Annotated in this window: 187 protein-coding genes and 1 pseudogene (2 of these 188 cut by a window edge); 100 read left to right on the top strand and 88 right to left on the bottom strand. The window is 71.8% G+C overall.

What is annotated here, in order from left to right:
• The 4 genes from WMF12_RS42265 to WMF12_RS42250 all read right to left on the bottom strand — a co-directional run.
• A protein-coding gene (locus WMF12_RS42265; protein WP_437854384.1) for an ATP-grasp domain-containing protein crosses the window boundary here: on the bottom strand, window positions 1–432 show its 5' end (the start). It extends 858 nt beyond the left edge of the window; only the first 432 of its 1,290 coding nucleotides appear in the window; it begins with the start codon at window positions 430–432; its stop codon lies beyond the left edge, outside the window.
• Window positions 433–438: 6 nt separating this feature from the next.
• Window positions 439–1,953 (bottom strand): PqqD family protein, encoded by a 1,515-nt coding sequence (locus tag WMF12_RS42260; RefSeq protein WP_437854383.1) that lies wholly within the window; start codon window positions 1,951–1,953, stop codon window positions 439–441.
• A gap of 181 nt (window positions 1,954–2,134) precedes the next feature.
• On the bottom strand, window positions 2,135–3,727 hold the full coding sequence (gene asnB / locus WMF12_RS42255) for an asparagine synthase B (RefSeq protein WP_437854381.1): 1,593 nt from the start codon (window positions 3,725–3,727) through the stop codon (window positions 2,135–2,137).
• A 1,272-nt stretch (window positions 3,728–4,999) separates the two neighbouring features.
• Window positions 5,000–5,806, bottom strand: coding sequence for an SDR family oxidoreductase (locus WMF12_RS42250; protein ID WP_437854380.1), 807 nt, complete (start codon window positions 5,804–5,806; stop codon window positions 5,000–5,002).
• A gap of 505 nt (window positions 5,807–6,311) precedes the next feature.
• On the opposite strand from WMF12_RS42250, the gene WMF12_RS42245 reads away from it, so the two are divergent.
• Complete coding sequence (locus WMF12_RS42245) at window positions 6,312–6,692, top strand: hypothetical protein (protein ID WP_437854379.1); 381 nt, start codon at window positions 6,312–6,314, stop codon at window positions 6,690–6,692.
• 82 nt (window positions 6,693–6,774) lie between these two features.
• Complete coding sequence (locus WMF12_RS42240; protein WP_437854378.1) at window positions 6,775–7,047, top strand: cation transporter dimerization domain-containing protein; 273 nt, start codon at window positions 6,775–6,777, stop codon at window positions 7,045–7,047.
• A 47-nt stretch (window positions 7,048–7,094) separates the two neighbouring features.
• Here WMF12_RS42240 and WMF12_RS42235 read toward each other — a convergent pair whose 3' ends face one another.
• The gene (locus tag WMF12_RS42235; protein ID WP_437854377.1) at window positions 7,095–7,820 is read right to left on the bottom strand and encodes a hypothetical protein; all 726 of its coding nucleotides are present in this window, start codon (window positions 7,818–7,820) and stop codon (window positions 7,095–7,097) included.
• A gap of 493 nt (window positions 7,821–8,313) precedes the next feature.
• Between WMF12_RS42235 and WMF12_RS42230 the strand changes: the two genes are divergently transcribed.
• The gene (locus WMF12_RS42230; protein WP_437854376.1) at window positions 8,314–8,520 is read left to right on the top strand and encodes a hypothetical protein; all 207 of its coding nucleotides are present in this window, start codon (window positions 8,314–8,316) and stop codon (window positions 8,518–8,520) included.
• 4 nt (window positions 8,521–8,524) lie between these two features.
• Here the strand turns inward: WMF12_RS42230 and polX are convergent, their stop codons facing one another.
• On the bottom strand, window positions 8,525–10,318 hold the full coding sequence (gene polX / locus WMF12_RS42225) for a DNA polymerase/3'-5' exonuclease PolX (protein WP_437854375.1): 1,794 nt from the start codon (window positions 10,316–10,318) through the stop codon (window positions 8,525–8,527).
• 11 nt (window positions 10,319–10,329) lie between these two features.
• Window positions 10,330–12,396 (bottom strand): NAD-dependent DNA ligase LigA, encoded by a 2,067-nt coding sequence (ligA, locus tag WMF12_RS42220; RefSeq protein WP_437854374.1) that lies wholly within the window; start codon window positions 12,394–12,396, stop codon window positions 10,330–10,332.
• A 221-nt stretch (window positions 12,397–12,617) separates the two neighbouring features.
• Between ligA and WMF12_RS42215 the strand changes: the two genes are divergently transcribed.
• Complete coding sequence (locus tag WMF12_RS42215; RefSeq protein ID WP_437854373.1) at window positions 12,618–14,033, top strand: sugar porter family MFS transporter; 1,416 nt, start codon at window positions 12,618–12,620, stop codon at window positions 14,031–14,033.
• A 59-nt stretch (window positions 14,034–14,092) separates the two neighbouring features.
• Here WMF12_RS42215 and WMF12_RS42210 read toward each other — a convergent pair whose 3' ends face one another.
• From WMF12_RS42210 to WMF12_RS42195, 4 genes are all read right to left on the bottom strand, one after another.
• Window positions 14,093–14,932 (bottom strand): SDR family NAD(P)-dependent oxidoreductase, encoded by an 840-nt coding sequence (locus WMF12_RS42210; RefSeq protein WP_437854372.1) that lies wholly within the window; start codon window positions 14,930–14,932, stop codon window positions 14,093–14,095.
• A gap of 394 nt (window positions 14,933–15,326) precedes the next feature.
• Window positions 15,327–17,867, bottom strand: coding sequence for a PAS domain S-box protein (locus tag WMF12_RS42205; protein ID WP_437854371.1), 2,541 nt, complete (start codon window positions 17,865–17,867; stop codon window positions 15,327–15,329).
• A gap of 79 nt (window positions 17,868–17,946) precedes the next feature.
• Window positions 17,947–19,926 carry a ferrous iron transporter B gene (gene feoB / locus WMF12_RS42200; RefSeq protein ID WP_437854369.1) on the bottom strand — a complete coding sequence of 660 codons (1,980 nt, stop codon included), beginning with the start codon at window positions 19,924–19,926 and terminating at the stop codon, window positions 17,947–17,949.
• Window positions 19,923–20,282, bottom strand: coding sequence for a FeoA family protein (locus tag WMF12_RS42195; protein WP_437854367.1), 360 nt, complete (start codon window positions 20,280–20,282; stop codon window positions 19,923–19,925). The genes feoB and WMF12_RS42195 overlap by 4 nt, the downstream gene beginning before the upstream one ends.
• Window positions 20,283–20,784: 502 nt before the next feature.
• Between WMF12_RS42195 and WMF12_RS42190 the strand changes: the two genes are divergently transcribed.
• Together WMF12_RS42190 and WMF12_RS42185 are read left to right on the top strand one after the other, a co-directional pair.
• Window positions 20,785–21,003, top strand: a complete 219-nt coding sequence (locus WMF12_RS42190; RefSeq protein WP_437854365.1) for a heavy-metal-associated domain-containing protein — start codon at window positions 20,785–20,787, stop codon at window positions 21,001–21,003.
• Between the two features lie 569 nt (window positions 21,004–21,572).
• Window positions 21,573–22,805: a cellulase family glycosylhydrolase gene (locus tag WMF12_RS42185; protein ID WP_437854363.1), complete on the top strand. Its 1,233-nt coding sequence runs from the start codon at window positions 21,573–21,575 to the stop codon at window positions 22,803–22,805.
• A gap of 32 nt (window positions 22,806–22,837) precedes the next feature.
• Here the strand turns inward: WMF12_RS42185 and WMF12_RS42180 are convergent, their stop codons facing one another.
• Complete coding sequence (locus tag WMF12_RS42180) at window positions 22,838–24,760, bottom strand: methionine--tRNA ligase (RefSeq protein ID WP_437854361.1); 1,923 nt, start codon at window positions 24,758–24,760, stop codon at window positions 22,838–22,840.
• Between the two features lie 796 nt (window positions 24,761–25,556).
• Between WMF12_RS42180 and WMF12_RS42175 the strand changes: the two genes are divergently transcribed.
• On the top strand, window positions 25,557–27,080 hold the full coding sequence (locus WMF12_RS42175) for a serine/threonine-protein kinase (RefSeq protein WP_437742375.1): 1,524 nt from the start codon (window positions 25,557–25,559) through the stop codon (window positions 27,078–27,080).
• Window positions 27,081–27,217: 137 nt separating this feature from the next.
• Entirely contained in the window at window positions 27,218–28,507 is a 1,290-nt protein-coding gene (locus WMF12_RS42170) for an Hsp70 family protein (RefSeq protein ID WP_437854359.1), read from the top strand.
• Between the two features lie 1,211 nt (window positions 28,508–29,718).
• Here WMF12_RS42170 and WMF12_RS42165 read toward each other — a convergent pair.
• Entirely contained in the window at window positions 29,719–31,014 is a 1,296-nt protein-coding gene (locus tag WMF12_RS42165; RefSeq protein WP_437854357.1) for a metallophosphoesterase, read from the bottom strand.
• 763 nt (window positions 31,015–31,777) lie between these two features.
• On the opposite strand from WMF12_RS42165, the gene WMF12_RS42160 reads away from it, so the two are divergent.
• Both WMF12_RS42160 and WMF12_RS42155 read left to right on the top strand, forming a co-directional pair.
• Window positions 31,778–33,184, top strand: coding sequence for a glycoside hydrolase family 6 protein (locus WMF12_RS42160; protein ID WP_437854355.1), 1,407 nt, complete (start codon window positions 31,778–31,780; stop codon window positions 33,182–33,184).
• Between the two features lie 299 nt (window positions 33,185–33,483).
• Entirely contained in the window at window positions 33,484–34,413 is a 930-nt protein-coding gene (locus WMF12_RS42155) for a LysR family transcriptional regulator (protein WP_437854353.1), read from the top strand.
• 93 nt (window positions 34,414–34,506) lie between these two features.
• Here the strand turns inward: WMF12_RS42155 and WMF12_RS42150 are convergent, their stop codons facing one another.
• Together WMF12_RS42150 and WMF12_RS42145 are read right to left on the bottom strand one after the other, a co-directional pair.
• Window positions 34,507–35,586 (bottom strand): hypothetical protein, encoded by a 1,080-nt coding sequence (locus WMF12_RS42150; protein ID WP_437295898.1) that lies wholly within the window; start codon window positions 35,584–35,586, stop codon window positions 34,507–34,509.
• A 94-nt stretch (window positions 35,587–35,680) separates the two neighbouring features.
• Complete coding sequence (locus WMF12_RS42145; RefSeq protein WP_437854351.1) at window positions 35,681–36,433, bottom strand: DsbA family protein; 753 nt, start codon at window positions 36,431–36,433, stop codon at window positions 35,681–35,683.
• Window positions 36,434–36,739: 306 nt separating this feature from the next.
• Here WMF12_RS42145 and WMF12_RS42140 point away from each other — a divergent pair, with 306 nt between their 5' ends.
• Window positions 36,740–39,583 carry an Eco57I restriction-modification methylase domain-containing protein gene (locus WMF12_RS42140; protein WP_437854349.1) on the top strand — a complete coding sequence of 948 codons (2,844 nt, stop codon included), beginning with the start codon at window positions 36,740–36,742 and terminating at the stop codon, window positions 39,581–39,583.
• 65 nt (window positions 39,584–39,648) lie between these two features.
• On the opposite strand, the gene WMF12_RS42135 is transcribed toward WMF12_RS42140, so the two are convergent.
• Entirely contained in the window at window positions 39,649–40,119 is a 471-nt protein-coding gene (locus WMF12_RS42135) for a response regulator (RefSeq protein ID WP_437295895.1), read from the bottom strand.
• Between the two features lie 435 nt (window positions 40,120–40,554).
• Window positions 40,555–42,876, bottom strand: a complete 2,322-nt coding sequence (locus tag WMF12_RS42130; protein ID WP_437854345.1) for an SdrD B-like domain-containing protein — start codon at window positions 42,874–42,876, stop codon at window positions 40,555–40,557.
• A gap of 777 nt (window positions 42,877–43,653) precedes the next feature.
• Here WMF12_RS42130 and WMF12_RS42125 point away from each other — a divergent pair.
• The 4 genes from WMF12_RS42125 (at window position 43,654) to WMF12_RS42110 (ending at window position 50,839) form a co-directional block, all read left to right on the top strand.
• Window positions 43,654–45,252: a hypothetical protein gene (locus WMF12_RS42125; RefSeq protein ID WP_437854344.1), complete on the top strand. Its 1,599-nt coding sequence runs from the start codon at window positions 43,654–43,656 to the stop codon at window positions 45,250–45,252.
• Between the two features lie 212 nt (window positions 45,253–45,464).
• Entirely contained in the window at window positions 45,465–47,450 is a 1,986-nt protein-coding gene (locus WMF12_RS42120; RefSeq protein ID WP_437854342.1) for a zinc-ribbon domain-containing protein, read from the top strand.
• 1,170 nt (window positions 47,451–48,620) lie between these two features.
• The gene (locus tag WMF12_RS42115) at window positions 48,621–49,832 is read left to right on the top strand and encodes a hypothetical protein (protein ID WP_437854339.1); all 1,212 of its coding nucleotides are present in this window, start codon (window positions 48,621–48,623) and stop codon (window positions 49,830–49,832) included.
• The gene (locus WMF12_RS42110) at window positions 49,829–50,839 is read left to right on the top strand and encodes an Rpn family recombination-promoting nuclease/putative transposase (RefSeq protein WP_437854337.1); all 1,011 of its coding nucleotides are present in this window, start codon (window positions 49,829–49,831) and stop codon (window positions 50,837–50,839) included. The genes WMF12_RS42115 and WMF12_RS42110 overlap by 4 nt, the downstream gene beginning before the upstream one ends.
• Before the next feature lie 15 nt (window positions 50,840–50,854).
• On the opposite strand, the gene WMF12_RS42105 is transcribed toward WMF12_RS42110, so the two are convergent.
• A complete protein-coding gene (locus tag WMF12_RS42105) occupies window positions 50,855–52,585 on the bottom strand; it encodes a DUF3344 domain-containing protein (protein WP_437854335.1) in 1,731 nt (576 codons plus the stop codon).
• The gene (locus WMF12_RS42100) at window positions 52,582–54,411 is read right to left on the bottom strand and encodes an OmpA family protein (RefSeq protein ID WP_437854333.1); all 1,830 of its coding nucleotides are present in this window, start codon (window positions 54,409–54,411) and stop codon (window positions 52,582–52,584) included. The genes WMF12_RS42105 and WMF12_RS42100 overlap by 4 nt, the downstream gene beginning before the upstream one ends.
• 775 nt (window positions 54,412–55,186) lie before the next feature.
• On the opposite strand from WMF12_RS42100, the gene WMF12_RS42095 reads away from it, so the two are divergent.
• Entirely contained in the window at window positions 55,187–55,735 is a 549-nt protein-coding gene (locus tag WMF12_RS42095; RefSeq protein WP_272102011.1) for an HD domain-containing protein, read from the top strand.
• A 442-nt stretch (window positions 55,736–56,177) separates the two neighbouring features.
• Window positions 56,178–56,564 (top strand): SPW repeat domain-containing protein, encoded by a 387-nt coding sequence (locus WMF12_RS42090; RefSeq protein ID WP_437854331.1) that lies wholly within the window; start codon window positions 56,178–56,180, stop codon window positions 56,562–56,564.
• Window positions 56,565–56,580: 16 nt separating this feature from the next.
• Here the strand turns inward: WMF12_RS42090 and WMF12_RS42085 are convergent, their stop codons facing one another.
• The 6 genes from WMF12_RS42085 to WMF12_RS42060 form a co-directional block, all read right to left on the bottom strand.
• On the bottom strand, window positions 56,581–57,783 hold the full coding sequence (locus WMF12_RS42085) for an exo-beta-N-acetylmuramidase NamZ family protein (RefSeq protein ID WP_437854329.1): 1,203 nt from the start codon (window positions 57,781–57,783) through the stop codon (window positions 56,581–56,583).
• A gap of 79 nt (window positions 57,784–57,862) precedes the next feature.
• Window positions 57,863–58,741, bottom strand: coding sequence for a tRNA pseudouridine(38-40) synthase TruA (gene truA, locus WMF12_RS42080; protein WP_437854327.1), 879 nt, complete (start codon window positions 58,739–58,741; stop codon window positions 57,863–57,865).
• 21 nt (window positions 58,742–58,762) lie between these two features.
• Window positions 58,763–59,176 (bottom strand): hypothetical protein, encoded by a 414-nt coding sequence (locus WMF12_RS42075; protein WP_437854325.1) that lies wholly within the window; start codon window positions 59,174–59,176, stop codon window positions 58,763–58,765.
• Window positions 59,177–59,186: 10 nt separating this feature from the next.
• Entirely contained in the window at window positions 59,187–59,729 is a 543-nt protein-coding gene (locus WMF12_RS42070) for an AgmX/PglI C-terminal domain-containing protein (protein WP_437854323.1), read from the bottom strand.
• A 312-nt stretch (window positions 59,730–60,041) separates the two neighbouring features.
• Window positions 60,042–60,587, bottom strand: a complete 546-nt coding sequence (gene rsmD / locus WMF12_RS42065; RefSeq protein ID WP_437854321.1) for a 16S rRNA (guanine(966)-N(2))-methyltransferase RsmD — start codon at window positions 60,585–60,587, stop codon at window positions 60,042–60,044.
• A gap of 37 nt (window positions 60,588–60,624) precedes the next feature.
• Complete coding sequence (locus tag WMF12_RS42060; protein ID WP_437854319.1) at window positions 60,625–61,764, bottom strand: hypothetical protein; 1,140 nt, start codon at window positions 61,762–61,764, stop codon at window positions 60,625–60,627.
• 284 nt (window positions 61,765–62,048) lie between these two features.
• On the opposite strand from WMF12_RS42060, the gene WMF12_RS42055 reads away from it, so the two are divergent.
• From WMF12_RS42055 to WMF12_RS42040, 4 genes are all read left to right on the top strand, one after another.
• Window positions 62,049–63,476, top strand: coding sequence for a phosphomannomutase/phosphoglucomutase (locus WMF12_RS42055; protein WP_437854317.1), 1,428 nt, complete (start codon window positions 62,049–62,051; stop codon window positions 63,474–63,476).
• Between the two features lie 2 nt (window positions 63,477–63,478).
• Window positions 63,479–64,357, top strand: coding sequence for a peptide chain release factor N(5)-glutamine methyltransferase (gene prmC / locus WMF12_RS42050; RefSeq protein WP_437854315.1), 879 nt, complete (start codon window positions 63,479–63,481; stop codon window positions 64,355–64,357).
• Between the two features lie 232 nt (window positions 64,358–64,589).
• Window positions 64,590–64,970: a phage holin family protein gene (locus WMF12_RS42045; RefSeq protein WP_437528014.1), complete on the top strand. Its 381-nt coding sequence runs from the start codon at window positions 64,590–64,592 to the stop codon at window positions 64,968–64,970.
• Complete coding sequence (locus WMF12_RS42040) at window positions 64,967–65,467, top strand: hypothetical protein (protein ID WP_437742349.1); 501 nt, start codon at window positions 64,967–64,969, stop codon at window positions 65,465–65,467. The genes WMF12_RS42045 and WMF12_RS42040 overlap by 4 nt, the downstream gene beginning before the upstream one ends.
• Here WMF12_RS42040 and WMF12_RS42035 read toward each other — a convergent pair.
• A complete protein-coding gene (locus tag WMF12_RS42035; protein ID WP_437854312.1) occupies window positions 65,452–66,138 on the bottom strand; it encodes a hypothetical protein in 687 nt (228 codons plus the stop codon). The genes WMF12_RS42040 and WMF12_RS42035 overlap by 16 nt on opposite strands.
• 170 nt (window positions 66,139–66,308) lie before the next feature.
• On the opposite strand from WMF12_RS42035, the gene WMF12_RS42030 reads away from it, so the two are divergent.
• The 3 genes from WMF12_RS42030 to WMF12_RS42020 all read left to right on the top strand — a co-directional run bounded on the left by WMF12_RS42030 (window position 66,309) and on the right by WMF12_RS42020 (window position 70,050).
• Window positions 66,309–67,610, top strand: a complete 1,302-nt coding sequence (locus tag WMF12_RS42030) for a sensor histidine kinase (RefSeq protein ID WP_437854310.1) — start codon at window positions 66,309–66,311, stop codon at window positions 67,608–67,610.
• Window positions 67,607–68,155 carry a response regulator transcription factor gene (locus WMF12_RS42025; protein ID WP_437854308.1) on the top strand — a complete coding sequence of 183 codons (549 nt, stop codon included), beginning with the start codon at window positions 67,607–67,609 and terminating at the stop codon, window positions 68,153–68,155. The genes WMF12_RS42030 and WMF12_RS42025 overlap by 4 nt, the downstream gene beginning before the upstream one ends.
• Before the next feature lie 65 nt (window positions 68,156–68,220).
• On the top strand, window positions 68,221–70,050 hold the full coding sequence (locus WMF12_RS42020; protein WP_437854306.1) for a glycoside hydrolase family 15 protein: 1,830 nt from the start codon (window positions 68,221–68,223) through the stop codon (window positions 70,048–70,050).
• Between the two features lie 216 nt (window positions 70,051–70,266).
• Here WMF12_RS42020 and WMF12_RS42015 read toward each other — a convergent pair whose 3' ends face one another.
• Complete coding sequence (locus tag WMF12_RS42015) at window positions 70,267–71,016, bottom strand: hypothetical protein (RefSeq protein ID WP_437854304.1); 750 nt, start codon at window positions 71,014–71,016, stop codon at window positions 70,267–70,269.
• 1,057 nt (window positions 71,017–72,073) lie between these two features.
• Here WMF12_RS42015 and WMF12_RS42010 point away from each other — a divergent pair.
• Window positions 72,074–72,697: a hypothetical protein gene (locus WMF12_RS42010; protein WP_437742344.1), complete on the top strand. Its 624-nt coding sequence runs from the start codon at window positions 72,074–72,076 to the stop codon at window positions 72,695–72,697.
• Here the strand turns inward: WMF12_RS42010 and WMF12_RS42005 are convergent.
• Window positions 72,679–74,769 carry a carotenoid oxygenase family protein gene (locus WMF12_RS42005; protein ID WP_437854302.1) on the bottom strand — a complete coding sequence of 697 codons (2,091 nt, stop codon included), beginning with the start codon at window positions 74,767–74,769 and terminating at the stop codon, window positions 72,679–72,681. The genes WMF12_RS42010 and WMF12_RS42005 overlap by 19 nt on opposite strands.
• 259 nt (window positions 74,770–75,028) lie before the next feature.
• On the opposite strand from WMF12_RS42005, the gene WMF12_RS42000 reads away from it, so the two are divergent.
• The 3 genes from WMF12_RS42000 to WMF12_RS41990 all read left to right on the top strand — a co-directional run bounded on the left by WMF12_RS42000 (window position 75,029) and on the right by WMF12_RS41990 (window position 77,126).
• Window positions 75,029–76,150, top strand: coding sequence for a site-2 protease family protein (locus WMF12_RS42000; RefSeq protein ID WP_437854300.1), 1,122 nt, complete (start codon window positions 75,029–75,031; stop codon window positions 76,148–76,150).
• A 142-nt stretch (window positions 76,151–76,292) separates the two neighbouring features.
• Window positions 76,293–76,652 (top strand): hypothetical protein, encoded by a 360-nt coding sequence (locus WMF12_RS41995; protein WP_437742341.1) that lies wholly within the window; start codon window positions 76,293–76,295, stop codon window positions 76,650–76,652.
• 33 nt (window positions 76,653–76,685) lie between these two features.
• The gene (locus WMF12_RS41990) at window positions 76,686–77,126 is read left to right on the top strand and encodes a hypothetical protein (RefSeq protein WP_437854298.1); all 441 of its coding nucleotides are present in this window, start codon (window positions 76,686–76,688) and stop codon (window positions 77,124–77,126) included.
• A 33-nt stretch (window positions 77,127–77,159) separates the two neighbouring features.
• On the opposite strand, the gene WMF12_RS41985 is transcribed toward WMF12_RS41990, so the two are convergent.
• Window positions 77,160–78,587: a sensor histidine kinase gene (locus tag WMF12_RS41985; RefSeq protein ID WP_437854296.1), complete on the bottom strand. Its 1,428-nt coding sequence runs from the start codon at window positions 78,585–78,587 to the stop codon at window positions 77,160–77,162.
• A 137-nt stretch (window positions 78,588–78,724) separates the two neighbouring features.
• Here WMF12_RS41985 and WMF12_RS41980 point away from each other — a divergent pair, with 137 nt between their 5' ends.
• From WMF12_RS41980 to WMF12_RS41965, 4 genes are all read left to right on the top strand, one after another.
• On the top strand, window positions 78,725–80,917 hold the full coding sequence (locus WMF12_RS41980) for a putative metal-binding motif-containing protein (RefSeq protein ID WP_437854294.1): 2,193 nt from the start codon (window positions 78,725–78,727) through the stop codon (window positions 80,915–80,917).
• A 47-nt stretch (window positions 80,918–80,964) separates the two neighbouring features.
• Entirely contained in the window at window positions 80,965–81,897 is a 933-nt protein-coding gene (locus WMF12_RS41975; protein ID WP_437742337.1) for an ABC transporter permease, read from the top strand.
• Window positions 81,894–82,547 carry a hypothetical protein gene (locus WMF12_RS41970; protein WP_437742336.1) on the top strand — a complete coding sequence of 218 codons (654 nt, stop codon included), beginning with the start codon at window positions 81,894–81,896 and terminating at the stop codon, window positions 82,545–82,547. The genes WMF12_RS41975 and WMF12_RS41970 overlap by 4 nt, the downstream gene beginning before the upstream one ends.
• 474 nt (window positions 82,548–83,021) lie before the next feature.
• Window positions 83,022–83,906: a zinc metalloprotease HtpX gene (locus WMF12_RS41965; protein WP_437742335.1), complete on the top strand. Its 885-nt coding sequence runs from the start codon at window positions 83,022–83,024 to the stop codon at window positions 83,904–83,906.
• Between the two features lie 19 nt (window positions 83,907–83,925).
• Here WMF12_RS41965 and WMF12_RS41960 read toward each other — a convergent pair whose 3' ends face one another.
• The 6 genes from WMF12_RS41960 to dapA form a co-directional block, all read right to left on the bottom strand.
• Window positions 83,926–87,042: a hypothetical protein gene (locus WMF12_RS41960; protein WP_437854291.1), complete on the bottom strand. Its 3,117-nt coding sequence runs from the start codon at window positions 87,040–87,042 to the stop codon at window positions 83,926–83,928.
• Window positions 87,043–87,306: 264 nt separating this feature from the next.
• A complete protein-coding gene (locus WMF12_RS41955) occupies window positions 87,307–87,600 on the bottom strand; it encodes an ester cyclase (protein WP_437854289.1) in 294 nt (97 codons plus the stop codon).
• A gap of 121 nt (window positions 87,601–87,721) precedes the next feature.
• Complete coding sequence (gene glyS, locus WMF12_RS41950; RefSeq protein ID WP_437742332.1) at window positions 87,722–89,821, bottom strand: glycine--tRNA ligase subunit beta; 2,100 nt, start codon at window positions 89,819–89,821, stop codon at window positions 87,722–87,724.
• A 193-nt stretch (window positions 89,822–90,014) separates the two neighbouring features.
• On the bottom strand, window positions 90,015–92,408 hold the full coding sequence (locus WMF12_RS41945) for a hypothetical protein (RefSeq protein WP_437854287.1): 2,394 nt from the start codon (window positions 92,406–92,408) through the stop codon (window positions 90,015–90,017).
• A gap of 105 nt (window positions 92,409–92,513) precedes the next feature.
• On the bottom strand, window positions 92,514–93,311 hold the full coding sequence (gene dapB / locus WMF12_RS41940; protein WP_437873947.1) for a 4-hydroxy-tetrahydrodipicolinate reductase: 798 nt from the start codon (window positions 93,309–93,311) through the stop codon (window positions 92,514–92,516).
• A 71-nt stretch (window positions 93,312–93,382) separates the two neighbouring features.
• Complete coding sequence (gene dapA / locus WMF12_RS41935; protein ID WP_437854286.1) at window positions 93,383–94,288, bottom strand: 4-hydroxy-tetrahydrodipicolinate synthase; 906 nt, start codon at window positions 94,286–94,288, stop codon at window positions 93,383–93,385.
• A gap of 287 nt (window positions 94,289–94,575) precedes the next feature.
• Here dapA and WMF12_RS41930 point away from each other — a divergent pair, with 287 nt between their 5' ends.
• The 5 genes from WMF12_RS41930 to WMF12_RS41910 all read left to right on the top strand — a co-directional run bounded on the left by WMF12_RS41930 (window position 94,576) and on the right by WMF12_RS41910 (window position 98,003).
• A complete protein-coding gene (locus tag WMF12_RS41930; RefSeq protein WP_437854284.1) occupies window positions 94,576–95,208 on the top strand; it encodes a NuoI/complex I 23 kDa subunit family protein in 633 nt (210 codons plus the stop codon).
• Window positions 95,209–95,342: 134 nt separating this feature from the next.
• Complete coding sequence (locus WMF12_RS41925; protein ID WP_012240634.1) at window positions 95,343–95,858, top strand: NADH-quinone oxidoreductase subunit J family protein; 516 nt, start codon at window positions 95,343–95,345, stop codon at window positions 95,856–95,858.
• Between the two features lie 3 nt (window positions 95,859–95,861).
• Complete coding sequence (gene nuoK / locus WMF12_RS41920) at window positions 95,862–96,170, top strand: NADH-quinone oxidoreductase subunit NuoK (RefSeq protein ID WP_012240633.1); 309 nt, start codon at window positions 95,862–95,864, stop codon at window positions 96,168–96,170.
• 285 nt (window positions 96,171–96,455) lie between these two features.
• A complete protein-coding gene (locus tag WMF12_RS41915; RefSeq protein WP_044967022.1) occupies window positions 96,456–96,701 on the top strand; it encodes a hypothetical protein in 246 nt (81 codons plus the stop codon).
• 258 nt (window positions 96,702–96,959) lie between these two features.
• Window positions 96,960–98,003 (top strand): glycosyltransferase family 2 protein, encoded by a 1,044-nt coding sequence (locus WMF12_RS41910; RefSeq protein WP_437854280.1) that lies wholly within the window; start codon window positions 96,960–96,962, stop codon window positions 98,001–98,003.
• 62 nt (window positions 98,004–98,065) lie between these two features.
• Here WMF12_RS41910 and WMF12_RS41905 read toward each other — a convergent pair whose 3' ends face one another.
• The 6 genes from WMF12_RS41905 to WMF12_RS41880 all read right to left on the bottom strand — a co-directional run bounded on the left by WMF12_RS41905 (window position 98,066) and on the right by WMF12_RS41880 (window position 106,233).
• On the bottom strand, window positions 98,066–100,633 hold the full coding sequence (locus tag WMF12_RS41905) for a hypothetical protein (RefSeq protein WP_437854278.1): 2,568 nt from the start codon (window positions 100,631–100,633) through the stop codon (window positions 98,066–98,068).
• Window positions 100,634–100,648: 15 nt separating this feature from the next.
• Window positions 100,649–101,698: a lysylphosphatidylglycerol synthase domain-containing protein gene (locus WMF12_RS41900; protein WP_437854276.1), complete on the bottom strand. Its 1,050-nt coding sequence runs from the start codon at window positions 101,696–101,698 to the stop codon at window positions 100,649–100,651.
• The gene (locus tag WMF12_RS41895; protein WP_437546645.1) at window positions 101,695–102,438 is read right to left on the bottom strand and encodes a class I SAM-dependent methyltransferase; all 744 of its coding nucleotides are present in this window, start codon (window positions 102,436–102,438) and stop codon (window positions 101,695–101,697) included. The genes WMF12_RS41900 and WMF12_RS41895 overlap by 4 nt, the downstream gene beginning before the upstream one ends.
• 3 nt (window positions 102,439–102,441) lie before the next feature.
• A complete protein-coding gene (locus WMF12_RS41890) occupies window positions 102,442–105,210 on the bottom strand; it encodes a protein kinase domain-containing protein (RefSeq protein ID WP_437854274.1) in 2,769 nt (922 codons plus the stop codon).
• 55 nt (window positions 105,211–105,265) lie between these two features.
• Window positions 105,266–105,697: a hemerythrin domain-containing protein gene (locus WMF12_RS41885; RefSeq protein WP_437854272.1), complete on the bottom strand. Its 432-nt coding sequence runs from the start codon at window positions 105,695–105,697 to the stop codon at window positions 105,266–105,268.
• 92 nt (window positions 105,698–105,789) lie between these two features.
• On the bottom strand, window positions 105,790–106,233 hold the full coding sequence (locus WMF12_RS41880) for a hypothetical protein (RefSeq protein ID WP_437295835.1): 444 nt from the start codon (window positions 106,231–106,233) through the stop codon (window positions 105,790–105,792).
• Between the two features lie 144 nt (window positions 106,234–106,377).
• On the opposite strand from WMF12_RS41880, the gene WMF12_RS41875 reads away from it, so the two are divergent.
• Together WMF12_RS41875 and WMF12_RS41870 are read left to right on the top strand one after the other, a co-directional pair.
• Window positions 106,378–110,367: a transglutaminase-like domain-containing protein gene (locus WMF12_RS41875; protein WP_437854270.1), complete on the top strand. Its 3,990-nt coding sequence runs from the start codon at window positions 106,378–106,380 to the stop codon at window positions 110,365–110,367.
• Window positions 110,368–110,560: 193 nt separating this feature from the next.
• Window positions 110,561–111,481 carry a DUF2267 domain-containing protein gene (locus WMF12_RS41870; RefSeq protein ID WP_437854268.1) on the top strand — a complete coding sequence of 307 codons (921 nt, stop codon included), beginning with the start codon at window positions 110,561–110,563 and terminating at the stop codon, window positions 111,479–111,481.
• A 51-nt stretch (window positions 111,482–111,532) separates the two neighbouring features.
• On the opposite strand, the gene WMF12_RS41865 is transcribed toward WMF12_RS41870, so the two are convergent.
• Together WMF12_RS41865 and WMF12_RS41860 are read right to left on the bottom strand one after the other, a co-directional pair.
• The gene (locus WMF12_RS41865) at window positions 111,533–112,534 is read right to left on the bottom strand and encodes an NAD-dependent epimerase/dehydratase family protein (protein WP_437742319.1); all 1,002 of its coding nucleotides are present in this window, start codon (window positions 112,532–112,534) and stop codon (window positions 111,533–111,535) included.
• Window positions 112,531–117,114 (bottom strand): AMP-binding protein, encoded by a 4,584-nt coding sequence (locus tag WMF12_RS41860; RefSeq protein WP_437854266.1) that lies wholly within the window; start codon window positions 117,112–117,114, stop codon window positions 112,531–112,533. Before WMF12_RS41860 ends, WMF12_RS41865 begins: the two co-directional genes overlap by 4 nt.
• Window positions 117,115–117,407: 293 nt before the next feature.
• Here WMF12_RS41860 and WMF12_RS41855 point away from each other — a divergent pair, with 293 nt between their 5' ends.
• Entirely contained in the window at window positions 117,408–118,358 is a 951-nt protein-coding gene (locus WMF12_RS41855; RefSeq protein WP_437854264.1) for a deoxyribonuclease IV, read from the top strand.
• Here the strand turns inward: WMF12_RS41855 and hutU are convergent.
• Window positions 118,273–119,946, bottom strand: a complete 1,674-nt coding sequence (hutU, locus tag WMF12_RS41850) for a urocanate hydratase (RefSeq protein ID WP_437854262.1) — start codon at window positions 119,944–119,946, stop codon at window positions 118,273–118,275. The genes WMF12_RS41855 and hutU overlap by 86 nt on opposite strands.
• A 183-nt stretch (window positions 119,947–120,129) precedes the next feature.
• Between hutU and WMF12_RS41845 the strand changes: the two genes are divergently transcribed.
• Complete coding sequence (locus WMF12_RS41845) at window positions 120,130–120,465, top strand: hypothetical protein (protein WP_437742315.1); 336 nt, start codon at window positions 120,130–120,132, stop codon at window positions 120,463–120,465.
• Window positions 120,466–120,543: 78 nt separating this feature from the next.
• Here WMF12_RS41845 and WMF12_RS41840 read toward each other — a convergent pair whose 3' ends face one another.
• The 4 genes from WMF12_RS41840 to WMF12_RS41825 all read right to left on the bottom strand — a co-directional run bounded on the left by WMF12_RS41840 (window position 120,544) and on the right by WMF12_RS41825 (window position 124,999).
• Window positions 120,544–122,610 (bottom strand): protein kinase domain-containing protein, encoded by a 2,067-nt coding sequence (locus tag WMF12_RS41840; protein ID WP_437854260.1) that lies wholly within the window; start codon window positions 122,608–122,610, stop codon window positions 120,544–120,546.
• A gap of 22 nt (window positions 122,611–122,632) precedes the next feature.
• A complete protein-coding gene (locus WMF12_RS41835) occupies window positions 122,633–123,613 on the bottom strand; it encodes a hypothetical protein (protein WP_437854258.1) in 981 nt (326 codons plus the stop codon).
• 218 nt (window positions 123,614–123,831) lie between these two features.
• On the bottom strand, window positions 123,832–124,599 hold the full coding sequence (locus WMF12_RS41830; protein WP_437854256.1) for a hypothetical protein: 768 nt from the start codon (window positions 124,597–124,599) through the stop codon (window positions 123,832–123,834).
• Between the two features lie 94 nt (window positions 124,600–124,693).
• Window positions 124,694–124,999 (bottom strand): YfhL family 4Fe-4S dicluster ferredoxin, encoded by a 306-nt coding sequence (locus WMF12_RS41825; RefSeq protein WP_012240614.1) that lies wholly within the window; start codon window positions 124,997–124,999, stop codon window positions 124,694–124,696.
• A 168-nt stretch (window positions 125,000–125,167) separates the two neighbouring features.
• Between WMF12_RS41825 and WMF12_RS41820 the strand changes: the two genes are divergently transcribed.
• The 6 genes from WMF12_RS41820 (at window position 125,168) to lpdA (ending at window position 130,889) form a co-directional block, all read left to right on the top strand.
• Complete coding sequence (locus WMF12_RS41820) at window positions 125,168–125,917, top strand: hypothetical protein (RefSeq protein ID WP_437854253.1); 750 nt, start codon at window positions 125,168–125,170, stop codon at window positions 125,915–125,917.
• A 53-nt stretch (window positions 125,918–125,970) separates the two neighbouring features.
• Complete coding sequence (locus tag WMF12_RS41815) at window positions 125,971–126,999, top strand: HEAT repeat domain-containing protein (protein WP_437854251.1); 1,029 nt, start codon at window positions 125,971–125,973, stop codon at window positions 126,997–126,999.
• Window positions 126,996–127,607, top strand: coding sequence for a DUF4149 domain-containing protein (locus WMF12_RS41810; protein WP_437742309.1), 612 nt, complete (start codon window positions 126,996–126,998; stop codon window positions 127,605–127,607). The genes WMF12_RS41815 and WMF12_RS41810 overlap by 4 nt, the downstream gene beginning before the upstream one ends.
• A gap of 129 nt (window positions 127,608–127,736) precedes the next feature.
• The gene (locus WMF12_RS41805) at window positions 127,737–128,012 is read left to right on the top strand and encodes a hypothetical protein (protein ID WP_012240611.1); all 276 of its coding nucleotides are present in this window, start codon (window positions 127,737–127,739) and stop codon (window positions 128,010–128,012) included.
• Between the two features lie 114 nt (window positions 128,013–128,126).
• Window positions 128,127–129,320 carry a thiamine pyrophosphate-dependent dehydrogenase E1 component subunit alpha gene (locus WMF12_RS41800; protein WP_437854249.1) on the top strand — a complete coding sequence of 398 codons (1,194 nt, stop codon included), beginning with the start codon at window positions 128,127–128,129 and terminating at the stop codon, window positions 129,318–129,320.
• A gap of 162 nt (window positions 129,321–129,482) precedes the next feature.
• On the top strand, window positions 129,483–130,889 hold the full coding sequence (gene lpdA / locus WMF12_RS41795) for a dihydrolipoyl dehydrogenase (RefSeq protein WP_437742307.1): 1,407 nt from the start codon (window positions 129,483–129,485) through the stop codon (window positions 130,887–130,889).
• A gap of 76 nt (window positions 130,890–130,965) precedes the next feature.
• Here the strand turns inward: lpdA and WMF12_RS41790 are convergent, their stop codons facing one another.
• Together WMF12_RS41790 and WMF12_RS41785 are read right to left on the bottom strand one after the other, a co-directional pair.
• Window positions 130,966–132,120 carry a bifunctional methionine sulfoxide reductase B/A protein gene (locus WMF12_RS41790; protein ID WP_437873946.1) on the bottom strand — a complete coding sequence of 385 codons (1,155 nt, stop codon included), beginning with the start codon at window positions 132,118–132,120 and terminating at the stop codon, window positions 130,966–130,968.
• A 103-nt stretch (window positions 132,121–132,223) separates the two neighbouring features.
• Window positions 132,224–133,240, bottom strand: coding sequence for a hypothetical protein (locus WMF12_RS41785; RefSeq protein ID WP_437854247.1), 1,017 nt, complete (start codon window positions 133,238–133,240; stop codon window positions 132,224–132,226).
• A 195-nt stretch (window positions 133,241–133,435) separates the two neighbouring features.
• Between WMF12_RS41785 and gloB the strand changes: the two genes are divergently transcribed.
• The 3 genes from gloB to WMF12_RS41770 all read left to right on the top strand — a co-directional run bounded on the left by gloB (window position 133,436) and on the right by WMF12_RS41770 (window position 136,989).
• Window positions 133,436–134,191 (top strand): hydroxyacylglutathione hydrolase, encoded by a 756-nt coding sequence (gloB, locus tag WMF12_RS41780; RefSeq protein ID WP_437742305.1) that lies wholly within the window; start codon window positions 133,436–133,438, stop codon window positions 134,189–134,191.
• 66 nt (window positions 134,192–134,257) lie between these two features.
• On the top strand, window positions 134,258–136,048 hold the full coding sequence (locus WMF12_RS41775) for a 1-acyl-sn-glycerol-3-phosphate acyltransferase (protein ID WP_437742304.1): 1,791 nt from the start codon (window positions 134,258–134,260) through the stop codon (window positions 136,046–136,048).
• The gene (locus WMF12_RS41770; RefSeq protein ID WP_437742303.1) at window positions 136,045–136,989 is read left to right on the top strand and encodes an NAD(P)-binding domain-containing protein; all 945 of its coding nucleotides are present in this window, start codon (window positions 136,045–136,047) and stop codon (window positions 136,987–136,989) included. The genes WMF12_RS41775 and WMF12_RS41770 overlap by 4 nt, the downstream gene beginning before the upstream one ends.
• A gap of 21 nt (window positions 136,990–137,010) precedes the next feature.
• Here the strand turns inward: WMF12_RS41770 and WMF12_RS41765 are convergent, their stop codons facing one another.
• Both WMF12_RS41765 and WMF12_RS41760 read right to left on the bottom strand, forming a co-directional pair.
• The gene (locus WMF12_RS41765) at window positions 137,011–138,048 is read right to left on the bottom strand and encodes a M28 family peptidase (protein ID WP_437854245.1); all 1,038 of its coding nucleotides are present in this window, start codon (window positions 138,046–138,048) and stop codon (window positions 137,011–137,013) included.
• Between the two features lie 238 nt (window positions 138,049–138,286).
• Complete coding sequence (locus WMF12_RS41760; protein ID WP_437854243.1) at window positions 138,287–139,036, bottom strand: SUMF1/EgtB/PvdO family nonheme iron enzyme; 750 nt, start codon at window positions 139,034–139,036, stop codon at window positions 138,287–138,289.
• 683 nt (window positions 139,037–139,719) lie between these two features.
• Between WMF12_RS41760 and WMF12_RS41755 the strand changes: the two genes are divergently transcribed.
• Window positions 139,720–141,333, top strand: coding sequence for an SBBP repeat-containing protein (locus WMF12_RS41755; RefSeq protein WP_437854241.1), 1,614 nt, complete (start codon window positions 139,720–139,722; stop codon window positions 141,331–141,333).
• A gap of 1,049 nt (window positions 141,334–142,382) precedes the next feature.
• On the opposite strand, the gene WMF12_RS41750 is transcribed toward WMF12_RS41755, so the two are convergent.
• The gene (locus tag WMF12_RS41750; protein ID WP_437854239.1) at window positions 142,383–144,203 is read right to left on the bottom strand and encodes a right-handed parallel beta-helix repeat-containing protein; all 1,821 of its coding nucleotides are present in this window, start codon (window positions 144,201–144,203) and stop codon (window positions 142,383–142,385) included.
• 270 nt (window positions 144,204–144,473) lie between these two features.
• Between WMF12_RS41750 and WMF12_RS41745 the strand changes: the two genes are divergently transcribed.
• The 4 genes from WMF12_RS41745 to WMF12_RS41730 all read left to right on the top strand — a co-directional run bounded on the left by WMF12_RS41745 (window position 144,474) and on the right by WMF12_RS41730 (window position 148,183).
• On the top strand, window positions 144,474–145,040 hold the full coding sequence (locus tag WMF12_RS41745; RefSeq protein ID WP_437742297.1) for a hypothetical protein: 567 nt from the start codon (window positions 144,474–144,476) through the stop codon (window positions 145,038–145,040).
• Window positions 145,041–145,236: 196 nt separating this feature from the next.
• Window positions 145,237–146,340 carry a M50 family metallopeptidase gene (locus tag WMF12_RS41740; protein WP_437854236.1) on the top strand — a complete coding sequence of 368 codons (1,104 nt, stop codon included), beginning with the start codon at window positions 145,237–145,239 and terminating at the stop codon, window positions 146,338–146,340.
• A 10-nt stretch (window positions 146,341–146,350) separates the two neighbouring features.
• Window positions 146,351–147,355, top strand: a complete 1,005-nt coding sequence (locus tag WMF12_RS41735; RefSeq protein WP_437854234.1) for a hypothetical protein — start codon at window positions 146,351–146,353, stop codon at window positions 147,353–147,355.
• 108 nt (window positions 147,356–147,463) lie between these two features.
• A complete protein-coding gene (locus tag WMF12_RS41730; RefSeq protein ID WP_437854232.1) occupies window positions 147,464–148,183 on the top strand; it encodes a hypothetical protein in 720 nt (239 codons plus the stop codon).
• Window positions 148,184–148,280: 97 nt separating this feature from the next.
• Here WMF12_RS41730 and WMF12_RS41725 read toward each other — a convergent pair whose 3' ends face one another.
• Window positions 148,281–149,921, bottom strand: coding sequence for a cyclic nucleotide-binding domain-containing protein (locus WMF12_RS41725; protein ID WP_437854230.1), 1,641 nt, complete (start codon window positions 149,919–149,921; stop codon window positions 148,281–148,283).
• Between the two features lie 7 nt (window positions 149,922–149,928).
• Between WMF12_RS41725 and WMF12_RS41720 the strand changes: the two genes are divergently transcribed.
• The 3 genes from WMF12_RS41720 to WMF12_RS41710 all read left to right on the top strand — a co-directional run bounded on the left by WMF12_RS41720 (window position 149,929) and on the right by WMF12_RS41710 (window position 152,439).
• Window positions 149,929–150,726, top strand: coding sequence for a hypothetical protein (locus tag WMF12_RS41720; protein ID WP_437854228.1), 798 nt, complete (start codon window positions 149,929–149,931; stop codon window positions 150,724–150,726).
• A 759-nt stretch (window positions 150,727–151,485) separates the two neighbouring features.
• The gene (locus tag WMF12_RS41715; RefSeq protein WP_437854226.1) at window positions 151,486–151,827 is read left to right on the top strand and encodes a hypothetical protein; all 342 of its coding nucleotides are present in this window, start codon (window positions 151,486–151,488) and stop codon (window positions 151,825–151,827) included.
• A gap of 252 nt (window positions 151,828–152,079) precedes the next feature.
• Window positions 152,080–152,439, top strand: coding sequence for a hypothetical protein (locus WMF12_RS41710; protein ID WP_437295800.1), 360 nt, complete (start codon window positions 152,080–152,082; stop codon window positions 152,437–152,439).
• A 451-nt stretch (window positions 152,440–152,890) separates the two neighbouring features.
• Here the strand turns inward: WMF12_RS41710 and WMF12_RS41705 are convergent, their stop codons facing one another.
• Both WMF12_RS41705 and WMF12_RS41700 read right to left on the bottom strand, forming a co-directional pair.
• Complete coding sequence (locus WMF12_RS41705; protein ID WP_162144043.1) at window positions 152,891–153,118, bottom strand: hypothetical protein; 228 nt, start codon at window positions 153,116–153,118, stop codon at window positions 152,891–152,893.
• A gap of 180 nt (window positions 153,119–153,298) precedes the next feature.
• Complete coding sequence (locus tag WMF12_RS41700; RefSeq protein WP_437854224.1) at window positions 153,299–156,649, bottom strand: DNA translocase FtsK 4TM domain-containing protein; 3,351 nt, start codon at window positions 156,647–156,649, stop codon at window positions 153,299–153,301.
• A 361-nt stretch (window positions 156,650–157,010) separates the two neighbouring features.
• On the opposite strand from WMF12_RS41700, the gene WMF12_RS41695 reads away from it, so the two are divergent.
• The 3 genes from WMF12_RS41695 (at window position 157,011) to WMF12_RS41685 (ending at window position 161,319) form a co-directional block, all read left to right on the top strand.
• Window positions 157,011–158,624: a hypothetical protein gene (locus tag WMF12_RS41695; protein WP_437742290.1), complete on the top strand. Its 1,614-nt coding sequence runs from the start codon at window positions 157,011–157,013 to the stop codon at window positions 158,622–158,624.
• A gap of 118 nt (window positions 158,625–158,742) precedes the next feature.
• Window positions 158,743–159,888: an FHA domain-containing protein gene (locus WMF12_RS41690; protein ID WP_437742289.1), complete on the top strand. Its 1,146-nt coding sequence runs from the start codon at window positions 158,743–158,745 to the stop codon at window positions 159,886–159,888.
• A 72-nt stretch (window positions 159,889–159,960) separates the two neighbouring features.
• Complete coding sequence (locus WMF12_RS41685) at window positions 159,961–161,319, top strand: L,D-transpeptidase (protein ID WP_437854222.1); 1,359 nt, start codon at window positions 159,961–159,963, stop codon at window positions 161,317–161,319.
• A gap of 85 nt (window positions 161,320–161,404) precedes the next feature.
• On the opposite strand, the gene WMF12_RS41680 is transcribed toward WMF12_RS41685, so the two are convergent.
• The 9 genes from WMF12_RS41680 to WMF12_RS41640 all read right to left on the bottom strand — a co-directional run bounded on the left by WMF12_RS41680 (window position 161,405) and on the right by WMF12_RS41640 (window position 168,179).
• Window positions 161,405–161,743 (bottom strand): ATP synthase F0 subunit C, encoded by a 339-nt coding sequence (locus WMF12_RS41680; RefSeq protein WP_012240589.1) that lies wholly within the window; start codon window positions 161,741–161,743, stop codon window positions 161,405–161,407.
• Window positions 161,744–162,032: 289 nt separating this feature from the next.
• The gene (atpB, locus tag WMF12_RS41675; RefSeq protein ID WP_437854220.1) at window positions 162,033–162,800 is read right to left on the bottom strand and encodes a F0F1 ATP synthase subunit A; all 768 of its coding nucleotides are present in this window, start codon (window positions 162,798–162,800) and stop codon (window positions 162,033–162,035) included.
• 200 nt (window positions 162,801–163,000) lie between these two features.
• Window positions 163,001–163,465: an ATP synthase subunit I gene (locus WMF12_RS41670; protein WP_437742286.1), complete on the bottom strand. Its 465-nt coding sequence runs from the start codon at window positions 163,463–163,465 to the stop codon at window positions 163,001–163,003.
• Window positions 163,455–163,823 (bottom strand): AtpZ/AtpI family protein, encoded by a 369-nt coding sequence (locus WMF12_RS41665; protein WP_437854218.1) that lies wholly within the window; start codon window positions 163,821–163,823, stop codon window positions 163,455–163,457. The genes WMF12_RS41670 and WMF12_RS41665 overlap by 11 nt, the downstream gene beginning before the upstream one ends.
• 125 nt (window positions 163,824–163,948) lie before the next feature.
• Complete coding sequence (gene rdgB, locus WMF12_RS41660; protein WP_437854216.1) at window positions 163,949–164,572, bottom strand: RdgB/HAM1 family non-canonical purine NTP pyrophosphatase; 624 nt, start codon at window positions 164,570–164,572, stop codon at window positions 163,949–163,951.
• Window positions 164,569–165,342 carry a ribonuclease PH gene (gene rph, locus WMF12_RS41655; RefSeq protein ID WP_437527822.1) on the bottom strand — a complete coding sequence of 258 codons (774 nt, stop codon included), beginning with the start codon at window positions 165,340–165,342 and terminating at the stop codon, window positions 164,569–164,571. The genes rdgB and rph overlap by 4 nt, the downstream gene beginning before the upstream one ends.
• 70 nt (window positions 165,343–165,412) lie before the next feature.
• Complete coding sequence (locus WMF12_RS41650; protein ID WP_437854214.1) at window positions 165,413–166,429, bottom strand: murein hydrolase activator EnvC family protein; 1,017 nt, start codon at window positions 166,427–166,429, stop codon at window positions 165,413–165,415.
• A complete protein-coding gene (locus WMF12_RS41645) occupies window positions 166,426–167,319 on the bottom strand; it encodes a cell division protein FtsX (protein WP_437854212.1) in 894 nt (297 codons plus the stop codon). Before WMF12_RS41645 ends, WMF12_RS41650 begins: the two co-directional genes overlap by 4 nt.
• 41 nt (window positions 167,320–167,360) lie before the next feature.
• A complete protein-coding gene (locus WMF12_RS41640) occupies window positions 167,361–168,179 on the bottom strand; it encodes a cell division ATP-binding protein FtsE (RefSeq protein ID WP_437854210.1) in 819 nt (272 codons plus the stop codon).
• A 104-nt stretch (window positions 168,180–168,283) separates the two neighbouring features.
• Here WMF12_RS41640 and WMF12_RS41635 point away from each other — a divergent pair, with 104 nt between their 5' ends.
• The 4 genes from WMF12_RS41635 (at window position 168,284) to WMF12_RS41620 (ending at window position 174,025) form a co-directional block, all read left to right on the top strand.
• Window positions 168,284–169,132, top strand: a complete 849-nt coding sequence (locus WMF12_RS41635) for a methionyl-tRNA formyltransferase (RefSeq protein ID WP_437854208.1) — start codon at window positions 168,284–168,286, stop codon at window positions 169,130–169,132.
• A 205-nt stretch (window positions 169,133–169,337) separates the two neighbouring features.
• Window positions 169,338–170,369, top strand: coding sequence for a hypothetical protein (locus tag WMF12_RS41630; RefSeq protein WP_437854206.1), 1,032 nt, complete (start codon window positions 169,338–169,340; stop codon window positions 170,367–170,369).
• A 24-nt stretch (window positions 170,370–170,393) separates the two neighbouring features.
• The gene (locus WMF12_RS41625) at window positions 170,394–173,444 is read left to right on the top strand and encodes a BamA/TamA family outer membrane protein (RefSeq protein WP_437854204.1); all 3,051 of its coding nucleotides are present in this window, start codon (window positions 170,394–170,396) and stop codon (window positions 173,442–173,444) included.
• Between the two features lie 59 nt (window positions 173,445–173,503).
• Window positions 173,504–174,025: a hypothetical protein gene (locus tag WMF12_RS41620; protein WP_437742278.1), complete on the top strand. Its 522-nt coding sequence runs from the start codon at window positions 173,504–173,506 to the stop codon at window positions 174,023–174,025.
• A 159-nt stretch (window positions 174,026–174,184) separates the two neighbouring features.
• Here WMF12_RS41620 and WMF12_RS41615 read toward each other — a convergent pair whose 3' ends face one another.
• From WMF12_RS41615 to WMF12_RS41600, 4 genes are all read right to left on the bottom strand, one after another.
• The gene (locus tag WMF12_RS41615; protein ID WP_272102111.1) at window positions 174,185–174,364 is read right to left on the bottom strand and encodes a hypothetical protein; all 180 of its coding nucleotides are present in this window, start codon (window positions 174,362–174,364) and stop codon (window positions 174,185–174,187) included.
• Between the two features lie 316 nt (window positions 174,365–174,680).
• Window positions 174,681–174,932: a hypothetical protein gene (locus WMF12_RS41610; protein ID WP_129354294.1), complete on the bottom strand. Its 252-nt coding sequence runs from the start codon at window positions 174,930–174,932 to the stop codon at window positions 174,681–174,683.
• Window positions 174,933–175,414: 482 nt separating this feature from the next.
• On the bottom strand, window positions 175,415–176,698 hold the full coding sequence (locus tag WMF12_RS41605) for a penicillin-binding transpeptidase domain-containing protein (protein ID WP_437742277.1): 1,284 nt from the start codon (window positions 176,696–176,698) through the stop codon (window positions 175,415–175,417).
• A gap of 163 nt (window positions 176,699–176,861) precedes the next feature.
• Window positions 176,862–178,313, bottom strand: a complete 1,452-nt coding sequence (locus WMF12_RS41600) for a porin (RefSeq protein ID WP_437854202.1) — start codon at window positions 178,311–178,313, stop codon at window positions 176,862–176,864.
• 521 nt (window positions 178,314–178,834) lie between these two features.
• Here WMF12_RS41600 and WMF12_RS41595 point away from each other — a divergent pair.
• Entirely contained in the window at window positions 178,835–179,947 is a 1,113-nt protein-coding gene (locus WMF12_RS41595) for a PhoH family protein (RefSeq protein ID WP_437854200.1), read from the top strand.
• Window positions 179,948–180,002: 55 nt separating this feature from the next.
• On the opposite strand, the gene WMF12_RS41590 is transcribed toward WMF12_RS41595, so the two are convergent.
• Complete coding sequence (locus WMF12_RS41590) at window positions 180,003–180,626, bottom strand: hypothetical protein (protein WP_437854198.1); 624 nt, start codon at window positions 180,624–180,626, stop codon at window positions 180,003–180,005.
• Window positions 180,627–180,715: 89 nt separating this feature from the next.
• The gene (locus WMF12_RS41585) at window positions 180,716–181,381 is read right to left on the bottom strand and encodes a class I SAM-dependent methyltransferase (protein ID WP_437854196.1); all 666 of its coding nucleotides are present in this window, start codon (window positions 181,379–181,381) and stop codon (window positions 180,716–180,718) included.
• Window positions 181,382–182,635: 1,254 nt separating this feature from the next.
• Between WMF12_RS41585 and WMF12_RS41580 the strand changes: the two genes are divergently transcribed.
• Complete coding sequence (locus tag WMF12_RS41580; protein WP_437712567.1) at window positions 182,636–183,211, top strand: hypothetical protein; 576 nt, start codon at window positions 182,636–182,638, stop codon at window positions 183,209–183,211.
• A 92-nt stretch (window positions 183,212–183,303) separates the two neighbouring features.
• Here the strand turns inward: WMF12_RS41580 and WMF12_RS41575 are convergent, their stop codons facing one another.
• The 3 genes from WMF12_RS41575 to WMF12_RS41565 all read right to left on the bottom strand — a co-directional run bounded on the left by WMF12_RS41575 (window position 183,304) and on the right by WMF12_RS41565 (window position 187,034).
• A complete protein-coding gene (locus tag WMF12_RS41575) occupies window positions 183,304–184,155 on the bottom strand; it encodes a hypothetical protein (RefSeq protein ID WP_437854194.1) in 852 nt (283 codons plus the stop codon).
• 931 nt (window positions 184,156–185,086) lie between these two features.
• The gene (locus WMF12_RS41570; RefSeq protein WP_437854192.1) at window positions 185,087–185,983 is read right to left on the bottom strand and encodes an SUMF1/EgtB/PvdO family nonheme iron enzyme; all 897 of its coding nucleotides are present in this window, start codon (window positions 185,981–185,983) and stop codon (window positions 185,087–185,089) included.
• A gap of 322 nt (window positions 185,984–186,305) precedes the next feature.
• Entirely contained in the window at window positions 186,306–187,034 is a 729-nt protein-coding gene (locus WMF12_RS41565; protein WP_437748111.1) for a hypothetical protein, read from the bottom strand.
• A gap of 631 nt (window positions 187,035–187,665) precedes the next feature.
• On the opposite strand from WMF12_RS41565, the gene rplV reads away from it, so the two are divergent.
• The 24 genes and pseudogenes from rplV (at window position 187,666) to rplQ (ending at window position 199,892) form a co-directional block, all read left to right on the top strand.
• Window positions 187,666–188,004, top strand: a complete 339-nt coding sequence (gene rplV, locus WMF12_RS41560; protein WP_012240567.1) for a 50S ribosomal protein L22 — start codon at window positions 187,666–187,668, stop codon at window positions 188,002–188,004.
• Window positions 188,005–188,021: 17 nt separating this feature from the next.
• Window positions 188,022–188,714 (top strand): 30S ribosomal protein S3, encoded by a 693-nt coding sequence (gene rpsC / locus WMF12_RS41555; RefSeq protein WP_061609597.1) that lies wholly within the window; start codon window positions 188,022–188,024, stop codon window positions 188,712–188,714.
• A gap of 12 nt (window positions 188,715–188,726) precedes the next feature.
• A complete protein-coding gene (gene rplP / locus WMF12_RS41550) occupies window positions 188,727–189,140 on the top strand; it encodes a 50S ribosomal protein L16 (RefSeq protein ID WP_012240565.1) in 414 nt (137 codons plus the stop codon).
• An 8-nt stretch (window positions 189,141–189,148) separates the two neighbouring features.
• On the top strand, window positions 189,149–189,352 hold the full coding sequence (rpmC, locus tag WMF12_RS41545) for a 50S ribosomal protein L29 (protein WP_272102120.1): 204 nt from the start codon (window positions 189,149–189,151) through the stop codon (window positions 189,350–189,352).
• Window positions 189,353–189,405: 53 nt separating this feature from the next.
• Complete coding sequence (gene rpsQ, locus WMF12_RS41540; protein WP_272102908.1) at window positions 189,406–189,705, top strand: 30S ribosomal protein S17; 300 nt, start codon at window positions 189,406–189,408, stop codon at window positions 189,703–189,705.
• A gap of 4 nt (window positions 189,706–189,709) precedes the next feature.
• Window positions 189,710–190,078 carry a 50S ribosomal protein L14 gene (gene rplN, locus WMF12_RS41535; RefSeq protein WP_012240562.1) on the top strand — a complete coding sequence of 123 codons (369 nt, stop codon included), beginning with the start codon at window positions 189,710–189,712 and terminating at the stop codon, window positions 190,076–190,078.
• Entirely contained in the window at window positions 190,078–190,395 is a 318-nt protein-coding gene (rplX, locus tag WMF12_RS41530) for a 50S ribosomal protein L24 (RefSeq protein ID WP_272102121.1), read from the top strand. The genes rplN and rplX overlap by 1 nt, the downstream gene beginning before the upstream one ends.
• A 2-nt stretch (window positions 190,396–190,397) precedes the next feature.
• The gene (rplE, locus tag WMF12_RS41525) at window positions 190,398–191,129 is read left to right on the top strand and encodes a 50S ribosomal protein L5 (RefSeq protein WP_437854189.1); all 732 of its coding nucleotides are present in this window, start codon (window positions 190,398–190,400) and stop codon (window positions 191,127–191,129) included.
• A gap of 10 nt (window positions 191,130–191,139) precedes the next feature.
• Window positions 191,140–191,325, top strand: coding sequence for a type Z 30S ribosomal protein S14 (locus WMF12_RS41520; RefSeq protein WP_012240559.1), 186 nt, complete (start codon window positions 191,140–191,142; stop codon window positions 191,323–191,325).
• Between the two features lie 4 nt (window positions 191,326–191,329).
• Window positions 191,330–191,725, top strand: coding sequence for a 30S ribosomal protein S8 (gene rpsH, locus WMF12_RS41515; protein ID WP_012240558.1), 396 nt, complete (start codon window positions 191,330–191,332; stop codon window positions 191,723–191,725).
• Window positions 191,725–192,342 (top strand): 50S ribosomal protein L6, encoded by a 618-nt coding sequence (gene rplF, locus WMF12_RS41510; protein ID WP_437277607.1) that lies wholly within the window; start codon window positions 191,725–191,727, stop codon window positions 192,340–192,342. The genes rpsH and rplF overlap by 1 nt, the downstream gene beginning before the upstream one ends.
• Before the next feature lie 47 nt (window positions 192,343–192,389).
• A complete protein-coding gene (gene rplR, locus WMF12_RS41505; protein ID WP_437712555.1) occupies window positions 192,390–192,749 on the top strand; it encodes a 50S ribosomal protein L18 in 360 nt (119 codons plus the stop codon).
• 79 nt (window positions 192,750–192,828) lie between these two features.
• A pseudogene (gene rpsE, locus WMF12_RS41500) lies at window positions 192,829–193,308 on the top strand (30S ribosomal protein S5); the annotation flags it as partial.
• Between the two features lie 134 nt (window positions 193,309–193,442).
• Entirely contained in the window at window positions 193,443–193,646 is a 204-nt protein-coding gene (rpmD, locus tag WMF12_RS41495; RefSeq protein ID WP_437742267.1) for a 50S ribosomal protein L30, read from the top strand.
• 50 nt (window positions 193,647–193,696) lie between these two features.
• Window positions 193,697–194,188 carry a 50S ribosomal protein L15 gene (gene rplO, locus WMF12_RS41490; protein WP_437742266.1) on the top strand — a complete coding sequence of 164 codons (492 nt, stop codon included), beginning with the start codon at window positions 193,697–193,699 and terminating at the stop codon, window positions 194,186–194,188.
• A 44-nt stretch (window positions 194,189–194,232) separates the two neighbouring features.
• Window positions 194,233–195,561 (top strand): preprotein translocase subunit SecY, encoded by a 1,329-nt coding sequence (gene secY / locus WMF12_RS41485; protein WP_437742265.1) that lies wholly within the window; start codon window positions 194,233–194,235, stop codon window positions 195,559–195,561.
• A 10-nt stretch (window positions 195,562–195,571) separates the two neighbouring features.
• On the top strand, window positions 195,572–196,213 hold the full coding sequence (locus tag WMF12_RS41480) for an adenylate kinase (protein ID WP_437854186.1): 642 nt from the start codon (window positions 195,572–195,574) through the stop codon (window positions 196,211–196,213).
• The gene (gene infA, locus WMF12_RS41475; RefSeq protein WP_012240550.1) at window positions 196,210–196,461 is read left to right on the top strand and encodes a translation initiation factor IF-1; all 252 of its coding nucleotides are present in this window, start codon (window positions 196,210–196,212) and stop codon (window positions 196,459–196,461) included. The genes WMF12_RS41480 and infA overlap by 4 nt, the downstream gene beginning before the upstream one ends.
• A 30-nt stretch (window positions 196,462–196,491) precedes the next feature.
• Complete coding sequence (rpmJ, locus tag WMF12_RS41470; RefSeq protein ID WP_012240549.1) at window positions 196,492–196,608, top strand: 50S ribosomal protein L36; 117 nt, start codon at window positions 196,492–196,494, stop codon at window positions 196,606–196,608.
• Between the two features lie 43 nt (window positions 196,609–196,651).
• Window positions 196,652–197,032 carry a 30S ribosomal protein S13 gene (gene rpsM, locus WMF12_RS41465; RefSeq protein WP_012240548.1) on the top strand — a complete coding sequence of 127 codons (381 nt, stop codon included), beginning with the start codon at window positions 196,652–196,654 and terminating at the stop codon, window positions 197,030–197,032.
• A gap of 20 nt (window positions 197,033–197,052) precedes the next feature.
• Window positions 197,053–197,463: a 30S ribosomal protein S11 gene (rpsK, locus tag WMF12_RS41460; protein WP_012240547.1), complete on the top strand. Its 411-nt coding sequence runs from the start codon at window positions 197,053–197,055 to the stop codon at window positions 197,461–197,463.
• Between the two features lie 11 nt (window positions 197,464–197,474).
• Window positions 197,475–198,104, top strand: a complete 630-nt coding sequence (gene rpsD / locus WMF12_RS41455; RefSeq protein WP_272102129.1) for a 30S ribosomal protein S4 — start codon at window positions 197,475–197,477, stop codon at window positions 198,102–198,104.
• Between the two features lie 208 nt (window positions 198,105–198,312).
• On the top strand, window positions 198,313–199,353 hold the full coding sequence (locus WMF12_RS41450) for a DNA-directed RNA polymerase subunit alpha (protein WP_437546523.1): 1,041 nt from the start codon (window positions 198,313–198,315) through the stop codon (window positions 199,351–199,353).
• Window positions 199,354–199,373: 20 nt separating this feature from the next.
• Entirely contained in the window at window positions 199,374–199,892 is a 519-nt protein-coding gene (gene rplQ / locus WMF12_RS41445) for a 50S ribosomal protein L17 (protein ID WP_012240544.1), read from the top strand.
• Window positions 199,893–200,039: 147 nt separating this feature from the next.
• Here rplQ and WMF12_RS41440 read toward each other — a convergent pair whose 3' ends face one another.
• Window positions 200,040–202,115: a hypothetical protein gene (locus WMF12_RS41440; protein ID WP_437854183.1), complete on the bottom strand. Its 2,076-nt coding sequence runs from the start codon at window positions 202,113–202,115 to the stop codon at window positions 200,040–200,042.
• Between the two features lie 5 nt (window positions 202,116–202,120).
• Window positions 202,121–202,399, bottom strand: coding sequence for an acylphosphatase (yccX, locus tag WMF12_RS41435; RefSeq protein WP_012240542.1), 279 nt, complete (start codon window positions 202,397–202,399; stop codon window positions 202,121–202,123).
• 420 nt (window positions 202,400–202,819) lie between these two features.
• On the opposite strand from yccX, the gene rho reads away from it, so the two are divergent.
• From rho to WMF12_RS41415, 4 genes are all read left to right on the top strand, one after another.
• Window positions 202,820–204,067, top strand: a complete 1,248-nt coding sequence (rho, locus tag WMF12_RS41430) for a transcription termination factor Rho (RefSeq protein ID WP_012240541.1) — start codon at window positions 202,820–202,822, stop codon at window positions 204,065–204,067.
• A gap of 116 nt (window positions 204,068–204,183) precedes the next feature.
• Window positions 204,184–206,271, top strand: coding sequence for a GAF domain-containing protein (locus WMF12_RS41425; RefSeq protein WP_437854180.1), 2,088 nt, complete (start codon window positions 204,184–204,186; stop codon window positions 206,269–206,271).
• Window positions 206,272–206,320: 49 nt separating this feature from the next.
• Entirely contained in the window at window positions 206,321–207,415 is a 1,095-nt protein-coding gene (locus tag WMF12_RS41420; protein ID WP_437854178.1) for a (Fe-S)-binding protein, read from the top strand.
• Complete coding sequence (locus WMF12_RS41415) at window positions 207,412–209,088, top strand: ATP-binding protein (RefSeq protein ID WP_437854176.1); 1,677 nt, start codon at window positions 207,412–207,414, stop codon at window positions 209,086–209,088. Before WMF12_RS41420 ends, WMF12_RS41415 begins: the two co-directional genes overlap by 4 nt.
• Window positions 209,089–209,157: 69 nt before the next feature.
• Here WMF12_RS41415 and WMF12_RS41410 read toward each other — a convergent pair whose 3' ends face one another.
• The 5 genes from WMF12_RS41410 to grxC all read right to left on the bottom strand — a co-directional run bounded on the left by WMF12_RS41410 (window position 209,158) and on the right by grxC (window position 216,594).
• Window positions 209,158–210,720, bottom strand: a complete 1,563-nt coding sequence (locus tag WMF12_RS41410; protein ID WP_437854174.1) for a serine/threonine protein kinase — start codon at window positions 210,718–210,720, stop codon at window positions 209,158–209,160.
• A 267-nt stretch (window positions 210,721–210,987) separates the two neighbouring features.
• Complete coding sequence (acs, locus tag WMF12_RS41405; RefSeq protein ID WP_437742257.1) at window positions 210,988–212,955, bottom strand: acetate--CoA ligase; 1,968 nt, start codon at window positions 212,953–212,955, stop codon at window positions 210,988–210,990.
• 271 nt (window positions 212,956–213,226) lie between these two features.
• Window positions 213,227–214,459 (bottom strand): hypothetical protein, encoded by a 1,233-nt coding sequence (locus WMF12_RS41400; RefSeq protein WP_437854172.1) that lies wholly within the window; start codon window positions 214,457–214,459, stop codon window positions 213,227–213,229.
• A gap of 7 nt (window positions 214,460–214,466) precedes the next feature.
• Complete coding sequence (locus WMF12_RS41395) at window positions 214,467–216,110, bottom strand: serine/threonine-protein kinase (RefSeq protein WP_437854170.1); 1,644 nt, start codon at window positions 216,108–216,110, stop codon at window positions 214,467–214,469.
• Window positions 216,111–216,300: 190 nt separating this feature from the next.
• Window positions 216,301–216,594 (bottom strand): glutaredoxin 3, encoded by a 294-nt coding sequence (grxC, locus tag WMF12_RS41390; protein ID WP_044966993.1) that lies wholly within the window; start codon window positions 216,592–216,594, stop codon window positions 216,301–216,303.
• Window positions 216,595–216,674: 80 nt separating this feature from the next.
• Between grxC and WMF12_RS41385 the strand changes: the two genes are divergently transcribed.
• The 4 genes from WMF12_RS41385 (at window position 216,675) to WMF12_RS41370 (ending at window position 221,086) form a co-directional block, all read left to right on the top strand.
• The gene (locus WMF12_RS41385; protein WP_437854168.1) at window positions 216,675–219,290 is read left to right on the top strand and encodes an ATP-dependent Clp protease ATP-binding subunit; all 2,616 of its coding nucleotides are present in this window, start codon (window positions 216,675–216,677) and stop codon (window positions 219,288–219,290) included.
• Between the two features lie 287 nt (window positions 219,291–219,577).
• Entirely contained in the window at window positions 219,578–219,886 is a 309-nt protein-coding gene (rplU, locus tag WMF12_RS41380; protein ID WP_437712533.1) for a 50S ribosomal protein L21, read from the top strand.
• Between the two features lie 14 nt (window positions 219,887–219,900).
• On the top strand, window positions 219,901–220,158 hold the full coding sequence (rpmA, locus tag WMF12_RS41375) for a 50S ribosomal protein L27 (protein WP_272102141.1): 258 nt from the start codon (window positions 219,901–219,903) through the stop codon (window positions 220,156–220,158).
• A gap of 85 nt (window positions 220,159–220,243) precedes the next feature.
• The gene (locus tag WMF12_RS41370) at window positions 220,244–221,086 is read left to right on the top strand and encodes an HAD family hydrolase (RefSeq protein WP_437742253.1); all 843 of its coding nucleotides are present in this window, start codon (window positions 220,244–220,246) and stop codon (window positions 221,084–221,086) included.
• Window positions 221,087–221,158: 72 nt separating this feature from the next.
• On the opposite strand, the gene WMF12_RS41365 is transcribed toward WMF12_RS41370, so the two are convergent.
• Together WMF12_RS41365 and recD2 are read right to left on the bottom strand one after the other, a co-directional pair.
• Window positions 221,159–222,292, bottom strand: a complete 1,134-nt coding sequence (locus tag WMF12_RS41365) for a tetratricopeptide repeat protein (RefSeq protein WP_437742252.1) — start codon at window positions 222,290–222,292, stop codon at window positions 221,159–221,161.
• Window positions 222,293–222,719: 427 nt separating this feature from the next.
• Window positions 222,720–225,140, bottom strand: a complete 2,421-nt coding sequence (recD2, locus tag WMF12_RS41360) for an SF1B family DNA helicase RecD2 (RefSeq protein WP_437854165.1) — start codon at window positions 225,138–225,140, stop codon at window positions 222,720–222,722.
• Window positions 225,141–225,340: 200 nt separating this feature from the next.
• Here recD2 and WMF12_RS41355 point away from each other — a divergent pair, with 200 nt between their 5' ends.
• Window positions 225,341–226,579 (top strand): LysM peptidoglycan-binding domain-containing protein, encoded by a 1,239-nt coding sequence (locus tag WMF12_RS41355; RefSeq protein WP_437854163.1) that lies wholly within the window; start codon window positions 225,341–225,343, stop codon window positions 226,577–226,579.
• Window positions 226,580–226,652: 73 nt separating this feature from the next.
• On the opposite strand, the gene WMF12_RS41350 is transcribed toward WMF12_RS41355, so the two are convergent.
• The 5 genes from WMF12_RS41350 to WMF12_RS41330 all read right to left on the bottom strand — a co-directional run.
• Complete coding sequence (locus WMF12_RS41350; protein WP_437742249.1) at window positions 226,653–227,288, bottom strand: AMIN-like domain-containing (lipo)protein; 636 nt, start codon at window positions 227,286–227,288, stop codon at window positions 226,653–226,655.
• 107 nt (window positions 227,289–227,395) lie between these two features.
• Window positions 227,396–227,926 carry a thioredoxin gene (locus tag WMF12_RS41345; RefSeq protein WP_437854161.1) on the bottom strand — a complete coding sequence of 177 codons (531 nt, stop codon included), beginning with the start codon at window positions 227,924–227,926 and terminating at the stop codon, window positions 227,396–227,398.
• 58 nt (window positions 227,927–227,984) lie between these two features.
• Window positions 227,985–229,460 carry a TonB family protein gene (locus WMF12_RS41340; protein WP_437854159.1) on the bottom strand — a complete coding sequence of 492 codons (1,476 nt, stop codon included), beginning with the start codon at window positions 229,458–229,460 and terminating at the stop codon, window positions 227,985–227,987.
• A 269-nt stretch (window positions 229,461–229,729) separates the two neighbouring features.
• A complete protein-coding gene (locus WMF12_RS41335) occupies window positions 229,730–230,626 on the bottom strand; it encodes a hypothetical protein (RefSeq protein WP_437854157.1) in 897 nt (298 codons plus the stop codon).
• A 52-nt stretch (window positions 230,627–230,678) separates the two neighbouring features.
• On the bottom strand, window positions 230,679–230,686 hold the final stretch of the coding sequence (locus WMF12_RS41330) for a hypothetical protein (protein WP_437854155.1). The gene runs 916 nt beyond the window's last position; the window shows 8 of its 924 coding nt (coding positions 917–924); the start codon falls outside the window, past its right edge; its stop codon occupies window positions 230,679–230,681.

Genomic DNA, 230,686 nt, shown 5'->3' with positions numbered 1-230,686 from the left:
GGGCCGCACGGGGAGCGTCCTGTAGCGCGGCTGGAGGACGCCCGGCGCCCTCGCGTCGAGCGCCGCCCGCTGCCCCGACTTGTCCAGCGGGGTGAAGCGGCGCTCGGCCCGCGCGTCCTGCGGGGGCACGCCGAGCAGCTCGGCGGCGGCGTAGGTGCTCGCCGTGTAGCGCTCGAAGCCCGGCAGCATCAGCGCGATCCGGGGGCGCAGCGCCTCCAGCGCCGCCCGAACCGCCTCGGGGTCGGCGGGGCGCTCGACGGCGATCTCGACGTCGAACGCGCTGCGCCCGAGCTGCCGGCGCCAGCGCAGGTAGGCGGGCGTCTCCACGAGGACGGCCGACAGGGACCGCTTGCGCGCGACGCCGAGGTACGGGTCCAGCCCGTCCCGCGTGGCGCCGACCTGAACGAAGATGTTTCCAGTCTGAGAGTTCATGTTTCCTTACCTGCCGGAGATGGTCTCTTGAACCAGGGCGCCGCTGGGGGCGCGCCGCGTCTGGATGACGTCCTTGTGCGGATCGCGCGCGAGGATGTGCTCGATGAGGTGTCCCCCGCCGCCCTCCGCGGACGGGTGCAGCGGCGACGCGTGGATGACGCGGAGCTGCGAGAGCGTGAGCCCGCTCAGCCGCTCGAGCGCCTGCTGCACCTCGCGCTGCCGTGCCCCGCGGGCCGGATCCTTGCCGTCGCGGAGCAGCTCGCGGATGGCCCCGGCGAGCGGCGCGAGCTCGGGCTGCTCGCGCGCGAGGTAGACGTCGAGGTTCTCGCACCTGTCTGCGAAGGGCGAATAAATCATGCAGACGAGCTGCTGCTCGTCGAGGCCATAGACCTCGCTGGCCATGTCGTCCATGACCACCCGCATGCGCGCGAGCTTCTCGGGGCCATCGTAGCGGGCGAGCATCATGTCCACGAGGACCTGCGGAAACTCCTTCTTGCGCATCAGCCCCACGGCGAAGTCGACGTACTCGGCGATCCCTTCAGCGTAGCTCCGCCCGTACATTCGCTCGCACTTCAGGCCTCGCAGGTGCGCCATGAGCGCCGGGTTGGCGCAGTCCGACTCGCTGAAGCTGAAGGCAATCTCGTCGAACTCGAAGCCGAGGTGCCTGGTGAGCAGATCCCAGTGGTCCCCGGAGGCGTACTGGGTGTCGTCGTAGATCGAGAAGAACTGAAGATCTTTCCGGAGTTCCGCCGTGACGAGCCGCCGCGCGATGGCGTCCGCCGCGTCGCTCCCGTGGAGATCGCGAAAATAGAGCTGCGACAGGCTGCGCATCCTGGTGAGGAAGCCGCCGAAGCCCCCCTCGGCGCTGTTGCTGTCGAACCCGAACCGCTGCGCGAGCCGCGCGACCCAGACATAGTAGGCCCGCTGCTCCCTGCGCGAGTCTCCCGTGATGATGATGTCGACGCCGCTCCCGTAGGACGCCGCGAGGCCGAACGAGTTCACCATGCTGAGGTTGCACGCGTTGCAGAACGTCGGTCGGGCGTCCGCGAACGTCCGGTGCCCCGTCATCAGGATGTCCTCCCGGTTCTGCCGCACGAGGGCGAGCGGCAGCCGCCGATCGACCCTGAAGGGGTTGATCTCGTTGCCGTCGATGAGCAGCGCCTCGCAGTCCGGATCCTCGAGCAGCTTGAGGGCCCTGTAGGCGCGGGCGATGTTCTCCATCACGGCCCGTGGCATCCCCGCGTGCCGGTTGGTCACCACGAGCAGCTTGAACGTCTGGCCGTGCATGCGGGCGAGGAGCAGCTGCATGCACCGCACGAAGGCGATCGTGTAGGAGCTGTCCTTCCCGCCACCGTAGGCGACCAGGACCTGGTTCCTGCGCAGCTCCTCCTTGTGCGGCAGGCCCTCGTGGAGCTTCTGCGCGCACCTCGTCGCAGCGTCGATGTGCTGCTGCGGCAGGTGAGCGGCGAGGGCGCGGAGCGCCTCTTCTCGAAGTTGTCGTACAGGCGAATGGTTCGTCATCTCAAGTTATCCCAATGAGGGGCCTCCCCCGTCCGCCGCGGAGCGGCGGGCGGGTTCGTCCGGCTTTGAGGGGGCGTCACTCGCCCCGCGGCCACGTTCGGCGGCCAGGCCACCTCGCGCAGCTCCGGCGGAGCGAAGGTGACGTGCGACGAGCGCGTCACTGTCGCCTCGAGCTAGCTCCTCAGACTCCGCTAGCGCCGTAGTTCGGCAGCGCGCGCGCGCTCGGATCGGAGACGTCGCAGTTCTTCCATTCCTTGTTCGGCATCCAGTAGTCGGGGATGAGCTCCGCGCGGCCGGGGAAGAGGCTCTCGAACATCTCCCGATACAGGAGCGACTCCTTCGAGATCGGCGCGCGGTGCTCGTACCTGCGCTGCGCCGCCGCGACGTCCGCGTCCGAGTACCGCGCCTCGGCGTGGGCCTTGATCGAGTCGACAAGGCTGTGGCCCATCGCGTCCGAGAAGGCCGCCTTCTCGCGGTAGAGGATCGCGTCGGGGAGGTACCGCTTGTCGGCGAACGCCCGGCGCAGGAGGAGCTTGCCCATGCCGGTCTTGTTCATCTTCCGCTCCGGGTTGATCGCCATCACGTAGCTCGCGAAGGCGAGGTCCCCGAACGGCACGCGGGCCTCGAGCGAGTGGGCGCTTATGCAGCGGTCCGCGCGTAGGACGTCGTAGGCGTAGAGCTCACGCAGGCGCTTGCGCGCCTCCTTCTGGAACTCCGCGGCCGACGGGGCATAATCGGTGTACTTGTACCCGAAGAGCTCGTCGCTGATCTCGCCGGTGAGCAGGACCTTGATGTCGGTGCTCTGCCGGATGTGCTTGCAAATAAGGTACATGCCGATCGAGGCGCGGATCGTGGTGATGTCCCACGTCTCGAGGTGATAGATCACGTCCCTCAGCGCCTCGAACGCCTGCTCCTTGGTGACGTAGACGTTGTGGTGGCGCGACTTGATGTGATCGGCGACCGTCTGCGCGTACTTGATGTCGATGGCGTCCTCGGCCATGCCGATCGCGAAGGTGTCGATCGGCTTGCCGAGCACGCGCGTGGCGATGGCGCAGACCAGGCTGGAGTCGAGGCCGCCGCTCAGCAGGAAGCCGACCGGGACGTCGGACACGAGCCGCTTGCGCACCCCCTCGACGAGCAGGCGCTCGAGGTTCGCGGAGATGGTGGCCTCGTCGTCGTTCGCGACGTTCTTCACCGCCGTGATGTCGCGGTACTGCACGAAGCTGTCGCCGTCGAAGTAGTGGCCAGGCGGGAAGGGCGCGACCTTCGCGCAGAGATCGCTGATGAACTTCACCTCGGAGGCGAACACGATCCCGCGCCCGTTCTTCAGGTAACCGAAGAAGAGCGGCCGGATGCCGATCGGGTCCCGTGCCGCGAAGACGCGGCCGGAAGCACCGTCGTAGTAGGCGAAGGCGAACTCCGCGTCCAGCCGCTCGCAGGCGCCCCGAAGCCCGTATTTGCGCACCAGCGGCAGGATCACATCGCAGTCCGACCCCGAGCCGCCCCCGTCGTCTCCGACGTCCGCGCGGATCGCCTCTTCGTTGTACACTTCGCCGTTGCAGATGACGGCGTCCCTGCCGTCCCTCGACCAGAGCGGCTGGTTGCCGTCGGGGCCGAGCCCTCTGATGGCGAGGCGCTGGAAGCCGAAGACGGCCCTCGGGCCGACCTGCTCCCAGGCCGAGTGGTCAGGGCCCCGGTGATTCAATCGTTCGAAGCTGCCCCGGAAACACGTCGCTGAATCGATATCTCCGAAGAAGGCAAAGATTCCGCACATTGTTGACTCCAAGGTACGTTGGTGGACGCTGGCGAGCGTCTCTCAGTTCAAGTCCTCCAGAGCTCTGAGCTGACCCCGGAGCCCTCCATCGTCGAGCAGAGCCCTCCGACCGTTCCTCGAGGGAACGTCGGATTCGCCGCTAGCGCGCTCGGATGCCCCCGATGCCCCCCAGCTCCGCTCCTGTTGAGTCCTCCGCCTCCGGGCGATCGGCACGACGTCAAGCAAGGGTCGCGGCGCCCAGCGATGGACGACCGATGACCACGGACGACGGCCCAGGGGAACGGACGGCGCTCGCTCTTAACGAAGCAACATCACGCGATATTCCTCGAGTGGTCTCCGCAAATCTGCTGCTCCGGCGAGCAACCCATGGCGATGTTCATCCTCCGATCCAGGGATCGAGGGATCGCGGTGATTGCTGACGACCGGCGCCGCGAGGGCAGCGGGACACGTAAGCTAGTGCGGCCCCTCACCATGCGCAAGCGTCTAACACCGATCAAAATCCTGCTCTCCCGTCGACCGGATGACGAGTCGGCGCTGTCGATGTCTTACGTCCCGTCCTCTGCATTGCAGAAATCGGATGAGGCTATGACGGGGCGAGCGCCGCACCGTTGATGCCGGCGGCTGAGCGGCCGCGTGCCATCAACACGCGTGCCATCAACACGCGTGCCATCAACACGTGTGCCATCAACACGCGTGCCATGCGCCCCGCGCCCGACGCCGCGATCTGGCCATCGACGCGGGATCGAGCCGACCGCCGACAGCACCTGTGCAACGACAGACATCGTTGAGCGGTGGTGACCCGCCTGTGGAGAATGCGGACCAGCTCGGTGTCCCACGCTGCGCACCAGTCAAGGATGGCTGATCGCCAGGGTGCGCGATGATGCATGGAATGGCTCGATGTTGCCGATCAGGCGGCGCGTGGAGGCGACGCTCCGTCCTGCACCCGTGCGCAGGCGTGGCCGTGCGCGCGGCGGCCTGCGGCGAGGGCAGGCGATGGAGCAGGACCACGGTGAACACCGGCGCCGCGGCGGAGGGCGCGAGCAGGCGCCAGGAAATCGATGGTGTGGCGGTGCCACATCGGGCTACGCGGCGCGGGGGCTCCGCGCAGCAGGGACGCTCGCTTGAAGTGAAAGTGAACTGAACTGCAGAGCTCGCTCGAACGTCGGCTCGGCGATCGCCGGGGCGCCGCGTGAAGCGCGGGCCCGGCGTGCGTGAGGGGGGTCGAGGCGCGTGCGGGGATCGAGCCGGCGTGCGGCGTGCGCGCCGCGCGCCTCAGCTCCTCTTGACGGAGAAGCCGGCGAACGCCTGCATCACGGGCATCAGCTCCAGCCGGTTCACGTTGACGTGCTCCGGGAGCATCGCGCACCATACGACGGACTCGGCGATGTCCTCGGCCGAGAGCGGCTTCACGCCGCGGTACACGGCGGCGGCCTTCTCCTGGTCTCCCTTGAAGCGCACAACCGAGAACTCCGTCTCCGCCATGCCGGGCTCGATGTCGGTGACGCGCACCCGACTGCCGAGGATGTCAGAGCGCAGGTTCAGCGAGAACTGCGCGACGAACGCCTTGCACGCGCCGTATACGTTGCTCCCGGGGTACGGCGTCTCCGCGGCGACCGAGCCGATGTTGATGATGTGCCCGCGGTCGCGCGCCACCATGCCGGGCAGCAGCGCCCGGGTGCAATAAAGTAAGCCTTTAACGTTGGTGTCGATCATCTCCTCCCAGTCGTCCAGATCGGCCTGGTGCGCCGGCGACAGCCCGAGCGCGCCGCCTGCGTTGTTGACCAGCACGGTCACCTCGGAGAACTCGGGCGGGAGCTCGGCGATGGCCTTGTTGACCGCGCCTCGGTCGCGGACGTCCAGCCGGATCAGGTGGATCGCCGGCGCGCGCGCGCCAGCCGGGCCGGGGATGCGGCTGTCCGAGAGCTCCGCCGCGAGCGCCTCCAGGCGCTCGTAGCGGCGGGCGGCGAGGACCAGGCGCGCGCCCAGGCCGGCGAAGCGTCGGGCGATGGCGGCGCCGAAGCCGGAGGAGGCACCGGTGATGAAGACGATGGGAGGCTGAGCAGTCGTGGTGGCACTCATTGCGATGTCCTGGGCGGAGCTATATCAGCTGTGCACGCGCCGAGCGACCTCCGGCGCCCTCGGGCTGCGCGTTCGGGCCGCCAAACATGGGAGCGCTCCCCACGTGGGAGAGCCGGCGGATCGCGAGCTCCGCCGCGACGCGGTCGGCCGGGCCTCGAGCCGCCGCGCGAGGTTGGGCAGCCAGGCGCGCAGCAGCGACGGCCCCGCGTCGCCCTGCGCGCGTGGGGGCCCCACAGCGCCTCCTGGAACAGCGCGGTCGCGCGGTCGTGGATGTGCTCGTTTCTCCGCCACCCGCCGATGCACATCCCACCTCGGCACGACGCTTGCTCAAATTGCCACGATGCGGCCGAGAGGCTGTGGCACCGGCCAGCCCGGACGCGACGCCCGAGGGGACAGCGGGTCCGCCGTGAGGCAGAGAGGCGATCGAGGTGGCGATATGAAGCACGTTGGCATGGGACGACGAATCGGCGGCCGGCTAGGGCTCACGCTCGGTCTTCTCGCGAGCATGGCGCTCGCGGGCTGTGGCGGCCCGAGCGAGCAAACCATTCAGGGCACGCGGCTCGCGCCCGGCGCCGATGCGCACATCACCGCCGACATCGACTCCGACGCCGCGACCACACGGCTGCTGGTGAACGTCGTTCATCTCTCGCCGCCCGAGCGGATCGAGGCCGGCAGCACGCACTTCGTCGTCTGGCAGCGCCCGAGCTCCGAGTCCCCGTGGCGACGGGTCGGAGTGCTCGACTACAATGCTGGCAGCCGAAGAGGCAAGCTGGCCGGGATGACCGTGCCGCATGCCAACTTCGAGCTGCTCATCACCGTCGAGAAGCAGAGCAGCCCTCGATCCCCATCGTCTGCTGCCGTCATCGGGCCGACATCGGTGGACTAGTTAGCAGCCGCCTGCCTCGACGGCCTTCCCCATCAAGCCTGCGCGCTCCTCCAGCGACGGTCGCCAAAGGCATAGGCTCCTCGTGGGGGAGAGCGCGGACAGGGATCTCCTTGTCGCGATCCGCGCGCTCGCCAAGGCGGATCGTGGCGTGTCTGAGGTGGGGCGACCGATGACGATGCACTTCGGTCCGCATGACGTCCTGGTCGTGCTGCGCATCGAGTTCGACCCCGCGCTCACGGCCTCCGGGGTGGCGGAGGCGATCGAGCGTGTCGAGGCGCGGATACGGAGCCAGCGACCCGATGTGAAGCACATCGATGTCGAGGCCAGGTCGACCCAGAACCGCGCGGGGCCATGACACGCCCGTGGAGAGGCCGCTCGCAGCCTCATCCGCGAGGCCCCGGCTCAGCGCCGAAGCGCTGCCGCCGCGCGCCCCGAGACGGCCGATCCGCTCGTGACGATCGCCGATCCCAGCGCGAGCAGGGCGACGAGCGTGAGCACCATGGGATGGATGCCTACCAGCGCGAGGATGCCGAGCACGACCGTTGCGGCGCCGACGAGCGACTGCAAGCCGGCGGCGGCCATCGCCGCCTGACGAGCGACGTGGGCGAGGTGCTGGTGCGCGCCGCGCCCGTCGAGCGCGCCGAGGTCCGCCGTCGCACCGCCGCTGAGCAGCAGCGCGCCGCCAAAGACGATCACCGCGACCGACGTCAGCGCCCCGGGGGCGAGCCCGAGGAGCGCGAGGATGCCGAGCACGATGCCCGCCGCGCCGCCGACGAGCTCCGCGCCCATGCCGCCGCCGAGCTCGGCGCGCGTATCCCACTCGACGGGCGCCGTGGTGCGCGTCAAGGCGCCGAAGCGCGAGGCGATCGCGCCGCCGTGCGCGATCAGCGCGGCGCCGAAGACGATCGTGGCGATCGAGGTGAGCTCTCCCGGCATGAACCCCGTCAGCCCGATGATGGCGAGGACGATCGTCCCCGCGCCGCACACCACCTCGGCGAGCGAGCCGCCGAGCACGATCCGCGGCGCCTCCCTCTCGTCCTCCGGCCTGCGCCGCGCGCCCGATATCGGCGCGATCGGGCTCTCCTGCTGTGTAAACCGTTCACGTTCCTCGGGTCCTGGCGTCTGCATGATTCCCCCGTCCTGTGGTGTAGCCTCGCCGTGGCTACGCGCCTCTGGCTTGCATGTTCTGCGCCCCGCTCACGCGAGGAGACGCTGCCAGGAGGCTGCGCGCCGGCCGCGGCGCCGAGCGACCAGCGATGGATGCCGCGCCAGCGCTCGAGGCATTCGCGCGCCGGTCGAACGGGCCGTACGCGTCGACGTCCCACGGCACGGGCGCCGCAGGTCGTCGAGGCGATTCGGGTCCACGGGCTCATCGGTCCGCTGCCGCGTGTCGAACGGGCCGAAGCGCTGCTCGATCGCCGCGGCCGATGACAGCGAGGCGTCGCGTCACCATGTTCCCTCGCGGTCCTCGGGCAGCGCAAACCTCATGCACTGTCGAAAGGAGCAGCGGCGAACGCCAGGCGAGCAGACGAGAGGCGCCGGCCGGCGGCCCGAACAGCCGCGCGGGAGCGCCCGTGAACGAACGCTCGTCTGAGCTACATGCCCAGCGTCAGGAGGAGATATGAGCATGCTGCATCTCGAGCTCAGCGAGCGCGAAGCGGATGACACAAGGACGGCCCTTTCGACCCGGCTCGTGGGGATGCGAGACGAGCTGGTCCACACCGACGATCGAGCCTACCGGGCGGACCTGAAGGCGACGATCGAGCGGCTCGAAGTGGTGCTCGGCCGCCTCGAAGCGATCGTGGCGGCGCCGACAGCGGCGCCGTAGCTGGTCATGCCGGCGCTCGTCGGCGCGCCGGGGCGGCGGTCGCCGGACGCGGCGCCGGGGCGGCGGTCGCGGCGCGCCCGCGCCTGCCGATGAGCTCCAGGAGCTCCGCGAGGGGCGCCGTGTTGGCGATGTCGGCCGCGGCGCACCAGCCCCGCCGCGCCTGATCGATCCCGTGGCGCATGAAGTCGAGCTCCGCCACGGCGTGCGCGTCGCTGGCGACGACGAGCTTCACGCCGGCCTCTCGCGCGAGGCGGATATGAAGGTCGCAGAGATCCAGGCGCTCGGGTTGAGCGTTGATCTCGAGCAGCACGCCGACGTCGCGCGCGGCGCGCGCGATCCGCGGGAGATCCAGCGCGTACGGCTCGCGCTTGCCCAGGAGGCGCCCGGTCGGGTGGCCTAGGGCCGTGACGAACGGGCTCTCGAGCGCGCGGAGGACACGGCGCGTCATCGCGGGCTCGGGCATCGTGAGCTTCGAGTGCACGCTGGCGACGACGTAGTCGAGCGCCGCCAGCGTCGCGTCATCGAGGTCGAGCGCCCCGTCCTCGAGGATGTCGACCTCGGCCCCGTGCAGGATCGCGATCCCGCCGATCGTCCGGCGCAGCCTGTCGATCGCCCTCGCCTGCTCGCGGAACCCCGAGGCGTCGAGCCCGCCCGCCACGCGGACCGCGCGCGTGTGATCGGTGATGGCCACGTACTCGTACCCGCGGGCCTTGCACGCCCCGACCGTCGCCGCGAGCTCGTCGCGCCCGTCGGTGTACGTCGTGTGCACGTGGAGGTCACCCCGGATGGCGCCGACCTCGACGAGCTCGGGGAGCCGCCCTTCGCGCGCGGCCTCGATCTCGCCGGCGTCCTCGCGCAGCTCGGGCGGGATCCAGGGCAATCCCACCGCGCGAAAGACGTCCACCTCCGCCTGGCCCGCGATCCGCCGGTCCCCCCGGAAGACCCCATATTCGTTGATCTTCAGCCCGCGATTCACGCCCAGCGTGCGAACGGCGATGTTGTGGGCCTTCGAGCCGGTGAAGTAATGGAGGGCCGCGCCGTAGGACTCCGGCGGCACGACGCGGAGGTCGATCTGGAGCCCGGACCGCAGCACGACCGAGCACTTGGTCGCGCCGCGGGCGAGCACCTGCTTGATCTCCGGATACGCCGTCAGGCGCGACGCGACGGGCTCACCCTGCCTCGCGGACACGAGGATATCGACGTCGCCGACGGTCTCTTTGCGGCGCCGGAGGCTGCCAGCCACCTCGACGGCCAGGGCCCCGCGCGCCGCCCGGAGGTGCTTGAGCAGCGGCTCGACCTGCGCCTCGGCGTCCGCGAGCCGCACGCGCCCGGCGGTCGCACGCCGCTTCACGCAGCCGTCGAGGATGGTCGCGGCGAGCCGCTCGCCGAAGCCGCGCACGCCGACGAGGCGACCCGAGCGCGCGGCCTGCTCGAGCTCGTCCACCGTCTCGACGCCGAGGCTGTCGTGCAGCAGGCGCGCGCGCTTCGGCCCGAGCGACGGAATCCGCATCATCTCGACGAGGCTCTCGGGGGTCTTGGCCGTCAGCTCCCTCAGCAGCGACAGCTCGCCGGTCTCGAGCAGCTCGACGATCTTGCCCGCGAGATCCTTGCCGATTCCAGGCAGCGCCGTGAGCGCGCCCGCGCCGTCGCGCTCGACAATCCCGGCCACGGGCTCACCGAGCGACGCCAGGGTGCGCGCGGCGGTGCGGTAGGCCCGCACGCGGAACGGGCTCTCGTCCTGGATCTCGAGCAGATCCGCCACTTCCTCGAAGGTGCGACCGATATCGACGTTCTCCATGCGCCCCCCGTTCACGCCTGGACGAGCTTCTGGAGCTCGCCCTCCGTCAGCACGGTGATGCCGAGCGCCCTTGCCTTCTGGAGCTTTTCGCCGGGGCTCTTGCCGAGAACTACGTAGTCGGTCGACGCTCCGACGCTGCCGGACGCGCGTCCACCGGCGCGGCGGACGAGCTGCTCGGCCTCGGGGCGCGTCATCGACGAGAGCGCGCCGGTGAACACCACGGTCTTTCCGTCGAGCGGACCGGCCGTGGCGGGCGCGGCGCCCGCGCGGCGGGGCCGGTGCGCCGGGCGGACCCCGCGCTCGAGGCAGAGCGCGATCACCCGCCGGTGCTGGCGGCGCTTCAGGAAACCGGCGATGCCGGCCGCGACGTTCGGTCCGATCCCCTCGACCCGCCGGAGCGCGCGCTCGTCGGCCGCCATCACCGCCTCGAGCGATCCGAAATGATCGGCGAGATCCTGAGCCGTGCGCTCGCCGACGCCCGGCATGCCGAGCGCGTGAAGGAAGCGCCAGAGCTCGGTCTGCTTCGCGCGCTCGATGGCGCGCACCAGGTTTTGCGCAGATCGGGCCCCGAAGCGCTGGAGCCGGAGCAGATCCTGCTCCTTCACCGCGAAGAGATCGGCGACGCTCTCGACGAGCCCGCCCTCGATCAGGGCCGTCACGGTCTCCCGCCCGAGGCCGCGGATGTCGAGCGCGCTGCGCGAGGCGAAGTGGCTGATCGACCGCTCCAGCTGGGCGCGGCAAGCCAGGCCGGCCGGGCACCGATCGAGCGGCCCCTCCTGCACGACGGCCGCCCCGCACGCAGGGCACCGCGCCGGCATCGCGAACGGCGGGCCCCGCCGCTCCCCCGCCCGGGGAATGCGCTCGATCACCTCGGGAATGACGTCTCCGGCGCGGTCCACGCGCACGGCGTCGCCGATCCGCAGGTCCTTGCGCCGGAGCTCCTCGCGGTTGTGGAGCGTCGCGCGCGCCACGGTGACGCCGCCGATCGAGATGGGGGTGAGCACCGCGACCGGCGTGAGCGCGCCCGTGCGGCCGACCTGGACCACGATGTCTTCGATGGTCGTCGCCTCGCGGCGCGGCGCGAACTTGAACGCGAGCGCCCAGCGCGGGTGACGCGCGGTCGCGCCGAGGCGCTCGCGCGCGGGGAGGTCGTCGAGCTTGACGGCGATGCCGTCCATCTCGGCGCCGAGCGCGTCGCGGTGCTCCTCCATCTCGCGGTGGTACCGGAGGATCTCCTCGGCGCTCTCGACCCGGCGGTTGTGAGGGCTGACGCGGAGACCCCACCCGCGGAGGGCCTCCAGCCGCTCCCAGTGGGTCGTGGGCGCCGGGCCGCCCGCGATGGCCAGCACATCGTAAAAGACGATCTCGAGCGGGCGCGCGGCGGTGACGCGCGGGTCGAGCTGCCGGAGCGACCCCGCCGCGGCGTTGCGCGCGTTCGCGAACAGCGGCTTACCCTCCCTCGCCAGCTGCTCGTTGAGGCGGCGGAACGCGGCCGTGGCCATGAGCACCTCGCCGCGCACGGACAGCCGCTCCGGAGGCGGCTGGCCGCCGTCGACGAGCCGGAGGGGCACGGACCGGATCGTCTTCACATTGGCGGTGACGTCCTCGCCGCGCTCGCCATCCCCCCGCGTCCCGGCGTGTGCGAGCGCGCCGCGCTCGTACACCACCTCGATCGACGCGCCGTCGAGCTTCGGCTCTGCCACGAACGTGAGCCGGCCCTGGCCGAGCGCCTGACGGAGGCGATCGACGAAGCGCCGTACGTCCTCCCCGTGGACCACCGAGTCGAGGCTGAGCATCGGCGCCATGTGGCGGATCTCGGGGAACGTCGGCAGCGGGGCCCCGGCCACGCGCTGCGTCGGCGAGTCCGGGGTCACGAGCTCCGGATAGAGCCCTTCCAGCCGCTTCAGCTCGTCGAGCCGGCGATCGTACTCGGCGTCCGAAATGACCGGGCGATCGAGCACATAGTAGAGGTGGTCGTGAGCCCCGATCTCGTGGCGCAATGCCTCGATCCGACGGCGCGCGTCCCCGCGCGGAAGGCGCGGAAGCCGTGTAACCCCGGTCGGCGATGCCGTGCTCATGCGTCGGATCCCTTTCTGCCGGCGGCGCGCTCGATCGTTCTCGCCGCCGCGTCGTTCACGGAGGCAGGCGGTGTGCCACCAGGCCGCCCGCGCAGGCGCCGCGGGGTCGCTGCGCTCGAGGCGACCGCGCAATCGCTGATCGCATGGATCGAGCTCCATGAACGCCTGTGGCGCTCGAGCTGACGAGTCCCGGCGGCACGGTTCGTGGTTCACCGGGGGGCATGGCAGAGCCCGCGGCGCAGCAGGGGGATGGACGCGGCGAGGAGCCCCTCTCGACGGTACGGATCGCCCTGATCGCGTCCGTCGCCGCGCTGGGAGGCTTCCTGTTCGGGTTCGACACCGCCGTCATCAACGGCGCCGTCGGCGCGCTGGAGAGGGTATTCACAGCGCACCCGGGGACCGTGGGCCTGTCCGTGTCCTCGGCGCTGCTCGGCGCGGCTGCCGGCGCGGTGCTCGCGGGCAAGCTGGCCGACCGTTACGGCCGGACGCGGACGATGATCGCGACCTCCCTGCTGTTCGTCGTCAGCGCGGCGGGCTCGGGGGCGGCGATCTCGCCCTGGGACTTCAGCGCGTGGAGGGTGCTCGGCGGCATGGCCATCGGCGCGGCCAGCGTCGTCGCTCCCGCCTACATCGCGGAGATCGCGCCGGCCCACCTGCGCGGCCGCCTCGGATCGCTCCAGCAGCTCGCGATCGTGCTCGGCATCTTCGTCGCCCTGCTCGGCGATTACGCCATCGCGACGTCCGCGGGCTCGGCGACGAGCCCGTTCTGGCTCGGGGCACAGGCCTGGCGATGGATGTTCTGGAGCGCCATCCCACCGGCGCTCCTCTACGGGCTCGGCGCGCTGCTGATCCCCGAGTCCCCGCGCCACCTCGTGGCGAGGGGGCGTGTGGACGAGGCGCTCGCCGTGCTCCGTGGCCTCCTCGGCGCGTCCGCCCGGACGAAGCTCGTCGAGATCCAGAGGACGCTCTCGTCCGAGCGCCGGCCCAGGCTCGCGGACCTGCGGGGGCGCGCTGGGCTGCTCCGCATCGTCTGGATCGGCATCGGCCTCTCGGCGTTCCAGCAGCTCGTGGGCATCAACGTCATCTTCTATTACTCGAGCGTCCTCTGGCAGGCGGTCGGGTTCTCCGAGCGAAGCTCGCTTGCCATCACGGTCGTCACCGGCGTCACGAACATCGTGACCACCCTCGTCGCCATCGCGACCGTCGACCGCCTCGGGCGCAGGCCGCTGCTCATCGCGGGATCCATCGGCATGACGCTGACGCTCGGCGCCATGGCGGCCGTGTTCGGCGCCGCGGGCGAGGACGCCGCGGGCAACCCCGCCCTGACGGGCGCCGCCGGCCCCGCCGCGCTGCTCGCCGCCAACCTGTATGTCTTCTGCTTCGGGGCGTCCTGGGGGCCGGTGACCTGGGTGCTGCTCGGCGAGATGTTCGAGAACCGCATCCGCGCCCTCGCCCTCTCGATCGCGGCCGCCGCGCAATGGCTGGCGAACTTCCTCGTGAGCGCGACCTTCCCCGCGCTCAAGGCGACCGGCCTGGGCATCGCCTACGGGCTCTACACCGCCGCCGCGGCGGCCTCGCTGGTGTTCGTCGTCGCCTTCATCCCCGAGACGAAGGGCAAGGAGCTCGAGGAGATGTGATGTGCGCCCGCATGGCGAGAGGAGACGTGTGTCAGCGAGGCGCGGCTGTCTCGAGAACCTCAGCGGGCGGCGAACTCCCGCTCGTGGATGGATCGCACCTTCTCCAGCACCCTCGGGCCATGCTCTCGGAACGGGAGATCCATCGCGCGGTCCTTCTTCAAATAGACGCCTGAGAGGTCCCGGTTCGCGCCGAACGCCGCCTCGTAAAGCCGCGAAGCCCCCTGGCTCGGGGGCGGGAACAGGAACCTCATCAGCGGCTCCACGTAAAACGGCAGCCCCGACCGCTTTCCCTTCCTCAGCGTGTTGTTGGGCCCAGGATCCACGCTCCGGATCTTGATCCCATCCCCCGCGAGCAGCGGCGCCACCTCACGCGTCCAGAGGGAGAGCGCGAGCTTGGAGGTCGCGTAGGGACCAAAGAGCTGCTTGAACGACGCCGGGCGCTCCAGGGCGTCCGGGTCGAAGCGCCTCGTCATCGTGAACGCATTGGAGGAGGTGTTCACGACCGTCTTCAAGTCCCCCTTCCGCAGCAGCCCTCTGAGCTCCATCGCGATGACATACGGCACCACCGCCTGGAGCTCGAAGTGCAGCTCTCGGCCTTGCCTGGAGAAGGTCAGCTCCGGGACGCTGCCGCCAGCGTTGTTGAACAGCACGTCGATCTTCTCTTCGCTCGCCTTGATCGCGCCGAGCACCCGCCTGAGGCCCTCGAAATCGGACAGATCCGCGTTGTGGACACGGAGCCTCCGGCGCTCGATGCCCTCCCGGATCAGCGGATCGTCCTCGGGGAACCCCGAGCGGTTCAGCGCGATGACCTGAAAGCCCTCCGACAGCAGACGACGCGTGAGCTCGAGCCCAATACCGTGGTTTGCGCCCGTGATGAGCGCGACCTTGTCGTGTTCCATGGTGTTTCTCGTGGATCCTGTGAGGGCCGCCTCCCCCGCATCCTCCGACGGACAACGGCCGTGGGCGCGCCGAACGCTCGATCCGACCGCGGGCGCGCCGAAATATCGGTGTCGCTGCAAAGCGGCCTCCCGCGATGCGCCCGCGCGCGAGGGCCCCTGTGCGCGACGGCCGCGCCGAGGCCTCGGTCGTCGCTCGAGGCGACGGCGATGGATGGACTCCGTACCTGTGAAGGCGCGCTCCTCCGCCCGAGATCGCTCCCATCGGCGGGGAGCCGCGACAGGGAAAGAATGTGCGACTCAGTGGCATTTGTCAAGGAGAGGCACCAGGCCGTCGCGATCTCTCCTGATGGCTGTCTCGAGCGGCACGGCGGAGCGTCAGGTCCGCGCTTCGTCGCTACGGCAGCGGCAGCGTGAACTGGAAGGTCGTCTTCCCGGGCGCGCTCTCCGCCCAGATCCGCCCCCCGTGGGCCTCGACGAGCCCCCGCACGATGTAGAGCCCGAGGCCCAGCCCGGCGGCGCCTCCTGCCTTCGCCTCGCGCGTCCGGTAATAGCGGGTGAAGAGCCTCGGCACATCGTCCGGCGCGATGCCATTCCCCTCGTTCTCGACGGCCACGAGCACCGCGCCGCTCCGCCGCTCCACCGCGATCCTGATCGGCGTCTCGGGCGCGCCGTACTTGGCCGCGTTGGACAGCAGGTTGGTGAGCACCTGCTCCAGGCGCCCGGGATCGGCCAGGAGCGGCGGGACCCCGTCCAGCACCTCGACGTCGACCCGATGTCCCCTCATCGCGTCCGCCGTCCGCTCCACCGTCGCCCGGATGAGCGCCGGGAGATCGACCTCGGCGTGCTTGAGATCCAGCCGGTGCGACTCGAGGCGGGAGACGTCGAGCAGATCGTCGATCATCCGGTTGAGCTGCGTCGCGCTGGCCAGGATGTGCTGTGCCTTGTCGCTGGACTGCGATTGCTTCGAGAGCATGGTGGCCTTGAGGACGATCGTGGTGATCGGCTGACGCAGGTCATGGGCGATGATGCTGGTCCACTCCTCGCGCATCCGCGCGAGCTCCTTCAACGGGCTGATGTCCTCGGCGGCGACGATGGCCCCGGTGATCTTCCCCGCGCTGTCGCGGAGCGGCGCGGCGGCGACGAAAAATGTCCGGCACGAGCCGTCCGTCCTGGCGACGATGAGCTCCTCCCCGGTGATCGTCTCGCCGCGCAGCGCCCGGCTCGACGGCAGCTCGTCCAGCGTCAAGGCGGTGCCGTCCGGGTGCCGCACGCGACCGACGCACTGACTCCGCTCCTCCGCGCCCCCCGTGAGATCTCGCCCGTGCGGGTTGGCGATCAGGCGCTCTGGGTCGTTTCGATCGATGAGCAGGAGCGGGATGGGCGCGCTGTCGAAGACCGTTTGCAGCGTCCTCCGCTCGGCGTCCAGCTGCGCGAGCAGGCGCTCCCGCTCCTCCTCGGCCTGCTTGCGCGCCGTCACGTCCTCCACCTGGGCGATGTAGTGAATGGGCTCGCCGTCCGCCCCGTGCACGACGGACACGTGCAGGATGACGGGGATGACCCTTCCATCCTCGTGGATGTAACGTTTGGCGAGCTGATAGCGCGGGATCTCGCCGCGCCTCAGCCGCTCGACCAGGCCGACGTCGGTGTCCACGTCGTCGGGGTGGGTGATGTCCTGGAAGCGGAGCTTCGAGAGCGCTTCCGCCGAGTAGCCCACGATCTCGCAGTAGGCGCGGTTGACGCGGATGAACCCTCCATCGAGCCCGACGATGGCCATGCCGATGGGCGCGTTCTCGAAGGTGAGCCGGAAGCGCTCCTCGCTCTCGCGGAGCGCCTGCTCCATCTGCTTGCGCTCGGTCATGTCGCGCCCCTCGGGGATGAGCATCACGACCCTGCCACGGTCGTCGGTGATGGGCTTGATGGAGAAATCGATCCAGCGCCGCCCGGTCGCGCCGATCACGTCGATCTCGTCCCGCACGAGCCGGCCCGCCGCGGCCTCGGCGACGGCGGCGCGGACGCGCTCCCTGTGCTCGGGGCGCCACCCCGTCAGCTCCCAGAACGGACGGCCGATCGTCTCTGCCTCCGTGGCCCTGCAGAACTCGAGAGCGGTGCGGTTGTTCTCCAGGACGATGCCCTCCGGCGAGAGCAGGCCGACGAACTGGAGGGCCCCGTCGAAGATCGCCCGAAAGCGCCGCTCTCTCTCCCGGAGCGCCGTCTCCAGGTGACTCGCGCGTCGGAGCTCCTGGGCCACGCGGTCTGAGGTCCGCGCGCTCCCCTCGCGCGCGAGGGCGCTGTCCAGGCCGATCGCGAAGAGCGCGGCGAGCGCGCCGAGATCGACGCCGGCGCAAGGGTAAGGGCGGGGCAGGCAAAACGAGAGGACGCCAAGGCAGCGATCGCGGACGCGGAGGGGCATCGAGACCGCGCTCTGTGCGTCGGTCCGCGCGCAGAGCTCTCGCGTCATGGACGGACCCGGATCGAGCGAGCGCGCATCGCTCATCACCTGAACCCGACCCGAGCTCGCCGCCCATTCATCGAGCAGCGGCGCGCCCCGCGCCACCCGCGCGAGGCAGAGGCGGATGTCGGCAGGCACGTGGCGGTGGGAATGGAGCCCGAGCTCGCCGGTGTCCTCGGAGGTCAGAAGCAAGTAGGCAGCGCGAGCGCCGAGCTCCATCGCCTGGTCGAGCAGGAGCGCAGCGAGCTCGTCGAGATCGGCCACGCGCGCGATGCGGGGCGCCGCGCGCGCCATGAGCTCGCCCGGCGCCGGGTAAACCTCGCGGCGAGCGCATGGGCTGAGAGAGGCCGTGCAGGCGACCTCCTCGTCGCGACCGATCGACGCCTCGATCTCTTCTGCCGATAACGTGACCCCCACCGGAATCGACCCATTGTTGCACGAGAGGCGCGCCGCCTGAAGGGTCGACGCGGTCAGGTCCCTCGGCATGACTTCCTCGGATGCCGATCTTTTCCTGCTCGCCAGGGCCAGGAGCGCCGGCGCGCGCCGCTCCCTCCGCGGCGCCGCCTCACGGCATCCCGAGCAGCCCGCTCCCCTGGTAGACGACGAGCGCCGCGACGTACGCCGCCGCGTAAGTGTAGGCGAGGACGAACGCGGGCCAGCGCCACGACTTCGTCTCGCGCCGGATCGCCGCCACGGTGCTCATGCACTGGCAGGCCAGGACGAAGAACGCGAGCAGCGCGAGCCCGGTGCGCGACGAGTACGCGAGCGCCCCGTCCGGGCGCCTCGCCTCGCGGATCTGCTCGGCGAGCGGCGCGGGCTCGTCGTCGGCGTCCTCGACGCCGAAGATGACCCCCATCGTCCCGACCATGACCTCGCGCGCGCCGAACGAGCCGATGAGGCCGACGTTGATGCGCCAGTCGAACCCGAGTGGCGCGGTCACCGGCTCGAGCGCGCGCCCCACGCTGCCGGCGATGCTCGCCTCGAGCGACGTCGCCTCGAGCGATGTCGCCGCGCTCTCGGCCGCGGCGGCCGGAGGCTCGTGCGGCGCGGCGCCCGGCATGGGGACCTTCAAGAGCACCCACAGCACGGCCGAGACGGCCAGGATCACGGTCCCGACGTCGCGCGTGAACCGCCACGCCGCCTGGCCCGCCTTGCGGACCACGAGCCGCGGCTCGGGGCTGCGGTACGCCGGCATCTCGAGCACCATCGGGAGCGAGCGCCCGCGGGTCGCCGTGCGCCGTAGCAAGAGCGAGGCGACGAGCCCGGAGAAGATGCCGGAGACGTAGAGCGCGACGAAGAGCAGCGCCTGCACCCAGGCGCCGTGGGCCGCGAAGAAGGTCGTCAGGAGGAGCGCGTAGGTCGGGATCCGCGCCGAGCAGGCCATGAGCGGCAGGACGAGGATCGCCGTGAGCCGCTCGCGCGGGTCGCGCAGGATGCGCGTGGCGTGCACGGCGGGCACCGCGCACGCGTGCCCCATCAGCAGCGGGAGGAACGCCCGGCCGCTGAGCCCCATCAGCTGGAGCAGGCGGTCGACGAGGAAGGCGCCGCGCGCGAGGTACCCGCTCGCCTCGAGCAGCTCCATGGCGATCGTGAGGATCACGATCTGCGGCATGAAGGCGAGCACCGTCCCCGCCCCGCCGAGCAGGCCGTCGACGACGAACGAGGCGGCGAGCCCCCCGCCGAGGGCGCGGGACACGAGGCTGCCGAGCTCACCGATCGCCGCGTCGAGCGCCTCGGTGACCGGGGTGGCCACGAGGAACACGGCGGCGAACAGGAGCGCCATGAGCCCGAGGAACAGCACCGGGCCGGCCGCCGGGTGGAGCAGCACGGCGTCCGCGCGCGCGGTGAACGTCCTCCGTCGCTCCGCGGCGGCGTCGCGGCGCGGCGGCTCGACGTACGCGGCGCGCGCGACCTCATCCGGATCCCACGCCGCGGCGCCAGGGGGCTCCACGGCGCCCGACGCGATCGCGTCGAGCCGCGCGGCCGCCGCGTCGAGCACCACGCCCCGCGCGGCCGGGTCCCTCGCGCTCACGAGCAGCACGGGCAGGCCGATGGCGCGCTCGAGGGCGCCGACGTCGAGCCCGCGCCCCTCGCCCTCGAGCACGTCGCGCTGCGTGGCGACGACGAGCGGGGCGAGCCCGCGCCGCACGAGCTCACGCGTGAGCCGCAGGCCGAGCGCGAGCTGCGTGGCGTCCACCACCTGGACGACGAGGCGCGGCCGCTCGCCCTCGCCGGTGCGGTCGAGGAAGCGGCGCGCGACGCCCTCGTCCGTCGCCGGATCGACGACGGCCTCGATCGAGTAGAGCCCGGGGAGATCCGCGATCGTCGCGACGGCCCCGCCCGCGAGGCGGACGTCGGCCGTGAGGATGTCGACCGTGATCCCCGGGAAGTTGCCGACGTGCGCGCTGCCGCCGGTCAGCCGGTTGAACAGCGACGATTTGCCGGAGTTCGGCCGCCCGAGCAGCGCGATGAGCGGCCGCTCTGCCGACGCCGGGAGGCGCTCCGTGCCCGTGCCTGTGCCTGTGAAGTCGAGCGAGGCGGTCATCCGACCCGCCTCTGCGAGGGCAGGGGCGCCACCAGGATCGAGCGCGCGAGCGACGCGTTGATCGCGAGCTCCCCGCCCGACCCGGTGCGCACGTGGAGCGGGCCGCCGAACGCCGCGCGCCGGATCGACGTGAGCGTCTGGCCGGGGCCGAGTCCCATCGCGCCGAGCCACCCGGCGAGCTCGGCGTCGAGGCCGACCTCGACCACGATCACGCGCTCACCGGCGCGCACCTCCGAGAGCGGACCCGCGGGAGCTGCGGCGCCGGCGTGCGCCGGGGTATCCGTGCCGGCCACGCGGCCGGCCGAGTCCACGTCGGGGAAGGTCACGTCAAGTTGGGGAGGAACGCTGGAAACCATGGGTCCTGCCAGATTTTGAAAATCAATTTCAAATCTGATACCATTGTGAACGGGTTCGGCCGGGATGTCGAGCGTCTCTCGACCCGCTGCCGTGGCGACTGGCCGCTCTGGCGTGGCCGCGACGCCTGTTCTCCTGTTCCTGCCCAGGTGGCCAGCCCTTCCAGGTCCTGGAGATAGCCGCGCCGCTCCTCGCTCTGGGGCTCGGCGCACCCTCGATCCGCTCTCCGGCGAGCGGTCGCCGCGCGTCGGCCGAGGCCGCGGAGCGGAGCGCGCGAAGCATTCGGGTCGGGCGAGCCATCCGATTCACCGGGCAGCGGCGGAGCCTCGGCCAGAGCGATGGCGGTCCGCGGATTGTCCTCCAGGGGCCCCTTCTACCATGGGTGCGCGACGCGAGCGCCTCGCGGTCCTCCATAGCAGACCCGCCGCTGCTCGGGGTGTAATGAACCCCGATGGCTGCGTCTCCGAAGGTGAGCGGCCCGCGGGTCGCCGAAAGGAAGACGCCATGAAAGAGACCATGCTCCAGGTGGACGGGATGAGCTGCCCGTCCTGCGTCCGCCACATCGACAGCGCGCTTCGCGAGCTCGGCGGCGTGGCCAAGGTCGACGTGCGCCTGCGCGAGGGCACCGTCGTGGTGCAGCACGATCCGGCGAGCGCGCCCGTTCCCGCCCTCGTCGAGGCCGTGCGCGGGGCTGGCTACGGCGTGCGCCCGCGCGCCGCCTGAACGCGCGCAGCGCCCCCGGCGCGTGGTCTCGTGACAGCGCATCGCGCCATGAGCTCTCCCATGCCGCGCTCGACGCTGAAGTGAAACATTTACCGGTTAATTCAAGCGGGGGCCAGCGCGCGCATGTGGCCGTCCCCACGAGCTTCGAAGCGCGCTCGCCCCTCGGACATCTCGGCCCCGTGGCGCCCATCGAGGCGCTGGACAATAAACCGATTAAGTGGTTTCCTGTCCGCGCTTCCCGCGTGCCTCGGGCCATGTCGTAGGAGTCGTTTGTGAGCCCCGGTCCGCGGTTTCTTGGTTTCTTCATTCTCGTGGGCCCGCGGACGGAATAGGTCCTCTCCTCGCCGCGGGTTCCTCCCAGGCCTGGCCATGCAGGGCGTCATTGGCGCGCTGCCCGCGCCGCTGCGCGGCGTGCAGGACCTGTTCGACCTGCAGAACGAGAAGGGTTCACCGTGCGGTCACGCAGGGTCGAAGCCGGACGTCGCCAGGTGCAATCAGGGGAGAGGCAGAAGGAGATCACGATGCGCGTTCTTCACGGGTCTTTGGCTGGTTGGACCGGAGCAGCCCTCATGGCGCTGGGCCTCTCCGCGGGATGCGGAGACGACTCGGACGACCCTCAGGGCTCGGGGCAGGAGACGACCGGAGCGGGTGGCGGCGCATCGGGCGCGGGCGGGGGGGCCACCGGAGCCACGTCCGGCGCCGATGGCACCACGTCGAGCAGCGGCGCCACGTCCGGCGCTGGCGGCGCCGCCTCGGGCAGCGGTGCCAGCTCGGGCAGCGGCGCCACGTCCGGCGCCGGCGGCGCCGCCTCGAGCAGCGGCGCCACGTCCGGCGCTGGCGGCGCCACCTCGGGCGCGGGCGCCGGCGGGGGTGACCAGGAGTCGACGGGGTTCTCGGTGCGCGGCCGCTTCCTCTACGACCGCTGCGGAGAGAAGGTGCTGCTCCGGGGCATCAACGAGATGGTCGTGTGGCTGTCGTCGGGGCCCGACGGCCTGCCGGAGTTCGCGGAGATCGCGAAGACCGGCGCCAACGCGGTGCGGATCGTCTGGCTCGCCACGGAGTCCGCGGCGGGCCTCGATCAGGCCATCACGAACGCGCTCGCGCAGAAGCTCATTCCGATCGTCGAGCTCCACGACGCCACGGGGAAATGGGATCTCCTGCCGAGCCTCGTCGACTACTGGACGAGAGCGGATGTCGTCGCCGTGATCAAGAAGCACGAGCAGAATTTGCTCGTCAACATCGGCAACGAGGTCGGCGACCAGGTGGACAACGCGGCGTGGGAGGCGGGCTACAAGCAGGCCATCACCCGGATGCGCGGCGCCGGCATCACGGTCCCGCTCGTGATCGACGCCTCCAAGTGGGGGCAGAACATCGACCAGCTGCAGGCCGTCGGCCCTGCGCTCGTGAAGCACGACCCGAACATCCTGCTCAGCGTCCACATGTGGTGGACGGACGGGAGCGCGGCCACGATCACGAAAGAGCTGCAGGAGTCCGTGGCGCTGAACCTGCCTTTGATGGTCGGTGAGTTCGCGCAGCACGCCGTGTACGAGTGCGGCAAGCACCCGTTCGATTACAAGACGCTCCTGGCCAGGAGCGTCGAGCTCGAGGTGGGGTGGCTCGCCTGGTCGTGGGGCGCCGTCAAGAACAGCGACTGTCAGAGCGACGGGCCGTTCGACATGACGACCAACGGGACCTTCGCGGGGCTCACCGGCTGGGGTCGCGAGGTCGCGGTGACCGACCCGAACAGCATCCAGAACACCTCGGTGCGCCCGCGCTCGATCGAGACCGGATCGTGCAGGTAGGCGTGGCGATGGCTCCCTGACCTCTCGCGCCGCTACTCCTGCGGTACCGGCGCGAAGTAGACCTGCTTGGGACCGATGGCGTGCCCGGCGGGGATGGGGGTGCCGAGCTCCTCGAGGCGGAAGACCTCCGGTGGGAGCCGGAGCGACTCCCGCAGCCGATCCATCGTGGTCGGGACGAACGGGTAGAGCATGATCATCAGGTTCTTGAGCACGTAGAACGAGGAGAAGAGGGCGTCGCGGCGGCCCTCCTCCGGGTGCCGATCGTCGTGCGGCTTGAACTGCGCGAAGAGGCTGTTGATGACGCGCGCGTAGTTCTCGATCTCGAAGAGCAGCGTCGGGTAGTCGGCGCGATCCATCGCGCGCACGTAGCGCTGGACGATGCGCAGGGTGTCCGAGACGACCTTGTCGAGCAGCGCGCCGTGGGGCACGCGCCCATCGAACTTCGAGTGCGCCGCGGAGATCGGCCGCTCGAACGCCGCGTTGAGCGGCCCGGCGAGGAACCGGTTGCGCTCGTCGAGCTTGGCGAAATCGAAGTTCGACGGCTTCTCCGCGAGGCCGAGCAGCGCCAGATAATAACGGATCTGGTCCGCTGAATACCCCTTCTCGTCGAGGAGCTGATCGGCGGTGAAGAAGTTTCCGCGCGACTTGCTCATCTTCTCGCCCCCGACGAGCAGGTGGAAGCACCCGAAGACGTCGGTGAGCTGCAGCTCGCCGGGCGCCGGCAGCCGGCGCGGATCGGGCTGCGTACCGAGCCACATCGCGCCCTGCATGAGCACGTAGAAGAAGACGTTATCCTGGCCGAGGAACTGGTAGATCCTGGCCTCCGGATCGCACCAGAAGTCCACGTACCGGGCCGGATCGACGCCCCTCCGGGCGAGCGCGACCTGCGAGAAGGCGATGGGCGCGATCAGCGAGTCGGGCCAGACATAGAGCGTCTTGCCGCAGAGCTCCGGATCGAGATCCACCGGCAAGGAGAGCCCCCAGGCGACGTCGCGGGTGATGGCGCGGTGAGCCCAGTCCTCGACGGGCTCGCTGGGGACGCCATGGCGCGCCAGGGCGGCGCGCGCCTCCTCCATCTCCGGCTTGCTGCCGAGCTGCAGCAGGACCTTGCGATCCTGCGTGAACTTCGCCTTGTGCTTCGGCAGCGACGCCTTGATCTCCTTGTACGTCGGGGCGAGGTCGGCCTCGAAGCGGAGCGAAGGCATCACGGTGTTCAGCACGTCCGCGAGCACCGCCGGGCGCCACGCGCCCTGCTTGCCCTGGATCCAGCCCCGGAGCGCCTCGGACACGGCCCACATGTCGAGCCACCAGTGCGCGGTGTCGCGCATCACCGGCGTGGCGTCGCTGAGCGCGCTGCGCGGACTGCCGAGCTGTGAGGGCGAGTGCTGGTGACCGCAGCGATCGCACTCATCGCTGTACGCGTCCCCGTTGTCGCACTTCGGGTTGGGGCAGCGCCCGCGCACGAAGCGGTCGGGGAGGAAGCACTGGAGCTCCGGATCGAACCACTGGCTGCTCGTGCGCTTCTCCAGCAGGCCGTTCTCGTGCAGGCGCCTCAGGAAGCGGTGCGCGAGCTCCTGCTGAATCGGGAGGCACTCCGGCCGCGAGGTCCCCGAGTAGACGTCGAGATCGATGTCATACCGCCGGAGGCTCGCGCGCTGCTTCTCGTGGATGCCGTCGATGAACTCGCGTATCGACACACCGGCCTGCCGCGCCGCGATCTGGCTGGCGGAGCCGTGATCATCGGTGCCGCAGACGAAGAGGACGTTCTCGCGGCCGATCACCAGGCCCAGCCACCGCGCGTGGATGTCCGCAGGGACGTGCGCCCCCGCGAGGTGCCCAAGGTGCAACATCCCGTTGGCGTAGGGCATGCCTGCGGTGACGACCGCCCGCCTGGGCCTGCGAACCTGGCGGAGGACCGATGCGACGTCGGTCGGGGCGCCGTGATAAGATGCCATCGAAGCTCGCTATACCCCAGCGGGCCCATCCGCACAACGCTCGCGCCTCAAGCTTCCTTCGTCGCATCATGAGCCGTGAAGCCGCGCCCGCAGAGGGCTCGGGCCCTGCCTGAGCTCCGAGGTGGCCTGCTCCTGAAGCATCCCATCGAATAGTCCGGGAGAATTCACAGGGAGGCGGGGAGGCGGGGAGAAGGGGAATAAAATCCCATCAATCTCCCCGTCTCCCTGTTCAACATTTCTCTAAAAATGCCGACGAAATGAAGGATCTGTCAGGTCCTGCTCGATACCCGTCCTCCGTGTCGCGATTCCCCTCCTTGCCGGCTCGAACGGACGTCGTGAGGTTACGTGTCCACAGCAGGAGGACAGGAGGGAGCCATTGAAGACTTCCACTTTCATGGCGATCAGGCCCGCTCGGATCACGCGCAGATCGCGGCGCGTGTCGTGTGGGCACGGAGCTCCGCTGTCGCTCGCTGGTCCGGGACGACCCGCCCATCGGCGCAGCCAGCGAAGGCGACAGCTCCCCACGGGTGGGCATCGACGTGACGAGGCCCGGCCAGGTGGGCCTCCAGCCCATGCCCGCGTGACACCGGGACGCGCCGCGGACGCCGCCAGGCCGCCGCGCGGAAGCCGGCGGGCCTCTCCGGCGTCGCCCTGCGTCAGCCCCGGGGCCGATCCGTCGCGCCCGGAACCCGCTTCTCGATTAGACTCGCCGTCGATGGCCGACCTAGCCAGGCAAGCCGCCCCGGACCAGGCACGGCAGCAGGTACCCCCGGAGAGGCCCACCCGACGCTGTCCCGTGTGCGGCGTCCGGTACCCGCTCGACTTCCTCGTCTGCCCCATCGACGCGACGGCCCTGGAGCTCCAGGGCGTGACCGCGACCGACCCGATGGTCGGCGAGCTGCTCGCGGGGAGCTTCTGCATCACCGGCGTGATCGGCGCGGGCGGCATGGGCCGCGTCTACGTCGCCGAGCACATCCGCCTGCCGAAGCGCTTCGCCGTCAAGGTGCCGCACGAGCACTTCGCCAGCCACCGGGAGGCGATGGCGCGCTTCGAGCGCGAGGCGCAGACGATCGCGCGCGTGGGCAACGAGCACGTGATCGACGTCGTCGACATCGTCCGCCTCAAGGACGGGCGCCCGTGCATGGTGACCGAGCTGCTCAAGGGCGAGGACCTCGGCGGCCTCCTCGACCAGGTCGGCAAGCTGCCGCTCCCCACCGCCATCACGATCTCGCGCCAGGTCTGCCGCGGCCTGGCCGCGGCCCACGCCACCGGCGTCGTCCACCGCGACCTCAAGCCGTCGAACCTGTTCCTCGTCCGGCGCGAAGGGGGCAGCGTCCACGTGAAGATCCTCGATTTCGGGGTCGCCAAGGTGCTCGACGGCGCCGACCTCACGCGCACCGGCTCGGTGGTCGGCACGCCCCAGTACATGGCGCCGGAGCAGGCGCGCGGCTCGGCCGACGTCGACTCGCGCGCGGACATCTACGCGGTCGGCGCCGTGCTGTACCGCATGCTGACCGGCGAGCGGCCCTTCCCCGAGGAGGAGCCGACGCGGACCATGCTCCGCCTGCTCACCGAGGATCCTCGGCGCCCGCGCGACATCGACAAGACCATCCCCGAGGGGCTCGAGGCGCTGATCCAGCGCGCCATGGCCCGGGCGCGCGAGGACCGGCCGCCGTCCGCCCAGGAGCTCGATCGCCTGCTCGCGGACTTCGATCTGCAGGATCCGCTCGCGCCTTCCCGCGCGCTCGGCGTGGGCGTCGCGGTGACCGACGGCGCCCCGAACGACGAGCGGGCCACGGTCGTCATCCCGAACGCCCAGGGCCAGAGCGCGGACGACGTGACGCGCAAGGCGCGGCGCGCTCGCCCCGTCGCGTCGCTGCTGTCCATCGCCGTGAGCCTCGCCGCGGGCGCGGCCGTCTTCACCAGCGCCGCGATGGTCCTCCGCAGGGTCTACGGCATCACCGAGCGGCGGGCGCTCAGCCAGAGCGAGGTCCTCCTCGCCGCGGGCGCCGCGGGAGCGCTGGCCTTCATCGCCTTCGTCGCCACCCTCCGGGTCCTCGTCGGCCGCTGGCGGAGCGCGCCGGCCATGGAGCGCCTCGGCCACGGCCTCCTGGGCGCGCTCGTGTGGCTGTTCGTCTCGTGCGGCGTCCTCGCGCTCGGCGCCGCCGCGTACAACGCGTTCGCGCTGCCGATCCCCACCCTGGGCCTCGACCCGGCCGAGTGGCTCGGCTGGGTCGACGTCGGCGTGATCGCCGTGCCGACCCTGATCGCGCTCGTCGCGCTCACCGTGGCGCTGCGGCGCGTGACCCGCGTGTCGTAGCGGCGCGGGCGGGCCAGCAAATTCTGCTCATCCGGCGAGCCCGTCACCATTCTCTCATGCATTCGATAGCTTGTAAATAGGTGGCTCTCTCGGCCAGATCCGCGTGCCCGCGAAGCACCCCACGAGGAGGCGAGATCATGTCCGCACGATTCAGGCCCGAGGTGTATGCCGTCGATTTCGGTACCTCCAACTCGCTGCTCTCGGCGGCCAGCGCGGAGGCGACCTGCCCGCCCATCCCGCTCGACGCCGCGGCGGCCGATCCGACCGTCCTCCGGAGCCTCTTGTTCTTCGGGCAGGAGCGGTTCTCCTGCGGCGCGGCGGCGATCAGCGACTTCGTCGCGAACGGCATGCAGGGCCGCTTCATCCGCTCGATCAAGAAATACCTCCCCGATCGCAGCTTCTCCGGCACGCAGATCGGGCACCGGGTCGTGACCATCGAGGACCTGATCGGCCGCTTCCTCCGGGAGATGCGCGAGCAGGCGAACCGCCACTTCGACGCCGACGTCGCGCGCGTCGTGCTGGGCAGGCCGGCGAAGTTCTCGGCCGAACCGGCCGACGATCGGCTCGCGGAGGAGCGCCTCGAGCGGGCGGCGCGCATCGCGGGCTTCCGCGAGGTCTCGTTCTGCCCCGAGCCGGTCGCCGCCGCGCACGACTTTCACCTGGAGCTCGACCGCGGGGCCGTCGTCCTCGTCGCCGATTTCGGCGGCGGGACGTCCGATTACACGATCGTCCGGATGCGGCCGGAGGGGTTCTCGCCGTCCGACGTGCTGTCGCTCGGCGGCGTCTCGGTCGCGGGGGACGCGCTCGACGGCAGCCTCATGCGCCACAAGATCGCCCGCCACTTCGGCGCGGAGGTCACCTACCGCGTCCCGCTCGGCTCGAACCAGCTGACCATGCCGCGATCCATCGCCGAGAAGCTCTGCTCACCGGCCGACATGACGGTGCTCCAGCACCGCGACGTCCTCACCTTCCTCCGCGACGTGAAGGCGTGGTCCCTCGGGCCGGAGGATCGGCAGCGCATGGACCACCTGCTCTGCCTCGTGGAGGACTCGCTGGCATTCCGGCTCTTCGAGGAGATCGAGCGCAGCAAGTGCGCGCTGTCCGGCGAGGCGGCCACGGAGTTCCGCTTCGATTACCCGTCGATGCACATCCGCGAGCGCATCGCCCGGGAGGAGTTCGAGGCCGGGAGCGAGCGGCAGACCGACGCCATCCTCGGCGCGCTCGACCGGACGGTGGCGGACGCGGGCCTGTCGTTCGACGGCATCGACGTCGTGTGCTGCACGGGCGGGACCGCCAGGGTGCCGGCGCTCCGTCGCGGCATCGAGCGGCGCTTCGGCGAGGGCAAGGTGAGGCAGCTGCGGAGCTTCCACTCCGTCGTCCAGGGGCTGGCCGAGCGCGCGCGCAGCATCGCCGCCGCGTCCTGCTGAGCGGGCGCCGGCCTTGCCGGTCGGCGCGGAAGCGTCCGCGGGCGGCGCGGCCTCGCCGGTCGGCGCGGGCCCGCCGTCGAGCCAGCGGGGATCGCCCTCGACGACCCACGGGTACGCCTCGTGGAGCGCGCGTTCCATCAGGCCGCCATAGCTGTGGCCGGCGCCCACGGCGTGGACGACGCGCGCCGTGACGCCGCCGCGCTCGAGCACCTCCCGCGTCTTGCGCGCCTGCGCCGCGCAGTCGGCCCGCCCGCACGCGAGGAGCACCCGCGCCCCGCCGCCGCCGCGAAAGCGCCGGGCGGCGCCGGGCGTCCACTCGTCGAAGCTGCCGTATCCACCCTCGATCAGCGCCGCCCGCGCGAAGCGGGCGGGATGCCCGGGCAGGAGCAGCGCGCCCATGATCGCCCCCTGCGAGTACCCCGCATAGATCGGGTCGCGGAGATCCACCCGATCCCCGAAGCGCGCCGACAGCGCCGAGACCGCCGCGGCGACCTCGCGGCTCAGCGCGTGATGGTCCGGGTAGTAGAAGATCCGCCCGGCGTCCGGCGCCCGGACGTCGATCGGCTTGCCGCGCGGGCAGAGCACGAACCCGGCCCCCCTCACGATCCCGCGCCAGATGTCGCAGTGCCATTCGGGCCGATCACCCGCGCCATGCGCGACCACGAGCAGGGGCCGCGGCCCCTTGCCTCGCGGCGTCACGACCACCGCGGGGCCGAAGTCCGGGACCTCGAGCGCGATGAGCTCGGGCTCGTCCGCGGGCGGCGGAGGCGCTGGCGCAGGCCGAGGTGCGCTCTCCAACCCGCGCCCGCGCTCCTGCCGGGCGGCGGGCGGATCGCTGCGGCCGACACGGCCGAGAGGCGCGGCGAGCGGCGCTCGCGCGCACCCCTCGGCGCCGATCGCGAGCGCGATCCCGAGGAGAAGCGCCCGCCGGGGGCCCGGGGCGGTCAGCGCGTGTCGACGTGCCGCACCTGCCGCGCGCATCGCCCGTGGCTCACGGTTCGCGCGTGTCATACGGGCCGCACGTGTTGCGCTCATCGCACATCGGAGGGTGAACACCCTCAGCACGGGAATCAAGAACCGGAGAACACGCCACTCCCGGAGACCCTCGAGCGCCCGGGAGATGGCGGCGGCTCTCCGCAGATCGACGCCGGGCTCGGCCGTCCGCTCGCCAGCGCCATGCGAGCTCGACGGGAACCGCGTCGGGCGTGACGTCAGGCGGCGACGAGGACGATACGGCTCACCTCGGGCGGCGCTCCGACGCGGGCCGGCGGCCCGGCGGTGCCGAAGCCGCGGTTGATGTAGAGATGCGAACCGCCACGCTGGTAGAGCCCGGCGACGTAGCCGTGGGGGAGCACCAGATCGGCGGGCCGCACGAGGAGGTTGATCTGGCCTCCGTGGGTGTGGCCGCTGAGCTGCAGGGCGACCTCTCCGGCTGCGTCCGGGAAGAACACGGGGTTGTGGCAGAGCAGCACGCGCGGCAGATCGCGGGGCACGTCCGCGATCGCGCGGCCGAGGTCCGGACCGCCGCCGGGGACTCGCCCTCGCGCCCACACATCGTCGACGCCGAGTAGCGCGAAGGCGCCGCCGGGCCCACCCACGACGCACCCGCGGTTGCTCAGCACCCGGGCGCCGCCGCGCTCCAGCGCGCCCAGCGCCGCGTCGATGCCGGCGAAGTGGTCGTGGTTGCCCGGGATCGCCGCGACGCCATGCCGGGCGAGCGGGCCGAGCCTCCGCGTGAGGCGCCCGAGGTGCTCGGCGTACCTCGGATCGAAATCGACGAGATCACCCGTCATCACGACGAGATCGCCGCGGGCCTCGCGCACGAGATCCTCGGCGGCGCGCATCTCCGGCTCGCCGACGAACAGCCCGAGGTGGATGTCGGACAGCTGCACGATGGCGAACCCGTCCAGGCTCCGCGGTAGGCCCGGTATCCGGATGGCGACCTCTTCAATTGTGTAGTCGTGTCGCCCGAGCAGCGCGCCATACACAGCGCTGCCGCCGCCGATGAGGAAGGCGGAGCCAGCGGCCCCTGTCGCGAGGAAGTCGCGGCGGGCGAGCGTCGGCAGCTCGACCGGCGGCGGGAGCGGCAGGGCCGCGGGGCCGCCGTCCTCCTGCGCCCCTCGCTCCGCGGGGCTGGGCGCGGAGCCGGCAGCGCGGGCCGTCCCGCCGTCCGCGAGCGCGGCGGCCGTCGCGCGCCCGAGCGCGGCGCGCCCGAGCCGCGCGATCAGCCGACCGAGGTCCACGACGGCGAGCAGGACCGCGGAGATCAAGACGCCCAGCGAGAGCGTGCTCCCGCCGAGCCCCATCCCGCGGAGCACGCCGTCGGGCAGCGCGCCGCGCCCGAACCGCGCGGAGATCATGGCGATGATGCCGGCGGCCAACAGGCACGCCAGCGCGCGCCGGGCGCGCACACCCAGGCCGAGCAGCCTGGAGGCGCGCCGGTGCACGTACAGGCCCAGGACGCCGAGGACGAGGGCGAGGATCAGCGAGATGACAGCGAATCGCATGGGCAGCTCTGCACGAAAGGGGGACGGAAGCCTAACCGATCGGCGACGGTCGGCCAGAAAGCCCTCCGTGACGGCCCGATGACGGCAACGCGCTGCGATGGCACCTCGCGACACGCGCCGGACGCGGCTTGCGATCTCGCCCGCTGTCACGTCATGCGTTTCGGCCGGGGAGAAGGTCCACGCGCACGCCGCCGGCGAGCAGCGTACTCCGCCCCTCGACATCGGACGCGGCATGGCGCTGTGCGTCGCCACCTCGCATGACGCCAGGCGCAGAGCTCCGAGCAGAAACCCTGGTGTGTGTTATCGCTCGGAGAGGCGGAGTTTGTCGCCACTGACAAGCTTGGAAATAGAACTGAAACCCTTCTATCCGTCTGCCGTGTCACATCCGGACCCAGCCGCGCTCCCAAACTGCGAGTCGTGGTGATTGCGCGTTGCGTTGGATGGACGGCGCGCGCCCCCGTGGCCCCGTGGCTGGTGCGTTCTCCCCTTGCAGAACCGCCGCAACTTCGCGCGGCCGCGCGCGGGTAGAACGCACGCGTGACGCGCGTCGAGAGGTGTCGGACGTTCTAGCTTGCGTGAAAAAATACCTGTACAACGTACTACGATGTAGCCGCTCTGGCGTGGGATAGCCGTCGTTTGTCCTTGCCCGAGAGAGGCCTTTGGTCTAAATTCGGCCCGCTATTTGACGCGTTGAATTGGCCTGTTTCTTCGTTGAAGTACTGAAAGGCTTAATATGCTGAGAAGGAATGCGCATCAGCTGGGGTTGGCAACGTCGGTTGCGGTCATCCTCGCGCTCACGGCGTGCGGGGACGGCGGGGGCGGTGACACGAGCGGGAGCGGGTCGGGCGGGGGCGGCAACACCACCGGCGTGGGCGCGGGCACCCCGACGAGCAGCGGCGTGGGCGCGGGCACCCCGACGAGCAGCGGCGTGGGCGCGGGCACCCCGACGAGCAGCGGCACGGGCGACCAGACGACCACCAGCGGCACCGTCGACCCGACGACCACCAGCGGCACCGTCGACCCGACGGCCACCTCGTCCGTGTCGGGCGGCAACTGCTCCCCGGCGGTCGACATCGCGGCGCCGAACGGCAACCCGTTCGCGGGCGCGACGCTGTTCGTGGACCCCGGTTACATCGCCAAGGTCGACTCGTCGATCGCGAAGACGACGGATACGGCCCTGAAGGCGAAGATGGAGAAGGTCAAGCAGATCTCCACCGCGTTCTGGCTCGACAGGATCGCGGCGGTCGACGGTCTCGCGGCCCACCTCGACGCGGCGCTCAAGCTCCAGAACGAGACCTGCAAGCCGGTCACGTCGGTCATCGTCGTGTACGACCTGCCGAACCGCGACTGCTTCGCCGAGGCGTCGAACGGCGAGCTCAGGGTCGAGAACGGCGGTGTCGAGCGGTACAGGAACGAGTTCATCGCCCCGATCAAGCAGATCTTCGCCGCTCACCCGGACCAGCGCATCGTCGCGATCATCGAGCCCGATTCGCTCCCCAACCTCGCGACGAACCTCGGCTCGAAGGACTGCACCCCGGAGACGGAGAAGGCGTACCGGGAGAACGTCGCGCACGCGCTCAAGGAGCTCGATATGCCGCACGTGTACCAGTACATCGACGCGGCGCACTCGGGCTGGCTCGGCTGGCCTGACAACCAGAAGAAGGGCGCGCAGATCTTCGCCGAGGTCATCGAGGCCGCCGGCAGCCCGAAGAGCATCCGCGGCTTCGCGACCAACGTCGCGAACTACACGCAGCTCAGCTACAGCTCGGAGAGCTACGACCAGCAGAGCAACCCCTGCTACGGCGAGTTCGACTACGTCGATGCGATGGCCTCGGCGCTCTCGGCCGAGGGCCTCGGCGACAAGCACTTCATCATCGACACCAGCCGCAACGGCGTCGGCAACATCCGGGGGGATTGGGGCTACTGGTGCAACAACATCGGTGCAGGCATGGGCCAGCGGCCCCAGGCCAACCCGGGCGGCGCGACGAACCTCGATGCCTTCTACTGGGTCAAGCCGCCGGGTGACTCCGACGGCACCGCCGACAAGACCGCGGAGCGCTTCGACGCCTTCTGCGGTTACGAGGACGCAGACCAGCGCGCGCCGGAAGCGGGTGCCTGGTTCCACGAGTACTTCGTGGAGTGCGTGAAGAACGCCAACCCGCCGCTTTGACGGGCGGGTCGGCCTGCTTCAGGCTGTGACGAGCGCGCTCGGCTGAGCGCGCGGCCGGCGGCCGGGGCAGGCGAGGAGCGTGAGAAAAAGGGGTCTACCTTCCCGCGGACGACGCGGCCCGCTGGAGGGTAGACCCCTTGGAAAGACGCTCCTCGCCTGTCCTGGCCGCCGCGCCGCTTTCAGGGACATCAGCAGCGCAGAGGGCCCGCGACCTTTGGCGGGCGCGTGCACGCACGCACGCGCGCACCCTACGACCGAACCGCGCCGCGCCGCGGCAGGCCGTGGCATGGTGAAGCGCGGTGCACGACTCCATCACGCTCGAACAGCTGCGCACGTTCATCGCGGTCGCCGACGAGGGCAGCTTCTCGGCCGCGGCAAGGAAGCTCCGGCGCGTCCAGTCGGCCGTGAGCCACGCGATGGCCAACCTGGAGAGCCAGCTCGGGATCGCCCTCTGGGACCGGTCGACGAGGATCCCGGCGCTCACGGAGCACGGCCGCGTCCTGCTCGGCGCCGCGCGGCGGGTGTGCGCCGACGCGGACGCCCTCAGCAGCGCGGCGCAGCGGCTCGCCGGTGGCCTCGACCCGCTCGTCTCGCTGTGCGTCGACGCCATTTTTCCGCTGTCCGCGCTCGTCGATCTCTGCGTCGAGTTCGCGCGCGTCTACCCCGCCGTGGAGCTCGTCGTCCACACCGAGACCATGGCCGCCGTCGCCGATCGCGTCCTCGACGGGACATGCCAGCTCGGCGTCGTGGGGCCGACGGCGACGGCCCAGGGGCTCGAGCGCCAGCACCTCACCTCGGTGCGCATGGTGCCTGTCGTCGGCAAGACACACCCGCTCGCCGCCGCCGATCCGCGCGGCGCGCGCGTCGCGACCGAGCAGCTGCGCGAGCACGTGCAGATCGTGCTGAGCGAGCGCGGCGGAGCGCGCTCGCCGGAGCAGGCCGTCCTGTCCCCCCGCACCTGGCGCGTCGTGGATCTCCAGACCAAGCGAGAGCTCCTGTGCGCGGGGCTCGGCTGGGGGAACCTGCCAGAGCACATGATCCGCGACGACCTCAACGCCGGGCGCCTGGTCCGGATCTGGCCGGCGGCGTGGGGGGACGACGAGCACGTCCTGCCGCTCGCCGTGGTCCACAGGCCGGGCCTCGTGCAGGGGCCCGCGGGGCAGTGGGTGCTGAAGCGCCTCGTCGAGCTCTGCCGTCAGCACGTGGGGGGCCCGGAAGCGCCGCGGTGACCTGACGTCGAGCGGGGTCGAGCAGGGAGGAGCGGCGAGCGCGCGCCCATCCACGCTCGCGCTCGCACCGGGCTCCCGGAGCCGGCGCCGGTGTCAGAGCGAGAGCCGCGACAGCAGATCGTTCACGCGGAGCGCGGCCGCGACGCTCCCGGCGTCGTGCGCGAAGTCCATGGCCGCGAACAGGTGGGTCTGCTCGAGGTCGAGCCGCTCCGGAGAGCGCTCGAGGAGCGCCATGTAGTGCTCGAAGAAGCGACGCTGATCCATCTGCGTGCGCTTCAGCACGGCGTGGCGCACCGTCGCGTGCAGCGCGAAGCGGCCCGCGAACGGCTCCTGCACCAGCCGGAAGCGGCGCAGCGAGGCCAGCGCGTCGCCGGCGCGCCGCCCGGCCCGCGCGAGCTCGGCGAGGGAGCCCTCGTCGATGTGGTCGCCGTTCGAGTGCGCCAGCACCGCGAGCATCCGCCGCGCCGGCGGCGAGAGCCCGCGGAAAGCCCACGCGACGAGCAGGCCGACCTCGGGGAGGTCGTCCTCGTGATCGATGACCCGCACGCGGTCGACGCCGCCCGCCACGAGCCACCGGTGGAGCTCGGCGACGTCGGCCGCGCCGCTGCCGACGATCGCGTCGGCGAGCTCCAGGGAGACCGGGTTCCAGCGGAGCAGGCGGGTCAGCGAGGCGACCGCAGGGAAGGGGCTCCGCCCCGACGTCACGAGCGGCGCGATGACCGGAAAGATGGAGACGCCGGCGACGAGGCAGCGCCGCGCCGTGATGACCCAGGTCACCGCCTCGTCGCGGAGGTCGTCGAGCAGCTCGGCGACGGCGCGGTCGTGCTCGTGGTTGTCGAGCACGATCAGCATCTCCCCGAGCGCCCGCAGGCGGCTCCGCAGCGCAGGCAGCGACGGCGACGGCCCTGCCCCGAAGCGGAGCGACAGCATGCCGCGCAGCGTGCGCGCGTCCCATGCGCCGACCCGGAACCAGTGGATCCCGCCGGGGAGCTCGCGCGCGAGCTTGTGCCCGAGCGCGCACGCGAGCGTCGACTTGCCGCTGCCGCCGGTGCCGACGAGCGCGACGCGGGTCGGGCGTGACGCGCGAACCGTCGCCAGGAGCGTCGCGAGCTCGCGGCGACGGCCGCGCAGCGAGGGGGGGCGGGGAGGGAACACGAGCGGCGATGCGGTCATCCCCGCGCGAGCGTACCAAAAAGCGCGCGAGGCGCCGGCGCTCGGCGCGGCGGTCGCGGCGGTTCACCCGGGCGGCTGCGGCGGTCGCGGCGGTTCACCCGGGCGGCTGCGGCTCGAGCATGATCTGCTCTATCGCGCGGGAGATCGGCTCCGGCGACATCGAGGTGAGGCGGAGCCGGAGGGGCTCCTGCCCCTCCCGGATCAGGAACAGCGCCGGCACGCCCCGGACCTGGAGAGCCGCCGCCTCGGCCCGCGCGGCCTCGAGCTGCTGCACGACCTCCGGGCTGTCGCGCTGCGCCATCGCCTGCTCTGCGTCCACGCCCGGCACCTCGGAGGCGACGCGCAACAGGAGCTCGTCCGTGATCGCCGGGCGCTCGCGCGCCTGGAGCCGGAAGAAGCGGTCGACGAAATCAAAGAGCCGATCCTGCATCCCGACCGCGGCAGCCATGCGCGCGGCCTGCACGGAACTCGGACCGAGGAACGCGAGATTCCGGAATACGAGCTTCACCTGCTTCGTCCTGACATGGCGTTCGAGGATCACCGGCAAGATCTCGAGCCCGTAATCCCGGCAATGCGAGCAACGCAGATCCGAGAACTCGACAAGCGTGATCGGCGCGCTCGGCTCCCCGAGGACGATGCCGTCCTGGGGAATGCCGGAATAGAGGTCAATCCCGCCCGTGACCGCGCCGGTGGGCTCCTGCTCCTGCACCGGCGTCTCGCCGGCGTCGTGGCACGCCGAGATCCCGAGCAGGAGCGCGGCGAGCAGGGCGCCGCGCCGCGCCACCGAGCCAGAGCGTGAATTGCGTGAATGAGCGAGTGCGTATGGTTCGAACAGCTCAGGATTCATTCTCGAGCATGCGGCACGAACCGTACCTCGATGGGGCCGCGTGTGAGAGATGCTTTCACGAGGATCTCGGTAAACCGTGCTGGGTGAGGACCTCCAGGCGAGGAAGGACTCCTCTCCAGGGCGCCGCGCGGCGCGAGGAGCGACACCGGCAAGCGCCGAGACCGCCGGAAGGGGTCAGGACATGGAGGTCTTCTCTCGGCGTTCCTCCCGCCGCGGCGATTCGCGCGGCGGCGCGGGCCGGCGCGACGCCGCGCCGGGGCGCTTGCCTGCACCCCGTCCCATCCGCAATGCTGTTGCGGAACCTTCGTGTCCTCGGAATGCCCTCAGCTCAGCGCCGCCCTGGGCCGCGACCGTGAACGGGGCGGCGCCTTCGCCCCGCGCGGCGCCGCGAAGCGAGCGGGCGCGTCCCTCGATGGATCCGCGCCGTCCGCCGACGGCGTGGCGCGGCAGCTCCGCGAGCAGGCGCAGGGCGCGCTCGGCGAGGTCCTCCGCGGCTTTCAGGCGGCGGATCCGCAGGGCGGCGACGTCGCGTGCGCCGGCTCCGCCGAAGGGCGGCGGCGCCTCCGCGCCGGCCTCGTGTCCGCGTTGATGCGGCTCATCTTCCTCCTCTACGCCGAGGCGCGCGGCCTGCTCGCCGGCGTGGAAGACGGCGGCGCGCCGCTCGCCCGGCTCTTCGAGGATCTCCAGGAAGAACGGCGACGGCAGGGAGACGACCTCGAGCGCTGCCACGGCGCGTGGGCGAGGATCGCGGCGCTCTTCCGCGCGCTCCGCGATCGCGGCCCCGGGGACGCGCGCGGCGGCCTCTGCGATCCGGACGCCCATCCCTTCCTGGAGGGGAGACCGTGGCTCAGCGACGGCGCGCTCCACCGGGTGCTCTCGGCGCTCCTCGTGCATGACGGCGTGCCGTTGCGCTACGGCGAGCTCGAGGTCGAGCACCTCGGCACGCTTTACGAGGGCCTCCTCGCCTTCGACCTCGAGATCGCCGAGGGCGAGTCGATGGCGCTCTTGCCGTCGCACGTCGTCGTGGATCTGGAGGCCCTCCTCGCCCTCCCCGGCCGTGACCGGCTCGCGCGGCTCGAGGAGGTGGCGGACCTGAAGCTCGGCGCGCGGCCTGCCGCGCGCGTCGCCGCGGCCGGCAGCGTGGCCGAGCTGTCGCAGGCGCTCGCGCGCCGCGCGTCCCCGCGGCAGCCGGACCGGATCGCGCGGGGCGCGCTCTACCTCCAGCCGGGGCAGCTCCGGCGGCGCGCGGGCTCGTACTACACGCCGCGGGAGATCACGTCGCATGTCGTCGAGCGCACGCTGTCGCCGCTGCTCGACAGGGACGGCCGGCCGGCGGCGCCCGCGGATGCCCTCGCGCTCGCCGTGTGTGATCCCGCGATGGGGTCCGGCGCGTTCCTGGTGGAGGCATGCCGCCAGCTCGCCGCGCGCCTCGTCGACGCGTGGCAGCGCGCCGGCGCGGCGCCGCCCCTCGCCCCCGGCGAGCCGCCGCTCCCTCGCGCCATGGCGCTCGTGGCGGAGCGCTGTCTTCACGGCGTCGACCTCGACCCGCTCGCGGTCGACCTCGCCAGGCTATCGCTGTGGCTCGTCGTGCAGGACGCGCGCCTCCCGCTGAGCTTCCTCGACGGCAAGCTCCGCTGCGGCGATAGCCTCATCGGCGCCGAGCGCGCGGAGGTCGGCGGCTTCCCGTCCGCCGCGCGGCTGCCGGGCGGCCCCGGGGAGCGGCAAACGCGGCGGGCCCTGCTGCGGCAGGCTCCTGCGCCCGCGCGGCCGGAGGGCGCGCCGCCGGAGAGCGCCGACGGAGCGCCCCGCGACGGGCCCGAGGGCGCCGAGGGAGCGGATCAGGCGGCGCTCGACGCCTGGATGGCCCTGTGGTTCTGGCCGCCGGCGGGCGAGCTCGCGGCCCTGGCGCCGGCGCCAGCCACGTTCGCGCGCTACATGGCCGCCGCGCGCGAGCCGGCCGATCCGCGGGCGGCGCTGTCGCGGCGTATCGCCGAGGAGCGCCGCTTCCTGCACTGGGAGCTCGCGTTCCCCGGCGTCTTCGATCGCCCCGAGCCGGGCTTCGACGCCGTGATCGGCAATCCGCCCTGGGTCGCCTACGTCGGCCGCGCGGCGCAGCCGATCGCGCCCGAGGTCTTCCACCTCCACCTCCGGAGGAACCCGGCGTTCCACGGCTACCGCTCGCTGCACGGCCTGTTCGTGCACCGGGCCGCGTCGCTGCTGCGGCCGGGCGGGCGGCTCGGCCTCGTCATCCCGACGTCGGTGTCGGATCTCGATGGATACGGCCCGACGCGCCGCGCGCACGACGCGCTCTGCGCCGTGGACTCCGATCTTCCGAGCTTCGGCAGCGACGCCTTCGACGGCGTGTTCCAGCCGTGCATGGGCCTCCTCTCGACCCGCCTCGCCCCCGCCGCCCCGCGGGCGGCGGAGGCCGCCTCGTGGCCGCTCGCGCGTTCGGATCTCGACGTCGTGTCCCGCCGGCTCCTCGAGCGGCTCGGCGCGCTGCCCCCGCTGCCGGCGGCCCTGTTCGGCGAGCGCGGGTTTCAGACGACGGCCGAGGACGCCGAGCGCATCCGGCGCGCGAACGCCCCGGAGCCGCCGTACACCTGCCCCATCCGGGAGGGCGCCGACGTGGGCGAGCTGATCGCGCGCGCGCCGCGCCACCACGTCGATCGCGCCGGCGTGAAGGGCCGCTTCCGGAAGGACGAGGACTGGAAGGCGGTGCGGCTCCTCATCCGCCAGACCGCCCGCTATCCGATCGCCGCGCTGAGCGACGGCCTCCCGTTCCGCAACTCGATCCTGGCCGGCTTCTCCGACGCCACCTGGAGCGAGTTCGCGCTGCTCTGTTACCTCAATTCCTCTCCCGTCCGCTGGTGGCATTACACGCGTCACCGGGACGCGCGCGAGGGCATGCCGCAGGTGAAGATTGCGCACCTGCGTGCGATCCCTGCGCCCCCGCCGGCGGGAGCCGCCCTGATCGCGGCGCTCGACGCGCTCGGACGGGAGCTCGGCCCGGCGAACGCGGGCCTGCCGGCCGACGCCCGGCGCCACCTGGACGGGATGGTGGCGGACATGCTGGAGATGACCGAGGAGGAGCGGGGCTGTGTCGCGCGCTGGGCGGCGGCGACCCCCCTCCCGCGGCCGGACGGCTGAGCGGCGGCCGAGGCGCGCGGAGGAGCGCTCCCTCGTCGGTCCTCGTCGGTCCTCGTCAGTCCTCCTCAGTAACCGCCGTCGAAGCCGGGCGCGTCCTTCAGGTTGAACAGCACGCTGCGGAGATCGTCCAGATCGAACGGCTTCTCGAAGACGGCCGAGGCGCCCAGGCTGCGCGCGGTCGCGTGGAGGTGCGGGTGGCCGAACGCCGTGATCAGGATGACCGGCGGCCGCCGCCTCACCTCGGCGAGGCCCTCCAGGATCTCCATCCCCGAGAAGCAGGGCATCTGGATATCGCTGACGATCGCGTCGATCGGCTTCGGGGGCTCGTTCCCACCGAGGCAGGGCGCCACTTTGTCGAGCAGCTCGAGGCCGTTTCGCGCCTCGGACACCTCGAACCCATCGCTGCGGAGCGCCATGGCGATCGTGGACCGGAAATCCTCGTCGTCTTCAGCCAGGACGATATGCTGACCTTTGCCGAACAAGCCGCAAGGCGGGACCAAGGGCTTATCGCCAATCCAGCTTTCCGTCAGGTTCATGGCAACTTCTCCTTCTTCTGGCCCGCCAACGCTGCGTCGTTGGACCGTCTACCGCGGTCCTCGGAGCTCAGCCCCGCAGGATTTGCAGCGCCCGTGCCATGCTGTCCTGTCTTGCGGTGGAGCGGTCTCGACGGGCTCGACCCCGCTCGTTGGCGGGGCGCTGTTCGAGGCGTAGGCGGCGCCGGCAGGGGCCCCCTTCGGGGCGGCAGGGGCAATTTGCCGCGCGAGGGGCAGATCACGCCCATGCGGGGTGTGGGGGGGCCCACGGGCGTCGAGGGACGTTCCGTCCCGAGAACGAGGCGGCCCCCTTGCTAGGGGTGAGGAGAGCGACGGCGGGGGGGAGGGGGAGGCGGGGAGGGGCTGGGCCAGCTACGGCGGCTCTCCAGGCTGGTCGCTTGGAGCGGGCGCTGGCCCGGGCGCGCTCGCGTCTACGTCTCAGCGGCCGCAGCCGCGGTGATGGTCGCGATCGTTGCGGTTGTCCTCGCAGTCAAGGTCGTCGCGGTGGGGGGCGCAGAGATAGCCGTTGTTGTACTTGTCGAGCATCTCGGACAGGGGCTTGCCGGTCACCCACGGCGCGTTCCTGCTGCAATTGTCCTTCACGTTGCTGCCGAGCGGGTACTTCTTGAGCCAGGCGTCGGCCTTGGCGATGGTGTCCTCGATGCAGCTCGACCGGTTGCCGATACCGACGTTGAGCTTGGCGACGATGAGGTGCTTCGCGATGATGTACGTGACGTCGCCCCGCGTCGGACGGCTGATGATGTCGAGGAGCTGGGATTTCGTATAGGTCTTGCCGCCGATGGTCAGCTTCGTGATCTTCCAGGCGCTCGGGTGGCTCTTCCAGTAGCCGGGGGAGCCGGTGCCGGGGGATGAGCACTTGCAGACGCCGCAGTCGGCCGCGCAGCTCGAGCAGTTCTCGACGCCCGCCTTGCAGACGCCATCGCCGCAGACCGGCGGGCAGGCGCCGCAGTCGGCCGCGCAGCTCGAGCAGGTCTCACCGGCCTCGCAGACGCCGCTGCCGCAGACCGGCGGGCAGACGCCGACGTCGCTCGGGCACTCGAGGCAGTTCTCGCCGGGCTCGATGACGTTGTTGCCGCAGACCGCGGGGCAAGCGCCGCAGTCGCCGGTGCAGTTCGAGCAGTCCTCGCCGTTCTCGCAGACGTTGTTGCCGCAGACCGCGGGGCAGGCGCCGCAATCGTCCGAGCAGGTGCCGCAGTCCTCGCCGGCCTCGCAGGTGCCGTTGCCGCAGACCGGCGGGCAGGTGCCGCAGTCGGCCGCGCAGGTGCCGCAGCTCTCGCTGCCGTTGCAGGTGCCGTCGCCGCAGACGGGCGGGCAGACGTCGCAGTCGGCGCTGCAGCTCCCGCAGTCCTCGCCGCTCTCGCAGGTGCCGTTGCCGCAGACCGGCGGGCAGGTGCCGCAGTCGACGGCGCAGCTGGAACAGCTCTCGTCACCGCCGCAGACGCCGTTGCCGCAGGAGAGCTGGTAACCGAAGTCCGCGTCGAGCAGGTCCTGTGCCCAGCCGAGCGAGACCGCGCCCACGTTGTCGAGCCCGCCGTCGGGGTCGGCCGTCGGCTCCTGTCCAGCGAGCGGACCACTCGTCATGAAGTTGTCGGACGTGACGACCACCGAGTAGGCGCCCGCCGGGAGCGTGTCGAAGAGGTAGAAGCCGGGCTGGCCGGTGTAGGGGCTCGTGCCGGTGATCGTGAAGTCGATCAGCTGGGCCCCCTGGAACAGCTCGACACGGACGCCATTGACGCCGAGCTCGCCGGTCTCCGGCTCGTAGAGCCCGTCGGCGTCGCTGTCGAGCCACACCGTGTCGCCGATCGACGAGTACGTCACGTAGCCGAAGTCGGCGTTGGCCACGTTCTCACCCGCGTCGAGGGACACGCCGAGCGGCTCGTCGTCGCTGGTCAGGATATGGCCGAGCGGGAGCGTCGCGTCGTCGACGTCGACGACGTAACAGCCCGCCTCGAGCTCGGTGAAGCGGTAGACGCCGTTCGCGCCGGTCACGGCCGTCTGGAGCAGGGCGCCGTCGGCGACGCCGTCGCAGTTCGCGTCGCCGAAGAGGTCGACGACGACGCCGGAGATGCCGAGCTCCGAGGCGTCCTCGATGCCGTCCGCGTTGGCGTCGAACCACACCTTGTCGCCGATCGAGCCCTTCGGCGCCGTGTAACAGACCTCGAGGAGAGGCCGGTAAGACACATCGGTGTGGGCGCTGCCCTTGTACGACGTCTTCCCGCTGGCGCCCTCCTCCAGGAGGATCCCGTGGCTCGGCGCCGTCCCGTCCACCCAGTCCTGCACGATCCCGGTGAGATCGACCGAGCTCCACCCGGTGACGTTGGGCACGAACGAGGTGAACGCGGCGGGGTCCATGCCGCCGAAGTTGTTCCACGTGACGAGCTCCTCGCTCCAGGGGGCGAGCACCTGGTGGACGTACACGGTCTGCGCGGTGCTCGTGTACGTCTGGGCGTAGAACGTGGCCGACGTGACGAGAGAGCCGGCGGGGATGGGGCTGAGATCGAAGCGGAATAATGCGCGCTTCTCTCCGACCGAGCTCGAGTACCCGGTGTTGACCTCGAACGGGGTCGGGACGTGGTAGCTCGGGGCGAGGCTCCAGATCTCGGCGTTGTAGATGTCGCCGAGGACACCCCGCTTGATCACGGTGCAGGTGGGCGACGGAGGGGTGGTGTTGGCGAGGCTGGTGGCGGTGATGAACAGCGTGGCGAGCGCGACAGAAGATGCGATTGCGAACTGCTTCATTGGTAGCTCCTCGAGGTCCTCACGGGTGAACCATTGCTGGAGCGTCATCCGAATAGAAGGCACCATGACACACGGGTCAGGCGAGGTCGGTTTCGCGGGCTCCGGTCGGAATGAGCCCCCGCGGGCTGATCAGGATCGGATCAAGTACGCGGGTGCTTGTGCTTCGATCGGAGAGCGGATGCGCAAGGTAACAGTGTGTAAGTTAGCAACTCAGAGGTGGAGGTGTCCAGATCTTTTTGGCGATAGGTGCGAGAAAAGTGTCGAGTTGCACGGTGACAATTTTGGGTCGTGCGGTGACGCTTTTGGGCTGCTCACGGTCTGCTTGCGGTCCGCGAAGACGAGCGCAGTCTGGTGCATCGAGTTCGATTGCCAGAGCACTCGCCGGCTCGACGGTCGGTGCGCAGCTCGCGGTTCGCTTGGGGCGCGCTGGACGTTCGGCGGCGTGCGGCGACGCTCAGCAGCCCTCTCCGACCCTTCGCAGGGGTCGAGGGACGAGCAGGATCGGATCAGGTACGCGGGAGTGCCTGACGAGATTTGATGCAGAATGCGCACGGGACCATTTTTCAATGTAACGAATCTTTATTTTGCCTGTCCAGATCCTTTTTCGCGGCGTGAGCATTTTGTACGGCTCTTGCTCTCGGGCGCTGGTGAGGGTGGCCCCGGGCGGTTGCGTGTCACGCGTTTCTCGTCTGCTCGTCTGCTCGTCGCTCACGCACGCCGGGGACCTGCGCCTCGGGCCCGCGGGCGCCCCGCCGCCCTGGACGCGGTGGTTGGTCGATGGTCGGGCGCGGGACGCGGTGGCTGAACGAGCGGGCCGCGCCGCCGCTCGCTGCGGTCTGGCACCTCGCGCACCTCGCGCACCTCGCGCCGCACGGCACCGCGCGGGCGGCGCTTCGAGCCTGCCGGCTGCCGCCCGCGCGCGGGCGCTGCTACGGTTCGCCTGTGCGACGCCCGCTGCTCGCCTCGTCGGCCCTGCTCCACGCGCTTCGCCGTGCGTCGCTCGCGTCGCTCGCGTCGCTCGCGTCCATTGCTCTCGCCGTCGCCATCCCTCGCGCGGGCGCCGCGCAGGACCTGCCGACGCTGAGCGGGTCCTGGACCGCGAGCGCCCTCACTGAACAGTGGTCGGTATCCGCCTGGGGGCAGGCGTGCGGGCCCAGGCCTCGCCCGCAGGGTGCCCCGGGCGGCGCCGTGCAGATCCAGCAGCACGGCTCGGAGCTCTCGATCTCGGGCGCCGGACGGTCGTGGAGCACCGCCGAGTGCTGGGAGCAGATGCCTGGGCTCGCGCGGAGCAAGCACTCGGCGTCTGGCAACGCGCGCTCCTGGCAGACCCGCTGCACGACGCCGGCCAGCGATCCCCGCCGCGCCGTGGTCACCACCACGACCCAGGCGACCGACGCCAGCATCAACATGGTGGAGACGGGGCAGTACCAGTTCATCATCCAGGACACGACCTGCAGCGCGTCGGTCACGAGGACGCGGACCTACTCGCTCGTCCGGCGCGAGGGCGAAGCGCCCCCCGCGGCGAGCGCCCCGCCGCCGGTGGCGAGCGCTCCGCCGCCGGTCGTGAGCGCTCCGCCCGCGGCGCCCGCCGCAGCCGAGAAGAAGCCCGCGGCCTCGCGCACCTGCGACGCCCCCGGCGAGCCGGCGCGCCTCGAGGTCACGCCGTCGCGCAAGCTCATGCGGCCGGGCGAACGCTTTCAGTTCCGCGCGCTGGTCATGGATGCGGAGGGGTGCGCGCTCCCGACGAGGCCCACGTGGTCGATCGCGCCGGGGCCGCTCGCTTCCGCTGCGACGGTCGACGCGACAGGCGCCCTCTCGCTCGGCGCCGGCGCGGGCGAGGGGGCGCTCGGCCTCGTCGCGTCCGTCGCCGGCAAGGGGGTGACCGTCGCGATCGAGGTGACGAGCCCCGATCGTTACGACGCACTCCTCGCGGCGAGCGGGCTCAACGAGGCCGGCGAGAGCGAGCAGGCCGCCGTCGTGGTGATCGCGGCCGGCACCATCGGCGGGCGCACGACCTCGGGCGAGGACCTGGGACGCCAGCGCAAGAACCTGTTCGTGGCCATCGTGGGCGGGGTCGCGGCCTGCCTCGGATTTGCCGGGTTGATCCTGCTCCGCCGAGGCCGCCGGCGGACAGGAAGCGATGTGGAGGGCCCGACCTCCACGGCCGGCGCCGCCGGCGAGCGCGACAGCGCAGGCGCCGAGGGCGCGCCGGCGCCCTCGGGGGCCTCGCTCGCGGGCGCCGCAGGGCCAGCCGCGGCGCCGGTCCGGCCGACGCTGCGGGCTCGTGGAAAGATCTGCCCAACCTGCGGCGACCGCTATCCGAGCGAGGCGATGTTCTGCGGGAAGGACGGCACGCAGCTGCTGCTGCTCAATTGATCGCGCCACACTGCGCGCGCTGCGCGAGGACGTGGACGCGCGCTGCGTCATCGCGCGGCGCTGCGCCGGCGGCGATCATAAAAGAAGTCGCCGCCTTGATCGGCCTCGCGCCGTCCCGCTATTCTGCGTCGACCGACCGGGCCGCGTGATCGTGCGCGTGTGTGGTCGTTGAACCCATGCCCGCATGCCGGAACGGGAAGGGCGACAGTCGCATGAAGATTACGTGTGAGTCGTGCCAGGCCAAGTACACGATTGCCGACGAGAAAGTCGCCGGCAAGACGGTCAAGATCAAATGCAAGAAGTGCAACCACTCGATGGTGGTCCACGGCGCGAATGAGGCTGCCCCGGCCGCACCGCAGGACGCGACCGTGGAGCAGCAGGGCGACCTGTCGGATGACGCCGAGGCGAAGCTCGTGGCCGACGTGGGCGGCGCGCCCGCGGCGGCGGCGCCCGACACGTGGACCGTCAACGTCGCCGAGGGCGACGAGCGGACCATGACGACCGCCGAGCTCGTGGCCGAGTACGCGCGCGGAGGCCTGAGCAACGACACGTACGTGTGGAAGGACGGGATGGGCGACTGGCTGCCGATCGCCAGCGTCCCGGAGCTCAAGGAGCGATTCTCCTCGCAGGAAGACGCGGCGCCCGCGCCCGCAGCAGCCGTCGCCGCGGCGGCGCCCGCTGCCGCTGCGCCCGCGATCGCGACGCCCATGCCCGCTGCCGCGGCCGTCCCTGCTGCAGCTGCACCGGCGGCCGCAGCGGCGCCTCCGCCCGCAGCGGTCTCTGCGCCGGCCGCCGCTCCGGCGCCTGCCGCTGCAGCTGCGCCGGTCCCCACGGCTCCGGCGCCTGCTGGGCTCAGGTTCGGGCCCGAGGGGACCGTGGTCATGAAGGACTCGCGGCGCGCCCTGAACCAAGCGGGGGCCGCGACCCCGGCGCCTGCAGCCGTCGCATCGGCGAAGGTCCCGGAAGCTGCGGCGCCGGCGAGTCCAGCGGCCGCGGCGCCGGCGAGTCCAGCGGCCGCGGCGCCGGCGAGCCCAGCGGCCGCGGCGCCGGCGAGCCCAGTGGCCGCGGCGCCGGCCCCAGGCGGCGCACCGGCGCCAGCGGCTGCGCGTCGCGCGGCCCGGGGGGCCGCGGTCGACGTCTTCAGCGCCGCGGAGCGCGCCGAGGACCCCGCCGGGTCCGCCCCGCCGCCGGGCCTCGATCGCCAGGTGGGCGAGCGCAACGAGAACTCGGTCCTCTTCTCGCTCTCGGCGCTCACCGCGACCGAGAACGCGGCGGCGGCCAAGCAGAAGGAAGAAGACGAGCTCCCGTCGGGCCGGCGTCCCTCGAACCGCCCCTCGAAGAACAACGGTCGAGCCGGCTATGACGACCTGCTGAACCTCGGCGGCGGCGCCATCGCCTCCGCGCCGATGCTCGCGCCGCCGCCGTTGCTGGCGCCGGTGACGGACTCGCGGCCGCCTCCCTCGATGTCGCTTCCGTCCAAGGCGTCGGTGCCGCCCGCGTCGCTCTCGTCGCTCTCTCCGCTCACGGCGCCGGAGGCCTCGACAAAGAAGGGCCGCACGGGTCTGATCGCGGCCGCGATCGCCGCGGTCGTGCTGATTGGCGGCGTCGCCTTCTTCTTCATGCAGTCGCCGACGCAAGAGGCGTCGACGGTCACGCCGGAGCAGGCGAACACCGCCCCCGCCGAGGTGCCGAGCCCTGCGCAGACGGCGGCGCCGGCGCCGCCGTCTGCCGAGACCGCTGCGGCCGCAACGCCGTCCACGGCGGAGACGGCGGCGCCGTCCGCGGAGCCCACCGCCAGCGCCGAGGCCCCGAGCGCCGCGACGCCCGCCGCGGCGACGCCCGCCGCGGCGGAGAAGCCGGCGTCCGCGCCCGCCGCCGCGGCGGAGAAGCCGGCGGCATCGAAGCCGGAGCCGGCGGCGTCCGGAGGCGCCGAGTTCAACCGTGGCGCCGCGAGCTCGGCGCTCGGCGCGGCCGCTGGCTCCGCCAAGAGCTGCAAGAAGGCCGGCGGACCGACCGGGACCGGCAGGGTCAAGGTCACCTTCGCGCCGAGCGGCAGCGTCACGTCGGCCGAAGTCCAGGGGGCGCCTTTCGCCGGGACCAGCGTCGGCGGCTGCGTCGCCAGGCTGTTCCGCGGCGCGCGGGTGCCTGCCTTCGGCGGGGGCTCGGTCTCCGTCAGCAAGTCCTTCACCATCAACTGATCGCGGCCCGAGCACGGGCGCTCCCGCGAGTGGCCCTCGCGGCGTGCTGGAGGGCTTTCTTCAAGGGCGAGGGCCCGCGGCAGCGGGGCCGAGGGCTCCTGTCGCGCGCAGAGCCTGCGTTGCGCGCCGGGAGGCTTCTGACGCGCCCACCAAGGTCTCTGCCAGCGGCGCGGGAAGGCCTCCGATGCGCGCCCGGAGCTTCCGTCTCACCGAAGAGGAGGAGACGACATGGGCGGTGCTCGTGACCAGGGCAGAGCGGCTCGGGCGGTAGCCACGGTGCGGTCCAGGGGGACGGTTCCCGGGCATGGCGAGCAAAGCGCCTGTTCAGCGCAATCCCAAATCACTCGGCAGATATCCCCGTAATTCATGGGTGGAGTCACGTCGCCGGTGTGCGGCGCCTTCGGGGCACTCGATGACACCCACTCTTTCTGTTGGCCTGCGGGACGGCAACGTTGGCCTGAGGCAACCGAGCCAGGTTTGGCCAGCAGCACGGGCGCGTGTGAGGGACGATTGAGAGATGAGATGCTTTGCCTTGTCGTAATTGCACGACACCGCTCGATGCCATCTCGTGAATCGCGTCCAAAAATAGATTTCTTTTCCATGGTCAACCTGCCTGCGACTTGCTAGCGAATCGGCCTCAGAGACGGCGCGCCGCCGATCCCGTATTGGGCGGTGCAAGACCGACGCTTGTCCTTCCGCGCCGCGGAGGCGCTTGCCCCATCACGCCGGCCATTTGCACACGCCGGCCAGAAGGATCGACCCATGGGCGTGCACGTGATTCTCGACATCGATCCGCGAGGCATCGACGAGGCCGAGTGGGCAGCCACCTACGACGAGACGCTCGCGCTCCTTTCGGCGTGGCAGCCGCGCCTCCTGGGTTGGGGCTGGCGCTCGATCGAGGGGGTGCGCGTGCCGATGTACATGCGCTCGCTCCGTCGTGATGTCGATGACCCCAGGAGGGCGTGTTGGTCCGTGGTCGGCGACCGCGACAGCCTGCAAACGGCCGAGTGCCAGTCGCTCTACCGCGACCTTGGCCGGTACACGGCGCGCCGGGATCAAGGCCCCGACGGCGATATCGTGGTCACCGCCGCCATGCCGGACAAAGGCGACACCGGCGGCCCCGCGCGCGTCTTCGGCGACAAGACGCAGGGCTGTCCGTACCATTTCGCCGTGCTCGCGGCGGCGATGCTCGTCGAAGAGCGCTTTCCGCGGAATGCGATGGTGTGGGGCGACATCGACCGCGGGCAGGCCGAGGAAGCCAGGCGGCTGGCTGCGCCCCTGCTCGGCCGCGAGCTGCCGCTGCCTGTGCGCGTCGATGCCTCGCGGCTCATCGAGCGCTTGCGTGCTCGCTACGCTGCGGGCGCGTTGCCCGGCGCGTTCAAGCGTGTGTTCCTCGGGGAGGCGAGCGAGCAGCATGAGGCCATGCTGCGCGCGTTCCCGGGCGAGGACGGCGCACGTGAATGGCAGCGTGCGCTCGCCGAGTGCAAATCGCCAGCTTCGCTCGGCGCAGGCCGCCTGGTGATCGCCTGGCTCAACGCAGGGCGCGGTCTGCGTGATGCGTGCCGGCTCGCTTGCCTCGCGCCGGAAGGTCCGCGCTTCTCGCCGGAGGATTTCGTCGCGATCCTCGCTTCGACATGGGTCGCGGTGCCGCCTCCTGCGCGCGAGCCGCTGGTCGCGTTTTGTAAGCCGCCGGGGGCGCCGCACACGGTCGCGTCGCTGCTTGGCTCTTTCTTCCTCGATATGGTGGCTGCAGGACGGCATCTTCGGATCAGCATCGAGCCAGCGGCGATCGCCGCCGATCTTTCGGAGGTGTTCGGCGATCGCGGGCCTGCGCTCGCCGCGCAGCTGTGCGAGAAGAGCGCGACGATCGAGGCGCATCTCCGCGAGCACGCGGACGGCCTGAACGCCTTCGTCGCGAGCGCGGGCGACGTTGCCGGCGACGATACGGAGGCGCTCGCGGTGCTCCGCTCCGCAGATGCGATGGGCCCGAACCAGCGAACCTGGGTGCGGGCGATGGCATGGAGCGTGATGACGGTGCTCGCGGGCCTCCGTGGCGGGGACCCGAAGATCGCGGAGGCCCTCGACGATGCGGAGCAGGGGAAGCGTCTGCTCGTACGGATGCTGGCCGAGGGAGCCCCGTTGCTCACCGAGGACGCGTGGGATGGTGTCCTCGCAGAGAGGAAGGCGGACGTCATCGCGTGGTGGGTCGCGCTCGTCAGCATGCGGGCTAGCGAGCTGCACGCGTCGCAGGTCTGCCGTGCCTTTCTCGAGAACGCCGAGCTTCGGGCCTACGCAATCGCAGTTGGTCGTGATGAGGCGGCGATGCGTGAGCTCGGCGAGCTGGCTGCCAAGGTGCGCGCCGGTGGCGGTGGTGATCGATGACGCCCACCCCTCATGACGCCCTGTTCAAGTCCACGTTCGGCCAGCCGGAGCACGCGGCTGCGGCGCTGCGCCAGGCGTTACCTGCCGCCCTGGCGGCCCGCATCGACTTCGCCTCGCTGGCGTTGCAACCCGGCAGCTTCATCGATGATGCGCTTGCCGCGAGCCACAGCGATCTCCTCTTCACCGCCAGGCTCGAGAGAGCGTCGCTGTTCGTCTACGTGCTCTTCGAGCACCAGAGCACGACGCACCCGCTGATGGCGTTTCGGCTGCTCACGTACATGGTGCGGATCTGGCAGGGTTACCTGGAGCGCCACCCGAGGGCGACGCTCCTCCCGGCGATCCTGCCCGTGGTGCTGCACCACAGCGAGGGTGGCTGGAGCGCGGCGGTTTCGTTCCAGGATCTGCTGGAGGTGCCGCCGGAAACGCGGACGCTGATGGCCGAGTATGTGCCGCAGTTCCGGTTCGTGCTGGACGACATCAGCCAGGAGACGGACGAGGCGCTGCGCGCGCGGGCGATGACGGCGCTGGGGCGGCTGGTGCTTTGGTGCTTCCGGCATGCGCGCGATCCCGAGGATCTGGTGGAGCGCCTGTCGGCGTGGCGCGACGTGGTCCAGGAGGTGCGTCGGGCGCCTGACGGAGGGGCTGCGCTCGTGCGCGTGTGGCGGTATATCTTGAGCATCGCCGACCCGCGCGAGCCCGACAAGCTGCTGCCGAGGCTGCTCGTGGCGGCGGGACCGGATGCCGAGGAGGAGATCGTGACCATCGCAGATTACCTTCGCGAGGAGGGCCGGCTGGCGGGCGAGCGAGAGGGCCGGCTGGCGGGCGAGCGAGAGGGCCGGCTCGAGGGGCAGCGGAGCACGTTGCTGAAGCAGCTCCGGCTGCGCTTCGGCGAGCTGCCGCAGCCGATCGAGGCGCGCATCCGCGCCGCCGACGCCGTGCAGATCGAAGGCTGGACCGAACGTGTGCTCACCGCGCCCACGCTCGACGACGCGCTGGCCGAGCGCTGACGCGGCGGTGATCGTCTACCCCCTGCGCCGCCGGCAGAGCAGACCGGCCAGCGCGAGCCCCGCGAGCCAGCCGGCGCTCCCATCCCGGCCTTGCGGGCTGGCCGCGCAGGGGCCGAGCATGCCGCTGCCGGCCGCGTAGAAAGACTCCGGCACCACGGCGACCTCGGTCGGCGGCGCGCCCGGGGCGTCGCCGTTGCCGTCCGTCGGATCGTCGCTGACCGGCGCGCCGAACGCGCCCGCCGCGGCGATCTTCGCCTGGTTCTTGATGAGGTCCGGCGCGTCCGCGTCGACCGTCACCTCGAAGCGCACCGTGACGCTGCCGTCGACAGGGATGCTCCCGCCCTGCGCGCCGTCCGCCCCATCCCCGAGCCAGAACGTGACGGTCCGCGTCGCGGGATCGTACTCCCCGAGGTCGTCGCCAGGCGCGTCCGTCTGGGGACCGGCGTTCGGCCCGTCGACGATCGACAGCGAGCCGGGGACGAACGTCACCCCAGCAGGCAGCGCGTCCGTCAGCACCGCGCCCACGGCCTCGTCATTGCCCGTGTTCGTCGCCGTGATGCGGTATTCGACGGCGTCCCCGCGGTAGGTCGGCAGCCCGCCGAGGTCCGTGGCCACCTTGCTCGATTTGCTGAAATCAGGCCCATAGTTGGAGATCGACGTCACCCACCCCGCGAGGAAATAGAGCTCGTCCCTGCTCGTGGCGACGAGCGTGGCCCGATCGTCCCCCGGCGTGAGCTTCGCGCTGACGTCCACGATGTCGATGTCGACCCCCGACATGCTCTGAGGTGTGCCCGGGATCCTCGGGAGATCGCCCTCCACCGACACCGCCTTTCCGAGCGCCGAACGGGTGCTGTTGAAGAAGTTGTCGGCGGGGTTCAGCTCGTCGCTCAGCGCCTCGGCCAGATCGGGCTTCCCCGGGTTCTTGGGGTTGAAGAACACGCTGTCACCGGTGTTCGAGTTGTCGCCCTCGAACGCGACGATGCCCAGCTTCGCCACGAAGCCGGCGTCGGGCACCTTGAAGCCCGAGAGCTCGACCTGCTGCCAGCCCACGTCGGAGACCCGGTCGAGCCCGTCGAACAGCGCGAGGTTGCGCATCGGCGATCTCGGCGCCTCGTAGAACACCACCATCCACCACGCCACGAAGACCACGTCGTCGTCGCTGTCCCTCACGTCGACGACGTCCACGCCGCCCACCCGGTAGGCCCCGGCGCCGCTCTCCTTCACGATCGAGGTGATGTCGGCGACGGACTGGTAGTTGTGCGACTCGTTGGGTTTCCCCTGGTTGATCACCGTCTCGACCGAGTCGATGGCGGTCACCGTGCCGTCGTAGCCGCCCGCGTGGTGGAGCTCCACCTCCGGATCGGCGCCGGCGGTGTTGCGCGCGGCCCAGTACAGGAACGCGTGGGTCACCGCCGCCCCCTCGGGCAGCGTGAGCACCGCGGTCGTGCGCGCCATCTCCGGGGTGATATCGAGGCTCGCCTCCGCCCTGCCGTCAGCAGGCGAGTCGGACCGCCAGAAGAGATCGGGCCCCGACTCGACGGTCGACTGGCCGCAGGCGCCCATCGTGCCCTCCGTGGGCCTCGGCGTCGCGGAGCGGCACTCCTGCCCGATCGAGCTCCCGATGAGGGCGAAGTCGCCCTGCTGATCGACCTGTACACGCAGCTTGGGCTCGGCCGTCGCGCTGGCGGTCGTGAGCCCGATCAGCGTGAGGGACGCGAGCCCCGTGATGCTCAACTGCTTTCTCATCGATCCTCTCCGGTCTCTGCCTGCGGTTTGTACGCGGCCTTCTTGATGATGTTGAACTGGACTCGCCGGTTCCGCTGCCTCCCGGCTTCCGTCGCGTTGTCGTCGATGGGCTGCTCCCGGCCGTAGCCCTGGGCCGTCAGCCGCGTCGAATCGATGCCGCGGCGGACCAGCGCCGCCATGACGGAGTTGGCGCGGTTCTGCGACAGGATCCTGTTGTGCTCCACGGTGCCCCGGTTGTCGGTGTGACCCTGGATCTCGATGAGCTCGATCTCCGGGTGCTCCTTCAGCACCTCGGCGACCTCGTCGAGCAGCGGATCGCTCACCGGCTTGATGGTGGCCTTGTTCGTGTCGAACTGCACCTGCTGGAGGATCACCACGTGCTTCTCGGTCACGCGCACCGCCTTCGGGCAGCCGTGCTTCTCCGGGTCCGGATCCGCGAAGCCCTTCTCCCTCGGGCAGGCGTCCGTGTCGTCGCGGAACGTGTCGCCGTCGGTGTCGCGCGGGCAGCCGTTCTTCGCCGGGTCCTTCGAGCGCAGCCCCTTGACGTCGGGGCACGCGTCCTCGGCGTCGGCCACGCCGTCGTCGTCCCGGTCCGGCGGGCAGCCGTTCTTCTTCGGGTCGTCGCTGCGCACGCCCGCGATGGCGGGGCACGCGTCCTCGGCGTCGACGATGCCGTCGGCGTCGCGGTCCGGCGGCGGCGGGCAGCCGTTCTTCTTCGGGTCGTCGCTGCGCACGCCGGCGACGGCGGGGCAGGCGTCCTCGGCGTCGACGATGCCGTCGGCGTCGCGGTCCGGCGGCGGCGGGCAGCCGTTCTTCTTCGGGTCGCCGCTGCGCACGCCCGGCACGCTCGGGCACGCGTCTTCGGGATCGCCGATGCCGTCCCTGTCCTGATCCGTCGGCTGCTCCGGCGTGAAGGCGGCCATCGCGACGGCGCGCACGTCCGGCGTCCCGATCCCCGAGGTGATCCCCGGCCCGACGCCGATGCCCGCCTCCATGAAGGGCAGGAATCGATACCTCGCGTCGAGGAGGAGCTCCGCGTTGGTCGAGCGGCTGCTGATGTCCTCGAGCACCATCGCGGCGCTGAGCTCCGGCCCCACCTGGAGCCGGCCGTCCAGCGCGAGGAACCCGACGCCGCCGCCCAGCGTGAGCATCGTCCCCTGCGCCACGCCGCCGAACGACTGGGAGCGCCGGACCTCGGTGCCCAGCGCGGTCGACCAGACGAGCCGATCCATGCGGCCGCCGGCCGCGACGTACGGCATCGCCCGGACGCTCCCGTCGCTCACGAACGAGTCGTCCGCGCCGGTCGGCAACCAGAGGTAGGCGCCGACGGCGAGCTGGAACGGGTCATGGTACGCACCATGGAGCTGCAAGCGCGCGCCGAGCCGCACGTCGCCGAGCGCCGCGCCGCTCGGCGACGGGAACAGCTGGCCGCCGCCGCTCGGGCTGTCCCCGGACTGCAGCGCGGTGAGCGGCGCATCGAGGTCGACGCTCAGCTTGTTCCAGAGCGGGAGCGACGCGCCCAGGCGGAACGTGAGCTGATCGCTGACGACCGCGCCGATCTCGGCGCCGTCGCGCTCGCGCCGCAGGACCAGCGGGTTGCTCGCGTAATCGGCGAGCAGCATCACATGCGGTGTGAGGTGCCCTGCCACGAACGGCGACGGCACGCTGAACATGCGGTCCCCGGCCGGCGCCGGCACGAAGCGGCTCAGGGCCATGCCTCCGGGGTTGACCGGCGCGTCCTGCCCGTGCGCAGGCGCGGGAAGGAGAGGGACGACGACGAGGGCGGCCAGCGCGGTGGCAAGCGAACGGAGAGGCCAAAGTCTCATGAGGTGGCACCCTGCATCGGCGGGTTTCGCATGACGATATAAGACGCTGTCGCGGATGAGTATACAGGTCGGCAAGTGCGGAGTCTTGAGCAACGAGCGACGTCGTCCGCATGTTCGTAGGACTTGCGCGCACCTCCCGGACCATTCCCCGACCATTCCGCGCCACCCCCAGCGCATTCCCCGATCCGCTGAACGAACGAGAGGCGATCGCGCGCAGGCGGCGCGCGCTTCATCGCAGCGACGCCGCCGCGAGCGGGCCGTGCCGCGCGGGCGAAGTCGACCTCGTCGAAGAGCGCATATCCCGCGCTGCGCGCCGGACGACTGAAAGAGAGGGACCGTCGAGCCGCAGAGAGGGCCGGGAGAGCCCATGTCGTCGCGGCGGCCCCGGCGCGATGCGGTCCGACTCCAGGGTCGGTCGCTCCAGCCACCCTCGCGAATGGCCAGCGCGACGGCGCGACCGCTCCGGCGCCCCGTCGCGCTGGCGCGAGGCGGGCGCCCGGGCCGGCAGCGCGGGATCGCCGGCGATGCGGCGGCGCGCCGCACACCTCGCCCGGCGCGCCCTTCGTGGCGCCTGCCCGCCGCGCAGCGAGCGCGCTCGGCGCACGCCGCTCACCGAGCTCGTGGCACGCCGGGCGCTCGAACCGCCGCGGCCCTCGAGGGCGAGCCTCGAACGGCGCGGGGTCCGATCCGGACGGAGGACCTGCTGGACGGCACAGGGGGCGCTCGGGCGCCTGCGCTCTGGACGCCGAGCGGCTATGGTTGGCGGGACATCGCGATGGGCACCCTCCTCAAGCGTGCGCTCGACCAGGCGGCGGTCTGGCATCGAGCCCAGAAGCGCAAGTATCCGAACGCCGACGTCCCCTACATCAGCCACCTCGCCGGCGTGGCGGTCCTGCTCGCGCGCCACGGCTTCGACGACGAGGTCGTCGCGGCCGGCGCGCTGCACGACGCCATGGAGGACCAGGGCGTCACGTTCGACGAGCTGAGCCAGCGCTTCGGCGATCGCGTCGCTACGCTCGTCCGCCACGTGACCGAGCAGGACAGGGCGCTGCCCTGGGAAGACCGCAAGCGGCTCTATCTCGAGGCGTTCCCGAAGAAGCCCTGGGAAGCGCAGGCGATCACGCTGGCTGACAAGATAGACAACTTCCAGTCGATCATCGTCTGCGCGCGCGAGCACGGCGATCCGTGGTCGATGTTCAAGCGCGGCAGGGACATGCAGATCGCGAGGTTCGAAGAGCTGCGCGCGATGTGCCGCGGCCTGCCGCCGCACCCGCTGCTCGACGAGTACGGGGCCGTGCTCGACGAGCTCCTGTCGACGGGCTGAGCGCCGGATCCGCGGGGGGCTCGGCGACGCGCTCCGGGGCCTCGGGCTCGGCGGCGAGCGGAGCTCCGCCCGCGGCCAGGAGATCCTGAAGATCGAGGCCTCGGAGACACGGTGTGTCTCGAACGTGCGCGAGGTGACGGCGACGCGCGCTGGACTCCGGAGAGGCCCTCTCGGGGCTGCGCGCTCGGCGAGAGCAAGCGTGAAGGGTCCAGAGCTCCCGTGAGCCACCCTGCCCCGCTCCGTGCCGGATCGGGTTCACTCGCGCCCTCCGCTCCCTTCATGTGAGCACGACGAGCACCCCTCCTGCCCGTCCCGGGCGAGCGACAACCACCCTGATCCTGGCCGGCGCTGCGTTCCGGAGCGGCCGGGGCGCGCGCGTCGACAGCCGCTCACCGGCACATGCGATGCACCGGGTGAGGGGAGCTCCTCCAAGGAGGCACCGATGAAGCTTCTATCTCCCCGCCATCATGGATACGTCGATTACGCGGTCGTCGTCCTGCTCGCGCTCGCGCCGCTCGCGCTCCGCCTCGATCCGGTGCCCACGGCGGTCTGCTACGTCGCCGCCGTGGCGCACCTCGTCGTGACGCTGCTGTCCGATCAGCCGCTCGGCGCCGCCAGGATGATCCCGTTTTCGGTGCACGGCGCGCTGGAGACCTCCCTCGCCGCCGCGCTGCTCGCGTCGCCCTGGCTGTTCGGGTTCTCCGCCGAGCTCCCGGCGCGGACCTTCTTCGTGGTCACCGGGCTCGCGCTCGTGCTCGTCGCCCTCACCACGAGGTACTCGACCGGCGCCGCCTCCCGGCAGGAGCCGTACGACCGCTACGATCGCTGAGCCGCGCGGGCGGCGCTCAGCAGGCGGAGACGGCCGCCTGCGCCTCCCGCATCACCTCGGGCCAGGCCGGATCCGCGCGCGACACCTCCATGGCGATCGCCAGCGGATCCTCGCCGGCCGCGATGGCGAGGCGCGCGGCAGCGGAGCCGGTGAGCAGATCGAAGGCCGGGATCGTGTCGACGTACTCGTACCGCTCGGTGCGGAAGCGGAACTGCTCGGGCTGCTGCCTGCAGGCGAACGCGATGAGCGCGACGTACGTCGCGACCGGGCGGAAGGCGCGCGGATCGGTGACGTGGATCTGGACGCCGCCGCAGATCTTGCCCGCGTGCTTCTGGAAGGTGGGCCGGAAGGTGAGCGGCCGCGCGACGAAGCCCGGCAGCGCCGTGGACGCGAGGCGCGCGGCGAGATCGCAGCCGTCGAGCCAGGGGGCGCCGACGATCTCGAACGGGCGCGTCGTGCCGCGGCCCTCCGACAGGTTCGTCCCCTCCAGCAGGCAGCCGCCCGGGTAGACGAGCGCGGTGTCCGTCGTCGGCATGTTGGGCGACGGCAAGACGAACGGGCGATCCCACCCGGACGCGAGCGCCTCCCGGCGATGACCCTCGACCGCCACGACCTGCAGCCCGCAGGCGACGTCGCCGAGCGGGATGCCCTCGCGCCGCGCGAAGAGCGCGACCAGCTCGCCCACCGTGAGCGAGTGGCGGATGGGCACCGGCTCCAGGCCCACGAACGACAGGAACCCCGGCGCCTGCGTCGCGCCCTCGACGCTCTCCGCCGCGCCCCCGAGGGGGTTCGGCCGGTCGAGCAGCACGACGTGCACGCCCGCCGCGTGGGCCGCCCGCAGCGCGAGGAGCGCCGTCCAGACGAACGTGTAGTACCGCGCGCCGACGTCGGCGAGATCGATGAGGAGCACGTCGATCTGCGCGAGATCCGCCGCGGAAGGCGAGAGATCCTCGAAGCTTTCGCCGTACAGGCTGACGATGCCCGCGCCGGAGCGCGCGTCGACGCTGCTCATCACCGTCGCCATGTCCTGCGCCTCGCCGCCATAGCCGTGCTCCGGGCCGAAGAAGAGGCGCGGGCGCAGGCGGAGGCGCTCGAGGACGAAGGCGATGTGGGTCAGCTCGCGATCGACGCTCGCCGGGTGCGCAAGGACCCCCAGGCGAGTCGAACGGAGGCGCTGGAGCTGCGGAAGATCCGGGAGGCGGTCCAGTCCGACGTGCACGTCGCTGTGCTACCAAGGCGAGCGCGTGCCGTCCATGCGTCCGCGGTGGATTCTGTGTGACGCGCGGCGACGGGCGGCGTCACTCCTCGGGGGCGCTCTCCGCCAGCGCGTCGAGGTCCATCGGCGCGGCGTCGTCCGCCGAGCCTCCGTCGGAAGGCCCCGCCGGCCAGGCCTCCTGCCCGTCGTCGCGCAGGTGGATGCGCTCGAGGTAGAGCCCGTCCGGCGGCGCCGTGATCCCTGCGTCGCGCCGGTCCAGCGATGAGAGCGCGCGCGCGATCGCGCCGGGCGCGAGGTGGCCGCGCGCCACGTCCATCAAGGTGCCGACCAGGATGCGCACCATGTTGTGCAGGAACGCGTTCCCCTCGACGTCGATCCGCACGACGCGCGGGTCCGCGGGATCGAGCGACAGCTCGACGCCGTACAGCGTCCGCACCGTGGTCGTCCGCTCGTCCGCGCTCGTCCGGAACGCGGCGAAGTCGTGGGTGCCCTTCGCGGCGAGCGCCTCGGCGCGCGCCCGCTCGATCGCCTCGTCCGTGATGCCCTCGACCCGCCAGGCGCGACGGCTGAGGAACGGGTCGCGGACCAGATCCCGGAGGACCAGGTAGCGGTAGCGCTTGCGGAGGCTCTCGAAGCGCGGCGAGAACCCGAGGCGCACCACGGCCGCGCGCCGGATCACGATCTCTTCCGGGAGGTGGCGCGCGGTCGCGAGGACCCAGCCGCGCGGCGGCAGCGGCGCCGTCGTGTCGAAGGCGACCCGCTGGTCGCGCGCGTGGACGCCCGCGTCGGTGCGGCTCGCGCCGCGGATCTCGCGGATGCCGGGGTCGATGACGCGCAGCGCGCCGAGCAGCTCTCCCGAGACCGTGCGCTGGTCGCGCTGGCGGGCGAAGCCCGCGAACGGGCGCCCATCGTAGGCGACCGAGAGCAGGATCCCCCGGCTCGAAGCGGCGCTCCTCGCCACGGCGCGATCGACGCGCGCGGCCTAGCCGCCGCTCCCCCCGGCGCCGCCCGCGCCGCCCGAGCCACCCGCGCCGCCGGCACCACCCGCACCGCCGGCACCACCCGAGCCGCCGCTTCCCCCGTCGCCGTCCGAGCCGCCGTCGCCGCCCGTGCTGGCCGAGGAGGTCCGCGACGCATACCCCTTGACGCACTCCGGGTTGACGAGGCCCTCCGCGTTCTTGCAGCACTCCTCAGGGGCCGCCAGCTGGCCATTCACCACGCAGGCCGGGAGCTGATAGCAACCGTCCGGATCGTTCTCGATTCCCTGGTCGGCGTTGAGGTTGTTGTCGCAGAGCGCCGTGGTTCCTTCATCGACGTGGCACGCGGCGCTCTGCAGGACGAGCGGCGCGAGCGCGAGGAGGAGCAAGCTGGCCATCCGGGGGGGGAGCGTTCGCATCGGCTGCTTCCTATTGCTTGATGGTGAAGTTGATCGGAACGTTCACCACGACGCATCCGCTCTGCGGCGGAGGCAGTGATTTGCCGCGGAAACGTCCCAGGACGCAAGACGCAATCTCGCCCGAGCCCACCGTGTCGTTGAGGATCGAGGCGCTGCACACCGCGCCGTTGGAGGCGACCTGCACGCTCACCGTCAGCTTGCCGGAGACCTCCGAGGTGCGCAGCGCGCGGTTATAACAACCCTGCGCCGAGCGAGCGAGCCCCAGGACGGCGGAGTCGAGCGCGGGCGAGGTCGCGCCGTCGCCGCACTTGCCGGAGCAAGGCGACTTGCCGGTGGTGGCCGGGCCCTGCCCCGACGCGACCTTGCCGGCGTCCACGCCGGCGTCCTCGACCTCCTCGACGGGCGGCGGCGGCGGGGGCGCGAACAGCGGCGGAGGCTCCGCGGGCTTCGTCTCGGCGGGGACAGCGGCGGTCGGCGCGGCAGGCGGCGCGGCCGGCTCCGGGCGCAGCTTCCAGTAGAGCAGGCCCGCCATGAGCGCAGCAAGGACGACCATTCCTGCGATGTAAGGCCCAGGGCCGCCGGATTTTCCCGGGATCTGCTGGGATGACGGAGGCATCGATGCGGACACGTTGAGAAGTCCTCCCGGAGAGACGCGCGAGGTCCGGCCGCTTCGGCGGGACCGTCGTGCGCCGGAGCCGAGACGCGGGCGCGTCCGGCGGGGGCGAGTCTACAAGGGCGGGCAGGGAAGCGCGCCAGGAAACTGGATGCGCCCCGGATGAACACGACAGCGCCGCGCGGAGGGCTGCTCGCGCGTGGCCGGCGCGCGCAGGCGGCTCAGCGCGCATGGCTGGCGCGCGCAGGCGGCTCAGCGCGTGTAGAGCGACACCGCTGTGTCACCGTAGGCGCGGCTCGCGGTGCAGGTGAGCCCGGCGATCTCCGGGGAGGGATCGCGGCGCGCGTGCTCGAGGACGAGGCGCCCTTCCGGGGCGAGCAAGCCGAGCGGGCCGGCGAGGCGCGCGGCCGCCGCGGCGGCCTTGGCCAGGACGGCGTAGGGCGGATCGAGCAGCGCGAGGTCGAAGGGGCCCTCGTCGCGGAGCAGATCGAGCGCGCGCTCGACGGGGAGCGGGACGACCCGCGCCGCCTCGTCGAGGCCGAGCGCGGCGAGGTTCTCGCGGAGCACGGCGAGCGCGGGGCGGCCGCTCTCGACGAAGACCGCGCGCCGCGCGCCGCGCGAGAGCGCCTCGATGCCGAGCGCGCCGGTGCCGGCGTACAGGTCGCAGACGAGCGCGCCGGTGACGTCGCCGAGCGAGGAGAAGAGCGCCTCGCGCACGCGGTCCGCCGTCGGCCGCGTGCCCTCGCCGCGCGGCGCGGCGAGCCTCCGCCCGCCGAGCCGGCCGGCGATCACCCGCACGGTCGTCCCCCCGTCATCGCGGGCAGCGAGGCAGAGCTCACCAGCGGTACGTCACGTCGACGCCGCCGCCGCCGAGGCCGACGCTGGGCTGCACGCTCCAGCCGGCGCGCTCCGCGGTCTGGCCGTCGCTCGTCACGAGCAGGTACGCGCCGACACCCGCGGACGCCACCGCCAGCGGGTAGAAGACGTACTGGAGCGCCATGAACGTGTCGGCCCTCTCGCAGAGCTCGATGCCCTTGCGGGCCGTCTTCGCGTCGGCGGTGAAGTCGTCCTGGATGGCCCTGCGGTTCTCGAGCGCGCAGACGTCCTCGACGTTCTCCGTGAACAGACCTCGATAGGCCACGTACCGCGCGTCGCTCTGGATGCTCGCGACCTGGACGGAGCTGATGACGGCGACGGAGCCGAACACCGCCCCCGCGCCGAGGCCGATGAACCCGCCCATGCGCTTCCAGTTGGTCCGCGTCGATTCGGCTGGCATCTGGCTGAGCGCGACGTCCGTCGTGGCGACGGGCAGGACCACGACCGACGCCTGGGAGTCGAGGAAGCCGGCCGACTTGACGCGCACGTCGTGCGGCCCGGCGGTGACCGTGAAGGTCGCCTCGCCGTTGTGCACGTTGCCGGCGGGCTTTCCGTCGATGAAGACGCTCGCCTGCGCGGCGCCCGTCCTCACGCGGAGAGCCCCGCTCGGCGGCCCGCCGGTCAGCGTCGCGATCGCCTGCGTGGCGATCTTGCGGAGCGGCTCGTCGTTGGCCTCGGTGAGGTTCGCGCTGTACTTCACCGGCACGCTCGATTCCGGCTTGCCGCGGGTCCAGAGGTGCAGCTCGCCCTCGACCTCGGTGTCGCTCCTGCGGAGCATGCCCCAGATGTAGCGGTCGCTCTTGATCTGGTCGGCGATGCGGGCCTGGCAGCCCGCGTCGGGCCGATCGTCGCACTGGAGGGAGAGCGTCAGGACCTCGAGCGAGAAATCCTCCTCGCGGACCGACCACCCCGGGGCCTCCTTGATGGCGGAGCGGAGCGCCTGAGTCAGCGCGCCGGCCTGGTCGTAGGCGTCGTCTGTCCGGAGGACGACGACGGTGATCGGTAGGGCGGTGGGCGACGGCTCCGCCGCACGGGCGGCGTTGCTGCAGGCGAGGAGGGCCACCACGGCAGCGAGACCGGTCCTCTGTGCGCGCGTCATCATGTGGTCCTGGGCTCCACGCGCCCAAGTTACCCGCCCGGCGGCCAGGAAGGCAATCCGTGAGCCGGCGAGGCGGCGCGGCGGCGCGATCGCGATGTCGGCGAGGCGAGGGGGCGTGATCGCGGTGACGGCGCGGCGAGGCGGCGGCGATCGCGACGACGAGCCGGCGAGCCCACGCTGCGCGGGCGGCGTTTTTCGTTTCGCCCACGATTGCGCCGTGTCAGAGCGTCGTAGGCGCCGGCCCGCCTTGCAGCGCGGGCGCCGCGCGCTCCTCTGCCTGGTCCATGAAGGTCCCCCGACACATCTTCCGCGAGTACGACATCCGCGGCGCCGCCGAGCGCGACCTCACGAGCGAGCTCGCGCGCGAGCTCGGCGCCGCGTTCGCCCTGCTCCTCGGCCGCGAGCTCGCCGCGGGGGCGCCTCCTCGCCGGGCTCGGCCGAAGGTGGCGGTCTGCCGGGACGGCCGCCTCTCCAGCGACCGGCTGTTCTCCGCCCTCACGGAGGGCCTGCTCGCGGGCGGCGCCGACGTGATCTCGGCGGGGGTCGGGCCGACGCCGCTGCTCTACTTCGCGGCGCACCACCTCCACGCCGACGGCGCGATCATGATCACGGCGAGCCACAACCCGGCGCCGGACAACGGGTTCAAGCTCATGCGCGGCAAGGCCTCGTTCTTCGGCGAGGACATCCAGGCGCTCGCCGACCTCATCGAGCAGGGTGGCGCCGATGGCCGGAGCGCCGCGGCGGCGCGGGGCGCGCTCACCGAGGTCGAGCTCGCGGAGGACTACATCGCGGCGGTGCGCGCCGCGGCCCGCCTGTCCGGCACCGACGTCCGCTTCGTGATCGACGCCGGCAACGGCGCGGCCGGCCCGCTCGGCGTCCGGACGCTCGAGGCGCTCGGCTTCGCGCCGGACGCGCTCTTCTGCGACATCGACGGCCTCTTCCCGAACCACCACCCGGACCCGACCGTGCCCGAGAACCTCGAGGCGCTCCGCGCCCGCGTGCTCGCGACCGGCGCCGCGCTCGGCGTCGCGTGGGACGGCGACGGCGATCGGATCGGCGTGGTCGACGAGCGCGGCGAGGTGCTCTGGGGGGACAAGCTGCTGCTCCTGTTCGCGCGCTCGCTCCTCGCGGAGCGCCCCGGCTCGGCCGTGCTCGGGGAGGTGAAGTGCTCCGAGACGCTGTACGCCGACATCGCCGCGCGCGGCGGGCGCCCCATCCTCTGGAAGACGGGCCACTCGCTCATCAAGACCAAGATGAAAGAGGAGGGCGCCCTGCTCGCCGGTGAGATGAGCGGGCACATGTTCTTCGCCGATCGGTGGTTCGGGTTCGACGACGCGATCTACGCGACGGTCCGCCTGCTCGAGATCGTCGCCCGGGCGCGGCGGCCCCTCGGCGAGCTGCTCGCCGACGTGCCGGAGACCTTTGCCACCCCCGAGATCCGCGTCGACTGCCCCGACGCCGTGAAGTTCGAGGTCGTCCGCCGCGTGACCGAGCACTTCCGCCGCGCCCGTCCGGTCGTGGACATCGACGGCGCGCGCATCGACTTCGGCGGCGGGGCCTGGGGCCTCTGCCGCGCCTCCAACACCGGCCCGATCCTGGTGCTGCGGTTCGAGGGGCGGTCCGTCGCGGACCGCGACGCGGCCCGCGCCGAGGTCGAGGCCGTCGTCACCGCCGCCGTCCGCGACGCCGTCGCCGCCGCCCCGCTCCCGTGACCATGTCCGAAGGCGAGCAGCAGAGCGAGGCCTGGACGATCCGGCGCGTGATCACCTGGGCCACGGGCGACCTGAAGAAGCGCGGCGCGTCCTCGGCGCGCCTCGACGCCGAGCTCCTGCTCGGCAAGGTGCTGGGCATCGATCGCGTCGGGCTGCTCATCGACGCCGAGCGGCCGCTCGACCGGGCCGAGCTCGCCGCCTACCGCGAGCTGCACCAGCGCCGCCGCGCCGGCGAGCCGGTCGCCTATCTCCTCGGTGTGCGGGAGTTCTACGGCCGCCCGTTCCGCGTCGATCCGCGCGTGCTCATCCCCCGCCCCGACACCGAGATCCTGGTCGAGGTCGGCCTCGCCCGGACGAGGCACCTCGCCCTCTCCGCGCGCGTGCTCGACCTGTGCACCGGGTCCGGCTGCGTCGCTATCAGCCTCGCGTGCGAGCGGCCGACCAGCCGTGTCCTCGGCGTCGACATCTCGGACGGCGCGCTCGCCGTCGCCCGCGAGAACGCGCTCCGCCTCGGCGCGGTCAACGCGGGGTTCCTGCGCTCGGATCTCTTCGCCGGCGCGCCGTCCGGCCTTCGCTACGACCTGATCACCGCGAACCCACCGTACATTCCGGACGAGGACGTCGCCGCGCTGCAGATCGACATCCGCGGCTACGAGCCCCACCTCGCGCTCGCGGGGGGCCCGGACGGCCTCGTCTTCACGCGCCGGATCGTCGCGGGCGCGCCGGCCTTGCTCGCCGCCGGCGGGGTGCTGGCCATGGAGGTCGAGGCCGGCAAGGCGGGCGCGGTGGCAGAGCTCTTTGCCGCGGCGGGGTTCGGCGGCGTCTCGAGGCACCTCGACTACGGCGGGCACGAGCGCGTGGTCTCCGGCGTCCTGCCCTGATCGCCCGCCGCCCGGGGGACGGGCGGCCGCCGCGGCCGCGCAGCGCGCCTCCGCGAGGGCCGCGCAGCGCCCGTGCCTCCGCGAGGATGGGGCTGGCGCGCTGTATGCACAGCGACGCACGGCGAGGGTGGCGTGGCGCAGTCGGTGGCGGGGGCTCGGTGGTGACCCGCGCGCCGCTGGCTGCCTGCGCCGCCCCCGAGCGCGTTCACGCCGCGAGGCGAAGAGGTGTCCCATGAGGCAGGTGGATCCCAGGCCGGAGAGCTCGACGGCAGATCTCGTGAAGGAGGCGATCGCCGAGGCCAGGGAGCTGATGCAGGTCGAGGTCGCGCTGGCGCGCGACGAGATGAACGAGGAGATCTCGCGGGCGAAGGCGTCGTGCGTCGCTCTCGGCGCCGCGGCGGCCGCGGCGCTCCTCGGGGTCGCGCTGGTGCTCGTCGCGATCGCGCTGGCGATCGCGCCGGAGCCGCTGCCGGCGCTGCTGATCGGGCTCGCGTTCATCGCGCTGGCGATCGTGGTGGGCGTGGTCGGCTACAAGCGCGCGCCGAGGAGGCCGCTCGAGAGGACCCGGGGCCGCCTCGGGGCGGACGTCCGGCTGGTCCGGGAGCTCGTATGAAGGGGCTGAACGGTCAACGCGCGGACTTCGAGCGCAGGGCGGACGAGCTGCGCGATCGGCTGATGCACACGATCGAGGCGCTCGATCGGCGGCGCCACGCGCTCGTCGACGTGCGGTCGCGGGTGCGCCGGCACGGCCCCGAGGTGCTCGCCGGCGGGCTCCTGCTCGCGATCGCGGGCGGCGCGGCGGCGATCGCGCTGATCAAGGAGGCGCGCGCGCGCAACGAGCGGCTGGGCGGCGAGCGCCTCCGCGCGCTCGTGCGCTTCTGGCGGCACCCGGAGTGGGTGGCGCCGCGCGGCAAGCCGAGCGTGTCGCGGGAGATCGGCCGGAGGATCCTGGTGGGCATGGCGTCGTACGTGGCGATGCAGCTCATCCGGCGCGGCGTCCGGCTCACGCTGGCGCTCCCGGAGGGGGACGCGCAGGCGCGGCGGAGCCCGCTCGAGCTCAGCGCCGCGGCGTCGAGGACCAGGCCGCCGTCCGGTCAGGGCCCGGTGTAGAGGGCGGTGCGCCACCCCAGGTAGAACCCCGGCTGGCGGACGGACGTGCTCCAGGTGTAGTCGGCGTAGAGCCACGGGCCCATCGCCACCTTCCAGAGCCGGATCCCCTCGTAGAACACGCCGCCTCCGATGCGGGCCGGCAGGGCGCCGTCGATGACCTCGGCGCCGTCGGCGTCGGCGGTCGTGTACGCGACGCCCGTGCCGGCGTCGAAGGTGACGCCGACGTCCCTCCACCGATCCGCGAGCGAGAAGAGCGGGAAGACCTCGGTGTGGAGCATGAACCCGCCGGCGAGGGAGGCGTGGTCCGCCGCGCTCAGGCCGTGTCCGCCGAAGGCCGCGCCGAACGTGAGCCAGTCCGCGAGCGCGCCGCCGATCCAGACGTAGCCTCCGGCGCCGATCCCGACGCCGGTCTCGGTGTAATGACGCTGGAATCCGATCTTCTGGACGTCGTTCTGGAAGCCGGCGGCGCTCCCGAGCGCCAGGCCTCCGGCGATGCCCGCGGCGAGCCCGCTGCGCCGCACGGCTGATCTGGGCGCGAACAGCGGGTCGGCGGCGGGCGTCTCTCCGGACGCCGCCGGCTGCGCCGCGGCGGCCGCGGGGAGCAGGCTGAGGCCAAGGAGCGCCGGCAGCGCGGCCGCGCGCGCGCGTCGGAGGTGGGGACACGTCGCCATGGGCTCCCTTTCCTATACGATGACGCGGGGCTCGGCATCGCAATCCGCCGCTCGGCGCGGACCGGCGCGGGCCGGTGGGCGCGCCGTCGCACGGGAGGCTCGCCCGTGTTCGTGCCGTGTCCTCGCCGCGGTGAGCGCGGCCCCCTCGGCGTTCGCGCTATGATCCCGCCGTGACGCACGAAGCTTCCCTGGAGCGGGCGCCGGCGGGCGGGATCGTCCTTCGGTGGCTCGTCGGACTGCGCTGGGCGGTGTTCGCGCTGCTCGCGGCGACCCTGGCCGTCGACGAGGCGCTGTTCGGCTATCACGTCCGGTACGGCATCGCCGTGCCCATCCTGGCGCTGGCCGCCGGGCTCAACCTCGCCCTCGACCGGCGGGTGCGGTCGCAGCGGGGCGCGCAGACGGCCCTCGTCGCCGGCGTCGTGGCGCTCGATCTCGTCGCGATCGCCGGGGTCCTCGCCGCGTCGGGCGGCGCGGGCAACCCGTTCAGCGCCCTCTTCTTCGTGCACGTCGCCCTCGCCGCGGCGCTCCTGCCGCCGCGGACGACCTTCGCGCTCGCGGCGCTCGCGGCCTGCCTCTTCGCCGCGCTCTTCGCGCTCCCCGCCGGCGCGTGTTGCCCGAGCCACCCGGAGCACGGCGCGTTCTCCACCCACCTCTACGGGATGCTCCTCGCCTTCGTGCTGAGCGCGGCGCTCGTCGCCCACGTCCTCCTGAAGATCCGCCGCGCGCTCGACGAGAGCGCGGCCGAGAACGCGGCGCTGCGCCGGCGCGCGGAGGAGGCGTCCCGCTTCCAGGCGCTCGGCACGCTCGCGGCCGGCACCGCCCACGAGCTCGGCACCCCGCTCGGCACGATCGCGGTGCTCGCCGGGGAGAGCCTCCGCGACCCCGGATCGAGCGACGCCGCGCAGCGCCGCGCCCGGACGATCGCGGAGCAGGTCGAGCGCTGCCGCGTGGTGATCGCGCGCATGCGGGCGGACGTCCGGGCGAACGACCTGCGCGCCGGGGTCGAGGTCGGCGAGGCGGCCCGGCGCGGCGTGCAGGCGTGGCAGGCGGCGCACCCCGGCGTCGCGGTCGAGGTGCGCGGCGATCTCGCGCCGCGCCGCACGGTGCCGCTCGACGCGGCCGACGTCGAGGCGGCCCTGTTCGCGCTGCTCGACAACGCGCTCGAGGCGCTCGGGCCGAGCCCCGCGGCCGCGGAGCCGATCGTGGTCACCGTCGGGGACGAGGGCGGCGCGCCGGTGATCAGCGTCGAGGACAGCGGCGCGGGCGTCGCGCCGGGCCTGGAAGGGCGGCTCGGCGAGCCGTTCGTGACGACCAAGGCGCCCGGCGAGGGCATGGGCCTCGGGCTCTACCTCGTGCGGACGCTCATCGAGCAGGTCGGCGGCTGCCTCACCGTGTCGCCGAGGCAGGGGCCTGACGAGCGCGGCGCGCGCGGCACGCGCGTCGCCCTGCGCCTCGCGCCGGTGGACTCATGAGCTCCGAGGCCGCCGGCGAGCCGACGCTGCTCATCGTCGACGACGACGCGACCTTCCGGACCGCGCTCGGGCAGGCCCTCGGCAAGAGCGGGTTCGCGGTGTCCCTCGCCGCCAGCGCCGAGGAGGCCGCGGCGATGGCGCGAGGGCACGTGTTCGAGTACGCGCTCGTGGACGTCCGGATGCCAGGGCAGAGCGGGATCGACCTCGTGGGGACGCTGCGGAGCATGGATGACGGCATCCGTATCGTGGTGTTCACCGGATACGGCACCATCGCGAACGCGGTGGCGGCGATCCGGGCCGGGGCGGTCGATTACCTGACCAAGCCGGTGGACGCCGCCCAGTGCTCGCGGTCGCTGCTCGGCGTCGCCCCGGCCGCGCGCGGCGATGACGACGAGGACCTGCCATCGCTCGATCGGGTGGAGTGGGAGTACCTCCAGCGCGTGCTCGCGGACTGCGAGGGGAACATCTCGGAGGCGGCGCGCAAGCTCAGGATGCACCGCCGCTCGCTCCAGCGGAAGCTCTCGCGCCTGCCGCCGAGATCGTGAGGGCGTGGCGGGGAGGATCCACGAGAGGCGGTTCCGCTCGGTCGAGCGGGCCCTATGGAGAGGCCATGCCCTACAAACCCATCGAGTCCTACGGCGTCATCGGCGACATGCACTCCGTCGCGCTGGTCGGGATGGATGGATCCATCGACTGGTGCTGCCTCCCTCATTTCGACTCCCCGAGCGTGTTCGCGGCCATCCTGGACGACGAGCGCGGCGGCCGCTTCGCGCTCTCCGCGGCGAACGGCGCGTCGCGCAACAAGCAGATGTACATGCCCGACACCAACGTCCTGCTCACGCGCTTCCTCGACGTGGACGGCGTCGGCGAGGTCTGCGATTTCATGCCGATCCACCGGGATACGTACGGCGCCTACCGCCGCGGGATGCACCAGATCGTCCGCGTCGCGCGGGCCGTCCGCGGCGCGGTGCGCTTCCGGCTCGCCTGCCGCCCCGCGATCGACTTCGCCCGCCGCCCCCACCGCCTGATCCTCGACGACCCGCGCGGCGCCGTCTTCGACTCCGATGGCCTCGACCTGGCGCTCATCAGCCCCGTCCCCCTGTCGAGCGACGGCGCCGGCGGCGTCACCGCCGACTTCGTGCTCCAGCCCGGCGAGTCGGCCACGTTCTCGCTGCGCCAGGTCGAGGACTGGACGGAGAGCGCCGATCTGCTCGCCAGGCCGATCGACGGCGAGGACGCCCTCCGGCGCACGGTCGCGTTCTGGCGGTCGTGGCTCGCCCGCTCGCGCTACAAGGGGCGCTGGCGCGAGATGGTCGACCGCTCGGCGCTCGTCCTCAAGCTGCTCACGTTCGAGCCGACCGGCGCGATCGTCGCCGCGGCGACGACCAGCCTGCCGGAGGAGATCGGCGGGGTCCGCAACTGGGACTATCGCTACGTCTGGGTGCGCGACGCCGCGTTCACGCTCTACGGCTTCCTCCGGCTCGGTTACACCGAGGAGGCTGCGCGCTTCATGGAATGGCTGAGCGCCCGCGTCTCCGAGGAGGACGGCCCCACCGGGCCGCTGCAGCTCATGTACGGCATCGACGGACGCCACGAGCTGCCCGAGGTCGCGCTCACCCACCTCGACGGCTACCGCGGGTCGCGGCCGGTCCGCGTCGGCAACGGGGCGACGACGCAGCTCCAGCTCGACATCTACGGCGAGCTCATCGACTCGGTATATCTCTTCGACAAATACGGATCTCCCATCTCTTATGATTTCTGGCGCGAGCTCCGGCGCATGGCCTACTGGGTGTGTCAGAGCTGGGAGCAGGCGGACGAGAGCATCTGGGAGGTGCGCGGCGGCAAGCAGCAGTTCGTCTACTCGAAGCTCCAGTGCTGGGTCGCGCTCGACCGGACGCTGCGGCTCAGCCGCAAGCGCTCTCTGCCGCTCGACCGGCAGCGCGTCGCGCGCGCGCGCGACGACATCTACGAGGCGATCATGGCGCGCGGCTGGGACGCGCAGCGGAGGACGTTCGTGCAGGCCTTCGGCGGGGCCGCGATCGACGCGAGCAACCTGCTCATGTCGCTCATGCGCTTCATCTCCCCCACCGATCCGCGGATCCTCGGCACGCTCGACCGCACGCTCGAGGAGCTCGCGAGCGACACGCTCGTCCACCGCTACGAGCTCGGCAAGGGCGCGGGCGACGGCCTGACCGGCAAGGAGGGCACGTTCAGCATCTGCACCTTCTGGCTCGTCGAGGCCCTCGCGCGCGCTGGCCGCCTCGACGACGCGCGCTTCATCTTCGAGAAGATGCTGACGTACGCCAACCACCTCGGGCTCTACTCCGAGCAGATCGGGCCGAGCGGAGAGCTGCTCGGCAACTTCCCCCAGGCGTTCACCCACCTCGGCCTGGTCAGCGCGGCGTTCTACCTGGATCGCGCGCTCGGTCAGGGCGGCTGAAGGTCGGATCTGGGTCCTCGCGCGTTTCCCGCCGGCGACCGGCGGGGCGCGGCTCCTGCGCGAGCGGTGGGAGGGAGAGAGCGGCTACCGGCAGCCCGGGATATCCAACCCCGGGCGGCCGGCGCCCGCGAGCCTCGTCAAAGGAGGGGACTGGCGCGGCGCCGAGGGATCCTGCGACGTGGAGTCCCTGGCGCCGGCCAGCAGGGTGGGGTCAGATCACCAGCCGCCGATGCCGCAGGGGCTGAAGCAGGGGTTGAAGGCCGGCACGAAGCTGGTGATCGACGTCGTGATCGCCGTCAGACCGCAGCCGCCGAAGCCGCCGAAGCCACCGAAGCCGCCCCAGCCGAAGCCGCCCCAGCCGCCGAAGCCGCCGCCGCAGCCGCCGAAGAAGCGCTCGCCCTCACGCTGCCCGGTCTCCTGCCCGACCACGCCCACCTGCCCCACGCCCGCCTGGCCGATCTGCGCCGGGCCCGCCTGGCCGATCTGCGCCGGGCCCGCCTGGCCGATCTGCGCCGGTCCCTGGCCGAGCTGCGCCGGGCCCGCCTGGCCGATCTGAGCTTGCGAGAGGTCGGACGCCTGGCCGAGCTGCGCCGGGCCTTGCTGCGCGTATCCGCCCTTGGTCGGGTAGCCGCCCTTGGTCGGGAGGCCCTTGGTCGGAAACTCACCCTTGCTGGGAAGGAGCCCGCCCTTGCTGGGCAGCTCGCCCTTGCTGGGGAGCATCGGCTCGCCCTTCGAGGGCAGACCCTTGCTGGGGGGCAGACCGAGCTTGCTGGGCCCCATCTGGCCGACCTGAGCCTGCGCCTGCGACTGGGTCGCGTACCCGCCGCGCTCGTCCGCCTCCAGCGCGCTGTTCGCGGAGTCGACGCTCTCGTCATCCATATCGAAGTCGTCGTCCGCGCCGACCGCGCACCCGGCACCGAGCGCCAGCATCATCGCGAAACCCATCGTCTTGTGCATCGAGATCATTGGTCCTCCCCGGTGTCCCTGATGAGCCTTGCGGCCCCCGAACACCTTGGTGCACCCCAGAGCAGGCTGTGTGCCTCGCTCTTCTGTGCAGAGGCTGCCGCTTCGCACAGCATGGATTCGCGGGATGGCGCCCGCGAATCAGGCGCTCCTCGCATCTGCGCTCCCCTGGGATTTCTCCGCGATTCAATCGCGGTGGATCCGGGCGAGCGCGGCGCGCGCTGGAGCACCGTCGCGATGACGATGGATAGGATAGAAGGCGCCCCGCCGCGCGCCGCGGGGCCGCGCGGGAAGAAGGAAGACGCGAGCGCGGCGCCCCGCGGCGCGGATCGCGCGCTCCCGCGCGGTGGCCGTGGCGAGCGGAGGTGTCCTCAAATAGGTAGAACCTCCCTCCGGATCCAGAAAAGAGCGGGCTCACGAAGCGTCGACATCACGGGACGCAAACGGACGTGATCGAACCCAATCGGACGTGATCGGACGTGATCGGACGTGATCGGACGTGATCGGACGTGATCGGACGCAGGCGGATGTCATCGGACACAAACGGACGTGATCGGGCGAATTCGATGGCGCCCGTCCAGGCGAGACATGCGCCCTGCGCCCTGCCTGCTCAGCGCCCCGCGTTCCGACACGTTTGTGCATCCCTCTGCCCGTGAGAGCGGAATTGTTGCTTCCGGTCGGAATCGGCCGCTGGAGCGCGACGCGACGCGGCGAGCGGGCGACGAGACCGCCCGCGTCGCAACAAGCCACTCCCGCTGCGCCGCTTTCCTGCTCCGGCGGCGGACGGAGTCGAATCGGCTGTTATTCCCACTTGCGCAGGACGTTCTGTAAATGGTCCAGTGGAGGATGTCGGTGACGGGGAGGGAGCATCTGATTGTGTAGTTTGCCCCACGGCTCTCGACGACTCGGTGGCGGGTTGTCTCATGTCGTCCGGGACGCTGGCCCTCCAGCGTGCTCGGCGTTGGCCGAACGGCGGTGGTGGAGCGCCGGATCGAGCTGCCCTGGCCAAGGTTTGCAGCATCGGCGCGCATCGGTCGCGGCGCCGTAACAGAGCAGAAACATGGTCCAGCGTCGCATCGCGGCCGTCGCCGCCTATCTGCCGGAGCGCGTCGTCACGAACCAGGAGCTCATCACCAGCTACGGTCTCCCTCACGCTGCGGACTGGCTGCATGAGGCGACGGGGGTCGCGGAGCGGCGCTTCGCCGGCGCGACGGAGACCACGCTTTCCATGGCCGCGGCGGTGCTGCGGGAGCTCATCGAGGTGGGGCGGCTCCGCGATCCCTTCGTCGATGTCCTCATCATGACGGGCGACGACGGCGGGGGAGGGGACGCCGGTGGGGCGGCCTTCGCCGCGTGCATGGCCGGCCTCGTGCCCGCGCTGACGATCGATCTCACGCCCGCTCAGGGCGGTTTTGCCGCGGCCGTCGAGCTGGCGAATCGGCACCTCGACAGGGGGTGTCGGCGCGTGCTCATCGTGGCGAGCGACGTGCGGTCGCGGCGCCTGCGCGAGGGGCAGCCGTGGGGCAACCACCAGATCACGGAGATCCTGGGAGACGGCGCCACGGGCGTGCTGCTCGAGCGGGTCGACGGCCTCGGGGCCGAGGTCCCCCCGCGCTGCGCCGAGCCGCCCTCGTCCCGCGGCTCCCAGCCTTTCCTCTCCGCGGCTCACGCGAACCGCGGATAGACCTCCTCCTCGAAGAGCGCCTTCACCTGGTCCCCGGGGGCCTCTGCCACGAACTCCTCGTAATCCTCCCGCACCGGCACCCTGTATCCACCCCTCCACGGCGCGACCGAGTTGAGCCACGCCGTGTGGAGGGTCAGCCCCGGCCGGAACGTCGGGTGTCCCAGCTTGCAGAGCGGCCCTCGCGCCAGGTTCGTCGCGTCGAAGATCCAGACCTCCGCGCGGCACGGCGTCGCGACGATCGCCACGACGTAGCCGTCCGTGTCGGCCCCGCTGCCGCCGCGCCGCGGGACGAACTGCAGCGAGCTGAGCCAGGACCCCACGGCGCGCCGCGGGAACTCGTAGCGATCCTCGATCCGCATCGCGCGGTGGTTGAACCGGAACAGGCTGTCGGGGTGGCCGCCCTCCGCGCGCATCCGGCGGAGCGCCGGGAGGGGGAGCGACCTGTGCGGGTGCGCCGCATAGAGCCGGTCGATGAACTCGGTCGACAGCTCATCCCATATCCCGCCGCCGCGCCAGTAGACGTTCTCGAGGCGATCGGGCGGCATCCACGACGCGCCCGTCTCCCGGTACGCATAGAGGCCGACGCCGAGCGCCCGCGCGGCATCGGCGAACACCGCCTGGTCCACGACGCGCTCGGCCGCCGCGTCGAGGGTATACCGGCCGATCCGGTTCACGTCCGCCTGCCCGAGCGGGAACAGGCCGCGCAGGCGCGGCGGCGCCGGCGTCTTGTCGGCGGCGTGCCGATCGCAGGGCCGGAGCCACTCCCCATGATCGGTCGCGCAGTTGTGCGCCGCGTGCACGGTGATGCGGTCCCCCGCGTCCTCGTAGTCGACGAGGAAATGGAGAGTCTCCAGCGGGACGACGACCCGCTTCACCACGACCGGCCCGCCGCCCGGCCGCAGCGCGTCCCTCCGGACCAGGTAGAACGTCGTGTTCGGCTCGTGGGGCATCGTGAGGAGCGACCGGACGAGGCGCTCGACCCCGGGGCTCTCCTTGGAGCCCCGGAACGCCACGCTCTCCAGGCCGATCCTGAACGCCGTGTCCGCGAGCACGACCCAGCGCCGCGTCAGGCCGATCTGGTGCACGCTCTGCTCGATGCGCACCGGCGCGCCGCTCGGCAGGACCAGCGCGTGCCGCTCGGGCTCGTTGTGGCCGTCCCATCGCAAGAGATGCACGAAGTCGCCCGCCGGCTCGTCGAGCGCCACGCCGCCGAAGCGCGCCGCCTGCCGCGCGAGGAGGTCGCCCGGCCCAGGCGGCGCGCTCGGGCGGAGGCGCGCGGGCAGGAGCTCGAGCGCCCGCTTGGCGAACGCCTCGATCCGATCCGCCCTCGGGCGGACGAGCTGCTGCTCGATCATCGACGCGGCCGCCGCGGCGAGCCGATCCCAGGAGCGCGGGAGCGCGCCGAGCTCGTCGAGCCGCGGCAGCGACGCGACGAACAGGTGGAGGAGCGAGCGGCCGTAGTTGACGGTGAGGAGCTCGCCCCGCTCCGCGTCGAAGCACGGGTGCGCGCTCGAGAGCGTCATCGGAAAGGGGTGATCGACGGGCGCGGCCGGGTACCACGTGCTGTTGCGCCCGACCGGCGTGACGAGCTCCAGCGTGGCCGGGTCGATCTCGTAGGGCCTGCCCGTGTCGCTCGTGACGAGCAGGCGCGCCGGCGCGCGCGGCGCGTGCATGGGCACGAACGCGGTGTTGAGGTGGTTCCGCAGGCCGAGGTGCGGCGAGAAGCGGAGCAGCCCTGCGTCACGGAAGCCCAGCGCCTCGAAGCGCGTGCCGGGGCGCGAGGCGGCGTCCGCGTGATAACAGGGCGTGCGCGCGATCTTCGAGGTCAGCCGGACCGCCCCGCCGCGGCCGAAGTCGAGGCGGTAGATCATCCCATTGCCATTGAGGATCGGCGCGCCGTCCGCTCTGGGCAGGTCGCCGTCCACCGAGCCGACGGGCCCGATCGCGAACACGTGGCCCGTGAGGTCCCGCGGCACGCCGCCCGCGTGGGATGACTCCAGGACCGCGAGCTCGACCTTCGTCAGCTCTTCCGTGCTCGCTGCCATCAATGCATCGGGGACGCGCTGGCGCATGACGACCTCGGTCACACCAAGCTACGCCAATCCGCGCGCCGCGTGGGCGCCGCGCTGCACCGCGCGCCTCCGAACACGCTCCCCTCCTCGTGATTCCCGCCTGGGACGGACGCGCGCTGGCGCCCTCGCAGCGCCGCGCGCCTCTCTGCATTGCGTGGCGACGCCGCGCGGCTGCCCTGGTCTTCCGCGCATTGGCGCTGTCTCGGCGGCTTGCGAAGGTGCTTGTCGGCCCCATCTGTACCTGTGGATCAGGAGGCACATGTTCGACCAGGGGCTGACAGTCCTGCGGATCCGTGGAATCCCGGTACGGCTGCACATCACATTGCTGATTTTCCTGCCGTACGTGGCGTGGGCGGCGTCGTCGCAGTTCTCGGTGATCGCGTCGTCGCTCGGGATTCCGCGCGAGGAGATGCGCCTGCCGCCGCTCGCCTGGGGGGCGATCCTGGCTGTCGGGCTGTTCGTGGCGGTGCTCGTGCACGAGCTGGCCCACTCGTTCGTCGCGCTCAAGAACGGGATCCGGGTGCGCGCGATCACGCTGATGATGCTGGGCGGCGTCTCGCAGATGGAGCGCGACGATCCCGAGCACGAGGCGTGGATGGCGTTCGCCGGGCCGCTCGTGAGCTTCGTTATCGCGCTCGCCAGCTACGTCGCGTATCGGCTGCTCCCGGCGCCGGCGGAGATCGGCGCCGCGCTCGTGGCCTTCGCGATCACGAACGCTCTCCTCGGCGCGTTCAACCTGCTGCCGGCCTTCCCGATGGATGGCGGCCGGGTGCTGCGCGGGCTGCTCCTGCGCCGTCTCGGGCGGACCCGCGCGACGCGCATCGCCACGGCGACAGGCAAGGTGATGGCGGTGGCCTTCGGGCTCTTCGGCTTGCTCTCGTGGAACCTGATCCTGGTGCTCATCGCGGTGTTCGTCTACATGGGGGCGTCGGCCGAGCAGGCGCGCTCCAGCACGAACGAGCTCCTCCGCGGCATCCCGGTCGCGCGGTTCATGACCGATCGGCTCGGCGAGGCGTATGCGGACGAGAGCCCTCGCGCGGTGGCCGAGCGGCTCTTGCGCCACAACCTGGTCGGCGCGCGGGTCATCGACGATCCCCGGGACGGCGCGGGGCGCCGCGAGATCGGCGTCGTCACGGTCTGGGATCTCGCGCGCCAGCTGCAGGGCGGCGCCGCGCCGGCGACGGTCGGCGCGGTGATGCCCGTGGATGTGCCGAGGGCGCACGCGGACGACGACGCGTCCCGCTCGTTCGACGCGCTGGCGAGCGGCGAGGCGAGCGTGATCGCGGTGCTCGACGAGGGCGAGCGCGTGATCGGCCTGGTGACGTCGGCGGAGATCCAGCGCGCGCTCGCGCTCGCCGGCGCGCTCCGCGCGGCCCGGTGAGCGCCGCGCCGGCGGAGATCCGGAGATCTCGAGTCGCGCCGCGCTGGCACTCGCGTTGCTGAGTTGCGCTCCGAGGAGCAATGACGTGAAGCAGAGCAACAACGTGACTCCGCCCGTGCGAGGGCGGTCCAGATCTCTCGGTGTGACGAGGGCCTCGCTCGCCGCGGCTGCGCTCGCGGTCGGCGCCTCGCTGCTCATGGGGTGTATGGGCACGGTCGGGACCGAGGGGGGGTTCGTCGTGTCCGGCGTTCCGGCGGTGCGCGCCGAGGTCGTCCCGGTGGAGATCGCCGCGTATCCGCGCGTCTATTTCCGCGGGACGTATGCGTACCTGGTCGACGGCCGCTGGTATTACCCGACGAACCGGGGCTGGGTCATCTTCGAGGAGGAGCCCACGGAGCTCGAGCACTACAGGCAGACGTACCGGACGTCGCCGCGGTACGTGCCGGAGCGCGAGCTGAGCTATCCGCGCGAGCGGGGGCGCCGTTACTACACACCGCGTTGACAGCGGGGCAGCAGTGAAAGGACGGGTACGAGGATGAATCAGGAGAAGAGCGTCTTTCCCCTCTGCGGCCTCGCGTTATCGAGCTTCCTGACGCTGGGGTGCATCGTCGACGTGGAGCCCAGCTCCCAGCGCCGGCCGCGGCCCGTGCAGGCCGTCGGGAGCCTGACGATGGAGTGGACCGTGGCCAACCGGATCGATTCGCGGGCGTGCTCCCAGCACAGCCGCGGAGGAGCGGATTTCGAGCTGATCGTTTACCGGGGCAGCCGCGAGGTGGCGAGAGACTACGCGCGCTGCGACGACTTCAGCATCACCGTGGATCTCCCGCCCGATGAATACACGGCCACGGCGACGCTCGTGGAGCGTGGCAACGACCGCCCCGTCACCACGACGCTGCAGGTGGAGGACATCAATATCGTGCGCGGCGCCACGCTCAACCTCGACGTCGATTTCCCGCCGAGCTCGTTCCTGCGCTAGCAGGTCGCTCCATTGGATGTGGACGACGAGGCGTCAGCCCGAGCGCGGGATCGTGAGCCGCACCCGCGTCTCCCCGCGCGGCCCGTCCTCGATGGCGATACCGTAGTTCGTGTGGGCGGCGATCGCGTGCGCCGCGATGAGCGGCAGCGCCGGCGGACGGCCCTGCGCGACCGCCTCGAAGTCGCGGCTCAGCACGACGCTCCGCGCCGCGGCCGGGAGCGGCGGACCGGCGTCGTCGAAGGTGATCTCGACCCCGCTCGGGCCCTCGGAGAGGGAGACGAGCACCTCGCTGCCCGGCGGCGACGCGCTGATGGCGTGATCGAGCAGCGCGTGCAGCAGCACCGTCAGCGCGCCCTGCGGCACCACCTCCTGCGCGGTCTCCGGCGCCTCGACCACCACGCGCACGTCGTGGCGGGCCGCGCGCGCGAGATCGTCCTTCACGACGTCGCGCAGCACGTCGGCGACGTCGCAGTGGCGCGGGAACTCGTGGAGCGGACACGCGCCCAACCTGGCGAGATCACTGACGATTTCTGACGCCGCCGTCACGTGGCGCCCTACCGACGAGGCCGTCTCGCCCGCGTCGCCGCCGTGGGTCCGGAGCGGCGCGATGTCGCGGCCGATCGCCGACAGGATGCCGCGCAGCTGCGTGCCGAGCACGCGCACCGCGGCGACGAGCACCGCGAGGCTGTCGCCGCTCGGCGGCAGGTGCGACACCGGCTCGCTGCCGCCGAGCCGCGAGATGACGCCGGACAGCGACCCGCGCTCGCGCTCGCCCTCGGCCCGCGAGAAGACCGCGGCGAGCTCGCGCGCGTAAGCCTCGCCCTGGGCCTGCGCGGCGGCGAGCTCCTTCTTGAGGCTCTCGACCTCGAGGCGCTGGAGATCGACCTCGGCGGGCAGCGTCAGCGTCTGCATCTGGCCGTCGAGCTCGAGCCGGCCGCCGTAGCGCAGCGCCATGCGCGACAGCCACACCCGCTCGGTCTCGAAGTTCACGGGCGTCTCCGGGCCGAGGTTGACCCGGACGCTGACCTCGTCGCCGACGCGGTGGATGCTCACGTCGGGCGCCCCGGTCAGGCTCGATGGGTCGCCGCCCTGCGCGATGAGCACCTGGAGCATCCGCCGGAGCTCGGTCTCGTCGCCGAACACGGTGGTCCCTTCGCCCATCTCGATCTGCACGCGCGCCTCGGGCGCGACCTCCCAGAGGAGCGCCGTCAGGTCGACGCGGCCGCGCCGCCCGCGCGGCAGGGGGCGGCCGTGGAGCGAGGCGAGCATGCTCACCGCCTCGTCGAGCCGGTTGAGCGTGCTCTCGACGCCGCCCGAGGCGTCGTCCGGCGATGGCGTCGGCGGCGGCGCGCTCTCGGTCGCGATCATCCCCACGCCCTGGCGGAGCTTCTGAGCGGCGCTCCGCGCCTCCTGCGCCAGCAGCCACGTCAGCTCGGGTCGGGTCAATCTGTCGCTGGTCACCCTGTTTTTCCCTCTATCCGCGACGCTCTGCGGAATCGCGCGCCATGATGCCAGACGTGGCGGTGCCCTGCTACGCTCATTGCCGCTCACCTCGTTCGATGCGGACTCACACTTCCTCCTTCTCGACGCCTTCCTCCTTGACGCGTCTCGCTCTCCTCTGCGGAGCGGTCGCCGCGGCGGCGCTCTCCGGCGCTGCCTGCGCCTCGAGCGCCCCGAGCCCCTTCCCGTCGACCGGCGGGGCGGGCGGTGAGGGCGGCGCCGGCGGCGCCGGCGGCGAGCAGGCTCCAGCGGACCCGACGCTGGGCGGCCCGTGCGTCGACGACGATCAGTGCGAGGACGGATTTCCCTGCACCTTCGATGCGTGCGACACCGCCCTCGGGCGGTGCCGTTTCACGCCGGACGACAGCGCCTGCCAGAACGACGTCCACTGCGACGGCGTCGAGCGCTGCAACCCGCGGCTCGGCTGCGTGCCCGGCGCGCCGGTCGCGTGTGACGATCAGAGCACATGCACGATCGACGCCTGCGACGAGGCGACCAAGACGTGCTCGAGCGCGCCGCGCGACGCCGATCTCGACGGCGATCCTGACGAGCACTGCGGCGGGGGCGACTGCGACGACGCCGATCCCACGGTGTCGTCGGCGCAGCCCGAGGTCTGCGGCAACGATCGGGACGACGACTGCAACGGGCGCGCCGACGAGGGCGGCTGTGTGTCTCCGGAGCACGACACGTGCCTGGACGCGCTGGAGATCTCCGCGCCGGGCTCGTACGCGATGACGACGGCGGGCGCGGGCTTCCACTACGCGAGCTCGTGCGGCCTGCCCCGCCCTGCGAGCACGCACGACGTCGTGGCCGCGGTGATCTTGCCGCCGGGGCCGCCGGTCGACGTCGAGGTGACCGCGCGGACGGAGGCCCCCGACGACGAGACGGAGGCCACCGACGTCGCCGTGACGCTCGCCGGCCAGTGCGGCGACGCCGCGACCGAGATCGCGTGCGGGGGGCCGCACGAGACGGCGGACGGCGGCAAGCTCGCGAAGCTCCGGGCCCGCGGCCTCGGCGATCCTGAGCGGGCGACGGCGCTGCCGCTCTACGTGACGACGAAGGTGGGCGCGCCGGTCATCGTCGACGTGGCGTTCCTGCCGCCGGCGCCGGCGCCGGCGAACGAGACGTGCGGCACGGCGGCGCCCCTCTCGCCGGGCGCGCCGGCGCTGGCGACGATCCTCGACGCCGCCCTAGATCTCGGGACCGCGTGCGAGACCGGGCTCGGGGAGCTCGTGTACACGTTCGAGCTCGCCGAGCCCCAGGACGTCGACCTCTACGCGATCTCGACCGACGGCGACGGTGATCCCTCGCTCTCGCTGCGGAGCGCCGCGTGCGCGCTGCCGGAGGACGAGCTCGCCTGCCAGACGGCAGCGGCGCCGCACCTCTTCCGGCGCGCGCTGCCTGCGGGGGTGTACGCCGTCGCGGTCTCCGCGACGGCGCCGACCTCGGTGCTCGTCACGCTGGAGCTCTCGCCGCCGACCGAGCCGCCGCCGGACGAGGCGTGCGAAGGGGCGGCCGAGCTCGCGCCGAACCGGACGGTCTCCGTGTCGCTGCTCGGCCACCAGGACGACGTGGATCTCGGCTGCGGCCCGGCGGCCGTCGACGCCGTGTACACGCTCGAGCTGCCGGTCGCGTCCGACGTGCTGCTCGTCGAGAAGCTGTCGGCCGGCGACACCGGCGCGATCGCCCTGTCCGCGCCGGCGTGCGGCGGCGAAGGCGATCGGCTCGCGTGCGGCGAGGGGGAGGTCACGCCGCTCCGGAGCGCGCGGCGCAACGTCGCGCCGGGGTCGTACCGGGTCGTGGCCGAGGCGCAGCTCGGCCAGCCCGTGAGCGTGACGGCGTTGGTCCGGCCGGCGGTGCCGCCCACGCTGGTGCCCTTCTCCGACGCGTGCGAGGGGGCGCTGGAGATCCCGGAGAGCGGCGGCTTCTTCCAGGGCAACACGGCCAACGCCGCCGCGGACTTCGACGCCGGCTGCGACCGCGCCGGCACGGAGGAGGGCGGCGCCCGGGACCAGCTCCTCCGGCTCACGCTCACCGCGCGCAGGCGGGTCGTGCTCGACATGGCCGGCTCGAGCTACGACACGCTGCTCTCGGTCCGCCGCGGCCCGGGCTGTCCCGGCGTCGAAATGCCGCTTTCCTGCACGATCGGTACGGATCCCCAGCGGAGCTTCCTCGATCTCGTGCTCGATCCTGGCGTGTATCACCTCCAGATCGACGGCCACGCGCTCGCGCACGGCCTGTGGTTCCTGGACGTGCGGGTCGTCGACCCCGGGGACGGCGCCGGCCCCTGACCCGCGGCCCTTTCAAGCTCCCCCCGTCCCTTGCTAACGTCGCCCCGATGTTCGGCCGCATCTCTGCGATCGCCCTCAACACCTACCGGGAATCGCTTCGGGCGCGCATCCTCATCGGCCTCGCGGGCGTCGCCTTCGCCGTCGCGTTCTACTCGATCATCGTCGGCGCCTACACGCTCCGCAACGGGGCGCGGGTCGTGAGCGACCTCGGCGTCGCGTCGATCTCGCTCTTCAGCATCGCGGTCGCCGTCATCATCGGCGCGACGTCGCTGTACCGCGAGCTCGAGCAGAAGACGATCTTCCCGATCCTGGCCCGCCCGGTGCGCCGCGGCGAGTACCTCGTCGGCAAGTACCTCGGCACGTTGCTCACGCTCGGGGTGTTCATCCTGGCCGACGCCGGGCTCGTGCTGCAGATCAGCGCCGTGCTGGCCGGCCGCTCGCTGGCCCTCGTGGCGGGCGCCGGGGCCGCCTCGCTCGCGGCGCTCGGGCTCGTGGCGTGGCGCTCGCCGCTGGCGCGCACGTACGGGTTCATCCCCTGGGCGGCGGTCTTCCTCGTGCTCGGCGTGCTCTTCTCGGACGGCGCGCCGACCGAGCGCCGCGTCGTGCTCGCGGGCAGCGCGCTCGCGTTCCTCGAGGTCGGCATCGTCGCCGCGGTGGCGACGCTGTTCTCGTCGTTCTCGACGCCGTTCCTGTCCTCGCTGCTCACGCTGGGCGTCTTCCTCATCGGGCGCAACGCGGACTCGCTCGCCCGGCTGCCTGTGAAGTACTTCGGCCCCCAGATCAGCGCCGCGGCGCACGCCTTCTCCAAGGTGGTCCCGAACCTTCAGATCTACGTGCCGCCGCGCCCGTTGCTCGCGGGCGAGGTCGCTGACGCGAACCTCCTCGTGTACCTCGGCTGGGCGGCGATCACGTGCGCCGGGTGGGCGCTCATTCTCCTGCTGGTGGCGGCGTTCGTCTTCAAGAGACGCGACTTTCTGTGAGGCGCTCGGTCGTGCTCGGCGTGCTGCGCGGCCTCGCGGTCGCCGGCTTCCTCGTCGGCGCGGCGTCGCTGCGGGTGGTGGCCGCGGGCGAGCGGGAGATCGCGGAGAGCACGGACGCCCTGCGCGCCGGCGACGCGCACGCGGCGGCGCTCCACGCGCGGCGGGCGGCGGGCTGGTACGCCCCCGGGGCGCCGCACGTCCGCGTGGCGTACGAGCGGCTGATCGCGCTCGCGACGGCCGCGGAGGGCCTCGGTCGGGCCGACACGGCGCTCTTCGCGTGGCGCGCGGTGCGCACGGCCGCCCTGGAGACGCGGTGGCTCACGACGCCGCACGCGGAGGACCTCGAGCTGGCCAACGCGGCCATCGCCCGCCTCTCGGCGGCCGCGCCGCGCCCGCCGGGCACCCGGACCGAGCCTGCCGCGGCGGTCGAGCGGCAGCACCTCGCGGCGCTCGCGCGCGACGACGCGCCGCGGGTCGGCTGGGTCGTCGCCCTCGTCGGGGCGTTCGCGGCGTGGGTCGCGGGCGCCGTCTGGGTGGTGCGGCGCGGGGTCACGGTGACGGGGCAGTGGGTGTGGCCGCGGGCGGCGCCGGGGCTCGCGGTGTGCGCGGCGGGCGTCGCGGTGTGGCTCCTGGCGATCTGGCAGGCGTGAGGCGCGCTGGCGGGCGCATTCCGCGCTGAGCTCGCGCGTCGCGGTGCCGGGAGGTCTTGCCGAGCTGACCGGCCCTCGGAGCGTGGTCGTCGCGCGGCGCAGGGAGGGCTGAACTCGCCTGAGACGTGACTCCTCCGGCAGCGCCAGAGGAATGACGTCAAATGGGCTCAGACATCAGCCCTCCCTGCGCCGCGCGACGACCACGGGCGCGGAGGGCCCACGGCATTTGCCGACGAAGGATGAGCCTGACGATGCGGTGTCAGAGGTGGAATGGGCCGAGAGGCGAAATGGGGCGGTGGGGCGAAATGGGGCGAGCCAGCAGGGGTGGCGGTCAGGAGAGCCACAGGCGGGAATCCGCCGGACACGACGTCTGCTGATCGGGTGCGCGGGGTATTGCAATGCGACGACGCGCGACACATCGATCTCCAGGGAGCGGCTCTTGCAGCGCTCCGCTTCGAGGAGGATACGAAGTTCATGAAGAATCAGATCAAGACGATCCTGTTGCTCGGCGTCATGTCGGCAATCCTGGTGTCCATCGGCGGGGCGCTGGGGCCCGGGTACCTCGTCTTGTTCGGCGTGCTCGCGCTCGCGATGAACCTGGGTGCGTATTTCATGTCCGACCGCATCGTGCTCGCGGTGCACCGGGCTGCCGAGGTCTCGCCCTTCGAGGCCCCGGGGCTGCACCGGATGGTGGAGGAGCTCTCGAGTCGGGCGGGGATCCCGAAGCCCCGCGTCTATGTCATCCCGGACGCGCAGCCGAACGCCTTTGCCACGGGGCGCAACCCGGAGCACGGCGTCGTGGCGGTGACCGAGGGCATCATGCAGCTCCTGAGCGAGCGTGAGCTGCGCGGCGTGCTGGCGCACGAGATCGCGCACATCAAGAACCGCGATATCCTGGTGTCGACGATCGCGGCGGCGTTCGCCTCGGGCATCACGTGGGTGGCCCATGCCGTGAGCTTCGCCGGGATATTCGGCGGATCGTCGGACGATGAGGACGGCGCGAGCCCGCTCGGCGGGCTGGCCCTCGCGATCGTGGCGCCGATCGCGGCGACCCTCGTGCAGCTCGGCATCTCGCGGTCGCGCGAGTACATGGCGGACGAGCTCGGCGCCAAGCTGTCCGGGGACCCGGAGGCGCTCGCCAGCGCCCTGTCCAAGCTGGAGCACGGCGTGGCGCTCGTGCCCCCCGAGGCGGCGCGCCCGGCGACGGCCAGCCTCTTCATCGTCAACCCGCTCGCCGGGGCTGGCTCGGTGCTGAAGTGGTTCTCGACGCACCCGACGACCGAGGAGCGCGTGAGCCGGCTGCTCTCGATGGCGTCGAGCGGCCGGACGGCGCGGGGTTTTTCGAGGGTGATGGCCTGACGGCGGGCAGCGGCCGCCTTCACTCCACGGACTGCGGCTCCTCGTCGTCGCTGTCGCTGTCCTCGCCGTCGTCCTCGTCGTCCTCGTCCTGCTCAGGGGGCTTCGGCGCGAGCGCCACGCGCGGGTAGTGCTCGCCAGAGGTGTCACGGCGCCCGGCCTCCCAGGCGTCCTCGAGGTTGACGAGCTCATACCAGCCAAGGCGATTCACGGCCTCGAAGAAGAACTTGCCGTCAGCGCTCGGCTCGAAGCTGAGGGGCTCCGGCTCGAGCTCGGCGAGCGTGCGGACGCCATCGTCGTAGACGCCCCAGACCCGGATAGGCTTGCCTTCGGAGACCTCCAGCACGGCCACGCGGCCCCCCGCGGCGCTCTCCACGACGCGCAGATCCAGGTCGCCTCGCGCCTCCAGCCTGGAGGCGCCGCCGCTGACCGAGAAGATCCAGGTCTCCGACGAGGTGCCGACGATCACCCGCCCGGAGGCGAGCGCCTCGAGCGTGTAGATCTCGTCCTCGCTCTCCTCCTTGCTGAAGTCGTGCACGAGGATCGGCTTGCCGTGCGGGAGGTCTACCCACCAGAGCTTGGCGTCGCCGTCGGTCGCAACGAGGGCGGCGCTCCGATCCGCGTTCACCAGGCCCGTCGACGAGGGGGAGCTCGCCTTCACCGCGGTCTCGATGAGCTCCCCGTCCTTCAGCACGGCGAAGACGAAGGAGCGTCGGGCTTCCTTCTTCCACCCGATGTACACGTCGGCAGGGCGGTAGCGCTCGAGCTCCCGCGCGCCCGCTCCGAAACGCGCGCGCACGTCCTTCGGGACGTCCTCCTCGTCCTCCGGCAGCGGGCGCTGCTTGCCCAGGTAGCGCACGCCGACGCGGCCCGGGGCGGGCTCGATGGCGTACTCCTCGGGCGCCTTCCTCGGGCCTGACTCCGGCGCCTCGTCGTCGTCGTCGCTCTCCTCGGACGGCGTGTACACGGCGACCTCGGGGAACGCGTCGGGGTTCGTGGCGAGCCGCTCGATCAGCGTGTCGAGGCCGAGCAGCTCGTAGGTGTCGCCGACGTGATCCATGAAGGCCCGCCCCTCGGCGATCCGGACCTCGCCCACGGAGGCCTTCACGCGGCCCACGCGGCGCAGCTTGCTCCCGTCGAAGCCGACGATGGTCAACCCGTCCTCGGAGTCCTCGCCCTCGTAGCTCTTGACGAGGAGCAGCCGGCCGCCGAGGGCGGGGGTCAGGCCGTAACCGCCCACGTCCCAGCGCTGCTCGAGGACGGCGCCCTCTCCCTCGCGGCGGTAGACGTCGAGGGACTCGCCCGTGGCGAGGATGACGCGGTCCTCCGGGCCGTAGGCGATGTCGGAGATCGACGCCTCGTGCTCGAAGAGGCGGCGCAGCTTGCCGTCCGCGAAGGAGAGCTCGGCGACGAGGTTGTAGTCGAACCCGTACAGCACCGCGCCGCCGTCCTCCCGCGCCGCGATGTAGCCGTGGGGGCTGGGCAGCGCCTCGCCCTCGGCGCGCTTGAGCTCCCCGCCCTCGATCCAGGCGGCCGTCGCCGGCTTGCGCCGGAGCTTCGCGATGCCGTAGACGCGATCGCCGGGCGCCACCGCGACGCAGGAGGTCGACCCGAACAGCTCGCGCTCCGCGCGCTCGATCTCGGGCTCCGGGGGCACCTCGCGCGACCTCCGCCGCTCCACGCGGAGCGCGCCCTCCAGCACCTCTGGCCGGGCGTCCTCGTCGTCGCCGTCGCCGGACGTGCTCTCGCCCTCGTCGTACGCGCTCTCGTCTTCGTCTTCGTCCTCGTTGCCGGGTTCGTGCTTCTTCAGCTCGGGGAAGGAGTCCGGCTGCGCGGCGAAGCGCGCGGCGAGCACATCAAGGCCGAGCAGCTCGTAGTACTCGCTGCCGTCCTCCACGATGACGCGGGCGCCGTCGATCACGATGTCGCCGATCGAGATGCGCACGCGGGCCAGCCGGCGCATCGTGGATCCGTCGTAGCCGAGGATCGTTACGCCGTCCGCGCTCTCGTCCTCGTCGTCGAAGCACTTCAAGAGGAGCAGGCGTCCGCCGAAGACCGAGTGCATCCCGTAGCCGTCGAGGTCCCAGCGCCCCTCGAGCGCGACGCCCGAACCCTCCCGCCGATAGACGTCGATCGAGCTCGCGAGCACGAGCACCCGGCCCTCCGGGCCGTAGGCGACGTCGGAGAAGGGCTCGTCGTGCTGGATGAGGCGCCGCACGGAGCCTTCCGCGAACACGACCTCCCATACGGCGTCCGAATCCTCCCCGATCAGCGCCGCGCCGCCGTCGTCGCGCGCGGCGAGGTGAGCGCCGGTCGTGGTGGCAAGCGGCTCGCCCTGAGCGGTGCGGAGCTCGCCGTTCTCGATCCACGCGGGGACAGGCGGCTTTCGCTTCGGCTTGGCGACGCCGAAGACGAGTCCGTTCGGCGCGATCAGCACCTCGCCGCTCCGTCCGAAGAGCCTCTGTTGCTCGTCGGAGGGCCCGGGCGCCTTGTAGCCCGGCAGGAGCTCCAGCCGGAGCCCGCCAGAGATGACCCTGGGCTTGTCGTCGTCGTCGTCGCTGGCCTCCGCCTCGTCCGCGTCGTGGTCGTCGCCGGCCGCGCGCTCCGACGAGCGCTCCTCTTCGGGGGCCGCGGCGCGGGCCGCCTCGCGCGCGGCTTCGACCGCCGGATCCACCGCGCACGCGGCCTCGAAGCGCTCGCCTCCGCCGAAGCGGGGCAGCTCGACGGGCCACCTCGGGCCCGTCGGGGGCTCGGGTCGTTGCTCGGCGGACCAGGCGTCCCAGTCGCTGTCGCTCTCGATCGCCTCGGCCAGGGAGGCCACCTCGATCGGATGCGCGCCGTGCACCGCGGTGAGGGCCTGCTGGACCGCGCGCGCCATGTCGGCGACGCACGCCTTGCTCCACCCCGCCGGCCGCACCCGCACGAGCGCCCAGCGATCGGCCCACTGGAAGGGCTCGCAGTGCTCCACCGCGCGCGCGTCGAGCGCCCGCTCCCACGCCTCGCCGGCGGCGCGCCGCGCGGCCGCGTCCGGGGGCGCCACGAAGCAGAGCTCATAGGAGAACAGGTCCCCTTCGAGGTCGAACCAGTCGCTCGGCGCTGCCCCGAAGAACGCGAACGGATAGGGCTGAGATCCCGGCATGGGGGCGAACGGTACAGCAGCTCCTGGCGAGCGTGCAGGTCCAGACGCCCGGCGGCTCGGCGAGGCGCCGGAGGCGCTGCTCATCGTCCCCAGTGGGCTTATTGGTTGCTTATTGGTTCCGCGAAGTGAGGTGCATGGACGTGGTTTCACGGCGCTTTCGGAGTCGCCGTTGCATGATCCATCGAGGTGGCCCGGATGGAGTGCTGTTCAACTCGACAGCAGCGCTGACCAGGCGAAGATCGACGCCAGACGCGGCCAGCCTGCTCACGTCGGAGCCTTGGGTACCCCCGGCTCGAGCCGCGCGCCGAGCTGCAGGAGCCGGCCGAGATCGTCGGCGTTCCGCCATGTCTCGACGATCTTGCCGTCAACGATGTGGTGAATGAACATCGCGGTGAACGTCTGCTGCCGTCCGTGGCTCGGGATGCCCAGGAAGCTCGCTTGTGCGCACGTGTTCTTCGCGCGCACGACCACCTTGTCCCCTTCGGCGATCACGTCCTCGATCGACCATGTTTGCTCGACGGCGCCGAACACCCTCCTCTTGTCATGCTGAGAGCGCATCGCCGCGCCCGCAAAGCCAGTTCCAGGAGAGCCGCCGGCCGAGGCGCCCGCGGGAGCGCCCATCTGAGCTGAAAAGGTAGCGTAGCGTCGGGCGCGCCGCCGAGGCGCCGCGCCCGTCGCGTCACGACGCCGCGCGCGGCGCCTCGCCGAGGAGCTCCAGCCTGGCCAGGCTCCCGCAGGTCTCCGACAGGGCGCGCATCAGCCGCAGGCGGTTGTCCCGCACGGCCGCGTCGTCGGTCATCACGAACACGTCGATGAAGTACTGGTGCAAGAGCGGGGCGAAGTCCGCCACCGCCCTGAACGCGGTGTCGTACGAGCCGCTCCGGACGTCCGACGCGATCTGCTCGCGCAGCTTGAGGTACCCCGCGAACAGCGCCGTCTCGCTCGGGTGCACGTCCTGTCCGAACGGCGCCACCGGCTCGCCGGCAGGCGCCTTGTCGGCGATGTTCGTGGCCCGCTTGAAGACCTCGCCCACCCGCGCCCGCACCTCCGGGCTCAGCGCGTCGATCGCGCGCACGCGGGCCCTGAGATCGAGCGGGCGATCCGCGGCGACACGCAGGCACGCGAGGACCGCGTCCTGCGGGAGCCGGTCGGAGAGCAGGCCTCGCAGCCGCTCGGAGAAGAACTCGCCGAGGCGGGTCGCGAGCTCCTCGCGCGAGACGTTGAGCTCCACCCCGGCGTAGCCGTCGTAGGCGGCCCCGAACGCGGCGCCGAGGCGCAGATCGAGATCGCGATCCAGGAGCGTGCGCAGCACGCCGAGGCACGCGCGGCGCAGCCCGTACGGGTCGGCGGTGCTCGTGGGGACGAGCCCGATCGCGAAGCAGCCGACCAGCGTGTCGAGCCGATCGGCCATCGCGACCAGCGCGCCGGCGTTCGTCGGCGCCGTCGCGTCCGCGGCGCCCTTGGGCAGGTAGTGATCGCGGACGACGTCGGCCACCTCCGGGCTGACCCCCTGGGCGAGCGCGTACGCCCGCCCCATCTCGCCCTGGAGCTCGGGGAACTCGCCCACCATCAGCGCGACGAGATCGCACTTCGCGAGGTGCGCCCCCGAGGCCGCCGCCACCAGCGTCTGCTCGGGCAGCATCAGGAGCAGGCCGAGCTCGCGGGCGAGCCGCTCGACGCGCTCGGCCTTCGCCAGCACGCTGCCGAGCCGCTTCTGGAACACGATCCCGCCGAGCTTCTCGCGGCGGTTCGCGAGCGGGATCTTGACGTCTTCCCGGTAGAAGAACTGCGCGTCCGACAGGCGCGAGCGCATCGTGTTGTCGTTGCCGCGCTTGATCTTCTCGGGCGCCTCCGCGGTGTTCACGACCGCCAGGTACCTCGGGAGCAGCGCCCCCGTCCTCGCGTCGCGGACGCCGAAGTAGCGCTGGTGGCCGCGCGCGACCTCGAGGATCACCCGCTCCGGCAGCTCGAGGAACCGCTCCTCGAAGCTGCCGACGATGACGTGCGGCTCCTCCACGAGGGAGAGGTTCTCGCCGATCAGGAAGTCGTCCTCGATCAGCACGCCGCCCGCGTCCCGCGCCGCGGCGAGCAGGCGCTCGCGCATGAGCTTCGCGCGCGCCTCGGGGTCGACGAGCACGTGCGCCGCGCGCATCGCCTCGACGTAGTCCTTCGCGGCGCCGATCGCGATCTCGGCCCGCCCGAGGAAGCGGTGGCCGCGGCTCGTGCGCCCGCTGCGGATGCCGGCGATCTCGACGGGGATGACCTCGCCGCCGGAGAGCGCGACCAGCCACTGGATGGGGCGGCCGAACGCGAAATCTCCCTGCCCCCAGCGCATCGACTTGCGGAAGGGGATGGCCGCGACGAGCGACGCCAGGACCTCCGGGAGGAGCTCGGCCGCGGGCTTGCCGGCCTCGCGGCGGGTGCCCGCGAGGTACTCGCCCTTCGGCCCCTCGACGCGGCGCAGATCCGCGACGGTACAGCCGAGCTTCTGCGCGAACGCCTCGGCCGCCTTCGTGGGCGCGCCGTCCTTGAAGGCCGCCTTGACCGGCGGGCCGGTGACCTCCTCCTCGAGATCCGGCTGGCGCGCCGCGACCCCGGAGACGAGCAGCGCGAGCCGACGCGGGGTGCCGAGCGCGCGCACCGCGCCGTGGCGGAGCCTGAGCTCCGCGAGGCGCTTCGTCGCGAGATCCGGGAGCGCGCGGAGCGCGGCCTCGACAAACGACGAGGGGAGCTCCTCGACGCCGATTTCGAGCAGGAGATCGCTCGCTTCGTTGGACATGGGACCGCGGACGCTACCCCAGAACCGCTCGTTCGGCGAGGTGGTCGAGCGATCGATCCGCGCTGTTTACGCCTGTTCACGCCTGTTCACGTTCGTTCACGCCATTTGCGCCGTCCGCGTCGCTCGCGACGTCACGCCGTGGCACGGCGCGCACCACGGGCGCGTGCCACGGGCGACGTGACGTTCGCGCGGCTCAGCGCGCCTGTGCCGCGCTCCGGAGCGCGCGCGAGAGCACCTTCTTGAACGCGGTCGCCTCGCCTCCGTTCGGCTTGCTCTTGCGCCCGTAACGGGTCGCCGCGCCGACCCGGGCGACGCACTGGGCTGCGCGCATGTACCGCCGCGCCGCCTTCGCGACCGCCCGATCGCCCGGAGCAGACGCCGACGCGACGGCCGCGCCGAGCTCGTTCAGGGCCTCATCGAGCGGCGCGCAGCCCTCGGGCGTGGGGGGCAGCTCGAGGGGGGGCGGGGCGTGGCAGCAGCGGGCGCGCAGGGTCGCGACGGTCGCCATGTCGTGCCAGCCGAGCACGGCCCATTCCTTCGTGGCGTCCGAGACGCCCTTGGGCCCAGCTGCCTGGGCGAGGTGGCTCTTGAGCGCCGCGACGCCCTTCATCGGGTCGGTCTCGGCGCAGACGAACGACAGCTGGCCCGCGATGGCGGCGTCGACGCTCTTGCCGGGAAAGAGCGGCATCGCGCATGCGGCGAAGTCCGCCGTGGCCGCAGGATCCGGCGCTGTGCTTGCGGTGCCTGCGTCCGCCGGCGCCGCCGTGCCTGTCTGTTCCGCGCCGGCGTCACCGGGCGCCGGGGCGCTCGGCTCTGCGGGGGCGGCGCATGCGGCGGGCGCAGCGTCCACAGACGGCGGCGCCGGGAGGGACGGCGGCGCGGCGTCGCGGTGGCGAAGCCAGAACCAGGCTCCCCCCGCGGCGCCCGCGATGGCCACGACCCCCAGGGCCAGCGTGACCCACCGGCGCGCCGGGGACGGCGTCTCGCGGCTCGCTCCGGACGCTGGCGCCGGCGCCCGCGCCCGGAGCGGCGGCGCGACGAGCCCGGACGCGCCGCCGCGCGCGGCGACGCCGCCGGGCGCCATCGGGAAGGGGTGCGACGGCTCGTGCGTGTCGTCTTCGCCCAGCCAGGGGAGATCGACGGCCGGGACGTGGGGCGTCGGCGCGCCGGGCCCGGGCGCGCCGAAGCGCACGGCGACGCTGCCGGGCGCCATCGGGAAGGGGTGCGACGGCTCGTGCGTGTCGTGCTCGCCCAGCCAGGGGAGATCGACGGCCGGGACGTGGGGCGTCGGCGCGCCGGGCCCGGGCGCGCCGAGGCGCGCGGCGACGCTGCCGGGCGCCATCGGGAAGGGGTGCGACGGCTCGTGCGTGTCGTCTTCGCCCAGCCAGGGGAGGTCGTCGACCATTCGCGGGCTCGCCGGGGCATCCGCGTCGAAGAGAGGCACCGCGCTGGGGGAGAAGGGCGGCTGCGCGGTCGCTGCGGGCACGACGGGCGGCTGCGCGGTCGCTGCGGGCACGACGGGCGGCTGCGCGGTCGCTGCGGGCGCGACGGGCGGCTGCGCGGTCGCTGCGGGCATGATGGGCGGCCGCGGCGGTGGCTGCACGTGCGCGGTCGGGGCAGCCACGGCGCCCGCGCGCGAGCGGTCCTCCGTCGCTGCGCCGGCGAGCCGCGGCGATGCGGCAGGCAACGCGGTCTGCGCCTTTGAGGCACGGTCTGGCGCCTCCGGAGGCGGGGTGGTCGGCACGCCGATGGTCGACCGGAGCCCCAGGCTCGCGAGCCCGTGGAGGGGCAACGGCGTCCGGCGGGCCGAGGCGCTCGCGATGGGCGGCGGCTGCGAGCTCGAGTGGCCATGCGGCGGCGCGCTCTTGCGGGGCGGCTGCGAGCCGGTGCCCTCGCGCGGCGGCGCGCTCTTGCGGGGCGGCTGCGAGCCGGTGCCCTCGCGCGGCGGCGCGCTCTTGCGGGGCGGCTGCGAGCTCGACGTCCCCCGCACCCCGCTGCTCGACGGGCGCGGCGCTGGAATGGTCCTCGCCGGCGCCGCGAGCGCGTGCTCATCGAGCGGCGGCAGCTCCTCCAGGCCTTCGCCCGGCCGCGCGGCCTCCAGCGCGCGACGGAGCGCCGCGACCTCGGTGATCCGCTGCTCAGCGCGGCGCGCGAGCGCCTGGTCCAGCACGCGCCACAGCGCGTCGCCCGCCTCGCCGGGCGGCGTTACCCGCGGCGCGGCGCCGGCGCCTTGCTTGCGGCGGAGCTCCTGGTCGCTCTCGGCGGGGAACGGGAGCGCTCCCGAGAGCGCCGTGTACAGGGTGACCGCGAGCGCCCACGTGTCGTCCCGGCGCGACGGCCCCTCACCCGCGGCCCGCTCCGGCGAGCGGTAACCCACGAAGGCGGGCGTGGCGAGCGGATCCGAGAGCCACCCCGTCGACGTGCACGGCTCGCCCTCCATGACCACGCACGCGGCCGACAGGCGGCCGTGCACCGTCCCGCGCGCGTGCAGGCTCTCGACGCGCTTCGCCAGGCGGACGACCCAGCCGACCGCGTCCCTGTCCGGCAACGGACCGGCGCGTGCGATCCTCGCAGCGAGCGTCTCCATACGAGCGCCGCAGCGTAGTGCGGCGAACCGCCGCTGACCACATTGTGGCTCTCTCGCGGCGCGCCGGATCGCGGATCGCCCGCGTCTGGCCCTGGAGCGCCGCGGTCAGCCGCCGATCACGTCGGCCATCGTGTATCGGCCGGGCGGCTTCCCGTGCAGGTGCCACGCCGCGCGCAGCGCCCCGCGCGCGAAGAGATCGCGGCTGGTCGCGCGGTGCGTGAGCTCGAGGCGCTCGCCGGGGCCGAGCAGGTGGACCGTGTGGTCGCCGATGACGTCGCCGCCGCGCACGGCGAAGATCCCGAGCTCGTTCGCCTTGCGCGGGCCGACGTTGCCTTCGCGGCCGTGCACGTCGGCGAGCGTCCCGGCCGGCTCGCGGGCCCCGCGTATGGCGTCGGCGAGCCGCACGGCCGTGCCGCTCGGCGCGTCCACCTTGGCGCGGTGGTGCACCTCCACGATCTCGACGTCGTAGCCGGGCCCGAGCCGCCGCGCCGCGCTCGCCGCGATCTCCGCGAGCACGTGGATGCCGATGCTCGTGTTCGGCGACCAGAGGACCGGGACGTGCTGCGCCGTCTCGTCGAGCAGCCGCTCGCACGTGCCGTCGAGGCGCGTCGTGCCGCTGACCACGGCGACCTTGGCGCGCATCGCGAGGTGCAGGAGGCGGGGGAGCGCCTCGGGCCGCGAGAAGTCGATGACCACGTCAGCGCCGAGCAGCCCGGCGCTGGTGTCGTCGCTCATCGCGACGCCGATGGTACCTGTCCCCGCGAGCTCGCCGACGTCACGGCCGATGCGGGAGGAGCCGCGCGACACGATCGCGCCCACGACCTGGGCTCGCTCGTTCGCCGCGAGCCGGACGATGGCCTGCCCCATCTTGCCGCTCGCGCCGTGGATCGCGACCTTCAGCAGCCGGGCGTCGTCGCCCTGGGGGGCCCCCACGAGCGCGCTCATCGGCACGCCTCGATGATCTCCGTTCGATTTCACGACGCCTCGCGCCTCGCCTCGAGCCGCCTCATCGCCTCGGCGATCTGCTGCCGGGTCGCCTCTCCGGCCGGCACGAGGGGCAGCCGGACCGCGGCGCTCATGCGGCCCAGGGCGGCGAGCGCGGCCTTCGCGGGGGCGGGGTTCGGCTCGACGAACAGGAGCCCGTGCAGCTCGAGGAGCGCGAGGTGGGCTGCGCGCGCGCCCGCGAGGTCGCCGGCCAGGAACCGCCGGGTCACCGCGCTGGTCTCGCGCGGCAGCACGTTCGACGTGACGCTGATGACGCCCTGCGCGCCGAGCGCCATCATCGCGAGGGTCAGCGCGTCGTCGCCGCTCAGGATCGCGAGCCGGTCCCCGAGGCGCCGCACGAGCTCCTGGCAGCGGAACACGTTGCCCGAGGCGTCCTTGATGGCGACGACGTTCGGCGCGGCGGCGCAGATGCGCTCGGTCGTCTCGGCGGAGAGGTCGACCACCGTTCGCCCCGGGATGTTGTAGAGCACGATCGGCGCCGGGACGGCCCTGGCCACGGCCAGCGTGTGCTCGCGGAGCCCGTCCTGCGAGGGCTTGCTGTAGTACGGCATCACGATCATCACGCCCGCCGCGCCAGCGGCGAGCGCGGCGCGCGAGGCCTCGATCGTCTTCTTCGTGGAGAACGAGCCCGTCCCCGCGATCACCGGCACGCGGCCGCGCGCCGCCTCGACGACGCGCCGGATGACCGCGGTCGTCTCGGCTTCGCTGAGGGTCGGCGACTCGCCCGTGGTCCCGCACGGCACGAGCCCGCTGACGCCGCCCGCGATCTGCGCCTCGACGAGCGCGTCCAGCGCGTCGAAGTCGACGGCTTCGCCATCGGGCGTGAATGGCGTGACGAGGGCGGTGAACGTTCCCGACAAGGGGAGCTGCGACATCAGACGACCATGATCGCCACCCCGGGTGCGCGTCAACAGGAGAGGACAGGTTCGCCGCGGACTCCCCGCTCTCCGCTGGTTCCCGCGCGGGGCAAAGCCGAACGGACGCGGCCTTGTGGGCGGGCTGGCGGGAGCCTGCGGGGCTTGTACGGCGCGGGCTGGCGGGACCCGCGAGGAGCGGGCGGGACGCTCCAGGGCAGGTCCGCGTCTGCTATCGTCCGCGGTGTAGCGCCTCGCTCCTTCGGGGGATTTGCCCGAGCGCGTCAGGTCCCTGAGAGGCACCGGCCATGGATCTCGCCCAGTACATCAAGAGCATCTCCAGCGCGGCCAATACCATCCTGGAGGGGATGGCGGTCACGTTCTCCCATCTGTTCCGGGAGCCCATCACCGTCCAGTACCCCGACAAGACGGACCGCCCCGTCAGCGAGATGCTCCCCCCGCGGTACCGCGGCTTCCTCGAGGTGCAGATGGACATCTGCACCGGCTGCAAGCGCTGCGAGCGCGCGTGCCCCATCGAGTGCATCGCCATCGATCTGGAGAAGGACCCGGCGACGAAGAAGCAGGCGATGAGCCGCTTCGACATCGACATGGGCAAGTGCATGTACTGCGGCCTGTGCGTCGAGGCGTGCAAGACGGAGTCGACCGGCGCGATCCGCCACACCCGCGAGTTCGAGGGGGCGGCGCCGACGCTCGATCACCTCACGTTCCGCTTCATCCCGGAGGGCCTCGTGCCGCTGTACAAGGCGCCGAAGGACCTCGGCGAGGTGCCCGTCGGCGAGTACGGGCCGCACGCCCGGGAGGCCCGGGAGCGCGCCATGCGCGACAACCCGGCCGCGCTGGAGGAGCTGCGCGCCATCTGGCGCAAGGAGCGCGAGAAGCAGCAAGGCGCCGAGGGCGCGGAGCCCGCGGGCGGGGGGTAGGAGCGGGGGCGGGAGCGGGCGCCTGAGCGAAAGCGCGCGGCGAGCAGAACGGCGCAGGAGCGCGCCGCGAGCGACGCGCGGGGGTCGCCCTTGCTGGGCGGTGGGCAGCGGTCTAACGTCGCGGCCCTCACCCCATGCCCTCCCTGAGCGCACTCGTCTTCCTCGGGCTTGCCGCGCTGACGCTCGGCTCGGCCGGGCTCGTGGCGTTCTCCAGGAACATCATCCACTCCGCGCTGGCCTTGCTCGGCACGTTCCTCGGCATCGCCGGGCTGTACGTCTCGCTCTCGGCCGATTTCATCGCGGCGACGCAGGTGCTCGTCTATGTCGGCGGCACGCTCGTGCTCATCCTCTTCGCCGTGATGCTCACGAGCCGTATCGCGGAGATGAAGATCTCGAACCCGCGCGGCGGGCCGGCCGTGGCGTTCGGTCTGGTCACGGCGGTGCTGCTCCTGCTCGGCAGGGTGGCGACCCAGACCCCTTGGCCCGCCGAGGCCAAGCCGGCGATGCCGTCCACCGCCAAGCTCGGGCACGCGTTCCTCGGAGAGTACCTGCTCCCGTTCGAGCTCGGCTCGGTCGTGCTGCTCGCCGCGATGATCGGCGCGGTCGTGCTCGCGCGTCGAGCCGTCAGGCGCGCCTGGGAGAGGGAGTAGGCGATGGAGGTCGGTCTCATCCATTACCTCACCGTCGCCGCGGTGCTCTTCGGGCTCGGGCTGTTCACCGTCATGACGCGGAAGAACGCGGTGGGCATCCTCCTCGGCGTCGAGCTCATCCTCAACGCCGCCGCGCTCAACTTCATCGCGTTCGACCACTTCGTCGCCGGCGGCGTGGCTGGCCAGGTGTTCACGGTCTTCATCATCGTCCTCGCGGCGAGCGAGGCGGCGATCGCGCTGGCCATCGTGCTTCAGGTCTACCGCAATCACCGAAGCATCATGGCCGACCAGCTGACCTCTCTGAAGAACTGACGCGAGAGCGGTCATCCGTGCGGAAGCGCGCGGTCGGCGTGACGCGCGTGACGCGCGCGGTCGGCGTGACGCGCGTGACGCGCGCGACGTTCGGACCGGCGGCCGCCGCGTCGCGCGTCCGCGCCCCACGCCGATGCCGATCGTCGACCGCCGACCGCCGACCGCCGACCAGGCGATGCGCTCGACGCTCCCGCGCTCTGCCGCTTCACGTGGAGCTCAATCCCAGCGACAAGCAGGAAAAACCTGACCTTGCTAAGCCCCAGCGGGCGACCCACGTTCGAAGGCATGCAGAACCTATCCAAGACGGAGCTGGTGGGGTTCGTGGAGCTCGAGGTCGGTTCGCTTGCTGTGCAGGTGCCGATCCGCGCCGCAGCAGCGGCGACAGAGCTACCGCTCGCATCCTTCGAGGCTGAAGGGGACAATTGCGCCATCCTCGTGCGAGGCGACACGTCCTCGAAGGCGGTCGAGGTCGCGCTGCGAAACGCGGCGCAGGAGGCGGTCAAGCACCTCTCGAAGAAGTTGCTCAACTAGAGCGGAGCGATGGTCCCGCTGGCCCGGCGCAGGGCTGCGGGCCATCGTCCCCGCGATGTTCCGTGATGTTCCGCGATGTACGGTGCCCCGGGGCACCGGCGGAGCGGTGTGGACAGGTTTCTGCTGGCCGCCCGGCGCTCAGCGCGAGCGGGGCGGCGCTCCGGCCCGCGCTGGAGGCTCGCGTCGCGGGGGAGCCCGCTGCGCTCCGAGGTGAATTTCTCGACGCACGTCGTGCTACGCTGCGCCGCGAAATCGCCCGTGAAGCTCATCATCCAAATCCCTTGCTTGAACGAGCGCGACACGCTCGCGCAGACATTCGCGGACCTGCCGCGGTCGATCGACGGCGTGGACGAGATCGAGGTCCTCATCATTGACGACGGCAGCACGGACGGGACGAGCTCGCTCGCCGAGCAGCTCGGGATCCACCACATCGTCCGCTTCGCCAAGAATCGAGGCCTCGCCGCCGGGTTCATGGCCGGCATCGACGCGTGCCTGCGGCTCGGCGCCGATATCATCGTGAACACCGACGCGGACAACCAGTATCGCGGCGCGGAGATCCCGAAGCTTGTCGCTCCCATCCTCGACGGCCGGGCCGACCTGGTGATCGGCGATCGGCAGACAGATAGGATCGAGCACTTCTCGCCGCTCAAGAAGGTCTTTCAGCGGTGGGGCTCGCGGCTCATCCGGCGCCTGTCCGCCACGGAGGTGGCCGACTCACCGAGCGGCTTCCGCGCGGTGAGCCGGAAGGCGGCGCTGCAGCTCTTCGTGCACAACCGCTTTACCTACACGCTGGAGACCGTGATCCAGGCAGGCCGCCGCGGCCTCGCGCTGGAGAACGTGAAGATCACGACCAACCCGAAGACGCGCGAGTCGCGGCTCTTCCGTTCGATCCCCGACTACCTGCGCCGCGCCGGTCCCGTCATGTTCCGGGCTTATGCGATGTACCGCCCTGTGCAGCTCGTGGGCTGGGTCGCGACGGTGCTGCTCGTGTTCGGCTTCGCGCTCGGCGTCCGGTTCCTCTACTTCTACCTGCGGAATCCGGACTACAGCGGTTATATCCAGTCGCTCATCGTCGGCACGGGCGCCGTCGTGATGGCGTGCATCCTGGTGGCCGTGGCGCTGCTCGCGGAGCTCATCGCGACGAACCGCCGCCTCGTCGAGGAGGTGCTGATGCGCGTGCGCCGGATCGAGACCGAGCTCGCGGAGCGGGAGCCGGCCCTCCGGCTGGAGGGGATCCAGTCCACGGGCGCGAAGCCGTGGCACAACCAGCAGGTGCAACCGGCGCGAGCGAGCGCGAGGTGAAGAGCCCGGTCCCCTGGACCGGGCCGCTGGTCGAACAGCGCTCGTAGCCCCGGGCCGGGAGCTCAGCCGTCCGGGTCCTCCAGATCGACGTCCTCCGTGGGAGCCACAGGGTCGCTCGGCTCCGGCCCGGGCGGCGTGCCGGCGGCCGGGGGCTCGGGCGGCGGCTCCGCCCGGGAGGTGTCGCGCTGCTGCCGCAGGTAGACCGTGTAGTTCTTGAAGCGCTCCGCCGCGAAGAACACGCCGTCCAGCTTCACGTTCCGGCTGCCCCGCGCGGCGTTCTTGCCGAGCACCACCGCCTCCGCGGCGTCGAGGAGCGCGGCCTGCGCGTTCGTATCCCTGGGCCACGCCCGTGCGGGCTTGGGCTCCTGGCCCTTGGGCGGCTGGAGCTTGGGGAGGATGTGGAGCGCCTCGACCGGGTAGAGCCCGTCCGTGTAGCCCGGCGCGCCGAGCGCGAGCACCTGATAAGGCAGCTCGTCGGCCGGCGGCGGCTCCTTCGGCATGGTCACGAGCTGAAGGCTGCCGAAGCGGCGTTTCTCCGTCGCGTAGCGGTGCACGAGCTCGTTGAACAGCACGGCGGCCTGGAGCGTGTCCGGCGGGCGCTGGTTCGGCGGGTACAGGATGTGGGTGATGCCGACGCTCCGGTAATGCGCGTAGAGCTCGGCCGGCCCTCGCACGGGCTCGTAGAAAATGAGCGATTGCCAGGCCTGGATATCGAAGATGATCTCGCGCTCGATACCGAGCGTCGTGCGGTAATTGCGCGCGAGGATGCGCGCGTCGGGCGGGGTAGCCTGGTTGATCGCGCGGTGATCCACGCGAAACTTGAACCGCTGCGCGTCGCTCCATCGCTTCTCGTAGGTGGAGCGGATCAGCGAGAGCGCGCTCTCCAGCCGGCGGGGGCCGGAGTAGAAGGGCACATCGCCGCTCCACACGATCTGGAACACCACGAGCGGCACGAGGCCGAGCCGCGCGACGGTCCCGAGCTGCCATGTGCGGACGAGCAGCGCCGCGGCGGCGGCGATCGGCACCGCGAGCATGCCCTGCAGGTACCGGTCCGCGGTGTACGTGTTGCTCCACATCCAGACGCCGGCGAACGTCGCCCAGGCCGCGAGCGCCGGCCTGCGACGGCCGCGGATGACCAGCAGCATCGGCAGGAGCAGCGTGAAGAGCGAGCCCATCGAGGGGACGTAGCGAGTGAACGAGTAGTGCGGGGAGAACGAGAACGTGAAGAAGTTGCCGGCCGCGATGAGCTGCCGCTCTAGCCCCTTCCCCTTGGGCAGGTAAGGCGCGTTGGGATACGCCTTCTCCATGAACTCCGCGGAGCGCGCGTGCTGCGGGTACGACCGCGTGAACACGCGCTGGGCCAACGGATAAACGGGGTTGTTATGGTAGATGGTGTTCTTGATCAGGTGCGGCGCGGCCGTGCCGAGCGCCACGCCCGAAGCGATGAGCCCCGCCACGAGGACGCGGCGCGCCGAGAGCAGCGGCCGCCTGCGCTTCTTCAGGGCGCGGGAGGCCGCGCGCGCGAGCAGGTACGCGGCGCGCGGCACGACGACCGCCGCCGCCATGGCCAGGTGATAGACCGCCTGGTACTTCACCAGCATCGCGCCCCCGAGCGACGCGCCGAGCAGGACGGCATACCGCCTGTCGAAGCGCTCCGCGAAGCGCATGGACGCGAGCAGGACCGGCGCCGCGAAGAAGCCCAGGAAATGGTCCGCCGAACCGCCGGGGTTTTGGTCCTGGACGAACAGCGACGGGAACAGGAAGAAAGCCGCCCAGAGGCCAGGGACGCGTTCGCCCTGGAGCAGGTACCGCGCCAGCGCCGCGACGCCGACCACCTTCCCCAGGACGAACACGAACTCCAGGTGGAGCGCCATCATCCACCGTTGCTCCACGAGCATCCCGGGGACGCTGAAACCCCACGCGTAGAGCATGCTCGCGAAGTGGGGGAACGAGCGGTTCACGTCGCCGTAGAACGGCACGATGCGGCCGGCGCGCGCATAGTCCTGCCCGATCGGCAGGTGATACCAGGTCGCGTCGAAGCTGATGGAATCCGGGGTCAGCGACAACAGGTAGAGGAGCACGAGGCACAGGGCGCCGACGCCCGTGGCCGTGAGCCACAGCCAGCGCATCGTCCCTTTCGGCGTCGTCGAGGCGTCGAGATCGTGCTTCAGCCGCGATAGCCAGCGTGGCAGCTCCAGGAGGCCGCCCGCGAAGAGGGCCGCCGGCATCACGAGCCCGTACCAGGGGCGGATCCAGCCGACCACGCCCGCGAGGTACATGCCGAACACGAAGGCGATGCTGCCGAGCGTCACGCCGAACAGGCCCTCTTCGACCGGCGGCAAGTGCGCGAGGCGGAGCACCCGGCGCAACAGCACGAGGCCGATGCCGAGGCTGGAGAGCAGGAACAGCAGCGAATAGCCCCAGAGCGGCGCGAGCCGCCACAGGAGCCAGTGCTGGACTGGAATGTGCGCGTGGACCACGAGCGCGTAGCCGACGAGGCCCGTGAGGCATGCGACGGCCGCGAAGACGTTGCGCAGCAGCCTTTCTCGGGGCGAGCCGGAGGTCAGGGCGGCACAGAAGCGGGCCAGGGGGGAGTCGGAGTTCAGGGCAACACGCAGGCGGGCCAGCATGAGAGGGGGCGCATCCTAGCGAGGCGCGGCGCGTCGGCAAAGCAGCCGCGCGATGAGCAAGCCGCCGACGTCCACGGCGAGCGAGGTGGCGCGCGAGATGAGCGCGGCGCCCAGCGCCGCGGCGGGTCCGACGGCGGGGGCGAGGCCCACGGAGAGCAGCGCCTCGCGCACGCCGATGCCTCCCGGCGTGGCCATCGCGAGGAAACCGGCGATGGGCGCCAGCACGAACAGGCCCGAGCCGCCGAGCGCCGCGCCCGGCGTCGCGCCGACGGCGAGCGAGGCGCACGCGCCGTGCGCGGCCCAGGTCAGCGAGTACACCGCGTGCACGAGCGGCAATCGCACCGGCATGAGCGGCCCGCGCCCCTCGGGCGCGAGGAGCTTGCGCACGCGCTCGGGCGCGCGGGTACGATCCACGGTCATCAGCGCGACGAGGACCGCGCCCAGGGCGAGGAGCACGGGCAGCCTCCATCGACCGATGAGCGCGTTCGCGCCCGCAAACTGCTCGCCGCCCGCCGCGAGCAGGCCGAACCCCACCATGGCGCCGACCGCGATGAAGCTGGTGAACTCGATCGCGAAGGACGACCCCACCTCCGCGCTGGTCGTCCCGATGCGCGACGCGCCCAGCATGCGGAACAGCGGCACGCCGACCTTGCCGGGGATGTACCGCGCCGCCTGCGACTCGATGTGCAGCGCGATCGCCGGCCAGCGAGGGATGGGCCGGCCGGTCAGCTCTTCCAGGATGAAGGCCCAGGCGAGCCCCAGCACGACGAGGCCGAGCGCGAGGGGCAGCACCGAGAGCGCCACGAACGCGGGACGGATGTCGATCGGCGCGCCGCTCTCCCACCTGCGAGCGAGGTCCCGCGCGGCGAGCCCGATGAACAGGGCAGCGGCGACGACCATGATCGGGCGCAGCGCCGTGCGCACCCTGGCGAGCGGGCCTCCGATCCGCTGAGGCGGGCCGGGCGCGGGCTCGGGCGGATCGGCCGAGATCCTCGGGGGGGCAGGCGGGGCGCCGGTGGGCGGGGTGCTGGGGAGATCGGCGAGCGACGCGGATCTGTCCTTCATGCGGCCCAGCGCTTCGCCACGCAGAAGACCGACAGGCCGAAGCTCGGCCGGTAGCCGCGCGCGATGAGGTCGACCTCGGCACCGAGGACGGCTTCGAGCGCGGAGGAAGCGAGGCCCGACTTCGGTGAGGGCTGCTTCATGCTGGTCTTGCGAGGGCGCAGCTTGCGCGCGGCGCTCCAGACGGCGCGCGAGCCGACCGCGGCAGGGAAGAGGAGCTGGTTGAAGTAGGCGCAAGCTTCCACGTGGAGCTCGGCCGGCAGCGCGGCGCGGAAGCTGCCAGCCGTGTACCGGCGGAAATGCTGCAATGCGCGGTCGTGGTCGCTGAACAGCCACGGATACGCCGGCACCGTGGCGACGAAGATTCCGCCAGGGCTCAGGTGGTCATGGATCCACCGGAGAGCGGCGCGGTCGTCCTCGATGTGCTCGATGACATCGAGCGCGCAGATCACGTCATAGCGTCGGTCGAGCTGGAACGGGATGGATGTGCCGTAGAGCGTCCTCGCCGCGCCGGCCTTCGCGATGGCCTCCTGTCCGAGAGGGCTCACCTCGTTTGCGTCGACGGCCCCGAACTCCGCGAGGACACTCAGGTTTTGGCCGACCCCGGCGCCGACCTCCAGCAGCTCGAGCGGCCGCCGTTCCGGGCCGAACTCGCGCACCAGATGGGCCAGCAGCCGGGCCCTCCCCTTCCTCAACCAGTCGCCGGATTCTTCGGAGTATTGCTGATATGCAGTCGTTTCCACGCTTCACTCTGCATGCGGGGCCGGATCGCCCTGGGGCGATCCGGCCGGGGGCGGCGACTCTGCTGGTGAGGTCGGTTCCGCCTCGGGCTCCGGAGGAGTCGGGATCTCGATCGTCAGGTCGTCCACCTTGGCCGGCTCTTTCCGCGACTTCTTCGGCGGTGGCGGCGGCAGGCGCCGCTTCCGCGGCGGCGTCGTCGCGGCGGCCCTGGCCGACGGCTGCGCGGACGTGGCCGTGGCCGTTTCCACGGCCTTCGCCGTGACGGTCGGCTGGGGCGCGGGCTCCTGCGGCGGTGCGGGCTCTGCCGTGACGACGGGCGGCGGCGGGGCCTCGCTCTCGGCCGCCGGCGTGCTCTGCGGCAGGCGCTGCGAGCGGATCACCTGCCACGCGGCGACGCCGGCCAGGGCCACCAGCGCGAGGGCTGCCAAGCGGGCGCGTCGGCGCCGACGTGAGCCGGGGTCGAACTCCGGAAGCACGCTCTCGCGCGCCTCGTGCGCCACCCCGCTCACGCTGGACCCCTTCATCCATTGGTCCGGCGACTGGCCGGAGGGCAACGGGCGAGCCCGAGGGGCGAGCGGCGGATCGAGCGGGGGCGGCTCGCGCAGCGAGGCGGGGGGCGCGGCAGCCGCAGCCGCCCCGGCGACCGCCCGCCTGACGTTGTCGCGGAGCTTCTCCGACGACGGATCCTGGCTCGGCGGCGCCTCGCGCTCGGGGGCGATTGCGTGCGGATCGGCCTGTTGTGGCGAGAGCACGTGTGGCGTTTGCGAGGAGAGCGGTGGCTCGGCCGTGGCGCCTGGCGCGACGGGTACGCCGCTCTGGGGCGCAGCCATCGCGGGCTCGGCAGGCACGTTGGCCGCGGGCTCGGCCGTCGCCTGGGCCGCGGGCTCGGCCGTCGCCTGGGCCGCGGGCTCGGCCGGCACGTTGGCCGCGGGCTCGGCCGACGCCTGGGCCGCGGGCTCGGCCGACGCCTGGGCCGCGGGCTCGGCCGGCGCCTGGGCTGCGGCCGGCGTTGCGTCTGCGCGCGGAGCGAGCGCCGCGGATGCGGCCGGCGCCGTCCAGGGCTCGTCCACGTCGGTGTCGATCGCGTCCTCTTCGAACTCGTCGATGTCGACGTCGACGAGCGAGGACGCGCTGTCGGCGGCCTTCCGGAACGTGTCGCTGGGCGCCAGCGCCGGTCCAGGCGCGCCTGGCGGGGCGTCGACGTCGTCGTTTGTCGCGGACGATACGCTGCTCGGCTGCGCGGAGACCGGCGTCCCGGTGGTGACCGGTGTCCCGGCAGCGACCGGCGTCCCGGTGGCGACCAGCGTTTCGGCAGCGACCGGCGTCCCGGTGGCGACCAGCGTTTCGGCAGCGACCGGCGGCTTCTGCGATGCGCTGTCGCTGTGCTGCGGCGGCGCCGGAGGTCGATCGCCGGGCCGAGCCGGGAGCGGCGGCCGCTGGCTCAGCGGCGGCCTTTCGCCGAGCTCGGACGAGCCCGGTGATGGCTCGCCGATCTGCGCCAGCGACGGCGTCTGAGGCCGCGCCGTGGGCCGAGGCGGCGCCGGAGGTCGCTCGGTGGCCCGCGGCGGTGCGAGAGGCCGCTCGCCGAGCCGAGATGACAGCGGCGGGCGCTCGCTGAGCGGAGGCCGCTCGGTGAGCCGCGGCGGCGTCTGCGGCCGCTCGCTTGGCACCGCGGGGATCCTCGCGCTCGGCCTGGCCGACGACGGAGCGGCCGCCATGTCCGCCGGCGGCTCGCCCGATCCTCGCTCGGGCGATCGCGTCGAGGCGGCGCCCGTGGGGTCGGCCACCCGGGGGAGCGGCGGCGCCTTCGGGATCACCGAGCCTGTCGCCGGCCGCGGCGGGGCCGCCGGCGGGCGCGTGGGCGAGGCCCGGGGCGGCAGCGGCGGCGGCTGCGGCGATCGGATGCTGCTCGGGGCATCGGTCGACAGGTCGGCGACGCGGGCGAGCGACTCCGCGAGATCGCGCGCGCTGCTGAAGCGCCGCGACGGGTCGCGGTCGCAGGCGCGCGCGAACCACCCGTCGAAGCTCGGCGGCAGCTCCGGGTTCACCCTCGACGGGACCGGGATCTCGCCGAGCGAGATCTTGATCAGCAGGTCGCCGACCCCCTCGCTGTCGAACGGGAGCTCGCCCGTCACGCACTGGTAAGCGATCACGCCGAGCGCCCAGAGATCCGCGCGGTAGTCGACCTCCCGGAGCCCCTTCACCTGCTCCGGGCTCATGTAATGCGGCGTGCCCATGAGGGTGCCGACGCTGGTGCGCTGGGCGACCCGCTTCCCCTGCCCCTTCACCTTGGCGATGCCGAAGTCGAGGATCTTGACGATCTCGTCGTCCTCGTTCGCGCAGAGGAAAAAATTCTCCGGCTTGAGGTCGCGGTGCACGATGCCGGCCCCGTGCGCGCGGGTGAGCGCGCGCGCGACCTGCGTCACGATCTTCGACGTCTCCTGGAGCGAGAGGCGGCGCCGGCGCGCGAGCCGATCGAAGAGGTCCTCGCCCTCGAGCAGCTCCATCACGATGAACGGCTGCTCCCCGTCGATGCCGTGATCGATGATCTGCACGACGTGCGCGCTGCGCAGCTGCGCGGCGGCCGTCGCCTCGCGGCGGAACCGCTCGCGCGCGTCCTCCTGCTTCGCGAGCTCCGGATCGATGAGCTTGACCGCGACATGGGTGCCGAGCGCCAGGTGCTCTGCGACCCACACCGCGGCTTGCGCGCCCTGCCCCACGGGTCGGATGAGGCGGTAGCGCTCGCTCAGCACCTGACCAGCTGCAATAGACACGGCGGCAAAAGCCTACGTCGAGGACAACATCCGTGTCGAGTTCATGCGTACCACCTCAGATGCCCTGCGGAACGGTTTCCTTCATCAGCTCGCGCCATTCGTCGTGGGTGAGCTCTGGATAAATGTAGTCGCCCTCGAAATTTGTATGGTGCAGGAGCAGCCGGGCGACATCGACGATGGCCCGCGCGACGTCGTCGCCCTGCGCAACGCCGGCCAGGGCGTCGGTCGCTTCACGCACGGCGGCGTGATGCTTCAGCGCCACCTGGACCTCCTCGGCGAGCCCGCGCGCCTGGAAATGCGGGAACAGGGCGGTCTCTTCGTAGCGCATGTGTCGCTCCATCGGCCCACGCAGGAACGCGAGCAGGCTCGCGCGCTCGGCGCTCGCCTCGTCCGTGGAGCGCTGCGCCAGCTCGATCAGCTTCTTCGCCGTGTCGCGAGCGAGCTCTTCCTCCTGGAAGAGCTCGCTCACCATCCGGTCCAGTTCCATGAGGTGCGGGCCGTCGTAGTCCAGATCCCGTGGAGGGTCGAGCGGAGCGCGGCGCGATCCCGCGGCGGAGCAGGTCGGCTCCGTCGTGCGCGTCAGTCATGCGCGCGGGCGCGGACGATCGCGGCGAGCCGGCCGACGACGCCGTTCGCGACCATGGCGAGCACCTGCTTCTCCAGCGCCTGTCGCTCGCTCGGCCTGCCGCCGAACGAGATGCGCGAGCGGGCGGTGGGGCCGCCGACGACGCGGCCGACGACGGTGCAGCTCACGCGGTGGACGTCGCCCCGCGTGGCCGAGGTGAACTCGACGACACGCGCGCTCAGCACGACCGATTTCGCCTTGCCGAAGTCCGCCTTCTTCGCGGCGCTGGAGAGCATGCCGCGCAGCGCTCGAGCCCGCTGGGCCTGGCCCTCGCCCGCGGGTACGTCGACGCTCTTCCATTCGACCTTGGTGTCGCGGGCGAAGGTCGATGCTGGCGAGGCCGTGAGCGTGGTCAGGGCCATCACCGCCGAGAGCAGCCATCGTGAAGCGCGGCGCATGCGCGCAGGGTAGGGGGCCGCGGGCTCGCCGGCCAAGTTCGCGCACGGCGCGCGGGTGCGGCGCGCGCGGCGCACCCGCGCGTGATCGCCGCGCTCGCGCCGCGATCGGGCCCGCGCTATGCCGTGGCCGGGAAGCGAGGTTCGATGGAGCGCAGCTCGCCGGGGGGAGATCGACGGGATCGACGAGGACGAGATCGACGCGCGCGCGCCCGCGCGCTCCGCGGGGGCGGGTGGCTCGCCGCGCTGCTCGCCATCGCCGCGCCCGCGGCGAGCAACGCACAGTCGCCGCGTCCGGGAGGCGCGACGGCGGGCAGCGCGCCTGCGTCCGAGAAGCGCGCGCCCATCGTGCTGGCGCTGCGGTGGACGGCCGCGACGCCCGACGAGATGCTCGGCGCGGCGCTGGTCCGGGCGCGGCGGGGCGGCGACGACGCGTTCGCCGGGCTCGTGATTGCGGCGGCGCTCGCGGACCGCGCCGCGCAGGGCCGCGCCCGGGAAGGCCTCGCGCAGATCGGGGCGTCCTCCTCGCCGCTCGCCGATGAGGCGCGCTGGCTCGCCGCCTCGCTCGCCCCGGAGCCGCCGGCGGCGACGTGGCCGGGCGCGCGCGCCGTCTCGTACGACGCGCCCCCGGACCCGTCCGGGCTCGTCAAGGCGTTCGCCGTCCTCGGCCCGTTCCAGGACAACTCGGGCGGCGGGCTCGCGCTCCGCGAGGGGCCCGAGGGCGAAGGCCAGCGCTTCTCGGACATGAGCGCCCGCTACGCCTGGGGGGTGTACGACGTCGCGTGGCGCAGGGTGCTGCCCGCCGCGTCGACGGCGCGCGGCGTGCCGCTCGATCTTTACATCCATCCGCGCACCGAGACCTGCACGTACCTCGCCTCGCGCGTGACCGTCCCGGCCGCGCTCGATCGCAAGCCGATGCTCGCCCACGTCGCTGCGACCGGCGCCGTGCGGCTCCTGTGGGACGGCGCCGACGTCGCCGCGAGCGAGGCGGCGCACGAGCGCCTCGTGCTCGACCGCATCGCCGCGCGCATCGAGGCGCCCGCCGGCGATCACCTGCTCGCCCTCAAGGTGTGCACCGGGGCCATCGCCGACGAGGGGCGCGTCCGCGTGCGCTTCACCGACGAGGACCGCCGGCCCGTGGCGCTCGCGACCTCGTCGGACCTCACGCCGCTCAAGCTGCCGCCGGCCCCGCCCCCGGGCGCGCGTGCCGCGACCGCCATCGCGACGGCGCTCGACAGGGCGCTCGACGCGGGCGCGTCGCAGTCGCTCGATCAGACCCTCACGGCCGTCGTGGCGCGCACGCTCGGGGGCGCCGACGACCAGCGGTCGCCCCGCGCGCCCGGGCTGCTCGACCGCGTGACGCGGTCGCCCGGGATCTCCGCCGACGCGCTCGCGCTGGCGGGGTGGGTGTCGCCCTTCGGCGCGAACCGCAGCGGCTGGCTCGAGGCCGCGCGCGCCCGGGGCCTCGCCGAGAAGGACCGGGCCACCGCGGCGTTCGCGCAGCGCCGGCTGGTCGCCGCCCACCTCGCCTCGGAGCGGGTCGACTGGGCCGCGGCCGCGCTGCGCGAGGAGCCGCTGCGCTCGGCGCGCGATCCAGAGGCGCGCGTCCTCAGGGCGCTCGTCAAGAAGAAGCTCGCGACGGCGGGGCTCACGCGGGCCGGGCTCGAGGAGCTGCTCGCGGTCGAGCGCGAGCAGAAGGACCGGACGCCGGTCGTCGTCTGGCAGGAGATCGCGGCCGCGGCCCGGCTGGACCCGGCGCTCGAGCTGCGGGCCGCGCGCCGGCTCGCCGAGATCGCGCCCGAGTCGCGGGGCGCGCCCTACGTGCTCGCGTTCGAGCCCGACGGCGGCGCCGCGCTCGAGGTGGCGGCCGCCGGGGCGCTCGCGCATCAGACGTCGGCCGAGGACGTCATCCGGATCGGCCGCGCGCTGCACGACGCGGGCCGCGTCGCGTGGGCGCGCGAGGTGCTGTCGTACGCGACGCAGGTCGCGCCGAACCAGCCCGCCGCGTTCCAGGCGCTCGCCGCGGTCCGGGAGGGCGGCGGGGGCGCGCGGCCGACGGCCGCCGCGTCGCGCGTGGCCACGGCCGCGCTCGCGCGGGCGCGCGACCTCACGCCCGGCGATCCGTACCTCAAGGCCGAGCTCGCGCTCCGCCTCGGCGAGGGCTCGGCCGGCGCGCCGGGCCGGCAGCGCATGCGCGACGAGCAGCACCTCGTCGCGCCCGGCGTCTTCATCTCGCGCGCACGGCAGACCCCGGCGAAGAAGGGGGAGGTGGCCGACCGGCAGCTCCACTGGGTGCGCGTCGTGACGTACCACCCGGACAAGCGCGTCTCGCAGCTCATGCACTACGCGCGCGAGATCGTCATCGAGCCGCGCACCGATCAGGATCTCTACGAGCGCGACATCCCCGCCGAGGGGGAGGACACGGAGCTCCTGCTCGCGCGGGTCCACCGCAAGGACGGCACGGTGGCGCAGCCGGACGAGCAGGGCGCGGGCGGGCAGAAGCCGTTCGTGCGCTGGCCCGAGCTCAAGGCGGGGGACGTGGTGGAGGTCGCGGTGCGCTCGTGGACCCGGGGCCCCGTCGGCCGCCGGGGCGACGCGCCGTTCTATTTCATCGACTACGTCGGCTCGACCGACACGCGGCCGATCCTCTACAACGAGGTCGTCGTCGACTCGCCGGCGAGCGACCCCCTGGCGATCGACGTACTGAACGGCAAGGCCGAGCGGGTGCTCAGGTCCGAGAAGGACGGCCGCCAGGTGACGCGGTACATCTGGGACGACCCGCCCGAGGTGCCCGAGGAGCCGCTCGCCCCGCACCTCGCGGAGGTGCTGCCGGTCGTCGTGGGCTCGACGTTCCACGGCTGGCACGACTTCCGGGAGTGGTACCGGGGCGCGGTCGCCGGCTTCATGGAGCCCGACGATCAGGTCCGCCGGCTCGCCGCGGAGCTCACCAAGGGCAAGGCCACGCGCGAGGCAAAGCTGCGGGCGCTCTTCGACTTCGTGGCGGACGACATCCGGTACGTGAACTTCGTGTCGGGCGAGTGGTGGCTGCCGAACCGCCCCCAGGAGCTCCTGGCGCGGCGCCAGGGCGACTGCGACGACAAGGCGATGCTGCTCATCACGCTGCTCAAGTCGATCGGCATCGAGGCGACGGAGGTGCTGGTGCAGACGCGCTACACGGGCCAGCCCTCGCTGCTCCGGAGCGAGGTGGCGGCGATCCCGGTGTTCGATCACGGCATCGCGTACCTCCCGGGCGCGGGCGGCGCGCCGGGCCTGTGGCTCGACGCGACGAGCCCGCAGAGCCGCCTGGGGCCGCTGCCGGCGATGGACGCGCGCACGCTGGCGCTGTTCGTCGACGAGGGGCCGCCGAAGATCGTGGAGACGCCGGCGAGCTCGCCCGCCGATCACGGCGTCGACGCCGCGTGGACGATCGCGCTGCTCCCCTCCGGCGCGGGCGAGCTCGCGGCGAAGGAGCGGCACATCGGCGACGCGGCGTTCGAGCTCCGGTCGAACCTGGCGGAGGCCGACGCGCGCGCGCAGTGGGTCGAGCAGTACCTCGCGTACGGCTGGTTCCCGACGGTCGACGTGAAGCCCAAGGTGGCGTTCCAGGCCGATCTCCCGCACGGGGCGGCGACGCTCGAGTACGAGGCGCGCTCCGAGGGGCTCGCCCGCCGCGAGGGCGCGGAGCTCTCCGTGCCGCTCTCGGGCGCGTCCACGATGACGTCGCAGCTCGCGCCGCTCGTGAAGCGCACGCTGCCGGTGGTCCTGCCGCCGAGCTTCGCGCCGCGGCACCACAACCGGACGATCACGATCACCGCTCCGCCCGGGTACGCGTTCGCCGAGCTCCCGCCGGGCGGCGACGAGAACGGCGGCGCGTTCGGGCGGGCGACGATCTCCTTCGCGAAGGTGCCCGGCAAGAACGCCGTGGTGGTGAAGGAGCGCGTGATCCTCGATCAGTCGACCATCCCGGTGGCGCAGTACGCCGCCTGGCGCGGCTGGCTGCAGCGGGTCGACGGGCTCCTGCACCGGATGGTGCGGCTCGCGCCGGTCGCGCCTGCGAGCAAGCAGGCGCGCAGCGCGCTGGGCACCGAGGCGGGCGGCTCCGGTGCGTCGCCGCAGGCGCGCGGCGCGAGCCGCTGACGAGCGGCTTCGCCCCTCGCGCTGGCGGCGCGCCAGGCTCTTGCTCGTCCGCTCGCGGCGGCGATCGGCGATCCCGCGCGCCGCGTCCACCCGCCGGCCACGCGCGCCGCCTCGGTTGGTACCGTTCTGGCTAGCGGCGCCCTGGCGTACGCACGCACAACCCCGAACGCGCTGCCCAGGGGAGGGACTCGCCATGTCGCTCGAAGAGTACCGACGCCCGCGAATGATCGTTCTTAGCCCGCGCTCGACCGCTTATGACGCCGTGAGGGCGATGATGGACAACCACGTCGGCGCGGTCCTGGTCCACGACGGCCAGCGCCTCGCCGGCATCGTGACCGACCGCGATATCGCGCTGGAGATCGTGGCAGGCGACCTCGACGCGCGCAGCACGATGCTGCGCGACATCATGTCCGACGAGATCGCGACGCTCGAGCTCGACGCGTCGATCGACGACGCCGTGCGCACCATGCGCGATCATGCGTGTCGGCGCGTGCCGGTGACCGAGCAAGGGCGGCCCGTCGGCCTCGTGACCCTCGACGATCTGCTCGCCGATGGGATCATCGACGCGGAGGCCGCCGGCTCCGTCGTGAAGGCGCAGCTCGAGGTGGCCGCCCGGTTCAAGCCGGAAGGCGCGCTGCACCCCGAGGGGACCGCGCGTCCGGAGCGCTCGCACGGCCGCGTGCGGGCCCTCACCCGGCGCAAGGCGCGCGCTGACAGCGCTTATGGCCGGCTGATCCACGCCGTCGAGCGCCACAGCGGCCTCCAGCAGCGCGACCGCGCGGAGCTCGCGCTGCAGATCGTCCTCGGCTGCCTCTGCCGCAGGGTGACGCCCCAGGAGGCGCGGCACCTCGTCGCGCAGCTGCCCTCGAAGCTCCACCCGTCGCTCGATCCGTTCCTCGACGGGCCGGACAAGCGCATCACGACGGCGACCATCGAGGCCGACGTCGCGCGCGAGCTGCGCATGGACCGCGAGGCCGCCGGCTTCGTGCTGCAGGCGATCTGCGAGGCCGTCGCGGACAGCGTGTCTGCGGGGGAGATCGAGGGGTTCCGCGGTCAGCTCCCGCTCGACATGAAGGACCTGTTCCCGCCGACCCCGCTCCGCCGGGCCATCTGAGCCGGGATCGGCCCGGCGCGACGAGGCCGCCCGCCGCGCGCCGCGCGCCGTCTACGCTTGCGGCCAGACCACGCCGCGGGCGCGCAGATCGGCGACGGTGTCCGCGAGGGTCTCGAGCGGGTCGCGCGGCGTCCAGCCGAGCTCGCGCCGGGCCTTCGTCGCGTCGAGGTACCAGAAGTGCTGGCCCATCTCGGCCGACACCGGATCGACCGGCAGATCGAACGGCAGCCGCTTCCGCGCCTGCTCGATGAGGTGCGCGCCCGCCTTCGCGAGCGCGATGCTCCGCGGCAGCCGCAGGGCGGGGGCCGGGACGCCCGAGATGCGCGCGAGGCGGCGGAAGAAGACCTCCAGGCTCATGTTGGCGGCGCCGAGCAGGTAGCGCTCGCCCGGGCGGCCCTTGTCCATCGCCAGCGCCATGCCTTGGGCCGCGTCGCGGGCGTCGACGAAGGAGAGGCCGCCCGCGGGGGTGAAGGGGAGCCGGCGCTCGAGGAAGCTCACGATGTCGCCGGTCGAGGCGCCGTGGACGTCGCCCGGGCCGAGCAGGATGCTCGGGTTGACGGCGAGGACCTCGAAGCCGGGCCCGCTGCGATCGAACGCCGCGCGCTCGGCGTACAGCTTCGAGCGGTAGTAGGGCCAGCCGGCGATGAGGTCGATCGGCGTCGCCGCCGTCTCGTCGCGGACGTCGCTCGGGTCCTTGCTGACCGCGACGACGCCGCTCGTGCTCGCGATCACCGCGCGCTTCACGCCGGCGTCGCGGCAGGCGTCGAGGGTGATCTTGGTCCCCTCGACGTGCGTCCGGTAGAGCGCCTCGGCGTCCTCGCGGCGCCGCGAGACGCGCCCGGCGCAGTGGAAGACCCCGTCGCAGCCCTCGGCGGCGCCGCGCACCGACGCCGCGTCGAGGATGTCTCCGCGGCGAAGCTCCACGCCCTGCGCGGCGAGCGCGGGCGCCTCTGCCCGGCAGAGCGCCACCACGTCATGGCCACCCCCACGGAGCGCCGTGACGAGGTGCGATCCCAGGAAACCGGTCGCGCCGGTGACGAGATAGCGGCTCATGCGAGGTCGAAAACCTTCTGGAAGGTCTGCAGGAGGGAGATGTCGTTCGATTTCACGAGGCCCGTCATGAACTCCATCGGGCTCGGTGTGTAGGCCTCGCGGACGATCTTGGTGAATATTTCGGGCGTGGTCTTGAGGACACAGTCCGCTTGCTGGCTTGGCTTACCGATCCGCGCCTCGCAGCTGGCCGCGTCGATCCGCAGCGTCCACTTCGCCTCGTCCTCCGTGCCGAGCGTCACATAGTAGGTGATCGGCTGGGTGACCCGCCCCGCCACGTATTTCGACTCGAGCTCGCGGAACAGGACCGTGAGCGGGTGCTCCTTGGCGGTGGTGGCGGCCTGATCGATGCTCTCGACCCGGCTCAGATCCAGGGCGCCGCCCTCCTTGAGCTTGATGACGGCGAGCTGCGTGAGCTCCGCGACCTTGCGGCAGGCCACCGCGTACTTCATCCCGGCGGTGAGCCGCCGGAGGTCGCCGATCGCGAGCGGCGGCCCGATGCGCGCGACGAGGTCGCGGCGGATCGGGACGGTGCGCCCCTTGGGGAGCGCCTCGAAGGTGCCGCCCAGGTAGAGGGGCAGGATGTCGACGTTGTGCGTGAGCGCGAGGTGCCCGATCGCCGGCTTGAACTCGAGGATGCCGCCGTCGGGGCTGCGCGTGCCCTCCGGGAAGAGGAGCACGGTCCGCCCGCGATCCAGGATGTCGCCGGTCTGGCGCAGCGCCGTGCGGAGGCCGCCTTTGCGGTCGAAGGGCGCGAGGTTCGTGAGGTTCTCGAAGTAGGCGCGCCGCCAGCGGTTGCCCTCGAAGAAGTAGTCCTGGGCGGCCAGCGAGACGAGGCCGTCTCCGTAGCTGCCCAGCGCGAACTTCACGAGGCCCATGTCGAGGTGGCTCGCGTGGTTCGAGACGACGATCGTGTTGCGGTTGTGCGGGATGAACGCGCGCCCGTAGACCTTCGGGCTCATGACGTTCCCGTAGAAGCCGGACTGGACCTTGTTCATCCAGTGCTTGGCGAAGTCGGCCACCGGGCGGGGGATGTGGATCGGCTCGTCGCCCACGCCGTGTGCCTTCGGCTCTGCGGTCGCCGCGCCGGCGTCTTGCGCGACGGCCGCCGCGCCCGCGCCGGCCTCGGCGGCGAGGCGCGTGACGATCGCCTTCACCTCGGAGCGCTTCACCTGACCGGACGCGGTGCGGGGCAGGTCGGCGTCGTCGAGGTGGACGGCCATGGGGTGGCACGGCTTGGGCAGCGCCTGGATCGCCGTCCGGAGCGCGTCGAGCGCGCGCTCGTGCTGCGTGGCCCGCGCGAGCGCCGCGTCGCCCTCGCCGCCCTTCGCGCCCGGCGCCGTGGGGACGGCGAGGCAGGCGACCTGCTCGCCGCCGCGGCCGTTGTCGATCCCGACGATGGCGAGCTCCTTGACGTGCTCGACCTTGCCGAGCATTCGCTCGATGTCGGCCGGGTACAGGTTCTCGCCCTTCGCCGCGCTGATGACCTCGCTCTGCCGGCCGACGAGGACGAGCCGCCCTTGCTTGTCGAGCTTGCCGAGATCGCCCGTGCGGAGCCACCCGTCCGCGTCGAGGGCCGCCTGGGTCGCGTCCGGGTCGTCGGCGTAGCCCTTCATGACGTTGGGGCCGCGCGCGAGCACCTCGCCGACGCCGTTCGCGTCCGGGTTCGCGATCTTGATCTTCACCCCGGGGATCGGCTTGCCGACGTTCCCCGGGCTCGCCGCCGGCGAGGGCTTGGTGACGGTCAGGAGCGGCGCCGCCTCGGTCAGGCCGTAGCCCTCGGCGAGCGGCAGGCCGAGCCCCTTGAACACGGCGGCCGTGTCCCTGGGGAGCGCCGCGCCGCCCGAGATGAGGAAGCGGACGTTGCCGCCGAGCGCGTCGTGGACGCTGCCGAAGAAGAGGCGCCCCGCGTTCAGGCCCAGGCGCTTGCCGAGCATGCGGTTCAGCTCCATGGCCCAGCTGAACGCGGTGGCCGCGGCGGGCCCCTGCTCCTTCACCCTGGCGACGATCTGGCGCTCCAGCATCTGCCAGAGCGCGGGCACGCCGACCATCGCCGTGACGCGCGCCTTCTTCAGCCCGTCGCTCACCCGATCGGCCGAGACCTCGTCGAGGTAGATGATCCGCGCGCCCTGCGACAGCGGCAGGAGCAGGCCGCAGGTGACCTCGAAGGTCTGGTGGAGCGGCAGCACGCTGAGCACGCGGTCGCTCGCCTTGAGCGGGAACAGCGGCGCCAGCGAGGCCAGCAGCGCCGTGAAGTTGCCGTGCGTGAGCAGCACGCCCTTCGGCTCCCCGGTCGTGCCGCTCGTGTAGACGACGCTCGCGACGTCCTGGCTGCCCACGCGCACGTCCGGGGGCGCGAGCCCGTCGCCGGACGCCGGGCCCAGGTCGGGCACCTGGCCCTCGGCGAACCCGACCATGTCGAAGGCGACCAGGTTCGGCAGCGCCGCGCGCATGTCGGCGCCGAGCTTCTGCTCCACGCCGCTGTCCCAGAGGACGACCTTCGCTGTCGACGAGCGGAGGACGTCCGCGAACGCCTTCGCGTCGAGCCCGGGATCGATCGGGACGGCGACAGCGCCTGCCCGGAGGATGCCGAAGTAGGCGACGGGCCACGCCGGCTGGTTCGCGCCGGAGAGCGCCACGCGATCGCCGCGGCGGACGCCGAGCGCGGCGAGGCGCGCGGCGGTCATGCAGGCCGCGTCGCGGAGCTCGCGGTAGCTCGTGCGCGAGAGCCCGTCCTGCTCGAACCGCTGCACCGAGAGCGCGTGATCGAAGCGCTCGGCGACCTCGTCGAGCAGGTCGACCAGGCTGTCGTAGGGCCGGAGAGGCTTGATCTCCCGGCGGAGCATCTCCTCCATGAGCGGGAAGGCCCACTTCTCCAGGCCGGGGAGGTGGACGTTCCAGATGTAGTCGCGCCAGTCGATCTTCTCGGGCGCCCAGACGAAGCGCGCCCGCTCCTCGGGGGGCATGCGGGCCATCGCCGCGCGCGTGTTGGCGCAGGAGTAGATCCAGTCGCCCTCCGCGACGAACGGCATGAAGACCTCGAGGAGCGTGGCCGTCTTCTGCTCGGTCCTGGCGGCGTTCTCGAGCGCGGCCGCCGCCGGCTTGAGGAGGGCCGCGGCGGGGCCGACGCTCGCCGTCTTGAGCAGGCCGCCCAGGCCGCGGAGGGCGCCCTCGATGGCCCGCGCGCCGTGCGCGCCGTACTGCTGCCGGGTCAGCCCGCGCGGCTCGAAGCGGGACGACACGACGTCGAAGAGCGAGGTCTTCTTCCCCTCGAACACCTGCCGCCGCTTGTAGAGCCCGGCGAGCTCCAGGTAGCGCGTCACCCGGCAGCCGTTCGTGTCGGTCGATCCGTACTGGTACACCGCGGGCGCGCGGCCCTCGATGAGCTCGCAGAGCGAGGCGATCATGCCGCTCGCGGTCATGTCGACCGGGATGAGGTCGAGCCGCACGTCGTGGTCGCCCGGGAACTGCACCTGCCCCTTCGAGGCGAGGTAGAGGTACGGCGCCGAGGTGTTGATCCCCTCGTTCCAGCCGGTGAACGGGAACTCGACGGCGGTCTCGACGACGGCGGGGCGGACGATGGTGAAGGGCAGCCCGGAGCTCGCGAGGACCTGCTCGCCGATGCTCTTCGTGTAGGTGTAGATGTTGGTCCACCCCCAGAAGAGCGCGCGCTCCTTGCCGGCCTCGATGAGCCGGTCCTTGATGAACTTGCGCTTCACCCTGGCGAGCTCGTTCTCGAGCGCGCTGCCCCGGCACGGCTCGCTGCGCGCGGCCAGGTTGGCCTTGGCCTCGTCGAGGAAGGCGCTCTGCCGGAAGGCGTCCTCGCACCGCTGGCGCGCCTGCTGCACGAGGTCGAGGCACTCGCTGATCTCGCGCTGCGGATCCCAGTGCGACCGATCGAGGGTCCGCTTCGGGCAGGCGGCGCCGAACCACGTCTCGCCCGCGGCGCGGGGGAAGGGGATCTCGGCCGGGTGGTTCTCCTCGATGAGCCCGGAGCGGTAGCCTGCGACGAAGCAGGTGCTCGTGTGCATCACCTTGGCCCCGAGGGTCCGCGCGAGCTCGACGAGGTTGCTGATGCCGAACGCGTTGACCTCGAGCGCCTCGTCGAGCGGCGGGTTGAAGTCGACGACGCCGGCCACGTTCACGACCGCGGCGATCGTGCCCGTGAGCTCCCCCACGCGGTCGCCCAGCCCGAGCAGCGGCAGGCCGACGTTGCCGTTCATGGGCGTGATCTTCTGCCGCAGGTACTCCTCGAAGGCGGGCCCGGGGTACTGCTCGCGGATCGGGTCGAAGACCGGCGAGGTCACGATCTGCGACCAGAAGCGCTCCTCCGGCGACTGGTTCTCCTTGGCCCGGACGAGCAGGTAGATGTGGGCGATCTCCGGGAACCTCGCGAGCAGCATGGCCAGCCAGACCTTGCCGAGGAAGCCGGTCCCTCCGACCACCACGAGCCGCTTGCCCGAGAGCACGTGCGACGGCACCAGCGGCGGGGCCGCCGCGGTTTCCTCGCCCTTGGCCCCACCCGGCGACCCCGGCACTGCCTCTCCGGCGCCGGCCCCGTTCGTAACACCCATATGGCTCATCGAGACTCCAGGAAGGCCGCTCAATTCGCGCCTGGGCAGGAACGCGTCAAGGGTGAGGTGCCGCGAACCGGGGTTCGCGCCCTCCCGGCATGCGGTTTGCTCGATTTGCTCGCGGAATCGGCGTCGTCGCAGGGGACGGACGAGGTGGCCCGGGCGTTGCTTTCATGCGTGAGAGCGTTTGAGGGCGCGTGAGGGCGCGCGAGGGCGCGCGGATGACGGGGGCCGTGGCAGATCGGGTGGGCTCGGGGCAATGCCTTGCCGGCGGCGGGGAAGCGCCCCAAGCAGTGCGGCCCATGATCTTCGGCGCGCACGAGTCCGTGGCTGGCGGCCTTCACCGCGCGATCGCGCTGGCGGGGGAGGACCGCTGCGAGGCGGTGCAGATCTTCACCAAGGTCTCGGGCCAGTGGCGGGAGCCGGCGCTGAGCGCGGAGCAGATCGCCGCGTTTCGCGCCGCGCGCGCGGCCTGGGCCGGCGCGGGCCGGACGCTCGCCCACGCGAGCTACCTCATCAACCTGTGCGCCGACGACGCCGCGATCCTCGAGCGCTCGCGGGAAGCGCTGTTCCAGGAGCTCGCGCGGTGCGACGCGCTCGGGATCGACTTCGTGGTGTTCCATCCGGGCGCGCCCCGCAGCCTCGGCGAGGAGGTCGGCCTCGACCGCATCGGCGAGAGCCTGTCGATCGTGCTCTCTCGCGGGAAGGGGCTCCGCGCGCAGCTGTGCATCGAGAACACGGCCGGGCAGGGGTCGACCCTCGGCCACCGCGTCGATCAGGTCGCCGCGATGATCGAGCGCGCCGGGCCGGAGGGGTCGCGGCTCGGGGTCTGCATCGACACGCAGCACGCCTTCGCGGCGGGGCACGACCTCCGGAGCGAGGCCGGCTACGAGCGGTTCTGGAGCGACTTCGGCCGGCTGCTCGGGCTGGATCGGCTGCGGTGCATGCACGTGAACGACTCGAAGGCGGGGCTCGGCCAGCGGGTCGATCGGCACGAGCGCGTCGGCGACGGGGAGATGGGGCTCGCGCCGTTCTGGCGCCTCGCGAACGACGCGCGGCTCGCGCGCGTGCCGGCGGTGATCGAGCTGCCGCCGCTCGCGAAGGAGCGGCGCGGCTACATGGAGGAGATCGCGCGGCTGCGCGCCCTCGAGGGCGCGGCGGAGCCGGTCACCCTGCCCGGTGCGGCACCCGGACGCCCTTCTCCTCCGCCACGCGGCACGCCGTCTCGTAGCCCGCGTCGGCGTGCCGGATGATCCCCATCCCCGGATCGATGGTGAGCACCCGCTCGAGCCTCTGCCGAGCGGCCTCGGTGCCGTCGGCGACGATCACCATCCCGGCGTGCAGCGAGTTGCCGATCCCGACGCCGCCGCCGTGGTGGAAGCTCACCCACGACGCGCCGCCCGCCGTGTTCGCGAGCGCGTTGAGGATCGCCCAGTCGGCGATCGCGTCGGAGCCGTCCTTCATCGCCTCCGTCTCCCGGAACGGCGACGCGACCGACCCGCAGTCGAGGTGGTCGCGCCCGATCACGATCGGCGCCTTCACCCGGCCGGCCCGGACGAGCTCGTTGAAGGCGAGCCCGACCTTCGCGCGATCGCCATAGCCGAGCCAGCAGATCCGCGACGGGAGCCCCTGGAACGCGATCTTCTGCTCCGCGAGCTCGATCCAGCGGCGGAGATCGGCGTCGCCCGGGACCGCCTCGAGCACCGCGCGGTCGGTGGCGAGGATGTCCTCGGGATCGCCCGAGAGCGCGACCCACCGGAACGGGCCCTTGCCCTGGCAGAACAGCTCCCGCACGTACGCCGGCACGAAGCCGGGGATCGCGAACGCGTCCTCGGCGCCCGCCTCCATCGCGCAGGTGCGGATGTTGTTGCCGTAGTCGAAGACCTCGGCCCCGCGCCGCTGCATCGCGAGCATCGCCTCGACCTCCCTCCGCATCCCCGCCTTCGCGCGCGCGACGTACACCCCGGGATCGCGGGCGCGGAGCTCCGCCGCCTGCTCGAGCGTGAGCCCCGGCGGCACGTAGCCGACGAGCGGATCGTGCGCCGCGGTCTGCTCGGTGACGAGGTCGGGCGTGACGCCGCGGCGCACGAGCTCCGGGTAGACGTCGGCGGCGTTGCCGCAGAGGGCGATCGAGCGCGGCGCCCCGCGCTGGACGCTCTCGAGGACGGCGTCGAGGGCGCGGTCGAGATCGTCGATGCGCTCGTCGACGTAGCGGGTGCGGAGCCGCTTCTCGATGCGCGCCGGGTCGATCTCGACGCCGAGGCAGGCCATGCCCGCCATGGTCGCGGCGAGCGGCTGCGCGCCGCCCATGCCGCCGAGCCCCGCGGTGAGCACCCAGCGCCCGCCGCCCGGGGCGCGCGCCGCGTGCGCCTTCCGCGCGGCGACGAACGTCTCGAAGGTGCCCTGAACGATTCCCTGTGAGCCGATGTAGATCCAGGAGCCCGCGGTCATCTGCCCGTACATGGTCAGGCCGAGCGCCTCGAGCCGGCGGAACTCGTCCCACGTCGCCCACCGGCCCACGAGGTTCGAGTTCGCGAGGAGCACGCGGGGAGCGTCCGGGTGCGTGCGGAAGCGGCCCACCGCCTTGCCCGACTGCACGAGGAGCGTCTCGTCGTCCGCGAGCTCCCGGAGCTCGCGGACGATCACGTCGAACGCCTCCCACGATCGCGCCGCCTTCCCGGTGCCGCCGTAGACCACGAGATCGTCGGGGCGCTCCGCGACCTCCGGATCGAGGTTGTTGTGGAGCATCCGGAGCGCGGCCTCCTGGATCCACCCCTTGCAGCTCCGCTCGCTTCCCCGCGGCGCGCGCACCACCCGGGCCCCCTGCTCTCCGGTCGTCATGCTGTCGTGTACTCCACCCGGTCCTGATCGACCAGAAGGCGCGGCGTCCGCCGCGCCGCGCGGCGAGGCGCACGCCGCCGCGCGACGCGAGCCTGCTCGATCCTCTCCGGGGCAGCCGGCTTCGTCCGAACCGGAGTATGCTTGCTCGGGGCGCGCGCAGCGCCCGTGTGTCCGGGAGAATCCATGATCTCGACGATCCGTTCGGCCCTCGCGCGTTGTCCGGTCCGGGCCCTCCAGCTCGCAGCCCTGGCGCTCACCCTCGCGACCACGGGGTGCGACAAGGTCGGGTGCTTCGAATGGACCGAGATCGAAGGGGCATGCCCCTCCCAGGAAGAGGCGCTCGCCTATTTCGGAAGCGACTCGTGCGGCGGCGAGGTCGAGTCGGTCGACAGCGAGCCCGAGTACGACGACGGTTACTGCTGCTACGACATCACCAAGCGCGACGAATACGGGGGCGCCTGCACCTCGCCCGGCGGGCGCATCTCGCCGCCGCCGCCCGCCCCGTCTCCGCCGAACTGAGCCGGCGCTCCGGACACCCCCCGCGCCCGCGCATCGCGGGCCTCGCGTCTGGCGCCGCCTCCGCCCTGGTTCATCGAGCTAGAGCTCGTCCAGCGCGTTCCTGTCGAGCTCCTGGAGCGCCGCGAGATCCCGCGCCGCAAGCTCCTCCACGTCGCCGGGAGCCTCGCGCGGGTAGGCCAGCGTGAGCTCGCCGTCGTGGACGTAGAGGTGCTGGCTGTCGATGCACCCGTGCGCGCCTCCGGCCGCGTGGAGCGCCGCGATGGCCTCGCCGAGGCGCGCGCGCTGGGCCCTGGTCAGCGCGCGCGCCTCGTCGGCGAGCGCGCGGCCTTGGGGCAGCGCCACCCAGACCTCGCCGCTGGCGAGATCGACCCGGAGGACGGACGTCAAGGCCGCGTGGCCGGCGCGCGCGAAGGCCCGGGCCCGGGCGAGGGTCGCGTCGTCGAGCTGCAGCACGAGGACGTCGCGATCGATCCAGGCGTCGTGCCAGCGCCCCTCCGTGTCCCGGCCGTCGCCGACCTCCAGGGTCGCCGCGAGCCGCGCCGCCGTGGCGGGCGGCGCGTCGCTCGATCGGGGCCGGCCGCTCGCGCGCGACCGCCGCGGCCGCGGGCGCTCTGGCCAGGCCATCGCGGTGATCGCGCGCCGCGCCTCGAACGCGTCGCCCGGCCGCGCGGCGGGGTCCTCCGCGAGCAGCGCCGCCACGGCCGCGTCGTGGGCCGCCGTGAGGTCCGGATGGACCTCGCTCGGCGCGGGATCGAGCCGCCCGCGCACGGCGGGGGCGGGCGGCTCTCCGGTGAGCAGCTCGGCGAGCACCGCGCCGACGCCGTACAGATCGCTCGCCAGCGTCGCCGGTCGGCCCATGCGCTGCTCCGGCGACATGTACGCGAACGTCCCGATCGCGCCCGCCGTGGCGGTTGACGAGAGATCCCCGAGGTGCGCCGCGCCGAAATCCGCGAGGTGAGCCGTCCCGATCTCGTCGAAGAGCACGTTGCTCGGCTTCACGTCGCGGTGGAGGATGCCGAGGCGGTGCGCCTCGCCGAGCGCGGACAGGAGCGCGCCCGCGATCTCGACGGCGCGCGCGGGCGTGACCGGATCCCCCCGCAGCCGCTCGATCAAAGACCCGCCCGTCATCCAGGCGAGCACCATCGCCGGCCCTTCGGGGTGGTACGCGCGGAGCGCGACGACGTTCGGGTGCCGGAGCTGGGCGAGGGCGCGCGCCTCGCGCTCGAACCGGAGGAGCGCGTCGCGGCCCGCTCCGAACGCCGCGCCCGCGAAGATCTTCACGGCGACGCGCTCCGCCGTGATCCGGTCGCGCGCCTCCACCACGCGCGCGTGGGGCGTGGCCGTGACCTCGCGCAGGGTCTCGTAGCGCCCGAAGAGGAGCGGCCCGACGGGCGCGGGGCCCGCGGGAGGAGGTCCCGCGGCGGCGCTGCCGGGAGCGGCGCCTCGCGACGAGAGCGCCTCCTGGCCGGGCGGCTCGAGCCGGGCGAGCTCGTCGCGGACGGTCCGCGCGGCGTCCTCGAGCCCGAGCTCGCTCAGGCAGCGGCCGAGCAGCGGCAGCGCGCGGGCCCGCTCGGCGGCGGCGGGCGGCAGCTGCTGCAGCGCGCGCACGGCGGCCTCCGTGCGGCCGTGGCGCGCGAGCAGCTCACCCAGCGCGAGCCACGCCGCCGCGTCGCCCGGGCGGCGGCGGAGCGCGGCCTCGAGCACCCGCGCGCCGTCGGCGGGGCGGCCGGCGAGCTCGAAGCTCTCGGCGGCGCGGCACGCGTCGTGGGCCGCGGTGAACGCCTCCGCGGCCGCCGCGTGAGCGCCGAGCGCCGCGAACAACGCGCCCGCGTGGCGCGAGAACCCGCGCGCCGCGAGGTCGGCGGCGACGCGCAGCGCGGCGTCCCGGGGCGACGTGGCGGCGATCCGCTCGAGCGCCTCGCGCGCGAGCGCCTCGTCGCCGCCGAGCGCGGCCATCAGCGCGGCGCGGGCCGGGTCCCCGGCTGCCAGCGCCTCCCGGGCCGCGCCGGCGAAGTCGCAGACGCGCTCGAGCAGCTCGGAGGCGCCCGCGTGATCTCCGGCCGCCGCGAGGAGCGCGGTGCCGCGATCGCGCTGCCCGATCGCGGCGAGCTCGGCCGCGCGACGTCGCAGATCCTCGTACGCCACGCCGATGTCTGTCGGAGCGCCGTCAGCGCGCGGCGATGCGCGCTCGGCCGTTCACGGAGAGGTCGAAGCGCACCTCGCCGAGGTCGATCCCCGAGGTGTTGAACGGCACCTGCCGCGTCCGGTGCACGGCGAGCGTCGCGTTCGCCGGCAGAGGCCCGAGCGTCGAGGGATCCAGCAAGGAGCCCGGGATCACGCCCCGCCCGGTGTCCTTGAACGCGCACCGCACGGTCGCGCCGTGGGCCGAGGTCACGTCGACGTAGATGATGTCCCGCGTCCGGCCGGCCTCGCCGCTCTCGTCCGCGCGCCACTGCACGACCGCGCCGACCCCTGCGTCGAGATCGACGCCGTCGGCCAGCTCGGCGTCGCCGATGCGCACCTCCTCGGGACCCGCGGGGGCATCGGCCTCGAACGCGAACCGGTCGAGCTGCCCCGAGCCGGAGCTCTCGAACACGTACCGCGCCGGCGCAGGCAGATCGCTGGTGGCGTCGCGCGACGTGTAGAACACGCCGAAGACCAGGGCGCCCACGTCCGGGAACGCGCGGGCGGCGAGCGGCATCTCGGTGCTCTCGGTCTTCATCGTCACGTCGCCCGCGTCGAGGAGCTCGATCGGGCTGAGCGAGCTGAAGCTGCTCGCCTCGTCGTCGGCGGCGGGCGAGAGGACCATGCAGCTGCCGGCGGAGGGGAGGACGAACGGCTTCCCGACGGCCCCCTCGGCGAGCTCGGGATCCATCGCGGACGAGAGCCGCATGAACTTCGCCAGCACGTTCGTGACCGCCCCCGCCCCCTCGGCGCCCGCGCTCGGCTGCGCGGCCTCGTCGAGCTCACCGGGGGTGGCGGCCACGGCGGCGTCCCGGCTCAGGTTGATCGCGCGCTCGACGCGCACGACCCCCTGGGTGACCACCCCGTTGACCTCCGTCGCGTCGCCCGCGACAGGCGCCGAACAGCCGACGAGAGCTGCACCGGCGAGCAGGCATGAAGTGGCGAGGGCGCCGTGGGGACGCATAGATCCGAGTCTAAGACGGGTCCTCCGGCCGGGCAAGCGCCTGTGCTTGCCACCGAAAATGGCAGGGAATCCGTCTCATTACGTTTTGCTAGGTTTTGCTACGTTTTGTTGCGCTTTGCCGCGGCTCGTCACGCCCTGTTACGTTTGGTTACGTCTGGGAACGCTCCGAACGTGGCGTTTGCCGACGTTGCAACGTCGTTGCGTTTGTTTCGACCGTGTCAGAAGGTGACCGTGAGGCCGCCGCCCGGGGCGACGGTGCCCTGATCGATGGCGACCGGATCGCCGGCGATCTCGCCCTCGGCGTGGTGGTAGGTCGCGGTGGCCTCGACCGCGACGTGCACATGGCGGAGGCCCGCGCGGATGCCCAGCACGAACCCGAGCTGGAGATGCTGGCCCGACGCGTCGACGAGCGGTCCTCGGAGCGCCGCTCCGGCGGCGGGCAGCCGCACCTCGCCGCCGAGGAGCTCGAAGCCGAGCCGGGGACCGAACCAGAGCGCGTAGAGATCCGCGTCCGACCGGAAGCCGAGCAGGAGAGGGACGTCGAGCCCTGCGCCGTGGACGTCGATCCCTTCTGCGCTGGGGCCCGGCCCGCCCGCGAGCAACGCCGAGGCGCCGAGGCCGATCGACAGGGCCGCGTCGCCGAGCGGGAATGCGTGGCGCCCGTCGAGCCGGATGGCTCGCCCCGTGTACGTCAGCCCCGCTTCGTTCTCGCCCTCGATCCCGACGCGGGCGCTGGCCCAGGGCGCGACGCCGGGCGACACGGTGATCTCGGAGAGCTTTCGCCGCGCGGCGCCCTCCGCCGTCGCCGGGCCTGTGGCGCTCGCCCCTGCGTCCGCCGCTCCGGCGACGACCATGTCACCCGATAGGCCGCCGCCGAGGCGCACGGCGCCGGGACGGAGGACGTGGGCCGGGTGGAGCAGCGGACCGCTGCCATGGCAGCCCGCGCAGGCACCCGCGAGAACCACTGCGGCCCAGCGCCGGATCACGGTGTGACCCGGGCGCCGCATTGAACCGACGGTGCCGACGGAGGCATGGGAAGCGCGGCCGGAGAGGCGACGCGATGGTGCGCGAAGAGGCGCGCTACTTGCGGAAGCGCGAGGGGTAATCGTTGGCGGCGGCCCGCTTCTTCAGCTCCCCATCGTCGGGGTGCAGCCGGACGGCGCGCGCGATGAGGACCTCCTCGGTCTCCACGATCTGCGGGTTGGGCAGGCAGCACTCGACCGGGCACACGGCCTGGCACGCTTCGTGATCATAGAAGCCGACGCACTCGGTGCAGAGCTCCGGATCGATCACATAGATCTCGTCGCCCTCGCTGATGGCTTCGTTCGGGCATTCCGGCTCGCAGGCGCCGCAGTTGATGCAGTCTTCGGTGATGTAAGTCGCCATGGCCTTCGCTTCGTTCTCCGGGGTCACCCCGGTCCGCTCGTTTGTAGAGGCCTGACCGCAAGGTGTCAATTCGGGCGGAAGCCAGCGCCGGTTCCGGGACGGCGTCGTGGGCGTCGTGGGCCTACGCTTGCGCGCGGGCGCCCCTGCCGGTACTAAGCGGCCTCCTCGATGCTCCGCCTCACCGAGCCCGCCCTCCTGCTCGCCTTCCTTGGCGCATCCTCGCTGCTCGCCGGATGTGGCCCCCAGATCGGCGATCCGTGCACCTCGTCGCTCGATTGCGTGCAGGCAGAGCAGCAGCTCCTCTGCGATGGGACGCAGCCTGGCGGCTACTGCACGGTCTTCAACTGCGAGCCGGACAGCTGCTCCGGGAGCAGCGTCTGTGTCGCGTTCAACCCGGTGATCGAGCCGGCGTGCAGCGAGCTCGAGAACGTCCGCTGGCCGCGCTTCGAGCGGACCTTCTGCATGGCCACCTGCGATGAGGACGACGACTGCCGCAGCGGCTACTCGTGCGTCGCGCTGGGCAACATCCAGGGTGCCGCAGCGATAGCGCCGGGCGAACGCAACGCCGCGATCGTCGACGCCACGCCGGAAGGATCGAGGGCCTGCCTGCCGAACCCGCCGTCTGCGTCAAGCGAGCCGCCGGGTGACGCCGAGAGCGAGCCCGGGGTGTGCAGGGCCGCTCCTGAACAGCCGGGAGTTCCGGAGGAATGGCCCACGTACACGGCCTCGGGCGCGGGAGGCGGCGGTGGCGCGGGTGGCGAAGGCGGCGGCTCGGGTGGCGAAGGTGGCGGCTCGGGCGGCGCTGGCGGCGGTTCGGGTGGCGAAGGCGGCGGCGGCTCGGGCGGCGAAGGTGGCGGCTCGGGCGGCGCTGGCGGTTCGGGCGGCGCTGGCGGCGCTGGCGGCTCCGGCGGCGGCTGAGCGCCGCTCGGTGCGGCCCGGCTTTGCGCATCGACCGTGCTAGCGTTGGCCGCGTGTTCGGACCGGCCCCCGCGAAAAGGACGCTCGAGGCTGCGCTGCGCGACGTCGCTTCGCAGAAGCCCGCCGTGCGCGCGGAGGCCGTGAGCGACCTCGTCCCGTATGCCGCGACGGCACGGGAGCAGGTCGTGCGCGCGATCGAGGGCGCGCTCCGCGTCGATGAGCACGCGGCGGTCCGCGCGGCGGCGGCCATCGCCCTCGCCGACACGAAGGCCGTCGAGGCGCTCCCGGCCCTGCTCCTCGCCGTCGAGGACGTGGATCCCTACGTCCGGCAGATGGCGATCACGGCGCTCGGTGAGATCGGCGACATGCGGGCCACGGGCCGGCTCCGGCGCGCACTCTCGGACGAGCGGCCCGAGGTGCGGTTCCAGGCGGTGATCGCGTTCCCGCGCGTCTGCGCCCAGCAGGCCGACGCGATCGAGGCCGTCATGCAGGCCACCCACGACGACGACCCGCTCGTCTGCCACATCGCGCTGCGGATGTTCGAGGAGCTGGGGGAGTCCAGCGGCGAGCTGCCTCCGTTGGGCATGGCGCGGGCCCGCGCGCTGCTCGGCCACGCGTCCCCGCTCGTCCGGGCAGCGGCGGCGGTCGTCACCGCGCGCTTCGGCGATCCGGTGGGCCACCCCGTGCTCGCCGAGATCGTGGGAGGAAAGCTCCACGGGGTCGATCGCGAGGACGAGGCCGCGGCCATCGAGCTCTGCGGCGAGCTCGGCCTCGCCGCTTCCCGGAGCGCCCTGGAGCGGCGCGCGTTCGGGCTGAGGCTCGGCTTCGGCCGCGATCCGCTGCGCTGGCACGCGCGCGTCGCGCTCGCGCGGATGGGCCACGAGCGGGCCATCCGCGACATCCTCGGCGAGCTCGGCGCGTGGGACCGCCACAAGCGCACGCTCGCCGTCGCGGCCGCCGGTCGCGCCCGCCTCTCGGCCGCCCGCGCCGCGATCGCGGCGATGCGGGGAGACGAGCGGAAGGCCGATCAGGGGGCCGTCGAGGAGGCGCTCGCCGCCCTCGCTGCCGAGGTGGATGCATGAACGATGGAGCCCAGTTCAGCGAGGCGGACCTCGCCCCGAGCCCCGAAGAGCGCGCCGCGTCGCGCCGCTCCCTCATCGATCGCGTGGCCGCGAGCGTGGCCGCGCTCGCGGCGGGGGCCTGGGTCGGCGGCATCGTGGCGCTCGGCGCCTGCGCTGCCCCGTTCGTCTTCCGGCTCGCCCCGGCCCCCTTCTCCGGTGACGCGATGAGCGCGGCGTTCGCGCGCTTCGATCAATTCGCGCTCGGCGCCGCGGTGATCCTCCTCGGCGCCGAGGTGGCGCGCACCTGGGCCGCGTACCGCCAGGGCGCCGGCCGCGCGGCGCGCGTGCGCCGGGTCGTCGCCATGGTGTTGGCCGGGTGCGCCGCGTACGTCGGCCTGGCGCTCACCCCACGCATCGCGGCGCTCCACCGCGAGGGCGTCCGGCGCGGCGAGGGGGAGCTCGGCATGGAGCTCGAGCGCGTCCATCGCCGCGCCGAGCTCGTGAGCAAGTCGGAGGTGTTCCTCGGCGCGAGCCTGGTCCTCTTGCACGTCTTCACGCTCGGCGCGCGCCGCCCCGAGCAGGACGACGACGAGGAGGCGGCCGCCCCGCTGCCGCCCGGCCCGCGGTGAGGACGCCGGGGGCGCCCCACCTGCGCCGTCGCCTCGGGCGTGGGCGCGCGCGCGACGATCGAGGCTCCGCGGCGCGCGATCGTCGCGCGCGCGCCGCCGCGCATCGCGCCCACGACACGGAGGGATCCGATGCCGCGTGACAACAAGCTCTATAGCGGCTTCGTCAACCACGATTACATCCTCACCTTCTCGATCGCCGACGAGGCGAACCGGTCGCGCCTCGTCGCGCTCTGCGCCGGACCGTGGCAGGGCGACGAGGTCACGCCCGACACGTGGGAAGTGTCCAACACGCTGAGCCCCGATCAGATGGAGCGCGCCATCCTCGATCTGATGGGCGACGCGGACCGCGCCGCTTACTACTACCTCTCGGACAGCAAGCGGATGTTCCGCGTCCTGCTCGGCTGAGCTCGTGCGTGAGCGATGTGAGCCGCTTCGCTCCGGCGCGCCGCGGGGGCGCGAGGGGCGTCCCCGCGGGCCGAAGGGGCCGCGAGCGCGGTCATTTCGCGGTATGGTCCGGTCATGAGCGAGCTGGAAGCCACGCCGCCCGGCGCCTCGGCGAGGTCCGCCGCCGACGCCCCTCCACCTCACGCGCCCACGTCCCGACCAGGGGAGGGGGCCGACGAGGGCTTGCTCAGCGTCCTCCGGGACGATGGATCCCTGGATCCCGCGACCGACCCCTGCCTGAGCGACGCGCTGCTGCTGCGCGCGTACCGCGAGATCAAGCGCCTCAGGCTGCTCGACGCGCGCATGCTCCTGCTCCAGCGGCAGGGGCGGGTCGGCTTCTACGGCGCGTGCACCGGCCAGGAGGCGACGCCGATCGCCACGGCGCTCGCGGTCGAGCCCACGGACTGGATCTTCCCCGCGCTGCGCGAGAGCGTGATGATGCTGGTGCGCGGCTTCCCGCTCCGCGCCTATGTTGCCCAGGTGTTCGGCAACGCGGGCGACCTCCTCCAGGGGCGCCAGATGCCGTCGCACATGAGCGGGCGGCAGGTGAACCAGGTGTCCTGGTCGAGCTGCATCGGCCCGCAGCTCCCGCAGGCGGTCGGCGCCGCGTGGGCCGCGAAGCTGCGGCGCGACAGCACCGTGGTGGTGGGGTTCATGGGCGACGGCGCGACGAGCGAGCCCGATTTCCACAGCGCGATGAACTTCGCGGCGGTCTTCAAGGCGCCGTGCGTCATGATCTGCCAGAACAACCACTGGGCCATCAGCGTGCCGACGGACCGGCAGACGTCCTCGAGCACGATCGCCATCAAGGGCCGCGCCTACGGCGTGCCGTCGGTGCGGGTCGACGGCAACGACGTCATCGCCGTCTACCGCGCCGTCTCCGAGGCGGTCGCGCGGGCTCGTGGCGGCGGCGGCCCCAGCTTCATCGAGGCGCTCACCTACCGCGTCGGCGCGCACTCCTCGAGCGACGACCCGAGCCGCTACCGGTCGCAGGAGGAGGTCGATCGCTGGACGCAGCGCGACCCGCTGCTGCGCCTCGGGCGCCACCTCGCCGGCCGCGGGCTCCTCGACGACGCCGCGGAGTCCTCCCTCGAGGCGGAGCTCAACGCCGAGATCGCCGCCGCCGTCGCCGAGGTCGAGGCGATGGGCCCGCCTGCCCGAGAGACGCTGTTCGACGACGTCTACGCGGAGCTGCCCTGGCACCTGCGCGACCAGCGCGCAGAGCTCCTGCGCTCCCCGAAAGCGCCGCCGCACGGCGGCGGGCGCTGACCTCGGGGAGGGATTTCCCCTCGCTGCGAGGTCGTGTAAGCCCCCGGGCACCCAGGGACGGCTCGCGTTTGCGGGCGCGGCCTCAGGGCTGTCGGCGAGGGGCTTGCCTGACGAACCCCGGCGCCCCTAGTTCCAGTCTTCGAAGCGCACAAAAGGACAAGGATGAAGACCTACGACGCAATCGTGATCGGAGCCGGCCCCGGCGGTTATCCCTGCGCCATCCGGCTCGCTCAGCTCAAGCTGAAGGTGCTCTGCATCGAGAAGGAGAACGTCGGCGGCGTCTGCCTCAACTGGGGGTGTATCCCCTCCAAGGCGTTGATCTCCGCCGCCCACCTCTACGAGAAGTCGCAGGCCGGCGCCGCGATGGGCATCAAGGTCAGCGGCGTCGAGCTCGACGCCAACAAGATGCAGGACTGGAAGGAAGGCATCGTCAAGAAGCTCACCGGCGGCGTCGGATCGCTGCTCAAGGGCAACGGCGCCGACGTCGTGAACGGCACCGCCACGGTCGTGGGGCCGAAGCGCGTGGACGTGACGCGGGCGGACGGCTCGGTGGAGCAGTTCGAGGCGACCAAGGCGATCGTGATCGCGACCGGCTCGACGACCATCGAGATCCCGACGTTCAAGTTCGACGGCGACACGATCATCGGCGCGAAGGAGGCGGTCAGCCTGCGCCGCGTCCCGAAGCGGCTGATGGTGATCGGCGGCGGCGTCATCGGCCTCGAGCTCGGCATGGTCTACCAGGCGTTCGGCGCCGAGCTCATCGTCGTCGAGGCGCTGCCGGAGCTGCTCACGGGCGTCGACCCCGACTGCACCAAGATCGTCGAGCGCAAGATCCTGAAGCGCGGCGGCACGATCCACAAGAACGCCAAGGCGCTCGGGTACGAGAAGCAGAAGGACGGCTCGGTCGGGGTGAAGATCCAGTCCGACGGCAAGGAGCAGACGATCGTCGTCGACACCGTGCTCGTCGCCGTCGGCATGCGGCCGAGCAGCAAGGGTCTCGGCCTCGAGAAGGTCGGCGTGACGGTCGATCAGCGCGGGTTCGTCCCCACGGACAAGTTCTGCCGCACCAACGTGCCGTCGATCTACGCCATCGGCGACGTCAGCGGGCCGCCCCTGCTCGCGCACAAGGCGACGAAGGAGGGCGAGATCGCCGCCGAGGTCATCGCGGGGCACAAGGCCGAGAAGGACTGGGTCGCGATCCCGGGCGCGATCTTCACCGATCCGGAGATCGCCACGGTGGGGCTCACCGAGGCGGAGGCGAAGGCGAAGGGCCTCGAGGTCAGCATCGGCAAGTTCCCGTTCTCGGTGCTCGGCAAGGCCATGGCCATGAACGAGACCGAGGGCTTCGTGAAGATCGTCGCCGACAAGAAGACGAAGCAGGTGCTCGGCGTCCACATCGTCGGACCGGAGGCCAGCACCATGATCAGCGAGGCGTCCCTCTCGCTCGAGATGGCGGCCTTCCTCGAGGATCTCTCGCTCACGATCCACCCCCACCCGACCCTCGGCGAGTCGCTGATGGAAGCCGCCGCCCACGCCATGGGCGCCGCGATCCACATCGCCAATCGCTGATCCGCCCGCTCTCGAGCATCACCAGCCTGCGCCGTCGACGAAACCATCGAGTCGACGGCGCGGGCCACCGCCGTCATCAATCGCGCATGAAATGGCACGTATACCCGGCCGGGTATTTTTCCAGGTACTTCTGGTGGTACTCCTCGGCGCGCGTGAACGGCCCGGCCTCCACGATCTCGGTGACGAGCGGGGCGCGCCACTTGCCGCTCTTGTCGACGCGCGCCTTCACCTCCTCGGCGATGCGGCGCTGCTCGGGCGTCGTGACGAAGATCGCTGAGCGGTACTGCGTACCGACGTCGTTGCCCTGGCGGTTCCGCGTCGTCGGATCGTGCATGCGGAAGAACCACTTCTCGAGCAGCTCGGCATAGGACAGCTTCGCGGGATCGAAGACGATGCGCACCGACTCGGCGTGGCCGGTCGATCCGGTCTTCACGTCTTCATAGGTCGGCGCCTTCGTCCGGCCGCCGGCATAACCGACCTCCGTCTCGAGGACACCGGGGATCTGCCGGAGGAGCTCTTCCATCCCCCAGAAGCAGCCGCCCGCCAGGACGGCCGTCTCCAGCGTCGTCTGGCACCCAGGCGCCTCCCCCGGCGCCGGCACGGCGCAGGCGTTCGCGCTCGCTTGCTCCCGAGGCGCGCCGCCGCGGCCCTCGAACAGCGCCCGATAGGCGCCGTAACCCTCCGCCTCGAGGCGAGCCAGCGGGATGAACCGGAGAGACGCGGAGTTGATGCAGTAGCGCAGCCCGTCGGGCGCGGGCCCGTCCTCGAAGACGTGCCCGAGGTGCGAGTTGCCGGCCTTGGAGCGCACCTCCGTTCGGACCATCCCGTGGCCCCTGTCCGAGCGCTCCACGACGCGCTCCGGCTCGACGGGGCGCGTGAAGCTCGGCCAGCCGGTGCCCGAGTCGAACTTGTCAAGCGACGTGAAGAGCGGCTCGCCGCTCGCGACATCCACGTAGAGGCCCGCCTCGTGGTTGTCCCAGAAAGCGTTGCGGAACGGCGGCTCGGTCGCGTCGCGCTGGGTGACCTCGTATGCGAGCGGCGTGAGCTGCTTGCGCAGCTCCTCATCCGACGGTTTGCGATAGCTTCTGTCCGACATCGTCACAGCCTCCTTGGACCCCGGAATCACCTTGCTCGCCCTCCCTGCATCGCCGGCGCGAAAGCACGCGAACACGGCGGCGCACGCAATGAGGACGAGCGCGAAGAGAAGACCAGCAGCGCGGAGCCGTTTCATCATCCACCTGGCCTGTCGAGGGTAGCGCACCTAACCCTCCTACGCCCCGCGGCCCCGCTGGTTTCGCCCGGCGAGCGCGGCCCGCGCGGCGCCGGCCTCAGCGCTACGGGCCGCCGCTCTCTAGCAAGGCGTCGCTCTCGCCGTCGCTGTCGCCGGCGCCCCGCTCGAAGCACTCGGCGGGGATCTCGCGCGCGCGGCGGACGAGGCGGGTCGCCCCGATGAACGCCGACGTGACCGGATCGTAGTAGCCGCTCGCCCCGTGCAGGCCCGGGACCGCGCGCTGGTAGTGGCGCGCGACCCGCTCCATGAGCGCCTCGCGGACGTACTTGCCCACCATCGACGCCATCGCGACGCACAGATCCGAGGCGTCGCTATCGCGGACGAACGCGATCTCGCCGAGGCCGGGGAAGCGGTAGGCGCTGCGGGCGCGGCCCTCCTCGAGCACGGCGTGCATCCTCCCCGCGAGCGGGCCGAACACGGAGCCATATTTGCCGAAGCCACCGACCTTGCCGCACACCGCGAAGACCTCCGCGCCGGCGAGGCCGCGGAGCTCCAGGACGAGGCGCTCCATCGCGTGGAGATCGAGCACGAACCTGTTCTTCCCGGCGCGCGCCCCGTCGTTCATCCGCTTCGCGCAGAGCAGCACCGAGCGCACGGCGACGACCTCGACCCCCTTCTCCGAGAGCTTGTCGAGGTCCTTGCCGATCGCGCCGAGCAGCTCGTCGGATGCGGTGAACGCCTCGCCCTCCGCCGACCAGCACTGCTCCTCGACGTGGCCCGGGCAGAGCGCGCGGAGCGCGGGGCGATCCTCGAGCGCGACGGCGTGGAGCAGCTCGTCCACCGACGACGCGCCGCTGGCCGTCCCCGCGCGGCCGCAGCCGCGCGCGACCAGCGCGCGAGCCCAGGCCTCGCCGAGCGAGACATCCCCGTGCGCCACGAGCTGCTTCGAGTCGCCGAGCCGCTGGGCGAGGGCGCCGCGAGGGGCGCGGCCGGCGACCTGCCAGCCCGCCTCCGTGACGCGCGTGAGGACCGCCGTCACCACCATCGGACCGAGCCGCGGGCCCAGCCCGTTCTCATCGACGCCGATGCGGTAGCGGACGGAGGGCTCGGCGGACGTCATGCCGGCCCCTCTGCCACACCATGGCGCCCGCGTCACCGCGCGGATCTCCGCCAGGCCGCCCGCCGTCCCGCTCGGGACCACTTGCCGGTTCGGTCGCAAAATTCTCAAACTTTCTCGAGCTCATGCGCGATCCACGCGCGCCGCGCGCACCTTTTCCCCGGCTCTCGCCGGGGGCGCCGCTATAGTCGACGCCTCATGCGCATCCTCCCCGTGCCCTGCCTCAGCGACAACTACGCGTACCTCGTGGCCGCGGACGGGCGGCGCGAGGCGATCGTCATCGATCCCTCGGAGGCCCAGCCGATCATCGCGGCGCTCGAGCGCGAGAAGCTCAGTCTGGTCGCCATCGTCAACACGCACCACCACCACGATCACGTCGGTGGCAACGAGGCGCTCCGCGAGCGTTACGGCGACCTCCCGGTCTATGCGCACTCGAGCGACGTCGGGCGCGTTCCCGCGCAGACGGAGCGGGTCGAGGAGGGCACGCCGGTCCAGGTCGCCGGCCTCACGCTCCAGCCGTTGCACGTCCCCGGCCACACGCTCGGCGCCGTCTCGTATTGCGTCGAGGACGTTGTGTTCACCGGAGACACACTCTTCATCGCCGGATGTGGCCGTATGTTCGAGGGGACGCCGGAGGTGATGCACGCCTCGCTCTCCAAGCTCGCCGCGCTCCCGGCGCATACGCGCGTCTTCTGCGGTCACGAGTACACCGTGAACAACCTCCGTTTTGCCGAGGCGGTCGAGCCCGAGAACGAGGCTGTCCGCAGGAAGCTCGCGGCCGCCCGTGCGGCGCGCGAGCGCGGCGAGCCCACGGTCGGGAGCACGATGGCCGACGAGCTCGCGACGAACCCGTTCCTGCGCTGCGGCGAGCCGCGTTTGCAGGCGCGCTTCCCGGGGGCCGCGCCGTCCGACGTGTTCGCCGCCGTGCGTCGCGCGAAGGACGATTACCGCTGACTTTCGGCGTCGCGCGCGGCCGTATTCCGCTCGCGCCCGCCGTCCGATTTCTATACGACTAGGCCCATGGACTCCCGCGCTCCCATCTTCGGGTTCAACGACGCGCGCGACGAGATCGTGCGCACCGTGGTCGACCGGGTCGTCGGCTCCACGAGGGATCCGCTGCTCGCCATGAACGAGGCGGCGTATCAGGAGGCGAAGCGGCTCGAGGGGTCCCGGAAGCCGCAGGACATCCGCGAGCTCGCCGAGTGGCAGCGGCTCGCCCGCTCGCTCGGCCGCATGCACGACGCCGAGCGCCGCCGCCGCCTGCGCGAGCTCTCGGAGGAGTACGCGTGGGACATCGCGGGGAACTTCGATCGGCGCGTCTACCAGCTGTCGTCGCGGCTCCTGCCGCCGGTCGTGAGCGCGCTGCTCGCGCCGCGGAAGCTCATGACCGTGGTCCGCGACCCGCTCAAGCTCGTCAGCCTCGAGCTCCTGGCCGACCGGGTGCTCGTGGAGGGCCCGCTCGCGAAGCTCCGCTCGCTCGTGCAGCGCGGCACGGCCGTCTACGTCCCGACCCACCTGTCGAACATGGACTCGATCGTGTTCGGCTATGCCCTCGAGCGCGCCGGCCTGCCGCCCGCCACGTACGGCGCCGGCAAGAACCTGTTCACGAACCCGGTCCTCTCGTTCTTCATGCACAACCTCGGCGCCTACCGCGTCGACCGGCGCATCCGGCACAACCTCTACAAGGACGTGCTGAAGACGTACTCGGGCGTGCTCCTGGAGCGCGGCTACCACTCGCTGTTCTTCCCGGGGGGCACGCGGTCTCGCTCGGGCGGCATCGAGCGGAAGCTCAAGCTGGGCCTGGTCGGCAGCGCGTTCGAGGCCTACACGCGGACACTGCAGAGCGGCCGCGAGCGCCGCGTCTTCTTCGTCCCGGCCACGATCAACTACCTCATCACGCTCGAGGCCGAGACGCTGATCGCCGATTTCCTCTCCGAGGCCGGCAAGGGCCGCTTCATCATCGAGGACGACGAGTCGAGCCGCATCGGCCGGATCGCCTCGTTCCTGCGCAAGCTGCTCGCGATGAACGCCGCGGTGGTCATCCGCTTCTCTGAGCCGCTCGATCCGTTCGGCAACCGGGTCGACGAGCTCGGTCGCTCGTTCGACGCCCGCGGTCGCGAGGTCGATCCGGCGAGCTACGTGAAGGATCAGGGCGGCAAGGCGGTCATCGACGCGGCGCGCGACGCCCAGTACGCGCGCGAGCTCGGCGAGGAGATCTGCCGGGCGTACGCGCGCGACACGGTCGTGATGGCGACGCACGTCGTCGCGGCGGCGAGCTTCGCCCGGCTCCGCAGCCAGGCGCCCGCCGCGGATCTCTTCACGGTGCTCCGGCAGCGCGACGTGCTCACGGTGCCGCGCGACGACCTCGCGGCCGACGTCGTGGCCCTCTGCGATCGGCTGCGCGCGCTCGAGCAGCGGGGGTGCATCGTGCTGGGCGAGGACGTCCGGCTCGGCTCGGGCGGGGACATCGTCGAGCGCGCGCTGCGCGCCTTCGCGGGCTACCACTCGTCGCCGGTGCTCGACTCGCGGCCCGACGGCATCGCGATCTGCGACACCAACCTGCTCTTCTACTACCAGAACCGCCTCGCCGCCCACGGGGTGGCGTGGGACGTCATCGCCCCGCCGGGCGTCCCTTCCGGCCTGCAGGTCCAGCCGCCGCTCCCGCCGCTCGAGCCCGCCTCGTCGCCGCCGCCCTTGGAAGAGCCGCGGGGCTCGGCCTCGTCCGCTTCGTCGTCCTCACCGGCCTCGTCCCGCGCGGGCGCTGCGGACGCGCACGTGGGCTCGATGAACGGCGCCGGGGGTGGCCAGTGAGCGCCCCGGGGAGCGCGCTTCCGGCGCCTTCGGTGGGGGTCATCGGCGGCGGTTTCTGGGGCGTGGCGCTCGCGCTCGCGGCCAGCCGCACCGGCGCGGAGGTCCTCCTGTACTCCCGCCGCGAGCAGCCGCAGATCAAAGGCGGCCCGCGGATCGTGCGGGACCACGCGGAGGTCGCCCGGGCGCGGCTGCTGGTGATCGCGGTGCCGTCGAACGCGGCCCGGACGGCGCTGCGCTCGCTCGGCGATCACATGGACGGCTCGCACCTCGTGATCCACGGCGTGCGCGGCCTCGAGGGCGAGGCGCTGAAGACCGTCTCGGATCTGGTGCGTGAGGAGACCCCGGCGCGCCGGGTGGGCGCGCTGGGCGGCCCGGTCCAGGAAGACGAGCTCCGGGAGGGCCGCCCCTCGGCGATGGTGTGCGGCTCGCGCTTCCCGGAGGTCCACGCCGCCGTGACCGCGGCGTTCCAGTCGGACGCGCTCCACGTCTACACGACGCCCGATCTCCAGGGCCTGGAGTGGGCGTCGGCGCTGGTCGGCTGCCTCGCCGTCGGCGTCGGCTTCGCCGAGCAGGCGGGCGCCGGGCCGGGGTTGCTCGCCGCGCTGATCTCGAGGGCGGTCGACAGCGCGGCCCGCGTCGCGGCCGCGGCGGGCGCGGAGGAGCGGACGATGCTGGGGCTCGGCGGCTACGGCGACCTGCTCGCCTCGATCCGGCTCGAGAGCCGCCCCGAGGTGGTGCTCGGCAAGGCGCTCGCGCGCGGGCGGACGCTCGACGAGGCGGTCGCGGAGGCCAGGCTGCGGGTGGAGGCGATCCCGCTGATCCCGCGCGTCGTGGCGTTCGCGAAGGCGCGGAAGGTGGATGCGGGGGTGTTCGAGGCGCTCGAGGCGACCCTGAAGGGCGGCGCGCCGAGGGCGGTGCTCGATCGGATGTTCGCGGCGTGAGGCATGGCGACGGCAGCGCGCTCACTCGTTCGCGAGCGCGAGGACGGCCTGGGCCACGCCGGTGACGACCTTTGCCGCGCGTGCGTAGTCGAGCGTATCCGGCGTGTCCTTGTCGGTGTGGTAACGCCGGTTGCGCAGAAACGCCGTGTCCGTGATCATGACCGCTGGATAACCCGCTTCCCAGTAGCTCCGGTGGTCGGACCAGTCCACGCCCTGAACGAGCGCCGGAGCGCTCAGGGAATAGGCGGGCAGATCGGTCGCGCCGCGCATCGCCCCCTTGAGGGTGCGAACGAGCGAGAGCCCCTCCAGGTTGCCGATCACGGCCACGAAGTTCCCCTTCGTGGGATACAGCATGGAGAGCGGCGCCAGCGGGAACGCCTGACTGTCCTCTTCGTCGGTGAAATATCCGATCATCTCCAGGCTGATCATCGCCCGGACCTTCACGCCTGCTGCTTGCATCGCGTTCGCGTGATGGGCGCTGCCCATGTGCGCAGACCGGAAATAGGGCGGCTCCTCCAGCGTGAACGCCGCGAGCTCGACGTCGCCGCGGAGGGGCGCGCGGCCGAGCATCCGCCCCAGCTCGAGCAGCCCTGCCACGCCGCTCGCGTTGTCGTCGGCGCCGGGCAAGTCGTCCGCCGCGTCGTAGTGGGCGCCGACCACGACGCGCGTCGACGAATCCGGGCCGAACCGGGCGAGCACGTTGCGATACGTCCGTCCCTCGACATCGTAGAGCTGCTCGGTCACGCGTCCTCCGGCGGCGCTGAGCTCGTCGCGCAGGTACGCCGCGGCGCGGTCCAGCTGCGCGATCTGCCGGTGGCCCCGCGGGCGGAACTCCTCCACGAGCCTCCGGACGTCGCGCTCCATGCGAGCGGGGTCCGCGGAGAGCGCCGGAGCGGGCGGCGGGAGCGCCGCCACGAGGGGCTGGCTGACGCAGGCTCCGATGGCTGCGAGGCCGGCGAGGAGCAGCGCCGCGGCGGCCGCGGCCCACCGGCCGTGGCGGGGGCGAAGCCTTGTGATCGCGCGAGCGTCTTCGAGGGTCGTCGCTGCGCTCGTGGTCATCGAGAGGGCAGGACATCTGGCGGAGGTGCTCTGTTCCTGGCGCGGGCAGGAATCGACGGGCGATCCTCCGAGCGGGCTGCCCGTGATGAGCGCGCCGCAGCCGTCCTCGGGCGCAGCGTCGCTGGGATCGCGCCGCGGGCGAGCTCGCCGGGGCCTGCGTGCGCCCGTGTCTGCGTGCGCCGGTGCCTGCAGGCGCCGGGGACCTCGGCGCCGAGCCGCGTCGCGGCCGGCCGCGCTGTCAGCCGCCGTCTCGCTGGCTCGCGTCGGTCGCCCCCGGGGCGGCGGGCAGCTCGACGCTGTCGCAGCAGCGGAATCCCGTGGAGTAGTCGTGATAGGTCGGCTCGTGGGCGATGGTGGTGAAGTAGCAGCCGGGGCCGAGCTCGCTGGTCGTGCTGAAGAAGCCGCCCATGAACACGCCGTTGCCCTCGTGCCACGGCTGATCGCGGCGCTCGACGCCTTCGGTGCTCATCCGCATCACGAGCTCGTCATCGACCATGTCGCCGACCCACTCGTGCAGGTTCCCGATCATGTCGTGGACGCCGAGCTCGCTGGCGCAGCCGGCGTGTTCGCCGCTCCTCGCCAGGAAGCCTGGTTTCTGGTCGAGGTCGGGGCTGTTGAAGTGTCGTTCGTAGCTCCACCCGCCCGGCGGGTGCTCGCCGAAGAGCTCCCGCAGGAGGTGGGGTTTGCCGGTGTTGCACCGCCCGCGCTCGCCGCGCGGGCCGTAGGGGTAGCGGTGGGCGCCGTTGCCGCGACAGGCGCGCTGCCATTCCCGCCGCGTGCAGAGGCGCTTGCCCGCGGCGACGCAGGCGGCCTTGGCCTCGACGCGGCTGATGTACGCCTGCGGAAAGACGCCGGCCGCGCTGCGGGCGAGGTACCGGACGCCCGGCTCGGGGCGCTTGAAGTGCGGGTGGACGGCGAACTCTCCGCCGGCGTCGGTGACCAGGTGCGCCTCGTAGCGATCGATGCAGAAGCCGTTGACGAGGGCCATGTCGGCGGGGCAGGGGCCCGGCGGCGGGGCGGGAGGGGCGAGTGGCGGGGCGCCGGCCGAGCCGAGCGGGGACGCCTCCGCGGGGGCGGCGCTCGGGTTGACAGTGGTCGGCGTGGGACCGGGGGCTGCGCCGCTCAGGATGCCTGAGCCGGCGTGCGCGCTGCCGGTAGATGCTGGCGTCGTGAGCGCGGACGCCGCGGCACGAGCCGTCCCCTCGACGGCGGGCGCCGCGTGAGGTTCGCCGGGGGCGTCCGCTTTCTTCGCCGGGCTGGTGCCGCCGTCGTTTGGAACGGAGCACGACGTGAGCCATACCAGGGCGGCGAGCAAGACTGAACCTGCGGGGCGTGACGGGCGGCGTCGGTGCAGCGAGGATCTCTTCGACAGGCGAGCCCGGAGGCGATCGCGGGACGGCGCAGACGGCACGGGGCGGAGTGTACACGCGCTCCGCGCGCGGCTGGGTGGGATTGAGGCACGCTCTTTTTCGCCACGCACGTCAGCGTTGCCGCGCCGCTCCCGTGGGCCCGCGTCGTGGTAAGTGAGGTCACGCTGAGAGGAGAAGCGAAGCCTCGAAGTCAAGGAGCCGGTCGCGCTCGATCGGCGGCGTGGTGGTCTCGTCTTGACGCAACGGCCGGAGAGAAGCGCCCAGGCTGACGCCCCGCGCCTCTCGCATTACGATGGCGCGCATGAGAATGCGCACATCGCTCCGATGGCTCGCTGGTATCGGCATCCTGGTCGTATCCGGCTGTGGGCTGGTGCTCGGCCTCGAAGACTTCGAGGACGCCGCACCCGCGGACAACACGGCGCCGGAGGGGACTGGCGGAGGCTCCACGTGTGAGCCCGAGAGCGTGGCCAAGTGCTACTCCGGCCCCCCCGGGACGAAGGACGTCGGGATCTGTGAGGCCGGGACGCAGGCGTGCAAGCAGGACGGCTCCGGGTACGAGGCGTGCGAGGGCGAGGTGACGCCGGCGGCAGAGACGTGCGCGAGCACGGACGACGAGGACTGCGACGGGAAGGATTGCGTCAGGTGGGCGAGGCTCATCGGCGGGGCCGAGGAGGAGGACGTGACCGGCGTCGCGACTGACTCAGCGGGCAATGTTTATGTCGGTGGCAAGTTCACGGGAGCGATGTCGTTCGGAGACGATGTGCTCATCGCTGCCGGAGGTAACGACGCGTTCCTGGCCAAGTTCTCTGCTTCTGGGGAGTACGTCTGGAGTCGACAGGTGGGCGACGTAAAAGGAGATACCGTGTACGCGCTCGCGGTCAATTCGCAGGGCGAAGTCATGGTCACGAGCTTGGAGCTCGAAAGTCAGCTGGCCTCGATGAACATGGTGCTGCACAAGTACGACCCGGATGGGCGGTTGCTGTGGCGGAAGCCGCTGGGCGGAAAGATCTGCGGGCTCGTGCCGAGCGCCGTGAGGGGGATGACGTTCCTTCCAGATGGGGACGTGGTGCTCGTGGGGGACTTCTGCGGAACAATCCGATTCGATGACGAGCACGTTGTTTCCAATGAGACTGATTCGGAGGAAATATTCGTGGCCAAGTTGCGGTCTTCCGACGGTTCCGTCGACGATGAGAGCGGCTGGGTTCGGGTGTGGGGCGGTGAGGATGCGCAGATTGCCCAAAGAGTGATCGTCGATGCGGCTGGCAATATCATCCTGGCGGGGCACTTTTATGACGAGCTGGTTCTGGGGGACCTTTCATACGCGTCCGCTGGTGGCGCGGATGTGTTCCTGGCGAAGCTCACGAGCCGTGGCCTCGTGAGCTGGGCGAGGGTTGTGGGAGGCACCGACCACGAGACGCTGCAGACCATCGCTGTCGATAGACTGGGTGGTCCGGCTCTCGTGATAGGGTTCCAAGGGACGGTTGATTTTGGTGGCGGTGAGGTCGTGGTGAATGAACGCGCGAGCGCCTTGCTAAAGTATACGACCTCTAACGTTTACGAGTGGGCTCGAGTCTTCGATGGTGCGCTGACTATTGGTGCGATCTTGGCCGAGTCCGCGAGTGATGTGATGATCGTTGGTGGCCTGGTCGGTACTGTGGAGTTGGGCGGAGATTTGCTTCGCGCGAAATCCGAGAGAGATTTGGTGCTCGCGAAGGTTGGGCCCGAAGGTGAGCCACTCTGGACCAGGACCTTCGGTTTGATGGGGGAGGACGGCGTGAGCGCGACGGCGAGCGTGCTCAGCGGCCGCGGTGAGCTACTGATTGCCGGCGCTGCGGATGGAAGGATTGATTTCGGTGCCGGGGTGATGACCCCGCAGGGCGATGGGGATGTCTTCGTCGCAAGTTTCAGCCCGTGAGGCGCCCGAGATCATTGCGAGGTGCCTGGCGGCCGCAGGCGGTGAGTGGCGATCGATCTGTGCGCTGGTGAGGCTTCTCAACTCACGGGCTGCATGGGTTTGCGATGGTTTCGCATGTGTCCGCGCAGCTAGTGCAGGTACACTCATAGACAGCGCGGTAGAGAGCCTCGACGCCCTCACCGCCCGGGCCGTTTGCGGCATCCGCATCGCAGCTTCTGAAGCACTCGGGGCGAGGGTCGTCTGTCATGCACCCCCGCGCGCAAAGAAGCCAGAGCAGACACCCAGTGTCGTCTGTGCAGGCATCCATGCAGCCGTTTCGTGTCGAGCAGCTCAGGCACTCCAAGGCACTGCCCCCTTCGTCACCCTGGCACTCACTCAGGCAGCCGGCGAGCTCCGGATCGACAGTGTCCCCCTCCAGCGACTGGAGCTGCTCGCACGTCGCGTCGACCACGCACCGCGCGCCGCACTCCGATGCTGGATCTGCGCAGTCGAACGGAAGGGCGTCGCACACGGGAAATCCGCATTCGTCTGCCTTGTCGCAGGCCTGATCGCACACGGTGGCGCCGCCGTCGCTGCCGCCCCCGCCGTCCCCGCCTGCTCCGCTCGACGTCGCGGCCGTCGTCGAACTGGTGCTCGCTCCCGTCGTGCTGCTCGTCGTTCCCGCGCTGCCGCTCCCTCCGCTCCCCCCGCCGCCGCCGGGGTTCTCCGTCGTCTCGCCCGAGCACGCTGCGAACGCGGCGCCCGCCGCGAGACAGATTACGAACACCAAAGAAGAAGTCCTGCTGCGCATCGCCGTTCTCCTTGGGCACGCCGCGGGTGTTCCACGTTATTGCCCCAACGGCGCGGGATCGTTCGCCTGCTTCATTCCCCCGGCAAGGTTTTTCGCCGAGGAACCCATGCCCGGGCGCGCGCATCCCCGCGACCAGCTTCCGGTGACGCCGTCGCCCACCCGAAGGCGGCCCCGTCGTCGCCCTCCGCGCCCCGGCTGCGCCCGGCGCGCCCCCGGCACGCCACGCCGTGCTCGACGATCCCTGCGCCGCCGCCTCCCCTCAGCCCGGCCCCGGCGACAGGGCCCCGAGCTCCGCGCCGCGGCGCTCCACGCCGAGCAGATCCCTGGCGGGCACCTCGCGCGCGTCGCCCTGCCCGAGCAGCATCTTCGACGACCGCTTCGGCCTGAAATCCGGGCGGCTCGGGTTCAGCTTCCACCAGCCCCCCTCGAGGATCACCCACGGCTCCTCGCTCGCGCGCACCACCTCCGCGGCGAGCCGCGCGCGCGTGATGCCCGTGATCGCCCGCGTCTCCGGCAGCGCCGCCGCCAGGCGCTTCAGGCCGTCCGGCATCCCGCCGTAGCTCACCTGGGTCACCACGTTGTTGCCCGCGTCGAACCGGTAGATGCCCGTGCTCAGCACCTCGATCGACGACGCGGCGTCGTTGACGAAGATGTTGTTCCGCAGCCGGCAGCCCCAGCTCCCGTTGCCGCACTGGAGCGCGGCCCGGCCGCTCGCGTTCATGATCACGGTGTTGTTGCGGATGAGGTTGTTGCGGCAGCCCCACAGCGGGAGCGCCTCCGGGCCGCTCACCTGCTCCGGAGCGCGCGGACCGGGCTCCACGTAGGCCCGGTCGAACGGGTTCGCGTTGTCCCACTGCGCGATCCCGTGGGCGAGGTTGGCGTAAACGAGGTTGTTCTGGATCAGCGAATCCGACAGCCCGGCGAGGTTGATCGCCCCACCGCCGATGCGACCGTTGCCGTTCATCACGTTCTGCTCGATGATGAAGTTGACGCCGCGGCCGTCCGGAAACCCGTGCTCGCCGAACCTGTCCGTCGCGAGCTTCATCAGCCCCGCGGCCCAGGCGCGGGTCGGCTCCATCGGCGGATAGCTCCGGAACGAGGGGTGCTTCATCACCTCCTCGAGCGACGCCTCCGGATCGAGGTTCGCCTGGAACCCGCCCGCGTTGTTGCCGAAGAACACGTTGCGACGAACCACGTAGTTGTCCGAGCCGTCGGACGCATAAGCGCCGTGCTCGCGCCCGGAGAGGGCGAACAGGTTGTCCTGCAGGAGGACCGTGTGGCTGTCGGTGGAGTGGAACCCCCACGTGTGATGGTGATGAGAGAAGTTGCCGACGATGGCGATGTGGTGCGCGAGCCTGCCGGTCTCTCCGAACGCGCCGTCCACCATGATGCCCGCGCGCGGCGTGCCCGCGCGCGGCGCGCCCGGCTCGCTGCTCCCGGCGATGTTGAAGCCCTCGATCACGACGTGGTGCGCTGCCTTCAGGTAAATCATCCAGTTCGGGTCAGCGGCGCACCCCCGGTTGATCACGACCTCGCCCGGGCTCCCCATCGCCTTGAAATGGATGTACCGCTCCTGGCCGGCGCTCGGCTTGTCGCCAATCGAGAACCCCGCGTACGTCCCGGGCAACACGGCGATGAGGTCGCCGCCGCGCGCCGCGTCCGCCGCATCCTGGAGCGTGGCGAACGCGCGCGTGACAGGGAGCTCCCGCGGCTCGGCCGCAGCGCCGCGCGCGTTCAGATCGAGCGCGGCCACGCGGATCGCGGCGGGGGCCGGCGCGCCGACGACGAGGACGCGCTCGTAGCGCGCCTGCAGCTTCAGCGTCTGGCGCACCCACTCGTCGGAGTCCCGCGTGGCCACGAACGGCTCGACCGCCGCGGGCGCCGGCGGCTCTGGCGTCTCGGGGGCCTTCGCCGGCGCGGGCGGCTTCTTCGCCTGCGCCGGCGGGGGCGCCGCGTCCTCGGGCGGCGGCCCCGCGACCTGGATCGTGCCGCTGCAGGCGAGCGCGGCGACCGCGACGAGCGCGCCGCCGATGCGCGCGCAGCCACGGGCCAGCTGGATGACGCTTGTCGATCCTCTCATCTCGACACTCCGGGGAAGGCCGCCCCTCCGAGGTGCGCCGCGCGTGCGGCGCTCGGCTCTGGCTACCCCGGCTTACCCCAAAGCGCGCGCTTCAGCCAGACGAGCGCGCGCCTCGGCCAGGGCCCGCGCGCGCCCGGCCCGCGCCGCGCGCAGCGCGCAGCGCGCAGCGCGCCGAGCGAGGTGCGACATTGCCTTCCAGCGGCGGCCGTCATGTGGCTGACACGTGCCCGTTTGCTTCCGTCGCTGCCCTTCCTTTGGTACGAAGAGCTCATGAAAGCGCTGCCCTCGCTCGTGAGCGTCGCTCTTGCCGGCGCCACCCTCCTCACGCTCGCGCCCGAAGCGCAGGCGAACATCAAGAATCCGAACGATCACCCCCGCTACTTCGCCGAGCTCGAGCCGCACGGGGACTTCGTCTTCATGCACCGCGACTACGGCCTGCGGCGGTACGGGCCCGGGCGCTACAACGGCTTCGGCGACCCCGAGTTCGGCCTCGGCTTCAGGGCGAGCATCGAGCTCGCCGACCCGGCGTTCATCCCGAAGCTCAACAACACTGTCGCCATCTCGTTCGGGCTGGATCTCACCAACTGCAGGTACTGCCGCCGCGACTTCACCATCTGGAGTCCGGTCACCATGCAGTGGAACTTCTTCTTCACCGATCAGTGGAGCGCGTTCGCCGATCTCGGCGCAGTCGTCCGTACCGACGGGTTCTACAACGACGTGTGGCTCGACTTCGTCACCATGGTCGGCGGCCGCTACCACTTCAACGACAACATGTCGCTCACGATGCGGATCGGGTATCCCTTCTTCAGCGTCGGCGTCTCGTTCTTCGTCGGCTGAGCCGCTCCCCGCCGGCTCTGGCCCTCTGGCGGGCTGAGCCGCCCCGGGTGCCGCCCTGCTGTCGCGCTCTCCTGGCGCATCCGGGGCCGGCGGGAGCGCACGGCCTCCGCCGCGGGCGGCATCTCGCCGGGGCGGGCGTACGGCGCGGACATCGGGCACGTGCGGACAGGGCCCGCCCTGGTTAGACTAGCCGGAGATGGTCGGCTGGTATTTCGTAGGCATCCTCGGTCTCGCCCTGCTGATGGTGGTCCACGAGGGAGGGCACTTTCTCGCCGCGCGCGCTTACGGCATGCGCGTCTTGAAGTTCTCGATCGGCTTCGGCCCCACCTTCTTCAAGGTTGTCCCGAAGGACGGGTACTACTGGTTCACGACCGCCGCGGACAAGGTCCGCGTGCGGCTCTTTCGCCACGACCCGGTGAAGCACGGCCCCACCGTGTTCCAGGTCGCCATGATCCCCTTCCTGGCGTACGTGCAGATCGCGGGGATGAACCCCCTCGAGGAGGTCGATCCCGAGGACAAGGGCAGCTACGCGAACGCGAGCCTGATGGGCCGGATCGCCGCGATCTTCGCCGGTCCGCTCGCCAATTACCTGTTCGCGTCGGTCCTCTTCTTCGCGAGCCTGATGGTGGGCGGCAAGCCCCACCGCCTGACCGACATCGGCGTGGTCGCCGGGATGCCGGCGGCGGCCAGCCTGAAGGACGGCGACCGCATCGTCGAGATCGACGGGACCCCGGTCCACGACTGGGAGAAGATGGCGGAGATCATCTCCAAGAGCCCCGGCCGTCCGCTCGACCTCGTGGTGGAGCGCGCGGGCGAGCGCGTCTCGGCCAAGGTCACGCCTGCCAACGAGAGCGGCTCGGGCAAGATCGGCGTGATCCCCGTCGGGCCGGTCCAGCGGGTGCCGGTGACCGCGAGTGAGGCCGCGCTGCTCGCGCTGAAGATGCCGCCGAAGGTCGTGCAGGACCTGGTCGTCGGGCTCGGCCAGGTCCTCACGGGCAAGATCGAGGGCGAGCTCGGGGGCCCGGCGCGGATGATCGGGGAGACCGCGCACGCGGCCAAGCGCGGCTTGCCGCACGGGCTCGAGTTCCTCGGGGTGCTCTCGGCCTACCTCGGCGCGTTCAACCTGATCCCGTTCCCCGCCCTGGACGGCGGCCGCCTGATGTTCCTGTTTTACGAGGCCGCCACGCGGCGCCGGCCGAACGCGCGCGTCGAGGCGCACATCCACCTGGTCGGCGTGTTCATGCTGCTCGGGCTGATGCTCTACGTCACCGCGAACGACTTCGGCCTCGGGTCGAAGTAGCCCTCCCTGCGTGGCGACGAGGCCGCCCGCGCGGGTTCCGGCGCCCGGCGGGCGTCTCGCCCGCGCGGTGATGCGGCTCCTGCTGCGCTGCCTGCCGCTGCTCTCGCTCTGGCCGTGCGCGCGGCCGGCGTCCGCGCTGGCCGCGGCGCCGGGCGCGTGGTCCGACGAGGAAGACGAGGCCGTCTTCGACGTCCCCGCGCCCCCGACGCTCCCCGGGCTCACGCTGCGCGATCCGACCTTCACCTTCGAGTACACGGCGGCCGTGATCGAGCCCGACGCGGCGAGCCGGGCGGGCGGCAAGCTCGCCTTCGCCTGGTACTCGCACGGCGAGATGGAGGTGCCGCTCGTCCCGCGCAAGTGGTTCGTCGGCGCGGTGCATGACAGCGCCGCGGCGAGCGTCCCGGGGGTCGAGCGGTCGATCCTGCTCGGGAGCCCCGAGCTGTACGGGCGCGGCGTCTGGTCGAGCGTGCGCGGGCTCGCCTCCGGCGGAGGCTTCGGCCTCGTGCTCCCCGTCCCGCGCGACGTCTCGCGCGACCAGGCCGAGGTGCTCCGGACGGCGCGCGTGGTGCGGCCGTGGGACGAGACGCGCTTCCGGGAGCTCACGCTCACGTTCCGCCCCTGGTTCGACATGCGGCACATCACCGGGCCGTTCATCTTCCAGCTCAGGCAGGGCCTCGACTGGTCGCTGGTCGTGCGCCGCCCGCGGTCCGGGGAGCGCCGCACCGACATCACGGCGCACACGGCGTTCTACTTCGGCTACCGGATCGCCAGGCCGGTCGGGGTGGGTCTGGAGCTGTGGGAGGTCTACCAGCTGACCCAGGACGTGCTGGACGACCGGCGCGCGACGTTCGCGGTCTCGCCGAGCGTCCGCTTCATCCTGTCGAACGTGCAGCCGGCGCTGAGCGTGCTCTTGCCGGTCACCACCCCGCTGCGCGGCGACGTCGCCTCGTATTACGCCGCGCGGTTCAGCGTCGGGTTCACCTTCCCGACAGGCGCTCCACGGGCGCCCCCGTGAGCGCGGCGGGCGCGCTCGCCGGGCGCGCTTCTGGCCGAAGGCGCCGAAGGCGCGGGATCGGCTTCGAGTGTGCGTGCATCCAGCGCGGGCGCTCGGTACCCTGGCCGCGTGGTCAACGCAGGATGGCTCCGGCGCGGTCTGGTTCTCGCGGCGCTACTCGGCCCGGCCGGCTGCTCGACCCAGCTCGTGAGCCTGAACGAGGGGCCCCGCGAGTACGTCGCGACGGACTACGAGAACGTGCTGCGCAGCTGGACGCGCACGGAGCACCTGTTCGCGCTCTCCGAGCTCGACAACTTCCTCACCGCCACCGCGACCTTCGAGTCGTGGGACTTCCGCTGGGCCTACGTGGTCCGCTACGCGCAGGACTACCGGCTCACGATCGAGCAGCGGCAGAAGCTGCTCGAGAAGACGCTCGAGGAGACGCGCCAGCGCCATCAGTTCTTCGTCGCGATCTTCGGGGGCGAGCGCAAGTACAACGACCTCTCGACGCCGAACAGCGCGTGGATCGTGCGGCTGATCGACGACACCGGGAACGAGACGGCGCCCGAGGAGATCGTCGCGATCGCCAAGCCGAACGCGCTCGAGCGGACCTACTTCCCGTACAACACGGTGTGGCGCCAGGCGTTCCGCATCCGCTTCCCGCGCGCGACCGCGGACGGGAAGCCGACGATCTCGCCGAGCGCGAGGTGGTTCGGGCTCCGCTTCGCCGGGGCGCAGGGCAACAGCGAGCTCGTCTGGCAGGTCAACGAGGAAGCGGAGCCCATCGATCCTGCCGAGCTGGAGCAGGGGGCCGCGCGGCCGCTGGGGCCGAAGAGCGGCCAGCTCTAGGCGGCCAGCTCTAGCTCCGCCCGCCGGGCATCCCGCCAGGGCTCGCTGACGCGCGGAGCCAGCCGAGCCCCGCGCGGCCTAGGCTCCGCGCGCGGCCTCAGCCGCGCTGAGCGTTCATCGAGACCGACTGCGCCAGGATGGAGAGCAGCTCGGGCGTGCTCTCGAACAGCTCGCGCAGCGTGGGGTGGTCGGCGAGGAGCACGAGCGCGCCGCCCCCGGCGGCGCGAGCGATCGACGGCGCCGGCTGGCCTCCGAGCAGCTCCGAGGCGAACAGGAGCTCGCCGGGCCTCGCGGTGCCTGCGATCTCCTGCGATCGCTCCGCGACCAGCTCCAGCGCGCCGGCGCCGATGATCACGAGCCCGGGGATGGGGTTGCCGGCGTGGACGAGGTGCTCGCCGGGCGCCAGGCCGCGCAGCCGGAGCCGACCGAGGACGCGGCGCAGCAGCGCATCTTCGAGCTCGCCCAGCGGCCCCATCGTGGCGCCTGCGAGCGACTGGATCCGGTCTGCGACGGTGCGCAGCTCGTCGAGCACCCAGGGGCAGCTGCGGAGCGCGTGATCGATGGTCGCCTGGTCCCAGATCGCCACCCGCGCGCCGTCCGCGCCGGCGACGACGCGCAGGGGGATGCCTTCCTCGAGCGTCCCTCGGGACGGCACGAGCGTCCGCGTCGCGGCGCGCTCGGCGGGGATATCGACGATGTTCGCGCACACGGCGGCGTCCCCGCGCAGGACCAGCGCCGCCCCATCGACGGTGAGCTCCTCGTCGGACGAGAGGTCTTCCACGCGCGCTGCGAGCGCGAGCTCGTCGTGCATCTCCTCGGGCAGGTCCGCGAACGCCTCGATCTGCTCCAGGTCGCGGCCGGTGAGGGCCGCGGCGTTGGCGGCTGGCGCGGCGCTGGCCGCGCCGGGCCGCGGCAGATCCGGCGCGATCTCCGGTGCGAGGTCGAGGGCCGCGAGCGCCTCCGTCTCCGGTGGCGCGCTGGGCGGCGCGTCGAGCGCCATCGCGGCGAGGTCGGCGCTCTCGCCTGCGGCCGACCGCCGCCCCTCGACCGCGGGCGCATCCACGCGCGGCGCCGCGGCGAGATCGGGGAGGGCCTCGACCGAGGCCGGCGCGCGGGCGTAGGTGGCGGACGCAGGCCGCGGCGCGGCGGCGGGCGCCTGGGCTGGGGGCTCCTCGACGAGCGCGAGGTCCGCGTCGTCGAGCAGCTCTTCCACGGGTTCCGGCGCGGGCTCGCCCGAGGCTTCATCGAGCGCGCGCGGGCGCGGCGCCTGGACCTCGGCGCCGTGGGGCGCGGGCTCGCCGCGGGACGGGGTGGCCGTCGTCTGCAGGTCGTCGTCCTGCTCCGCTGCCTGTGGCGAAGGCGGAGGGGTGGCGAGCCGGCTCGACATCGGCGCTTCGAGGTCGCTGTCAGAGAGCTCGATGACGATCGTCCCCTCGATCGTCGACTCCGCGGGCGACGCGTCTGCGCTCGCAGGGGGCTCGATGTTTGCGCCGTCGCTCGCGGAATTTGCGGCGCCCTTCGCGGGAACGTTGTCGGCCGAGGCCCCGAGGTGTCCTGGGGGTTCGTTTCCGGTGGGCGTCGCCGGGCGGGTGCGCGCCGCCGCAGGCGTCGGGGGCGCGGGAGGTCGCGCGGAGATCGGCTTCCGCTTGAGCGTCAGATCGAGCGGCGCTGCCGAGGTGATGACCTCGTCTTCCTCTTCGTCGCCCGGCTGTGGCGTCGAGGGATGCCTGCGGGCCACGAGGTACGTGTCGCCGTTCGACGTGATGATCTCCTGGGGAGGCCGCGGCGGCGCGGCTGGCTCCGCGTCCTCGGACCAGGGGTCGAGGATCGGCTCGCGCGGCCTGCGTTTGGAGCTGATCGCTCCCTGTGCGGGCGCGGCCGTGCCTGTGCGGGCCGGGGTGGGCGTCGGGGCCTCAGCCTCGACGACGATCTCGCCGATTTCGTCGCTGGGCGCGTGCTCGTCGGCGGGGGCTGGAGGGCTCGGGGCCTGGTGCGACGCCGATGTCTGGAGCGAAGCCGCTGCGGCCAGAGGTGCGGCGGATACCGGCAACGATGGCGCGGCGGGCTGCGCGGGCGGCGGCACGGACGCCGGCGATGGCGCGGCGGGCGGCGGGCCGGCGGGTGATGGCGTGGCGGACGCCGAGACAGACAGCGGTGGCGCAGCAGGCGATGGCGGCGGCGCGGCGAGCGGCGGCACGGCAGGTGATGGCGGTGGCGCGGCGGCCCCCGAGGGCGCATCGGGAGGCGCAGCAGGCGGCGCGACCGGCATCGACGAGGCCAGCGGCGGCGCCGCGGGCGGCGGCGCCGCGGGCGGCGGAAGCGCGCCGGGCGGCGGTGTCGCGGAGGTCAGCGTGGGCGGCGGCGGCGTCGGGGGGGGCAGAGCCTGCGGGTGTGGCGGCGTGCTGATCGGCGGTTGCGGCGGCGCGAAAGACGGCGGCGACACCGGCGGGGGGAGCACCTGCGGGTGTGCAAGCACGCCAGCTGACGGCGCAGCGGGTGTCGGCACGGCGGGCGGAGGCGGAGGTTGCGGGCGCGGAGGTTGAAAAGACGGCGGATGCGGTACTGCCGCAGGCTGCGGGCGCGGGGGCGCAAAAGGCGGCGGGTGCGACGCGGGTGGAGACCCGAACGTGGGCGGAGGCGGCGCGGGTGGAGGCCCGAAGGACGGCGGAGGCGGCGCTGGCGGAGGTCCGAACGACGGCGGGTGCGACGCAGGTGGAGGCCCGAACGACGGCGGGGGCGGCGCTGGCGGAAGTCCGAGGGACGCCGGATGCGGCGCTGGCGGAGGTCTGAACGACGGCGGGCGCGACGCGGGCGCGGCGCCTCCTATCGCCGGCGGCTGCGGCTCCGCGATGAGGCTCTGCAGCGGTGGAGCAGGTAGAGGTACCGCCGGAAGCGCCGACGGAGGTCGCGGTGCCGCGGGCGGTGGCTCGCTCATGGAGCGTGTGCCGGCGGGGCGCGGGGGCTGCAGGGGGCTCATCGCGGGGTCGGACCGGCCGCGCTCCGGCGATGGAGGTAGGGCAGCCTGCAGCTCCTGCGGCGTGGGCACGGAGGCAGGGCGAGGGGGGATCGATGACGGCCGCCGCGATGCTCCCCGCGGTACGGCCGGCGGCGGTATCGGGGCGGGCGGTCGCGCGCTCGGTGTCTTCGCCTGCGCTGTCACCAGAAGCGGGTCCGTGGTGAGCTGCTGCCGGAACGACGGAACCCCCGGCGCGGGAGGCAGCGGCGGAATGGCGTTCGCCATGGGGGCGGACAGCGCAGCCGCCGGCGGTGGCTGACTCCGGTACATCGCGCCGGCCTGGACGTTGGGCGCAGCCGTCGGCGGTGCGGAGGGCGCGGCCGACGGCGCCAGCGGTTGCGCGTGCGGTGGGTCGAGCCGCTGCGGGTACGCGGCGGGCGGCGGCTGCGAGCGCGACACGGGCGGAGCCGCCGGCGCGAAGGGCGGCGGCTGCGAGCGCGACACGGCAGGCGGAGCCGCCGGCGCGAAGGGCGGCGGCTGCGAGCGCGACACGGCAGGCGGAGCCGCCGGCGCGAAGGGCGGCGGCTGCGAGCGCGACACGGCAGGCGGAGCCGCCTGCGCGAAGGGCGGCGGCTGCGAGCGCGACACGGCAGGCGGAGCCGCCGGCGCGAAGGGCGGCGGCGGCTGAACGGGGGGCGGCGCAGCCTGCGGGAAGGCACCGCCGGGAGGCTGCTGCGTCGGCCGCTGCGCCATCGGCGGCGTGGGGGGCGACGTGCTGCCTTGCGCATGGCCGGGCGGCGCGGGGGAGAACGGCGCGATCGGTCGTGCTCCGGCGCCCTGCCCGCCCTCTGCGCCCGGGCTGAGCGGCGGCGACGGCCGGGACGATCCCGTCAGTCGCTCTGCTTCGGCCGCCAGCTCCGGCTGCGAGAGCGGTTCGAACATGTCGATCTCGATCGAGGGCATCGAGGCGCGCAGCTCCTGGGTGAGCGACATGCGGCGGCGCCAGGTCTGCTCGTCCGACGGCGGCGCCTCGTCAGAGGACGGGGGCGGCGCGTCGCCTTCGCTGTCGATGGTCTCCAGGAGATCGGGATCGCTCGGCTGCCCGACCTCCGAGGCCATGACCTCCTCGAGCGCCGTCACGCACAGCCCGAGCTCCGAGGCGCGGAACGGCTGCCCGGCCGCCCCGGCGGCGTCGGCCGCGCGTCGCAGCCACACGATAGCGTCGCGCCGCTCGCCGCGCGCCCACAGCGCGCTTGCCGTGGAGATCCCCCACACGACATCTTCATCGTCATTCGGGTGAGGTTCGGGGAGGGCGACCACGCGGTTCGCCATGAGCAACACCACCTATCACAGGCCCCACTGCGGCCGTTTACCCCATGGTACCGAGCGAGCCGACGTCCCGGATCGGGCGTCGCGCGAGCCCCGCGGCGCGGAAAGCCGCGCCACCCAGGAGCTTAGCCGCGCTCGCTACGGCACGTACAAATTACGGTACGGATGTCGCTTTTAGCGCTCGCCTCGCGATCGTTGCCCGTCAGCTGCCCGTCAGGTGCCCGTCAGAACCCGGTGCTGGCACACATTCGCGACGCGAACGCGGATCCAAGGCGACGCTCCGACGTGAATTCGACGTGGCCCGACGTATAAGGAGCGAACGCCGCGTGCGCCTGCAAAGCGCCCGGCCAGGGGGCCTGGCGGATCCTGGTTGAGAACGGGGCACGCGCGGGTGCGTCCGCGGCCCGTGCAATGACGCCGGGTCAGGTGGAGCGCCGTCCACCGATGCGCCGCGGCCGGCAGCCCAGGACCGCCGCGCGACGGCACATCTCCTCGACACCATCCCGCGATGCGGCCTCTCCGGGCATGCGTCTCGCGAGCCAGCCGATGAGCGTCAGCCCCGCTGCGCGGGCGTCTGCGGGCATCGTCCCGTCGTTCAGGAGGCTCGCGATCTGGGCGATCAGACGCGTGCGCGTTTCCTCGGGCGCCATCCTGGGTGCTCCATGAAGCATTCGAACGGGAAAGTCAAAAGAACCGCCATGCCGGCGCGCAGCCCCGTCGGCGGGCACCTCGACGCTGTGTGCTCCTCGACATCCCGTCTGTCCCGCTTGCCTGGGTCGGCGGCGTGCCAACACCCTCTGTGCAGTGGCGTCAAGATAAATCACATAGGGTCAAATCGGCGCGATCAGCACCTCGCGATCCTTGGCGCCGTTCGCGGGCCCGACGAGCCCACGCTTCTCCATCGCCTCGACCAGCTTGGCCGCGCGGTTGTAGCCGACGCCGAGCTTGCGCTGCAGCCACGAGGTCGAGCAGCGCCGGGTGTCGGCCACGATGCGAACCGCGGCGTCGTACATCGGATCGGCCTCCGCGTCGGACGTGTCGGGCTCCTCGCCCTCGTCGTCTCGGGGCCGGAGGATCGCCTCGTCGTAGACGGGCTCGCCCTGGAGCCGGAGGAAGTCGGTGATCTTCTGGACCTCCTCCTCCGAGCAGAACGGGCACTGGACGCGGCGCGTATCGTTCGAGCCGTTCATCTTGATCAGCATGTCGCCGCGGCCGAGCAGGTGCTCCGCGCCCTGCTCGTCGAGGATCGTCCGGCTATCCACCTTCTGGGCGACACGGAAGGCGATGCGCGTCGGGAAGTTCGCCTTGATCATGCCGGTGATCACGTCGACGCTCGGCCGCTGCGTCGCGAGGATCACGTGCATGCCGGCGGCGCGCGCCTTCTGCGCGAGGCGGGCCACGCTCGCCTCCACGTCCTTGCCTTGCTGCATCATGAGGTCGGCGAACTCGTCGACCACGATCACGATGAACGGGATCTTCTCCGGCAGCGCCGCGTCCGACCCGTCCTTCGCCGCGTCGATCTCCACCTCGAGCCCGTCGGCGCCGACGGCGCTCACCCTGGCCGGGGGCTTCGGCGGGCGCGCCTCGCCGCGCTGCACGCGCTCGACCCAGGCGTTGTAGGTCGTGATGTTCTTCGTCCCCGCGTTCGCGAAGAGCTGGTACCGGCGCTCCATCTCGTCGACGGCCCACTTGAGCGCGTTCGCCGCCTGCTTCATGTCCGTCACGACCGGCAGGAGCAGGTGCGGGATGCGGTCGAAGGGCGCGAGCTCGACGACCTTGGGATCGATCATCAGCAGCCTGAGCTCCTCCGGCGTCTTGCGGAAGAGCAGGCTCACCAGCATCACGTTGAGGCCCACGCTCTTGCCCGCGCCGGTCGCGCCCGCGACGATGACGTGCGGCATCGACGCGAGGTCGGCGAAGTACGGCGTCCCGATGATGTCGCGGCCGAGCACGCACGGAAGCGGCGCCTTCATCTCGATGAAGCGGCGATCCTCGACGAGCTCGCGCAGGTTGACGGGCAGGCGGTGCTCGTTCGGGATCTCGAAGCCGATCCGGTTCTTGCCGGGGATGGGGGCGACGATGCGGACCTTGCGCGAGAGGCCGAGCGCGAGGTCGTCCGCGAGGCCTGCGACCTTCGACACCTTGGTGCCGGCGGCGGGAGAGACCTCGAACGTCGTGACGGTCGGCCCCGGGTGGATCTCCTCGACCTTCCCGCTGACGCCGTAGTCGGCGAGCGTCTTCTCGAGGAGCTGCGCGGTCGCCTTCAGCTGATCCGCGTCGAGCTGCAGGCGCCCGCCCGCGGCCGCCTCGAGCATGTCCGTCAGCGGCAGGCGGAAGCCCGCTCCGGCCGCCGGGACAACCTTCACCACGGCCGGCTTCTCGCTGACGAGCTCGCGGCTCGTATCGACGATGGTCGGGTCGCGCGGCGCGACCCCGCGAGCCCGCTCCGGGCCGATGGCGGGCGAGGGCTCGCGGTGGGCCACCGCGGCGTCCGGCGCGCGCGCGGGCAGCTCGCGATGAGCCGCCGCGGCGTCCGGCGCGCGCGCGGGCAGCTCACGCGCGGGCAGCTCGCGCGCGGGCAGCTCACGCGCGGGCAGCTCGCGCGCGGGCAGCTCACGCGCGGGCAGCTCGCGCCGGTGGCGCACGGGCAGGATGGGCGACGGTGTCGGCACGTCGACCTCGTCCGGTTCTCCGAGAGCGGTCACCATCTCGTCGTCACCCGGGTCGAGCGCCGCGAGCACCACCGGCTCGTCCTCGTCGAGGTCGCCCTGCTCCTTGTCGAGGTCGCCCTGCTCCTCGTCGAGGTTGCCCTCCTCCTCGTCGATGTGCGCCTCGCCTCCGAACGGCGGCTCTTCGCTGTCCTCCTGGGCGGCGGCGCCGCGCGGCGCCGCGGGAGGCGCGGCGCGACGCCGTGCTGCTCGGCGCTGCGTTCCCTCGCGCGGCTCGGCAGCGCGCTGCGCCCGGCCGCGCGGCTCGGCGCCCTGCGACACCGCCTCGCGCGGCTCGTCGTCCCGCTGCGCTGCCTCGCTGGGCTCGGCGCCGCGGGTCACCACCTCGTGCGTCTCACCGCCGTGGATCACCAGCTCGTGCGGCTCGGCGCCGTGGGTCACCACCTCGTGCGCCTCTCCGCCGTGGATCTCCACCTCGCGCGGCTCGGCGTCGTGCGGCTCTGCCCCGCGCGGCTCTGCGCCCTGCTGCGCCGCTTCGCGCGGCTCCTTGGCCTGCGCCTTCCGCCCGCGCCGCGGCTTCGCCGGGGCGGCCGGCTCCTCGGGGGACGCGTCGAACGGCGCGCTCTTCCAGAGATCGAGCGCCGGCGCCTCGACGGGCGCCGGCTCGACGGGCGTTGCCCTGGCGGCGGGATCGGAGGGCCGCTCGTCGGTGTCGTCTGCCAGCGCGGCGATGATCGCGTCCGGACTCGAGTTGCGCGCGATGATCGGCGGCGCGTTCTGCGTCTTGGCCTCGGTCTGCCGCTCCAGGTCGCGCGCCGCGGCCCACGCCCCGAAGAGCGCGCGCGCCCAGCCGGCGACGCGCACGGCGATGGCGATCACGAGCTGCTCAGCCCGGTGCGCGAGCTCGATGAACGAGAACGTCGCGCGGCCCATCAGGATGAGCGCGACGATGGTGAGCCCGATGATGTAGGACCCGATGTTCGAGAAGAGCGCGCGCAGCACCTCCCCGAACAGCTCGCCCACGGCCCCGCCGAGCGGCATCGCGCCGAACGCGACCGCGCGCGGGAACGCGACGTGCGCGAGCGCCGCGAGCACGATGACCACCACGATGTCGCCGCTCAGCCGGAACAGGCTGGCGATCGAGCGCTTCGCCCCCAGGAGCGGCATCGCGAGCAGCGCGAGCTCGAGCGGGACGAACCACGCGATGACGCCGATCGCCTCGATCGACGTCCCCGCGAGCGCAGCGCCCACGGGCCCCACCCAGTCGTCGCCGGAGACCTCCGGCCGCAGCGGATCCCCGCGAAAGGACGCGAGCGCCAGCGCGCTGTACAGGGCGGAGACCAGCAGAACCAGCGCCGCCGCATCCCGGGTGTAGCCATGGCCCGGCGGCGCAGCAGGACCCGCGATCCCTGCTGGGCTGGTCCGCGCGGCGCCGCGCGCGCCGGACCGCAAGGGCTCGCCAAGGCCGGCGGCGGGCTGGGCACGGCGAGGAGCGAACAAGGGGACGTGCATACCTACCTGTACCTACTTTGCTCACATATGCGCACTTCGCTCCGGGGGCAAGAAGTATGGGAGGGCTGCAAGAAGTGGAAGAGACCGGAAGCGGCGGGACAGACAAGGAAGGGGCGAGGTGGGCGTGAGCGCCGCCAAGCGCCGCGTGTCTGAGCTCGCCGGGAGGGCGAAACGCAGCCGCTTCCGGGCAGCGTAGGCGAGGGGGAGGGAGCCGGGAGGGTGGGGATCGCCGGCCGACGGCGCGCTGGAGTTCTGGCCAGATTTCGCGCAGACTTTGAAAAGGCTCCTCTCTATCCCGGCCTTGAAATTCTTTCAAACAGAGCGCTGCGGGCGGTACCATCCCGACCCTCCTGGGACGTGCATGGAAACTGTCGAACGAGCAGGGCGGCGCGTCGGCGCTGCGGGCCTTCTTTTGCTGTGCCTCGCGACCGCGGGCGCAGGGCTCGCGACGAGCGGGTGCCGCGTCAACGAGAACGACATCCACCGGTGGGAGACCACGGCGCACGGCCCGGACAAGCTCAGGGCGGTGCTGTTTCACGATAAGTACGACAGCTCGCTCCGCGTCGAGGCGGCCACCTCGCTCATCCGCATGAAGCCGCGGCAGGGCCGGCGCGTGGGCATCGGCATCATGGTCGAGACCCTCGCGACCATGGCGCCGGAGGCCCGGCAATCGATCGTGGCGGCGCTCGTGCCGTCGATCATCGCCGAGCTGAGGAAGCCGCCGCCCGTCGCGCAGCCAGGGCAGCCGCTCCCGCAGGACACGTCGTTCCCTTACAAGGACGCGGCGTACGCCATGCTCACGTCGGATCGGACCGTGATCATCGCGGACGAGGGGCTGAAGGAGGGGCTCAAGGCCGCCCTTATCGACTGGGCGATGGCGGACTTCGAGCACCGGCTCGAGGACCGCTCGCAGGCCTACGGGATGGAGCAGCTCCTGCGCTTCATCGGCCCCGCCGCGGTGGCCGGCCTGCCGAAGCTGATGACCCGCGAGGCGAAGCGGCTCGACCAGCTGGCGTCGCTCGTGGCCGAGTACGGCGACCCGCCGACGAAGGAGGCCGCCTCGGCGAACCTGGTCGCCATCGCCAGGTTCGTCACCTCCGGCGAGTGGACCGCCGTCAAGAAGCCCGAGCTCCAGGCGGCGAACGCCGCGTCGAAGCTCGCGCCGACCGAGAAGCAGTTCGAGGCGCAGCTCGCGCAGTACCAGGAGGAGGAGCTGTTCCGGGTCTTCGGGTCGATGAAGAAGCTCGGCGGCCGGCCGTCGGTGGACTTCCTCCTCGGGTTCGCGGCGAACAAGGAGCAGCCGGAGAAGCGCCGCCAGGCCGCCCTCGCCGCGCTCGAAGGCCGGCTCGATCGCAACAACCCGAGCGACATCCAGCGCATCCTCGAGATCGCGACCGCGGACGCGCCCGACGCGGTGCTCGACCAGGCCTTCCGCCGCGTCGGCGAGATGCCGCGCGAGCTCGTCGTCGAGAAGCTCTACGGCCTCTTCAAGACCGACAAGTGGAAGATCCGCCGCGCCGCCGCCGCGACCATCCTGAAGATGTCGACGGCGAAGCACATCGACGAGTTCATGAGCAGGCTCCCCGACGGCAAGGACAGCAAGGGGTTCGCCATGCCGGAGGCGCTCACGTACGGCGCCGCGCTCGGCGACCTGAAGGAGGGCTCGCCCGTCGAGGCGCTGAAGAAGCACTTCACCGCGGGTCCGGCGGCGGTGCGGACGAGCGCGATCGCCTACTACTTCACGTTCGGCACGGCGGCCGATCTCCCGGCGGTCAAGCCGCTCGAGGGCGACACCACGCGCGTGCCGGTCTGCGAGGCCGACCCGGACTGCAAGTGGGCGTGCGAGGTGCAGAAAGAGGGATCGACCGAGCGCGAGCTCAGGGACGTGAAGACCGTCGGCGAGTTCGTTCAGTACTGCATCGAGCCGGCCATGCAGGACAGGAAGCCGGAGCTCGAGAAGGGCGAGAAGAAGTGACGCGCTTCTTCGTCCGCCGCGCGCGTCACGCGCGGCCCAGAGCCGTCAGCTGCTTGCAGGGAAGAGGCCGGGAGGAGGCTTCCCAGCGCAATTCATCCTCCATTATCGTTGGGTAGAGATGAGCGCGGATCCGAACAAGAAAAGCGCACGGACGTTCCAGTGTCGCGATGTCCTTTGGGAGACGTTCGAGCAGATGGCGCGCGAGCTCGAGTGCTCCATCGACTACCTCATCAACGAGTCGATGAAGCAGTACGCGCGGCAGCGAAGCTACAGCCCGCGCACGCCGTTTCCGCCGCCCGCCAGGGGCGACGCGGTGCCCCCCTCCGGGCACATGGCGGTCCCGCACGCTCATCAGGCCAGCGCGCCACCTCCCCTCGCGACGCCCCAGCCGCCAGGGCTGGCGACGTCCGGCTCGGCGCCGCCCCTGGGAGGCTTGCAGCAGCAGCCGGCAGCCGGGATGCCCTACGGCGCCTCGGCGCCTGCGTATGGCGCGCCGTCGCCGCAGTACGGCGTGGCGCCCGTCGGGCCAGGGCCGACGCCAGTCCCGGCGATCACGCCGCCTCCTCCGCCTCCGGGGCAGGTCCGTCCGGGCGCGCCGCCGCCGCCGCCGCCGCCCCCCGGCAGCAGCAACGCGGGCGGCAAGCGGCCCAGCCTGCCCGTGCCGCCGCCCGTCCCGGGTCGCGTCGGCGGCCCGCCGCCTCCGCCGACCAGCGTGACGCGCCTCGGCGCGCCGCCGCCGCTCCCGTCGCAGGCCACGAACCCCGGCGGGCGCCAGAGCCTCCCGGGCGCCTCGGTGAGCCGCTCGGGGCCGCCGCCGCCGCTGAGCAACGCCGCCGGTTACGCCTCGCCGATGGGACCGCCGGTGGCGCCGCCCCTCGCGCCTCCGCTGTCGCCGCCGCCGTATGTCGCTCCGCCGCAGGCCTCCAGCAGCGTGCCGGGTCCGCCGCCGATGGCCATGGGGATGCCGAATCAGGTCCCCGTCGGCCCGACGCTCGCCGCGTTCTACGCGGGGCAGCGGTTCGTGGTGAACAAGGATCGGTTCATCATCGGGCGCGGCAAGCAGTCGAGCGACCTGACGATCAAGGACCCGAACGTGTCGCGCCAGCACGCCATGGTCGAGTTCCTGAACGGCCAGTACTACATGGTCGACATGGGCTCGACGAACGGCGTCGAGTACAACGGCCAGCGCATCGCCCGGAAGGCCATCGTCGAGGGCGATCTCTTCCGGATCTGCGATCACGAAGTGCGCTTCTCCTACCGCTGAACCCGCCGACCGCGGGCGCGCAGGCGGGAGTTTGGCTGGAGCGCAGGCGAGGGCTTAGGATCTCGCCGCAGGATGACGAAGCGTGGAGGCGCCGAGGCCGGCTCGCAGGAACGGCGGCGCGGCGCGCTGCGACGAGCGCGCCGCGGCGCGCTGCGCGGCGGCGCCGCGGCGGTCGGCCTAGGCGTGGCGATCTGGGGCGGAGCGGTCCTCGCTTCGCAGCTGCCGCCGTGGGTCTCCGCGGGCGACACGCCGCTGCCGGCGTGGGTCAGGAGCGCGCGCGTGCTCAAGCGCGACCAGCCGCTGTTCGACGCCCCCGGCGAGGGCGCGCGCCGGCGCGGCTCTGTCGATCGCAACGTGCAGCTGCCCCTCTTTGCGGCCAGGCGCGCCGGCGGATGCCTCGGGCGCTGGCTCGAGGTGGGCGCAGCGGCCTGGGTCTGCGACGACGCCGTCGAGCTCTCCGCCGCGGGTCCGATCAGCCCGCTGGTGCGGACGTGGCGCGAGATGCCCGATGGGCTCCCTTACCGCTACTACTTCGTCGGCCCCGACGGGGCCTTCGGCTATCGGCGGGCCGAGGCGGCCGACATCGACGCGCCGGACGCGCAGCTCGAGCCCGGCTTCGCGGTGGCGATCGTCGAGGAGCGGATCGAGGGCGGCGCCCGGTACGGCCGCACGAACAGCGGCTTCTGGTTGCCGATGCGAGATCTCGGTCCAGTGCGCGCGTTCGCGTTCCACGGGGTGGACGTCGCGCCGGGCGCCGCGCAGATCGCGACCGCGTGGGTCGTGTCGGAGCGGGCTCCGCTCTACACGCGGACGGGGGCGGGCTTCACGCGGACCGAGGAGAGCAAGGTGCGGTTCGAGGTGGTCCCCTACCTGGAGGAGGCGCAGGGCGCCTCGGGGAAGCTCGCGCGCATCGCGGAGGGCGACGTCGCGGCGTGGATCTCGACCCGCGATCTCCGGCGCCCCTCGGTGGCGCCGCCGCCCGAGGTCGACGTCGAGGCGGGTGAGCGCTGGATCGACGTCGAGCGCTCGACGCAGACGCTGGTGGCCTACGAAGGACCTCGCCCCGTGTTCGCGACGCTCGTCTCGACCGGCAAGGGCGCGCCCGGGTCGCAGCGCGCCACGCCCGCCGGCACCTTCCGGATCTGGGCCAAGCTGCTCACCTCGGACATGGACAACCTCGAGGACGAGGCCGCCGAGCGGTACTACCGGATGGAGGACGTCCCCTACGTCCAGTACTTCTCGAAGGGGATCGGGCTGCACGGCGCGTTCTGGCATCGCTCGTTCGGTCAGGTGCGGAGCCATGGCTGCGTGAACCTGGCTCCGCTCGATGCGCAGCGGCTGTTCTGGTGGACGTCGCCCCGGCTCCCCGCCGGCTGGACGGCCGTCCTCCCCACGGCGCACGAGCCGGGCACCGTCGTGCGCGTGAGGTAGCGGCAGGCGCGAGGCCCGTCAGGGTAGCGGGGAGGGGGCGGGAAGGAGCAGCGGAGCCGGGCCCGGTGGCGCGGCGAGCGCTGGCTCAGGGGGCGATCTTGCCCTGGAGGAAGAACGCGATGACCCAGGAGAGGAGCACGAGCGACTCGATGAGCGCCAGGCCGAGGATCATCGGGGTCTGGATCCGGGCAGCGGCGCCCGGGTTCCGGGAGATGCCCTCCAGGGCGGCGGCTGCCGCGCGCCCCTGGCCCATGGTGCCGCCGAGGGCAGCGATGCCGATCGCGAATCCGGCAGCGACGGCGAGCCACGAGTTCGCGTCGTACTTGTTCGACGCCGCGCCATCCTGCGCCAGCGCCATAGCGGGAACCAGTACCAGCGCAGTGCCGACAACGGCGGACAGCGACAGCTTGCTCTTCAGCGACATCCGAATCTGCTCCTTTCAAGCCACACAGCCCGCGGGGCTGCATGCGAAACATCTGCCTGGGTCGGGGGCCGCGGGGCGGTCCCCCATCGAGATCCGGGGATCGCTCCAGGGACCTCTGCTACTGCTCGGCAGGGGCCGCGCTTCCGCGATCCACCACCGTTGTGGGGCAACCCATCGACAGCGGGGCCCCTCTAATCCGATTTTCGAGGGCTGGCTAGCCTTCTCTTCACCTCCAGCGCCATTCTCCGCGGCGCCGGTGGGCGGCTGACCAGGCGGTCAGGCGAAGCGGTCAGTGGTGGTCTGCCTTCTCGGTCGCGAGCCCGATGTAGATGCAGCTCAGCAGGCAAAACACCAGCGTCTGCACGACGATGACGATGATCGCCAGGAACATCAGGGGCACCGGGACGAACAGCGCGACGAGCCCCAGGAAGATGCTCGCCACGAGGTGATCTACGCCGATGTTGAGCATGAGCCGGATCGAGAGCGTGACCGGGCGGACGCAGGTGGAGATGACCTCGATGGGGAAGATGAGCGGCGCCAGGTACCACTTCGGCCCGGCGAGGTGAGCGAGGTAGCTCCAGCCGTTCTCCTTCAGCCCGTAGTAATTGAACAGGACGAACACCACGACCGCGCACCCGATCGTGATGTTCAGGTTCGAGGTCGGCGGGTTCACTCCCGGGATGAGCGCCGACGCGTTCGAGAAGAAGATGAACGCGGCCGAGCCCCCGATGAGCGGGAAGTACCGCTTCGCGTTCGCGGGCCCCATTACGTCCCGGGCCATCCCGTAAAAGTAGCCGAAGAACGCCTCGAAGAACGTGCGCAGCGTGAGCTTGTCCTCCGGGATCACGGACTCGTTCAGGCGCCGGTACTGGCCGCGGACCTCGCTGGCGAGGAACACGAACAGCACCATGATCAGAAGGCTCATGAAGATCGGCTCGGTCCCGCGGTAGTCCACGGTGTGGTGACCGATGAACGTCTTGCCGATGTTGCGAGCGTTCTCCCGGAGTCCGGGGAGCTGCGCCAGGAGGTACGTGAGGAACCCTGTGTGCTCAGGCATGGCTTTCGTCGTCGATGCGCCGCGCCGGCAGCCGCGCGGCTGTGCCGGCACGGCCGCGAGCGCTGGCGCTCCTTGTGGGAGTTCGCCCTCGATCGAGGGGCCTCGCCTCTACCACAACTCGTTTACGGTGGGCACCCTGCAGCGCTCCAAGTCTCCTCACGCCGCGCGGGTCGCTCCCGGAGGCCGGTTCCGGCAGGAGCTCAGCCGTGAGCGCCCGGCGGGCTTCCGTCCGCCGGGGGCTTCGGTCCGAACAGCGTCCCCAGGGTGATGCCGACGACGAGCGAGGCGTAGCCGACCATCAAGGCGACGCCCGAGACCACGTCGCTCTTCAGGAGGAGCCACACGCCGCCCATCAGGCCGAGCAGCTTGATCATCGCGATCAGCGTCCACGACACCGTGTGGCCCCGGCGCGAGAGGAACGCGTCGACGATGCGCGCGAAGACGTACAGGTTCACCGTCGCGATGGCGCCTCCGATGCACACGCCGAGCGCCGCGCGCGCGCCGTACGCGAGCAGCGCGGCCACGGACAGGACCGCGGCCGTGCCGGCGACCCAGCGGAGCACAGACCGCATGGTGGCGTCCCCGACGCCGGGCCTCTCCTCCGCGTCGGGCTCCTCGTGCGGCGGATCGCTGCCGGGCGCCCCCGGCCTTCGCTCAGCGCTCATCGTTCCCCTTCGCGTCCTGCAGCCCGTCGGGATCGCGGACCTCGTCGCTCGAGTCTGTCCGGCGGTCGTCGTCCGGCGCGCGCTCGTCCTGCCGCGCCTTCCGGTCGTCGAACCTCGGCGCAGGGTTCCCCTGCTCGCGCTCCTCGCGCTCGGCCACGGCTTGCATTTCCTTCCACGCCCGGAAGACCGCCTTGCCGGCGGCGCCGACCCCGAAGAAGAACCAGAGCACCGAAAGGTACGGATCGGTCCCGAGCTTCCCGTCGAGCCAGCGGCCGATGAACAGGCCGACCAGGATGCACAGCACCACCTCGAGACCGACGGTCCCGTAGCTTCCGACGGCCTTCCAGTCCTGCTTCATCAGGGGATCCGATCACCGGGCAGTACGTGGGTGCCTCCGGTCGCGATTACAAGCGGTCCCGGACGGGGTCAACCGCCGTCCGGCGTCGCCGCTCGATCGGCACCCACCGCGCACCGCCTGTCGTCCTACCGTCGCGCGACCAGCGCCTCGAGCGAGGAACGCATCTCCCGCGCGGCCTTGCCGCGGTGGCTCACGAGGTTCTTCTCGGTCTCGCCGAGCTCGGCCATCGTCCGTCCGTAGCCCTCCACGACGAACAGCGGATCATATCCGAAGCCGCCCGCGCCCCTGGGCTGCCTGCCGATCCACCCCTCGCAGCGCCCTTCGGTCACGACGGGCTGCGCCTCGGACCGCGGATCGAGCAGCACCATCACGCAGCGGAAGCGCGCTCGGCGCCGGTCGTCCGCGACGTCCGCGAGCGCCGCGAGCAGGGCCTCGTTGTTCTCCGCGTCGGTCGCGCCCTCCCTCGCGAAGCGGGCGGACCGGACGCCCGGTCGTCCGTCGAGCGCGTCCACCTCGATCCCCGAGTCCTCGGCGAGCGTCACCATCGCCGACCGGAGCGCCCCGGCGCGCACCTTGAGGAGCGCGTTGTCCAGGAACGTCGCGCCGTCCTCGACCACCGGCGGCGCGGCCGGCAGCACATCCGCCAGCGAGAGCACCTCGATCGGGAGGTCGGAGAGCAGCGAGCGCAGCTCCACGAGCTTTCCTCGGTTGGAGGTCGCGGCGAGCAGGCGCAGCGGCTCTCGGCTCACGCGACCCTCCAGCGATCCGTCTGGAAGAGCGCGGAGAGGTCGACGCCGGCGCTCGACAGCGCCCGGTGCTGCGCGCTCGCGAGCGACGCCACGCCCGCGAGCGCGAGGTCGGTCATGCGATCGAGCTCCGCCCGGGGGATGGCCTCGTCCTCGGCCGTCGCCTGGACCTCGACGATCGAGCCGACCGCCGTCGCCACGACGTTCATGTCGACGCGCGCCGAGCTGTCCTCGGTGTAGACGAGGTCGAGCGCGAGCCCGCCCGGGAGGTGGCCCACGCTGATCGCCGCGACCTGATCGCGGAGCACCGGCGCCTCGAGCGATCCGGCCGCGCGCATCCGGTCGAGCGCCAGCGCGAGCGCCACGAAGCCGGCGGTGATCGACGCGGTCCTCGTGCCCCCGTCCGCCTCGAGGACGTCGCAGTCGATCGCGATCGTCTGCTCGCCGAGCTGCTTGAGATCGATCGCCGCCCGGAGCGCGCGGCCGATGAGCCGCTGGATCTCCTGCGTGCGCCCGCTCGGGGCCTTGCCCCGCCCGTCGCGCGGCTCCCTGCGGGCTGGGCTCGATCGCGGGTGCATCTGGTACTCGGCCGTGAGCCAGCCCGCGCCCTTGCCCATCATCCAGGCGGGCACGGTGGGCTCGACCGACGCCGTGCAGAGCACGACCGTCCTCCCGGCGCGGTAGAGGACGGATCCCTCTGCGTTGCGGTGGAACCCGAGGATCATCTCCACGGGGCGGTGGACATCGAGGGCGCGGCCGTCAGGGCGATTCACGGGGCCGCCTTAGCACACTTCGCGCGTCGCGCGGGCTCGCCTCGCGGCGGCGCGCGGCGGCCTCGCGCCGCTACATCCCGAACCAGGGACCCGGGTCGATCACCTCGGCGCCGCGCCTCAGCTCGAAGTAGAGGTTCGCGCCGTTCGGTCCGCTCGCGACCGTGCCCACCCGCGCCCCGCCCGGGAGCTGATCGCCGGCGCGCACGTCCGCGGCGCCGAGGTTCGCGTACACCGAGTAGAGCCGCTCGCCGTGATCGACGATCACGGTGAGCCCGTAGTCCGCGTACGTGTCGGCGAAGGCCACCCGCCCCGCGGCCACGCTGCGGACCGGCGCTCCGTCCAGCGCGGTGAGCTCGACGCCAGGGCCGCCGGCGCCGCGGCGCGACACCTTGCGCACCTCCGCGCGGCCGGCGATCGGGAAGGGGAGCCGCCCCATGAGCGAGCGGAAGCCGGCGCGGCGATCGAGCTCGGCGGGCCCGGTGTCCGCGCCGTAGATCGCGAGGTAGTCGGGGCGCACGCTCGTCTCGAACGCGCGCGAGAACGCGGCGCGGCGCTCCTCCTCCTGGGCCAGCGCGACCCGGGCGCGGTTCATCGCCTCGCGGTGCACCTCGAGGGGCGCGCGCTCCGCTCCGAGGTGCGTGAGCCGGTCCGCGAGCTCGGCGCTGCGCCGGGTCAGCTCCGCCTCGCGGGCGAGGTCGCGCTCGAGGGCGAGCCGGGTGCGCTCCACGCGGGCGGCGTGGTCCACCAGCGCGTCGAACCCGCCGCCCACCGGGAGGAAGCCGGCGCGGACGTGGCGGTAGTACGCGCGCCCGCGCGCGATCATCCGGCGGCGGGTGAGCTCCAGCGCGGGGCCGATCGCGTCGAGCTCCGCGCGCAGCGCCTTCTCCTCGGCGTCGAGCTTCGCGAGCAGGCGATCGAGATCGTTCTCGGCCAGCGCGGAGCCCGGGCGCGCCGCCGGGGCCGGGGCCCTGGCCGCCCAGGCGGACGTGGGCGCCGGGGCGCCCGGCGCCGGCACCTCGGCGCCGCTCGTCGCGGCGCCGGTGAGGAGCGCCAGCGCGAGCGGCGCGAGCCGGGCGCGGCGCCTCACACGGCCACCATCTTGCGCAGCGTGAGCAGCGCGGTCGTGGCGCCGAGCGCGGCCCCGAGGGTGACCATCCCGAACGCGACCTCCCACGGCAGGAACGACGGCGAGACGCCGAGCAGGTTGGCGAGCTCGTGATCGAAGCGGCCGCGCACCATCATGAACAGGGCGCCCAGCACGAGCAGCGCGCCGGCCGCGCCGGCGGCGCCCTGCGTGGCGCCCTCGACGATGAACGGCCGGCGCACGAAGCCGTCGGTCGCGCCGACCAGCTTCAGCACCTCGACCTCGATCTTCCGGCGATGCAAGAGCAGGCGCATCGTCGAGCCGATGACGCTCACGACGGCGCAGAGGACGATCGCGGCGAGGCACGCGCTCGCGGCGACGCCGCCGCTGAGGAGGGACGACAGCCGCTCCGTCCAGCGCTGGTACGTCTCCACCGTGTCCACGGCCGGCAGGGCGCGCAGCTTCACCGTCATCGAGGCGAGCGCCTCGTCGGAGACCTCCTCGGTGAAGCCGACCTCGAGCGACGCGGGGAACGCGCTCGGCGGAAGCGCGGCGAGGGCCTTGTCGCCGTCGTCGTGCACCACCTCGCGGCGCGCCTCGGCGCTCGTCACGAGCCGCACCTTCTTGACGCCCTCGGTGCCCTCGAGCGCGCGGGTGAGCTCTGCGGTCTGCGCCTCGGTCGCGCTGTCGCGCAGGTAGACCGTGGCGCGGCCGGCGCGCGACCAGCGATCGCGCACCGCCACGAGGTTCGTGACCACGAGGAGGGCCGACGCGAGGCAGACGAACGCGACCGCGAGCGAGAAGATCGACAGCGCCTGCAGCCGCCAATCGCTCCTCCCTGCCCGCCAGGTGCGAAGCCATCTCCGCCGATCGTCACGCTCGCTGGTCTGCATCCGGTTCCCTCTATCCGTCTCGTGAGGCGGAGCCCTCGGCGCTACGCCGCGCCGCGCACGCCGCTATCCATCTCGTCCTCGTCGCCGTCCGCGAGCTCGCCGCCGGACCCGAGGCCGTGCGGTACGTCGGTCGCCTTCCCGTCGTCGAGCACGACCACGCGCCGGGGGCGCACGTCGAGCAGCGTCCGATCGTGCGTCGCGAACAGGACGGTCGTGCCGGTCTCGTGGATGTCCTCGAACAGGCCGAGCAGATCGATCGCGAGCTGCGGGTCGAGGTTGCCGGTCGGCTCGTCCGCGAGGATCAGCGTCGGCTCTCCGACGATCGCCCGCGCGATCGAGACGCGCTGCTGCTCGCCGCCGCTCAGCACCTGCGCTCGGTCGCCGCCGCGCCCCGCCAGGCCGACGCGCTCGAGCGCCTCGCCGACCCGGGTCCGGAGCAGGCGCGACGGGAGGCCGAGCACCTCCAGCGCGATGGCCACGTTGTCGAACACGGTCCAGCTCGGGACCAGCTTGAAATCCTGGAAGACGAAGCCGATGTTGCGCCGGAGCGCGGGGATCGACGCGTCGGTCAGGCGCGCGATGTCCCGGCCGAGGAAGAGGATCCGGCCGTCGTCGACGCGCTCGGTGCGGTGCACGAGCCGGAGGAGCGTGCTCTTGCCCGAGCCGCTCGGGCCCGTGATGAACACGAACTCGCCGCGCTCGATCGAGAGCGACATCCCGCGCAGCACCGGCTGATCGGCGCGGTACGACTTGTAGACGTCCTCGAAGACGAGGATCGGCCGGCGCGCGGCGGACGCGTCGTAGCGGTGGCCGGGCCGGAGCGCCGGACGAAATGAGCCTTGCAGAGGGGGCGCCGCCATCGGAGCCTTCACCTATCAGCCTGCTCGCACACGGAAAACTTTTCGGCCGACGCTCGGGCGAGCGCCCTCTGCGGGTCGCCTTTTTCGGCCTCCCGCTGGCGGCGTTGCTGCTCCACGGCGACGGTCACGACATCGCCCTCGCCGCGATCAGCCGCGCCGACGCGGTGGGGCTCCGCCGGGCCCGCCGGCTCTTCGGCTCGCGCCTCCTGCTGCGTCCCGACGTCGAGCGCCCGGAGCTCGCGTCGCGCATCGAGGCGCTCGCGCCCGATCTCCTGGTGAGCTGGTTCTGGACCACGCGCTTGCCGATGTCGCTCGTGAGGGCGGCGCGGTTCGGCGGGATCGGCGTGCACCCCTCGCTGCTCCCTCGTCATCGCGGGCCGGACCCCACGTACTGGGCGATCGCCTCGGGGGACGCCGAGAGCGGCGTCACGGCGCACCGGATCGAGGCGGAGTACGACACCGGCGACATCCTGGAACAGGAGAGGCTCCCCATCGATCCGGGGTGGACCGCGTGGCAGCTCGCCCGGGCGCTCGACCGGCCGAGCCTCCGGGTCCTGCGGCGCACGGTCGACCGGTTCGCGCGCGGCGAGGAGGTGGCGGGCGTCGCCCAGGATCCGGCGCTCGCGACGCAGGCACCTGCGCCGGACGACGAGGCGTGCGCCATCTGCTGGTCCTGGCCGACGGAGCGCGTCCTCCGGCACGTCCGCGCCCTCGCGCCGGCTCCGGGCGCGTGGACCGAGATCGAGGGCGCCTGCGTCATCGTCCTGCGGGCCGCGCCGGCGGCGAGCTTCCCCGAAGCGCTTGCGCCCGGCGAGGCGGTGGTCGAGGGCGGGATGGTCCTGGTGCGGACCGGCGACACGGCCGTCGCGCTGCTGGAGGGGGAGATCGACGGAGAGCCGGCGTCGGTGGGTGAGCTCGCGGCCCTCGTGGCGTCGGGGGCGTCGCGCGGGTGACCGCCGGCAGGGGGGCGCTTGGCGGCCGGCCGCGTCGCCGGCGGGGCCGCCTGGCCGGCTCGCGGCCATCGAATCCTGAACCTATGGGCGCGCGACCGCGTAGGATGCGCCCTTCGGAGGATTCATGTCGGAACCCGCGCAGCTTGCGAAAAGCGCCCGCGAACTGCTCGCCGCGGCGCTCAATGCGCTCCAATCGAACGGGGGGGTGTCGCCTGAGATCGAGGCGCTCGCCGAGCCGATAGCGCAGGCGATGGGCATCATGCACCGCATCGAGCGCTCCGGGGGTCAGGCCCTCGATGGCAGCGAGATCGCGCTCGGCCATGTGCGTGACGTCCTGAACCGTCTGCAGAGGATCACCGCGGCCGATCCGGTGGTGGACGTGCTGATGGAGCACGTCGCCTCCTCGCTGAGCAAGGTCAACGCGCTGAGCAGGGCGCAGGTCGCTGGCGCCTCCGCGCAGGCGCGTGCGCCCGTAGCGGCGGCCGCGCCAGCGCCGGTAGCGCCTGCGCCCGTAGCGGTGGCCGCGCCAGCGCCGGTAGCGCCAGCGCCCGTAGCGGTGGCCGCGCCAGCGCCGGTTGCGCGTGCGCCCGTAGCGGTGGCCGCGCCAGCGCCGGTAGCGCCAGCGCCTGTAGCGGTGGCCGCGCCAGCGCCGGTTGCGCCTGTGCCCGCGCCAGCGCCGTTCGCGCCTGCACCTGCAGCGGTGGCCGCGCCAGCGCCGTTCGCGCCTGTGCCCGCGGTGGCCGTGTCTGCGCCCCTCCAGCACACGCTCCCTTCGCCGCAGCAGCCGGGGCGTGCGCCGGCGCCCCCCTCGCCCGCTTACCCCGCCGCGTCGCACCCGGTTGCGGACCCACGCGGCGCGCCGCCGCCCCAGGCCGTGCCGCAGCCCGTCGACCACCGCATGCACGCGGCGGTCGTCGATGTCGAGCTCGGCGCTCTGACACCGTCGAATTTTTACAAGGGACTGGCAGGCAACGACGTCATCGAGCACGGGGGCATCTTCGTCGCGACCTACAAGATCCCGCCGACGGGCTCCGTCGTGACCCTGCGTGTCCGCCTGCCTGGCAACTACGAGTTCACCGCGCAGGCCGCGGTCCGGTGGACGCGCGAGGCAGGCGGCTCGAGGGACTCGGCCGAGCCAGGCTTCGGCGCCCGGATCACGCAGATCTCGGCGGAGGGCCGGCAGCTCGTGTCCCGGTTCACGCGCAACAGGGAGCCGCTCTTCTACGACGACCTCTGAGGTCGCCACGCCGCCTCGATCGTGGTGAACTCTTCTCCCGCGCGCGCCGGCTCGCGAGCGAGCCGGCCGCTCCACCGCGCAGCGTCCGTCCTCTCCGCCGTCGCCCTCGCGGCGCTGCTGCTCCTCGCGCCGCGGCCGGCCCGGGCGACGGGCGATCCCGATCTCGCCTTCTGGACGTTCGAGACCGCCCACTTCCGCGTGCACCATCCGCAGGGCCTCGAGCCCATCGCGGCGCGCATCGCCTCGCTCGCCGAGACGATCTACGGGCGCGTCGAGGATGCGCTCGGCTACGCCCCGAAGGGCCGCACGGAGATCCTGATCACCGACGACTCCGAGATAGCGAACGGGTCGGCCGGCACGCTCCCCTTCAACTCGATCCACCTCCTCGCATCCGGTCCGGACGACCTGTCGACGCTCGGCGACTACGACGACTGGTACCTCGATCTCCTCACGCACGAGTTCACGCACATCGCGCACATCGATAACACCTCGGGGATCCCGGCGATCCTGAACGCGATCGTGGGCAAGACGTTCTCGCCGAACCAGGTGCAGCCGCGGTGGATCATCGAGGGGCTCGCCGTGGTGAGCGAGAGCCACCACTCGAGTGGTGGCCGGATGCGCTCGAGCATGTTCGACATGTACCTGCGCGCCGACGTGCTCGAGGACAACATCGCGGGGCTCGATCAGATCTCGAGCTCCGCGTTCCGCTGGCCTCAAGGGAACCTCTGGTATCTCTACGGATCGAGGTTCCTGGGCTGGATCATCGACGTCTACGGGCCCAACACGATGCGCGCCGTCTCCGCCGACTACGGGGCGTCGCTCCTCCCGTGGGGGATCAACCGCGCCATCCGCCGCGTGACCGGCAGGACCTACGTCGAGCTGTACGAGGGCTGGAAGGACCACCTCCGCCGGCTCTACAGAGAGCAGATGGCGGCCGTCGAGGCGCGCGGGCTCCGCGAGGGCGCGCGGCTCACCTACCACGGGCGCACCGTGCTCTACCCGCGGTTCGTCCCGCCCGCCGCGCGCCGGACCGCTGCAGACGAGATCGTCTACTTCCGCGACGACGGCGGGGAGCGCCCCGGTATCTACCGCGTCCCCCTCGCCGCGCCCGCGCCCGGGAGCGAGCGCCACGAAGCGCTGGTCGCGCGCACCAACGCGCCCTCGCGACCGGCGTTCACGCCGGCAGGTGACCTGATCTTCACGGCGCTCCTGCCGTGGCGCAACCACTACTACCGAAACGATCTGGTCTTGCTCCCGCGCGGCGAGGCGGCGCCCGACGGCGACGAGCCCTGGCGGCGCCGGTTGACGCACGGCCTCCGATCCTCGGCCCCGGACGTCAGCCCGACCGGAGATCTCGTCGCCTTCTCCCTCAACAGCAAGGGCACCCGCTACCTGGAGATCGCGCGGCTCTCCAGGGATGGCGCCCTGTCCGAGCGGCGCGATCTCGTCCCGAGCGCCCGCTTCGAGCAGGCCTACTCCCCGTCGTTCTCGCCCGACGGCAAGCGCCTCGCGTACAGCGTCTGGACCGCGGGCGGCTATCGCGACATCCGCGTGGTGGACGTCGCCACCGGCAGCTTCCGACAGGTGACCCGCGATCGCGCGACCGACATGAGCCCCGTCTGGTCGCCCGACGGCGAGACGCTCTATTTCACCTCCGATCGCACCGGCATCCACAACGTCTACGCCCACGACGTCTCGTCCGGCGCGTTGCGCCAGGTCACGAACGTGAGACTCGGCGCCTTGCACCCGGCGATCAGCCCCGATGGCAAGACGCTTGTCTATGTTGGATATACCTCTCGAGGCCACGACCTCTTCGCCATGCCGCTCGATCCGACGCGCTTCCTCCCGGCGCCGCCGCCCCCGGGCGATCGCCCCGATCCCGCCACCGAGCCTTCGGCGGTGCGGCTCGAGCGCGTCCCTTACAACCCGCTTCCCACGCTCGCGCCGCGCGCGATCACGCTCGACTACGCGCCCGGGAGCTATGGCTCGAACGCGCTCACGGTGAGCGTGACCGGCACCGACATCGTCGGTCGCCACACGATCTTCGGCGAGCTCACCGTGCAGCCGGACGCGCCGGCCCCGAACGTCCTGCTCGGGTACAACTACGGCCGGCTGCCTGTCGACCTCGGCGTCCGCGCGTACCACAACATCTCGCCGCGCGGCGGCTACCGCCTCAACGGCCGAAACGTCGTCTACGACGAGCGAACGATCGGGATCTCCGCGGGCATCAGCTATCCGATCCGCGGCGAGTTCTCGCGGCATACCCTGAGCGCGTCGTTCGGCAGCGCCGCGTTCAAGGGGCAGCTCCCCATCGGCGACAAGCTCGACCCGTACGCGCCCCGGACCATCCTCCCGCCGCGGGGCACGCTGAACCTCGCGCACCTCGGCTACGCATTCTCGAACGCCGAGGGCTCGCTCGACGCCGCCGGCGCGCCGCGCGGGGTGTCGCTGAGCGCTGGGCTCGATTACGCCGGCCCGGAGACGGGCAGCAGCTATACGACCTACGCGTTCTCGACGGGCCTCACCGCCTACGTCGCCATGCCCTGGTCAGGCGATCACACCCTCGCGTTTCGCGTCGCCGGGGCGGTGTCTGGCGGCAACTTCCCCCGGGGCGCCAGCTATGGCGTGGGCGGGTACGATCTCGAGAACCTCACCCTCGTCGACACATTGCTCACCGGGGTCACGAATAGCGCGTTCACGCTCCGTGGCTACGCGCCGGGCGCGATGTTCGGCCGCTCCTATTTCTCGCAGACGTTCGAGTACCGCGTGCCCGTCCTGCAACCTGACCGCGGCCTCGTGACGCTGCCGATCTACCTGCGCCGGATCGACGCGAGCCTCTTCCTCGACCACGGCGGCGCATTCAACCGCTTCGAGATGGACGACCTCGCCCTCTTCACGCAGAAGAGCCTGCTCTACTCGCCCCAGCTGCACGCCTCGGTCGGCGGCGAGCTGTGGCTGAGCTTGAGCATCGGGTACGTCCTCTCCTCGCAGCTGCGCTTCGGGTACGCCCATGGCCTGAGCGATCTCGCGATCCCCGGCGGTCAGTTCTACTTCGTCGCGACGAACTCGTTCTGAGCGCCGCGCGCCTGCTGGAAATTTTGCCCGCGCCGACCCCTTCGCCCAGGGTGCTCGGCATGCGCCGCGTCCTCCTCGCCCTGAGCCTCTTGCCCCTCGCCAGCTGCGGCATCGCCCCGAGCACGTCGCAGCGCCTCACCGAAGCGGCGCTCGAGATGAACACGGCTGCCCGGTTCGGCCGCATGGATGTCGCGCTCGAGCGCGTCGGCTCGAACGCGCGCCAGGATTTCATGAATCGTCACGCCGGGTGGGGCACCCGCCTCCGGGTCGTCGACGTGGAGTTCGGCGGCTTCGAGATGACCCAGCGCGAGGAAGCCGAGGTCTACCTCGACGTCCTCTGGCTGCGGAACGACGAGGCCACGGTCCGCAGCACCCGGGTGGCGCAGCGCTGGCGCGACGAACGGGGCCATTGGGAGCTTATCGGCGAGGAGCGAAGGGAGGGCGACACTGGGCTCCTCGGCGAGCCCCCGCCCAAGGAGCCCCAGCCCACGCAGAATGGGGCTGGCGATTCGGCGAGCGCGACCGGCATGGGTCGGCAGCCCGGCCTGAGCCTCCACACGCGAGTGATTCGCGACGAGTGAGCGCCGCCGCTGCGAGGTGCGCGGCCGCGCGCCGGGGGGCGCGCCGGGCCGAGCACAACGCCGGCGTGCGAGGCCTGGGTGAGCGACGGGATCGCAACAGCGCGGCGATGCGACGGGTGGCGCGTGGTGCGCGGCCGATCGACCGCGCCTCGTGCCCCATCAAGCAGCCGGCGAAGGGCTCGCAGGAGCGGCGCTCTTGGGAGCGCGGGGCTTCTTGGCCTTGCCAGCGACCTCCGTCGGGGCCTTCGCCAGCTTGCTGCGCTTGGCGCGCTCCTTCTTGGCAGCCTGCGCCTTGCGGCGCCTCATCTTCATCGACTGGCGGCGATCGCGCTTGCCCATCTGCTTCAATCTCCTCACGGTCGGGGGCGCGGCATCATGACGACAGCTCGCCAGGCGAGCCCCATCCTGCACCGGTGGATGGCCTACCGCGGGGCCCCTCAAAGGGAGCGGGACTGTGCCCAAGAGCGAATGGAAGCGCAAGGGGCAATGCGCGCGGAGATGCAGTTCTCGTGCTAGACGAGTGTGCAGTGCATCGCGCCGCCGTGAGGCGTTGACCTCCGCCTCCCCGCCTCCGGTCGCGTGGTCACATCAGAGGCGCGCGCTCGTTCTGAAGGATCCGAAGAATCGGCGCCGCCTGGGTCGCACCTGGCAGGGCTCAGCCGCCGACCGCGCCGTCCAGCGCGACTTCGCGGCCGCGCACCTCGAGGCGGTACCGGGAGTTCACGGTCTCTATGTAGAAGACTTCGCGCCCGGCGAGGCGCAACACGCGCTTGACCGGCGTCGTGACATATTCATGCATTCCGTCGGAGAACTCGATGACGATGACCGAGCCTTTCCGTGGTGCACGGACGAGCCGGCCAACGACTGCGCGTGATCCCCGGCCGAGCTTGCGGAGCACAACCTGCACAACAGAGATGCTAGCACGCGGATCTCGGCCGAGCACAAGCTGCACAAGCAGCACCTCTCGCAACTAGGTCCCACCCTGGCCCAGGGTGTCCGGCTGCATCGGAGCGGTCCGGACCTTCGCGCCGCGGACGGCGAGCCGGCGGGAGGGGTCGCCCCCCCGGGCGGAAAGTTTCCATGAATCGATCGCCGCCGCGGCGTGTACGATGAGCCTGCACACCTGTCGGCCACCAGGCAGGCACACCGGTCCGTGACGCACCGTCATCGCCGGATCCTGTTGAGGGCGGAAATCACGACGAACGATTTCGGCCTTACGGAGGCCTCGTGAAGGTTGCGTGGTGGTCTCCCTGACGGGCCGACAATGCGCTGGCGTCGTCGGCCGAGGGAACCTCGCCGGGGGCACGGTGCCGCGTTCAGGTGCATCTGCGCAGCGCGGCGCCGCGATCGGCCTGGCGCGCTGCGGCTCGGCGGCTCGTCAGCCCCGCGTCAGCGGCGGAGCGCTGTCGCGCCTGTCCGGTTGTTCGGATCGCTCACGCCGGGCGCGCCCTTGTCGGCGAAGTAGGTGCGGAGCATGTCGCATGCGACGTTCGTCGCCTTCACCCGCCATTTCGCGCCGTTGGCGACCATCACGGAGATGGCGACCTCGGGCTTGCGGCTCGGCGCGAACCCGACGAACCAGGTGTAGAAGGGCCCCTCGGGCGTCGGCTTCGTGAGCGTCCCCGTCTTGCCCGCGACGCGGATATCCGGGAGGTAGGGGCGGCCGTTGCGATCATGGAACGAACGGTAGCTCGTGCCGTTATCCACCGTCGCCTCCATCATCGCGGTCACCGCGTTGGCCGTGCTCTCGTCCATCACCCGCTTGAGCACCTGGCGCTCGCTCGGGCCCTGGTAGATGTCGCCGATCTCGTCCTTGACGCTCGACACGACGTGGAGCCGGATCATCTCGCCGCCATTGGCGAGCGTGGTCGCCAGGTTCGCCCCCTGGAACGGCGACAGCGTCGTGTTCCAGAAGCCCGCCGCGGTCCGCGCGAAGCCGAGATCGTCTTCCGGGAGCGCGATCGTGCTCGTCGCGACCTTCACGTCGAACGGCGTGTCCTGACCCCAGCCGAGCTTCTCGGCCACGGCGCCGAGCTTCTCGCGGTCGAGGTTCTTCGCGGCGAGCCGCGCGAACACCGTGTTGATGCTCCGGCCCATCGCCTGCGCGAGCGTCGCGCAGTACTTGTCGCGGCGCTTGTTGTCGACCATGTCCGCCGGCCGGATCGAGTGCTCGCCGCCCGAATAACACTGCTTGGTGTTCGGGCTCAGGCCCGCCTCGACGAGGGCGGTGCCGGTCACGACCTTGAAGACGCTCGCCGACGGCGCGGTGGCCTCTGCAGCGACGTCGTGCATCGCCCCCTCGTTCACGTAGCTCGCCCAGACCAGCACCTTCCCGGTGCGGATATCGGTCATGACGACCGCGCCCTCCGGGACCTGGCCTGCCCGCAGGAAGCCGAGCGCCGCCCGCTGGTACATCGGGTCGATGGTCAGCTCCGCGACGCGGTCGCCGTGCGCCGGCGCCGTGGGCGGGGTCCTCCGGTCGTCGATGCGCGTCAGATCGAGGTCCGTGAGCGGCGGCGGCGTCACGGTCCGCGTGATCGTCGGGCCCCCGGCGGTCGTCTTCTTGGCGAGCAGCCCCCCGAGCTGGACGTCGTGCTCGCGCAGCATGGGGAGGGTCACAGCCACGAGCCCCACGGCTGCACCGACGGCGATCCACTGACGCATGTCGCGCATGGCCCGACGGGTACCCCGCCGCGCTGTCCTGGGCCAAAATTGAGGCGCGCGACCTCGCCGGCGGGGCTCCCGCGCTGCCGGCGCGCCGCGCGCCGCGGATCGTTGGAGGACAAAAGGATGAGGGGCGCGGCCGGGACGCCGGCCGCGGCGGGGCGAGGGCGCGTCAGAATGACATGCTGAGCCTGGCGCCGAGCTCGTGCAGCGCATGCGCGTCCGGATCGGCGGGCGTCACCGTATTGCCGGGCACCCGGAGGAGGTTCTCGCTGGAGCCGCTGCCGGGCGTCAGGTAGGCGCTGTAATTCACGCCGAGCCGTATGTTTTTCGTGTACCAGTAGTTCGCGGCGAGGCCGATCTGCATGACGTTGAGGTCGGTGCCCGGCCCTCCCTCGGCGCCCGGCGTCTTCTCGTCGTACGCACCCCCGCGGGACGCGCCGTCGTACGTCGCGTTGATCCCCGCGAGGAGCGCCGCCACCTCGAGCCCCGACTTCGGCTTCTCGAGCTCCTTCGACAGATCGACCTTCGTGGGGCGCGGGCTGAACCCTGGATCGCCGCTGACGAAGGCGTCGCCGACCGGCCACGCCGAGAGCTGCACGTACCAGCCGAGCCCCTTCACCTGCCCGAGCCGTTCGGTGTTGGTGAGCTGAAAGCCCTCCACCGCCTCGCGCGTCTCGTTCGCGACGTAGTACGCCTCGGCCCGGAGCTCGACCATCTTGATGGGCAGCCGGAGCTCGCCGCCGATCGCGGCCTGCGAGGCCGACGGGATGACGTGGATCGGGCGCTTCAGCGAGTCCGTGTAGCCGGCGCCCCAGAGCGTGTAGCCCTGCGCCGTCCTGATGGGCGCATAGTCGTAGCCCACGTACTCCTGGTCGCGGTCGCCGTAGCGCGCGCTGACGCCGATCTGCGCCTTCGCGAGCAACCCCTTCTTGTCGCTGGCGAACGGGCGCGCGACCACGCGGCCGATGAAATCGAACTGGCTGTCGACGCCCGGCCGGTTCTGCCCGTCGCCGCCGACCATGCTGACGCCGTAGACGACCATCCTGTCGGCGACGTCGCCCCAGATCGTCAGGCCGATGTCCTTGCCCTCGGGGTAGGCGAAGCTCCGGGTCGCGATGTTGCGCTCCATGAACGTCGTGCTGTTGTCGCTCGTCTGGTTATCCATCGAGAAGAACGCCTGGTGTTGCCCGAACAGGAAGTTGAGCGCGGGCATGACCGAGTAGTTGATCCAGGCGTCGGCGAGCACGGCGTTCGCGGTGGTGCTCTCGACGGGCGCGAAGCGCGCGCTCTCGGCCGTCGGCGTTTGCCCGGCCGCAGCGGCGGCGTTCTCGGTCCGGCCGTTGGCGTTCGCGAGCCCCTGGCCGCCGAAGTCGACGTCGACATCGAAGGAAAACCTCTTCAGGAACTCGCCGGCCACCTCGAGCCGCGCGCGGCGGATGAAGAGGCGCGGCTTGAGCGCGCTCCCACCGCTCGCCGCCGACACGTCCGACACGCCGGCGCCGAAGCTGCTGGCGAAGTCGAAGTTCAGCCTCCCCTTCGGGTAGAGCCGGAAGGTGTCGTTCGCGTCCCGGAGGAAGAAGCCGCCGTGCCAGCCGGCGAGCGGCTGCCGCTCTTCTTTCACGATGGCGGCACCGGCGGTCGGCGCGAACACCTGCGCAGGCGGAGGAGGCGGCGGCTCGGCGGTCGATGCCGCTCCAGGGGGCGGGGGCGGCGGCAGCTGCTCTGCGGGCGGCGCCGCGTCGGGCGGCGGTGCGGGCGTCGGAGCGGCAGCGGCAGCGGGCGGAACCGCGCCGGCAGGAGCCGCCGGGGCAGCGGCCGGAGGCGGCGGCGGGGCAGGTTGCGCTGGGCCCTGGGGTCCAGGCTGTGCTAGCGCCGAAAGGCCCGACAGCGTAACAGTCATGCCCAGCAGCGCCGATGTAGCTAACCTCATGCAGTTCTCCCTGTGTGCGGCTCGCCCGCTCGCCGGATCTCGCATGCACTGCGACGCGAAATTATGACCAGGACGTTACGATTCTGTGTAGGCCATACGGCGAGCGAGCGCGACATTCGAGCGAGAGGTGAGCCGCGTCAAGGTCCTGCTCATGGAGTGGCGGCACGTGCCGGCGACGGAGCGCCGGGGCAGAGGCGGGGAAGGATCACGGGATGACGACCAGCGTGCGGATCACGGCGGATGTCGAGGTGCTCGACAACAGCACCTTGGTGGCCCTCGCCGGGCCGGGGAACGAGCATCTCAAGCTCATCGCGCGCACTCTTGGCATCGAGTCGGGCGTTCGAGGCAACACGATCCGGCTCGCCGGGGACGCCGACAAGGTCGCGCTCGCCGAGCGGTGCCTGGCAGAGGCCGCGCAGATGTTGAGGAGCGGCGTGGTCCTCGATCCCCAGGACTACGTGCGCGGAGTGCAGGCGCTCCGGGACGACCCGGGGATGACCTTGCGGGAGCTGTTCGAGGACGTCGTCCTCATCTCGGCGCGCCGCCGGCCTATCTCGGCGAAGGGGCTGGCGCAGAAGCGCTACATCCAGGCGATCCGATCGCACGACATGACGTTCGGCATCGGGCCGGCGGGGACGGGCAAGACCTACCTCGCGATGGCCATGGCGGTGCACGCGCTGCTCGAGCGCCGCGTGAAGCGGATCATCCTGACCCGTCCTGCCGTCGAGGCGGGAGAGCGGCTCGGCTTCCTCCCCGGCGATCTCGCCGAGAAGGTGAATCCTTACCTGCGCCCGCTCTACGACGCGCTCCATGACATGATGGATGCGGACAAGGCGCAAGGCCTCGTGACGCGCGGTCAGATCGAGGTCGCGCCGCTGGCCTTCATGCGCGGCCGCACGCTCAACGATTGCTTCGTCATCCTCGACGAGGCGCAGAACGCGACGAGCGACCAGATGCGCATGTTCCTCACCCGCCTCGGCTACGCCTCCCGCGCCGTGGTGACGGGCGACGTCACGCAGGTCGATCTCCCGCACGGCGCGCGCAGCGGCCTCGCGGAGGCGCGCGAGCTGCTCGCGGGGATCGAGGGGATTGCGATCTGCTCGTTCACCGAGGTCGACGTCGTGCGCCACCCGCTCGTACAGCGGATCATCGTGGCGTACGAGCAACGGGACGCCGAGGTGGCACGCCAGCGCGAGGAGCGGCGGGCGGAGGCGGGTCGCGGCGGCGCGCGCGGCAGTGCAGCGGGAGAGGCCGGGGCTGCGCCGCAGGAGCCGCAGGGCCGCGCGCCAGCAGGCGAGCCGGGAGGAGCCGGCGCAGCGAGCTGACGCGCGACGCAGCCGGGCGAGACGCCGGCGTCGACGTCTCGCTCGGCTGCGCTGATCATTTCTTCTTCAGCTCGATGGGGGACTCGCGCACCAGGAGGGCATCGGGCCCGGTCACCCGGATCCTGCCGTGGATGACGTTCTCCTTCAGCTCGCCGACCAGGACGCCGGTCATCGCGTTCGGCGCGCGCGGATCGTCGGGGAAGACCGATGCGCGGACCATGCCGTCCTCGACCTTTCCCACGAGCGTCGCGTCGCCGAGCGCTCCCTTCGCGGTGCCCTTCAGCTCACCGCTCGGCTCGATGGTCAGCGTCACCGTCCCAGGGCCGGTGACCTGCTTCCCGTCGTCCTTCTGGCGCGCGGCGTCCTTGACCTTCGGGGGCATCACGACGCTGCCTTTCTTGGCGTCGTAGCGCCCCTCCCATGTCCCTTGCCAAGCGGGCGTGCCCTTCGGCTCGCCCGCGTCTCCCGGCGCGCTTGCGCTCGGGGGCTCTGCGGCGGCCGAGCTGGCCGCGGGCGGCGCGAGCCCCGCGCTCGGCTGAGGCGGCGGGGGCGCGGGCCGCTCCGGCTCGCTCGGGCGAGGCGGGCCCTCCTCGCATGCCGCGAGGACGATGGCGAAGGACAGGAAGAGCGCGGGGGCAACGCCGCGCGCCCGGCGAGCTCGTGTTCCGATGGCGTTCACGTGGACGCTTTTATTACGAGCCGGGCTGGCCGTCGCGTCGATTTGACGTGCCCGCGCCGCGGCCCGGACCAGCGCGCGGCGCCCGCGGATCAGGAGGCCCTGCGGAACGCGAGGGTCCAGTGCCGGTCGCTCGTCATCTGCGCGCATTCGGGGGGAATCCGGAGCGAGCGCAGCACCTCACGCACCTCGTCGAGCGAGAGCGCCGCGCGCAGCGACGCGTCGAAGAGGGCTCGCTGGTACGCGGTGTCGTTCGCTGCGTACATGTCGACGAGGGCGGCGATCGACGCCTCGTCTTCCGGACGGACCAGGTCCCGCACGAACAGGAGCCCGCCGGGCTGGAGGACGCGGAGCATCTCGCGCAGCACCTGCGCTGGCTCCGGGACGTGGTGGACGATGCTGTTCGAGAGCACGGCTGAAAATGTCTCATCCGGTTCGGGCAGCGCCTTGGCATCCACGAGCGCGAGCGCGATGGCCTCGGTGAGCCCGGCCTGCTCGACATGGCGGCGCCCGAGTTCGAGCATCGCCGCGGAGAGATCGATCGCCTTGATCCGCGCGGCGGGGGCGCGCCTGCAAAGCTCGATGGGCAACAGGCACGTCCCTGTGCCGACGTCGAGGGCGTATGCGAGACCGGGGTTGTGGGAGAGGAGCGCGTCGCAGAACGCCGTGTTCACGGCGGCGTGGTCCATGCTGTCGTAGGCCCGCGCGTCCTCGTCGGTATCCATGACCTCTGGCTCGAGCACGCGCACCAGTGACATGCGCGCATCCTTCTCCGCGGCCGAAGCGCGTGTCAACCGATTGTCGGCGGCTGGTCAATCTCGGCCGCCGGTCGGACGGAGGTCGAGCGTGGGCGGGGTGGATCCTGGGCGTCGTAGATATGGACAGGAAGGCGTTTGAAGAAGTCGAGACGGAGCCGGCCGGCTCCCCGCCTCGTCCTCCTCCCATTGGCGCAGGCGCCAATGTCGTAGAGGACGTGCCCTCGGGGCGGACGCGCGGACTCGCGCTCGCGAGCGCGGGGGCCGAAGGCTGAGCTCTCTCGGAAAAACTCGATCGGAGAGGCCGAAGACGACGATGAGCGCGCCTCCGCGCTCCGCTATGTAACGAGGTGTCTTGCGGGATGAGCCTGAGCCGCGCGTACACACCGGTCCGCCGGACACGACGGCCCTCAGGCGCCTACCCAGCGGGAGCCGCGGGCGGCGGCCGCGCGCGTGATGTTGAGAGCGGCACTGCGGGCCCGAGCGCGCCTCCGGCGGCGAGACCGGCGCAGAGTCGTCATTTCGAAGAGCTCGGCGGGTTGGCGCGCGATCGGGCCGTCAGCGTGGGTCCGCGAAATCCCCGGCGTGATGAGCGGATGTCGTGTCGAGAGCTCGACCCGGACTCCCCGCCCCGCCGGCGCTCATAGCGAAGCGTCCGTGCTGCGCCCCACCCGCCGAGCGGGGCATCCTATCACGCCTCCGCATAGGTCAGTCGTGCGCCCGGGGCGTGCAATGTAGCCACGCGCCGGCCGCCTGTGTGGGGTCGCCAGGCGGTCGCACCCTGCGTGAGGCGCTTCAATGATTGGGGGCGGGGAGGCTCGCGCCGGGTCGCTGCACCTCGCGGATGTGCGCGCGCCCGCATTGCCGCCCGTGACGGGCGCGGCCCCGAGGCGCGGGGTTGCTCGGTTCTCGGACGGTGCTTACCTGACCAGACCCGAGCACCCGAGACACGCAATGCCGCGGTGCATCGTCAAGGGGGCCGAGAGAGGATTGGCGCGGCCTCGAGGCCGTCCTGCGCGGGGGAGGGGTCTCGGCCATCAATCGACGCTGGCGGGGGTTTCATCGCTCGGCGCCTGTCGAGCAAAGCAGCCCAGCCGTTCGGGGCCGTCCCGTCCAATGAGCTCTCCGATTGAGCCCGCCCGCAGCGCCTATTGAAAGAAAAGACGGCCCTCTATCCTCAATTCGCTTGACCAGGCAAGTGGCAACGGCATAGTCGTATCCAACCGCCGAGCTGGATTCGGCGACGAGGGAGAGCACATGGCAACGGACGCCTTTTCACAGCAGATTGTAAACCTCGTGCGGAAAATGCCGGACGAGGCGATCCTCGCGCTCGTCAAGAATCAGCTGGGCGCCGTGACAGGGGAAGCGCCGTTGGTTCCTCCTGCGGCGCCGCGCCGCAGCCGCGCGCGCGCCCGCGCTGCTGGAGCGGTCCAGTCCAAAACGTCTTCCGTCGCGGCCAAGCGCGGCGCCGCGCCGAAGCGTCGGCCTGGTCGCCCGCGCAAGTCGCCGGCCGCCTCGGCGGAGCGTCAGGAGACGCTGGATGCCGTCGAGCGCGTCGTCAAAGCGAGCTCTGGCGTCAGCGCGAGCGAGGTGGCGAAGCAGGCGGGTATCCCGCAGACCCGCGCCGCCGCCGCGCTGAAGGAGCTGAAGCTGGAGAAGCGGATTTTCCAAGGCGGCGACCGTCGCTTCGCCCGCTATGCAGGCGACGCGAAGACCGCCGAGCAGGCGAGCGCGAACGCGCGCAAGACCGCGGCTGGGCCTGCGCCCGTCGTGAAGAAGCCGAGCGTCAAGGGGCGCAAGCGCGTCGCTCCGGCTGCCGCTCCTCCGAAGTAGGTCTGGGGACCACCGCGCACGTCAGCATCAGATGGGATGCAAGCTGTGCTGACGCGCTGCGTTTGGAATGACTATCCCGTTCGAGACGGAGCTCAGGGCGGGCTCCAGGTGAGCCCGCCATCATCGGAGGCCGCGACGTACCAGCCGCGGCGCGATGTCCCGGTGACGTCCGCTTGGAGGAGCATCAAGAGTCGATTTCCGAACGAGAGGAGGGTTCCGAGCTCGATACGGCCGCGCTCGCCTGTGCCTTCGCCGATCATCCTGGGGACGTCGTAGATCTTGCCCACTTCCGGCGATAGCGCGATATAGAGCCCCCATCGCGCTGCCGCGCGGGAAGTCAGCACTGCGGTGACGCCTTCGCGTGTGGGCGCCAGGGCGATAGACCGTTCATGCGGCTCCAGCCAGGGGCGAAAGGGCGGTTTCTCGGCGATGACGCAGGTGCCTTGGAGGGTGCACGTCGCGAGCGTGGGCTCTCCGGTTGTGGGCGTCATGACTTCGACCATGATCCGGTCGGCTGCGCAGCCGACCGACGCTCCAGGCGGGGCTTTCGCCGGGAGCTTCAGCACGGCTGTCTGGGCAGCGGAGACGGCGACCACGGCGGTCTTGTCGGGCGGCTGAGGAACGAGCTGGATCGACCAGCCGGCGAAGTCGCATGCTGGTGTCGTGGAGAGCGCGGCGATAGCCGCTGGGTTCATCGCGAGTCCCTCGACGCTCTTCGGTGCGTCGAGCGGCTTCCCCGGCGCGGGGACGGGCCGCACGAGGAGGTTGCGCCCGCGCACCGACAGGAGCATCGGTGGGCGGCCATAAGGCACGGGCAGCGCTTGTTCCTGCGTGGGGAGCGGGACGGGAGGCACCGGCTGGGCGCCCGCCGGCCCCGCATAGACGAGGGTCGCGTGCCGAGGCTTGGGCTCCACGAGCAGCGCGGCGCTCTCGGCGGAGAGCACCGCGGGCACAGCGTTCACCAGCGGCCGCGCTCCGCGGCTCAGCGCGGGTAGCGTGACCGGTGAAGGCGCCGAGAGGTCGGTCGCCTCGAACGGCGCGAAGAAGAGACTCGGCGGGTCCAGCGCGGACGGCGTCCCTCGATTCCCGCGTGTCTCCGTCGGGAGAGCCGGGCCACGCGGACCGGTGGTGAGCACCGTGGCGCCGTCTCCGCCGACCGACCAGGTCGACCACCCCTCGCGGACGCGCCGCAGAGATCGCCAGGTCCGCCCTGCGTTTTCGGTCACGAGCGCGATCGCCTCGTTCTCGACCTCTCCTGTCACCACGGCTCGCCTCTCATCGAGCACGAACGCTCGTCGCCATCGGGTCGACGACGGCGCGAGCGCCGAATCGATGCCACGCGCCTGGCCAATGGCGGTGGTGAGCTCATCCGAGGACGCCGCGCCCGGGGGCGGCGGGACGGTGATGGGCGCTGCCTTTTCCTTCTTCCCGCAACCGAGCGCCAGGAGGGCCGTCAGGGCGGCAAGGGCGGTCGCGGCGGCACGGCGCCGCGTGGGCGCGCTCACTATGGAGTCGAGCATCGGCAATCTCTTCGCTGGTGTCGCCCTGGCTTGCTGCGCGGCGGCCCTGGCTTCTCCACGACTCGCACGCTCGCTCGCGCCGCGCCCGAGCCGTCTTGTCGGAGCGCCCGTGGCGTCACGGAAAGATGCGCGCGCGGCGACCGCCCTGTCTCCCCGCTGGATCGCCCCGAGCTCCGCGTTCGATTCGCGTCTGCCCCATAGCGGGCTGCGAGTTCGCGCGCTACAGGCTCATCCGCGTCGTTCGGCTCACTGCGGCGTACCTTCGTACGCCTCACTCGCCTGCCTAGCGGCTGAGCCCGTATCACACCAACCTGCACCCCCGCTATCGTGCCGGCCGCACGCCGCGCGGCCAGCACTAGTCGGCCTGCTCCGGATCCATGCAGCACCGGAAGCCCGTCGAGTAGTCGTGGTAGCCGAAGGAGTGGGCGGTCGTGGCATATTTGCAGCCCTCGCCGTTGCGCGTCGTGTCCATGAAATAGCCGCCACGGAAGGTGCCGCTCGGATCATCGACCCACTCGTGGAGGTTGCCTACCATGTCGAACACGCCGTAGGCGTTGGTGCATCCCGCGCGCTCGCCCGTCGGGAGCAGCGCCTGGGACAGCTGGTTGATGAGCGGGTTGTTCATCGCCGTCGTCCAGCGCTCCTCGGGCTTGATGTCGAGCAGCGCCGCGATCTCGGCGACGGGGTGAACCCGTCGCTCGTCATCGTTGCACGCGCCCTGCTGGCGGAGCGCGCCGTAGGGGAACGTCGTGTCGTCCGGCCCTCGGCAGGCGGTCACCCACTCCTCCGAGGTGCACAGGCGCTTGCCCGATGCCGCGCACGCCAGCTTGGCCTGCCGCCCGCTGATGTAGCCTTGGGGCATGACCCCCTGCCAGGACACGGCGCGGACGCGGCGCTCGTTCCCGTCAATCGGATCGTAAGGCGACCAGGGGCGCTCACCGCTGGGCGTCACCTCGACCAGAGCGCCCTCCCAGCGGTCGACGCACACGCGATCGTCGACGAGGGCCATCTCCGCGGGGCAGCGCGCGCTGGCCGTCGAGGAGGACATCGGGATGGCGCCGATCTCGGACTCCATCCCCGAGGCGAGCGTTGCGCTGTCCTTGACGGCAGCGAGCGCGCTCTCCTTGGCCTTGATGCGCCGTTCCGTCGGGACGGCGGCGGTCCCCTCGAGCGAGGCGCGCACCATCAGGCGCGGCGTGATCTGCTCCGCTGTCGTCGACCCCGGAGCACAGCCGGCCGACGCGACGAGCACGCCGAGCAGCGCTCCGCCGCGGAATGGACGCGCCCCCGGCGATCGCGGAACGGAGGCTGCCAGGCGCGGGCGGGAGGAGTCCTTGGCCACGGAGGAGCCGAGGATCCCTTCCCGCGATCTTTTTTGCAACCGAATACCGCGCTCGGGGGCTCCCCGAACGGGCCCACATGAGAGGGTGCGCGCGCTGGGGCGCTAAGGTGGGTGTGAGCTGGTGAGAGGCCCAGAGGTCATCTGGTGTGCGTCGAATGCCAGGGGAAAAGAACGGCGAGAGCAGAGCGCGCACGGTGGGCGCGCTGGCTGTGCACCCGTGGCGGCGGCCGGGTCACTCGAAGGCCATGATCTCCTCGTAGCATGCGTCGTAAGCCTCCTGGCAGGAGACATCGGGGTTGTCGTTCATGCACGCGACGAGATCGTCCGCTGCATCTCGGTTGAGGGGGTTCATCTGAGCCGCGCACTTGGCGGGGTCGAACGTGCCAGCGTCGCAGAAGTCGGAGATGGTGTCGCAGATCTCGTCGGCCTGGTGCGGGCACGCGTTGGCGTACGTGCGGTTCATGCACGCTTGAACGGGATCCACATCGCACGCCCGCTCCACGCCGATGTCGCTCAGGCAGTCCACGAGGTCCGCGGCGTGACCCGGGGAGAAGACGGCGAAGCCGTGCTTGCAGAGCCCGTAGCCGATCGGGTCCTCGTCGCGGTTCGCGCCGCACTGGCTCGTCGCCCCCTGCGCAGGCGAGATGTTGAGCTCGTCACAGGCCGCGACCGTGAGGTTACCGTCCGACGCCTCGATGCAGGCGTCGCTGCCGCCGGTGCCGCCCTGGCCGCCGTCGCCGCCGGTGCCGCCGTCGCCGCCGGTGCCGCCCTGGCCGCCGGTGCCGCCCTGGCCGCCGTCGCCGCCGTCGCCGCCGCTGCTCGTGGACCCGTGGGTGACGCCGGGGCCGACCGTCTGGTCCACCTCGTTGTCGGTGTCCTCCGTGGTCACGACGCAGCCGGTGTAGATGGCGGGCAAGATAAAGGTAAGCGCGAGGAAAGAATGGCGATGGCGAGCAAGCATGGTCACGTTGCCTCCTACAATGTCAGGGAAGAGTTCCACGGCCTGGTGCGTTCGACTGAACCTGGGGCTCCCCTATTCCCCTCGCAATCCTGCTCTTCGGCCTGGTCCAGCCGTCCGACGCCGACGCTCCGGGGGGTGCACCTCCGCCGTCGACGGCTCAGGCCGCCGTCGACGGCTTGTTTCAGCTGTATTTCGTCAGTGTCAAGAACAGAACTCAGCCTCGTGTTCGTCCGTCCGCCTGCCCGGGCACCAGGCTCGGCGTGCCCGGAGCCCCCCGACGTCCGTTCAGGAGGATCTGAAAAGCTGCTCAGCCCGCGGGGACGCGCGAAACAAACTGAAAGGGAGCGGAAGGATCGCGCTTGCGTACCGCGCCTCCCGCTGGTAATCACCGCGCTCCGTTTTCCCGGGCGATCGGGTGTCCTCCCGGTCTCCCAGTAGAAGAGCCGTAACGGCGCTTCGATCCCAGCTCCGCTCCTTCGGCCGCCGCGGGAACCCCCCCGGTGACGCGAAGGGGGCCCACGTCGATGGACGTCGAGCTGGGACCGGAAGCGTACGACGGTGCAACCGGTTCGCAGCGAACCGAAACCCGGTACGGAGTAACTCCGCCCGCCGGTGTCGCGAGGTGTCTCGAATGGTAAGCAAAGCCAGTGCGATGTTTTCGCGGATCGCCCCGCGCAAGGCTCGCATGATCGCCGATCTCGTTCGAGGTCGCGACGCGGACGAGGCGATCCAGCTGCTCTCGTTCACGCAGAAGAGCGGAGCCCCCGTCCTGCGGAAGATCATCGAGAGCGCGGTCGCGAACGCCCAGCAGGCGGGCGCCGACATCGACGCGCTCTTCATCAGCAAGGCCACCGTCGACAAGGGGCCGAACAAGTTCAACCGCCGCTGGCGGCCGCGCGCGATGGGCCGTGCGACCCGGATCACCAAGGGCGTGTCGCACATCGTCATCGAAGTCGACGAGAGAAAGTAAGTAGAGGACCTGCCGATATGGGACAAAAGACCCATCCGTATGGCTTCCGCGTCGGTGTCATCAAGACGTGGAGCAGCAAGTGGTACGAGGACGGCGCTGCGTATCAGAAGTGGCTCCACCAGGACATCCGCATCAAGCGCGCGATCAAGCAGTACCTCTACAACGCCAACATCGCCGGCGTGGAGATCGAGCGCGCCGCGAACCGCGCGAAGGTGATCGTCTTCACCGCCCGCCCCGGCATGGTGATCGGCAAGGGCGGCAAGGGCATCGAGACGCTGAAGAGCGGGAACGTCGGCACCGCGTCCAAGGGTGAGACGCTCTTCCCCGGCGTGTCGTCGTTCACCGACAACGAGGTGTTCATCGACGTGCAGGAGGTCCGGAAGGCCGAGACCAACGCGCAGCTCGTCGCCGAGAACATCGCGACGCAGCTCGAGCGCCGGATCGCGTTCCGCCGGGCGATGAAGAAGGCGGTGGCCACCGCGATGAAGTTCGGCGCGAAGGGCATCCGCGTGCGCTGCGCCGGCAGGCTCGGTGGCAGCGAGATGAGCCGCGTCGAGACCTACCGCGAGGGCCGGGTGCCGCTGCACACGCTCCGCGCCGACATCGAGTTCGGCCTGGCCGAGGCGAAGACGAAGGTCGGCATCATCGGCGTGAAGGTCTGGATGTTCAAGGGCGAGGTCCTGCAGCGTAAGGCGCGCCGGATCCAGTAGAGGGATTGCAGAATGCTGTCTCCGAAGCGAACCAAGTTCCGCAAGATGCAGAAGGGGAACAACCGCGGCCTCGCCATGACGGGCAGCGACGTCTCCTTCGGCGACTTTGCGCTCCAGTGCGTCGAGCCTGCCCGCGTCACCTCGCGGCAGATCGAGGCGGCTCGTATGGCGATCCAGCGGCACGTGAAGCGCGCGGGCAAGCTCTGGATCCGCATCTTCCCGGACCGTCCGGTGACGAAGAAGCCGCTCGAGGTCCGCATGGGTGGGGGCAAGGGCGCGCCCGAGGAGTGGTGCGCGCTCGTGCAGCCGGGCCGCGTGATGTACGAGATCAGCGGCGTGAGCGAGGAGACTGCGAAGGAGGCGTTCCGCCTCGCGTCGCACAAGCTCCCGATGCAGTGCAAGTTCCTCGCCCGCGGGCTGACGTGAGGTAGGCGATGAAGGCGAAGGATTTGCGTGAACGCACCACCGAGCACCTGCGCGAGCTCGAGAAGTCTCTGGCGGCGGGCCTGTTCGAGGCGCGGTTCAAGAATTTCACGAATCGGCTGAACGACACGGCGACGATCCGCAAGTCGAAGCGGGATCTCGCGCGGGTGAAGACGATCCTCACGCAGCGCGCGCGTGCCGAGGAGAAGGCGTAGCCATGGCGAAGAAGAAGGCAGAGACCCAGCAGCCGGCCGCTGCGGCGCCCGAGCTGGCAGCCGCGGCGCCTGCGCAGGCCGAGACCGAGGCGAAGGCGCACGGCTTCCGGCGCAAGCTGGTCGGCAAGGTGACCAGCGACAAGATGAACAAGACGGTCACCGTCGAGGTCATCCGGAACGCGCTCGACCCTGTGTACAAAAAGTACGTCCGTCAGCGGGAGCGCTACAAGGCGCACGACGAGACGAACCAGTACAAGGTGGGCGATCGCGTCGAGATCACGGAGCACAGGCCGATCTCCCGCGACAAGCGGTGGCTCGTGACCAAGCTCGTTGCCCGCCCGGTGGAGGAGTAGCGCCATGATCCAGGTGTCGACGCATCTCGAGGTCGCGGACAACTCCGGCGCCCGAATCGTGAAGTGCATCAAGGTGCTCGGCGGCTCGCGCCGCAAGTACGCCGCTCTCGGCGACGTCATCGTCGTCTCGATCAAGGAGGCGTTGCCGGGCACCAAGGTGAAGAAGGGCGAGACGGCGCGCGCCGTCGTCGTCCGCACCGCCCGGGAGTACCAGCGCTCGGACGGCAGCTACATCAAGTTCGACGGGAACAGCGCGGTCCTCATCAACAAGGAGAAGGAGCCGATCGGTACCCGTATCTTCGGGCCGGTCGCTCGTGAGCTCCGCGCGAAGAAGTTCATGAAGATCATCTCTCTCGCTCCGGAGGTCCTCTGATGAAGCGCCTCAGGGTCGGTGACCTCGTGCAGGTCATCAGCGGCAAGGAGGAGGGGAAGCAGGGCCGGATCACCAAGATCCTCGCTGACGAGGATCGCGTGGTCGTGGAAGGCCTGAACACGGTGACCCGCCACCAGCGGCCCACGCCGCGCAATCAGGAGGGTGGGAAGATCACCAAGGAGGCGCCGATTCACGCCTCGAATGTCATGCCGGTCGATCCGGCGACGGGCAAGCCGACGCGCGTGAAGGTCCGCGTCGGTGAGGACGGCAAGAAGACGCGCGTCGGCAAGAGCGGCAGCGCGATCGGTGTGGGCTAGCCATGGCGGACAAGAAGGACAAGGACAAGGCGGCCAAGGACGCCGGCAAGGGCAAGGACAAGGACAAGCCCAAGCCGCAGCAGGCCAAGCCGCAGGCGCCCGCCAAGAGCAAGGAAGCCAAGGGCGCGAAGGCCAAGGGCGCCGACGCCGAGGCCTCCGGGCCGGCCGAGGAGCGCCCGCGCGACCCGAACTATGCGCCGCGGCTTCGCACGCACTACAGGAAGAGCGTGACGGCCGCGCTCGCGAAGAAGTTCGGCTACAAGAACCCGATGATGGTGCCCCGCCTGCAGAAGGTGGTCATCAACATGGGTCTCGGCGCCGCGGTGCAGAACCCGAAGATCATCGACTCCGCCGTCGAGGACATGCGGGCGATCTCCGGCCAGAAGCCGGTGGTGACCCGGGCCCGGAAGTCGATCGCGACCTTCAAGCTGCGCGAGAACCTGCCCATCGGGGTGATGGTGACCCTGCGTGCCGAGCGGATGTGGGAGTTCGTGGATCGCCTGATCGCGTTCTCTCTGCCGCGTGTTCGCGACTTCAAGGGCGTGAGCCCGAAGGGGTTCGACGGCAAGGGCAACTTCACGATGGGCCTGCGCGAGCAGATCATCTTCCCCGAGATCGACTACGACAAGATCGATGTCGTGAAGGGGCTCAACATCTCGTTCGTGACCACGGCGAAGACGGACGAAGAAGGACGCGCGCTCCTGACCGAGCTTGGCATCCCGTTCCGGCATTGAGGGATTTTCGATGGCCCGTGCAAAAGAGTTTGCGAAGCTGAACCGTCCGCCGAAGTTTTCTACGCGGCACAAGAACCGTTGCAAGGTGTGCGGGCGCGCGCGCGCTTACTACCGCGACTTCGAGCTCTGCCGCGTCTGCCTTCGGTTGTTCGCGCTCCGTGGTGAGCTCCCTGGTGTGATCAAGGCCAGCTGGTGATTCTATGATGACCGATCCCATCGCCGACATGCTGACCCGCATTCGCAACGCGGCGCTCGCGCGGCACGACCGGACCGAGGTCCCCGCGAGCCGCATCAAGGCCGCGGTCGCGGAGATCCTCAAGTCCGAGGGCTTCATCGCCGACGTGCGCGAGACCGAGGGCGAGGGTCCCAAGAAGCTCACGATCGTGCTCAAGTACGGGCGCGATCGACAGAGCGCGATCGACGGCGTGCGCCGCGTCTCCCGCCCCGGGCGCCGCGTGTACGTGCGTCACGACAGGATCCCGCGCGTGTTCAGCGGGCTCGGGATCTCGATCCTGAGCACGTCCCGCGGGCTCATGAGCGACAGGGATGCGCGCCGCCTCAAGATGGGTGGCGAGCTGATCTGCGAGGTGTGGTGATGGAAGCTCAGGCGAACGCAGCCCAGCCCGCGAACGGTGACAGCCGGCTCGCTCCGAAGACGTCGCGCGTTGGCAAGCGCCCGATCGACCTGCCGAAGGGGGTCACCGCGACTGTCAACGGCCGGAAGATCGACGTCAAGGGTCCGAAGGGCCAGCTCTCCCGCGCGATCACCGACAAGGTGGACATCAAGCTCGAGGGCAGCAAGCTGCACGTGAGCTCGGTGGCGCCTGGGCGCGACGGGTCGCGCCTCCAGGGCCTCACGCGGGCGCTCGTGGCCGCGATGGTGAAGGGCGTCGCCGAGGGCTACGAGCGGACGCTCGAGCTCAAGGGGACCGGCTATCGCGTCGAGCTCAAGGGCACGACGCTGAACTTCGCCCTCGGCTTCTCCCACCCGGTGACGTTCCCGGTGCCGACGGGGCTCACGGCGACGATCCCGGCGGACTCGAAGGGCACCGTCCTGGTCCTGACGGGCGCGGACAAGGAGCTCATCGGGCAGACGGCCGCGACGATCCGTGGCTTCAGGCCGCCGGAGCCGTACGGCGGCAAGGGCGTCCGATACCGCGGCGAGCGCGTGCGGGAGAAGGCTGGCAAGGCCGGCAAGGGCGGCAAGAAGTAAAGGCGAGCGGCGGCGTGTACGCCGCTGCACCGAGGGACGAGACGGTCATGGGCATGAAAATCGTCGGTCGGGAGCGCCGGAAGCTCCGCATCCGCAAGAAGGTCGAGGGGACGCCGGAGCGCCCGCGCCTCAGCGTCTTCCGCAGCTCGAAGCACATTTACGCGCAGGTCATCGACGACGTGAGCGGCAAGACCCTCGCCCACGCTTCGACTCTGTCGAAGGACCTCAAGGGCTCCCTCGACGAGGACAACAAGGTCGAGGCGGCGAAGAAGGTCGGGGCTCTGATCGCGAGGATCTGCAAGGACAGGCAGATCGACAAGGTCGTCTTCGACCGCAACGGCTATCTGTATCATGGGCGCGTCAGCGCCCTCGCCCAGGCGGCGCGCGAGGCAGGTCTCGATTTCTGACTCCCACAGCCGCTGCCCTGATGGTGAGGGCGGCGGGCGCGGTCAACTGCCGCGGCGGAGAACGTGATAGAGGACGGTTATGGCGTTCGATCATGTCGACGAAGAGAAGCTGAAAGAGCGAGTCATCCACATCAACCGCGTCGCCAAGGTCGTCAAGGGCGGCCGGCGCTTCAGCTTCTCGGCGCTGGTCGTGGTGGGCGACGAAGCGGGGCACGTGGGCATCGGCCTGGGCAAGGCCAACGAGGTGCCGGAGGCCATCCGCAAGGGGAACGATCAGGCTCGCAAGAACCTGTTCCGCATTCCCCTGGACGGCGTGACCATCCCGCACGACTCGTTCGGCCACGTCGGGGCGGGCAAGGTCCTGCTCAAGCCGGCCAGCCCTGGGACGGGCGTCATCGCCGGCGGCGCGGTGCGCGCCGTCGTCGAGTCGGCGGGGATTCACGACGTGCTGTCGAAGTCGCTCGGCACGAGCAACCCGCACAACGTCGTGCACGCGACCGTCGCGGCGCTCCGTGGGCTCAAGAGCCCGGAGAGCGTCGCCGGCAAGCGGTCGATGCAGCTCGACTCGCTCGACTACCAGCGCCGCGGTAGCACGAACACCGCGGGTCGACGGCGCGCGAGCGTGGCGCCGCCCCCCGGGAAGCCGGGCGGCGGCGGTGGTGCACCGAGCGGCGGCGCTGAAGGAGGCTCGCAGTGAAGCTCCGGGTACGTCAGAGGGCCAGCAACATCGGCCAGGTCGAGCACACCCGCAAGATCATCAAGGGGCTCGGCCTGCGTGGGCCGGGGTCCGAGGTGGTCGTCGCGAACACGCCCTCGTTCCGTGGCATGGTGAAGAAGGTCCTCCACCTCGTCGAGGTCGAGGAGGTCGCCGACGGAGCGACCTCGTCGAAAGCCTGAGAAGCGAGATCGTCATTCCAGCGGAGTCGCCGCGTACGGAAGTGTGAAACATGGACATTCTTTCTAAGCTCCAAGCCCCTGAAGGCGCCGTAACCAAGAGGCTCCGCGTTGGCCGTGGCGTGGGGTCGGGCGTCGGCAAGACGTCTGGCCGCGGACAAAAAGGGCAGAAGGCGCGGGCCGGCGGCAACATCAACAAGAAGCACTTTCAGGGCGGGCAGACGCCGATCCAGCGTCGCCTCCCGAAGCGTGGCTTCCGCAACCCGCTCGCGGACATCGTCGTCAACGTCAACGTCGGCGACCTCGAGGCGTTCGACAATGGCGCCCAGGTCGATCTGATCGCGCTCCACGAGCGCCGCCTCGTGCAGGGGCGGTTCGACGTGCTGAAGATCCTCGGCGACGGTGAGCTCACGAAGAAGCTCACGGTGACGGCGCACCGCTTCTCCAAGGGAGCGGTCGAGAAGATCGAGAAGGCGGGGGGCAAGGCGGTCGTGCTCGCGGCGCCTGCACCCCAGGGCAACTCGACGGACTCCTCGTCCTCGTAGTCAGCGCGCACGCGCACCCACCAAGCCGGAGTCCAGGATCGCCTATGGCCAGCCTCGCGGGAATCACCAACTTCCACAAGATCCCCGAGCTCCGGCGACGCGTGATCTTCACCCTGGTGATGCTCGCGGTCTACCGGGTTGGCGTCTTCGTGACGACGCCCGGCGTCGACCGGAACGCGATGCGGCAGTACGTCGCGAAGCAGTCCGGCGGGCTCCTGAGCTTCTTCAACATGTTCTCGGGCGGCGCGCTGGAGAACCTGTCGATCTTCGCGCTCGGGATCATGCCGTACATCTCGGCCTCGATCATCATGCAGCTCATGGGCATGGTCTACAAGCCCATCGACGAGCTGCGGAAAGAGGGCGAGCAGGGTCGCCGGCGGATCGATCAGTACACGCGGTACGGCACGGTCGCGCTCTCGCTGTTCCAGGCCTTCTCGATCGCGAAGATGCTCGAGGGCCTGTCGAGCAGCGAGACCGGGGCCGGGATCGTGAACCACCCCGGCATCGGCTTTCAGCTGATGACGGTCATCACGCTGACGACCGGGACCGCGTTCCTGATGTGGATCGGCGAGCAGATCACGGAGCGCGGCGTCTCGAACGGCGTCTCGCTCCTGATCTTCGCGAGCATCGTCACGCGCATCCCGGAGGAGGTCGGCAACTACTTCGCCCAGAACGCCGGTGATCTCCAGCCCCTGACGATGGCCGCGATCGTCGCGTTCATCGTGTTCGTCATCGCCGTCATCGCGTTCTTCGAGAACGGCAGGCGTCAGATCCCGATCGTGTACTCGCGGCGCCAGGTCGGTCGCCGCGTCTACGGCGGGCAGACGGCGCACCTGCCGCTGAAGGTGAACACGTCCGGGACCATCCCCCCCATCTTCGCGTCGTCGCTGCTGATGTTCCCGCAGACGCTCGCGAACATGAACGTCCCCGGGGCCGAGCAGATTCAGGCGATCATCAACCGGGGGGACTGGGTCTTCAACACCGGCTACGCGCTGCTCATCGTCTTCTTCTGCTTCTTCTACACGAACGTCACGTTCCAGCCGGTGGACGTCGCGGAGAACCTGAAGAAGCAACAGGCAAATATCCCCGGGATCAGGCCAGGAAAGCAGACGGCGGACTACATTCACCGCGTGATCCAGCGGATCACCGTGGGCGGCGCGCTCTATGTCGCCGCGGTGTGCGTGGTGCCCTCGATCGTCGGCAACCTGCTGCGTGTCCCCTTCGGCTTCGGAGGCACGTCGCTCATGATCGTCGTCGGCGTCGCGCTCGACACCGTGAACCAGCTGGAGGCGCACCTGATCACGCGGAGCTACGAGGGGCTGACGGGCCCCGGTGCCACCCGCATCCGGGGCCGCAGGCTCCCGGAAGCGTGATGGAGGGCAAATGATCTTGGTTCTGGTGGGGCCTCCTGGAGCTGGGAAGGGTACGCAGGCGAAGCTGCTGTGCGCACGCTTCGGCATCCCGCAAATCTCGACCGGCGACATGCTGCGCGAGGCAAAGCGATCGGGGACCTTGGAGAAGCGCTATCTGGACATCATGGACTCTGGCGGACTCCTGCCGGATGAGGCCGTCATCGGCCTCATCGCGCGCAGGACGGTCGAGCCCGACTGCAGCGATGGTTTCCTGCTGGACGGATTTCCCAGGACTGTGCCTCAGGCGGACGCGCTCGACGAGCTCCTGGCCAACCAGGACGGCAGGCGGATTGATGCGGTGATCCAGCTGGACGTGGGCCGTCCCCTGCTCGAGGAACGCCTGATCCATCGCCGAACTGACAAACGCAGTGGACAGATATATCATCTCGTCTATAATCCGCCGCCCCCCGGTGCGGAGCTAGAGCATCGGGCCGATGATCGGCCCGAGGCTGTTGCAAAGCGTCTCGACGCCTATGAGGCGATGACGGCCGCCCTTCTTCCGTTCTACGAGCAGAAGAAGCTGCTGCATCGCGTCGATGGAGTCGGGAGGCCTGAAGAAGTGACGCACAGGGTGCTGTCGGCGATTGGCCGGCCGGGCTCGGGTGGAGAATGAGGCGTAAGAATCAGACCAGACCGCCGAAGGAACCGAAGGGCGACAAGCTCGAGTTCGACGGCGTGGTTCAAGAGGCCTTGCCGAACGCCATGTTTCGCGTGAAGGCGGACAACGGCCTCGGCGTCCTCGCGACCATCAGCGGCCGGATGCGGCAGTACTACATCAAGATCCTGCCGGGCGACCGCGTGACCGTCGAGGTCTCGCCGTATGACCCGAGCCGAGGCCGGATCACGTACCGGCACAAGTAACGTAGTTTTTGAGGAATCTGGAGGCTCCCCGTGAAGGTGCGCCCGAGCGTCAAGAAGATCTGCGACAAGTGCAAGGTGGTCCGGCGGCGTGGTGTCGTTCGAATCATCTGCGAGAACCCCCGCCACAAGCAGCGCCAGGGGAACTAGCTCTTTCGGCGGTAGCCCGCCCTCGTTTCGGTTTGGAGTAACCATGGCTCGTATCGCTGGTGTCGATCTCCCGCGTCGGAAGCATGTCGCCTACGCCCTGCCGTACCTGTTCGGCATCGGGCGGACTCTCGCCTTGCAAATCTGCGAGAAGACCAACATTCCGCAGAACAAGCGGGTCGAGGAGCTCAGCGACGCTGAGGTGAAGGCGATCCGCGACCTCCTGGACGCCGAGTACAAGGTCGAGGGCGACCTGCGGCGCGAGGTGCAGCTCAACATCAAGCGGCTCATGGACCTCGGCTGCTACCGGGGGCTCCGCCACCGGCGCGGGCTCCCGGCGAACGGGCAGAGGACGCATACGAACGCGCGCACCCGGAAGGGACCGCGCAAGGGCATGTTGCAGCGGCGTCCTGCCGCGACCAAGTGACGAGCGGGGATTAGGACGCCATGGCGCAAGCGAAGACGGCTGCCACTACCACGAAGGCCAAGCAGAAGAAGAAGGTCAAGAAGAATGTCTCCGCGGGTATCGCGCACATTCAGTCGACCTTCAACAACACGGTCGTGACGATCACGGACATCAACGGCAACGCGATTGCGTGGTCGTCCGCTGGCGCTCGCGGCTTCAAGGGATCGCGCAAGTCGACGCCGTTCGCCGCGCAGCTCGCGGCGGAAGAGGCGGCGCGCCGGGCGCAGGAGCACGGGATGCGCTCGGTCGCCGTGTTCGTGAAGGGGCCGGGGGCCGGACGCGAGAGCGCGCTCCGTGCGCTCCAGACCGCTGGCTTCAAGGTGACGCTGATCCGTGACGTCACGCCGATCCCCCACAACGGTTGCCGGCCGCCCAAGCGGCGCAGGGTTTGAGGTAATTCACGATGGCTCGCTACATTGGTCCGGTCTGCAAGCTCTGCCGCCGCGAGGGGATGAAGCTCTACCTCAAGGGCGAGCGGTGCTACTCCGAGAAGTGCGCGTACACGCGGCGCCCGTATCCCCCCGGCCAGCACGGCCAGGGGCGCATCAAGCTGAGCGAGTACGCGGTGCGCCTGCGCGAGAAGCAAAAGGTGCGTCGCATCTACGGCGTGCTCGAGCGGCAGTTCAGCGGGTATTTCCAGGAGGCCAACCGGCGCAAGGGCCGGACGGGCGAGGAGATGCTCGGGCTGCTGGAGCGGCGGCTCGACAACGTAGTGCACCGGATGGGCTTCGGCTCGTCCCGCGCCGAGGCGCGCCAGCTCGTCCGGCACGGGCACGTGCACGTGAACGGCAAGCGGCTGGACATCCCGAGCTACGTCGTTCGGGCGGGTGACCGGGTCGAGCTCACCGAGGGGGCGCGCAAGTTCAAGAGCGTCCTCGCCTCCGTCGGCGGCGCGGACAAGCGCCCGGTCGCGAGCTGGATCGACGTGGACCGCGCGGCGTTCACCGGCGCGATCAAGGGCGCGCCGATCCGCGAGGATCTCAACGAGCCGGAGATCCGCGAGCAGCTCGTCGTCGAGTACTACTCGCGCTGATCGCGCGAGGGCGGCGCGGAGGAGGGCGGCGTCGCGAGCGCACCTTGCAGGGTGCGCTCGATCGCTGCGGGCTCCCCTCGGCGCCGCTGTCCCGCGCTCGCGCGCGGGGGCATGGAGCCTAGGATGCGGGCAGGAGGCGGCGCCGATCGGTCGAGTGCGGCCGCGGCGTGAGACCTCCGCGCAAACCTCATGAAGGAAGGAGATCGCCATGACGATGAACAACCCGAACCTCACGATGATCGCCCGTAACTGGCGCGATCTGATCCGGCCCAAGGGCATCTCGATCGACGCGGACAGCGGGACCCAGTTCTACGCCAAGTTCACGTGTGAGCCCCTGGAGCGCGGCTTCGGGATCACGATCGGCAACTCGCTGCGCCGCGTGCTGCTCTCCTCCCTCCAGGGGGCGGCCGCGACGGCCATCCGCATCGAGGGCGCGCTGCACGAGTTCACCACCGTGCCGGACGTGGTCGAGGACGTCAGCGACATCATCCTCAACGTGAAGGAGGTCGTCTTCAAGGCGGCCACCCCGAAGACGTACTCGGTGCGGATCGATCGCGAGGGGCCCGGGCCCGTGTACGCGCGCGACATCCAGCTGGTCGAGGGCCTGTCGGTGCTCAACCCCGACCACCTCATCGCCGTGCTCGACAAGAAGGGCCCGCTCTCGATGGAGCTCACGGTCAACGTGGGCCGCGGCTACGTGCCCGCCGAGCGCAACAAGACGCCGACCATGCCGATCGGGACCATCCCGATCGACGCGCTGTTCTCGCCGATCCGCAAGGTGAACTACACCGTGCAGAACGCCCGCGTCGGGCAGGTGACCGATTACGACAAGCTCACGCTCGAGGTCTGGACCAACGGGTCCGTCTCGCCGGCGGACGCGGTCGCCTTCGCCGCGAAGATCCTCAAGGAGCAGCTCTCCATCTGGGTCAACTTCGAGGAGAGCGAGGAGACGAGCTACCAGGCGGTGATGAGCGACGACGAGCCGCTCAACGAGAACCTGTTCCGCTCCGTCGAGGAGCTCGAGCTGAGCGTCCGCTCTGCGAACTGCTTGCAGAACGCGAACATCACGCTCATCGGCGAGCTCGTGCAGCGGACCGAGCAGGACATGCTCAAGACCAAGAACTTCGGTCGCAAGTCGCTGAAGGAAATCAAAGAGATCCTCGCGAACATGGGGCTCTCGCTCGGGATGAAGATCGACAACTGGCCGCAGCTCCTCGAGCGCTGGAAGGCGCAGCAGGCGCAGGCGTGAGTCGGTACTGAGGGAACGTCATGCGTCACAAGAAAGCGGGCAGGCAGTTTGGTCGGGATACCTCCAGCCGCAGGGCGATGCTTCGCAACCTGACGGCGAACCTGATCACCCACGAGCGGATCGAGACGACCGACGCCAAGGCGAAGGAGCTGCGGCGCGTGGCCGAGCGGCTCATCACCAAGGCGACGCGGCTCGGCAAGGTCGCGTACACCGCGCACGGGGAGCTCAGCCCCGGCGACAGAGCGCGCCGGCTCCACGCTGAGCGGCTCGTGGGCAGCTACATCCCTCGCTGGGGGGTCGCGACCGACGGCAAGAAGGTCGACATCATCGCGAAGGTGATGATCGATCTCTCGAAGCGCTTCGAGGGGCGGCCGGGCGGCTACACGCGGATCATCAAGCTCGGTCCGCGCCGCGGTGACTGCGCGCAGATGAGCCTCATCGAGTTCATCGACGCGCCGCCGGTCGCGGACGCGCCTGCGCAGGCCGCCGAGCCGGTCGCCGCGGCGGAGCCGGCCACCCCGGCGACGACCGCCGGCTGAGCCCGGAGACAGGCCGGCGCCGCGTGGCGCTGGCACAGTCGCAGACAGCACGCCGGGAGAGCGCTCAGCTCGCCCGGCGTTTCTGCGTTGTGAGCCCGGCCGGCGCTCAGGGGCCGACCGCTGCGTGGGCCTGGTGCGCGCGACGGCTCAGCGGTCGCGCGGGTCGGCTGCAGGGGCGTCGTCGCTCCGCGGTTCCGCCTCCTCGATAGGCTGTGCCGGCAGGTCGGGGTCCGCCCTCGAGGCGGCGGCCGGGGCCGGCTCGGGAGACGTCTGGGGCTGCGGAGGAGCGGCGCTGTCCTGTCTTCGGGGCGGCGCCGAGGCAGGCGGCGATGCGGTCGGCTGCGGAGGGGGCGGCGCCGAGGCAGGTGATGCGGTCGGCTGCGGAGGGGACGGCGCCGAGGCAGGAGACGCCGGCGGGGGCGGAGAAACGGTGCCGGCTTGCTCTCGAGCGCGCGACGGAGCGCTCCGTCGCCGGGCGATGAAGAACATCGAGAGCACCGCGGCGAGACCTACCGCTCCCGCGGCGATGTGGCGGTTCGTCTGGCTCTTCCGCTCCGCGACCTTGTCCCCGAGGGAGGCGAGCGCCGCCCTCGCGCCGGCGTTGGAGGGGTCGAGCTCGATCGCACGCTCCAGCACGAACTTGTCCGGCGTGCCGCGCTCGATGAGGAGCGCGCCCTCGAGGTAAGCGATCTCCGCTTCGATCTTCCTCGCGCGCTCGCCTGGCGCGTCGAGGCGCAGCGCCTTGCGCAGCATGGCGAGCGCGTCGTCGCGCCGCTCGGCAGACAGCGATCGCGCCCGCTCCACGTAGGCGTCCACCATCTCCTTGCGGCGCTCGAAGAGCGGCGCGCGGGCGAGCACCTTGTCGAACGCGTCGGTCGCCTCGGCGGGCTTGCCCGCGCTCGCCGCAGCGACGCCCTCGTCCATCAACTTGTATACCTCCGCGAGGCGCGCGCGATCGTACGTCCCGAAGAGCTCGCGCGCGACACGGTCCCACGACCACTCGCGCGGCGGCTTCGCGCCGGTGAGGTCCAGGTAGGCGTCGCGGAGCTGCCAGATGCCGGGCTCGCCGATCGCGGAGATCGCCTCCCGCGCGGCGTCGCGCAGCCGCGCGCGGTCGCTGTTGCAGAAGCTCAGGATCACGCGCACGGCGTCCACGTCCCGGACGCGGCCGTAGGCGCGGAGGACGTCGGCCAGGATCTGCGTGTCATTCGACGCGATCGCCTCGCCGGGGATCGCCCGGCCGAGCAGGTCGAGCTGCTTGTTGGCCCACCGCTGGACGATCTTGGCGTCGTGCTGGCGCGCCTCGATCAGCGCGGGGACCGCCTTGTCGCGCAGCTTGGCCACCTGCCGCTGGAGATCGATGCGGAGCAGCTCGCCGAAATAGGCGTGCAGCGCGATGAGCTCGCGGACCGCAGGCGTCGTGCCCGCAGCGACGAGCATCCGCTCCATCGCGAGCAGCTTGACGACATCGCGCCACGCGCTGTCCCGCGGCCGCGCCACGGCCAGCATGAAATCCAGCCAGTCCCCCTCGTCCTTCTCGTCGTCAGCGCCCTTCTTGGCGCTCTGGTCGGCCTTGATGTCCTTCTTTGCGCCCTTCGCGTCGCCGGCGTCCTTCTTTGCGCCCTGGTCGGCCTTCGCGTCTTTCTTCGCGTCACCGGCGCTCTTCTTTGCGTCACCGGCGCCCTTCTTTGCGTCGCCAGCGCCCTTCTTCGCGCCCTTGTCGGCCTTCGCGTCTGCAGTCTTCTTCTTGTTGCCGTCGCGCTCGTCCTCCCCCTTCTCGCCCTTCATCGCCTTGCGGCCTTCTCTGCGCGCGTCCGCGAGCACGCGAGGCGCCGCGTCCCGATCGAGCGAGCCGCGGATGTCCTGAACGCGCAGCCGCACCGCATCGACGATGCCAGGGATCGGCTCATCGAGGGCCGCGCGGGCGTTCTCCCGCGAGCGCGCGTCCTCCGACGTGAGCTGGTCGAGTATCCGGTCGAGCTCGCGGACCGCGGCGATGTCAGGCTCCGGGCGGGCGATCGGGGCGAGGCGCGGGAGCTCAGGGAGCGCGGAGGAGGCCGGCGCGGAAGTGCCCGCGTCGCGCTCGCCGGCGGCGCGCGCCGGAGGCGTCGCGAGCGGCGCCGCTGCGAGCAGGCCAATCAGGACGAGCCACGCGCACGCCGGCCTGCGTCGCTGCGCCGATCGCGCGCCTGCACCCCTCGGATCCGACGAGCTGCGTGCCAAGCGCCTCAATCCGTGATGCGAAAGTCGAAGAAATCGCCGGAGAAGCCCCGCCACCGGACGTCGACGCGCTCGACCCGCGCGGCGCTCGGGCCGCGGTTCGCCCAGGCGATGAGCTCCTTCAGCTCGTCCTCCTCCCCCTCGGCGAGGACCTCGACGCTGCCGTCGGAGCGGTTCTTCACCCAGCCGGTGAGGCCGAGCCGCTTGGCCTCGCGCTGCGTGGAGGCACGAAAGAAGACGCCCTGGACGCGACCGCGGACGAACAGCTGAACCTGTTTGAGCCCCATGGAACCAGCTTGACTTAGCCGCGCGTTCCGGGGGAGGCAACTTCAGGCAGCACCTGGGAGCCACGGGCAGTTCGCCCGCGCCATTCTTCGTACGGACGGCGCGGGCGACCTGAATCCGTGCCGCGCCCCACGACGCGCGCGCGTCGTCCGTGCCTCCCGCCGCGCATTGACAGAGCAGACGCGCTTGATAGAGTCGCCGCCCGATCGGCAAGCACAGCCCGCCGATCGAGCGACATGAACGTGAGGGGCGCCGGTTGCGAGGCGAGCCCTCTTCCCTCTGGCGACCCGCCGACTTCGACGACATGCTCGGCCCCGCCTCGGGTCCGACCCGCTAGACCCCCCCAACCAAAAAACCAACGACCGACGGCCTCCACGCCCTTGACAGGGCACGCGCCGTCGCATCCTGGAGCTTTCCGACTCATGCACCTCAGGGAACTGAAGCAGAAACCGATGGCCGAGCTCGTCCAGATGGCGAAGGGGCTCAACATCGAGGGCGCTGCCGGGCTGCGCAAGCAGGAGGTCATCTTCGCTCTCCTGCAGGCCCACGCGGCGCAGGACCAGCCGGTCTACGGCGAGGGCGTGCTCGAATGCCTGCCCGACGGCTTCGGCTTCCTCCGGGCGCCGGACTACAACTACCTGCCGGGTCCGGACGACATCTACGTCTCGCCGTCCCAGATCCGGCGCTTCAACCTCCGCACCGGCGACAGCGTGAGCGGCTCCATCCGGCCGCCCAAGGAGCGCGAGGCGTACTTCGCGCTGCTCAAGGTCGACAAGATCAACGGCGAGCCCCCCGAGGTCGCTCGCGACAAGATCCTGTTCGACAACCTCACGCCCCTCTACCCGCAGCAGAAGTTCAACATCGAGAACGGGACGAAGAGCTTCTCGACCCGCATCATCGACATGCTCTGCCCCATCGGGAAGGGGCAGCGCTGCCTCATCGTCTCGCCGCCCCGCGCGGGCAAGACGGTGCTGCTCCAGCAGATCGCCAACGCGATCTCCGCGAACCACCCGGACACGACGCTGATCGTGCTGCTCATCGACGAGCGCCCGGAGGAGGTGACCGACATGCAGCGCACCGTGAAGGGCGAGGTGATCAGCTCGACCTTCGATGAGCCCCCGACGCGGCACGTGCAGGTCGCCGAGATGGTGATCGAGAAGGCGAAGCGCCTCGTCGAGCACAAGCACGACGTCGTGATCTTGCTGGACTCGATCACCCGCCTGGCGCGCGCGTACAACACGGTCGTCCCGCCGAGCGGCAAGATCCTCTCCGGCGGCGTCGACTCGAACGCGCTGCACAAGCCGAAGCGGTTCTTCGGCGCCGCGCGCAACGTCGAGGAGGGCGGCTCGCTGACCATCGTCGCCACCGCGCTCGTCGACACGGGCTCGCGCATGGACGAGGTCATCTTCGAGGAGTTCAAGGGCACGGGTAACAGCGAGATCCACCTGGATCGCAAGCTGATGGAGAAGCGGATCTTCCCCTGCCTCGACATCAACAAGAGCGCGACCCGCAAGGAAGAGCTGCTGCTGCCGGAGTGGATCCTCCAGCGCGTGTGGCTGCTCCGCCAGCTGCTGCACCCCCTCAACGTCATCGACTCGATGGAATTCCTCCTGGACAAGGTGAGCCGCACCGAGACCAATCAGGAATTCCTCGAGAGCATGAACCAGTAACGGCGCGTCCTAGGGGCGCTCCCGGCGGCCGTCGGGAGCGCTCTCTGTCACGCGAACGGTTCGCGCAGGGGCCCGCGCGCGCGCTCCTCGGGGCGAAGTCGTGTTAGCGTCTTCTGGTGACCGCGAAGGCGGAACAACGCACGAAGGCGCTGCAGGCTCGCGTAAAGGAGCTCGAGGCGCGCCTCGCCCACGCCGACAAGACGGTGCGGGCGCTCCGGGATGTCGGGCTGGCCCTTGGCAGCACCCTGGATCTCGACCAGCTCCTCGCGCTGATCCTGAACAAGATCACCGAGCTGCTCGACGCGGACCGAGCCACCCTCTACCTGCTCGACGAGCAGCGGCAGCGGCTTTTGTCGCGCATCATCATCGGCGAGGAGGCGCGCGCGATCGAGCTGCCCGTCGGCGCGGGGATCGCGGGCCACGTCGCCAAGATGGGGCGCACCGTCCGCGTGAAGGACGCCTACCGGGATCGCCGGTTCCAGCGCGACTGGGACGAGGTCACGGGGTACCGCACCCGCTCGATCCTCGCCGCGCCGATGAAGAACCACGTCGGCCGGACCATCGGGGTCATCCAGGTCCTGAACAAGCACGGGGAAGGGGAGTTCTCGGTCCACGACGAGGAGCTCCTGAGCGCGCTGGCGACGCAGGCGGCCGTCTCGATCGACAACTCGCGGCTGTTCCTCTCGGTGATCCAGAAGAACACGCAGCTCGTGGAGACCAAGGAGCAACTCGAGCACCGCGTGAGCGACCTCAAGCTGCTCTTCGACCTCGAGAGCGCGATGGGCCGCGCGACCACGATGGAGGACCTCGCGCGCGCGGTCATCACGGAGGCCGGCAGGGCGTGCGAGGCGCGGGCGGGGGGGATGCTCGTCGACGAGATCGAGGGCGGGCTGTTCCTCTACTTCTTCGATCTCACGGCGTTCGACGGGGGCGGCGCGCCGCCCCGCGCGCCCGCCCTCGGAGAGGAGCCGGACGGCGTCGTGGTCGGGGCCGCCCCGTGGCCGGCGGTGAAGCGCATCGCGATGCGCCGCGGCGAAGGGGTGGTCGGGCGCGCCATGGTGAACAACGAGGCGGTGTGCTTCTCGCGCGAGGGCGGGGGCCGGGATCCGGACGACACGCTCGTGTCGCCGCGGCTCGCCCAGCTCGTCGGCGCGGAGCTCAGGACGGCGATCGCCGTGCCGCTCGAGGGCGAGGACGCGGTGCCGATCGGCTCCATGGCCCTCTACAACTCCAGGAACCCCCACGGCTTCTCGAAGGACGATCGCGCGCTGCTGCGGCTCGTGTCGGCGAACGCGTCGACCGCGCTGCGCCTGTTCCGGTCGCGCCTCGAGCGGGAGCAGAGCGAGCGGCTCACCACGATCGGGCGCCTGCTCTCGGGCGTGATGCACGACATGCGCACGCCGCTCACGGTGATCAGCGGTTACGTCCAGCTCATGGCCGGCGCTCCCGACGCGGCGACGAGGGAGGACCACGCGCGGCTGATCCTCAAGCAGTTCGACGTCATCAGCGCGATGCAGCGCGAGGTGCTGGAGTTCGCGCGCGGCGAGCGGAGCATCCTCGTGCGCAAGGTCTACTTGACCAAGTTCTTCGGCGACATCGAGAAGCAGCTGGAGCACGAGCTCGCCGGGACCGGCGTCTCGCTCTCCCTGGAGCTCGACGACCGAGGGACCGCGCGGTTCGACGAGGCGAAGATGACGCGGCTCCTGCACAACCTGGTCCGCAACGCGGTCGAGGCGATGCGGCCAGGCGGGGGCACGGTGACGATCCGCGCCTACCGCGACGGGGGCGACCTCGCGATCTGCGTCGCGGACACCGGGAAGGGGATCCCCAAGGAGATCCAGGGCCGCCTCTTCCAGTCGTTCGTCACCTCCGGCAAGCGCGGCGGCACCGGCCTCGGGCTCGCGATCGTGAAGAAGATCGTCGACGAGCACGCCGGGACGATCACGGTCGCGTCGTCCGACAAGGGCGCGAAGTTCACCATCCGCCTGCCCCAGGAGAGCGCGCCGTCGCGGTCTTCCGGGACCGCAGGGGGGCAGCCCCAGCTGGTGTCGACGGACGGCAGCTCGGCGACCAAGGCGCGCGCGAGCGTCGCGCCGGTCGTCCACGAGGGCATCCCCCGCCGCAGGCCGGCGGGCTCAGCTCCCTCCGTCACCCCCGTGAACGAGCGGGGCCGACGCTCGTCCAGCAACGGCTCGGACGCCTGACGCGCTCCCGCCGCTTGCGCGAGGCGCACCCGATGGAGAGACTCGAACGGTGTCCCAGCTCCGCCTGAAGCTCCTCGAGCCGCACCGGACGTCGCTCGAGAAGTGCGTCTACTGCCCCAAGCTCTCCCGCGCCGCCTGCCCCGTGTCGAACGTCGAGGCCAACGAGACGGTGACGCCGTGGGGGAAGATGTCGATGGCGTACTTCGCCGCGCGCGGCGACGTGCCGCTCGACGAAGGCCACGCGGATCCAGCCTGGGCGTGCTCCGCGTGCTTCGGGTGCCGCGAGCGCTGCGATCACAAGAACGAGGTGGCCACCGTGCTGACGGATGCGCGCGCGGAGCTCTTCGCGCGCGATCTCGCGCCGGAGGGGGCCAGGCGCGTGGCAAAGCGCTTTTCGGCCCGCGAGGAGGACCGCGCCGGTGAGCTCGACGCGCGCTCTCGATCGGCCGTGGCCGCGCCTGACGCGGTCCACGTGCTGCTCGGCTGCGGCTACGAGCGCCACGCGCCGGACGTCGCCCGCGACGCGCTCGACGCGACCGAAGCGCTGGCGGGCGCCCCGACCCGCCCGGTGCGCGCCTGCTGCGGGTTGCCGCTCCTGTACGCCGGCGATCGTCCGGGCTTCGAGGCCGCCGCGCGGCGGCTCGCCGCGGAGGTCGCGCCCGGGGGGCGCTTCGTCGCCGTCGATCCCGGGTGCGCGCGCGCCGTGCGCGTCGAGTACCCGCGCGCGGGGGTGAGCGTGAAGGCCCCGGAGCTGTTCGTCGATCTCGCGCGCTCGTCGCTCGACAGGCTGCAGCGATCGGCGTCGGAGCGGCGGGTGCGCTACCACGATCCCTGCCAGCTCGGGCGCGGCCTCGATCGCTACGACGCGCCCCGGGAGATCCTCGCCCGCATCACGGGGCGCCCGCCGGAGGAGTTCATCCACCGCCGCGAGCACGCCGACTGCAGCGGCGGCGGCGGCCTGCTGCCCGCGACGCGTCCCGCGTCGTCCGCCGCCATCGCCGACGCCAGGATCGCGGAGCACCGCGCGCTCGGCGGCGGGCTGCTCGTGACGCACTGCGCGCAGAGCCTCCAGCGGTTCAGGACGCGGGGCGAGCCGGCGGAGGACCTCGCGAGCCTCGTCGCGCGGGCCGTCGCGCCGCGATGACCGCGCCGCCGCCAGCCGCGGACGAGGCGCGCGGCGGCGCCTCGGGGCCGGAGGAGCGCGCGCCCCAGAAGCGGCGCACGGTCGCGGGGAGGCTCCTCGCGAGCTACCTCGTGGTGCTCGCCGCCTTCGCGCTGACCGTCGGCTGGAGCGTCCAGGCGCTGCGGGCGGCCTCGCGCGACGCCCAGCTGCTGCGCGCCGGGTACGTCCCGCTGCTGCTCCGCATCGGCGAGGTCCTGGCCGAGCAGAACGTCTTCAACGCCCAGCTCAACCACATCACCGCCGCGAAGAACCCGGGGGACGTGCGCGAGTGGATCGAGACCGCGAGGCGGACCCGTCCGCTCGCGTTCTCGATCGTCAAGGACGCCGCCCGGGCGCTCGCCGGCGCCGATGAGAAGGCGACCGGCGGGGACGCCAGCGTCGGGCAGGCGGCCGCGTCGTCCGGCGTCCGCCGGTTCAGCGACGAGGTCGCGGCCGAGGTGGCGGCGATCGAGCGGCTCGTCGGCGCCAGCCCGGAGCGGTTCGCCCAGCTCTTCCAGGCGCTCGCCGTCGGCGACCGCGACCTCGCCGAGCGCACGCGCGACGAGCTGGTCAAGCGAGAGGTCGAGGGCGCGCAGCGGCTACGGGCGATCAGGAGCCGCGTCGAGGGGCAAATGCAGAGCCTCACCGACGAGGCGGAGCTGCGCGAGGAGCGCTCGATGCACCTGCTCCTCGGGCTGGGCGTGCTGACGCTCCTCGTCGGCGTGATGATGTCGCTGTACGCGCGGCGCGTGCTCGCCCCGCTGACCGCGGTCACCGAGCGGGCCAACGCCGTCGCGCGCGGCGACCTCACCCCGAAGCAGGCGCTCGCGACGAACGACGAGATCGGCGAGCTCGCGACGACGTTCGAGGACATGGTCGCCGCGATCCGCCGCGCGCGCGCCGAGCTCGTGAACGCCGAGCGGCTGGCGGCGATCGGGAAGATGGCCGCGCACGTCACGCACGAGATCAGGAACCCGCTGTCGTCGATCGGGCTGAACCTCGAGCTGCTCGAGGAGGAGGTGGCGCGCGCCTCCGCCGCGGACACCCCTGACGCGGAGCTCAGGCCGGTGATGAAGGAGTCGGCGCAGCTCGTCACCGCCATCCGGGCCGAGGTGGACCGCCTGTCTCGCATCGCGGAGCAGTACCTCAGCGTCGCCCGCCGCCCCCGCCCGCGCCTGGAGCCAGAGCGGGTGGACGACCTGGTGCAGGAGCTGGTGGCGTTCGTGAGGCCCGAGCTCGACCGAGCCGGCGTCGCGGTTCGCGTCGAGGTGGAGGAGGCGGGGCCCGAGCTCCTCCTCGACGAGTCGCAGATCCGTCAGGCGCTCCTGAATTTGCTCCGCAACGCGCGCGAGGCGATGCCGAAGGGCGGCGAGATCGTCGTGAGCGTCAGCTTCTCGAGCGGCGCCGCGACCATCGCGGTCGACGACACGGGCCCCGGCGTGCCGGAGGAGCTGCGCGCGTCGATCTTCGACCCCTTCTTCACGACGAAGCAGCGCGGTACGGGGCTCGGGCTCGCCGTCACGCGGGACATCATCGAGGCGCACGGCGGCACGATCTCGTGCGAGCCGCGCGAGGCGGGGGGAACGCGGTTCCGGATCGTGCTGCCAGCCGGGCGCTCACCCGCCCAGGGCCGCGCCGCGGACGCGGTGCTGTGAGCCGCGCCGGCCGCCGCGCGCTCGCGCGTCGGAGAGCGGCACGTCCGACGCGGAGCCGCTGCGCGCGGCCTATTTCGGCATGTCCAGGTACTCGAGGGCATACCCCATGAGGAGGAAGCCCACGACGGCGAACAGGATCGCCGCGAGCACATAGACGATGGTTCGAAGCGTTCGCGCTGGCGGCGGCGCCGGAGGCCGCTGCTCGATCGGCTCTGGCTCACCGGCGGTGGTGGGCCCCAGGCTCGCCGAGCCCATGCTTGGCCGCACGGGTTTGTAGACGAGCGTCGGACCCTGGCCGGTCGTCGACCCGCCCGAGCTGTCCTCGGAGAAATCCGGGAGCGTCCGCGGCGTCACGGGGTGGGACACGAGCGGGGGCACGAGCTCTCGGGCCACGTTGTTGAGCACCATGGTGCCGTTCGGGCCGGTCCATTGGACGGGCGCCACCGCCGTCTGTACGCCCGGCGCGCGCCCGCCAGGCATGTACGGCGGGAGCTGGCCCTCGTTCTGCGTGAGCGGCGGCTCCACGAGGGGGTGGGCCGCCCGCTCAGGCTCGCCGTGCGGGCGCACGGCCTCGACCCGCGGTTGCGCCCCCGGGTCGGTCGCCGTGCGGATCAAGATGGGGTCGACCGGCGGCACCGGGAGCTTGACCGCGCCGGAGGACGGGGGCTTGTAGCTCTGGTGCGCTGGCGGGATGGGCGAGCTGCGCGCATGGCCGGAGGCGCTGCTTGCCGGCAGCGTGGAGATGGGTGAGCCGCTGACCGGATGGCTGGAGCTCCTCGCGGGCCGCAGCTCCCGCCAGGCAGTGAGCCCCTCGAGCGCGCTCTGGAAGCGGTCCGCGGGCTCCCGCGCCAGCCCCTTCGCGAGGAACGCCTCGAGCCGCGGGTCGACGGGCCCATCCATCGCCTCGGCCAGCGTCCGCGCGGCGGTCTTCTGCTTCATCTCGACCATGATGAGCAGGTTGCGCGCCTGGTAAGGCAGCTGGCCGCTCATCGACTGGTAAATCATCGTGGCGCAGGCGTAGATGTCCGCGCGGTGGTCGACCGTCTTCGCCTTGCCGATCTGCTCGGGCGGCATGAACGAGAACGTGCCCAGGCTCTGGCCCATCTCGGTCAGGGTCTCTGCTCCCATCTCCTTCGGCAGCTTGGAGATGCCGAAGTCGAGGATCTTGACCCGCTTCGACCCGTCGGGGCGCGCCTCGATGTACACGTTCGACGGCTTCAGATCGCGGTGGATGATCCCCGCGCGGTGCGCGTCGGCGAGCCCCATCCAGACCTGCTCGATGATCGGGTGAAGCTCCTCGAAATCGATCGGTCCCGTCCGCTTCAGCCGATCGATCAGCGACTCGCCCTCGAGCAGCTCGAACACGAGGACGATGCCGTGCTCGGGGTCCTCCTCGACGTCGAGGATCTCGGTGACGTGATCGCTGTTGATGGATCCCGCGGCGCGCGCCTCGCGCCGGAACCGCTCGGCCGCGGACGACTTGGCCTTCGACTCCGCGCGCAGGAGCTTGATCGCCACCTGACGGCCGGTGCGGATGTTCTCCGCGGCGAACACCTCGCCCATGCCGCCGCGGCCGAGCTGGCGGATGATGCGATACCGGTTCGCAACGACGGTTCCAGCTTCGAGCTCCAAGCGCGCCCTCGCCACAGAGTATCCTCCGCGCCGATGCAGAGGATCAAATTCTCCGGCGCGAACGAGGTGATCCGACCGTAAGCCGCCGGATGCCGGTCGTGGGCCGCCGTCGCTCTTCCCGGGGCCGAGCGCGGCGGAAGAGCCGCAGGATCGAGCTCTTCCGTGGGTTCTCCTCCCCTTCGCCGAGGAGCAGGCGCCGCCCCGTCGCGCGCGGTGTCCTCGCGTCGGTCGCAGGGGCACGGCCGCGCCCCTGCGCCGCCGCGGGGCTCACTCCTCTTCTTGCTGGCGGAGCTTCGCCATGACGCTCAGGTCCTCGAGCGTCGAGGTATCGCCGGTCAGCTCTCGACCAGCGGCGACGTCCTTCAGGAGCCGGCGCATGATCTTGCCGCTGCGTGTCTTCGGCAGGGCGTCCGCGAAGCGGATCGCGTCGGGGCGCGCGAACTTGCCGATCTCCTTGGCGACGTGCTCGCCGAGCTTTGCCTGGAGCTCCGGCCCGGCCTTCACCCCCGGCCGGAGCGAGACGAACACCACGAGCGCCTGCCCCTTGAGGTCGTCCGGGCGACCGACCGCGGCCGCCTCTGCGACGGAGGGGTGAGACACGAGCGCGCTCTCGATCTCGGCCGTCCCGATGCGGTGGCCGGCCACGTTCAGCACGTCGTCGATGCGGCCGACGACCCAGAAGTAGCCGTCCTCGTCGCGGCGCGCGCCGTCGCCGGTGAAGTAGCAGCCCTCGATGTCGCTGAAGTATGTTTTGCGGAAGCGCTCGTCGTCGCCCCACACCGTGCGCAGCATCGACGGCCACGCCTGCTTCAGGACGAGCAGCCCGCCCTCGCCCGCCGCGACGGGCTTGCCGTCCTTCGTCACGACCTCGGGCACGACGCCGAACATCGGCAGCCCGGTCGACCCCGGCTTCGAGGACGACGCGCCGGGCAGCGTGGTCATCATGATCGAGCCCGTCTCCGTCTGCCACCAGGTGTCCACGATCGGGCAGCGGCCGCCGCCGATGGTCCGGTGGTACCAGACCCACGCCTCGGGGTTGATCGGCTCGCCGACCGAGCCGAGGAGCCTGAGGCTCGACAGATCGCTCTTCGCGGGCCACTCGTCGCCCTGCCGCATGAAGGCGCGGATGGCCGTGGGGGCGGTGTAGAGGATCGTGACCCCGTGCTTCTCGATCAGCCGCCAGAAGCGGCCCCAGTCGGGGAAGTTCGGGGCGCCTTCGTACATGAGGCACGTCGCGCCGTTCGAGAGCGGGCCGTACACGATGTAGCTGTGGCCCGTCACCCAGCCGACGTCGGCGGTGCACCAGTAGACGTCGTCGTCGCGCAGATCGAAGACGTACTTCGTCGTGACGTGCGCGCCGACCAGGTAGCCGGCGGTCGTGTGGAGCACCCCCTTGGGCTTCCCGGTCGAGCCGCTCGTGTAGAGGATGAAGAGCGGGTGCTCGGCGTCGACGACCGTCGGCTCGCAGGCCGGGGCGGCCCCGGCGAGCAGGTCGTGCCAGAAGACGTCGCGGCCCTCCGTCATCTGCACCTCGCAGCGCTCCTTGCCGAGGTGCTGGTACACGACGACGCGCGTCGCGCTCTTCGCCTCCGGCTGCGCGAGCGCCTTGTCGACGGTTGCCTTCAGCGGCACGACCTGCCCGCGCCGGTACGCGCCGTCCTGCGTGATGACGAGCTTGGCCTGGCTGTCGTGGATGCGGTCGCGGAGCGCGTCCGCGGCGAAGCCGCCGAACACGACGGTGTGCACCGCGCCGAGGCGCGCGCACGCGAGCATCGCCACGGCGACCTCGGGGACCATGCCCATGTAGATCGCGACCCGGTCCCCCTTCTCGATGCCCAGCCGCTTGAGCGCGTTGGCGAGCAGCAGCGTCTCGCGGTGGAGCTGGGCGTAGGTCAGCGTGCGCGTGGCGCCGTGCTCACCTTCCCAGATGATGGCGGCCTTGTTCTTGGTGGCCGTCGTCAGGTGTCGATCGAGGCAGCTCTCCGTGACGTTGAGGGTGGCGCCGAGGAACCACTTGGCGTGCGGCAAGGACCAGTCGCTGGTCGTGGTCCACGGCGTGCGGAACACGAGGTCGCTCGTCTCCCGGCGCCAGAACGCGTCCGGCTGCTCGATGCTCTCGCGGTAGAGCGCCTCGTAGGTCGCCTGCGCGCCGACGCGCGCACGACGCGAGAACTCGGCCGGCGGCTCGAACCGGCGCGTCTCCTTGAGCAACGACGTGATGGCATCCTGCGACATGGTCACCCCTTGAGGGGACGGCGGCAGCCGATCCCCGGCTGACGTTGAAGGGAACGGCGGCAGCCGATCCCCGGCTGACGTTGAAGGGAACGGCGGCAGCCGATCCCCGGCTGACATGATTGAAGAGGACGGCAGCAGCCGATCCCCGGCCCACGCTCCCCGCTGGAGAGCGCGGCGAACCCTCGACGACTCGCCGCGAGGGCGTGCGAGGATACATCCGTCAAGCGGCAGAACAAGGATGGAACGAGCGGCCGGGATCGACAGAGGCCGATCACCAGAACGCATAGCCGGCGTGCAAGCTGCCTCCCAGCTGCAGCAGCACGGCCGAGTACAGCGTGACGTCGTCCTCGTCGCGGTTCTTGTAGCTGATGCCGCGCGACGACTGGAAGTAGCTGTCGAGCGAGAACCCGAGGAGCACGCCGCCGAGGTCCAGCTCGGCGCCCACCTCGGAGAACACGAACGCGTTCACCCCGGCGGCCTTCTGGCACAGGCCATTGCAGATGTCTCCGTCCTGCGTCTTGATGCTGTCGAACTTCACGGAATCGTAGGTGAGACCGCCCCCGATCGAGCCCACGAACCGCCAGGTCTGCCCAGGGGTCATCAGGCGGACGTTCAGCCCGAGGCGCGTCGAGCCGAGCGTGTAACTGGCGTTCGGGTAAGCGGGGTCGTCCGAGCCGGTCGCGATGTTCGCGTACTGGAGCATCACGTCGAACGCCGCGGGGGTGTTCACGCGGTATCCGACCCGGATCGAGCCAGCCCCGCCGCTGTTCGCCTCCGGCGCCGGGAAGGCTCGCGGGTGGCCGAGCGGCCAGAGCAACGACGCGGCGCCGATCACATAGTAGCCCTGCGGCGGGAGCGAGAGGGGCACCGGCTTCGGCGGAGGGGGCAGGGGCGGCGTGAACGGCTGCGCCGCCGGGGTCGCGGGGGCCCTGTCCGGGACCAGCGCGAGCTTCACCTTCTTGTCGCGCTCGCCGCTCACCACGGTGACGCTCTCGTCAGCGCTCGCGTGCCCCTCGGCGCGCGCGCCGATGCGGTGCACCCCCGGCCCGAGCTCCACGACCCGCGTCCCCGAGGACGAGGGGGGCTGCTCCTCGCCGTCGATGATCAGCGTGGCGGTCTGTGGGCTGAGCTCGATCGTGAGATGGGCGAGGAGCGCGCGCATCTCCTCGATGGCGCTGCGCGCCGTCTTCTCGTCGCCCTCATCCATCGTGTCGCGGTGCTGCGCGAGCGCGCGCTCGAGCGCCGCGATGGCCCTCGGGTAGTTGAAGAGGGCCTTCTCGGCGAGCGCGATGTTGAACAGGGGGCTGGCCTTCGGCCTCTCCTTGTAGGCCGCCTCGAACTCGACGACCGCGGCCCGGTAGTTCCTGTCCTGGAACAGCTTGATGCCGTTCTCCATGTGCTGCCGGTACGGCTCGACCTGCGCGAGCGCCGGCGAGAGCTGCACGGCCAGGCCGAGCGTCGCCGCGCAGAGCGCCAGCGTGAGTCGTCCGTGTGATCTGCCCAATCCCGCCTCAGTCGACCTTGAGCTGCAAACCAGCCGCGACCCCCGCCGGCTTCGGCGTCGCGACCACCGGGGTGGCCTGCGCCGGACCGGCGGCCTTCGCCCCGGCGCCCGTGCCCCTGGGGCGCGCAGCGAAGGGGAGCGCCGTTGCCTTCTTCGGGATCGGCTCGGCTTTGGGCGCCGGGGCGGGCGCCGCGGTCGCGGCCTCGGCCGCAGGCGGCGCCGGTGTCACCGCCGGCAGCGGGTGGAGCAGGACGTCGATCGGGGAGCTGCCGTCCTGGAGCGTCACCTCCTTGTCCACGGGCGTGTAGCCGGAGGCCTCGATCCGCACACGCTTCGTCTCGCCCGTGCGGCCGCGCAGCGTGCGGTCGGCCAGCGCCGCGCCGTCGACGGTGAAGAGGGCGCCCTCGGCGTTCGTCCGGAGCTCGACCGAGACCTGGGTGGGCAGCGCAGGCGCGGTGGCCACCGTGCCCGCCTCCGGCGAGCGGCGCGCGTGAAGGACCGCGCCGGCGAGCCCGCCAACCAGCGCGACCAGCGCCACCGCGGCGAACGCGAGCCGCCGCGGGCCGCGCGCGCCCGTGGGCCCGCTGCTCGACCAGCCCACCTTCGAGCCGCTCCCGTGCACCTCGAGCGTCGGATCCAGCCCGATGCTCGGATCCCCCGGCGTCTGCTTCGCCGGCGTCTGCCCGAGGGCGCCAGGAGCGCTCGTCGTGTGCGCTCCGAGCTCGTCGCTCGAGCTGCGCCGTGACGCGAGGAGCCCGCCGGCGCCGGCGACCAGGGCGTCGAGGAAATCTCGCGCGGAGGAGAACCTCGCGTCCCTGTCCCGCGTGAGCGCCTTCGCGATCACGCGCGCGATCGGCTCGGGGACGGCCGGGTTGCTCATCCGCACGTCGAGGGCGTCCTTCATGCAGATGTTGACGATCACCTGCTCGTACGAGCTGCCGCTGTGCGGCGGGTGTCCCGTGAGGCACTCGTAGAGGATCGCGCCGACGGCCCAGAGATCGGTCCTGCCGTCCACGTCGGGCATCGCCTGCGCCTGCTCCGGCGACATGTAGAACGGCGTTCCGAGCACCGTGCCCTGCCGGGTCAACGTGTGGGCCGGAGCGCCGTCGGCGCGGCGCACCTTCGAGATGCCGAAGTCCAGGATCTTGGCGAAGTTCGGGTCGTCGTCGCGGTCGACCAGGAAGACGTTGTCCGGCTTGAGGTCACGGTGGACGATGCCCGCCTCGTGGGCGCGGTGGAGGCCGCGGAGGAGCTGCGCGGTCACGTGGAGCGCCTCGCCGAGATCGAGCCTGCCGCAGCGCCGGATGCGGTGGCCCAGATCCTCGCCGCGGAGCAGCTCCATGACGAGGAAGGGGATGTCGTCGGCGAAGCCGGCGTCGAAGATCTCGACGATGTGCGCGCTCTCCACGGCGCTCGCCGCCTGCGCCTCGCGGTGGAACCGTGCCACCGCGTCCTTGTTCTGCGCGAGATCGGCGTCGACGAACTTCATCGCGACGCGCTTGCCGATGGCGGTATTCACCGCCTCGTAGACCGTGCCCATCCCGCCACGCCCGATCGTCCGTACGATTTCGTACTTCTGAACCCGCTTTCCGACGAGCGCCCCCTCGACCAGCTGGGTCGCTGCGGCGGTGGTGTCGGTGCTGCTAGGCATGGCGGTTCGACGTGGGGGAAGCGGATGAAGCCCGTGAAGCCCTTTGGACGAACCGCATCAAAGAAAGCTGCGCCCCGTCCCCGCGCGGCAGCTTATCACCTCCTCACGCCGGGGTGCACCTTCGCCGGCGGGGCCCGAGGGGTGCGTCCGACGAGGATTCTCCGTCGTACCTCAGCCACCCTCATCCGCCTCAGCGCGGCATGGGAGGTGCGTCTGCGCTCGGCGCCTCGCCGAGGCGCGGATCGAGCCCCCCCTCCTTGTCCAGGGCCGAGAGGTCGCTGAATCCGCCGATGCTGGCTCCATTGATGAAGATCTGAGGAACCGTCCGCTGCCCGGAGGCCTTGACCAGCCAGGCGCGGAGGTCATCGCGGTTCTCCACGTTGATCTCCGTGAAGCGCGCCTGCTTCTGCGTCAGCAGGCGCTTCGCCATGGCGCAGTATGGGCAGTAGTCGGTGACGTAGATGGTGACTTCGGCTGCTTGCATGGGCATCTCGTCCTCTTTCCTTTCCCGGGCAGGCCAAAGATGCAAGCGCACAGGGCTCCACCTTGCGGTAGGCTGCGCGCATGGCCGAGAAAGAGGGCACGATTCACCTCGATCGCTATACCGGCGACGCGAAGCAGGTCGTCGCCGGCGCACAGCAGATCGCGGACGAGCGCCAGCACGCGGAGGTCACGCCGCTGCACCTGCTCATGAGGTTGCTGGAGCGCGATCGGGGCGTGTCCGAGGTCTTTCGGCGGGCGGGCGCCGACCCGAACGAGGTGCTCCAGCTCGCCGAGAACGCCCTGAAGAAGCTGTCCAGGGCGGGCAGCAGCGGTGTTGCGTACGTGAGCCCTCGCCTGCTCGATCTGCTCGGGCGCGCCGAGCGGGAGGCGACCCGGGACAAGTCGCAGAACGTGGGCATCGAGCACCTGTTGCACGCGCTCGCCCAGGAGATCCGCGGGCCTGCCGGGGAGATCCTCTCTTCGTTCGGCATCGGTCCGGGCGCGTTCCGGCCGCACCTCGGGGCGCTGGAGGCGGCCTCGCGGGAGCCCTCGCCCGCGCCGGCCAACGCGGCCGAGCCGGGTCAACCCGCGCCCTACACGCGGGACCTCGTCGCGGACGCGCGCGAGGGGCGGTTCGACCCGGTCATCGGCCGTGACGTCGAGGCGCGCCGCTTGCTGCAGATCCTCGAGCGGCGGTTCAAGAACCACCCCCTCATCGTCGGCGAGCCCGGCGTGGGCAAGACCGCGCTCATCCGGGGCCTGGCCGACCGGATCGCGCACGGCGACGTGCCCACGAACCTCGCGGGCGCCCACCTCTACGAGCTCGACACCGGCGCGCTCGTCGCCGGGGCGAAGCTCCGCGGGGAGATCGAGCAGCGCCTCAAGGTCCTGGTCGATCGGCTGCGCGGCGAGCAGGACGCGGAGAGCATCCTCGTCGTCGAGGATCTCGACGCGCTCTTCGGCCAGGGGGTGCAGGGCGCCGGCGTGGGCGAGCTCCTGAAGCCGCTCCTGTCGCGCGGGGAGATCCGGATCATCGCCACGACGACGCCCGAGGGCGTGCGCAAGATCAACGAGCGCGATCCCGGGATCATCCGGCGGTTCTCGACGATCACGCTGGAGGCGCCGAGCATCGATCAGGCGACGGAGATCCTGCGCGGGATCGCCACGAAGTACGAGGCCCACCACCGCGTCCGGGTGGGGGAGAGCGCCATCACCTCGGCGGTCGCGCTGGCCAAGCGGTACATCTCGGATCGCGCGCTCCCCGACACGGCGGTGGACCTGCTCGACGAGACGTCCGCCCGCAAGCGGGTGGAGGTCGACGGCGTGCCGGCCGAGCTCGACACGCTGACCCGGCGTGTCGACGCGCTCCGCGCCCAGATCGCCGCGCTCGCGGACGACGACGACAAGCTCAGCGCCCAGACCCGCGCGCGCCTGGAGGCGGAGCTCGCGGAGATCGAGCCGAAGGCGTCGTCGATGCGCAGCCGCAACGCGTCGCGCCGCGGCGTCATCGCGGCGTGCCAGGCCATCCGCCGGGAGCTCGTCGCCGCGACGGAGGCCTTGAAGGCTGCCCAGCGCGACAAGGCGTTCGCCAAGATCGGCGAGCTCGAGCACGTCACGCTCCCGGAGATCAGGCGGCGGCTCCAGGCCGCGGAGGAGGCCGCGCAGCGGGAGGGGGTCGCGCCGACCTCGAACGTCGTCGCCGAGTCGGACGTGGCGGCGACGCTCAACGACTGGACCGGCATCCCGGTGGCCAAGATGCTCGAGGGCGAGGCCGAGAAGCTCCTCAAGATGGAGGCGCGGCTCGCGCAGCGGGTGGTGGGTCAGGACGAGGCGGTGCGCGCGATCGCGAAGGCGGTGCGCCGCGGGCGCGTCGGCCTGCGCGATCCGGGCAAGCCGATCGGCTCGTTCCTGTTCCTCGGCCCGAGCGGCGTCGGCAAGACGGAGCTCGCGAAGGCGCTCGCCGAGTTCCTGTTCGACGACGAGCAGGCGCTGACGCGCATGGACATGAGCGAGTTCATGGAGCGCCACATGGCCCAGCGCCTGATCGGGGCGCCCCCGGGCTACGCGGACAGCGAGCAGGGCGGCTTCCTCACCGAGGCCGCCCGGCGCCGGCCGTACAGCGTGCTCCTGTTCGACGAGGTCGAGAAGGCGCACGCGGACGTGTTCAACCTGCTGCTCCAGATCCTCGACGACGGCCGGCTCACCGACGGCCGCGGGCGGCTCGCCGACTTCTCGAACACGGTCGTCATCATGACCTCGAACATCGGGTCGAAGCGCGTGCTCGAGACCGACGCCAAGCTCTGGACCACGGAGGACGGGCGCGAGGCGATCCGCGACGTCCTGCTCGAGGAGCTGCGCGGGTTCTTCCGCCCCGAGTTCCTGAACCGGGTCGACGATATCGTCGTCTTCAAGGCGCTCAGCAAGGAGGACCTCCGGGGCATCGTCGACATCCAGCTCCGTCGGCTGGAGCAGCTGCTCACGGACAAGGACATCCGCCTCGCCCTCACGGACGCCGCGAAGGCCCGGCTCGTCGAGCTCGGCTACGAGCCGAGCCTCGGCGCTCGCCCGCTGAAGCGGGCGATCCTGCGCGAGCTCCAGAACCCGCTCGCCGAGACCATCCTCGCCGGCGGGTACCAGCCCGGCCAGACGATGCAGGTCGACGTGGTCGACGAGAAGTTCGTCTTCACCAAGGCGTGAGGGCGAAACAGGCGCGCGGTACGCGACGAGCGCGAGCGCAACCCGCGCCGCGACCGGGCGCGCGGTCCGGGCTGCGCTTTGCCAGGGGCTTTCCAGGGCCTTGCCCACGCCCGGAGGCCGCGGGCGTCGCTCCGGCGAAGAACCTGGGCGACGCCGCTGCGAACCACTTGCCAAGCCGGAGAAGGTCCGTATACTGCCGCTCCCTCGCTCACCGGGTCCTCCGATCGAGGGCCATTTGCGTGGCGTATGGCGAGGGATCGCGGTCCCCAGGTTGAGGAAGACGCACCATGTACGCGGTCATCAAGACGGGCGGCAAGCAGTATCGGGTCGCCGAAGGTCAGAAGCTCCGGGTTGAGAAGCTTGTCGGCAATGCCGGTGACAAGGTCACCTTCAGCGAGGTGCTCCTCGTCGGCGGTGACTCTCCCAAGGTTGGCAAGCCCCTCGTGAGCGGCGCTTCGGTCGCCGCCGAGATCACCGGGCAGGACCGCGGCAAGAAGATCGTGGTCTTCAAGTTCAGGCGGCGGAAGAACTACCGCCGCAAGAACGGCCATCGCCAGCCGTACACCGAGCTCAAGATCACCGGCATCACCGCCTAGCAGGAGAAGTAGAGATGGCTCACAAAAAAGGCGGCGGCTCCTCCAGGAACGGCCGCGACTCAAGCGCACAGCGCCGTGGGGTCAAGGTGTATGCCGGGGCGCCCGTGCGCGCTGGCAACATCCTGGTCCGGCAGGTCGGCTCCTCGATCCACGCCGGCCACAACGTCGGCACCGGCCGCGACTTCACGCTCTTCGCCCTCGTCGACGGCGTCGTCACGTACGAGTGGAAGTCCAACACCAAGAAGCAGGTGTCGGTCTACCCGGCTTCCTGAGCCTTCCTCACCGGGAGGGCGTCCTGAACCGTCCCATCCCGTCCCGCCTGCTGCGCTCCACGCGCTTCCGAGCTACTCAAGCGCGGTGACGACCTACAAGCTCCTCGCCCTCGACGTCGACGGGACCCTTGTCCGTCGTGATGGGTCCATCCACGACGAGGACCTCCGCGCCATCCAGCGGCTCCAGGATGCCGGCGTCCCGGTCTCGATCGCGACCGGGCGTCTGTACTCGGGGACGCGCGAGGTCGCGCGGCGGATCGGCGTGCTCGGCCCCATCGCGTGTGTCGACGGCAGCCACATCGTGCACACCGAGGGCGACGCGCACCTGTACTCGCGCACGATCTCCGGCGCCGAGGCGTCCCTCCTGCGCTCGATCACCGAGCGACACGCGACGGCGTCGTTCCTCTTCGCGCAGGACAGCATCGTCCACGACGCGACCGGCGCGCCGCACGTCCACTATGTCCGGGGCTGGTCGCACGCCATCGCCGAGGTCGAGCGCGTCTCGTCGCACCCATACTGGGAGCACGACCACGGCCTGCTCGCGCTGGTCGCGCTCGGGACCGAGCTCCAGGTCGCGGGGGCCGTCGAGGAGGTCCGAGCCGAGCTCGGTGAAGCGGCCTTCGTCGTCTCGTTCCCCCTCATGAGGGACGACCAGACGAGCCTCTTCGCGATGATGGTCCGGGCCGCTGGGCCGACGAAGGGCACGGCGATCGCGTGGCTCGCGGAGCACCACGGCTGCGAGCTGTCGGACGTGGTCGTCGTCGGCGACTGGCTCAACGACGTGCCGATGTTCGAGGTGGCGGGGCGATCGTTCGCCATGGCGCAGGCGCCCGAGCAGGTGAAGCAGGCGGCGACGGATCGCCTGAACGCCGACGGCCTGGTGGGCGGCGGCATCGCCGAAGCCATCCGCCGCGCCTTCGGTCGCTGAGCGCCGGCAGACGGGGAGCGCCGAGGGCAGCGGAGGAGCGCCGCTCAGCGCCCCCCCACGCCTTGCTGCGCGTCAGGCCTTGCGCTGCGCCGGCTGGGCCGCCGCGGCGAGCTGCTGCTGCTGCTGCTGCAGGTACTGAGCGACCGCGCGCGACCGCTCGATGGCGAACTGCTTGACCTCCTTGTTCGGAGAGCCCGCGAGGGCATTCAGCAGCTTGGTCACCTTCTCGAGCTGGCGCGACTGGAACAGCGCCTCGAAGTAGTTGTTCGCCAGGCGCACGTCGCGGCTCATCTTCGCCTCGTGCGGCTGGAGCAGGCGGACCACCGCCTCGAGGTCGTTCTTCTGCCCGTAGAGCGCCGACAGGCAGAGCAGCGCCAGCGGGTTGTCCGGGTTCTGCGCGACCGCCTTCTTGGCGTACTCGACCGCCTTGTCCCGCGTCTCCTCGTTGGCCGCGTAGAAGCCCTGGATCGCGATGTACGGCGCGGCCGTCTTCTTGTCGGCCGAGAACTTCTCGATCGCGGCGACCGCGCTCGCCTCGTCGCCGCGCTGCTTCTCGTACTGGAAGAGGTAGGCCCACGCGTCGATACAGTCCACGTCGATCGCGAGCGCCTTCTCGATGAACTCGCGCTCCTTCGCGTCGTCCTTCTTCGCCTGGTAGAGCTTCGCGAGGTGCAGCGAGGGGTAGGGGTTGTCCTTGAGCAGGTTCTGCGCGCCCTTCAGCGTCCCCTCGGCCTTGTCGTGCTTGTCCTGCGAGAGCTGCGCGATGCCGAGCGCGAGCCAGTCGTCGCCCGTGCCGCCCTTCGCGACCACCTTCGAGAGCACCTGCTCGGCGCGCGCCAGCCGGTTGTGCTTGAGGAGCTCCTGCGCGTAGATGCGCCCGCGGTTCAGGTCGTCAGGCTGCTCGGTCCAGTGCTTCTCGAGCCCCGCGAGCAGGTCCTCCAGGCCGATCGCGATCGGGCGCCCCTGATCGTCCTGCACCTGCACCGCCGGCCCGTTGAAGCCGAGGAGCTGCCACATCTGCTCGAGGGTCACCGCCGCGGGACCCTGCTCGAGCAGGCCCTTCAGCTCGTCGGTCGGCTTGTTCATCGGGATGACGATGAGCGCGTTCCCCGGCACGCCGTTCGGAAACGCGCTCACGGGCGCGACGATCGCCGCTCCTCCGGTGATGTTGAGCCCACCCGCCTGCTGCTGTCCGTTGGTCGTCATCGTCGATGCTCCGAGATCTCTCCCCCACGCGCGCCGAGGCGCAGGCATCGCCCAGCCTCGCCCCGGTACCCTGCGCGCCGTAATGATGGGGGCCGTAGTTCGTGTAGAAGGGGCGCGAACGCTAGCAGGGAGGGCCCAGCCGGGCAACGGGGGAGCTCGGAGCGCGCGCGGCCTCATCGCGGCCATCGCGTTCGGGTCAGACGCGCTTCCGCCGCTTCCACCGCTTCCACCGCTTCCACCGCTTCCACCCGTGAATCCGCGCGTCGCGACCGTGAACCTCGCCGCGGTCCCCGCGCTCGAAGCCGGCTGCGCCGCTGCGGTTCGCGCCGCCGTCGCCGCCTCGCGGTCGCTCGTGTGATCCCTGTCCTGCTCGCTGTCGCTATCGCCGTCTCGGACGCCCATCTCGCTCGCCCTCTCAGGCGCCGTCCTAGTCGAGTCGTGGGCCGGCGGCGAGGGGTGCCTCGAGCGTGCGCGCCGATCCAGCGCGCGCCGGCGCGCCGCCGCGCAGCCGCTCCGCGAGGTGCGTGCGGCGCTCCTCACGGCGGGTCTCCGCCAGCGCCAGCGACACGGCCCGCGGATCCGCCACGAGCACCACGAGCCGCTTGCCGCGCGTCACCGCCGTGTAGATGAGGTTGCGCGACAGCATCACGAAATGCTGGGTGAGGATCGGCACGATCACCGCCGGATACTCGCTCCCCTGGCTCTTGTGGATGCTCGTCGCGTAGGCGAGCGTCAGCTCGTCGATCTCCGCTTCCTCGTAGCTGACCTCGCGATCGTCGAAGCGCACCTGGAGCTTCCGCTCCTCGGTGTTCACGTCCGTGATGAAGCCGACGTCGCCGTTGTACACCTCACGGTCGTAGTCGTTGCGGAGCTGCATCACCTTGTCGCCGAGCCGTAACGTCCTCGCGCCGCGCGTGACGCTCGGACCCTCGGGGTTCAGCGCCGCCTGCAGCCGCGCGTTCAGCGTGATCGCCCCCGCCTCGCCCTTGTGCATCGGCGTCAGGACCTGGACGTCGCGCCGCGGATCCAGCCCGAACCCCTTGCCGATGCGCTCCGTCACGAGGTGGAGGATCAGATCCGCCGCCGCCTCGGCCTCGATCCGCTCGATCACGTAGAACTCGCCGCCGGGCCCGCGCGCGCCCTCCGGCGGCTCGCCGTCGTGGATCCGGTGCGCGTTCCGGACGATGAGGCTGCCCTCGGCCTGGCGGAAGATCTGCGTGAGCCGCGCCGTGGGCACCTCGCCGGAGGCGATCACGTCCCGCAGCACCGCGCCCGGCCCCACCGACGGGAGCTGATCGACGTCGCCCACCAGCACGAGGCGCGCGGCGTCGGACGTCGCCTGCAGGAGCGCGTCGGCGAGCGCCAGATCGAGCATCGACGCCTCGTCGACCACGATGGCCCCCGCCTCGATCGGCCGGCCCCGCTGGCGGCCGAACTTGCGCTGCTTGGGATCGAACTCCAGCAGGCGGTGGAGCGTGACGGCCTCGCGCCCCGTCGCCTCGCTCATCCGCTTCGCGGCGCGGCCCGTGGGCGCGGCGAGCCGCACCGGGAGCCGGGCGCGGTCGAAGAGCGCCAGGATGGCCCGAACGATGGTCGTCTTGCCCACGCCCGGGCCGCCCGTGATGACCAGCACCTTGTTCCGCGCCGCCTGCGCCACGGCGTCGCGCTGTGCAGGCGCCAGCGAGACCTGCGTCTTCGCCTCGAACGCGGCGATCGCCGCGTCGACGCTCTCCACGAGGCGCGCCTCGGGCGCCTCGTCGTCGCCCAGCAAGGAGCGCATCCGGCGGGCGAGCCGCACCTCGGCCTCGTGGAGGTCCTTCGGATAGACGGCCACCTCGCCGGTCTCGAGCGTCTCGACCCGCACATGGCCGCTCGCCACGAGCGCGTCGATCGCGCTGTCGACCTCCGCGGCGTCGCGCTCGAGCATCGCCGCGGCGAGCTCCGCGAGCTCCGGCCGCGCCGCCAGCGTGTGGCCGCGCGTCGACAGATCGACCAGCGTCTGCAGCACGCCCGCCTGCGCCCGCTCCGGCGAGTCGGCCCGGACGCCGATCGAGCGCGCGATCCGGTCGGCGGTCTTGAAGCCGATGCCCCACACGTCGAGCGCGAGCCGGTACGGGGAGCGGGAGACGATGTCGATCGCGTGGGGACCGAACCGCTTGTAGATGCGGCTCGCCAGCGCCGGGGAGGCGCCGTGCGCCTGGAGGAAGATCATGATGGCCCCGATCGCCCGCTGCGCCGCCCACGCCTTCGCGACGGCCTGCGCGCGCCGCTGGCCGAGCCCGGGGACCTCGGCGAGCCGCTCCGGCGACCGGTCGAGGATCTCCAGCGTCTCCGCGCCGAACGCCTCCACGATCCGCTTCGCGTACGCCGGGCCGATGCCCTGCACCATGCCGGACCCGAGGTAGCGCTCGAGCCCATCGAGCGTGGCGGGGGCGATCGGCAGCAGGGTCTCGACCTTGAGCTGCTCGCCGTGCTTGGGATCGCGCTCGTAGCGCCCCGTCGCGCGCACGCGCGTGCCCGGCCCGACCGGCGGGAGCACGCCGACCCAGACCTCCGGCGGGGCGCCGGGGGTGACCTCCACCCGCAGCACCCGGAAGCCGCTCGACTCGCTCTCGTACGTGACGCGGACGACCTCTCCCTCGACCGTCGCCGCCCCGTTGCCCGCCACCTCCCGGGCCGAGAAGAGCTTCTGCTGGCCCCCACCGCCCGGCTGCCGCTCACCGGTCCCGCCCGTGCGCTCGCCGCGGTCGTCGTGGCGCGGCGCGTTGTCCGGCCCCGGCGTCGGCGCCGGCGCGGCTGCCCCCCGGGCCGCCCGATCGGGGCGGCCGCTCCGCTGGGACGGTTGCACGAGGGCAGCATGTAGCCGCCGGCGCGGCGGCGGCAACGTCCTCGTGCGCGGACGCGAGCGCCGCTGCAAAACATCGCGCAACGCCCCATGGCGCCCCGTAACCTGGGCTCACGCTGAACGCGCGTCGCGTGGAGCGCGCCGCGCGCGAGCGCTGGGCCGCGGTTGGCGTCGCTCCCTCGCGTCAGTATAGTGGGCCCGCGATGGGGCGCAGCAGCTTGGTTTCCGTCCTCTGCGCCCTCCTCCTCACGGGCTGCGCCGGGAGGGCGCCGGAGGCGGCGCGGTCCAAGGACAGCCTGCTGCGCGTGGCCTCCGGGGTGTCCCCGGAGCAGCGCGGCGCCTCGCCTTCGCCCGCGCCCGGGACGCCGGCGGAGGAGGCCGCGCTCGCGGACGCCCACGATGCCGAGGTCGACGACGACGGCGGTGAGGTCGACGACGGCCTGGAGCTGCCGGCGGATCCGGGCACCGGGGCGCGGGCGCACTCGCCGCTCTCGGCGATGACCGAGGCCCAGATCGAGGAGCTTTTCTCGAAGGACCCTGCGGCGCTCGGGCCGATGTCGCTGGGCGCGACCAACGCGGGCGCGCTGTTCAACGGCGTCCGGATGCCCGAGGGCGATCGGTGGGAGCTCGTCGATCCGGCCCACGCCTGGGGGACGCGCGAGACGATCGACGCGATCGACCGGGCGATCGCCGAGGTGCACCGGCAGTTCCCGGGGAGCCCGAAGCTCTACATCGGGCACATCAGCGCCCGGGAGGGCGGCCGCCTCTCGCCGCACAAGAGCCACCAGGCCGGGCGCGACGTCGACATCAGCTATTTCCTCGACGCCCGGCACCGCTGGTACCAGCGGGCCACGGCGGCGAACCTCGATCGGGAGCGCACCTGGGCCTTCGTCCGGGCGCTCGTCACCGAGACCGACGTGGAGCTCATCCTCATCGACAGCAGCGTGCAGCGGCTGCTCAAGGAGCACGCGCTGAAGATCGGGGAGGACAAGGACTGGCTCGACGAGGTCTTCCAGCTCGGGTCGAGGAAGCCGCGCCCGCTCGTCCGCCACGCCCGCGGGCACACGAACCACATCCACGTCCGGTTCTACAGCCCGATCGCGCAGGAGTCGGCCGCGCGTGCGTATCCGCTGCTCGTGAAGCGCGGGGCGATCAAGCCCACGTCGCAGTACGTGCGCCACACCGCGAAGAAGGGGCAGACCCTGGGCTCGCTGGCCCGGCAGTACGGCACCACCGTGGAGGCGATCAAGCGGGCCAACGGCCTTCGATCCACGGCGATCCAGGCGAAGCGCGTCTACAACATCCCGCGGCCGTCCAGCGGCCCCGCCGCGCCGCCGAAGCAGGTCGTCGTGCCGCCGCGGAAGCTGCCCCCGCCGAAGGCGGCCGACGCGCCTCCGCCGCCGGCGCGCCACGGCGAGCCCGGGCCCGCGCTGGACGGCTGAGCGGCGGGAGGCGCGCCGCGCCGTGCGGCCCGCCCGCGGCGCGGGGAGCCGCAGGGGTGCCGTGGACGCGGCTTCAGTGCTTCACGTCGACGACGAGCCGCGCCGGCTTGGTCAGCTCGAGGACGCGGTACCGGTTCGGCGACGAGACCCCGAGCACCCAGGTCACCTCGGCCTCGAAGTCGCACGTCCGCTCGATCTCGCGCGCCACGCCGAGCGCGAGCTTCCGCTCGCGGAACGGGATCGTGGGAGCCCCCGCGTCGTTGTGCGCCGCCGCCGGGGTCATCCGCACCGCGAGCCATCCGTCGCCCGCGATCTCCGTCACGTCGCCCGAGCCGCACTGGCGGACCGGCTTGTCGATGTAGTCGATGTGGTAGCCCGGCACCGCGTCCCCCTCGAACTCGAACACGACGCGGTCGTAGTGCTCGTGCCGGGCTGCCCGTACGTCGCGCAGGACCGCGACCTTCGCGGCGGCGCGCGGCTTGTCGGTGGCGCCCGCGGTGCCCTCGAACGCGTCGGTGCTCGTGGGATCGGCCTCCTTCGGGGGCCGCGGCGTGGGCGGCTCGTCGTCCGCTGCCGGCTCGGCGGAGGCGCGCGTGTCGATCGGCGTGACGTTCGGCGTGGGCTGGGCAGGCTCGCTGCCGGCGCCGTTGCGGCAGCCCGCGGCGAGCGACACGGCGGCGGCTGCGAGCAGCAGGGCGGTGGTCCTCATGAGGTCCCATCCATGGTGCCGCGGCCTCCGCGCGTCCACCGAGACGCCGACGCGCACCGCGACGCGGCGGCGCTCGCGCGGGCGGGACGGCCGGCGCGCCTCGAGGATCACCGCGCCGAGGCCCGCGCTCGGCTCAGGATGGCCGCGAGCCGGGGCACGATCTCGTCCACCGCGCGCTCGCCCTTCACCGAGCCCTCGATGCGGAGGGGCGTTCCCCGGCCGTCCTCGCCGGGCACGACGAAGAGCGGGATCATCTCCGACGCGTAGCCGGCCTCGGCGAGCCGCTCCCGATCGCGGTCGAGGTCGAACTCCAGCAGGCGCAGGGCAGGCAGGACCGCGTCGATCTGACCGGCCTTCACCGCGTCGTGAAACCTCGTGCACGGCTCGCACCAGGGCGCGCCCACGTAGACGACGAGCTCGCGGCCCTCCCGCCGCGCGCGCTCCCGCGCCTGCTGCACCAGCGCGGCGAGCTCGCCGCCCTCCGGCGCCGGCTCGAGCTCGGCCCGCAGCGCCGCCGGCCGCGTGGCCCCGCTCCCAGCGGCCGGCTGGGAGGTCTCTTCCCGCGAGCAGCCGAGCAGCGCCGCGAGACAGAGGACCAGTCCAGCGCAAACCGACCCCTTCCTGCCATGAGCGTTCACGTCGTCGTTTGCCTCTCGGCCAGGGTCTTTGCTCAGGGCTGGCCGCGCCGCCAGCGCCTCAGGGCAGCACGAGCTTGATCGAGAACACGTAGTCGACGTCGACGGGCCTGCCCTGGTAGGTGACCGGCTGGTAGCGGCTCGCCGCGAGGGCGGCGAGGACCGCCTCGTTCATGTGGGGCACGCCCTTGACGATCCGGCAGCCGGTGAGGCTGCCGGTCGTCGTCACCACGCACTTCGCGAGGACCGTCCCCTCGACGCGCGCCTGCCGCGCCTCGCGCGTGTAGACGGGCACGGCGACCGGCGTGGGGGCGGCCTGGACGGCAGCAGGGGTGCTCGTGGCGTCCGGCCCGCGCCAGCCGAGCGCCAGCACCAGGCCCCCGCCGACGATCGCCGCCACGAGCGCGACCAGGTAGAGGGACATGGTCGAGTGACGGGGCGGGGCGACGGAGCCGCTGAAGGTCGCGGGGGCCAGCGGCGGAGAGAGCGAGTCGAGCTGCGCAGAGCGAAGCGACACGAGCGGCTCGCTGGGAGAGGGCGAGAAGGCCGAGATGCGGAGCTCCGGGATCGACGACGCGGAGGGCAGCGCGCCCCGGGGCTGCGCCAGGGACAGGCGGTCCGGGACCGAGGCCCGCGAGGCGTCGGTCGGCTCGCCCGCCGCGCTCTTCAGCGCGGTGAGGCACTCCCTCATCGACTGGAAGCGCCTGTCAGGGCTCTTCTCGAGACACCGCATCACGATGGCCGTCATCGCCGGCGACACGAGCGCGCCCTGGGCGCCATCGGCGAGCGGCGGCGGCGGCTCGCTGACGTGCGCCATGAGCGTCGCCGAGGCCACCTTCCTGTCGAACGGCGCCCTGCCGCAGAGCATCTCGTAGAGCAGGACGCCGAGCGCATAGACGTCCGCGCGCGGCGAGAGCTCGTGGCCCATCGCCTGCTCCGGAGCGGTGTACTTGGGAGAGCCGATGAACAGGCCCCTCTGCGTCAGCTCGTCGAGCTGCCGCCCCGAGACGTCCTTGACCAGGCCGAAGTCGAGCACCTTGACGAAGTCCTTCTCGTCCTCCTGGTCGACGAGGAGCACATTGCCCGGCTTGAGATCCCGGTGCACGAGGCCGAGGCCGTGCGCCTCGGCGAGCGCGCGGCAGATCTGCCGCGCGATCCGGCCCGCGCGCGCCTCCGGGAGCGCGCCCTCGTCGTGGAGCACGCGGTGGAGCGTGCGTCCGGCGATATACTCCATGGCGATAAAGTAGATCCCGCGCGGATCGTCCCGGCCGTAATCGAAGACCGTGACGGAGTTCGGGTGGGTGAGCCTCGCCGCGGTCGCCGCCTCGCGCGAAAAGCGTCGAAAGAACTCCGGATCTTGCTCGAGGCGCTCATCGGGGAGGAGCAGCTTGAGGGCGCAGACCCGGCCCAGCGCGAACTGCTCTGCCCTGTAGACCCTGCCCATCCCCCCTCGCGCGATGAGCGAGATGATCCGGTATCGATCGGCCATCGTCGCGCCGATGAGGGGGTCTTGACCGTTGCTCCTGGCCGCACCCATGGTCTTTACTATATGCGCGATGACGGGCGCACCGCCACCCCAACTCGTGTGTTCTGGCCGACTGCGCGGCTCTGGATCAACGATGCGGCTTGGACCGTACGGCGGTGGAGCGCGAGCGATGCGGGGAGTTGCCGACACGTTTTCCTGACGGCCTCGTCCCATGGGTCCGCCGCGGTTAACCAGCGAGCGCCGAACCGTTGCGATCCGGTTTCGCGCGGCCCGCGCCCGCGCGCTGTCCAGCGCGGGGCGCCTCTCCTCCGGCACGCCCGTCACAGCGCGGCGACATCGATGTCGACCTCGCGCGGCTCCTCGGTGACGCCGCTGGGCGTGGCCCCGGCGCCCAGGATCGCGCCCACGGTCAGGGTCAGGGTCACCTCTCCGCTCGTGAGGGGCGTGGTGACGTACTTCCAGCGCAGCCGCACGCTGCCGCCTCTCTCCCCCTCTGCCGAGAGCGCCTCCACGGCGCGCCGCTCGATCTCCGGCGCCGTGAGCGCGGTGCGGAGCCGGTGGCCCGTCGAGGCGATGGCGGGCCAGCGGACGAGGGCGCGGTTGAAGGTCCCATCGAGCGTGTGGGTCACGACCGCGCGATGCCCCTGGACCCGGACGCCGTTCACGGCCCGGAACACGAATGTCTTGTAACGATGGACCTCCGGGGCGGAAGCCGCCGTTCCGTCCTGATCCTCGCGCAGCGTCCTCCGCTGCACCACGGCCCCGATCTCGTCGTTCGGTATGCCCCAGCTGTTCAGGCGCGCCAGCGCGTTCCGCCGGAGGAGCGCCTCGTCCGGCGAGATCCGCGGCCCGCTCGGCGTCTTTCGCAGGACGAGCACCTGGCCGTTCGACGGGTCCTTCTCGTAGGTCCAGTCCGCCGACTCGTGCTCCGTCCGGCGCCCCAGCTCGCTGAGCGGCGTGAACTGCTGATCGGCCCCGATGAGCGAGCGCTGGATGAGCGCGTCATCGAATGAACGCAGCGTCAGCCGGGCCGCCGGGAGCCTCGCGGCGGGCGCCGTGGCGAGCTCCCGCGCGTCGAACGTGAACCCCTCGATCGCCTGCGCGGTCGCGGCGATCTCGCCGTCGTCGCCGCCCCCTTCGGTCGCTACCTCCGGCGCCCCGCAGGCGATGAGGGTCATCGAGAGCGCGGCCCAGAAACCAATCGTTCGCGTCGTCATCGTCATGTCTCCTGTCGTTCGAATCCCTCGGGCAACACGCAGCGTTCGTCGTTCATCCGC

The organism is Sorangium sp. So ce363 (genome assembly GCF_051520435.1).
GTDB lineage: Bacteria > Myxococcota_A > Polyangia > Polyangiales > Polyangiaceae > Sorangium > Sorangium cellulosum_B.
Note: the sequence above shows the minus strand (reverse complement) of the source record. Positions and strands in the feature narration are given on the sequence as shown.

Coding starts and splice junctions, on each gene's coding strand:
- WMF12_RS41700 (WP_437854224.1), bottom strand. CDS start 156,649: ATGCACGTCCCCTTGTTCGCTCCTCGCCGTGCCCAGCCCGCCGCCGGC.
- WMF12_RS41620 (WP_437742278.1), top strand. CDS start 173,504: ATGCGCCGCGTCCTCCTCGCCCTGAGCCTCTTGCCCCTCGCCAGCTGC.
- WMF12_RS42075 (WP_437854325.1), bottom strand. CDS start 59,176: ATGCGAACGCTCCCCCCCCGGATGGCCAGCTTGCTCCTCCTCGCGCTC.
- ligA (WP_437854374.1), bottom strand. CDS start 12,396: ATGAGCACGGCATCGCCGACCGGGGTTACACGGCTTCCGCGCCTTCCG.
- rplN (WP_012240562.1), top strand. CDS start 189,710: ATGATCCAGGTGTCGACGCATCTCGAGGTCGCGGACAACTCCGGCGCC.
- rho (WP_012240541.1), top strand. CDS start 202,820: ATGCACCTCAGGGAACTGAAGCAGAAACCGATGGCCGAGCTCGTCCAG.
- WMF12_RS41750 (WP_437854239.1), bottom strand. CDS start 144,203: ATGAGAGGATCGACAAGCGTCATCCAGCTGGCCCGTGGCTGCGCGCGC.
- WMF12_RS41805 (WP_012240611.1), top strand. CDS start 127,737: ATGCCGCGTGACAACAAGCTCTATAGCGGCTTCGTCAACCACGATTAC.
- WMF12_RS41930 (WP_437854284.1), top strand. CDS start 94,576: ATGGATCTCGCCCAGTACATCAAGAGCATCTCCAGCGCGGCCAATACC.
- WMF12_RS42035 (WP_437854312.1), bottom strand. CDS start 66,138: ATGGCGACGTGTCCCCACCTCCGACGCGCGCGCGCGGCCGCGCTGCCG.
- WMF12_RS41520 (WP_012240559.1), top strand. CDS start 191,140: ATGGCCCGTGCAAAAGAGTTTGCGAAGCTGAACCGTCCGCCGAAGTTT.
- WMF12_RS41800 (WP_437854249.1), top strand. CDS start 128,127: ATGAGCGAGCTGGAAGCCACGCCGCCCGGCGCCTCGGCGAGGTCCGCC.
- WMF12_RS41365 (WP_437742252.1), bottom strand. CDS start 222,292: ATGACGACCAACGGACAGCAGCAGGCGGGTGGGCTCAACATCACCGGA.
- WMF12_RS41900 (WP_437854276.1), bottom strand. CDS start 101,698: ATGAAGGACAGATCCGCGTCGCTCGCCGATCTCCCCAGCACCCCGCCC.
- WMF12_RS42195 (WP_437854367.1), bottom strand. CDS start 20,282: ATGGTTTCCAGCGTTCCTCCCCAACTTGACGTGACCTTCCCCGACGTG.
- WMF12_RS42205 (WP_437854371.1), bottom strand. CDS start 17,867: ATGCCGAGGGACCTGACCGCGTCGACCCTTCAGGCGGCGCGCCTCTCG.
- WMF12_RS42215 (WP_437854373.1), top strand. CDS start 12,618: ATGGCAGAGCCCGCGGCGCAGCAGGGGGATGGACGCGGCGAGGAGCCC.
- WMF12_RS42185 (WP_437854363.1), top strand. CDS start 21,573: ATGGCGCTGGGCCTCTCCGCGGGATGCGGAGACGACTCGGACGACCCT.
- WMF12_RS41565 (WP_437748111.1), bottom strand. CDS start 187,034: ATGCTTGCTCGCCATCGCCATTCTTTCCTCGCGCTTACCTTTATCTTG.
- acs (WP_437742257.1), bottom strand. CDS start 212,955: ATGTCGCAGGATGCCATCACGTCGTTGCTCAAGGAGACGCGCCGGTTC.
- WMF12_RS41755 (WP_437854241.1), top strand. CDS start 139,720: ATGAGAATGCGCACATCGCTCCGATGGCTCGCTGGTATCGGCATCCTG.
- WMF12_RS42015 (WP_437854304.1), bottom strand. CDS start 71,016: ATGATCTCGATGCACAAGACGATGGGTTTCGCGATGATGCTGGCGCTC.
- feoB (WP_437854369.1), bottom strand. CDS start 19,926: ATGACCGCCTCGCTCGACTTCACAGGCACAGGCACGGGCACGGAGCGC.
- WMF12_RS41945 (WP_437854287.1), bottom strand. CDS start 92,408: ATGGAGACGCTCGCTGCGAGGATCGCACGCGCCGGTCCGTTGCCGGAC.
- WMF12_RS41960 (WP_437854291.1), bottom strand. CDS start 87,042: ATGCCGGGATCTCAGCCCTATCCGTTCGCGTTCTTCGGGGCAGCGCCG.
- rpmA (WP_272102141.1), top strand. CDS start 219,901: ATGGCTCACAAAAAAGGCGGCGGCTCCTCCAGGAACGGCCGCGACTCA.
- rplE (WP_437854189.1), top strand. CDS start 190,398: ATGGCGGACAAGAAGGACAAGGACAAGGCGGCCAAGGACGCCGGCAAG.
- WMF12_RS41855 (WP_437854264.1), top strand. CDS start 117,408: ATGATCTTCGGCGCGCACGAGTCCGTGGCTGGCGGCCTTCACCGCGCG.
- WMF12_RS42235 (WP_437854377.1), bottom strand. CDS start 7,820: ATGCAGACGCCAGGACCCGAGGAACGTGAACGGTTTACACAGCAGGAG.
- WMF12_RS41665 (WP_437854218.1), bottom strand. CDS start 163,823: ATGAAGCAGGACTGGAAGGCCGTCGGAAGCTACGGGACCGTCGGTCTC.
- prmC (WP_437854315.1), top strand. CDS start 63,479: ATGTCCGAAGGCGAGCAGCAGAGCGAGGCCTGGACGATCCGGCGCGTG.
- WMF12_RS41395 (WP_437854170.1), bottom strand. CDS start 216,110: ATGCCTAGCAGCACCGACACCACCGCCGCAGCGACCCAGCTGGTCGAG.
- WMF12_RS42000 (WP_437854300.1), top strand. CDS start 75,029: ATGTTCGACCAGGGGCTGACAGTCCTGCGGATCCGTGGAATCCCGGTA.
- rpmC (WP_272102120.1), top strand. CDS start 189,149: ATGAAGGCGAAGGATTTGCGTGAACGCACCACCGAGCACCTGCGCGAG.
- WMF12_RS41745 (WP_437742297.1), top strand. CDS start 144,474: ATGAAAGCGCTGCCCTCGCTCGTGAGCGTCGCTCTTGCCGGCGCCACC.
- WMF12_RS42125 (WP_437854344.1), top strand. CDS start 43,654: ATGGTCGGGCGCGGGACGCGGTGGCTGAACGAGCGGGCCGCGCCGCCG.
- WMF12_RS41615 (WP_272102111.1), bottom strand. CDS start 174,364: ATGGGCAAGCGCGATCGCCGCCAGTCGATGAAGATGAGGCGCCGCAAG.
- WMF12_RS42190 (WP_437854365.1), top strand. CDS start 20,785: ATGAAAGAGACCATGCTCCAGGTGGACGGGATGAGCTGCCCGTCCTGC.
- WMF12_RS41825 (WP_012240614.1), bottom strand. CDS start 124,999: ATGGCGACTTACATCACCGAAGACTGCATCAACTGCGGCGCCTGCGAG.
- atpB (WP_437854220.1), bottom strand. CDS start 162,800: ATGCCTGAGCACACAGGGTTCCTCACGTACCTCCTGGCGCAGCTCCCC.
- WMF12_RS41415 (WP_437854176.1), top strand. CDS start 207,412: ATGACCGCGCCGCCGCCAGCCGCGGACGAGGCGCGCGGCGGCGCCTCG.
- WMF12_RS42060 (WP_437854319.1), bottom strand. CDS start 61,764: ATGACGCGCGCACAGAGGACCGGTCTCGCTGCCGTGGTGGCCCTCCTC.
- WMF12_RS41480 (WP_437854186.1), top strand. CDS start 195,572: ATGATCTTGGTTCTGGTGGGGCCTCCTGGAGCTGGGAAGGGTACGCAG.
- rpsH (WP_012240558.1), top strand. CDS start 191,330: ATGATGACCGATCCCATCGCCGACATGCTGACCCGCATTCGCAACGCG.
- WMF12_RS42040 (WP_437742349.1), top strand. CDS start 64,967: ATGAAGGGGCTGAACGGTCAACGCGCGGACTTCGAGCGCAGGGCGGAC.
- WMF12_RS42110 (WP_437854337.1), top strand. CDS start 49,829: ATGACGCCCACCCCTCATGACGCCCTGTTCAAGTCCACGTTCGGCCAG.
- WMF12_RS41865 (WP_437742319.1), bottom strand. CDS start 112,534: ATGAGCCGCTATCTCGTCACCGGCGCGACCGGTTTCCTGGGATCGCAC.
- WMF12_RS41915 (WP_044967022.1), top strand. CDS start 96,456: ATGCAGAACCTATCCAAGACGGAGCTGGTGGGGTTCGTGGAGCTCGAG.
- rplO (WP_437742266.1), top strand. CDS start 193,697: ATGGACATTCTTTCTAAGCTCCAAGCCCCTGAAGGCGCCGTAACCAAG.
- WMF12_RS42245 (WP_437854379.1), top strand. CDS start 6,312: ATGGCGCTCGCGGGCTGTGGCGGCCCGAGCGAGCAAACCATTCAGGGC.
- gloB (WP_437742305.1), top strand. CDS start 133,436: ATGCGCATCCTCCCCGTGCCCTGCCTCAGCGACAACTACGCGTACCTC.
- WMF12_RS41450 (WP_437546523.1), top strand. CDS start 198,313: ATGACGATGAACAACCCGAACCTCACGATGATCGCCCGTAACTGGCGC.
- WMF12_RS41695 (WP_437742290.1), top strand. CDS start 157,011: ATGGAAACTGTCGAACGAGCAGGGCGGCGCGTCGGCGCTGCGGGCCTT.
- WMF12_RS42210 (WP_437854372.1), bottom strand. CDS start 14,932: ATGGAACACGACAAGGTCGCGCTCATCACGGGCGCAAACCACGGTATT.
- lpdA (WP_437742307.1), top strand. CDS start 129,483: ATGAAGACCTACGACGCAATCGTGATCGGAGCCGGCCCCGGCGGTTAT.
- WMF12_RS41710 (WP_437295800.1), top strand. CDS start 152,080: ATGTCGATCTCGATCGAGGGCATCGAGGCGCGCAGCTCCTGGGTGAGC.
- WMF12_RS41875 (WP_437854270.1), top strand. CDS start 106,378: ATGGAGCGCAGCTCGCCGGGGGGAGATCGACGGGATCGACGAGGACGA.
- WMF12_RS42165 (WP_437854357.1), bottom strand. CDS start 31,014: ATGCGATTCGCTGTCATCTCGCTGATCCTCGCCCTCGTCCTCGGCGTC.
- WMF12_RS41685 (WP_437854222.1), top strand. CDS start 159,961: ATGACGAAGCGTGGAGGCGCCGAGGCCGGCTCGCAGGAACGGCGGCGC.
- WMF12_RS41705 (WP_162144043.1), bottom strand. CDS start 153,118: ATGGCGCCCGAGGAAACGCGCACGCGTCTGATCGCCCAGATCGCGAGC.
- yccX (WP_012240542.1), bottom strand. CDS start 202,399: ATGGGGCTCAAACAGGTTCAGCTGTTCGTCCGCGGTCGCGTCCAGGGC.
- WMF12_RS41975 (WP_437742337.1), top strand. CDS start 80,965: ATGTTCGGCCGCATCTCTGCGATCGCCCTCAACACCTACCGGGAATCG.
- WMF12_RS41905 (WP_437854278.1), bottom strand. CDS start 100,633: ATGCTGGCCCGCCTGCGTGTTGCCCTGAACTCCGACTCCCCCCTGGCC.
- WMF12_RS41820 (WP_437854253.1), top strand. CDS start 125,168: ATGCTCCGCCTCACCGAGCCCGCCCTCCTGCTCGCCTTCCTTGGCGCA.
- WMF12_RS41810 (WP_437742309.1), top strand. CDS start 126,996: ATGAACGATGGAGCCCAGTTCAGCGAGGCGGACCTCGCCCCGAGCCCC.
- WMF12_RS41845 (WP_437742315.1), top strand. CDS start 120,130: ATGATCTCGACGATCCGTTCGGCCCTCGCGCGTTGTCCGGTCCGGGCC.
- rpsC (WP_061609597.1), top strand. CDS start 188,022: ATGGGACAAAAGACCCATCCGTATGGCTTCCGCGTCGGTGTCATCAAG.
- infA (WP_012240550.1), top strand. CDS start 196,210: ATGAGGCGTAAGAATCAGACCAGACCGCCGAAGGAACCGAAGGGCGAC.
- WMF12_RS42095 (WP_272102011.1), top strand. CDS start 55,187: ATGGGCACCCTCCTCAAGCGTGCGCTCGACCAGGCGGCGGTCTGGCAT.
- WMF12_RS41350 (WP_437742249.1), bottom strand. CDS start 227,288: ATGAGGACCACCGCCCTGCTGCTCGCAGCCGCCGCCGTGTCGCTCGCC.
- WMF12_RS42020 (WP_437854306.1), top strand. CDS start 68,221: ATGCCCTACAAACCCATCGAGTCCTACGGCGTCATCGGCGACATGCAC.
- WMF12_RS41355 (WP_437854163.1), top strand. CDS start 225,341: ATGGGGCGCAGCAGCTTGGTTTCCGTCCTCTGCGCCCTCCTCCTCACG.
- rpsM (WP_012240548.1), top strand. CDS start 196,652: ATGGCTCGTATCGCTGGTGTCGATCTCCCGCGTCGGAAGCATGTCGCC.
- nuoK (WP_012240633.1), top strand. CDS start 95,862: ATGGAGGTCGGTCTCATCCATTACCTCACCGTCGCCGCGGTGCTCTTC.
- WMF12_RS41595 (WP_437854200.1), top strand. CDS start 178,835: ATGACGACCAGCGTGCGGATCACGGCGGATGTCGAGGTGCTCGACAAC.
- WMF12_RS41670 (WP_437742286.1), bottom strand. CDS start 163,465: ATGAGCGCTGAGCGAAGGCCGGGGGCGCCCGGCAGCGATCCGCCGCAC.
- WMF12_RS42145 (WP_437854351.1), bottom strand. CDS start 36,433: ATGAATCCTGAGCTGTTCGAACCATACGCACTCGCTCATTCACGCAAT.
- rplV (WP_012240567.1), top strand. CDS start 187,666: ATGGTAAGCAAAGCCAGTGCGATGTTTTCGCGGATCGCCCCGCGCAAG.
- rplP (WP_012240565.1), top strand. CDS start 188,727: ATGCTGTCTCCGAAGCGAACCAAGTTCCGCAAGATGCAGAAGGGGAAC.
- WMF12_RS42135 (WP_437295895.1), bottom strand. CDS start 40,119: ATGAACCTGACGGAAAGCTGGATTGGCGATAAGCCCTTGGTCCCGCCT.
- WMF12_RS41880 (WP_437295835.1), bottom strand. CDS start 106,233: ATGCGCCGCGCTTCACGATGGCTGCTCTCGGCGGTGATGGCCCTGACC.
- polX (WP_437854375.1), bottom strand. CDS start 10,318: ATGGAGAACGTCGATATCGGTCGCACCTTCGAGGAAGTGGCGGATCTG.
- rplQ (WP_012240544.1), top strand. CDS start 199,374: ATGCGTCACAAGAAAGCGGGCAGGCAGTTTGGTCGGGATACCTCCAGC.
- WMF12_RS42100 (WP_437854333.1), bottom strand. CDS start 54,411: ATGAGACTTTGGCCTCTCCGTTCGCTTGCCACCGCGCTGGCCGCCCTC.
- rplR (WP_437712555.1), top strand. CDS start 192,390: ATGGGCATGAAAATCGTCGGTCGGGAGCGCCGGAAGCTCCGCATCCGC.
- WMF12_RS42230 (WP_437854376.1), top strand. CDS start 8,314: ATGAGCATGCTGCATCTCGAGCTCAGCGAGCGCGAAGCGGATGACACA.
- WMF12_RS41690 (WP_437742289.1), top strand. CDS start 158,743: ATGAGCGCGGATCCGAACAAGAAAAGCGCACGGACGTTCCAGTGTCGC.
- WMF12_RS41335 (WP_437854157.1), bottom strand. CDS start 230,626: ATGACGACGCGAACGATTGGTTTCTGGGCCGCGCTCTCGATGACCCTC.
- WMF12_RS42005 (WP_437854302.1), bottom strand. CDS start 74,769: ATGCGCCAGCGCGTCCCCGATGCATTGATGGCAGCGAGCACGGAAGAG.
- WMF12_RS41775 (WP_437742304.1), top strand. CDS start 134,258: ATGGACTCCCGCGCTCCCATCTTCGGGTTCAACGACGCGCGCGACGAG.
- WMF12_RS42090 (WP_437854331.1), top strand. CDS start 56,178: ATGAAGCTTCTATCTCCCCGCCATCATGGATACGTCGATTACGCGGTC.
- WMF12_RS41925 (WP_012240634.1), top strand. CDS start 95,343: ATGCCCTCCCTGAGCGCACTCGTCTTCCTCGGGCTTGCCGCGCTGACG.
- WMF12_RS42120 (WP_437854342.1), top strand. CDS start 45,465: ATGAAGATTACGTGTGAGTCGTGCCAGGCCAAGTACACGATTGCCGAC.
- WMF12_RS41785 (WP_437854247.1), bottom strand. CDS start 133,240: ATGACGTCCGCCGAGCCCTCCGTCCGCTACCGCATCGGCGTCGATGAG.
- WMF12_RS41605 (WP_437742277.1), bottom strand. CDS start 176,698: ATGCGCGACATGCGTCAGTGGATCGCCGTCGGTGCAGCCGTGGGGCTC.
- hutU (WP_437854262.1), bottom strand. CDS start 119,946: ATGACGACCGGAGAGCAGGGGGCCCGGGTGGTGCGCGCGCCGCGGGGA.
- WMF12_RS41585 (WP_437854196.1), bottom strand. CDS start 181,381: ATGTCACTGGTGCGCGTGCTCGAGCCAGAGGTCATGGATACCGACGAG.
- WMF12_RS41835 (WP_437854258.1), bottom strand. CDS start 123,613: ATGCGTCCCCACGGCGCCCTCGCCACTTCATGCCTGCTCGCCGGTGCA.
- WMF12_RS41860 (WP_437854266.1), bottom strand. CDS start 117,114: ATGAGCCATATGGGTGTTACGAACGGGGCCGGCGCCGGAGAGGCAGTG.
- WMF12_RS42250 (WP_437854380.1), bottom strand. CDS start 5,806: ATGAGTGCCACCACGACTGCTCAGCCTCCCATCGTCTTCATCACCGGT.
- rpsD (WP_272102129.1), top strand. CDS start 197,475: ATGGCTCGCTACATTGGTCCGGTCTGCAAGCTCTGCCGCCGCGAGGGG.
- WMF12_RS42010 (WP_437742344.1), top strand. CDS start 72,074: ATGGTCCAGCGTCGCATCGCGGCCGTCGCCGCCTATCTGCCGGAGCGC.
- rplX (WP_272102121.1), top strand. CDS start 190,078: ATGAAGCGCCTCAGGGTCGGTGACCTCGTGCAGGTCATCAGCGGCAAG.
- WMF12_RS41645 (WP_437854212.1), bottom strand. CDS start 167,319: ATGCAGACCAGCGAGCGTGACGATCGGCGGAGATGGCTTCGCACCTGG.
- WMF12_RS42025 (WP_437854308.1), top strand. CDS start 67,607: ATGAGCTCCGAGGCCGCCGGCGAGCCGACGCTGCTCATCGTCGACGAC.
- WMF12_RS42170 (WP_437854359.1), top strand. CDS start 27,218: ATGTCCGCACGATTCAGGCCCGAGGTGTATGCCGTCGATTTCGGTACC.
- WMF12_RS41790 (WP_437873946.1), bottom strand. CDS start 132,120: ATGAAACGGCTCCGCGCTGCTGGTCTTCTCTTCGCGCTCGTCCTCATT.
- WMF12_RS41385 (WP_437854168.1), top strand. CDS start 216,675: ATGGCCGAGAAAGAGGGCACGATTCACCTCGATCGCTATACCGGCGAC.
- WMF12_RS42130 (WP_437854345.1), bottom strand. CDS start 42,876: ATGAAGCAGTTCGCAATCGCATCTTCTGTCGCGCTCGCCACGCTGTTC.
- WMF12_RS41765 (WP_437854245.1), bottom strand. CDS start 138,048: ATGACCACGAGCGCAGCGACGACCCTCGAAGACGCTCGCGCGATCACA.
- WMF12_RS41740 (WP_437854236.1), top strand. CDS start 145,237: ATGGTCGGCTGGTATTTCGTAGGCATCCTCGGTCTCGCCCTGCTGATG.
- WMF12_RS41680 (WP_012240589.1), bottom strand. CDS start 161,743: ATGTCGCTGAAGAGCAAGCTGTCGCTGTCCGCCGTTGTCGGCACTGCG.
- rplF (WP_437277607.1), top strand. CDS start 191,725: ATGGAAGCTCAGGCGAACGCAGCCCAGCCCGCGAACGGTGACAGCCGG.
- WMF12_RS42055 (WP_437854317.1), top strand. CDS start 62,049: ATGAAGGTCCCCCGACACATCTTCCGCGAGTACGACATCCGCGGCGCC.
- WMF12_RS41580 (WP_437712567.1), top strand. CDS start 182,636: ATGGCAACGGACGCCTTTTCACAGCAGATTGTAAACCTCGTGCGGAAA.
- WMF12_RS42180 (WP_437854361.1), bottom strand. CDS start 24,760: ATGGCATCTTATCACGGCGCCCCGACCGACGTCGCATCGGTCCTCCGC.
- WMF12_RS41965 (WP_437742335.1), top strand. CDS start 83,022: ATGAAGAATCAGATCAAGACGATCCTGTTGCTCGGCGTCATGTCGGCA.
- WMF12_RS41870 (WP_437854268.1), top strand. CDS start 110,561: ATGTCGCTCGAAGAGTACCGACGCCCGCGAATGATCGTTCTTAGCCCG.
- glyS (WP_437742332.1), bottom strand. CDS start 89,821: ATGTCCAACGAAGCGAGCGATCTCCTGCTCGAAATCGGCGTCGAGGAG.
- WMF12_RS41640 (WP_437854210.1), bottom strand. CDS start 168,179: ATGGCGGCGCCCCCTCTGCAAGGCTCATTTCGTCCGGCGCTCCGGCCC.
- WMF12_RS42045 (WP_437528014.1), top strand. CDS start 64,590: ATGAGGCAGGTGGATCCCAGGCCGGAGAGCTCGACGGCAGATCTCGTG.
- grxC (WP_044966993.1), bottom strand. CDS start 216,594: ATGCAAGCAGCCGAAGTCACCATCTACGTCACCGACTACTGCCCATAC.
- WMF12_RS41990 (WP_437854298.1), top strand. CDS start 76,686: ATGAATCAGGAGAAGAGCGTCTTTCCCCTCTGCGGCCTCGCGTTATCG.
- asnB (WP_437854381.1), bottom strand. CDS start 3,727: ATGTGCGGAATCTTTGCCTTCTTCGGAGATATCGATTCAGCGACGTGT.
- WMF12_RS41885 (WP_437854272.1), bottom strand. CDS start 105,697: ATGGAACTGGACCGGATGGTGAGCGAGCTCTTCCAGGAGGAAGAGCTC.
- rpsK (WP_012240547.1), top strand. CDS start 197,053: ATGGCGCAAGCGAAGACGGCTGCCACTACCACGAAGGCCAAGCAGAAG.
- WMF12_RS42070 (WP_437854323.1), bottom strand. CDS start 59,729: ATGGTCGTCCTTGCTGCGCTCATGGCGGGCCTGCTCTACTGGAAGCTG.
- WMF12_RS42105 (WP_437854335.1), bottom strand. CDS start 52,585: ATGAGAAAGCAGTTGAGCATCACGGGGCTCGCGTCCCTCACGCTGATC.
- WMF12_RS41955 (WP_437854289.1), bottom strand. CDS start 87,600: ATGCGCTCTCAGCATGACAAGAGGAGGGTGTTCGGCGCCGTCGAGCAA.
- WMF12_RS42260 (WP_437854383.1), bottom strand. CDS start 1,953: ATGACGAACCATTCGCCTGTACGACAACTTCGAGAAGAGGCGCTCCGC.
- dapA (WP_437854286.1), bottom strand. CDS start 94,288: ATGTCGCAGCTCCCCTTGTCGGGAACGTTCACCGCCCTCGTCACGCCA.
- WMF12_RS42150 (WP_437295898.1), bottom strand. CDS start 35,586: ATGACCGCATCGCCGCTCGTGTTCCCTCCCCGCCCCCCCTCGCTGCGC.
- WMF12_RS41760 (WP_437854243.1), bottom strand. CDS start 139,036: ATGGCCCTCGTCAACGGCTTCTGCATCGATCGCTACGAGGCGCACCTG.
- rplU (WP_437712533.1), top strand. CDS start 219,578: ATGTACGCGGTCATCAAGACGGGCGGCAAGCAGTATCGGGTCGCCGAA.
- secY (WP_437742265.1), top strand. CDS start 194,233: ATGGCCAGCCTCGCGGGAATCACCAACTTCCACAAGATCCCCGAGCTC.
- WMF12_RS41340 (WP_437854159.1), bottom strand. CDS start 229,460: ATGGGTGCGGCCAGGAGCAACGGTCAAGACCCCCTCATCGGCGCGACG.